Source organism: Burkholderia sp. AU16482 (genome assembly GCF_002223285.1).
Classification (GTDB): Bacteria; Pseudomonadota; Gammaproteobacteria; order Burkholderiales; family Burkholderiaceae; genus Burkholderia; species Burkholderia semiarida.
In genome coordinates this window covers 227893-458578 of sequence record NZ_NKEY01000007.1, presented here as the reverse complement: position 1 = coordinate 458578, position 230686 = coordinate 227893, and the positions used below count along the sequence as shown (strand labels likewise).

Genomic DNA, 230686 nt, shown 5'->3' with positions numbered 1-230686 from the left:
CGCCACGTCGTATTTGTCTGACCGGACCGGCAAGCGGCGCCTGTTCGTGCTGCTGCCGCTCGTCGCGTTCGCCGCCTGCCTTGCGCTGTCGGTGCTCACGCATGCGTCGATGGCCGTGTCGTTCGCGTTCCTGATCGGATGCGGCTTCTTCCTGCAGGCGGCGGCCGGCGTGTTCTGGGCGATTCCGCCGAAACTCTGCAGCGTCGAGGCGGCCGGCAGCGCACGCGGCCTGATCAACGCGCTCGGCAATCTCGGCGGCTTCTGCGGCCCGTATGCGGTCGGCGTGCTGACGCAGCACGTGAGCGCGGCGGCCGGCGTCTACAGCCTCGCGGCCACGCTCGCGGTGGCCGGCCTGCTCGCGCTGACGCTGCCGAAGCGCTGCGAGGGCTGACCACGACGACACGAGACAGCGAACGACACACCGGAGACCCACCATGAACGACATCCTGCTGCTGGTGCAGAAATGCGCGCACACTTTCAGCTTCTACGACCTCGACACGAAAGCGCCGCTCAAGCACATCGTGCTGCCGAACTTCCCGCATGAATTCACCGTCGACGTGAACGACCGATACGCGTACGTCGGCATTTTCGGGATCGAGACCGCATGGTCGCGCGGCCACGAAGGCGATCACCGGATCGCCGAGATCGATCTCGTCGAGCGCGCCCATACGCGCATGCTCGACCTGTGGCCGTACTACCGGCCGCACGGGATGGCGAGCGACCGCGACGGTCGGCTGTATGCGATGAGCGAGGCGCACGACATGCTGCTCGTATTCGACGAGCCGACCCGGCAGCCGGTACCGAACATGGCCGTGCCGTCCGGCGGCGTGAAGACGCACCTCGTGACGCTCACGCGCGACGCGAGCCGTGCGTACGGCGTGCATCTGCTGTCGAACACGGTCACGCAATTCCATCCGCGCGACGCAACGGTCGCGCCGCGCGCGGTGATGCCCGGCCCGCGCCCCGAAGGCAATGCGCTATCGAGCGACGAGCGCACGCTGTTCGTCGCGAACCGCGGCGACGATACGCTGGTCGAGATCGACACGGAAACGATGACCTGTGGCCGTCGCGTGAAGACGCGCAGCGATCCGAATCGCATCTACCGCACCAGCACGCGGGACGGCCACGACCTGCTGCTGCTGACCAATTCGGGCGAGCGGTCGATTTCCGTATTCGATGCGCGGCAGCTCGAGGAGATCGAGCGCATCGCGCTGCCCGCGAACCCGACCGCGCTGTCGTTCCATCCGTCGAGGCGCGTCGCGTACGTGTCGTTCCAGGACGACCATGTGCGCGAGCTCGACCTCGACGGGTGGCGTTTCGTCGGTGCGCTCGCGACGCTGCGCGAACCCGATGCGTCGTACGTGCTCGCCGGCGCGCTCTGACATGCGCGACGAAGCGCCGCCCGGCGGCATGCCCGATGCGCTCGTCGATGCGCATCACCATCTGTGGCGGCTCGATGCGGGCGCGCACTATCCGTGGCTGCAGACGCACTACGATCCGGCGCGCTTCATGTTCGGCGACTACGCGGCGCTGTGCCGCAACTTCGACGTCGACGATTTCCGGCGAGCGGCGCAATGCGCGCCGCTCGTCGCCAGCGTGCATGTCGAGGCCGAACGCGCGCGCGACGAGGCGCTCGCGGAAACGCGCTGGCTGCATGAGGTCGCGGCCACGCACGGGCTGCCCTCGGCGATCGTCGCGTGGGTCGACCTGCTGGCTGGCGATGCGGACGAGCGGCTCGCCGAGCAGGCCGCGTGGCCTCGCGTGCGCGGCGTGCGGTTCAAGCCGCGCACCGCGGCGGCGCCGGACGCATCGATCGACGGGCCGGGCACGCTGCATGATCCGCGCTGGCCGGCCGCACTCGACCGCCTTGCCGCGCACGGCCTGAGCTGGGATCTGCGCGTGCCGTTCTGGCATCTCGGCGATGCGGCCGCGATGCTGACCGATGCGCCCGACGTCGACGTCGTGCTCGAACATGCGGGGCTGCCGTGGGACCGGTCCGAAGCCGGGCTCGCGCGCTGGCGCGGCGGGATGGCGGCGCTCGCCGAGTTGCCGCGCGTGACCGTGAAAATCTCCGAGCTCGGCCTGCGCGATGCGGGGTGGAACGACGCGGACAACGCGCGGATCATCCGCGACACGATCGCGATCTTCGGCTGGCAGCGCTGCCTGTTCGCGAGCAATTTTCCGGTGGCCGGGCTGCGCGTGTCCTATCCCGCGCTGCTGCGCACGTTCGCCGGCGCGATCGCGTGACCTGCCTGATTTCTTCGGGCCATTTCAATCTTGGAGAACGGCCTCGGTTGCTTCAGTCGAACAATACCGCTGCTTGAACTCGTTGGGCGTCAGATAGGCCAGGCTCGAATGCGGCCGGATGGCATTGTAGTGACGCCGCCACTGCTCGATCACAACCTTCGCTTCCGTGCGCGTTCGAAACCATTCAAGGCTCAGGCATTCATCTCGGAACTTGCCGTTGAAGCTCTCGTCCGCGCCGTTCTGCCAAGGTTTGCCGGGATCGCTGAGCGCCATGTCCATGCCGTTTTGTGCCGCCCACTTCAGGATGGCCCGCGATACGAACTCCGGGCCGTTGTCCGAACGCAAGTAACGAGGCGCACCATGAAGGCTGACCAGTTGGGACAGAACTTCGATGACACGTCCGGAACGAATCGATCCGGCCACGTCGATTGCCAGGCATTCACGCGTGTACTCATCGATCACCGTCAGACACTTCAGCTGCTGGCCGTTGGCGCACGCGTCGAATACGAAGTCGTACGCCCAGACGTGTCGTGCCGTCGTCGCTGGCTGCGGCCGAGGGCGATGGACCGACACGCGTCGACGAGGTCGCTTGCGCGGCACCTGCAACCCGGCAAGACGCCACAGCCGCCAGGCCCGGTCGGCGCTCATCGGGTGACCCTGCCGCTCCAGAAAGATCTGAATACGGCGGTAACCATAACGCGGATATTGCGCCGACAGGATGCTCATCGCTGCCAGCACCGGCGCGTCCCGCACGGCCAGCGTCGATTCGTAATGCAGCGCCGATCGGGCAACCGACATCAGCGCGCACGCACGTCGCTCCGACAGGCCACGTGCCTTCGCGTACGTGACCTGCAGGCGTCTGGCGGGCGCGCTCACCACTTTTTTGCGTTGATCTCTCTCATCACGTCCAGCTCGAGATCTCGCTCGGCGAGCATCTTCTTCAGCCGCGCATTCTCTTGCTCGAGCTGCTTGAGCCGCTTCACGTCGGCAGCTTCCAGCCCGCCGAAATGCTGCCGCCAGTTGTAAATGGTCTGCTCGCTAATCCCATGCTTCTTCGCAACCTCAGCGACCGGCGCCTTGTCCGCCTCGCGCAGGATGGTGACCATCTGTTCTTCGGTAAACCGACTCTTCTTCATGACTTCCCTTTCTCCGTTGGAAGCCATTCTCTCAAGTTTCAACTGGTCCGAAAATTCCAGGGCAGGTCACGCGCACCTCGACGGCCCCGCGCGCCGCGCGATCTGGCATGACAACGCGCTGCGGGTGTACCGGATCGCACTCGACGCGCCGCATCAACCCGCGCGCGGGTAGCGCCGGTTTCCCGACCTTCGCCGAGCGTCGAAGATTCGGCAGCGAACCATCAGCTACGGATCGGCAAAGTTACCTGCGGCTCGAGCGCCTGCAATACCGCGTGGGCATTCAAAATGTCCTGATAAAGGTTTGCGTGCTTCGGTGCTTTCACCGTCACAACGAGGGCATATCTAATACGCTCTGCACCTGAGGTCGCGCCGCCAGCATCGCGTGCGTTGTAGTGCACGTCAAAAACCGACTCCTTCAGGCTAGCGCCCCGGAAAGAGTGTTCCGCATGCAGGACCGTTTCCCATTTATGGAGATCTGAGCGTAGTTCCGCTTCCGTGCGCCACTCATTGGCCGGAAAGAAACTTTGCGGAGTCGCGTGTTGTGCTCCCGGCTTACGCTTATCAATGTGTGGGCGAAAAGTGATTCCCAGCCCCGCTTTCGTATAGGCACTCGAATCCTGAGGGTCAACAGGACTGGCGTAACAGAACGTGGCGCTGAGGGTCACCTTTCCCTCCAGAGGCATCACCGGCAGAGGAACCGGTGCACGTAGAAATTTCCCAGGGCGCAATTCACCTTGATAGATAATGCGCGCCACTCCATCACCGCAAGTAATCAACGTATTCAGGTCGATGGGCACCATGCCCCATCCTACAGCGTCAACTGACTCCCCCACTTGCGTTTCGCACCCATGGATCATCAACGCCTTGATTGTCAATGGAGCGATTGAGCTACCGAGAATTGCTCTAATACCGACAGCAGTGCGCAATGCAAACGGAGCAGCGAAACTTGTCCCAAGAGTGGCGACCAAGTCCCGTCTGTTGCCCGGCGCAACAACGTGGAAGTATTCGTGCGGTGAACCGCCGAATGCAACCAGATCCGGCTTTCTTCGTCCGGGACTTCGGCCCGGACCTACAGCACTGTAGCTGGATTTGCTCCAATTGCTAGTAGTGCGATTAACTGCACCTACCGATAAAACATTGACGCTGTCCGCAGGTACTTGTATGCGATTCAGTCCGGCTTCGGCATCGTTCTCCCCGTTATTGCCGATTGCCACGCTCATCAATGTCTCGCCATCGCTGAGAATATCGTCAATAACCGCAGTCCAGGCATGAACGTCATTATCCTCGACACACAGATCAGGACCGAGGCTAAGGTTTACGAATTGATAGGAGCGCGAGAGTAATACCGTCTCAACATGCCCGAGCGTCCGGTACAACTCGTAAGGATCCTCTTCCTCCGATTTTGCGTCGAGAACCCGATGATGGTCGACCGCCGAATACGGGCGATGAGCCTGACCACCTGGCTCGATGGGGCCGAAAAGAAGTGCCGAAGTAACGCCAAGTCCGTGTGCTAAATAAGGTTCGACATCATTTGCATCCTCATCCGAGAGGAAGTAGCGTCGCACGTAATCGCCAAGAACGTGAGTGTCGGGTAGCCCACCGTCCAGTACAGCCACTCTTGGCTCTCTGGACAAAGGTTCGCCGGCGGGAAGATCAAACGACACGGCAACCGGAGTACTCCGCGTTAGCGGTCTTGCCGCGCGCAGGCGGGGCATCTCGCGAATAACTCGCATCAGCGTGAAAAGCGCAAGTCGCTCCAAGTATTCTTGAGGCCCCTCGACAGGAAGGAACAATAGCTGCCCGGCTTGGAAATCGAACGTCGGATTAACGACAAAACCGCACGTCTGTGCGTACTTGGCGAAAATGGCACGCAACTGCGCAGGATCCTCGTCGGATGGAACATGAAGGCCGACTTCAAAGACGTGCTTCCCACCAGTCGAACCGAGGCGGATACGGTCCGCCGGACTCATAGGAGCGATGCTCTCGATCTGAGCAAACTCCATCCCTTCGCGCGTCTCCGGTTCAAGTTGTTGTGCGTAAACGCCGAGATTGCGTAAAACCGAACGTCTGCCGGCAACGAAGAGCTGAGTGGTATCTGCTTCCGAGGGAGCCTTCGTGGAAGCCTTCTTTCTCGGCTGTACGCGTCGAGTACGACTACCCAAATGCTGCAGACCGGCCGCTAAAAGCAGATGCTTTGGAAAATACGACTTCGCAATGTACGCAGGATGGAGAGTGACCATGGCTACGGCCAAGTCATCCGGGCAAGCGGCCGCAGGTAGTTCCGCGAACGTCTGGTTCGCGGCTTCAATCTGCGGCAAAAGCGCTCGCCTCGCCTCCTCCAGGGTGTACGGATGAGCCTTTTCGCCAGGCTTCTTCTTTGGGGCATCAATTGGGTAGGTCAGTAGTTCACCTTTACCGATCAGATATCGTGTAACCATTACTTAAGCCCCCGTCCTTGCCTTCTCGATGGCCCGGCATGTTTGCGAATCGTGTCTCTAGCCACGCCGGTCAATTTGCTGATCTCTTGGTATGAGTGTTGGCCATCCCTAGCCATCTGGATAGCCAGTTCCAGCCTCTGCGCTCTAGGCTGGACGTCAATACTGGAGCCAACGATTTGAGACACGAGGACTTCTGTTGGCGCATGGTGCAAGGCATGCCCACGGCGAAGCGAGGTGACAGCGCGCTCGACGTCCGACAGTGTTTTTCCCTGCAGACCAGACGCCAGCGTATTCACCCATGGTGCAAGTGCCTCGAGGTCCTGGCCAAGGAAACGACGTACAGCTGCGATCGTCGCGTTCGCGTCAGGAGCCGAGAACTCCAAAACTGCGTCAAACCGTCGCCACAGCGCAGGGTCTACCAACTCAGGGTGGTTCGTCGCTGCAAGCAGCAATCCCGTATCGGGCCACTGATCTACCTCCTGGAGGATCACTGTGACAAGACGCTTCAATTCCCCGATATCGGATTCGTCACTACGGCGCTTCGCAATCGCGTCAATTTCGTCCAAAAGCAGGATCGCAGAATTCGCCTTCGCATAGTCGAGAGCCGCCCTAACGTTGTTGCCGGTTTTTCCCAATAGGCTGCTCATCACGGCCGTTAAATCCAACACCCACAAGGGCTTCCCTAGCTGACTAGCAATCCATCTCGCCGAGAGCGTTTTACCGAGGCCTGGTTTGCCAACCAAGATGGCTGAACGCGTCGGTGCAATTCCTCGCGCGAGCAACTTGTCGCGCTCCCGTCGTTCCAGAACAATGGCCTCAATCTGATGTTTAAGCAGGTCCGAAAGCAACGGGACCTCAAGCCCTCCGCGATCATCAAACTCCTTTATCAGCGCGAGACGGGAGTCGCGATCGATCGGTAGCGGAGCATCAAGTTGCGACGCGTCACGGCGCAATATCGAACTGCCCGAGCTACGCGTCTGCGTCGCCTTCAGGCTCTGATCGAGCATTGCTGCCAAATCAGGGTTGCGCTGCCGATACTTCCGTACCAGTCGAGCCAACAGCAGCCGCACATCTTCGTAGGATTGTGCAGCAGCGAGCCTTGCCAAAGTAGCGAAGTCCCTTTCAATTTCGTCAATTTCGTCTTTCATACCACACGCACCCAGCGCATCCCGCCAAAAGAAAGGAATCTCTTCACTTTTCCAACTGACGAAGTTTATGACGAAAGTGAAGAATACGGAAGAGGAAACCTGTTTGCTACCTGATGAGCATGACACAATACTGTATGTATATACAGCCCCACATCGAAGCAGGGACGTCGACCGACGTACCTAGGTCAACTGAGATCTCCAAGCTATACGCATAGTGCCGCTACCCACCGTACGCCCCCACCACCACATTTTGTGCATCGCACGACCGACCCTGAGCAAAAAGTATCGGTTCGCAAATCCTTTTGATGTGGTGATCGCATCGCCCGCGTCACACCATTGTTCCTGCCGTCATCGGCGGCATTCGAACAAGCAGAATCAAGGAGACACGGGTGAACAAGATGCGAATCGTCGCAGCCGGCCTGCTGCTCGGCGCCTGTCTGCCGGGCGTCGCGGCCGCGCAAACCTGCAAGGTGCCGACCCTTCGGGTGCTCGCGCAGAAGAGCCTCGGCCTGTCGGTGATGGAGAAATCGCTGGCCGACTACGAGAAGAAGAGCGGCACCAAGATCGAGATCAGCTATTTCGGCGAGAACGATCGCCGCGCGAAATCGCGCCTCGACGCGTCGACCGGCGCGGGTTCCTACCAGATCTACTACGTCGACGAGGCGAACGTCGCCGAATTCGCGTCGGCCAACTGGATCGTGCCGCTCCTCAAGTACTACCCGAAGGACTACGACTACGACGACTTCCTGCCCGGCCGCCGCGCGGTCGCGAGCTACAACGGCGTCGCGTACTTCGCGCCGCTGATCGGCGGCGGCGACTTCCTGTTCTACCGCCGCGACCTGCTCGACGCCGCGCACATCCCGGTGCCGAAGACGCTCGACCAGCTCGTCGCCGCGATCAAGAAGCTGAACGCGCCGCCGAAGGTGTACGGCTGGGTCGCGCGCGGCCAGCGCGGCTCGGGAATGAACGTGTGGCGCTGGTCGCCGTTCATGCTCGGCATGGGCGGCACGTGGACCGACAAGGGCGGCCAGCCCGCGTTCGACTCGCCGGCCGCGGTGAAGGCCACGCAACTCTACAGCGACCTGTTCAAGTACGCGCCGCCCGGCTCGGCGACCTACGACTGGAGCAACGCGCTCGAAGCGTTCCGCTCCGGCAAGGTCGCGTTCATGATCGAATCGACGCCGTTCGCCGACTGGATGGAAGATGCGAGCAAGTCGAGCGTGGCCGGCAAGGTCGGCTACACGCGCCCGCCCGCGCCGCTGCCGTCGGCCGCATACGGCCACGGCTTCGCGATCTCGGCGGTCGGCGCGAAGGACGACTGCACGCGGACGGCCGCCGGCCGCTTCATCGCATGGGCCACCAGCAAGGACCAGGAACAGGCGCGGCTGCGCAACGGCGTGTTCAGCGACTACAACCGTTCGAGCACGATCGGCAGCCCGTACTTCAAGCAGCACGTCGCGCCGCAGATCCAGGCCGGACTGAACGACACGAACCCCGTCACGCAGGTGACGATCTGGCGCACGCCGCAGTGGCCGGATATCGGCGACAACCTCGGCATCGCGCTCGAACAGGTGTTCACCGGCACGCAGACGGATATCCGCGGCACGCTCGACGATGCGGACCAGTACGCGAAGGACGCGCTCGAACATGGCGCTCGCAAATGACGGCGCCGGCGGACGCGCGCTCGGCGTCCGCCCGGCCCCTTCCGCAATGTCGGCCCGGCGCGGCCGCACGCGCCGCGACCGCACGAGCCTGCCGTGGGTGTTCCTCGCGCCGACGCTCGCGCTGCTCGCGGTCCTGAGCCTCGTCCCGACGATCGCCGCGATCAACCTTGCGCTGCGCAATCGCGTGCTGCGCTACCCGGACAGCGAATACGTCGGCCTGCGCAACTTCATCCGGCTCGCGTCGGACCGGCGCTTCCTGAACGCGATCGAGGTGTCGGTGCTGTGGGAAGTCGTCACGGTCGCCGGCGCGGTGCTCGTCGGCATCGCGCTCGCGGTGTTCCTGTTCGAGCGCGTGCACGGCCGCTGGCGCCGCTTCGCGTCGCTGGTGCTGATCATGCCGGTGCTGCTGCCGCGCGTGTCGGCCGCGTTCATCTGGAAGTTCATGTACGCGCCGCTCACAGGCATCCTGAGCTGGCTGCTCGGCACGCTCGGCGTCGAGCACACCGCGTTCCTCGCCGATCCGCATCTCGCGCTGTACGCGGTCGCGCTCGTCGACGTGTGGCAATGGGGGCTGTTCTTCGCGGTCGTGATCCTGAAGCTGCTCGAGACGCTGCCGCCCGAGCCGCTCGAAGCCGCGCGGCTCGACTACGCGACGACGTGGCAGGTGCATGCGTACATCGCGCTGCCGATGCTGAAGGCGCCGCTCGTGAGCCTCGTGTTCATCAAGATGGTCGAGTCGCTGCGCTCGTTCGACCTGATCTACGTGATGACCAAGGGCGGCCCGGGCATCGCGACCGAAACGCTCGATCTCTACGCGTACCAGCAGGGCATCGGCCTCGCCGGCAAGGTGTCGTATGCGTCGGGCATGGCGGTGCTGATGATGGTCGCGACCACGCTGGTCTTCACGCTCATCTGGAAGAGGGTCAACAAATGGGACGACTGACGGCCCGCCGCGGCCCCGCCGCCACCGTGTCCACCGCCGTAATCGCCGGCGCGATCCTGCTCGTCGCCGCGTTCCCGCTATTCTGGGCCGTGCTCAATTCGCTCAAGCACCTGCTCGACATCGTCACGCCCGCGCCGCGCTTCTTCTTCACGCCGACGCTCGCGAACTACGAACAGGTGCTGTCGAGCCCCGAGGTGCTGATCGGCCTCGGCAACAGCATCGCGATCGTCGGCGCGGCCGTGCTGATCGGCGCGGTGCTCGGCGTGCCGGCCGCGTACGCGATCGCGCGCTACCCGGTGCGCGGCAAGCGCGACATCCAGTTCTTCCTGCTGTCGCTGCGCTTTTTGCCGCCCGTCGCGGTCGCGCTGCCGCTGATCGCGATCTGGGTCGATCTCGGGCTGTACGACACGAAGCTGTCGATGATCGTCACGTACCTGCTCGTCACGCTGTCGACCATCACGTGGCTGTCGATCCCCGTGTTCCGCCGGCTGCCGCGCGAGATCGAGGAGGCCGCCGCGCTCGACGGCTACGGCCCGTACGCGGTGTTCTGGCATATCGCGCTGCCGGTGTGCGCGAGCACGCTGCTCGGCGGCATCGTGTTCAGCTTCGTGCTGGTGTGGAACGAACTGATGATCGCGCTCGCGCTCACGTCGTCGCGCAGCGCGACGCTGCCGGTGGTCGCGTCCGCGTTCACGTCGCTCGGCCAGGAAGTGCCGTGGGGCGTGATCAACGCATCGACGGTGCTGCTCGCGCTGCCGCCGCTCGTCTTCGTCGGCATGCTGAGCCGGCTGCTCAATTCGATCGTCAAGGGAAAATGAGGAGAACACGTTGAAAGCACTCGTACTCGAACGCACGCGCGAACTCGCGCTGCGCGACATCGACCTGCCGCAAGCGGTCGGCCCCGGCGACGTCCGGATCAAGGTCCATACGGTCGGCGTCTGCGGCAGCGACGTGCATTACTACGTGCACGGCGGGATCGGCCCGTTTCGCGTCGACGCGCCGATGGTGCTCGGCCACGAGGCGTCCGGCACGGTCGTCGAAGTCGGCAGCGACGTCACGCACCTGCGCGTCGGCGACCGCGTGTGCATGGAGCCCGGCGTGCCTCGCCTCGATTCGCCCGCGACGCTGCGCGGGCTCTACAACCTCGATCCCGACGTGCGCTTCTGGGCGACACCGCCCATCCACGGCTGCCTGACGCCGTTCGTCGTGCATCCGGCCGCGTTCACGTACCGGCTGCCCGACAACGTGTCGTTCGCCGAAGGCGCGATCGTCGAGCCGCTGTCGATCGGCCTGCAGGCCGCGAAGAAGGCGGCGATGAAGCCGGGCGACCTCGCGGTCGTGATCGGCGCCGGCACGATCGGCGCGATGACGGCGCTCGCCGCGCTCGCCGGCGGCGCCGCGCGCGTGATCCTCGCCGACGTCGTGCCGGAGAAGCTCGCGCTGTTCGCCGCCAACCCGGCCGTCACGACCGTCGACGTGCGCACGCGGCCGCTGGCCGACGCGGTGGCCGACGCCTCCGGCGGCTGGGGCGCGGACGTCGTGTTCGAGGCGAGCGGCAGCGCGAATGCATATGCGGGCCTCGTCGACCTGATGTGCCCGGGCGGCTGCGCGGTGCTGATCGGGATGCCGGTCGCGCCGGTGCCGCTCGACGTGGTCGCGCTGCAGGCGAAGGAAGGCCGCATCGAATCGGTGTTCCGCTACGCGAACATCTTCCCGCGCGCGCTCGCGCTGATCGCGTCCGGCGCGATCGACGTGAAGCCGTTCATCTCGCGCACGTTCCCGTTCTCCGAAGGCGTGCGCGCGTTCGAGGAAGCGGCGAGCGGGCAGCCGCGCGACGTCAAGATTCAGATCGAAATGGATTGAGCCATGGCCCAGATCACCTGCAAGGCTTTGTCGAAGCACTACGACGGCGGCCCCGCCGTGCTGCATCCGCTCGACCTCGAGATCGCCGACGGCGAATTCATCGTGCTGCTCGGCCCGTCCGGCTGCGGCAAGTCCACGATGCTGCGGATGATCGCGGGCCTCGAGGCGATCACCGGCGGCGAGCTCGTGATCGGCGATGCGGTCGTCAACGATCTGCCGTCGCGCGACCGGAACGTCGCGATGGTGTTCCAGAACTACGCGCTGTACCCGCACATGACGGTGTACGACAACATCGCGTTCGGCCTGCGGCGGCTGAAGGTGCCCGCCGACGAGATCGACCGCCGCGTGCGCGACGTCGCGCGCATCCTGAGCCTCGATGCATTGCTCGAGCGCCGCCCGCATGCGATGTCGGGCGGCCAGCAGCAACGCGCGGCGATCGCGCGCGCGATGATCAAGACGCCCGCCGTGTTCCTGTTCGACGAGCCGCTGTCGAACCTCGACGCGAAGCTGCGCACGCAGTTGCGCGGCGACATCAAGCGGCTGCACCGGCAACTGAAGACGACCACGCTGTACGTCACGCACGATCAGCTCGAAGCGATGACGCTCGCCGACCGCGTCGTGCTGATGCGCGGCGGCCACATCGAGCAGATCGGCACGCCGGCCGAGCTGTACGGCCAGCCGCATACGGTATTCGCGGCGGGGTTCGTCGGCACGCCCGCGATGAACTTCGCGGACGGCACGATCGAGCGCGTCGGCGCGAACGTGCTGCTCGACTGCAACGGCGCGCGCTGGCCGCTCGCGTCTTCACGCTTCGCGCGGCTGCAGGACGGCCAGCAGGTCAAGGCGGCGATTCGCCCGAACCACCTGCGGCTCGCCGCCGAAGGCGATCCGACCCCGGGCACGCTGTCGCTCACCGGCACGGTCGAGCTCGTCGAGCTGCTCGGCGCGGAGGCGCTCGTCACGCTGGACTGGCGCGGCCAGCCGTGCGCGGCCCTCGTGCCGGCCCCGATGGCCCCGGCGCCGGGCGCCGTGGTAGCGTTTCGCTTCGACGAAGAAGCCCTGCATCTGTTCGACGCCGGCACCGAGCGCAACGTCACGCTGCCGGACGCGAACCCCATCGCGCACGCGGCGCCGCCGGCGGCCGCGACGCGCACCACGCCGCCTGCCGCGACGGGCTGGTCGATGTCCCGCCCGTAGCACGCCGGCACGCCCCGACGGAGCACACGATGAACCCGGATCTCGAGATCGTTCCCACCCACCGCGACGAATCGTTCCGCGCGTGGGTCCACGACTATCCGCATTCGGTCGCGAAGTGGCACTTCCATCCCGAGTACGAGATTCACCTGATCCAGGCGTCGCGCGGCAAGGTGTTCGTCGGCGACCACATCGGCGATTTCGGCCCCGGCAACCTGATCGTCACCGGGCCGAACCTGCCGCACAACTGGGTCAGCGAGCTCGCCGACGGCGAACGCGTGCCGTCGCGCGACGTCGTGCTGCAGTTCTCGCGCGATGCGATCGAGAAGATGGTCGACGCGTTCAGCGAGCTGCAGCCGGTGATCGACCTGATCGACGACGCGGCGCGCGGCGTGCAGTTTCCCGATCGCGTCGGCATCGAGGTCGCGCCGCTGATGCTCGAACTCGCTAACGCGCACGGCTGCCGGCGCGTCGAGATCCTGATGTCGCTGTTCGACCGGCTGTCGTCGTGCCGCGAGCGGCGCGTGCTCGCGGGCCCCGGCTACCGCAGCGACGCGCAGCACTACATGTCGTCGACCATCAACCAGGTGCTGTCGTACCTGCAGCAGAACCTGCCCGGCATGCTGCGCGAAGCCGACGTCGCCGCGTTCGCCGGCATGAGCGTGAGCACCTTCACGCGGTTTTTCCGGCGTCACACCGGCTCGTCGTTCGTGCGCTACCTGAACCGGCTGCGCATCAACGAGGCGTGCGAGCTGCTGATGTTTTCCGACCTGACGGTGACCGACATCTGCTACCGGGTTGGCTTCAACAACCTGTCGAACTTCAACCGTCAGTTTCTCGCGATGAAGCAGGTGCCGCCGTCGAAGTTCCGCGCGCTGCACCGGCTCAACGAACCGCACGGCCGCGACGACGCGCCGCCCCCGCGACGCGCGCCGCCGCGCGCCCCAGACAGGACGCTTCATACGTGACATATCTCGGCATCGATCTCGGCACGTCCGAGGTCAAGGTTCTGCTCACCGATTCCCGATCGGTCCCGCTCGCGACCGGCTCGGCCACGCTGTCGATCAGCCGTCCGCATCCGCACTGGTCCGAACAAAGCCCGCAGGCGTGGTGGCACGCGATGCTCGACGCGATCGCGTCGGTGCGGGCCGCGCACCCGGCCGGCTTCGCCGCGCTGCGCGGCATCGCGCTGTCCGGGCAAATGCACGGCGCGACGCTGATCGACCGCGCGGACCAGGTACTGCGCCCCGCGATCCTGTGGAACGACACGCGCGCCGGTACCGAATGCGTCGAGCTCGAGGCGCTGGTGCCGGAATCGCGCACGATCACCGGCAACATGGCGATGCCCGGCTTCACCGCGCCGAAGCTGCTGTGGCTCGCCAAATACGAGCCGGCCGTGTTTCGCGCGGTGCACAAGGTGCTGCTGCCGAAGGACTACCTGATTTGGCGGCTGTCCGGCGAATTCGTGTCCGACATGTCCGACGCGTCGGGCACGCTATGGCTCGACTGCGCGCGCCGCGACTGGTCCGACCGGATGCTCGCCGCGACCGAGCTGTCGCGCGCGCAGATGCCGCGCCTCGTCGAAGGCAATGCGGCCGCCGCGCAACTGCGCGACACGCTGCGGCGCGAATGGGGCATCGCCGGGCCCGTGACGATCGCCGGCGGTGCCGGCGACAATGCGGCGTCCGCGATCGGCATGGGCGTCACGGGCGCCGGCAGCGGCTTCCTGTCGCTCGGCACGTCGGGTGTGCTGTTCACCGGCAACGACCGCTTCGCGCCGAATCCGGACGCCGCCGTGCACGCGTTCTGCCACTGCGTCGAAGGGCGCTGGCACCAGATGAGCGTGATCCTGTCGGCCGCCGCGAGCCTCGACTGGCTCGCGCGCGCGCACGGCACGACGCCCGGCGTGCTCGCGGCGTGTGCCGAACGCGCCGATCCGGCCCGCGCGCCGCTGTTCCTGCCGTATCTCGGCGGCGAGCGCACGCCGCACAACGATGCGCATGCGCGTGGCGTGTTCTTCGGGCTGTCGAACGAACACGGTGCGGACGACCTCGCGTATGCGGTGATGGAAGGCGTCGCGTTCGCGATGGCCGACGGCTACGACGCGCTGCGCGCGGCCGGCACGACGCTCGACGCGGTGTCGTTCATCGGCGGCGGCTCGAAGAGCGCGTTCTGGGCGCGACTGTGCGCGAATGCGACCGGGCTCACTATGCAGCGCCACGCGGACGGCGCGGTCGGCGCGGCTCTCGGCGCCGCGCGGCTCGCGCGGCTGGCTGCGACGAACGACACCCTCGCGGAAGTCTGTGTCGCGCCGCCCGTCACGGAAGCGGTCGCGCCCGATGCCGCGTCGGTCGATCTGCTGGCGGGGCGGCTTGCACGGTATCGGCGGCTGTATCGCGCGCTGCGGGACGAGTTCGCGGCCGCCGACTGAGCGTTAGAGCGATCGCGCTTGACCCGGCCCTTGGGATCGCCTTTATGCTGACCGCAACGAATCGACAGCAAAGAGGTGACGGATGGGTTCGTCCACGCCCCGTTTGAACGCATCGGCCGCTGCCGCGCGGCTCGGCGTCTCGATCAAGGCGCTGCGGCTGTACGAGCGGCACGGCCTCGTCACGCCCGAGCGCACGCCGGCCGGATACCGCGCGTACGGCCCGGACGACCTCGCGCGCGCCGCCGACATCGCGGCGCTGCGCAAGCTCGGCCTCGGTCTCGCGCAGGTGGCGCGCGTGCTCGGCGGCGATGCGCGCAGCCTCGATGCAGCGCTCGGCGCTCACGAAGCGGCGCTCGATCGCGGAATTCAGGATCTCGTGAGCAAGCTCGACCGCGTGCGTGCGATGCGCGCCGGCCTGGCTCGGGGACGGATGCCGGCGGACGGGGAACTCACGCGGCTGCTCGACGCTGGCAGCGCCGGCGTCGCGTTCAGCCTGCCGTGGCCGTGGGGCGGCGAACGGTTCGAGTGTCGCGATATCCGGCCGTTGAACTACATCATCGGTTCGCTCGGGAGCGGCAAGACGCGGCTCGCGCTTCGGCTGGCCGACGCGCTGCCCGGCGCCGTGTTCGTCGGCCTCGATCGGCTCGACGACGATGGTGCAGCCGCATCGGATGCATTGCGTGCCGATCCGGAACTGAAGTCGCGTGTCGACCGCACGTCGGCGTTGCTCATCGGCAGAGGCGCGACGCCGTCGGCGGCGCTGACCGCACTGCTCGTCGGCCTCGAAGCAGCAAGCCCGCGCGTGCGGATCGTCGACATGATCGAACAGGGTCTCGATCGCGCCACGCAACTGGCGTTGATCGCGCATCTGCGCGAATGCGCGGCCGCCGGCATGCGGCCGCTGTTCTTGCTGACGCGCTCGTCGGCGATCCTCGATCTCGCGGCGGTCGGCCCCGACGAAACCATTCTGCTGTGCCCGGCCAATCACAGCCCGCCTGTGCGCGTGGCGCCTTACCCGGGCGCGCCGGGGTATGAAGCCGTGGCCACGTGCCTGGCGGCGCCGGAAGTTCGGGAGCGGGTCGCGCGGCGCCCGGAAGCGGCGCGCTGTCAGGCCTGATAGGGAGCTGAACAGAAGTTTTGCCGGTCCGCCTCGTCGGCGAATCTGGCAGCACGCGTCAAGCGGGTAGGCATCGACCTGGACGACAAGCGTGCCCGCAAGCCTGCGATCGTGACCGGGAAAGGTTCGGAAAAGTCCGGTGCTTGCCGGGCGCTATTGGACGGGTCAGCAAGCCGTCTTGTCCGGATGGCCAAAAACGCGCGCGGCCGGACGATCGCCCCTACGATGAAGGGCATCCGAAACCGTTCGTTCCGAGGTATCGTCCACCTCTGCCCCAGCATTCCACATGACCGCACGCAATGAAAACAGCACCGCCCCGGCCGATATCGGCCCCTTCGACGCGATGAGCCGATTCCGCATCACGTACGACGGGCCCGCGCTCGAATCGTCCGAGATGGACGTGCGCGAACTCGCGCCCGCGCTGCTCGCCTTCGGCGATTTGCTCGACGCGTCGACCCGCGCCCTGTGCGGCGATCAGGTTCGGCCGCGGGTGAACGTGCGCGGCAGCTTCAAGACCGGCAGCTTCGGCATCGACTTCACGCTCGCCACCTCGCTGCTCGGCCGCATGCGCGATCTGCTGAGCGGCAGCGAAGGCACGGCGCTCGCCAATGCGGTCACGATCCTGACCGCGCTCGGCATTGCCGCACCCAGGGCCAGAAAGGGGCTTTTCGCCGTCCTCAAATGGCTGCGCGGGCGCGAGATCACGCACGTGCGGATGAAGGACCACACCGCGGTGCTGCACGTCGATGGCGACACACTCGAGATCGACCTGCCCGTGCTCACACTGCTGCGCGACGTCCGCGTTCGCCGTGCAACCGCGCAAGTGCTTGCGCCGCTCGCGCGCGAAGGCATCGAGATTTTCGCGGCGGGCACCGATACCGAGGTGTACGAGACAGTCGCCCGCAACGAGATCGCATGGTTTCACGCGCCCGAGCCAGCCGATGCGCTGCTGCTCGACGAGCATCGCAAGATGGCGTTCTCGATCGTGTCGCTCGCGTTCAAGGACGACAACAAGTGGCGGCTGTACGACGGCACGTCGACGATTCACGCGACGATCACCGACGCCGGCTTCCTGTCGCGCGTGAACAACAGCCAGATCAGTTTCAGCAAGGGCGACGTGCTCCTGTGCAATGTCCGTATGCAGCAGTGGCAAACTTCGGACGGCGCAAAAACCGAATACGAGGTCACGGATGTCCTCGAACATCGCCCGGCGGGCCTGCAGATTCCGTTGTCGGGCCTCTGATCCACGTCGCCGCCTCGCGCCCGACGCAACTTCTCACCACTCATGAAACCGGCGATCCATCTGCGTGCCGCCTCGCGGGAAGACCTCCCCTTCCTGCTGACGCTCCGTCGACTCACGATGACCGAGCACCTGCAGCGCGTCGGCGCGCCGACCGACGACGAAGCACACGACCGACGCATCCGCGCGAACTTCGACGACGCGATGATCGTCTGCGAAGGCGCCGACGCCATCGGCCTGCTGAAGGTGACGCGCGCGGCCGGCGAATGGCACGTCCATCAGATCCAGATCCTTCCCGCGTGCCAGGGTCGTGGAATCGGCGCGGCCGTACTGAACGCATTGCTGACCGACGCGGCACGCGAGCGCGTATCCGTATCGCTGAGCGTGCTGCACGGCAACCCGGCGCGGCGGCTCTACGAACGGCTCGGCTTTCGCGTCGTATCGGAAACCGATACGAGCGCGAACATGATCCGCCGCGCGTGACACGTGTCGTTTCGACGCCGCCACATTTCTGTTACTGCGTGATCTTCGCGCCCTTCAGCAGGTTGCCGATCATCTGCGCACTCGCCTTCTCGACCGCGATCGCCTGCAACTGCTGCTGAAGCGTCGGCTTCGCGGTTTCGAAAGCCGGCACCTGCGTCGGCCGCTTCGCATCCAGCTTCACGATCGCCCGCACGCCATCGACGGGAATCGAATCCTTCGTCACCGCGCCGACGGGCAGTTTCTCGAGCGCCTGCGCGACCGGCAGCGGCAACCCGGCCGTCTTGCCCGCCGCCGCCGGCGTGTTGAAGCTCACCCACGGCAGCTCGCCGCCGGTATCGCGGCTCGGCGCGACGCTGTACTGGCGCGCGAGCCCGTCGAACGACTTGCCCGCTTTCAACTCGCTCAGCACGGTGGCCGCCGCGACCGGATCCTTGACGACGATCACGCGCGGCTTGTATTCGTTCTTGCCGAGCGCGGCGACGAGCTCGTCGTAGCGCGCCTTGACCTGCTCGTCCGTCACGGGCTCCGGCTTCACGTTGTCGCGCAGGTACAGCTGCACCTCGGCCGTCACCTTCGCCTGCTGCATCGCCGCCTTGACCTCGGGCTTGTCCGCGTAGTTGGCCTTCTCGGCCGCCTGCTGCACCAGCACGCGCGTGATCAGCTGATTCTTGATCGCCTCGCGGATCTGCGGCGAATCGGCCTGCCCGGACGCGCGCAGCAGCGTATCGACGTCGGCCTGCGTGATCGGCGTGCCGTTGACGGTCGCGACGGTCGCCGCGCCCGCCGCCGTTTCCGCGTGGACGGGGCCCGTCAGCGCGCCGGCTAGCGCAGCGATCAGCAACAGGCGGTTCGGTGTCGTTTTCATTTTCGTCATGTCGTCACTTCGGCTCAAAAATCGCGGCATCGGGCTGCCGCGCAAGTTCACCGGCGCGGCAATGTGCCGGCGCAACCGGTCGGTCGATTCGGTTCATCGTCGTGTGCACGCGCACTCCCGCCGGTGCCGCCGCTATTGTGCCCGGATCGGGCTTTCCGCGCCGTGTGGTCGGGAACAGCCGCCCGGCGGGCGGTGAGGCGCGCGTTGCGCACGCCGCTCATTACGCACGCGCGATGCGGAAATTGCGTGGAAGCACGATGGACGTCCGGCGACACGCGGTGAATTCCGTCGTTGCCGCGCGGGCACGGCCGGCGGACAGCGGCCGCGCATGCGTGATCGATGTCAGGGCGTCCACCGGTACACGGTGATGCTGTTCCCCTTCACGTTGTTCTTCATCACCACGTACTCGCCGTTCGACCGGCGATACGCACGGATGCTGTACATCGCATCGATCGCGCTGCTGGTATCGACGGTCGCGGGGCTCGTGTTGACCAGCGTCGTGTCGAGGCTTCCCGTGGTCAGGTTGAATGCGTCGACGTTCGGCCACAGCGGCCCGCTGCTGCTGAACCAGTAGCCGACGAACAGATGGTTGCCCGCCGCGTCGATCGATTTCGCGCCGCTGTGCGGCAGCGTGATCACCGGGTCGGGCTTCGTCGTGTTGCCCGCGCGCCAGCCGTGATACACCTCGATGCGCGTGCCGATCGACGTCCAGTCGTTGCTGCCGAGCGCGCCCTGCGCGAGCACCATCGTGTCGCTGTCCGCAAGATAGACGATGCGCGTGAGCGGCTGGATGCTGGCCGGAATGCGGGTCGCGACGCCGGGCCCCCACGACGGCTTGCCGTTCGCGTCGAAGCCGGTCAGCGGGTAATGCGTGATCGCGCCGGTCTTGTCGAGGCCGGCCCATACGCCGCCCTGGCTGTCGAGGCTGAAGCCGCCCGTCACGCGCTGCGTCGTGTTGAACGCAGGGCCGGGAAGCGAGCCGTCCGGAATCGCGACGTAACCGTTCGCCGCGTTGAAATGATAGAAGTAGAAGACCGGCGGGTTCTGGCCGGCCGCGACGAGAATCCGGTTCGCGCCGACCGACGTGAGCAGCCCGAAGTGTTCGTCGCGCTGCGTATCGCTCATGTTGATGCGCGGGTCCGACGGATACGTGAACGGGTCGACGGTGTTCGCGACGAACTTGCCGCCTGCGCTGCCGCTGTAGATGTGCGTGCCGCCGTAGAACAGCGCGCCGTCCGTGACCGGGTCCGGCGCGGCGATGCCTTCGAAGTTCAGCGACTGCAGTGTCCAGCGCAGGCTGCCGGTGCTGCTGTACGCGTGAATGTCGGTCGCGCCGTTGCGGCCGAGATCCCAGCTGCCGCCCCACGGATTGTTGAGCACATAGAGATTGCCGCCGGTATCCTTGCCGATCCCGACGATACGCGTGAAGCGTTGCGGGCCGACCTGCCCCTTGATGCCCGTCGCCGTGTCGAGATAGCCGCCGCGCACGCCGAACGTGCCGACGAGCGCCGGCCGGCCCGAGATCGAATAACGCTTGATGTTCTGGTCCGGGCCTTCGTCGCCCACCAGCAGTTGCCCGGCCGCCGCGTCGACATACAGCGCCGACGGCTGCGAGCCGGCCGGCATGCGGATCGTGTTCAGCAGCGCGCCGGCCGGGCTGAAGCCGACGATCGAGCCGGCACGCTTCTGCGCGACCCACACGTTGCCCGCGCCGTCCACCGCGAGCGCGCCCGGCGCCGACACGCCGATGTCGCGCTGCCACACGCCATCGGTCGTGAACACGCGCACGCGATTGCCGTAGAAATCGCTCGCATACAACAGCGAGCCGGCCGTCGCGAGCCCGGTGACGACGTCGATGCGCGGCTGGTTGGTTGCCGCGCTGATCTGGATCACGCGGTCGCGATACTTCGTCGCGCGGTTGTAGCGCCCCACCGCGCCGCTGCCGTAGGTCTTGCCGGGCTGCAGCGCGACGAACAGCGATGTCGCGTTGCCCGTGATCGCGCTGCCCTGGAATTCCGAATGCGCGCCGATCGAGCCGATGCTCTTGCCGTTCTGGTAGATCGCGACGCCGCCTTCGTCCTCGTCCCACATCGACGCCGTGTAGATCACGCCTTCAGGTGCGACCCACATCGCGCGCGCCACGTTGCCGACGTGCGCCGCGAGCGTGCCGTACGTGTTCGCGATCCAGTCGGTCGTGTTGGCTGCATGCGCGGCGGATGCACATGCGGCGATCGCCGCGGCAACAAGCGCGGCCCGGATTCGTTGTCTGGCGACCATGACGGAGGCTCTCCTGAATGAGACAAACATTCACATGAAGGATCGGCCGGCCAGATGGCTTGAAGTCCGCGAGATGTAAATTCTTCCCTGAATCATCCGGCGCAGTCGGTATGACGTACGGCATACGTTCGATAATGCGCAGGGCGAGAATAGCGTTATATAAATCGAAAAAAATTGCGAATCGCCCGCGCTTGCGGCGAGCGCGGCTTCGCGTCAGTAAATGGTCACTTACGCGCCGGATCGGAAATGGAGAAAATCAGGCATTCGCCGCCGGGAATATCGCCGGGGATTCAACGACGATAGATTGAAACGGCGAATGCCATTTCGGCAGTATCGGGTAAAATCCACTGTCCCCAAACGAAAACGCCGGCCTGAATCCGTGTCGAATCCAGGCCGGCGAATATCATTTGCTGCGGGTCAGGCAATGCAGCGTTTGCGCCACCGCATTGCCGTGCGTCAAGCCGACGTTTCCCTCACCTTCACCTCGGCGACGCGCGCGCCGTCCGGATCGTCGCCATCGCGCGGCGCGTCGAGCTGCCCTTCCCACTTCGCGACTACGGCCGCCGCGATCGAGTTGCCGACGGCGTTGGTGGCCGAGCGCCCCATGTCGAGGAACATGTCCACGCCCATGATCAGCAGCAAGCCGGCTTCGGGCAGGTTGAACTGATTGAGCGTCGCCGCGATCACGACGAGCGACGCGCGCGGCACGCCGGCCATCCCCTTCGACGTCACCATCAGCATCAGCAGCATCGTGATCTGCGTGCCGAGCGGCAGATGGATGCCGTACACCTGCGCGATGAACAGCACCGCGAACGTGCAGTACATCATCGAGCCGTCGAGGTTGAACGAATAGCCGATCGGCAGCACGAAGCTCGAGATCTTGCGGTTCACGCCGAAGCGGTCGAGCGCGTCCAGCAGCTTCGGATACGCGGCCTCGGAGCTGGCCGTCGCGAACGACAGCAGGAACGGCTCGCGGATCAGCCGGAGCAGCGTGAACGCGCGCTTGCCGAGGAACGTCACGCCGGCAAGCGTCAGCACGGCCCACAGCAGCGCGAGCGCCAGATAGAAGCTCGCCATGAACTTCGCGAACGTGAGCAGGATGCCGAGCCCTTCGGTCGTGATCGTCGACGCGAGCGCCGCGAACACCGCAACGGGCGCGAACCACATCACCGTGCCCGTCACCTTCAGCATCACCTGCGCGAGATCGTCGATCACGGCGGTCAGGCGCTTGCCCGCTTCGCCGAGCGCGGACAGCGCGGAGCCGAAGAAGATCGAGAACACGACGATCTGCAGGATTTCGTTGTTCGACATCGCCTCGGCGATCGACTTCGGCACCAGGTGCACGACGAAATCCTTCAGCGTGAACGCGCCCGTCTTCAGGTTGAGTGCCGCATCGGATGCCGGAAGCGGCAGGCTCAGGTGGCTGCCCGGTTGCAGGATCGTCGCGGTCAGCAGGCCGAGCAGCAGCGACGTGAACGACGCGATGAAGAACCAGCCGAACGCCTTGACGCCCACGCGGCCCACCGCGCTGCCGTCGCCCATCTGCGCGATGCCGACGGTCAGCGTCGCGAACACCAGCGGCGCGATGATCATCTTGATCAGGCGCAGGAACACGTCGGACAGCAACGACACGTACCCGGCGACCTCCTTCGCCATCTTCGGGTCGGGAAACGCGCTATGGCAGGCGTAACCCACGGCGATACCCAGCATCATCGCGACGACGATGTACCTGGTGATGTTGTGCTTCTTCTTCATTAGTAGTCCAAATCACAAAGCGTATGTTGCTAACGGCTGGCACAGCTTCCGCGTCCGGCTGCGAATCGAAACCCACGTCTCTCTGGGTGCGACCTCCCCGCCATCGGCGCTCGCCATGGCGGACAGGGGGGGCATTCTAACGCAAATGGCTCGCCGGCTTTCAAATCTGAAAGCAGCACGGGTTGATCCGCGTCCTGAACCCGCCGGGAAAGGGACGCCTGCCACGCCCGGCCCGCCGGAAATCGTCACGCAGGCAGCGACACGATCAAGCGATCGCGACACATTCTCACAAACCTGCGCAGACCTCGACACTACGGTACGTAAACGGTCTGTAATATTTGGAAATGATTCGCGTCGACATCGTGCATCGACGTCAACGCGCAATTCCGAGCCGGAAATGCGGCACCGCGTTCGCGCCATGGCTTCCATCAGGCCGAGTTATTCATTTCGTCAGTATTCCTTGAAATGAAGGATCGGGAAAAAGCGGCATCGTGATGAACATTCTTTACACCAACTTCCACGGCGACTATGGCGGCGGACAGGACACCTACGTCCGCGATCTCGCCGTCGCGATGAGCCGTCATCACCGCGTAACCGTCGCGTCGCCGGAAGGCAGCCGCTTGTCGCGACTGCTGAAGGGCACTCCCGACGTGGCCATCTTCGACATGGAATTCAAGCCGCGCTGGAACCGGCTGTGCCGCGAGATTCTCCGGCTGCGCCAGCGGATCGCCGCCGAACGCTTCGATGTGATCCATGTGAACGGGTCCGCCGATCACCGGCAGGTCATGCTCGCGCTGCTCGGTTGCCGGTATCGGCCCGCGGTCGTGCTGACCAAGCACAACACCTATCGCGCCGACAGCTTCGGCAACCTCCTGCGCGCCCGGCTGGCCACCGACCACACGATCGCGGTCAGCGACTACGTCGCGAGCATGCTCGCGCTGCGCTCGCCGTACGGCAACGTCACGGTGGTCAAGCACGGCGTGCGTCGGCCGGCTGCCGAACGACTGGCGGCCGACGAGATCCGCCGCCGCAAGATCGCGCTGTTCGGCGCGGCCGGCGCGGATGCGATCGTGCTGGGCAGCAGCGCCGGCACCGCGCCAGAAAAAGGCTGGATGGACCTGATCGCCGCACTCGGCCGCCTGCCCGAAACTGAACGGGAGCGGTTTCGCGTGCTGCTGGTCGGCGCGGAGCCATCCGGCGAACAGCGCGAGCAGCTCGCGCGGCACGGCATGGCGTCGCGTACCGCATTCACCGGGCGACTCGACGATGTGCGGGCGCCGTTCTCGATCATCGACGTGTCGTTCGTGCTGTCGTATCACGAGAGCCTGTCGTATGCGTGCCGCGAAGCGATGTCGCTCGGCTGCCCCGCGATCGTGACGCGTGTGGGCGGGCTGCCCGAGAACGTCGAGCCGGGCGTGGACGGCTGGGTCGTCCCGCCACGCGAGCCCGCGGCGATCGAAGCGATCCTGCGCGCGATCGCGGAGGATCCGGGCCGCGTCCGCGCGATGGGACGCAGCGCGCGGCTGAAAGGCAAGCGAGAGTTCTCGTTCGACGCGTTCGTCGACGCGACCTTGTCCGTTTATCAGCAATCGGTTCGACACAACTCCTCCCGCTGGGTGACCTCGTTGAGATCCGCGAAATGGCAATGAATATCTGGAAGAAGTACCGGGACCGGCGCCACAAGGAATCGTCGGCCTACCGGAAAGCCGAGCCGATCATCGCGAAGTGGGCCGCGCATGCCGATTTCGCCGAGATCGGCGACTTCAAGACCCTGCGGATTTTCCGCAAGGCCGCATAACCCCACTTTCCTGCGATCCACCGATGCTTGCGCGCACCCCACGCTATCCGATCCTGATGTATCACCAGATCCGCCCGCTCCCGCCGCCGACCGACCGACTGCGCAGCCTGAGCGTCGCGCCCGACGCGTTCCGCCGCCAGATGACCTTGTTCAGTCGGCTCGGCTACCGCGGGTTGAGCGTGCGCGAACTGCAGCCGTACCTGCGCGGCGAACGGCATGGCAAGGTCTTCGGCATCTCGTTCGACGACGGCTTTCTCAACGTGCTGACGCATGCGATGCCCGTGCTCGACGCGCTCGGGTTCACCGCGACCTGCTATTTCGTCGCCGGCCGGTTCGGCGGCGCGAACGACTGGGATGCCGGTGCGCCGACTGCGCGCTCGCCGCTGATGACGTGCGCAGACATGCTCACGTGGCGCGATCACGGCCATGAAATCGGCTCGCATACGCTCGATCATGTGGCCCTCTCATACGCGCCGTCACATGTATCGGCGTTTCAGTTGACCGAGTCGAAGCGGCAGCTCGAAATGCTGAGCGGCCAATGCGTCGAATCGTTCTGCTATCCGTACGGCGATCTCGACGCACGCGTGCGGGACCAGGTCATCGCCGCCGGTTACGGCAATGCGACGACGACCCGGCGCGGATGCGCCGGTGCGACCGACGATCCGTTTCTGTTGCCGCGGATTCCGGTCGCGGGTGGGGTCGGGGCTGCGAGGCTGTGGTTCAAGTGTGTGAAGGGGCGGGTTGCGGCGGGCGGGTAACCCTCGCCGTCAGATCGACGCGGTGAGCAGGAACCAGAGTCGGCCAGCGCGAATCGTCCTGCCGACCACAAGCCAGGCAACCCACAGAAAATGTAGATAAACTACAACCCACATATTCAGTTCCGCCATCAACACGCTCAAGTCAGATTTGGATAAGCACCCGAAATTCCCCCATATTCCGTCCTTGACCAGCCTGGCCGTCCGCGGTTAATGTCGAAAAACTACATGATCTAGCGGGCCATCCAGTTACGGATACTGGCTTGCTTCTTCGTGGGTTCGCTTCCGCTGAGAGCAGGACAGTAATTTCTTACACAAAGGAAAGGAATGCCCTTTGTCAGAAACCTGAGAGATGTCGAGAAAGACGGACTGCTTGTCGAATGGGGTCCGGCACAAGTCGTCGCTTGTTGACGGAAAAGGACGGCATGGGCTACGGCGTGTGCCATACGGTGGTGCGTGCGGGGACGGAATCGCTGCTGCAATGCCGCAACCATCTCGAAGCCTGTTATTGCATTGCGGGCGAAGGTGAGGTCGAGGACATGAACGGCAACGTCTTTCCGATCCGCCCGGGCATCGTCTACGTGCTCGATCAACACGACCAGCATTATCTGCGCGGCGGCAATGACGGGGATCTGGTGCTTGTCAGTGTCTTCAATCCCCCGCTCAAGGGACACGAACGGCATAACCCGGAATCTGCAGAAGCATCCAATTACTGAGGCCCGATACGCTCATTCCGGGAGGCCCCGGGGTAGCAGCCCTCCCGGCAACGTCCGCGGGAGCGCGCATGCATCGCGTGCTCCGCGCAAAAGAAAGGTGACCGTTCGTGCGTGCCCAGCATCAAGCCTTTTTTCATTCGCTTTTCCTTGCCCGCCTCGCCGACCAGATTCTGTTGTTTCTCGTGCCGCTGGTCATCTTCCAGATGACAGGACGCGTGTCCTGGTCGGGCATCGCGTTTTCGCTCGAAACACTACCGAGATACCTGTGCTTCCCGTTTCTCGGCGCGCTTTGCGACCGGTATTCGCCCACGAAGCTGATGCGCGTCAGTCAGGTTCTCCGCGCGGCGGTATGCGTCGCGGGCGTCGCCGCCTACGACCTCGTCGGCGGCATCGGATGGCTGATCGCGCTGTCCGCGTTGTGCGGCATGCTGACGAGTCAGGGCATCGTTGCGCGCGAGGTGATGCTGCCGCAGATATTCAGCAGCCATCGCTTCGAAAAAGTGCTGTCGTATTCGCAATTGGCCGATCAGCTTGGCCTGGTGCTTGGCCCCATGCTCGCGGCGATTCTGCTGTCCTGGTGGCGCTGGGAATTCGTCGTGGCGGCCGCGGCCGTGCTGTTCGTCACAGCCGACGTCGCGCTCGCCTATTGGCAAAAGGCCAGCGCGTTCGAATTCGCGATGCCGGAAGGTTCGCACGGCACCTGGTTCAAGCCGATCAAGACGGCCTTGTCTCACGTCGTCCATCTGCCGGGCCTCAAGTCCGTCATCATGCTGGCTGCCGCGGAGAACCTCGTGATCGGCGTCACGCTCGCGACATCCGCTGCGATGGTCACCGGCTTTCATCACGAAAGCGGACGCTATTATGCAGGACTGCAAACGGCAGGCGCATGCGTGACGATCGCGATTCTGTTGATGACGGCGAGGTTGCATGTCCCGCGGCGCATCCTCGGCCTCGTCGGCTTCGGTTCGATCTGCGTCGGCGGCGTGATCGCGGCAGCCAGCACCGGAATTGCGGGGTACGTTTTCGGCTTCCTGCTGATCGTCGGGTTCGACAAGATGTTCAACGTGTACATCCGGAGCACGCGGCAGAAGATCATCCCCGCGCGTGACTACGGCAAGACGACGGGCGTCGTCATCCTCCTCAACAACATGACACAGCCGCTCGCGGGCGTCGCGGTAGGCGTGTTCTCGACGCGTTTCGGACCAGACACGGTGATCATGGTGCTATCCGTGTGCATGGGTTGCCTCGGGTTGCTGGTCTCGCTCGCGCCCCGCGTTCGAAAAGACCACATCTTTTCTGGGAGCCCACACAAATAAACGGGCGCCTACCAAACTTCACCCCCTCCCCGTACCGGCATTCGTCAATTCAACTGTACCGGTACTGTACAGAAAACCGTCGCTACACTGACTCCATCCCAGCCTCGAACCCGAACGGAGAATCCGCGATGGAATTCCTCACCCTCAGCGCGCTGCCAGCCGGTATGCTGTTCGCGCTCGTCACGTCGATCACGCCCGGCCCCAATAACACGATGCTGCTCGCGTCCGGCGTCAACTTCGGGTTCCGCCGCACGATGCCGCACCTGTTCGGCATCAGCATCGGCGTCGCGATCCTGATGCTCTGCGTCGGCTTCGGTCTCGGCGAAGCGTTCCGTCGCGTGCCGGTCCTGTACACCGTCCTCGAAGCCGCGAGCGTCGCCTATCTGCTGTACCTCGCATGGCGCATCGGCACCTCCGGCGAAGTGAAGGCTCACGGCGCCAAGCCGCGGCCGATGACGTTCATCGAAGCCGCCGCGTTCCAGTGGGTCAACCCGAAGGCGTGGATGATGGTGCTGACCGCCGCGACGACGGTCCGCCTGTCCGCCGACTACGGAATGAACGCCGCATGGATGTCCGTCGTGTTCATCCTGATCGGCTTCCCGTGCATCTGCCTGTGGGCCGCGTTCGGCCAGGGCCTGCGCCGCTTCCTGTCGAATCCCCGCGCGCTGCGCGTCTTCAACGTGACGATGGCCGTTCTGCTGATCCTGTCGCTGTATCCGCTCGTCGCCCATCTGTTGCCGCAGTAAGCGCTCACAAGCGCCCGTTGAGCTTCACGTGAGGCAGGCGTACCCTTTCGATACGGGCGCGTGCAACCGCTTCGGCGGTTGCGCCGCTGCTCTGTATGGAGATTGCCGATGAAGCCAATGCTGAGAGCGGGCGAGCACATCGAAGGCATGCACTGGATCGCCGAATATCATCCGCTCACGCACGATATCCGCGTGCTGCGCGAGAACATCGAAGTCGGCACTTACTGTGCGCCGCCGACGCTGTTCGGCGACGAGGAGGAAATGGGCGCCGCGAACCACGACGATCATCGCCGCCGGGAAGCCGCGTTGCGCGCGTATCTGCGCAACTTCGTCAAGGAACACGACGCGGAAGAGTAACGGTGCGACCGCCGGAATGTCGACGGGCCGCGAAGGCGGCCTGGTCTGCTGTCGTGCGTCGGTCGATCTGCTTGCAACTGCCCCGAATCCATCATCACTGGGCCGGCACAACATACCGGCCCCCGGTCGCTCAATGCCCGAGCGACTCGATCTTCCCTGCCGGCTGCGCCACGCCATGCGGCCGCGCCAACTGCTTGATCAGCAGCGCGACACACGCGAGCACGCCCGCGACGGCGATCGTCGCGAACACGCCCGCGAACGAGAAATGCCGACGCGTCAGCTCGGCGACGAGGAACGACCCCGCGATCCCGCCAAAGCGGCCGACGCCGAGCATCCACGCGACGCCCGTGCCGCGCCCTTCGGTCGGATAGAACGCGGCGGCCAGCGCCGGCATCGACGATTGCGCGGTGTTCATCAGCACGCCGGCCACGAACACCACCAGCACCAGCAGCCCCACGTTGCCGGCCGCCTGCCCGATCGCATACACGCTCACCGCCGTCAGCGCGTAGCACACGGCGATCACGCGGTTTGCGTTGAAGCGGTCCATCAGCACGCCGCACAGCACGGCACCCACGCCGCCGAGCGGGAACAGCGCCGAGATCAGCGTCGCGCTCTTCGGCGTCAGGCCGGCATCCTTCAGCAGGATCGGCATCCAGTTGATCGACGCGTAGAAGATCACGAGGCCCATGAAGTACGCGAGCCACAGCATCACCGAGCCGACGATGTACGAGCGCGACAACACGACGCCGAGGCCCTTGCCGCCGGTCTGCGGCGCGGCTTCGGTCAGCGCGAACGAGCCGGCGTTCAGCGCGTCGCGCGAGATGCGAGCGAGCGTGGCGCGGATCTTGTCGATGCCCTGGCCGCTCGCGACCATGAAGCGTACCGATTCCGGCATCTTCAGCAGCAACAGCACGCCGAGCAGCAGCGGCGTCACGCCGCCGAGCACCAGCACGCTGCGCCAGCCGAAATGCGGAATCATCCACGCGGCGAGGAAACCGCCGAACGCGGCGCCGAGCGGAAAGCCGCAGAACATCAGGTTGATCACGGTCGCGCGGCGCTTGTCCGGGCAGAATTCGCCCATCATCGTGACCGCGTTCGGCATCGCGGCGCCGAGCCCGACGCCGGTGATGAAGCGCAGGATGGTCAGGTGTCCGATCGTGTTCGAGAACGCGGACATCAGGCATGCGACGCCGAACAGGAACACCGAGCCGAGCAGCAGCGAGCGGCGGCCGAGCCGGTCGGACAGCGGGCCCGACACGAGCGCGCCGCACGCCAGGCCGAACAGCGCGGCGCTCAACACGGGCGCGAGATCGGGTTTGGTGAGGTTCCATTCGCCGAGCAGCGACGGTGCGATGAAGCCGATCGCGGCCGTATCGAAGCCGTCGAGCAGCACGATCACGAAACACATGAGGAACACGAGCCATTGAAAGCCGCCGAACGGCTGCTCGTTGATGAAGGTCTGGACATCGACCACGGGTGTGCGGTTCATCGCTTGTCTCCTTGTCGGCCGGTGTGGGCGCGTCAGCGCTCGAACCGGTCGCATCCAACATTGATATATATGCAACAAGCGCGGCCTCGTGGCCGCGCCTTTCCTTCGTTCACGCGCCGATTCGCTGCCGGTGCGCTCGTTGATCGTCACGGCTCGCCAGCATCAGCGGCCGTGCGATCGGATCGCCGCCGGCACTCGGCCGGCCGTCTTGCGCGGCCCCGCCTAGGCGGCCCCATCCTGCTCTTTAAAGATCTTGTCCGCGAGATGGAACGCGGAATTCGCGGCCGGCACGCCGCAATAGATCGCGGTCTGCAGCAGCACTTCCTTGATCTCGTCGCGCGTCACGCCGTTGTTGCGCGCGGCGCGCAGGTGCAGCGCCAGTTCCTCGCCGCGGTTCAGCGCGACCATCATCGCGATGGTCAGCAGGCTGCGCGTATGGCGCGGCAGCCCGTCGCGGGTCCAGATCTCGCCCCACGCATAGCGCGTGATCAGGTTCTGGAATTCCTCCGTCACCTCCGTGCGGTTCTCGAGCGAGCGGTCGACGTGCGCATCGCCGAGCACCGCGCGGCGCACCTTCATCCCTGCTTCATAACGTTGCTGGTCGTCCATCGCAGGGCCTCACGCAGTCAGGAATTCGACGAGCGCACGGTTGAAACCGTCCGTGCACTCGATGTTCGAAATGTGCGCGGCGTCGAATTCGACATGCCGCGCGCCGGGAATCGCGGCAGCCAGCGCGCGGCCCTGGTCGGGCGGCGTCGACATGTCCTTGTCGCCGGTCACGACGAGCACCGGCAGCGCGATGCCCTTCACTTCCTCGCGCAGGTCGGCCGCGTTCAGCGCGTCGCAGTTCGCCGCATAGCCGTCCTTGTCGGTATGCACGAAGGTGTCGCGGATCGCGTCGAACAGGCGCGGCTCGCGCTCGACGAATGCGTCGGTGAACCAGCGCGGCAGCACGGCGCCAGCGAGCGCGGCCATCCCTTCGGCGCGCGCCTTCTGCGCACGCGGCACCCACACTTCCGGCGAGCCGATCTTGGCCGAGGTATTCGACAGCACCGCGCGCACGATGCGCGACGGGTAGCGCGCGGCGAGCGCGGCGCCCGTCAGCCCACCCATCGAGATCCCGCAGAAATGCGCGCGTTCGATGCCGACATGGTCGAGCAACCCGATCACGTCGCCCGCCAGTTGGTCGATCGTGTACGAGCCGGCCGGCGCGTCGGAATGGCCGTGGCCGCGCGTGTCGTAGCGCAGGACGTTGAAGTGCTGCGTGAGCGGGCGGATCTGCGGCGCCCACATCTGCAGGTCGGCGCCGAGCGAATTCGAGAAGACGAGCCACGGCGCGTCGTCGCGCGCGGCACGGTCGATCCGGTAATGCAGTTTCACGCCGTTGACAGTGGCGAAAGGCATCAATGTTCTCCTGGTTGTTTCGCGCCCGCGTGCAGCGCGAGCACGGCGTCGACGTAGGCCTGCGCCTCGCCGACGTAATGTGCGGGATCGAGCAGCCGCGCGAGCGCGTCGCGCGACAGGTGGGCCGATACGGTTGCGTCGGCCGCGAGCACGTCGAACAGCGTCGCGCCGGTGCGCACGGCTTCCTTCGACGCATGTTCGACGACGTGGTGCGCATCGAGCCGGCCGATCTTGTCGCCGAGCGCGAGCATCACCGCTTCGCCGAGAATCAGCCCGTGCGTGAGGTCGAGGTTCGCGGCGAGGCGTTCGGTGTTGACGTCGAGGCCCGCGACGATCTGCGCGACCTGCGCGAGCGCGCCGCCCGTCAGGCGGGCGAGATCGGGCAACGCGTCCCATTCGGCCTGCCAGCCGCCGAGCGCGCGCTCGTGCTCCTGCACCATCCCCGTGAACACGGTCGCAACGAGGTTCGGCGCACGCACGGCAGCCGTCAGCACGGCCGCGCAGCCGACCGGGTTGCGCTTGTGCGGCATCGTCGACGAGCCGCCCTTGCCCGCGGCCGCCGGTTCGCCGAGCTCGCCCACTTCGGTCTGCATCTGCAGCGACACGTCGCGCGCGATCTTGCCGAGCGTGCCGGTCAGCATGCCGAAGCACGCCGCGGCTTCCGCGATGCGGTCGCGCTGCGTATGCCACGGCACGGCCGGCAGCGCGAGATTCAGATCGGACGCGAGCGCGGCGCTCACGCCGGCCGCGTGTTCGCGCAGGCTCGCGAGCGTGCCGGCCGCGCCGCCGAACTGCAGCACGAGCAAACGCTCGCGCAACTCGGCGAAACGCGTGCGATGGCGCAGCAGCGCGTCGAGCCACTGCGCGAATTTGAGGCCGAGCGTGATCGGCAGCGCCTGCTGCAGCCACGTGCGGCCGATCATCGGCGTCGCGCGATGCGTGCGCGCGAGCGCCGCGAGCGACGCACAGGCTTCGTCGAGCATCGGCTCGAGCACGTCCAGCGTGTCGCGCAACTGCAGCACGGTCGCGGTATCGATGATGTCCTGGCTGGTCGCGCCCCAGTGCACGAACTTCGCGGCCTCGGGGTCGTCGGCCTTCACTTGCGCGGTGAGCTGCTTGACGAGCGGAATCGCGAGATTGCCGCCGAGCGCCGCGCCGTGCGCGAGCGCATCGGCGTCGAGCCGGCCGGCGTCGCACGCGCGTTCGATCGGCGCGACCGCGGTGGCGGGAATCACCTGCTGCGCCGCGAGCGCACGCGCGAGCGCGGCCTCGACGTCGAGCATGCGCTGGATCGTCGCGCGGGGCGACCAGATCCGGTTGAGCGGCTCGGTGCCGCAGATCAGGGAGGTCAGGCGGGCGCTGTCTTCGAGCATGGCATCAAGATGGGGAAACGGCGTGCGCCTATTGTCTACCCAAGCGTGCCGGCGTGCGCTCGAATGCGCGCACCGGCACGCTTGCCGTTCAGGCGGCGGCCTTCTGCGTCGCGTCGATCAGCGGCACGCCGGTCAGCTTCTGCAGTTCGTCGAACGACAGGTCGGTGAAGATCTCGCTCACCGCGAGGCCGTCGGCCGTCACGTCGAGCACGGCCAGATCCGTATAGATGCGGCTCACGCATTGCACGCCGGTGACCGGATACGAGCACTGCGCGACGATCTTGCTCTCGCCCTGCTTCGTCAGGTGCTCCATCATCACGAACACCTGCTTCGCGCCGATCGCGAGGTCCATCGCGCCGCCGACGGCCGGAATCGCGTCGGGCGCACCCGTATGCCAGTTCGCGAGGTCGCCGCTCGCCGACACCTGGAACGCGCCGAGCACGCAGTAGTCGAGATGGCCGCCGCGCATCATCGCGAACGAATCCGAGTGGTGGAAATACGCGCCGCCAGTGAGCAGCGTCACGTGCTGCTTGCCGGCGTTGATCAGTTCGTCGTCTTCCTCGCCGGGCGCGGGCGCCGGGCCCATGCCGAGCAAGCCGTTCTCGCTGTGCAGGAAGATCTCCTTGCTCGGGTCGAGGTGGTTCGCCACCAGCGTCGGCACGCCGATGCCGAGGTTCACGTACGCGCCTTCGGGGATGTCCTGGGCGACGCGCTTGGCCATTTCATCGCGGGTCAGTCGTTTCATGTCGATTTCCTGTCGACCGGAGTTGGCGCTTCAGCGCTTACTCCGGTCCCATACAAAGTTCCAGGCCGGTCAGGCGGCTTGCGATGCAGCGTGTTCGGCGGCCAGCTCGGCCGCGTGCGCGGCCTGCGGCACCTCGACGACGCGCTGCACGAAAATGCCCGGCGTCACGATGTGTTCCGGGTTCAGCGCGCCGAGCGGCACGACTTCCGACACCTGGACGATCGCGACCTTCGCGGCGCTGGCCATGATCGGTCCGAAATTGCGCGCGGTCTTGCGATAGACGAGATTGCCCCAGCGGTCGCCCTTGTACGCTTTCACCAGCGCGAAATCGGCGTGAATCGGCGTCTCGAACACGTACGGCTTTCCGTCGATCACGCGCGTTTCCTTGCCTTCCGCGAGCTTGGTGCCGTAGCCCGTCGGCGTGAAGAAACCGCCGATGCCGGCGCCCGCCGCGCGAATGCGCTCGGCGAGGTTGCCTTGCGGCACGAGTTCCAGCTCGATCTCGCCCGCGCGGTACAGCGCGTCGAACACCTGCGAGTCGCTCTGGCGCGGGAACGAACAGATGATCTTGCGCACCTTTTTCGCCTTCAGCAGCGCCGCGAGGCCCGTCTCGCCATTGCCCGCGTTGTTGTTGACGATCGTCAGGTCGCGCGCGCCCTGTTCGATCAGCGCGTCGATCAGCTCCGACGGCATGCCGGCCGTGCCGAAACCGCCGATCATGATTGTCGCGCCATCGTGGACGTCGGCGACCGCCGACTGAAGCGATTCGAAAATCTTGTTGACCATGTCTCTTCCTGATGCGAACCCGCGGCTCGTGCGCGGCCTGTCGAGGGGACACGCGCGTGCCGCGTGCCGCGCCGGAGGCCTTCGTCGACCCTCGGCATTTGTTCGCTAATCGAACCTAGATTCGATTAGCGAACGATGAGCCGATCATAGGGGCGCGCACAGCGCATTGTCAAGGCGGGTTCCCTCGGGGGCCGTCGCGTCTTCGAACGGCAGGCCGACGTAGTTTTCGGCGAGCGACTGCGCGGCGGCTCGCGAGCGCGTCACGTATTTCAGCTCGGCAAACTTCAGGCGATTGACGAACGGCGAATCGTCCGGCGACGCGTGCAACATGTTCGTCATGAAGTACGAGAAGTGCTCGGCGCGCCACACGCGTTCGAGGCAGGTCGCCGAATAGCGCTCGAGCGGCGTCGCGTCGCCCGTCCGGTAGCGCGCGCCCAGCGCGCGGGACAGCGCGCGGACGTCGGCCACCGCGAGATTCATGCCCTTCGCGCCGGTCGGCGGCACGATGTGCGCGGCGTCGCCGGCGAGGAACAGACGCCCGTGCTGCATCGTCTCCGACACGAAGCTGCGCATCGGCGTCACGCTCTTCTGCGTGATCCGGCCCTCGGTCGGCGTCCAGCCGGTGTCGTTCGAGAAGCGCGTGTGCAGCTCGTCCCAGATGCGCGCGTCGGACCATTGAGCGAGATCCTCGTCGGGCTTGCACTGCAGGTACAGGCGCGTGACCGTCGGCGAGCGCATCGAGAACAGCGCGAAACCGTTGTCGTGATGTGCGTAGACGAGCTCGTCGAGCGACGGCGCCGCGTCGGCGAGGATGCCGAGCCACGCGAACGGATAGACGCGCTCGAACGTCTTCAGCCGCTCGGCGGGAATCGTCTGGCGCGCGATGCCGTGGAAGCCGTCGCAGCCGGCGATGTAATCGCAGTCGATGCGGTCCGCACGGCCGTCCGCGTGCTTGAACGTGACGAACGGGTGCTCGCTTTCGACATCGTGCAGCGCGACGTCGCTGACTTCGAATTGCATCTGATGGCCGTGTTCGACACCGGCCGCGATCAGGTCGCGCACGACTTCGTGCTGGCTGTAGACGGTGATCGCGCGCCCGCCGGTCAGTTCGGATAGGTCGATGCGGTGCCGCTGGCCGTCGAACAGCAGCTCGATGCCGTGATGTTCGAGCCCTTCGCGGCGCATCCGGTCGCCGAGGCCGGCTTCGTTCAGCGTGTCGACCGTGCCCTGCTCCAGCACGCCGGCGCGGATGCGGTTCTCGCAGTATTCGCGCGAACGCGCTTCGACGAGGATCGAATCGACGCCTTGCAGGCGCAGCAGATGGGAAAGCAGAAGGCCGGACGGACCGGCGCCGATGATCGCGACTTGGGTGCGCATTGTTCGTCTCCAGAACATTGGTTCGAGTAATGAAACACATTTCAGCGCTTTCCCGACTATGCGGCAACGCGATTCAGGAGATATGTTGTATACGTTCTGGAGATACCGGCCCGGCGATGGATGCGCTCGATCTGAACCTGATTCCCTACCTCGTCGCCCTCGACGACGCTCGCAACGTGAGCCGCGCGGGCGACCTGCTCGGCGTGAGCCAGCCACGCGTGAGCACGGCGCTCGGCCGGCTGCGCGAGTACTTCGGCGATCCGCTGTTCGTGCGCACGTCGCGCGGGATGGAGCCGACGCCGCGCGCGCTCGCGTTGCTGCCGGCCGCCCGCGACGCGCTCGCGCAGATCGAGCGCGGCCTCGTCGCGCCGCACGATTTCGATCCGGCCGCGAGCACGCATACGTTCTCGATCGCGCTGTCGGACGTCGGCGAGATCGTGTTCCTGCCGAAGCTGCTGCAGGCGTTCGCGACGCATGCGCCGCACGCGAACCTGCGTTCGGTCTCGCTCGCGCACGACGAAGTCGGACGCGGCCTCGAGGCCGGGTCGATCGATCTCGCGGTCGGCTACTTCCCCGATCTCGACGGCAACAACTTCTTCCAGCAGCGGCTGTTCACGCACCGGTTCGTCTGCCTGATGCGGCGCGGCCATCCGTTCGAGCAGACGCCGCCGTTCACGGTCGAGCAGTTCCTTGCGTGCGGACACGCGGTGGTGCGCGCCGAGGGCCGCAGCCAGGAGGTGCTCGAGAAATATCTGGCGAAGCAGCGCATGCAGCGCCGCGCGGTGCTCGAGACGCCGCACTTCATGAGCCTGCCGTTCATCCTGAGCCGCACCGATCTGATCGCGACGGTGCCGCACGCGATCGGCTATGCGTATGCAGCCGAGCACGCGTTCATCGTGCCCGTCGAGCCGCCGCTCGCGCTGCCGCGCTTCGACCTGAAGCAGCACTGGCACCGCAAGTACCACAACGACCCGCGCACCGCGTGGCTGCGCGGCGTCGTCGCGTCGCTGTTCAACGACGAGCAGGACGAATGGCCGAAGTGAAGAAGCACGCGCGGCGGCCCGCACGCACGACCGGCGAAAGCATGAAACAATGCCCGGATATCGGCCGCCGCAGGCGGCCTTCGATGGAGCCACTAGATGGGTAAGGGAAAGAAATCCGCGCAGCCCGAGGCGGTCGCCTCCCGGCCGAGCCGTGAAGAAGCCGAAGACGCCGTGCGCGTGCTGTTGCGCTGGGCCGGCGACGATCCCGCGCGCGAAGGCCTGCTCGACACGCCCGCACGCGTCGTGCGCGCATACGAGCAGTTCTTCGCCGGCTATGCGCTGGAGCCGCGCGACATCCTCGCGCGCACGTTCAGCGAGGTCGACGGCTACGACGAAATGATCGTGCTGAAGGACATCCGCTTCGAGAGCTACTGCGAGCATCACATGGTGCCGATCATCGGCCGCGCGCACGTCGCGTATCTGCCGAACCATCGCGTCGTCGGCATCTCCAAGCTCGCGCGCCTCGTCGACGCATTCGCGAAGCGCCTGCAGATCCAGGAAAAGATGACCGTGCAGATCGCCGACACGCTGTTCGACGTGCTGCAGCCGAAGGGCGTCGGCGTGATCCTCGAAGCCGCGCACCAGTGCATCTCGACGCGCGGCGTGCACAAGCCGGGCGTCGAGATGGTCACGTCGCGCATGCTCGGCACGTTCCGCACCGATCCGTCGACCCGTCGCGAATTCCTGTCGATCGTCGCGAATCCTTCCTCGGTCAACCTGACGAATACCTGATGGAGCAGACGAAGCAAACGGCGCACGCGCCCGTCGTGCTCGTGACCGGCGCCGCACGCCGGGCCGGGCGCGCGTTCGCCGAGTATTTCGCCGCGCACGGCTATCGCACCGCGGTGCACTACGACCGTTCGGCCGATGCCGCGCAGGCCGCCGCCCGCGCGATTGCCGAACGCGGGCACGATTCGGCGGCGCTGCGGGCCGACCTGTCCGATGCCGCGCAGATCACCGCGCTGATCGACCAGGTCTACGCGCGCTTCGGGCGTCTCGACGTGCTGGTCAACAACGCGTCGGTGTTCTGGCAGGACCATTTCCCGAGCTTCGATCTCGCGGCGTTCGACCAGGCATGGGCCGTCAATTGCCGCGCGCCGATCCTGCTCACGCGCGCGTTCTACGAGCGAGCCCGCGCGGCCGGCACGCAGGGCGTCGTCGTGAACGTGGTCGACCAGAAGATCAAGGAAAACTTCCACCGCGACCATTTCAGCTACACGGTCGCGAAGGCCGCGCTCGGCAACCTGACGCAGATGCTCGCGCTGTCGTCCGCGCCGGTGCTGCGCGTGAATGCGGTATTCCCGGGGCTGATGCTGCCGAGCGATGACCAGACGCAAGCCGACTTCGAACACGCGAGCCGCGCCTCGACACCGCTCGCGCGCATCGCGGGCCCCGACGACGTCGCAAGCGCGATCCTGCTGCTGACGGGCAATGCGTACAACGGCGTGGATTTCGTCGTCGATGCGGGCCAGAACCTGATCCGCGTCGACCAGGACGTGCTGTACAAGCACCGCTCGCCGGACGGCAAGCACTGACGCATGCGGCGCGCGCCGGGGAACCGGGCGCGCCGCCCGCCGCGTTACGGCTTCTCGGCGCTCCCGCCTTCGCGGACCTTGCCCTGCGCGACGCTCGTGCCGGGCGGCACGCTGTGCGTGAGCCACACGTTGCCGCCGATCACCGAGCCGCGCCCGATCGTCACGCGGCCGAGAATCGTCGCGCCCGCATAGATCACCACGTCGTCCTCGACGATCGGGTGCCGTGCATTGCCCTTCACCAGCGCGCCTTCGCCATCGGCCGGGAAGCTCTTCGCGCCGAGCGTGACGGCCTGGTACACGCGCACGCGCTCGCCGATGATCGCGGTTTCGCCGATCACGACACCGGTGCCGTGGTCGATGAAGAAGCTCGGGCCGATCTGCGCACCCGGATGGATGTCGATACCGGTGGCCGAGTGCGCGATTTCATTGATGAACCGCGCGAGCAACGGCACACCGAGTTGGTGCAGCGCGTGCGCGAGCCGATGGTGCATCATCGCGAACACGCCGGGGTAGCACAGCAGGATCTCGGTGATGTGCTGCGCGGCCGGATCGCCCGCGTACGCGGCCTGGATGTCGCTGACGAGCAGCGCGCGGATCGCCGGCAACTGCCGGCCGAATTCGCGCGCGATCTCGAACGCGCGTTCGTCGAGCTCGGCGAACGGCGTATCGACGTGCTGGGGCAGGAACGGCAACGCGCGGCGGATCTGCTCGGACAGGATGCGCAGCGTGCTTTCGAGCGTGTGGCCGACGTAGTAGTCGACGCTTTCGTCGGTCAGGTCGGGCGCGCCGTAGTGCGTCGGAAACATCGACGCGCGCAGGCCGGTCACAATCTTGCAGATCGCATCGCGCGACGGCAGTTCGCGGATGCCACGCGGATGGCGCGTGCGATGGAGTTCCTCGCGCGATTCGCGCAAGCCGGCGACGATTTCTTCGAGGCCCCACTGACGGGCGGCTGATGTCGACATAGGCCAAAGCGGGCAGCCGCGCTCGGTCGCGCGGCCGCTAATAAAGTGACGGGTTCCGCAAGATTACCGCGTTTTTTGTCCGCGAGCGGCACCCCGGGGATCGGCCGGACGGCCGACGCCGTACGCGCGCGACGGCATCACATCGAGATGCTGCTCGCGTCGATCCAGCGCACGGCCCAGTCGCGCGCGTGCGCGATCGCGTCGCCTTCGTCGTTGAACTGGAGCTCGATCGGGAAAAAACGGTTCGCCACGAGTTCCCCGTCGCTCGATCGGGAGATCACGACGTAGGGCTTGAACGAACCGTCACTGGCGCGTGCGGGCGCGCAATTCAACAGATAACCGCGGTGCGTGAAGGCAGTAGTCGCTTGCATGAGTCCGCCACCTCTAGTCCCTTGCTTTGTTGTTCGCTACCCGTCTTTGAGGGTGCTGCGGCGCCCCGGCGCGGGCAGAGGCGGCGAGACTTCATCCCCTGTCGCCGCTTCGCAGGAAAAGAATCATACTCTGTAGGAAACGCGTCTTCTAGCTGAAATAAATCATGACAAATCAGTGCGCGCCGCGCGACCGCGGCGATCGCCCGCGCGCCTTTTCCCGTCGTGCCCGGAACGGGATTTGCTTCGATCCGGAGCGTGTCGCCGCCAGGAGAGCCGCGATGGAATCCTCCGCTCAAACAGGCCGTGCGCATCCGCGCAGCATCGAACTCGACAACGACGCCACCCACGACAGCACGGTCGATACCGACGGCAAGAACCGCGAAGCCGCGCGCGTCGCCGGGGCCGGGCCGATCTCGCCCGACCAGGTCACGCGCAGCAATGCGTCGCTCGTCAATGCGATGCCGGAAGCCGGCGACGGCCTCGCCGGTTTCGACAGCCGCCCCGACGGCAACCATCCGGCGTTCGCGTTGCGCGCCGGCTACGTGGTGATCGAGAAAGGCTTCGACACGCCGCCCGCGGGCGACGCGCCGTTCGGTCCCGTGCACCGGATGTACGGCAGCGCGTACTGGCCCGGCCACGGCCGCCGGCCCGAGCGCGTCATCGAGCTGACGGCCGTGCCGAAATAGCCGGCGCGGCGTTTGAATCGATCGTTCGTTTGGGAATCGCCGTCGACCGCTGGCGGCGATCGACGGCGGTGCATTGGCGCGTGCGACCGGACCGCGCGCCGATACTCGCTCGCACGATGCCGAAGTGAACGATGCCGCGCATTGGCATCGGCCTTCGCAATTCATGCATGCCGCGCATCGCATCGACGCACATGCATTGACCGAAGTCATGGCGCCCCGGCGCGATTGCGATTGAATGGCGATACGTGCGGCGCATCGGCGTGATCGCCGTGCCGGGTCGATGCGCGCGCATGCGTTTTCGCCAATGAGGCGGCCACCGCATGTCCGTTCACGAACTGAACAGGGACAGCGCGGCACGCGACACCTCGCTGCACGATCGTGCACGTTGGTTTACTCTGCCTCGCAGCATCGCGCATTGCCCGGCCCGATCGGCCATCCGGCCGACTTCGTTCCAACCCGCCACTCGGAGACACTATGTACAAGCGTATTCTGGTTGCCGTCGACGGCAGCGACACGTCCCGCCACGCGTTCGACGCCGCGCTGGCGCTCGCGAAAGCGCACGGCGCGGAGCTGCAGCCGTTCTACGTCGTCGAGAACGCCGCGATCTACTACAACGTGCCCGGCTACGATCCGTCCGTGCTGCGCGATCAGCTCGTCGCACAGGGCAACGCGCTCGCGCAGGATTTCGCGAAGCGGATGCAGGCCGCCGGCGTGAAAGGCGAAACGCGGCTGAACGAAGCGACGTCGCTCAACGACGTATCGTCGCTGATCCTCGACGGCGCGAAAGCGTTCGGCGCCGATCTGCTCGTGCTCGGCACGCACGGCCGCCGCGGCTTCCGCCGCCTCGTGCTCGGCAGCATCGCCGAACAATGCGTGCGCCACGCGACGCTGCCCGTGCTGCTGATCCCGGCCGCCGCCAACGCGGATGAGCCGGCTGCGTGAGCGGCGTTCGGCACGCGCGGCCGGTCGCGACGTTTTGTCACCCGACAGCGGCAACTTGCGGTGGGACAATGATTTCGTCGATTCAACGCCGGAGTAAACGATCATGCTGACGCCCGTCGCCACCCGCCCCGCCGCCACGGCCCATACCGGTAGCTGGGCTCCCCGCCAGGCCGCACACTGCTCGTCGTGCGCGATGCGGCACCTCTGCATGCCGCAGGGCCTGGCGCCCGAAGCGCTCAGCCGCCTCGAGTCGGTCATCTGCGCGGCTCGCCCGGTCAAGCGCGGCGAAGCGCTGTTTCGCGAAGGCGACGCATTCGACAACCTGTACGCGGTGCGCTCGGGTTCGCTGAAAACCGTCGCGACGCGCCACGACGGCCGCGAACAGGTCACGGGCCTGCACCTCGCCGGCGAAGCGCTCGGCCTCGACGGCATCTGCGACGATACGCACCCGCGCACCGCGGTCGCGCTGGAAGACAGCTCGGTGTGCGTGATTCCGTACAGCGCGCTCAAGGCGCTGTGCTCGGAAGCCGGCTCGATGCAGTTGCGCATGCACAAGCTGATGAGCGAACAGATCGTGCGCGAAACGTCGCAAACGATGCTGCTCGGTTCGCTGAACGCCGAGGAGCGCGTCGCCGCTTTCCTGCTCGACGTCTCGTCGCGCTACCTGAAGCGTGGCTACTCGCCGTCGGAATTCAACCTGCGGATGACGCGCGAGGACATCGGCAGCTATCTCGGCATGACGCTCGAAACGGTCAGCCGCACGCTGTCGAAATTCCAGAAGCGCGGCCTGATCGAAATGCAGGGCCGCCACGTGCAGATCGTCGACTTCGACGGCCTGCAGCACGTCTGACGCCGCCGCTCAATCGAGAAACAGCGCGGCACGCGCCTTCAGCGCCGCGCTGAAATCGTCGAGCCAGCCGATCGACAGACGCCAGCTCTGCCAGTACAGATCGATGTCGATGGTTCGCCCGCGCGACATGTCGATCAACTCGCCCGCCGCCAGTTGGCGGTCGACCATCCGGTCGGGGCACATCCCCCATCCCAATCCCGTTTCGCACGCGCGCAGGTAACCCGCGACGTGCGGTATCCAGTGCTGCGGCGGATCGAGATCCGCGCGCGTCACGCGCCGGATGAAACGCGCCTGCAACCCGTCCTTCGGATTGAACATCACGCACGGCGCGCGGCGCAGCGCATCGCGCGTGATCCCCGCGTCGAAATAACGTGCGTAAAACGCCGGCGAGCACACCGCGCGATAGCGGATCCGCCCGAGCCGCTCCGACCGGCACCCCTGGATCGGCTCGGCCTGTGCGGTCACCGCCCCCTGCACGCTGCCGTCGCGAATGCGCGACGCCGTGTAATCCTGATCGTCGATCACGAGGTCGAGCAGCGTCTCGCGCGCCGTGCAGAACGGCCCGACCGCGTCGATGAACCACGTCGCGACGCTGTCGTCGTTGACGGCCACGCGCAACGTCGGCCACGCGCTCGCGATCTGGCCCGGCAATGCCGGCATCCGGCCGCCCAGTTCGGCTTCCAGCAACTGCACGCGTTCGGTATGCCGGCACAGCAGCGCGCCCGACGTGGTCGCGACACACGGCTGCCCGCGCTTGACGAGCACGCTGCCGACCCGCTCCTCCAGCAGCTTCACGCGCTGCGACACGGCCGACGGCGTGACGTTCAGCTCCTTGGCCGCCCGCTCGAACGAGCCGTGCCGGATCACGGCCGCGAGGGCATCGAGCAACGCGTAGTCGAGCATTAGATTTCCTTAATCCGCATTAGGTGATTTAGCTTCTCTTATTTCCGTGCTGATCGCAGACTACCGCTACCCGATTCGTTCGTCCACTGCTTCCACGGCTTTCCCCCCCAATCATGAACTGGCTCGCTTTTTCCCACGGCGCCGCACTGTGCGCGTCGCTCATCGTCACCATCGGCGCGCAGAACGCGTTCGTGCTGCGCCAGGGCATCATGCGCTCGCACGTCGGCAAGATCGTGCTGCTGTGCGCGGTGTCCGACATGATCCTGATCGGCGCGGGCGTCGGCGGCGCATCGGCGCTCGTCGAGCGCTATCCGACCTTCGTTCATGCGGTGCTGTACGTCGGCCTCGCGTACCTTGCGTGGTTCGGCATCAACGCGCTGCGCCGGGCGTTCAAGCCGGGCCACGACACGCTCGACGTGCGCGGCGACGCGGTCGCGCCGCCGCCGCAGGGCGCGCTCGCGATCGTGCTGATGACGCTCGCGTTCACGTGGCTCAACCCGCACGTGTATCTCGACACGTTCCTGCTGATCGGCACGGCCGGCGCGCGCGAGCCGGAAGGCGCGCGGCTCGCGTTCGCGATCGGCGCGATGACGGTCAGCGTCGTGTGGTTCCTCGGGCTCGGCTATGGTGCGCGATTGCTGGCGCCGTGGTTCCGCAAGGCGGTCGCGTGGCGCGTGCTGGATGGCGCGATCGGCGGCATGGTGCTGTTTCTCGCGGCCGTGCAGTTGCGCTGACCGAACCGTCCCGCGCACGGGCGGCGGTCTGCCGCCCGTCTTTCCCCCGCTCCGCCGTAATACCGGGGCAGTCCGCCCCCTTCCGTCGCGCACCCGTCGCAAAAAATTCGCTCCCGATCGAACGCAGCCGCACGGAGCGCTCACGCAGCGGACACGGTATCCGCCATCTGCCGCAAACCGTCCACCATCGCGGCGGCGCGCCGCCTGCACGAATCGAAGCGATCGGCGAGAATGTCCGGTGTCCCGCGACCATGGCGGAACCGCACCGCGCACCCTGCCGTCCCGCCGCGATCGCTTCGACCCATCCCGCAGTTCAATCCCGTTACCCGCAGTTATCGGAGAGGAACATGGCACATCGCACCCTCGGCACATCCAGCATCCAGGTTTCGCCGCTCGCGTTCGGCGGCAACGTCTTCGGCTGGACCGTCGATGAAAACGCATCGTTCGCGTTGCTCGACGCGCTCGCCGACACCGGCATCAACTTCATCGACACGGCCGACGTCTATTCGGCGTGGGTTCCCGGCAACCACGGCGGCGAATCGGAAACGATCCTCGGCAAGTGGCTGAAGCGCTCCGGCAAGCGCGAGCAGGTCGTGATCGCGACCAAGGTCGGCATGCTCGGCGCGCGTGCCGGGCTGTCGAAAGACAACATCCTGAAGGCTGCCGACGATTCGCTGCGCCGCCTGCAGACCGACTACATCGACCTGTATTTCTCGCACCGCGATCTCGCCGACACGGCCCCGCTCGAAGAAACGCTCGGCGCGTATCAAACGCTGATCGAAGCGGGCAAGGTGCGCATCATCGGCGCGTCGAACTACAGCGGCGCACGCCTGCGCGAAGCCGCCGCCATCAGCGCGCGCGACGGGCTGCCCGCGTATCAGGTCATCCAGCCGGAATACAACCTGCTCAACCGCGCCGACTACGAACGCGATCTCGAACCGGTCGTGCGCGACCTGAAGCTCGGCGTCGTCAACTACTACGCACTGGCGAGCGGGTTCCTGTCGGGCAAGTATCGCAGCGCGGCCGACCTGAAGAAGAGCGTGCGCGGCGATCGCGTCGCCGGCTATCTGAACGAACGCGGCCTGCGCATCCTCGCGGCGCTCGACGCCGTGTCGGCGAAGCACGGCACGCAGCCGGCCGCGATCGCGCTCGCATGGCAGATCGCGCGGCCGACGATCACCGCGCCGATCGCGAGCGCGACGTCGCTCGAGCAGCTCGAACTGCTCGGCGAAGCGATCCGCGTCAAGCTCGATCAGGACGACATCCGCCAGATCGACGAAGCCAGCGCGCCGTGAGTCCGTGGCGGCGGCAGGCAGACCGGGAAAACGGCGTTGCGGTTCTGCGGCCTGCCTGCGATGCGCGCGGGATGGATACAATGGCGGACATCCGATGGCCGCGCAGCTCGATCGGGATTCTTCGCGCCGAATCCACGTCGCATAAAAAACCACCGATGATCCACCTCGCCCGCCGCTCCCGGCATGCCCGTCCGCTCGCCGCAACGATTGCCGCGCTGCTCGCCTGCGCACCGGCCGTGTCGTTCGCGGGCTGGTACGAAATCGCGAACTACACCGGCACAATCGGCAACGCGCCGGTGCACGTGTCGCTGCAGACCTACGACACCCTCAACCGCAACGACGCGGGCCGCTGGCGCGTCGACGGCAGCTACTACTACGACACGCATCGCAAGCCGATCCCGCTGCGGGGCCAGCGCGAGTCCGACGGCCGCCTGACGCTGTGCGAAGCCTCGTCGCCCGCGTCTAACGCCGACTCGCCGGTCGTGCCGGCCGCGTCGCCGTCACGGCCGAAGCCCTGCCCGATCGTGCTGAACGTCGTCGGCAAAACGGCGACCGGCACGTGGGACGACGGCCGCAACGCGCTGCCGATCACGCTGAGCCAAGGCGGGCGGCTGAACGACACCGACGACCGGCACCCGCAGCTCGACGGCAGCGTCGATATCCCGATGTGGTATCGCACCAAGACGCACATGCTGGTCGGCGTCTACGCGCTGTCCGACAAGTGCGGCGTGGCGATGCAGTCGCTGCGGGCCGTGAACATCGCGACGGGCCGCGTCGATCGCACGATCGCGCTCGACTGCGACGCAGGCATGGTGATGACGTCGATCTACGCGAACGTCGCCGACGCACAGCGGCCGGGCCACGTGAGCGTCGAGTTCCGCGGCGGCAAGATGGGCTACACAGAGGACGTGCCGCTCGGGTTGCCGTCGTCTTCATCGAAGTCGAAGTAAGCCGGCAACGCCTGCCCCAAAGCCGCATACGCGTCTTGACTCGCACGGCCGCTTTCGTTGACCTGGACGGACATCGGCCACGCAACCGCCCGCCGCGCCCCACTGCAAGCGCATTACGCGCGTGCCCCGGGTCTTTCACGGATTGACCGCGGCGTTCGGCGTGCCCGAGACTGCCCCGCTCGGGCCGTCATCGGGAGAACGTCATGCCGGACACCAGCACGGAGATCGCCACGATCTCGACGCGCGCCGTACGCGGCGCCGAGCGCGTCGACTTCTGGGTCGACCATGTCGCGCGCACGCTCGTGCGGATCGAATGCAGCGGAAGGTCGTCCGAGGGGATCGACGCGTCGCTGCGCAGACGCGATCTCGGGCTGTTCCGCGCATGCGACATCGTCGCAAACCGGCACGCGGTCGTGCGCACGCCGCACAACATCCACGCGGACCAGCGCGACGCCGTGTTCATCTGCCTGATGCACGAGGGGCACGGCTATACGTTCCAGGACGTCGACTGCATGCAGCACGGGCCCGGCGACCTCGTGCTGTACGACACGTCGATGCCGTACGGTCACGGCTTTCCCGCCGACATGGCGATGACCGTGCTCGACGTGCCGCGCGACGTGTTCGAGGCGCGCGTCGGCCCGTGGCGCTATCGCAGCCTCGTCAAGATCGACCGCGGCGACGGCGTCGCGTCGTGGGCCGTGCGGCAGGTGTATGCGCTGCTCGCCGCGCCGCCGGAGCCGACGCCCGACGCGCGCGAACGGCGCGCCGCCGCAATCCTCGATCTCGTGCAGTCGATGCTGCGGCTGCACGACGGCGACGCGTCGCCGACGAAGTCGACGGTCCACACGCTGTCGCGCGCGAAGGCGTTCATCGACAGCCATCTTGCCGACGACGACCTCGACAGCCGGTCGGTCAGCCGTGCGATCAACCTGTCGCCGCGCCAGCTCGCGCGCGTCTTCGAGATCGAGGGGATGCCGCTCACGCGCTACATCCTCGCGCGGCGGCTCGAACGCTGCCGCGCCGACCTGCGCGACCGGTCGCTGAGGCACCTGACGGTCAGCGAGATCGCGTTCCGCTGGGGCTTCAACAACAGCGCGCACTTCAGCCGCAGCTATCGCGCGCGGTTCGGCGAGACACCGAGCGACACGCGCGCGCCGGCCGCGGCGTGCTAGGGTCCGTTCACGCCAATAACGGGCTTGCGTTGGCCCGTTTCCCGCTCGCACCGCCGCTTGTTGCGATGTCCCGGCGAGGCAAGCACGGCGTCCGCCTCGGGCAAATGGGGCCGCAACCTGCTCGCTAAGCTGACTTCGTGCGCGGCGGCACTCGTTCCGCCGCCCGACAGCCAGGAGAAGAAGCGGGATGGAGACGTACGACCACATCGTCGTCGGCGGCGGTTCGGCCGGCTGCACGGTTGCGCACCGGCTGGTGAAGGCCGGCCGGCGCGTGTTGCTGCTCGAGGACGGCCCGAAGGACGACAGCCTGTTCATCCGGATTCCGGCGACGTTCATCCGCGTGCTCGGCACGCAACGCACGGTCACGTTCGAGAGCGAGCCGCAGCCGGGCGCGGCGGGACGCAAGACCTACGTGCCGCAGGGCCGCACGCTCGGCGGCGGCAGCTCGGTCAACGCGATGCTGTACGTGCGCGGCACGCGCGACGACTACGACGACTGGGCCGCGCTCGGCTGCACCGGGTGGGGATGGGACGACGTGCTGCCCGTGTTCAAGCGCGCCGAATCGCATCTGCGGCTCTCGGAGCCGTACCACGGCACCGACGGGCCGTTGAAGGTCGGCGACACGCGCTTTCGGCATCCGCTGAGCCTCGCGTTCGTGAAGGCCGCGCAGGAAGCCGGCATCGCGTACAACGACGACTTCAACGGCGCCGCGCAGCATGGCGTCGGCTTCTATCACACGACGATCTTCGACGGGCAGCGCGGCAGCACCGCGGCCACCTACCTGGCCGACGCGATCGCCGATCCGAACCTTCGCGTGCTGACAGGCTGCCGCGTGACGCGCATCCGGTTCGACGGCCGCCGCGTGAGCGGCGTCGAATGGTGCACCGCGAGCGGCGCGACGGGATCGGCCGCCGCGCGCGCCGACGTCGTGCTCGCGGCCGGTGCACTGAGCACGCCGAAGCTGCTGATGCTGTCGGGCATCGGCCCCGGCGCGCACCTGCACGCGCACGGCATCGACGTGCTGCACGACAGCCGCGACGTCGGCGCGCACTACCAGGATCACCTCGAGGTATCGATCTACGGCCGCAGCGATGCGCCCATCAGCCTGCTGGGCGAGGATCGCGGGTGGCGGGCGTTGCGGCACGGGCTGCAATGGCTGATGTGCCGCACGGGCCTGCTGACGTCGAACGTCGTCGAATCGGGCGCGTTCGTCGACACCACCGGCAGCGGCCGCCCGGACATCCAGTTCCACGTGCTGCCGACGCTCGTCGGCGACGTCGACCGCGAACCGCTGCCCGGCCACGGCCTGTCGATCAACCCGTGCCTGCTCCGCCCACGCTCGCGCGGCTCCGTTCGGCTGCGCGGCAACGATCCGGCCGCGCCGATCCAGTTCGACAGCGGTGCGCTGTCGGATCCGGCCGACGTCGACGGCCTCGTGCGCGGCGTCGCGCTCGCGCGGCGGATCCTCCGCGCGCCGTCGCTCGCGTGCATCGTCCGCGAAGCCGAGCCGCTGACCGATGCCGCACTCGCCGACTACGTGCGGCGTCGCGCGAAAACCGTCTATCACCCGGCCGGTACGTGCCGCATGGGCAGCGACGCGCACGCGGTCGTCACGCCGCGTCTCGCGGTGCGGGGCGTCGACGGATTGCGGATCTGCGATGCCTCGGTGATGCCGCGCATCGTGTCCGGCAACACGAACGCGCCGACGATCATGATCGCGGAGCGCTGCGCCGAGTTCATGCTGACAGCGTGACGCGATGCGCGTGCGCTGCACCCCACCGCGCCGAAAACGAAAGCGGCGCGTGATGCACGCGCGGCCGCCGAATCATCCGCAAGCCGGCGTCACCCCACGGCCTCACGCGCCGCATCGCGCAGCGCCATCGGCGACGCGCCGTAGCGCTCGCGGATCGCGCGGCTGAAGTGCGCCTGGCTCGAGAACCCCCAGCGAAACGCGATCTCGCCGACGCTCGTCTTGCGTAGCCGCGCATCCGTCAGCTCGCGATGCGCGTGCGACAGCCGCTCGGACCAGATGTGCTGCGTGATCGACTCGCCTTCGGCCGCGAAGAGGCGACCCAGATGCCGCAGCGACAGCCCGACCGCATCGGCGACGGCTTGCGGCGCAAGCTCCGGCTCGCCGAGATGCGTCGCGATGTACTGCTTTGCGGTCAGCAGGTACGACAGCGACGCGCGCGATGCGCCCGCGCCGTTCACTTCGGTGTCGATGAGTTCCGCGACCAGCGTGCGCGCATGCTCGGCGAACCGCGCGGCGTCGCGCTCGATGGGCGCCTTCATGAACCGCTCGACGCTCGTGCGCAACGTCGCGCCGAGCATCGCGCCCGCACCCGGCTTCGGCGCGATCCGCAGCGGCAGCGCGGCCAGCTCCGCATCGAGGCGGTCGTCGAACGTCGTGATCGGGATATCGATCAGCAGCTGCCGCATCGGCGTCAGGAATCCGAATAGATAGGGCACGCGCGTGTCGTAGACGACGACATCGCCGGCTTCCGCGAGCAGGCAGCGGTCGCGCTGGATGAAATACGCGCGCCCGCTGACGATCTGGCACGCGAACAGCGACTCCTTCGGCAACTGGCGCACCAGCGCGGGGCCGCGCTCGATCACGTGATCCTGCCCGCTGATGTCCGCGATGCCGAGGCCCGGCAGCGCGATGTCGGTCTTCTCGACTTCGAGCCCGGCCGGCGACAGCGACGAGCAGCGCAGGCCGACCAGCGTCGCCGCGTTGAACGCATCCCAGTACGCCATCCTGTCGCGCGCCGGCACGTCGGCCGTCGAGCCTCGCGTGCATGAAAGAACGGTCGAATTCGTCACGTCGCCTCCTGCTGGCGCCAGTCGTGCGGAGCGGCACCGATCGGGGAATGGTTCGTCTGGATCTTGGTGCGATGCAATGTCCGGCGCGATCAAGCAATTCGTCCAGCCCAGTCAAGAGCGGCGCGCACCGGCTGACTAAAGTCGAGCCCACGACAACCCATACAAGGAGACAGACCGTGGTCGACCAAGCCGTATCCGAATTCTGGCAAAACATCCCGGCGATTGCCAATCCGTTCAAGCCCGATGCGCTCCCCGAAGCCTACATCCCGAACGCGGCCACCGACGACGAGCGCTATTACGTTCCGTTTACCGAAACGGTGTCGTCGCGGCCGCTGTGGATCTCGCCGTCGCAGAACAAATGGTGCGACATCCTGATGGCGAAGGAAGCCGGGCTCGTGAACCGGCACTATCACCCGCACGAGGTGTTCGCGTACACGCTGTCCGGGAAATGGGGCTACCTGGAACACGAATGGACCGCAACGCGCGGCGATTTCGTCTACGAGACGCCGGGCGAAGGCCACACGCTCGTCGCATTCGATCACCCCGAACCGATGCGCGCGTTCTTCATCGTCAAGGGCCCGCTGATCTGGCTCGACGAAGAAGGCAATCCCGACGGCTACTTCGACGTGCATTCGTACATCGCGATGTGCAAGGCGCACTACGAGAAGGTCGGCCTCGGCGCGCAAGCGATCGAGAAACTGTTCCGCTGACGCGCGGCGAGGCTCACGATGACATCCCCTCCCTCTTCCGGACCTGCTTGGACGTACGAGAACAGGCTGCTGCTGATCCTGTTCATGACGTTCGGCTTTGTGTTCTTCGACCGCCTCGCGCTGTCGTTCTTGTTCCCGTTCATGTCGGCCGAGCTGCACCTGACGAACACGCAGCTCGGCATGGTGTCGTCCGCGCTCGCGCTCACGTGGGCGCTGTCGGGTGCTGCGACCGGCGCGTGGTCCGACGCGCGCGGCACGCGCAAGCCGCTGCTGATCGCGGCCGTGCTCGGCTTTTCCGTGTGCTCGGCGCTGTCGGGCCTCGTCGGCGGCTTCGCGAGCCTGATCGCGTTTCGCGCGCTGATGGGTATCGCCGAAGGCCCCGTGCTGCCGCTGTCGCAATCGCTGATGGTCGCGAGTTCGACGCCGAGCCGACGCGGGCTGAACATGGGCCTGCTGCAGGGCTCGGCCGCTGGCCTGCTCGGCGCGATGATCGGCCCGCCGGTCGTGATCGGCATCGCCACCGCATACGGCTGGCGCGAGGCGTTCTACGTGTCGTGCGTTCCGGGCTTCCTGATCGCGTTCGGCATCTGGCGCTGGGTGCGCGAAATGCCGCCCGGCGGCGCGCGCCACGCGCAGGCCGATACCACCGCGGTACCGGCCGCACGCGGCGCCGACGTCAGCCGCTGGGCATTGCTGAAGGAACGCAACATCCTGCTCTGCGTGCTGATCAGCTGCTTCTTCCTCACGTGGTTCGTCGTGATCATCTCGTTCGCGCCGGTGTTCCTCGTGGAAAGCCGCCACCTGTCGCCGTCCGGCATGGGCGTCGTGATGACCTGCCTCGGCGCCGCGTGGGTGTTCTGGGGCTTCGCCGTGCCGGCGATCTCCGACCGGATCGGCCGCAAGCCGACGATGATCGCGTTCGCGCTGATCGCAGCCGTGTGCCCGGTCGTGCTGATCCATGTCGGCCCGGTGTGGGCGCTCGGCGCGCTCGTGTTCGTCACGTACACGGGGCTGGGCTGCTTCACGCTGTTCATGGCGACGATCCCGGCCGAAACGGTGCCGCCGCGCGCGATCGCGAGCGCACTGGGGCTGATCATGGGCGCTGGCGAGCTGATCGGCGGCTTCGTCGCGCCGACCGTCGCCGGCTTCGCGGCGGACAGGTATGGCCTGCAGTTCGCGATGTGGACGTCGACCATCGGCGCGATCCTCGCGTGCGTGCTGTCGTTCGGCCTCGTCGAAACCGCGCCGGCCGTGCTGCGCAAGCGCGCGCTGGCAGGCGCCACCGCCGGCCGCCTCGACACGCAGAACCTCGGAGGACGCTGACATGCGCGCACTTCAATGGCATGGCGCGCGCGACGTCCGTCTCGTCGAAATCGACACGCCGCGCATCGGGCCAGGCGACGTGCGCATCGCGGTCGCGTATTGCGGCATCTGCGGCAGCGACCTGCACGAATACGCGGACGGCCCGCACGCGATTCCGGTCGACGCGCCGCATCCGCTGTCGCGCCGCACCGCGCCGCTGACGCTCGGCCACGAGTTCTGCGGCACCGTCGTCGAAGTCGGCGAACGCGTGACGACGCTGCGCACCGGCGACCGCGTCGCGGTCGAGCCCGAGTATCGCTGCAGCCAGTGCGCGTACTGCCGCTCGGGGTCGTACAACCTGTGCGTGTCGATGGGCTTCGCCGGGCTGATGGGCGACGGCGGGATGGCCGACTTCGCGGTCGTGCCGGCCTACATGCTGCATCGCCTGCCCGACGGCGTGAGTCTCGAACAGGCCGCGGTGATGGAGCCGGCCGCCGTCGCGCTGCACGCGCTGCGGCGCGCCGAACTGCGGCTCGGCGACACCTGCGCGGTGTTCGGGCTCGGGCCGATCGGCCTGCTGCTGATCATGCTCGCGAAGCTGCAGGGCGCGACGACGATCGTCGCCGTCGACGTGTCGCCGGAACGGCTCGCGGCCGCCACGCGCTTCGGCGCGACGCATGCGTTCGACCCGCGCGGGCTCGATGTGTCCGCGTTGCAGGACGCGATTCGCGCGGCCACGGGCGGGCTCGGCGTCGATACGAGCTTCGAGGCGGCCGGATTGCAGGTCACGTTCGAATCCGCGATGCAGGCGCTGCGCAAGGGCGGCCGCGTCGTGATGGTCGGCCTGATGCCGCACGCGGGTTTCGACGCGTTCCGCGCGGTCAACGACGAGCTGACCTTCACCGCGAGCGTCGGCTATCGGCATGCGTACGAAGACCTGCTGCGCATCGTCGCGTCGGGCGCGCTCGACCTCACGTCGATCGTCACGCGCACCGTGTCGCTCGAAGACGCCGTCACCGACGGCTTCGACGCGCTGCTCGCCGACCGCGCGCAGATCAAGATCCTCGTTTCACCCGCGCAGCGGCCGGCCCGCCGCGCATCCACCCTCGGGAGTGTCGAGCATGAGTCGTCAGTGGACGTTTGAAGGGCAGTCCGTCGTCGTGACGGGCGGCACGTCGGGGATCGGCGCGCGCACCGCGCTGCGGTTCGCGCAGGCCGGCGCATCGGTCGTCGCCCTCGGGCTCGATGCGGCCGGCCCGCATGCGCCAGTGCATGCCGGCGTCCGGTGCGTGGAGCTCGACGTGGCCGACGGCGCGGCACTGACGCGCACGATCGCCGCGCTGCCGCGGCTCGACGTGCTCGTCAACGGCGTCGGCATCAGCCGCCACGCGGACGAATACCGAATGGACCAGTTCGAGCGCGTGCTGAACGTGAACCTGACGTCGGTGATGCGAGCATCAGACGCCGCGCTGCCCGCGCTGGCGGCCCACGGCGGCAGCATCGTCAATATCGCGTCGATGTACACGTACTTCGGCAGCAGGGACCGGCCCGCGTACAGCGCGAGCAAGGGCGGTATCGCGCAGCTCACGCGTTCGCTCGCGCAGGCGTGGGCCGATCACGGCATTCGCGTGAACGCGGTCGCGCCGGGCTGGATCGACACGCCGCTCAGCAGCGGGCTGATGGCCGACACGCAGGCGTCGCGACGGATCCTCGAGCGCACGCCGCTCGGGCGCTGGGGCACGGCCGACGAAGTCGCGGAAGTGATCCTGTTCCTGTGCTCGCCCGGCGCGTCGTTCGTCACCGGCGCGATCGTGCCGGTGGACGGCGGGTATTCGACGGTGTAGCACACGACGCTTGACGCATCGGCGCGACCCGCCGATGCCCGTTGCACATCGCGATTCCCTTCGATTGTCGCTGAACCGGGTTCACCCGGTTCGGTTTATTCGTATCAATCAGTAGTCCCATTAAAAAATATCCGACTCGATCGGAAACATGTGAGGAGCACTTTGGAGATGACGAAAAAGACCCTTCTGGCGCTCGCGGCCTGCACGCTTCCGGCCGCGGCATTCGCCCAGAGCAGCGTGACGATGTTCGGGCTGATGGATGCCGGCATCAGCTACGTCAGCAATCAAGACGGCCACGGCGCCGCGAAATTCGGCGACAACATCTTCTTTCCGAACCTGCTCGGCTTCGAAGGCAAGGAGGATCTCGGCGCGGGCACGCGCGCGATCTTCCGGCTCGTCAACCAGTATTCGCTCGGCAACGGCTCGATCATCGGCGGCGGGCTGTTCGCGCGCACGGCCTATGTCGGGTTGCAGAACGACCGGTACGGCACGCTGACGCTCGGCAACCAGTACGAGTTCATGGTCGATTCGCTCGCCGCCGGCGGCAACGAGATCGCGCAGGATCTCGTCGGCCTGTACGGCTTTCGCAACGGGCCGTTCGACCGGCTCGCGCTACCGAACAACCCGACCGGCGCGTTCGACTGGGACCGCGTCGCCGGCAGCAATCGCGTCGCGAATTCGGTCAAGTACACGAGCCCGTCGCTGTCGGGCCTAACCATCGGCGCGCTGTACGGCTTCGGCAACGTCGCGGGATCGATCGGCGCGAACAACACGGTCAGCGTCGGCGCAAGCTACGACAACGGCCCGTTCGGCGCGGGCGCCGCCTATACGAATCAGAAATACGGCGCGGCCGGCGGGATGCCCGCCACCAGCGTGCGCAACTGGGGCGCCGGCATGCACTACACGGTCGGCACGGTCACGGGGAAGGCGCTCTTCACGACCGTGCGCAATGCGCGGAACGGCGCGCTCGCGTGGTCGGCGGAAGCTGGCGCCGCATGGCATCCGTCGCCGGCCTGGGTGATCGGGGCGAGCTACACGTACATGAAGGGCAACGACACGCTCGACAATGCCCATGCGCACCAGTTGCTCGCCGCCGTCCAGTATTGGCTGTCGAAGCGCACGATGGTGTACGTCGCGGGCGTGCATCAGCGCGCGAGCCGCGGCAGGCACGCGCAGATCAACGGCGTGATGGACGCGGACGGCGCGGCGAGCGGCGCGTTGCAGTCGATCGCGCGGGTGGGGATCAGTGCGCGGTTCTGATGGGCGGATCATTCCGCCGGCGCACGCGCGGCGCCGACGAGCGTACGGCGTAACCGGCGCCGGCATCGCAGCGGCGTCGCAACCGGACGGGCCCGTCTCGCATCGTCACGCCGTTTCCTTTTTCGATTCAATGGCCGGCATCGGCAACACGGTCTGCAACCTGCCCCGGCGGCGTAATCGCGTGTAATTGATTCGAGAACATCGCCGACCTAGCCTTGGGTTCGAACGGAAATTGCCGTCGCCCCCACTTCCATCCTCGATGCAGCAAACCGTTCGCTTCGCATTGCGACGCCGGACAGCACGGCGAGCGCACTGCGTCGGACCGCATCCGGCGTCTTGCCCCACCGACCCTTGAACGAGCGGAGAAGCGCATGAAAAACCTTGGCAGTTGCGTGGCGGTCGCGATGATCAGCTGCTGCGCCGGTTTCAGTCAGCCCGCGGCGGCAAAGCCGTGCACGGCATTCGACCAGTGGTTTACTTCCGCCGGCATCACCGAGCCAAATTATCTCGATCCGCAGTTCCAGGATCCGAACGATCCCAAGAACGAGAATTGCAACTTCCACCGCTTCTCCTGGCACGCGTTCCTTTGGCTCACCGACACGCTGAACGGCGCGCCGCGCTTCGACAGCCTGTATTCCGATGCAGCCATCGATCCTAGCGTGGCGCTGCCCACCGAGCACGTGCTGGACGGCGTGCAGCAGGCCGATTCGCTCGGCATCGTGATCGACCGGAATGGCCGCGCGGTTTACACGAACATGTACATCAATCCGATCTATCGCGATTTCTCGATCGCCAACAAGCTGTACACGCGTGCCGGCATGCAGAACGCGCGACCCACGCTCGAATTCACCACCGGCGCGCTGTCGCTGAAGGCGGCGTGGAAAATCGTCGGCGCGAATGAAGACACGAGCCGCTTCTACACGACCACCGCGAGAATTCAGTTGCTGGCGAAGACGGGCAATGCGGTCGGCATCCCGCCGCAACCCAGCACCGCCACCGTGAAGGTCGCGCTGGTCGGGTTTCATATCGCGTGGGTCGTCAAGGGTCATCCGGAGGCGATCTGGTCGACGTTCGAGCACGTCGACAACGCGCCGGACTTCCAGCCCAACCAGCGCCCGTCGCAACCGGTTTCCGACAAGTCGTTCACGTTCTACCAGGCGGGCACCAAGGCGTCGGATTGCAACGTCAACAATGCGTCGCGGGTGACGATCGACGAGAAGACGCAGATCCTGGCGCCGGTCACGCAGGTGTGCCGGCAATACCAGTATGGCGGGGCCGACAGCACGAACCAGGCCAACATCACGGAGCTCAACGGCGACATCCTGGCCCGCCTGGTGAAGAACAACTCCATCTGGCAGTACTACAGGGAAGTGGGCGCGGTCTGGATCAAGGATCCCGACGAGCCGTTCCACCCGGACTGGAGCCCGAATTTCGACTCCAAGGCCATCCGCGGCACGCCGAAACTGTCCAACTCGGTCATCGAGACCTTCACGCAGAACCAGGTTTCGAAGCATCAATGCTTCAGCTGTCACAACACGATGGCCGTCACCGACACGAACGACCTGACGCTGACGCTGCCGGGCAAGGACATCAGCACGAGCCACATCCTGTTGCGCAAGTACATGAACAACCCACAGATCCGGCGATAGCGTCGCCCCGGTTTCGCTGCCATCCATCCGTGCAGGACGGCGACCGCCTGCGCGACCGCCATCGAGATTCCAGAGGCCCGTCATGACAAACACGAAGTTACGCATCCATCCCGCTATCGGCTTCGCGCGTGTCGGTAGCAGCGAGGAGTACTACATTGCGCCGGAGACCTCGGCCGGCCTGCCTCTCGACGGGCAGGCCCTCACCGGCGGCCTGCCGATCAAGCCGGGCACGGAAAGCACGCCGATCACGAGCAGCGACCTGCGCGACGCCGCGGGGCGCCTCAAGCGGCAAGCCGCGCGCTTCAGGATCTATCAGTACGACGACGCGGCGCTCACACGTTACCCGACCGGGACAGGCGCCGAAGTCGTGATCGGTTCGTCGGTGGATGGCAAGGTCGTGAAGGACATCGTGTGGACCGTGCACCTCGCCAACAAGAAGGCCAACTGCTGGATCATGGAGGCGACGCCGGCGGGACTGGCCGCGTACGAGAACGGCCAGCATCCGCCGATCCGCAACGCGAGCTTTGCATCGACGTCCGATCCGTCGAACCAGACACGGCTGCAAAAGCTGATCATCGATGCCGGGCCGCGCGCGATCAAGGCGTCCTCGCGCAGCACCGTCCCATTCGACAAGAACACGCGAGCCAGTTACGGCTCGGCCACCGGCGATATCGTCGACGTGCCGCGCTATCCGGTCGCGTTTCCCGCGTCGAACGTCGCGAACCTGCCGCCCGGCACGGGCAGCCATCCGATCACCACGCTGGGCGCGCTGACCACGGAATCGAACGGGCGGCTGCTCGTGCTGGGCGCATATGGCTTCGCGTGTGGATTCGACGCCAACGGCCGCGCCAACGCCGACGCTCCGCTGGTGCACGACGTCGACAACGACAACTGGCTCGACGATACCGGCGATGGCCCCGTCACGGCGATCCTCGTGTTCAACGACGGTACCGCCCGCGCCGTCGACAGCAGCGCATGGGTGGTCTCGACCGACCCGTCGTACGCGCCTCAGACGAGAAATATCGTGACGCTGTGGGACGAGATCCTGGCCACGTGGATCGAGACATTCGGGCTGCGACCCGACATCCATGACAAAGGCGTTTACCGGGAGGATTTCCGGCCGTCGTTCGACGAATACATCTTCCCGATCCTGCGGGCCGCGTCGTTGCAGATGTGGAATACCAATTTGCCGGCCACGGCGATGAAGAGCCACGACAATATCGACAAGCTGACGGCCGCCAAGCCGCCGTTCAACATCATGTCGTTCATTCGGGATCCGGATCCGCGGTCGCCAGCGGCAGCGGTCGGCTCGCCGCTGATGCCGCTCGCGCTCGGCGACAATCAAGCGAGCTTCCTGACGCTGACCCGCGCCCAGTACTTCTTCGTCCGGCAATGGGCGAACGGCCTGTCCGAGCAAGCGTCGCCGGTATCGTACGGCCCGGGCGAGGCGCTCGACCGGAACGTGCTGTCGAACTGCCTCGGCGGGCGGTTCAGCCCCGGCATCGATCTGACGTTCATCGTCCGCGACCCCAACCTGTACAACCCGAACTGGCAGACCAGCCGCACGGGTGGCCCGGCGGTCGGCCCGTTCCGCATCAACATGCGCCCGCTCGACTACACGACCGTCAGCGCGAACCAGCCGTTCCTCGGCGTCGGCTATTTCCCGCTGCGCGGCAACCCGGTCGAGCCAGGCGATCTGTGCAAATTCATGGCGATTCCGTGGCACACGGACTACAACTCCTGCTCGACCCACTTGCCCACACCCAATCCGGGCGGCGAAATCGATCCGGATGGCAGCAACGTGTATAGCGGCGTGAACACGACCCTGTACTGGTCGTGGCCCGCGCAGCGACCAGTGGCCGTCTACACCTACGACGACCTGGTCGCGAACCACGGCGCGCTGCCCGTGCAGCGTTACTCGGTACGCGGCGAAGGCACGGCCGCCATTCAGCAGGATTCGAGCAAGACCTTCAATTCGCCGGCCATGAACGTCGGGCGCTATCAGAATCGCGTCGACATCCTGCTCGACTGGGACAAGATCGGCTTCGTGATACAGGGCGTAGCGATAGACGAGTACGACGGCAAGTATCCGCCGAACTACTACCTCGAAGTGCAGAGCCTCTTCAAGAAGGACTACAGCAACCTCGTGCAGCCATGGCCCAACACCGTGACCGACCCGCTCCTGCCGCCCGATAACAGCTGAGGTCGCACGATGCTCGCCGAACGGATCGTGCAGACGCCGTCCATCGAACGCCCGGCCGCACCGGCACCCGACCGGGCCCGCTACCGGGTCGCGGTGATCGGCGGCGGGCCGGCGGGCAGCAGTTGCGCGCTGGCATTGGCAAGGGCCGGCATCGCCGACATTCTGCTCGTCGAGGCCGGTTCCTATGCCGACGCGCGGATCGGCGAAAGCATTCCGCCGGAGAGCCGGATTCTGTTCCGCCGCCTCGGCATCGACGCCGCCTTCGTCGCGCAAGCGCACGAGCCTTGCTACGGCAGCTGCTCGTACTGGGGCAGCGACAAACGCGGCTATAACGACTCCGTGCTGAGCCCGCACGGGCATGGCTGGCATCTCGACCGGCGCAGGTTCGACGCATTCCTCGCCTCGCAGGCGCGCGCCGCCGGGGCGGAATTGCTGACCGGCCATACGTTGCTGGCATCCGCGCCGCATGCCCCGTCCGGGCATACATTGAGCCTGGGACGGGCGACCCATGTCGCGTCGCGCGTTCAGGCGGATTTCGTCGTGGATGCCAGCGGCGCGCGCGCGGCATTCGCCCGGCAACGCGGCGCGACACGGCTCGACGCGAATCCGCTGATCTGCATCGCGGCAAGGCTTGCGCGGCCGGACACCGGCGCGCCTGCTTCGATGCTCACACACCTCGAAGCGGTCGAGCATGGCTGGTGGTACCTCGCATCGGTGCCCGGCAGGATGGTCGTCGTTATGTTCGCCACGCATGCGCCGGCAGTCCGGACGATGCGGCTGTATCGGGCGGAGTCATGGCGTCGCATGCTGCAGGCCGCGCGGCGCACATGGCAGCTCGTGTGCGACCTGGGCCTCGATCTGTCCGATCTGCGCGTGAAGTCGTATCCAGCGCCGTCGCATCACCTCGATCGACTGTACGGCGACAACTGGCTGGCGATCGGGGACGCCGCCTCGGCCTACGATCCGATCACGGCACAAGGCATCGTCAAATCGATCTCGAACGGCATTGCCGCAGCGGAAACCATCCGGAAGCACATGGATGGCGATCCGCATGCACTGGAAGCGTTCGCGCGGATGGTCGACGCGCAATACCGGCGCTACCTGCAGATGCGGCATCACTTCTACGGCCTCGAGCAGCGCTGGCCGGCAGCGGATTTCTGGCGGCAGTGCACCGAGGCGTCGAGCCTTGCCTGAACGCCTTGCGCGACACGGTTGCTGTCCCGCACCGACACCATCGCACGCCGCATGCGTCGTCACACGCACGCTGTAACCGCGTGTAATCGCTTCGCAATCCGATTCTTCCTACGCTGTCGTTACGCCTGCGAGGTCCGCGTTCTTCCCGAACGCGGTCTCGCAGGACGAGTGAGGTGCAAGCGCCCCGGGCATCGTCGCGCGGCGGCGTGTTTCGCCAACGATCAAGCGTGAAAGGAACTGCCATGTCCCAGATCTTGAGTACCTACAACATCGTCGACGTCCTGACCGCGTTCGACGTCGAAAAAATCCTCGGCTATCAAAAGCCGGGCAAGCAGCTCAGCCAGGATCCGACCAGACCGACTCCGTTGCCGTCCAACGGCTACGACGAGGTCTACATGATCACCACGGACAGGAACGTCATTTCCGGCCAGGCCGGCAGCAACTTGAGCATGCGCGTCGAGGTCAACGACATCGTCCGGTGGCGCACCGTCTCGCTGACCGACGTCGCGGACTACCAGTGCTTCATCCACACGTTCAAGTTCCTCTCGGTCACCTCCCCGAACGACCCGCCGCTGTCTCAGCCGACGTTCGAACATACCTACCCGAGCGAACCCGATCCGGCACCGGGCTGGCCGAACAACGGCGTGAAGGAACGACCCGGCTCGGACTTCTACTGGCAAGCCACGGCGCGCAGCCAGGGCTCGGCCACCTATACGTTCGTCGTGGCGATGTATCAGCGCAACGGCGAGCTGGTGGGCTACTTCCAGTGGGACCCGTCCATCACGATCCGCAACTGAACGCGCACGGGCGCCCCGCATGTCGGGAAGGGCCGCGCCGGCTTCATGCGCCCGGCGGTCCGTACTGCATCGGCGCCGCTGGCCGAAGCATCGTTTTTTCAACGCCGTACAATCGAAAAGGAGCTGTCATGCCTGAAATTCTGAGCACCTACAACATCATCGACGTCCTGACCGCGTTCGATGTCGAGGAAATCCTGAACAGGAACGCCAACTCGCTCAGCAAGCGTCCGGATGCGCCGACCCCTCTCGGCCAGAATCCCGACACCGTCTACATGATCACCACGCTGGCGAATGCGGCGTACGGCTACGGCCAGGGCCCGTTGCAGGGCGTCGACCAGGGCGAGGCGGGCAGCAATTTGCGGATCAAGGCCAGCGTCAACGACGTGATCCGCTGGCGCACCGTGTCGTTGACCGACACGGCGGACTACAAGTGCTTCCTGTATCGCTTCACTGCGATCGGTCCCAATCGGCTTGGGCAGGTTTCGTACCTCACCGCCAACGTCACCGAGCCTTATCCCGCGCCGGGCTGGCCCGACAACAACCGCGTGAACGAAGAGCCGCGCGCGGACTACTACGCGCAAGCCACCGTGCTCAGCCCCGGCACCGAGACCTATACGTTCGTCGTCGCGATTTACGACCGGCACGCGCAGTTGAAGGGCTATGTCACCTGGGATCCGTACATCACCATCACCGACAGGTGAACTCGAGCCGGCGCCTTGGACGCAACCCGGAACAAGGCGCCGGACCATGCCCGGCGGACGACCTCGGCTCATTCTCCGCTTTCCCGTTGGCGGTTCCATCCCGCAGCCGGCCACGGGCGGACCCGAGGCCAGGTCATGGAAACCGCAGCGCCGGATTAAGCTCCGCTTCGTCACACCGCCGCGCGGGCGACGCATACGGCGAGATCGTCGCGGTCGTGCGTATCGGCGATCGCGATAGTCAGTTCGGACTCCCTTTCAATGTCGATACCGGCCGCGTCGAGCGCACTCCGGAGCGCCGCGTCGTCAGCGTGCGGCGGACCGGCCTCGAGCTTGTCGAGAAACGTCGGCGAATGCCAGGCGAGGGCGATCGCCCGGATGACGGTCGCGCGGTCGTCTGCTCTGCTGAATGTCGGTTTGAACGGCTTACGGCAACGACTGCAACGTCGCCTCGGCGAGCCTCGCGATCCGGCCCATGCCCGCCGTCGTTGCAATTTCGGCTGCGCGCCGGCACGCATCGAGCGCGGCCACGCCGCCGCAGCGCGGATCGGCCCGGCGCAAGAACTCGGCCTGCTTGAGCAACAGCTGGGCTTCGTAATACCGTTCGCCGCTCGATTCGCACCAGGCGAGACACTGTCCGACCTGCGCGAGCGCCGCGCCGTAGTCGCCGCGTTCGGCATCCAGCTCGGCAAGCAACGACGCGTAGTAGGTCATGCCGAGCAGGCCGCCCGACTGCCGCTGCGCATCGAGGTGCGCGACGACGCCCGCGCGATCGCGTTGCGCCCACGCATGAATGATCGCGGCGTAATGCCCGACTGCCCGCAGCCGGTGCTCGTCCGCGAGGCGGAGAATCGCTTCCGACACCGCTCGCGCCGCGTCGCGGTCTCCGGCGAGCTGATGCGTGCGCGCGAGGTATAGCATCGTGACGCCGAGCGTCGGCAGATGATCGAGACAGGTCGCGCAATAGACGGCTTCGCGCGCCATCGCGAACGACGGCTGCGGATCGTCGTCCATGCACCAGCGCACGCTGGCGAGCGACGCCATCGCCCACGCGCGCGTATCGAGCGCCAGGACGCGCCGGTGCCCCGCGTCGCGTCGCACGTCGTAGCCAGCCAGCACCGCGTCGAACGCGGCACGGGCGCGCGCATAGTCGCCGTCGATCCACAGGCTCATACCGCGCATCGCGTCCGCCGCGACCTGCACGCCCGCATCGCCGCGCTCGGTCGCCAGCGTGTCGAGCCGCTTGCCGATCCGGCGCACGGTCGGACGGTCGCCGGCGACGTGGTAGTACGTCGACAGCGTCCACAGCGCGCTGATCTCAAGTTCGGGATCGTCGAGCGTCTGCGTCTGCCGCAGCAACTGCTCCGCATGCTCGCGCACCCGCGGGTCGGCCCAGCCGAATCGCGCCATCGTCGCGTGCGTCAACGTGGCGCGGATGCGCGCACTGTCGTGCTCGCGCCGCGCGTGATCGGCAGTAGCGAGCCAGTCGGACACGGCCTGCCCGTAGCGGATCGCGTCGTCGTATCGCGAACGCTCGAGCGCGCGATGCGCCGCATCGATGCCGTGCGCGATCGCGTCCGCGTACGCGCCTGCGCGCGCGAAGTGCGCGGCGACGCCGAACGCATGCGCACCGGCACCGCGATCGGCCTGCGCGAGCAGCGCACGGCCGACGCGCGCATGATTGCCGCGCCGTACGGCAGGCGGCATCGATTCGTACGCGGCGTCGCGAATCAGCGCATGGCGGAACGCATAGAACACGCGGTCGCGCCGATGCTGCGCGTACACGATCCGCTCTTCGAGCAGCAGCCGCAGATGTGCGTCGAGCGTGGCGCGATCGTGCGGCGACGCGTCGGCGAGCAATTGCGCATCCACTTCGAGCCCGATGGTCGCGGCCAACTGCGCGGTGTCGCGCGCGTCGTCGATCCGGTCGAAGGCCAGGCCGAGCATGCCGCCGAGACCGAGCGGCAGCGGGTACGGGTCCGTTGCCGCTGGCTCGGCAATCGGACCGTCCGCGCCGCTCACCGTCAGTTCGCGGGCGACGGCCTCGATGAACAGCGGGATGCCCGCGGTGCGATCGGCGAGTCGGTCGAGCCACGCCGGATCGAACGCGCCCGGGCCCAGATGCGCCGACATCAGGCGCTGCGCGTCGTCGCGCGGCAGGCGGCGCAGCACCAGGCGGTCGGTCGCGCCGCGCCAGCGCGCGAGCTTGTCGGGGCGCGACGTGAGCACGATGCACAGTGCCGCCGCGCGCGGCGAGTGCTGCAGATACGCGAGAAAATCCTCGGTCGAGCGATCGAGCCACTGAACGTCCTCGATCACGAGCAGCACCGGCGCGCCGTTGCCGAGCGACACGATCAGTTGCTCGAGGACGTCGAACAGCGCGTGCTGTTCGCGCGCGCTCGACCACAGGAGCCCGTTCGCATCGCAGGGCAGCCCGAGCCAGGCCGCGAGCGCGACACGCGCCGCCGCATGGTCGCAATCGAGCGGTGCGATCATCGCGTCGATCGCCGCGAGCGCGGCGCCGGGCGCGTGGTCGGCGTCGACGTGCCAGTGCGAGGCGATGAATCTCAGGACCGGAAACAACGCATGATTCTCGCGTTCGGGCAGGCACCCGCAATGCGCAAAGGCATGGCCGCGCGTCCGCACGGCCTCGCACAGTTCGTGCACGAGCCGCGACTTGCCGAAGCCCACATCGCCGACGACGAGCCGCGGCACGCCGCGCGGCTGCTCGCCACGCATCGCGCGACGATGCCGCTCGTGCGTGTCCTGCCACGCGCGCAACAGCACGTCGAATTCGCGCGCGCGGCCGACCATGGGCGTCCGCCTGCCCGCGTCGAGCGAATCGAACGGCGTATCGGCGTGCCGCTCGCCGAGCAATTCATGAACCGGCTGCGACACGAGGCCCGCGCGCGGCAGCCGCAACGCGGTCGGACGCGAATCGGCATGCCGTTCGAGCACGAGCCGCGCATCGTCGCTGATCAGGATCTGTCCGGGCCTGGCCAGCCGCAGCAGCCGCGACGCCGCGGCCGGCGTCGACGCGCCCGACATGTGCGACGCATGCGCGAGCATCTGCCCGACGTGAATCGCGGCGGCCACTTCGACTCGCCAGCCTTCTTCCGCGCCGCCGGCACTGCCGCCGGCGGCCGACGGCACCGGCAGCCGCGCACGCTCGGCGACGCGCACGATGTCGAGCGCCGCCCGCGCCGCGCGACGCGCGGGCCAGTCGATGTCCCCTTGCAGGCCGAAATGGAACAGCAGCGTGTCGCCGAGCCGTCCACCCGCGTGCGCGCCGTAACCGATCGCGATATCGGCGCACTTCGTCAGCCACTGCGCCTCGTAGCCGTCGAGCGCCATCCCCTGCTCGGTTCCGGCACGACGTTGGCGGCCCTCTCCGGCGATCGTCACGCAGCAGCACAGCGTGGTGATCTGCCGGTACTCGCCCCCCTCCGCGATCGTCTCGCCGCGCGACCCAAGCGAGCGCGCACGCGCGCGGCGGCCGGTGCAACCGGTGTCGAACCGGCCGACGAGCGCGGCGAAGTTGAGCGCACGAAACTGCGCCGCGAGCGCGTCGGCCGACGCGGCGCGCTGCCGAGGATTCTTGTTCAGCGCATGCCGCAGAACCGCGCCGAGCGGCAGCGCCGCGATCGGCGGTGGAAGCGCGACATCCACGGGGCTCAGCTGCTGATGGAGGATCTCGGCCACGCTCGCGCCCTGCATGACGACCTCGCCGGTCAGGCATTCGAGCACGATCAGGCCCCACGCATACAGGTCGCTGGCGGGCGTCGGCGGCTCGTTGCGCAATTGCTCGGGCGCACAGTAGGGCGGCGAGCCGAGCACCTCGGTCGCGAGCGTCGCGGTCCGACGCGTGATGTCTTCGGTACCGGGCAGCAACGCGCCGATGCCGAAATCGAGCAGCTTCGCGTGCGGCCCGTCGTCGGCCATCGCGATCACGACGTTCTGCGGCTTCAGATCGCGATGCACGATGCCGCGCCGATGGGCGGCCGCGAGCGCGTCGAGCACTTCCGTCATCAGCCGCCCGGTGTCGAGGGCCGACAGCGGCCCGTCCGCGGCGAGCCGGTCGCGCAGCGTCCGGCCCTCGACCAGTTCGAATACCGCGAACAGCCGCCCGTCGGGCGCCTGCCCCTGGTCCAGCAGCGCCACGATGTTCGGATGCCGCAGCGCCTCGCACAGGCTCGTCTCGCGCCGGAAGCGCGCACGCCGGCGCATGCGCTCCGGCGCGATCAACGCGGCGTCGTCGCGCATCAGCTTGATCGCGACCGCGAGCCCCGTCTCGTCGCAGGTCGCCCGAAACACCACGCCGTTGCCGCCTTCGCCGAGCAGCGCGCCGAGCCGGTAATGCCATCTGCCGGCGAGCGTCGCGAAAGGCGCCGCATGCCTCGGCGGTTCAGATGCATCCGGCCCGGCGGGCGCGCGGGACACGATCGGCAGCACGGCCGGGCCTCCGGCGTTCACGGACAATGGACGACCGGGCCCGGCACCGCGCGCGGCGCGCCGGGACGCGGTCCGCCGGTCGGCACCCACTCGCATTCGAGATGCTCGCCGCGCACGATCCGGAACGGAACATCGCCGAAGCGGACGCTGCCGCGCCGACGCTCGACGAGCTGGCTGGCGCCCAGCCCGGGCAGCGCCGCGAACTGGCTCCGGGCGCGATGAATCTGCACGTTGACGTGGGATGTGTCGATGCCGAGCATGCGCGCGAGCCGGTCGAGCTCGATCCATCCCTGCGTGGCGGCGTCGTGGCCGGCCTGCCTGTCGGCCGAGCGCGCGCGGGCGAGCGTGACGAGGCTGTAGTGATGGGCGCGCTCGCCGAGGTCGACCACGCCGCCGCGGACATGCAGCAGCATGCGCACGTGCTCCTCGTTCCGGCTGACGAAGAATTCGAGCAGTTGCGCCGGCGCGGCCGGATCGGCGTGGGCGGCGAGCGTCACCGTCGAGCCTTGGCGCGCGAGGGCGAGGCGCCATGCGAAGTCGCCGGTCGACACTTCGTCGCCGTCATGGAGCGCGCGCGGCGGCAGCGTGTCGTCGCACAGCCATTCGCCGGCCGGCGATCGGACGATCGTGACCGGCTGCGCGGCAGGGGCCGGCAGGATCTGGCGCGGCGCGAGCACGATCGGCGCGACGGCGCCGCGGATCGGCCACAGCGTATCGGCCGGATCGTCGAGCGATTCGACGCGCCAGGGCGCGATGCCGGCCCTGCCGAAGCGAATCACGTCGCCTTGCCGCAGCACCGCATGCTCGCCGTCGCGCAGCGATACGCCCGATACCGACGTGCCGTTGCTGCTGTGATCGTGGAGTTCCCAGAGCCCGCCGGCCCAGCGGACATGGGCATGGACGCGGGACACCGAGCCGTCCCGGATGACCGTGTCGCAGCGCGCGTCGTCGCGGCCGAACACGTGATACGCGCGGAGCAGGCATGCTTCTCCGGAAGCGTCGTTCTTGAGTATCGCCATGGCCGCCCCGTGTCGGATTCGCCCGGATCGTTCGAGTGCCGCATCGACGTTGCCGGACAAGCGATTGATTCAATGATCGCGAACGGTCGCACGTTCGCCGCCTCGTTACCTGTTTTTCCGATCAGCTGTCTTGCAAGGGGTCGCCCCGGCATCGCACGTTATTTCAGCAAATTGAACTGTCGATCGCTTTGTTGTTTTAAAATCGGGCGCCCGATGAAATCCTGCCAAATAAAATCATGCCCCGCAACCGGAATGCACGGATAACGACTTCATATTGCAATCCTTTACGTTTCCGATAAATTTCCGGGTTACCAATAAGGGGTCGAAATTATTCATCGTCTCGCAAATCGCCGCCAGACATACATCCGACCGGTATGGCGACATTGAATGACAGAGCGGGATTAATGACCTTTGCCAACACGGAAATTTTGTTTGCCCGAGCGAAAATAAAATCACACCGTTTCGATTGTTTAAATAATTTTCCCTGGCGTTTTTATAATCGATGCCGTTTAACCCGTCCGTAAATCAAGCCGCGCCGCTCATGCCTTTCGGGATAGCCGGCTAACGTGGGTATGTCGGCGCGACGATGCACATGGGGTAGTCGATCGAACGGCCGCGACACCGGATACAGCCCCGCACCCCGCCGGTCGCCGTATCGATTCGCCCGGCCCCCAAAAAAACCGTTCGGTTTAAAATGTTTGCAAATCATCTCATGGTGTGACGGACATGGGCAGACCCAAAAAATTCAGTCGCGAAGGCGTGTTGCAAAAGGTCCTCCCGCTCTTTTGGAAGTACGGCTTCGCCGGCACGTCGCTCCAGCAGCTGGAACGGGCGTCGGGCGTCAACAAGTCGGGGCTCTATGCGGAGTTCGGGGACAAGGAAGACTTGTTCCTGCATACCCTCCTCTACTACTACGAACATCGCGGGGCGCTGCAGATCCTTACCGCGGAGCCGAAAAGTTACGGCAACATCGAGCGCTTCCTGCGGCTGGGCGATGCGCAAGACGACGGCTGCGTAGGTTGTTTCTCCGTCAATTCGCTGCGTGAATTCCCGTCGTTGTCCGACCGCGTGCGCGAAGTCGTCGGCGCGTATCACCATCGGCTGATCCCGCAGATCATCGAAAATATCGAGGCCGAGCCTCATCACCTGCCTGCCGCGACCATCGCCACGATCGTGACGGTGTTCTTTGCCGGCTATTGCATCGAGCGCAATTTGCCCGCCGAGGCCGAAGGCGACGCCGTCGGCGCATTCATGCAAGCGCTACGCCTCCTTTGACGCTCGTCCGCGGTCGGCCCGCTTCGCGATAGACCAATCGTTTTGAACCGATTGGTTTTTTTAATTGGCCCCGCCTCGCTCGCGTGATCATACTGAACCGATCGGTTCAATAAAGTACCGATCTACAGCGGAGAGCAGCCATGAGCTTGAAGATTCACCCGATCAACTTCGGCAACATGTCGCTCGATTCGAGCGGCCTCGTCCTGTTTCGCGAACCCGGCAAGCAGGTGACGATACCGGTGCTCGGGTTTCTGATCACGGGTGGCGCGCATCCCGTGCTCGTCGATACGGGTTCGCGCAGCGTCGAGCAGTACGCTGAATTCGGTCTGCCCTACGAAGTCACGCCAGAGATGACGATCGAGTATCACCTCGCTCAACACGGCCTGAAGATGAGCGACATCCGTCACATCGTCCATACGCACGCACATATCGATCACGTCGGCATGACCGACCGATTTCCCATGACGACAACCGTCGGTATCTCGCGTCGCGAGCTGGAATTCGCGGCATCCGGGATCATGGGCCCGCTGATGTACACCGCGGCCGATACGAAGCATCTGATCGACCGCCTGCATACGCGCGGCGCAATCCGGCTGTTCGACGTGGACGGCACGTTCGAGGAAGAGGTCATTCCGGGCGTCGCGGTCCGTCTCTCCGGTGGCCATACGCCGGGTTCGCTGTCGGTGCTCGTCGAAACCGACGAAGGCATTGCCAACATCTGCGGCGACATCGCCTACAACCTGAAGGATCAGTTGATCGACCCGATCCTCGACCAGGCCGCGCACGAACCCACCATTACCGCGAACCGCGCGATGTCGACGCTCGACGAGAAGCGCGCGATCAAGCGCGCGCTTGCAACGAGCCGCTTCCTGCTGCCAAGCCACGACGTGCCCGCGCTGGTGAGCGGCGGGAAGGTAGTCGGCCTGATGGAAAACGCCATCTCGAACCCGCGGGCCGATGTCACGAAGGCGTCGAACTACACGCCATTGACGCAGGGTTGAACCCAGATGCCCGGCCTTCTGCGTCGAACGTTCGGACTGTTGATTGTCGCCGCGGGCGCATTCCACGCCGCGGCCACGCTGGTTCTGCACACGCTCGGCAGGTAGTCGGTTGATCGGTGCGCGGCCGTCTCGTCTGCGGCGCCGCGTGCTTCTCAAGCCTCGAAAGGACTCTCTCATGACTACGCCCTTTTCCGCGCGGACGGCGCGCGCACTCCACACCCTCAGCCTCGCGTACTTCGTACAGGCGACGGGCGCGCTCTCCGTCGTCGGCAGCCTCGACTCGATATCGCGTCAATGGGGGCTCGCCGATTCGCAAAGCGTTTACCTCGTTACCGTGTTCGGTGTGACGTTCGCTTTCGCCGCTCCGCTGCTGCAAGTCGGTTTTGGACATCTGCGACGCCGTCGCCAGGTCCTGCTCGGCTTGGCGCTGTTCAGTACGGCTGCCCTCCTGCTGGCGGCCGCGCCGAATTATCCCGTGCTGCTGCTGTCGCGCGTGCTGATGGGGCTCGGCGCGGGTTTCATCGGCCCCGTGCTCGGCGCCTTGGGTTCCAGCCTCGTCGAGCGCGACCAGCAGGGCAGCGCGATTGCCACCGTGCTGCTCGGCTTGAGCGTCGCCGGCCTGGTCGGCATGCCGCTGTCCGCATGGATCGCGCACGCATGGGGCGCACGGTCGCTCTTCGTCGCCGTCGGACTCGCCGGCGCCGTGACCGCCGCGCTCATCGTATGGGCCGTACCCGACACCAGCAGGGGCGAGAACATCGAATTCGCAACGATGGTCTCTCTTCTGACGCGCACCGCTACGCTCAGTGCATTTCTGGTCGTGTTCTTCATCGCGGCCGGCGTCTATTCGACGTACGCTTTTATCGCACCCATCATTCGCGACGTATTCCACGCAGGCGCCGACATGGTGTCGACCTCGCTCGTGGTGCTCGGCGTCGCCGGCGTCGCGGGCAACCTGTTCGTGACGCGCGCCGCGCGGCGCCATAGCGCGGAAACGATGCTGCTCGCCGGCCTCGCCCTGCTTGCAGCGGACCTGGTGTTTCTCTGGTTCACGCCCCCGAGCCTGCACCTGCTTTTTGTCGCACTGACGGCGTGGGCGTTCGCGACCGACCTGCTGTGGCCTTCACAGCAACGGCGCATCGTCGAACTCGTACCGCAATGGCGGGGCATTGCGTTGGCCTTGACCGCATCCTTCGTGTTTTGCGGCATCGGCGTCGGCTCCGCCGTCGCGGGGTGGGTGTATCCCGCGTTCGGTTTGACAGGGTCGATCGGCAGTTCACTGGTGTTTCTCGCGCTGGCGACCGGCAGCCTGCTCGTGTCCCGTGCGTCGGTCAACGCGAAGGCCTGCGCGGCCGGGTGTCGGGAATCGCTTCAATCATGACGCGATCGAGACAAGGCACCGGCCCGCGGATACGCGAGCAGGCCATCGGAATGAACGGCGTCCTGACCGCACTCGTCGCGCCCGTACTCGCGCTGCTCGTTCGATGATCGACGTCGCGCACGCGACGTCCGGCCTCGATCGAACGAACGAAAAATAACGGCGGCCGGAAATCGATCCGGCCGCCGGCTTGTTCCAGAATGATTTCGGTTCGCCTAGATCACTTTCTCGAGCAGCACGACATCGAGCGTCGCCTTGCCCGCGAGTTCGCGCGCCAGGTTCTGGAACGCCGGTGCTTCGCCGTGGACCTTCAGCGCACGTTCGTCCCGCCATCGCTCGATCATCGTAAAGCGATGAGCCGCCTCGCGGTCGCGATGCAGCTCATACTGCTCGCACCCATCCTCGGTCCGGACGGCCGGTACGGCCGCCAACAACGCCGCTTCCACCGCCTTCGCGTGTTGCGGATCCGCGGTAATCGTGGCAACGACAAACTGCTTTGACATTTTCATTCTCCATCGTAAAGGGATCTTTCGAGCATCTGCTTTCGTTTGACACGCCAGTACGACGACACGATCGGACGGATCGGTTCGTCCGCATGGCGCCCCGTCGCTCATTCAGTCTTCCAACTGCTTCGCGAGCGTCAATGCACACAGCGCCCGACGGGCGCTGTGTGGCGTTCCGGAACGACACCGGGCATTGGCCGTCAGTCGAGCCGACGCCCGACACGTTCAGTCGACTGCCGGAAAGTCCAGCGTAGTGTCGTTCACGCGGTTCACCAGGTTGGTGAAGGTGATCGATGTCATGACCAGGATGATCTCGATGACCTGCCGCTCGGTATACCCCGCGTCCAGCACCGCCTCCAGCACGCCCTGGGGCACGGTATCGCGCGTCGTCGCGATCGATCGCACGAACGAGAGCAGCGCATCACGCCGGGCCTCCCCCGACGCGCGACCGGCGCGGATATTCTTCATCACCTCCGGCGTGAGACCCGACATCCTGCCGAGCATCGTATGAGCGGCCAGGCAATAGTCGCAACCGGACAGCGCGCTTACCGCAAGGCGCACCGTTTCAATGTCGGCCTGATCCAGAGAACTTGCCGCGATCGCCGCATCGACGTTCAACATGGCCGAAAGACCGGCCGGGCTGTGCGTGCCGATGGTCGCGTAGGCGTTCGGGACCTTCCCAAGTGCGGCCTTGATCTGACCGAACACAGCTGCGGTTTCGCCGGTAGCTTCCGACGGCTTCAGGGTAGTCAAGCGTGTCATATATCTCTCAACGAGTTGGATAACGAAGTACCGACCGGAAACGGCCGGCAGGATAGCGACGATGACGAGTCGGAGCCCGCGCCCCTGGTTTTACTGCCAGATAACCGCGCCAAATGCCGAATAGGTCGCGTCACGCAACGCGCACGACAATTATCGACATCGAAAACCCACGACCCGATTTAATCGCAGCATTTGTCATCATAAAAATTCGCCGCTTGAATTTGAATGCGATTTACCGAAAAACTGACTTTGCTCGTCAACATCGGGGCCGGCCCGTTTCGCCTTCAGATCATTCATTTTCAGGCACGTCATGAACGTGTCGGTCGCGATATCGACCCACCAATTACCCGGCAAAAAGGACGTTATTTCGGCGCGACGAACACACCCGTTTTCCGTGCATGGCGCCATGCAACATTCAAAATCGGAACTCGGCCTTCGAGCCGCCGCGAACACCGAGCGACGCGCGAACGCATCGGTACGCGCACGTCGGCCTCCGGTGAAGGCAATCAACGGCCCGGTTCGCCCGGCACCACATTGTTGGCGACGGACGTCACGCCCGCGACCCGCGCGGCGCTATCGCCGGCAAGCTGGACTTGCTCGCTGTCGGGCACGTATCCGGTCAGGGTCACGGCTCCCCGGCGAGCGAGCACCCGCACGTTGATTGCATTCAATCCTTTCGTTTTCGACAGCGCCCATACGATTTTCCGCGACAGCGCGCGATCGGCCGCGTGTTGCGCCTTCTTTTCACTCTTCGTCACTTCTTTCTGGCTGACGACCTGCTCCGGCGGCGGAGCGGTATTCTGCTCCGCCGCATGGGCTGAAATACCGAAGGCCAAATAGCTGACATACAGCATCGACGCGATCGTTTTCTTCATCACACTCTCCTTAACCAACGTGAACGTAAAGTTATCAAGGGATAAAACCCGAGTGAATGGTAGGAAGACAATGGGCCGACCTCAATGGCCTCTCCCTGAAAACAGCTTTCAGCGCGCGTTCTTCGCCTTCCCGCGCCGATGCTCGCAAGCCACCTATACCTGCGCATAGGTGCATTGACTATTTTCGACTAGCTCGAATACACGGCGAGACGATTTTCCGGGCAACTCCGAAACGCCAAACTGGCTGCATGTGTTGCCCGATGACCCGAAAGGCGCCTGAACGACGCTCGAACGTGGGCGATCTGCCAGCGGGAACCCGGTTGCCGTGGACTATCGCGACTGGACGTTAACGAAACCTGGGGACCAGACAGCGTCCCGAATTGGAGCCGAGAAGCTGATGAATACTCCGTTGCGCGTCGTTCTCCATTCACCTCCGCACGTCACGGCTCGCGCGGCTAAAAAGGCCGTGCTACTCCATCGCGTCGCCAACGTAGTCGCGCATCGCGGCGATCATCGGCGAAATTCGTTCGCGGAGGTGCGCATGAAGGTATCTGACCGCCGGCGAGAACTGGCGACGATGCGGACACACGAGGCTCAGCGGAGCCGCCTCGCCTCGCTGATCGGGCAGCAATACTGTCAGGCGCCCCGCTCTGACGTCGTCATGGACATCGAGCCAGGATTTGTAGGCAATGCCCCTGCCCTCGACAGCCCAGCGCCGCGCGATTTCGGCATCGTCGCACAGCAGCACACCCTTCACCGTGACCTGCCGCCTCACGCCGCTTGCGGGGAACAGCCAGCGATCGTAGACACGCCCACCGAGCACGTAGGGCAAACAGTCGTGCAAAACGAGCTCGTCGAGCGACGCAGGCGCGCCGTGCCGTTTCACGTATTCCGGAGCGGCGACGAGCACTCTTCGATTGCTTTCGGCGAGCGGAAGCGCGACGTAGCTTGCGGCCTCCGGCGCGCCATAGCGGATAGCCACGTCCACCGGATCGCGAAATACGTCGGTCACGTAGTCGGACAACGAAAGCTTCAGCACCAGCTTCGGATGCGCATCGCGGAACACGCCGAGCCAGGAAAGCAATGCATTGCGTCCGATATCCGACGGTGCGGCGATTCGCAACGTACCTTGCAACGCGTGCTTTCCTCCGTGCAACCGCTCACGCCCCTCGTGAACCATGGAAAGCACTTCCTCCGCATAGGGCAGGTACTGCTCGCCTTCCGCGGTGAGTTTCAGGCTTCGGGTGGAGCGTGCAAAGAGACGGGTATCCAGCTCGCGCTCGAGCCTTTGAATCGCGGCGCTCACTTGCCCTGGCAGCAGATCGGCTTCCCTCGCCGCATTCGAGAAGCTGCCGAGCGCCGCGGCTCTCACGAATAGTTGAAGGTCCTCGAGCCGCACCATTTTCATTCCTGGAGTGAAAGTCCTCCCTAATGTAACGCGTTTTTCCCGCAGTCGAGGTCGAGCAGTATTTCACTCACACGCTGGCGCCCGGTCTGCAGCGAGCAGCCCAGCGCCACTCAACCATCATTCGGAGTTCATCCATGAAAGCGGTTGTCTATACACAGCATGGCCTGCCCGCGGACCATCCCGAGTCCCTTCTCGATGCCGAGGTGTCCAAGCCCGAAGCCGAGCCGCGCGACTTGCTGGTGAAGGTCGACGCGATCGCCGTCAATCCCGTCGACACGAAGGTTCGTATGGGGTCACCCACCGAGCAGCCGCGGATCCTGGGATGGGACGCCGTCGGAACCGTCGAGGCAATCGGAAGCAACGTTTCCATGTTCGCTCCGGGAGACAAGGTTTTCTTCGCGGGCTCGATCGCCCGGCCCGGCGCGTATGCGCAATATGTTCTCGTCGACGAGCGTATTGCAGGCCGCAAGCCTGCGACGCTCTCCGATGCTCAAGCAGCAGCGTTGCCGCTTACGTCGCTGACGGCGTGGGAACTGCTCTTTGATCGCCTCGGGATCGCCGAGGGCGCCGGTGCCGGCGATGCATTGCTGATCGTCGGTGCGGCCGGCGGCGTCGGCTCCATGCTGACGCAACTGGCGCGTCAACTGACGGGGCTGCGTGTAATCGGGACGGCGTCTCGCCCCGAAACGCGCGCATGGGCGCAAGCGCTCGGTGCACACGACGTCATCGACCATACGCAGCCGCTACTCGAGGGGCTGCGCCGCATCGGCGCCCCGCAAGTGCGCTACGTCGCCAGCCTCACTCAGACGGACGTCCATTACGCGCAGCTCGTCGAGGCGCTGGCGCCGCAGGGCCGACTTGCCGTGATCGACGACCCCGACACGCTGGACGCGATGCCGCTCAAACGCAAGTCGATTTCGCTTCATTGGGAACTCATGTTCACGCGATCGCTGTTCGAAACCGCGGACATGGTCAGGCAGCACGAAATCCTCGATCGCGTCTCCACCCTGATCGACGACGGTACGTTGCGCACGACCATGGCCGATCACTTCGGAACCGTCAATGCCGAAAATCTCCGGCGCGCCCATGCCCTCATCGAGAGCGGTCGCGCGCGAGGAAAGATCGTGCTGGAAGGCTTCTGACGCACGCCGACGACGCCCTGTATCGCCATTCCGAAAATGCTGAACAAGACCGGAGAACAAACATGCACTTCCCGCATCGACGCATCACGAGATTCACTTCCCTCCGCCGGACCGCAACCGCACTGGCAGCCGGCTTGAGTTTCACGCTGCTGGTCAACCCGGTGTTGGCGCAACCGTCCGCGCCGGCAACGGCGCCGGCGGTTCAGGCGACCGACCGCACCATCGGCGCGATGGACACGGTGGCCACCTTTTCCGGCCCCATGCCCACCGGCGTGACGGTTGCCGAGAACGGCCGGATTTTCGTCAATTTCCCGCGCTGGGGCGACGCCGTGCCTTTCACCGTTGGCGAGTTGCGTGACGGCCGCGTCGTCGCCTATCCAAACGCCGAGATCAACCATGCCGATGCGGCGCACCCGTCCACGCACTTCCTGAGTGTCCAAAGCGTCGTTGCCGACGGTCACGGCAAGCTCTGGGTTCTGGATACCGCCGCACCGAACTTTTCGGAGCCGGTCGCGGGCGGCGCGAAGCTCGTCGCCATCGATCTCGCAACCAACCGCGTCGTCAAGACGATCGTGTTCCCCGCGAACGTGATGCGCGCCCAGACCTATGTGAACGACATGCGCTTCGATTTTCGCATCGGAAAGGCCGGGGTCGCTTACGTGACCGACTCCTCGCTGTCGGGCATCGGCGGCCTGATCGTGATCGACCTCGACAGCGGAAAGGCGATGCGCCGCCTGACCGGCGACGTGTCGACGTCGGCGGATCCTCGCTTCGTCCCGGTCGTCGAAGGCCAGTCGTTGAAAGTCCGCGACCCGAACGGGACCACCAAGCCCTTTTCCGTGGCGTCCGACGGCATCGCGCTCTCCGCGGACGGCCAGACCCTCTACTACTGCCCGCTGTCGAGCCGCCATCTCTACTCGATTCCGACCGCGATGCTGCGCGATCCGTCGATCAGCGACGCGCAACTGGCGGCCGCGGTGAAGGATCTCGGGGAGAAAGGAGCGTCCGACGGTCTTGCCAGCGACGCGAACGGCAATGTCTATGCCGGCGATTACGAGCACAACTCGATTCGCAAACTCGAACCGGGCGGCGAATGGCAGACGATCCTGCACGATCCGCGCGTGCTCTGGCCCGACACGCTGTCGGTCGGCCCGGACGGTTACCTCTACTTCACCGCGAACCAGCTTCACCGCCAACCGGTATTCCACGGCGGCAAGGACGAGCGCCAGAAGCCGTACGCATTGTTCCGCGTACGCATCGGCGCAGGTCCCGCACCGACCCGTTAATCCCTTTCGCCATCGCCGACAACCGGAGTCCCGCACATGAATCTCGCCGACGCCATTCATGCCCGCCATACCGTCAAAGCCTTCGAGGGCGGCAAGTCGCTTCCCGCCGCGCAGGTCGAAACATTGCTGTCGCTGCTTCACCAGTCGCCGTCCTCGGTGAATTCCCAACCGTGGCATTTCGTGGTGGCCGCGACACCGGAAGGCCGCGCGCGCATCGCGGCCGCCACAACGGGCGCCTACGCGTACAACGAGGCCAAGGTCGTCAACGCATCGCACGTCATCGCGATGTGCATGCGGACCGACATGGACGACGAACACCTTCAGGCCATTCTGGAGCGCGAATCGGTGGATGGTCGATTCAAGACCGCCGAAATGCGCGCCGCGCAGAACAAGAGCCGCCGCTCGTACGTCGACATGCACAAATACGAGCTGCGCGATACGCCGCAATGGATGGAAAAGCAGGTCTATCTGGCGCTGGGCGGCCTGCTGCTCGGCGCGGCGGTCCTCGGCGTCGATGCAACGCCGATGGAAGGGTTCGACAGCCGCGCGCTCGATGCAAGCCTCGGCCTGCGCGAACGAGGCCTGACGAGCGTCGTCATCGTGTCCCTGGGTTTTCGCAGCGGCGACGACTTCAACGCGGATCTGCCCAAATCGCGGCTGCCGCGCGAACGGATATTCACATTCATTTGATCACCCGAAGCAGGCTTGCCGCCCGCGCGGCAAGCGTTCCGAGCTACCGTTTCGCGCACGCTCGGCTGCACGACTTCGAGGAGCGTCATCATGTCCGAGTTGATTCGGATGGACACGCACGGCCGCACCGCGACCGTGCCCTCGTCCAGATATGGCGGTGCGCTGTTATTGGGCGCGGCGATTTTGTTGTGGGGCGCGAACTGGCCGGCGATGAAGCTCGGCCTGGCGCACGTCACACCGCTGTGGCTGTCGGCAGCACGGTTCGCATCCGGGGCGCTGTGCCTGTTCGTCGTGCAGGCTGCGACCGGGACGCTGCGCTTGCCGAAGCGCGCCGACCTGCCGTTTCTCGCCAGTGTCGGCTTGCTTCAGATGTTGGCGTTCACCGCGATGAGCGCCGTCGCGCTGCACCACGTGAGCGCCGGCCGTTCCGCCGTGCTCGCCTATACGACGCCGATCTGGGTGACGCCCGCGTCGGTGCTGGCATTTCGCGAGCACCTGTCCGTGCGTAAAGCATTCGGCACGGCACTTGGCGTGGCCGGGGTGCTGCTGCTCTTCAATCCGCTCGATGTCGACTGGCACGATCGTCAGGCCGTTGTCGCGCACGTCATGCTGCTCGGCGCGTCGCTGTGCTGGGCGGTCTGCATTCTTCATCTCCGGCATTTCCGCAGCGCGTCGAGCGCCTACGTGCTCGCGCCCTGGCAAATGCTCGTTGCCGCCGTACCGCTCGCCGTGCTTGCCAGAGTGCTCGAGGGGCCCTACACGGGCGACGGCAGCCTCAGCCTGACGTCGGCGCTGATCTACATCGGTCCGATTGCAACGGCATTTTGCTTTTGCGCGGTGAATGCCGCCAACACGCGCATGTCGAGCACGAGCATGGCGACGGCGATGTTAGGCGTTCCCGTCGTCGGCCTCATGACGTCGGTCCTCTTTCTTCACGAGCATCTCACGATGGGGCTTGCGGCAAGCGTCGTTCTCATCGTGGCCGGCATCGCGCTCTCTATCGCATCACGCTGACCTTGATCGTCTGAACCAGGAGAATGCCATGGTCGATCTCGACCCGACTCAACCCAGACTCACGCTCGTTACCATCGACCTGTCGTTCCATCGCGCGGCCTCCGGCGTCGTGCGGCGGATATTGAACGAGCATGGCGTAACGGTCGACGAAATATTCGCACCGCACGAAGAAGCCTTCCGGATTCTGCGGGAAGGGCGAGCCGACATGCTGAGCAGCGCGTGGCTCCCGAGCAGTCATAGTCTCTACCTCGCTCCGTTCGAGCAGGACGTGCACAAGATCACCGTCCTTTACCGGCCATATGCATTGTGGGGCGTACCCGACTATGTGCCCGAAAGCGCGGTGAGCTCCATCTCCGATCTGAAACGGCCGGATGTGGCGTCACGGATGGTGAAGCGGATTCAGGGCATCAATCCCGGCGCGGGCATCAGCAGATTTTCCCGCGAAATCGTCGCGCAGTACGGCCTGGCGGACGCAGGGTATCACTTCGAAAACGGCACGCTCGACGATTGTGTACGCGCCTTCGAGGAGGCCGTCGCCGCACGCCGGTGGGTGGTGGTTCCGCTTTGGACTCCACAGTACCTTCACGAGCAATACACCATTCGCGAACTCAAGGACCCGAAGGGTCTGCTCGGCGGCACGGACGACGCCACGTTGATCGTCAGAAATGCGTCGCTTGACGCGATCCCGTTGGCCGCATTGTCCGAACTGCGCACTCTCAGCCTCGGCAACCGGGAAACGAGCCGTCTGGACCATGTCCTCTCACGCACCGGCTCGCCGCGAACGACCTGAGGCGCCACGGGCGAGCACCGTCGGTGACGAACGCGTAGACGACGCGTATCGACCGAAACCGCCGCGAACGTCGACGGCCGTTATGCAGTTCGCGCGAACGAATATTCGGAGTAAGTGAAATGACTTTATGGGCGGAGCGCGTTGATCGACACGTCGCCTCGCCAATAAACTGCATCGCACTACATCGCAATCGCCGAGAAACAGAAGACTGAAACGAGCCGGCCGAGATGACGCAACCGGCTCGGCGTTTCCCGGCAGATGTCATTCACTTCGTAACCATCGACGGAACAACATCATGACGCAAGCACACAAAGGCACCGCACTGATCACGGGCGCATCGTCGGGTATCGGTGCGGTCTATGCCGAACGACTCGCACGCCGCGGGTTCGATCTGATTCTCGTTGCACGCAACAAGGATCGGCTCGACGCATTTGCGAAGCGCATTACCGACGACACGCAGCGCAGTGTCGAAGTGATCGCCGCGGACCTCGGCGATTCGCGCGCGCTGGCCGCCATCGAAGCGAAGCTGCGCACGGACGCGAGCATCACGCTGCTCGTGAACAATGCCGGTGTCGGCACGCATAAGCCGCTGCTCGAAAGCGACGTCGACGCAATGACGCGCATGATCGATCTCAACGTCACGGCGCTGACGCGTCTCACCTATGCAGCAGCGCCCGGCTTCGTCGCTCGCGGCCACGGCGCGATCATCAACATCTCGTCCATCGTTGCGATCGGGCCCGAGCTGCTGAACGGCGTGTATGGCGGAAGCAAGGCATTCACGCTCGCGTTCACGCAGTCCCTTCATCACGAACTGGCAGACAAGGGCGTGCAGGTTCAGGCCGTTCTCCCGGGCGCGACGGCGACGGAATTCTGGGAGATTGGCGGGCTCCCGCTGGACAACCTCCCGAAGGAGATCGTCATGTCGGCTTCCGACATGGTCGACGCAGCGCTGACCGGCTTCGACCGTCAGGAACTCGTCACGATTCCATCCCTGCACGCAGGAGAAGAATGGGCCGCATACGACGCCGCCCGCCGCGTGATGATTCCCCATCTCTCGAGCAATACCCCCGCGGCGCGTTACGCCGTCGCGCAATAAACGCAGCAAACCATTTTCGCAACCGCTCCAGTCGTCCATTCAAAGGAACTCCGATCATGAAACTCACCGGAAACACTGTCTTCATCACCGGCGGCACGTCGGGTATCGGCCGCGCTTTCGCAGAAAACCTTCACAAGCGTGGCAACAAGGTCATTGTCGCGGGGCGTCGCAAGGCGTTGCTGGACGAGATCGCTCGGGCCAATCCGGGTATCGACACCGTGGAGCTGGATGTCGGCGACCCCACGCAGATCGAGCGTGTCGCGCGACAGCTGATCGCGGACTATCCGACGCTGAACGTCGTGATCAACAACGCGGGCATCATGCCGTTCGATGACGCCGGCGGTGCGCTGGACGACGCGCAAGCCGTCCGGCTCGTGAACACGAACCTGCTCGGCCCGGTGCGTGTCAGCGCCGCGCTCGTCGAACATCTGAAGGCGCAACCCGAGTCGTTCATCATCAACAACAGCTCCGTACTGGCATTCGTCCCGCTTGCCGCCACGGCGCTCTACTCCGCGACGAAGGCGGCCATTCATTCGTACACGATGTCGCAACGCTTTGCGTTGCGCAATACGAGTGTCCGCGTGCTGGAAATCGCCCCGCCGTGGGTCGACACGGATCTGATCCACAAGAGCGGTGATCCGCGAGCAATGCCGCTGGACGCCTTCATCGCCGAGACGATCCAGCGTCTCGAAACCGCGACGACGGAAGTCGTGGTCGAGATGGCGCAGCCGCTGCGTAACAACGTCGGCCCCGACGAGTATGCGTTCGTCGATCAGTTCAATCAGGCGCTCGTCGAGAACCCCATTCCGGTAGCCTGAGCCGCCGCGAAGAAGGACTCCGGAGGGTGGCCCTGCGACGCCGCCTTCCGCCCCCCGCAATTCGATCACTCACCGAACGACAAACGACTTGAGGCTGACAACAATGTCCGACAAGAGCCTGACGACCGCCGCCGGCGCCCCCGTATCCGACAACCAGAACTCGATGACCGCCGGCGCGCGTGGCCCGGTCGTACTGCAGGACATGTGGCTCGTTGAAAAGCTGGCCCATTTCGACCGCGAGGTGATTCCCGAGCGTCGCGTACACGCAAAGGGATCGGGCGCCTTCGGAACGCTGAAGGTCACGCACGACATCTCGCGCTACACGAAAGCCAAGGTCTTCGACCAGGTTGGCAAGGAAACGCCGGTTTTCATGCGATTCTCGACGGTCGCGGGCGAGCGCGGCGCCGCCGACGCGGAGCGCGACGTGCGCGGCTTCTCGATCAAGTTCTACACGGAGGAAGGGAACTGGGACATCGTCGGCAACAACACGCCCGTGTTCTTCGTGCGGGATCCGCTCAAGTTTCCGGATTTCATCCACACGCAAAAGCGCGATCCGCGGACGAACATGCGCAACAACGTCGCGGTGTGGGATTTCTGGTCGCGCCATCCCGAGTCGCTGCATCAGGTCACGATCCTGATGAGCGATCGAGGCATCCCGAAGAACTACCGGCAAATGCACGGCTTCGGCTCGCACACGTTCTCGTTCGTCAACGCGGCGAACGAACGCTTCTACGTGAAGTTCCATTTCAAGTCCGCACAAGGCATCGAAAACTATACGGATGCGGAAGCCGCTCGCGTGGTCGGTCAGGATCGCGAGTCCGCGCAGCGCGATCTCTACGAGGCGATCGAACACGGTAACTTCCCGAGATGGCATTTCCGCATCCAGGTGATGCCGGAAGCGGACGCATCGAAAGTGCCGTACAACCCGTTCGACATCACCAAAGTCTGGCCGCACAACGATTACCCGCTGATCGACGTCGGGACGATCGAGCTGAACCGGAACCCCGAGAACTATTTCGCGGACGTCGAGCAGGCCGCGTTCACGCCGGCGAACGTCGTACCCGGAATCGGGTTTTCGCCGGACCGCCTGCTTCAGGGGCGGCTGTTTTCGTACGGCGACGCGCAGCGCTACCGGCTCGGCATCAATCATCACCAGATCCCCGTCAACGCACCGCGCTGCCCGTTTCACTCGTTCCATCGCGATGGCGCGATGCGTGTCGACGGCAACCTCGGCAGCACCGTGAACTACGAACCCAGCCGTCAAGGCGACTTCGCCGCGAATCCAGCAGCGGCCGAACCGCCGGTGCAGGCAGGCACGGTCGACCGTTACGACCATCGTGACGATGACGACTATTACAGCCAGCCCCGTGCGCTGTTCCGTCTGTTCAGCGCCGACCAGAAGGAGAGACTGTTCGCCAACATCGGGCGGGCGATCAGCGGCGTCCCGCAGGACGTGGTCGACAGAGTGCTCGCCCATCTCGAGCGCATCGATCCGGCGTATGCCGCCGGTGTCCGCACTGCGATCTGGGCCGAGTAAGGCCGGCGTGCGCGCGCCGAGCGGACGTCGCGCGTCGATCTCGCGGATTCGCCTGTCGGATTAATCAAGGAGTAACGTTATGGAAAGCGCGAAGCAATACGAATATCTGTTCCTCGGCGGCGGCAAGGGCGGAAAATCCCTGGCGATGGACCTCGCCCGAAGCGGCAAGCGCGTCGCCGTCATCGAACGCGGCATGATCGGCGGTTCATGCATCAACGTCGCGTGCATCCCCAGCAAGACGTTGATTCAGAACGCGCGCAACATGCATGCGTGGCGAGCGGCGTCCGCCGACGCGCACCATCTTGCAGACATGGCGCGCGTGCATGCGAACGTCCGTGCAGTCGTCGACGGCATGGTGGATATCAACCGCCGCGCTTTCGAACAGTCGGGCCTCGATCTCGTGATCGGTTCCGGTCGGTTCGTCGCGCCGCGACGCATCCTCGTTCGGGCCGGCGACGGCTCCGAACAGCTGTTCGAAGGCGAGAACGTCTATATCAACACCGGCACCGTGGCGGCGGTTCCCGACGTGCCCGGCCTGCGTGACTCGAGCCCGCTCACACACGTTGAAGCGCTGAACCTCGACGTGCTGCCGAAAAAGCTCATCGTGATCGGCGGCGGCTACATCGGCCTGGAGATGGCCCAGGCGTTTCGGCGCCTCGGCAGCGAGGTCGCACTCATTCACGACGCACCGCGGGTCGCCATTCGCGAGGACGAGGACGTCAGCGTCGAAATCCAGCGCGCGCTCGAGGACGACGGCATCTCGCTGCATCTGTCTGCCCGGATTGCCGGCGTAACCGGGCGGTCGGGTACGGGCGTCACGGTCAAGCTCGACGACGGCACATCGATCGACGGCAGTCATCTACTCGTCGCGGCAGGCCGGCGGCCGGTCACCGACGACATCGGCCTGGATCTGGCAGGCGTCGATCGCGACGAGCGGGGCTTCATCAAGGTCGACGACGCGCTCGCGACCACCGCGGAACGAACGTGGGCGATCGGCGAGGTCGCCGGCACGCCGATGTTCACGCACGCGTCGTTCGACGACTATCGCGTACTGAAGGCCGGTATCGAAGGGCGGGCAGGCAGCACGGCAGCGCGCATCATTCCGTACGCGTTGTTCACCGATCCGGAACTGGGGCGCATCGGCCTGAACGAAGCGGACGCCAAGGCGCGCAACACGCCCGTCATCGTCGCGAAATTGCCGATGGCGGCCGTGCCGAGAGCCCGCACCAACGGAACGACGCGAGGCTTCATGAAGGCACTCGTGGCGCCCGAAACCGGACAGATCCTGGGGTTCACGATGGTCGGCTCGGGGGCGGGCGAAGTGATGTCGGTCGTGCAAATGGCAATGATCGGCAACCTGCCGTACACGTCCGTGCGCGACGCCATCATCGCCCATCCGCTTCTCGCCGAAGGCCTCAATCTGCTCTTCGCCACCATCAAATAAGCGAGTGCTTTTGCCATTTGCCTGGCTTGCCCCACCGAACGCGGGGCCAGCCCGATGCTCGTGCCGCCACGACGCGCTTTGCGTCGCGGCGGCTTTCGCGCTTCCAATTCAGTCGTCGCCGCCACGATAAAAATGCTGACAGCCGCTCTCCTGCGATCGACACTATCCGGTAAAATCTCCGGACGAGTTCGAATCGCGCAACGCCAGCCCGTCATGTGCCGCACGGGCAGTTCCGCGATCGCGGGCCCTGAGAAAAATATGCCTTCGTCAACACCGGCGTCCCGGTCCGGACGCCTCGAGTGAACGATGGGCAAAGTCGCCGTTCTTCCACCTCATCCAGCATTGCCTGCGCCTCGTTACCGACGCGAACGAAGTGCGGGCACGGCCGTGCGTCGTGGAGTGGATACATGAATTGCTGCTGGCATCCGATATCGACGATCACGGGCGTCGATGTCGACACATTTGTGCGGCCTTGCTCGCCGAGCAACGGGGGAACCTCTTGGATCTGAACGCGACGCGCGCATCCGGTCATCCGGTCGATAGCAACGACCCGAACGACGAAGCGCGGGAAAATCGTATTTCGCGGCATCTCGCGCTGCGAATCCTGCCCATTTTCATGTTTGCGTATGTTGCCGCATACGTCGACCGCATCAACGTCAGCTTCGCGAAACTCCAGATGGGGGTCGACCTGGGTTTCACCGATGCGGTGTTCGGATTCGGCGCGGGTACTTTCGCGCTGGGCTACGTGGTGTTCGAAGTTCCGAGCAACATGATCCTGCAGCGGGTGGGCGCCAAGCGATGGCTCACGCGAATCATCCTGTCGTGGGCGATCGTTTCGGCATTGACCACCTTCATCGCGACGCCCAAGCAGTTCTATGTCATGCGCTATCTGCTCGGGGTGGCGGAGGCCGGGCTCGTGCCCGGCATCGTTTATTACATCTCCCAGTCGTTCCCGCGATACCACCGCGCGCGGGTGCTGTCCACCTTCTACGCGGCGCTGCCGCTGTCCGGTCTGATCGGCTCGCCGCTGAGCGGCTTCATCATGGAGTATTTCGACGGAATCGGCGGGCTTTCCGGCTGGAAATGGATGTTGATGGTCGAGGCGCTGCCTGCGTTCGTCGCCGCGCTTCTCTGCTGGAAGTATCTCGAGGACGATGTCACCCAAAGCCGCCACGAGACGGAGGCCGACCGAGCCTACCTCACCCGAACGCTTGCCGAAGATCGTGCTCTCGCCGCTTCGGCGAACAACAACGCGATGTTCGGCAGCTGGATCTTTTGGGTATTCGGGCTGATCTATTTCCTCGACGTCGTCGGCATTTACGGCTACACGCTGTGGGCGCCCACGATGATCAAGTCGCTCGGCGTGGGCAGGGATCTCTTCATCGGATTGATCGCGGCGCTGCCCAACGCGTTCGCGATGATCGTGATGATCACGGCCGGACAAAGCGCGGATCGCCGCCGAGAGCGGCGCGTCCACACCGCCGCACTATTCTTGCTGGCAGCGTTGGGGCTGACACTCGCCCTCGTCTGGCACGGCAATTTGTGGCTTACCGTGATGGCACTGTGCATCGCGAATGCGGGATTGCTTTCTCTTCCCCCGGTGTTTTGGGGAATGCCCACGGCGGTTCTCGGCCCCGGCAACGCCGCCAGCGGCATCGCATGGATCAGCGCGATCGGCAACATCGGCGGCTTTTTCGGCCCCTATGTGGTCGGCGTTCTCAAACAGTCGTCCGGGAGCTTCGCGCTTCCCGTCTCGTGCATGATCGCGTGCCTGTTGCTGGGCTTCTGCCTGACGCTGTCGTTGCCGAAACACATCGTCAACAGATAGCCCCCGGGCCGCGATTCCGGTTCGCTCCGGATCGACAGGGCGATGCGGCCGGATCGCCCCACCGGCGTGTTCCGTTGCGCTGACGCGGCGCGGCGCTCACGCGCGTCGAGATCGGTACTGCTACTCCGCGGTGGGATCCAGCCCCAGCGATTGCGCGCCCAGCACGAATTCGGGCAGGGTTCGCGCGCCCATCTTCCGCATTGCGTGGCCGCGATGGATCTTCACGGTGATTTCGCTCAATCCGAGCTCTGCGGCAATCTGCTTGTTCAGGAGGCCGCTCACGACGTATTTCATCACCTCGCGCTCGCGCGGCGTCAGCGTCTGGTAGCGGCGGCGCACGTCGGCGACACGGCTCTCCGACTTCCGCCGCTTCTCATCCTTCAGCAATGCATTCTGGACGACATCGAGCATGTCCTGGTCGCGAAAGGGCTTGGACAGGAAATCCAGCGCCCCGTTCTTCATCGCCTTCACCGACATCTCGACATCGCCATGAGCCGTAATGAAGATGATCGGCAGCTGCACGTCGCCCGCGACGATCTGCTCCTGCAACGCCAGTCCGCTCTGTCCTTTGAGCCGGACGTCGAGAATCAGACAGCTCGGCACATCGGGCTTGTCGAAATCCAGAAACTCCTGCGCGGAGCCAAAGAGCTCGACACTCAAGCCAACCGAGCGAAACAGCCGGCCGAGCGCCTTGCGCATGGAATCGTCGTCGTCGACAACGTACACGACGGAGTTTGTTGCGATGAGATCGGGACCGTGGCTCATGACTGCGTGATTCCTTCAAGCGGTAGAACGAACTGCATCGATGCCCCCTTGTTTTCTTGCGACTCGGCCCAGATGCGGCCGCCATGCCCCTCAACGATCGAACGGCAAATCGAGAGCCCCATGCCCATGCCCTCCTTCTTGGTGGTGAAGAACGGCGTAAACAACGAATTGACGTCTTCGCCACGAATGCCGGGGCCGGAATCCTCCACGCGTACCTGCACGTTCGCGCCATCGACCAGCCCGGTCGACACGACGAGGGTCCGCTTGCGGTCCGCGACGTCGCTCATCGCCTGAACGGCATTCATCAGGAGGTTGATGATGACCTGCTGCAACTGGACACGATCTCCGCGGACCCAGAGCGACGGCTCGCAGCTTTGCGCGACCTCGACGCCGTGAATCTGAAGCTCGCGGCGCACGAGATCGATCGATTGTTCGACGATGGACGTCACGTCGACGAGCGCGTCGTCCCTGTCTCTGCGCTTGGCCATCGCACGGATCTGCCGGATGATATCCGTCGCCCGTCTCGCGTCGTCGGTCATCTGCTCGACGGAATCCCGCACCTCGACGAGATCTGGCACGTCGTGGTCCAGCCAGCGCAGCCCTGCCTCACCTGACGTGACTATCGCAGCCAGCGGTTGGGTGACTTCATGCGCGATCGAAGCCGCCAGCTCGCCGAGCATCGTTACCCGCGTGACATGCGCGAGCTCCGCGTGCGATCGCTCGAGCGCCTGCTCGGCTTGCCGGCGCGCCTCGATGTCGGTGTTGACGCCGTACCAGCGCAGGATCCGGCCGTCTCCGCCGCGCAAAGGTGCGGCACCGACGATCATGCAACGATACTCGCCGCTGCCGAGCTGGACGCGCGCCGTCACCTCGAACGGGCTTCCCGTGGAAATCGCCTGGCGCCACGCGGCGCGCAACGTCTCGATGTCGTCGGCATGAACGATATCGCGCCATACATCCGTGCCGTCACTGGTCCGCACACCGTAATCCGTCCAGCGCCGATTGAGGTACAGCAAGCGCCCGTCTTCGTCCGTGCTCCAGACCATCGCGGGAATCGCGTCGACGGTGGCCACGAGCTCTTCCTTCTGGCGGCGCAATTCGGCTTCCAGCGATTTCGCCTGAGTGACGTCGCTATCGGTGGAAAGAATGGCGACGGGCAGGCCCGACTTGTCTCGCGACACGATCCATCGGCTGGAAATCACGACGCGCTCGCCGTTCTTGCGAATGCGCGTGAGCTCTCCCTGCCAGTTGCCGTGCGCCACCGTCTTCTCGATCAGGTCGGCAATCGGCAGCGCGGCGCCGGTGCGCGTCAGCTCATGGAACGCTTTCCCGAACGCTTCTTGCGCGCTCCATCCGTATAGGCGCTCCGCGCCTTTGCTCCAGAAGCGGATACGCCCGTCGAGCCCGTACACCACGATCGCGTCGTGGGTCAGATTGAGCAAGTCGACCTGGTTCTGCAGCGTCGCCCTGCTGCTCTGATTGCGCAACGCCAATGCCGAGACCGTCACGATCGCGATGACGCTCACGATACAGCGCGCGAGAGAACTGACGGCTATCTGGTCGCTCTGAGCCAGAAGAAATCCGAGGACCGTCAGGGATACGCATGCCCAGGCCACGCCGACGGTGACCGTTTGGGAGGCGACCGACGCGACCAGCAGCACCACGACGACATACAGAACCGCGACGGCGACGTCGACGGGCGCAAACGCGTCGACAAGGAATACCGCGAGGCCCAACGCAATCGCGACCGCGTATACCGCGGGCTGACTGTTCCGGAGTTGCGCCTGGAGATTGGGCCCGAGCTCGGACGCACGCGCCGCCGCGAGTTCGGCCGGAGCGATGACCGGATCCGCGTATGCGCCGTGGCCGTCACCCGCCTGGCGGTCGTTATTCATAGAGTCACTCGGTAAAGACGGATTTCCGGATCAGGTCCGATTGCTTTCCGAGCCGATCTCCTCCAGGCGCTGCTTGATCTGCGCCGGATCCACCGGTTTGCTGAATACGCAGATCGCGCCAAGCTTCATCGCTTGCTCGCGGGTGGTTTCGGATGGAAAAGCCGTGATGAAGATCACGGGGGGAGCCGGTCCGCGCTCGAGAAGCGCTTCGTACATCTCCAGCCCTGTGATGCCCTTCATCTGGACGTCCGAAATGATACACGCGACGTCCATTATCAAGTCGGCGTCAAGGAACTCCTCGCCGGACTCGTAGACCCTGACCTCCCAGCCGAGCGAACGAACGAGGCTTCGCGTGGCCCTGCGGATGGACCGGTCATCATCGACGATGGAAACAATACCTTGGTTCGGCATACGAGCGGTCCTTGACCTTCAATTCAGTAAAAATATCGAGAACGCGAGCATTTCAGGTCGGCGGCTCGACCGCATCCTATGCCGCCGGCAATCGGCGCGCAAACTATACGTCGGTATGAGTGCCGTCTCGGCCAACACCGTCGTGCGTTGCCCGCGTGTGTCATGCAGTTGCGGCAGTCGCTGCCAGTTGCTGCAGCCCCTTGGGCATGAACCGCGAGTCGTGTCGGCCACTGCCCGCCATCCAGTATGGCGCTGCGTCGCGCCCGCCGTTGATCGCGGGCGTGCCGTCGAAGCTGGCAGTCTCCAGATCGCGAAGCTGGGCTTGAATCCAGTCGATGAACGCCCGTATCGACATCGGCACCTGCCGGCGGTCCGGATAGAGGACAGAAATCGGTAGCGGCGGCGGACCATACTCGTCGAGCACGGTGACGAGCCGCCCTTTTGCGAGCTCTTCCGTCACCATACGCTCGCTGACCTGGGCAATACCGACACCCTCTACCGCATAACGAACCGCCGAACGGACGTCATTGACGGAAATGCGCTCCGCCAGCTTGAGCCGTGTCTCTGCTCCGTCCACGGTGTAGCGGAATTCCCGGGCTGGGCCGAAGCGCCTCGGGGTGTAATGGATGACATCGTGGCAATGAAGGCTATCCGGGTCGGCCGGCGTGCCCCGAACGCGCAGATAGTCCGGACTGGCGACGGTCACCACGTGAAAATTCCCGACGCGCCGGCTACGCAGCGACGAATCCGCGAGTTGTCCGACGACGACGGCGCAGTCCACGCCGTTGGCGATCAGGCCGTCCGCATCCCCGCCGACGTCCACGCGCAAGCCCACCTCGGGGTAACTGGCGTGGAAAGCCGGCACGAGCGGCAAAACCGAATGCGCGACCTCCTGGTCGAGGTCCACCGCCAGCCGCCCACGCGCGATCTTCCCCGCCCCGCTGAGTTGCTGCTGCATATGCTCGATCTCGCCGAGAATGCGCTGGCAGTGCTCCTGATACTGCTCCCCCTCCGTGGTGAGGCGAACACAACGGGTGGACCGCTGAAGCAGCGTGACGCCGAGATGCTCCTCCAATCGACGGACCAGCGTGCTGGCCGACGCTGCACTGATACCGAGCATCTCAGCCGCTGCTGTGAAACTGCCCAGTCGGGCGACGTGACTAAACACTGACATCGCATGCAGAGTACGGTCCATGCTGTTCTCCGGAAATCGTTGCGGTAGAAGGATTAACCGGAAGTCTAGAGAACAGTCGGCCGCGGCAATATCACCTCGTGGGAGTTTGGACCTTATACGATGGTGTTAATAGTCGCACCGCGGGCGCAGCGCGATCGAAGCGTGCGGCTCGCCGTATTGGACGGAATCGCCCGCCTACCCGCCGGTACATAGCGTGACACCGATCCGGACTCTCTGGACGACAGACCGGCGCAGTACCATTACGCTCCGTTGAGCAATGTGCTGATCCGAAATAGCGCCGTTATCAGGCACGCACCTGCCCCGCATTAGTACGCGATCCGAATTACTTGCGGCCGTCGAGCATTCATTGGCGGCACTTTGAAAACGCCAATCTCATGCCGCCCTCCTCGATGAGGGTCCGGACAACACCTCCGAGAAAAATCCATCACCGGATCCGGGTTCTCAAAGCTACGGCCACGATCTCCGTCTCGAGACGCTGGACCTGTTTTCGGCAGAAGATCCTGTCAACTGCGGGCAAGGCGACCTTTTCTGCAAACCTCAACCACAAGCCCTCCACTCCCGCCCAACTCCACCATCCCGCCCCCAATAATCCCCTTGACGCCCTATCTTTCGATATATATCTTTAGATATGTTTTGCGACACATAGGACACGATCATGCGGCACAACCCCTTCCGCGGCCATGCCCGCTGCGACAGTCATGGTACGTATGCCCGCCCCGACGGGTTCGCCGGTCTCTGGTACGCGATCGGCCGCCACCGTCGCGGCGGCCCCGATGCATTCGGCAGCGGTCCGTTCGGTGGCCGCGGCGGGCGCGGCTTCGGCGATTTCGGCGACGACGGCATGCCGCGCGGCCGCCAGTTCAGCTCCGACGATCTCCAACTGCTGCTGCTCGCGCTGCTCGCCGAGCAACCGAGCCACGGCTACGAGCTGATCAAGGCGCTCGACACGCGTTCGAACGGCTTCTACAGCCCAAGCCCCGGCATGGTGTATCCGGCGCTCACGTACCTCGAAGAAGTCGGCTTCGTCGCGTCGCAGGCGGAAGGCAACCGCAAGCGCTATGCGCTGACCGACGCGGGCCGCGCGCACCTCGATACCCAGCGTGAACGCGTCGATACGCTGTTCGCGCGTCTCACGCACCTTGCCCGCAAGATGGAATTCATGCGCCGCGCGTTCGCCGGGGAATCGGCGGGCAACGAAGCGCAGGAGGAATCGCAAGCCGGCTGGCTGCCGGAATTCGTCGAGGCGCGTCTCGCGCTCAAGCGCGCGCTGCTGCACAAGAGCGCCGCCGATACCGACGAACAGCGCCGCATCGCCGCCATCCTGCGCCGCGCGACGGCCGAAATCGAAGGCGGCGCCGGCGCGTGAGCCGCGCCGCCCCGTCACCACCCAAGGAGAACGGATTGATGCAGAACACGTCCGAACGCACCGTCACCCGCGTGCGCCACACCCTCAAGTTCCGCCTGCTGCAGGTGCTGCGCGTGCATGCCGTGACGCCGCACCTGCTGCGTGTCACGCTCGGCGGCCCCGATCTCGCGGACTTCGAATCCGCGTCGTTCGACGATCACGTGAAGGTATTTTTCCCGCCGCCCGGCGCGGAGCGGCCCGCGCTGCCGACGCTCGGCGCGAACGGCCCCGAGTTTCCGGAAGGCGAACCGAAGCCGGTCGCGCGCGACTTCACGCCGCGCCGCTTCGACCGCGCCGCCTGCGAGCTCGATCTGGAATTCGTGCTGAACCATCCGGGCCCGGCATCGCAGTGGGCCGCGCAGGCACGCGTCGGCCAATGGCTCGGCATCGGCGGCCCGCGCGGTTCGTTCGTGGTCCCGACCGATTTCGACTGGCATCTGCTGATCGGCGACGATACGGCGTTGCCCGCCGTCGCGCGGCGTCTCGAGGAATTGCCGGCCGGCGCGCGCGCGGCGGTCGTGCTGGAAGTGGCCGATCGCACCGCGCAGATCTCGTTCGACACGCGCGCCGACGTGCACGAAATCTGGCGCTTCCGCGCCGAAACCGCCGCGGCGAACGGCGACGTGCTGCTCAATGCCGTCCGCGGCCTGCCGCTGCCGTCGTCCGGCGACGGCTACGTATGGGCGGCCGGCGAAGCGTTGTCGATGCGCGCGGTACGCCAGCACCTGACCGGCGAGCGCGGCATCGACAAGTCGCGCATCCGCGCGGCGGCCTACTGGAAGCGCGGCGCGGCGGCCGTGCACGAAACGCTGGAAGACTGACCGGAGACACCGGGTTCGCCGGCGGCCGAAACAATCGTTGCGCCGGCGCAGCGGTGGGCTTGGCACCGGCATCGCGGCTGGTATATATCTGTGTCTGCGCGCCGCTGTCGGGCGACAGCCGCCGCAGCCCGCCCAGGAGCGCCCGGTCATGACAAAAGAAAGCCACGCTTCGCCTTTCCTTCGCCACCTGAAGATCGCCGGTTATTGCGGCCTCGCCGCGGTAGTCCTTGCGTTGTTCGTCGCGATGTGCGCGATCCTGAAGGAAAGCGCCCTCGACCGCGATGCCGCCCGGCATCCGGCCGATACGCCCGAACTGCGCGACGGCGGCGGCGGCCCGTCCGCGTCGGCCGAATCGGCCCGCACGTCCGACTCGCCCGGCTGACGGCAGCCCGGGCGTTTCCTTCCGCTTACGGCGCCTGCCGGCGCCCCATCACGACGGCATGCACCGAATCGCCGAGCCGTTCGAGCAGCGCGGTCACACGTTGCCCGTACAGGTGCGCGGCCAGTGCGCCGGCCGTGCCGACCAGCACGCCGCCCGCCATGTCGAGCGGCCAGTGCACGCCCGCATAGACGCGCCCCCATGCGATCGCCACGGCCATCGCGGCCATCACGAAGCCGGTCACCCGCGTCGTGCCGCCGAGCAGCAGGCCAACCGCCATGCTCCACGCGAACGTCATGTGATCGCTCGGGAACGAGCTGTCCGGCGCGTGCGGAATCAGTTGCGTGCCGACGCCCGCCATGAACGGGCGCGGCGAGAACCAGCCATGCCCGAGTACCTGCGCGAGCGCAAGCGCCACGCAAACGCCGACCCCGGCCTCGATCGCCTGACGCCGCGCGGGGCGCGCGCCGAAGATCCAGGTCAGCAGCAGCATCGCGGGCAGCGCATAAACGAGCCAGTCGGCGGCGAAGATCGCGAGGCGGGCAATGCCCGGGTGCGGTGCACTCCCGACGTTGATGGCGGAAAAGAGGGCGAGATTGACGTTCTGCATGAATCGGGTTGCGTGGGGCGTAAAAAGATCGGCCGGTTGCCCGGTCGGATACGAACGATGCCAGGGCGTGGCCGCTCGAGCGGTACCTGATGCGGCCGCCGCCCGGACAAGGCCCGCGCGGCGAACGCACTTAGAGCCTGCACTGCAACACAAGTTCACACAATTGTCATATTCTGGCGCCACCGTCTCCCGTAAAAGCTCACCGCGATTCCCGTAAAGGCTCACCTTTTCACGTCATGGCGTCATCGGCGCGTGCGACCATCGCCCCAACCAGCGTGCCGTCCCGGCCGTTTGCATCGTTCATCTCAATATTGACGCCGCAAATTATTCGAAATCGGCAACAATTAATTCCAGATGCGGCATCGCACAACGGCAACGCACAGGCATACGATTACGACCACTCATCCACGAAGCGATCAACAACAAGGAGTCCGCATGAAACCCAGCGATGTCCGATCGAAAGCGTTTGCGATGCCGTTGACCAGCCCTGCGTTCCCGATGGGCCCGTACCGTTTCGTCGATCGTGAGTTCCTGATCATCACGTACCGCACCGATCCGGACCGCCTCCGTGAAATCGTCCCCGAGCCGCTGCAGGTCACCGAGCCGCTCGTGCAGTACGAATTCATCCGCATGGCCGATTCCACCGGTTTCGGCGATTACACCGAGAGCGGCCAGGTGATTCCGGTCGAGTACAACGGCCAGCGGGGCGGCTATACGTTGGCGATGTATCTCGACGATCACCCGCCGATCGCCGGCGGCCGCGAGCTGTGGGGCTTCCCGAAGAAGCTCGCGTCGCCCACGCTGCACGTGAACACCGATCACCTCCTCGGCACACTCGATTACGGCAAGGTGCGCGTCGCGACCGGCACGATGGGCTACAAGCACAAGGAACTCGACATCGACGAGCAGGCAAAGCGGCTCGCCGGCCCCAATTTCCTGCTGAAGATCATTCCGCACGTCGACGGCACCGCGCGCGTGTGCGAACTGGTGCGCTATTACATGCAGGACATCAAGATGAAGGGCGCATGGACGGGTCCCGCATCGCTCGAGCTGGCGCCGCACGCGCTCGCGCCGGTGGCCGATCTGCCCGTGCTCGAGATCGTCGAGGCCCGCCACATCGTCGCGGATTTGACGCTGGGCCTCGGCGAAGTCGTCTACGATTACCTGGGCCAGTAACGCGTCCGCAGTCCCTTCTCCCTGTCAATCCTTTCACCACGGGAATTCGAACATGAGCAACCTGAATGGCAAGACCGCAGTCGTCACGGGCGCCGCGAGCGGCATCGGCAAGGAAATCGCGCTCGAGCTCGCCAAGGCGGGCGCGGCCGTCGCGATCGCCGACCTGAACCAGGACGGCGCGAACGCGGTCGCCGACGAGATCGTCAAGGCAGGCGGCAAGGCGATCGGCGTCGCGATGGACGTGACCAACGAGGAAGCGGTGAATAGCGGCATCGACAAGGTCGCCGCGACGTTCGGCTCGGTGGACATCCTCGTGTCGAACGCGGGCATCCAGATCGTCAACCCGATCGAGAACTACTCGTTCGCCGACTGGAAGAAGATGCAGGCGATCCACGTGGACGGCGCATTCCTGACGACGAAGGCCGCGCTCAAGCACATGTACAAGGACGATCGCGGCGGCGTCGTGATCTACATGGGCTCGGTGCATTCGCACGAAGCGTCGCCGCTGAAGTCGGCGTACGTGACGGCCAAGCACGGGCTGCTGGGTCTCGCGCGCGTGCTGGCGAAGGAAGGCGCGAAGCACAACGTGCGCTCGCACGTCGTGTGTCCGGGCTTCGTGCGCACGCCGCTGGTCGACAAGCAGATTCCGGAGCAGGCGAAGGAGCTCGGCATCAGCGAAGAGGACGTGATCAAGAAGGTGATGCTCGGCAACACGGTCGACGGCGTGTTCACGACGGTGCAGGACGTCGCGCAGACGGTGCTGTTCCTGTCGGCGTTCCCGAGCGCCGCGCTCACGGGCCAGTCGTTCATCGTCAGCCACGGCTGGTTCATGCAATGAAGCCGCACGCCCGCACCGAAAAGCAGGCCGTGGATGCGGCGGACCTGCACCACGAAGCCGGCGCGCCGGCCGCCGCGCGGTCGCTGCCGTACGAAACGATCGCGCTCGTCCTGCAGGGCGGCGGCGCGCTGGGCGCGTATCAGGCCGGCGTATTCGAAGGACTGCACGAGGCGGGCATCCCGCTCGACTGGATCGCGGGCATCTCGATCGGCGCGCTCAACACCGCGCTGATCGCCGGCAATGCGCCCGAGCACCGCGTCGAGCGCCTGCGTGAATTCTGGGAAACGATCTGCCAGCCGGCGTTCTTTCCGACGATTCCGGCCGCGTTCGAATTCGCGCTGTTCAACAGCATCGATCAGATCCGGACGTTCTTCACCGCGTCGCAGGCCGCCAGCGCGATGATGCAGGGCCAGCAGGGCTTCTTCGTGCCGCGCTTTCCGCCGCCGCTGCCGGGCGTGTCCGACCATCCTGAGAAAATCAGCTGGTACGACACGTCGGCGCTGCGCACGACGCTGCTGAAACTGTGCGATTTCGACCGGATCAACTCGAGCGAGACGCGCGTGTCGGTCGGCGCGGTCAACGTCGGCACCGGCAACTTCGTGTACTTCGACAACTCGCGCATCCGTCTCGCGCCCGAGCATTTCATGGCGTCCGGTGCGTTGCCGCCCGCGTTCCCGCCCGTCGAGATCGACGGCGAGTATTACTGGGACGGCGGTGTCGTGTCGAACACGCCGCTGATGGAAGTGCTCCGCGCGCATCCGCGCCGCGACACGCTCGCGTTCCAGGTCGATCTGTGGAGCGCACGCGGGCCGCTGCCGCGCACGATGGCCGACGTCGCCGAGCGCACGAAGGACGTGCAGTATTCGAGCCGCACGCGTTTCGTCACCGACACGCTGCAGCGCGAACAGCGCTACCGCAACGTGCTGCGCCACGTGCTCGAACAGGTGCCGGAAGCGCAGCGCAAGAACGACCCGTGGTGCGTCGAGGCCGAAGCGATGTCGAGCGGGAAGAAGTACAACATCCAGCACCTGATCTATCAGCAGAAGGCGTACGAGCATCACTACAAGGACTATCAGTTCGGTCTGTCGACGATGCGCGACCACTGGTCCGCGGGTCTCGACGACATCCGCAAGACGCTCGCGGTGAAGGACGGCCTCGCGCTGCCCGTCAACGACGCGGGCTTCGTCACGCACGACATTCACCGCCGCCGGTAATGCCGTGTACGACGGGCCGGTGCGCCGCGTGCGCCGGCCCGTCCTCCTTTCCGATTCGACATGCCGATTTTCATTGCGCTATTCGCGCTCATCGCCCTGGGCTGGGGCGCCGTTCATCTGTTTCACGTCATCGCCGCGCAGTTCGGCCAGCCGGTCGCGATCGCGGCCGCCGTGCTGGCCGCCGCGCTCCTGATCGCGCTGATCGCGTGGTGGCTCAAGCGCCGCCGCGACATCGCGCCGAACACGAAGGAAGAAGGCTGGACGCACGTCGTGCATCGCGCGTGGGGCGAGTTGCGCGTGTCCGCGACGCAAGGGCTGCTGTGGCTCTCGCGTGACGGCGCGGACGGCCGCTATACGCTGTCGCAACTCGACGGTTGCGAGGCCGCGCCGATCGACGGCCGCTGGCATCTCGTCGTGCGCGTGCGCGACGCCGTGCACGGCGAATGGAGGCTGCCGATGATGGACAAGCGCGATGCGCGGCGCTGGGCGCGCGTGCTCACGCTGGCGAAAGACAACCGGCTCTGAACGCGTGCGGGCCGCGCGGCCGGCACGGGCCAGCCGCTCGACGGCCCGCTATCGCGCACCGAGCGCCCACAGCGCATCGAGCACGTGCTGCGTCGCCCGTTCGACCGAGCCCGCCCGATGCGCGATGCCCAACTCGCGCCACAACGCCGGCCGTAGCGGCCGCATGACGATGCGCGCATCCGGCAGCGGGGCCCCGGCCTCGTGCGGCAGCAGCGTCGCGCCGTAACCTGCGGCGACCAGGCTCTTGATCGCATCGTTGTAGTTGAGTTCGATCCGCGGCTCGGGCCGGTGGCCGGCGAGCGCGAACCATTCGGCCGTGAGCCGCGACAGGCGCGTCGTCGCATCGTTGAGAATCAGCGGCCGCGCGGCCAGATACGCCGGCGTCACCCGGGCCGGAAGCGGCCAGTCCGCAGGCAGGAAAGCCATCACCGGGTCTCGACGCCATGGGCGGATCGACAGCCCCGCGACCGGCGCCTGCGGCAGCGCGACCAGCCCGACATCGAGCGTGCCTTGTGCAATGCGCGCCAGCGTGTCCTGCGACGTGAGCACCGCGATCTGCACGTCGATATCCGGATGCCGCGCGCGCAATCCGGCCACCGCCTGCGGCAACAGATGCGCGATCGCACCCGTCGATGCGCCGAGGCGGACACGCCCCGTCAACCCCTGCACCTGTCGCTGCACGTCGTCCAGCGTGGCTTCGACTTCCGCCAGCAGACGCCGCGCCCGCTCCACCAGCACTTCGCCGATCGCCGACGGGCGCACGTTGCCGCGCGTGCGCGACAGCAGCGGCGCGCCGACGCGGCTTTCCAGCTCGGCGACATGCAGGCTGACGGTCGGCGGCGCGAGATGAAGCCATTGCGCCGCCGCCACGAACGATCCGTGATCCGCGATCGCGACCAGCGTACGCAGACGGTCCAGACTGATCTCGCGCATCACACACCTCTTGTTCAGGAAAGCTGAATCGGACGGTCAGTAAATTCAACTTTTCCTATTCTAGACGTTCGGTGGACGATACGGCTTCCCCCGACGATCGAACGCGACGCACACGACCATCATGAGCCTCCCCATTGTCTTCATCGACGGCGACCAGGGCACGACCGGGTTGCAGATCCACGCGCGGCTGCGCGACCGCACCGACGTGCAGCTGCTCACGCTTCCCGCCGCCGAACGCAAGGACGCGGCGCGGCGTGCCGACGCGCTCAACGCGTGCGATATCGCGATCCTGTGCCTGCCCGACGCGGCCGCGCGCGAAGCGGTCGGCTTCATCCGCAACCCGGCGGTACGCGTGATCGATGCGAGTTCGGCCCATCGCACGCAGCCCGACTGGGTCTACGGCTTTCCCGAGATGGCCGACGGACATGCACGGCACATCGCTCATGCGAAGCGCGTGACCAATCCCGGCTGTTACCCGACAGGCGCGATCGGCCTGCTTCGTCCGCTGTTGCAGGCAGGCCTGCTGCCGCGCGACTACCCGGTGAGCATCCACGCGGTGTCCGGTTACTCGGGCGGCGGGAGGGCCGCCGTCGACGCATTCGAATCGGGCGACGCCGCCGCCAACGCGTTGCCGCTGCAGGTCTACGGCCTCGCGCTCGAGCACAAGCACGTGCCCGAGATCCGTCAGCATGCGGGGCTCGCGCACCGCCCGTTCTTCGTGCCGGCCTACGGTGCCTATCGGCAAGGCATCGTGCTCACCATCCCGATCGAGCTGCGCCTGCTTCCGGCCGGCGTGACGGGCGAGCGCCTGCATGCGTGTCTCGCGCATCACTACGCGGATGCGCATTACGTCGACGTGATGCCGCTCGCGGACGCACGCGCGGCAACGCATCTCGACCCGCAAGCGCTGAACGGCACCAACGACCTGCGGCTCGGCGTGTTCGTCAACGAAGATCGTGGCCAGGTGCTGCTGTCCGCCGTGTTCGACAATCTCGGCAAAGGGGCATCCGGTGCCGCCGTGCAGAATCTCGACTTGATGCTCGGTGCGCGACACGCGGCGTGACGCTCCCGCGGGCATCGTCGACGGTGCCTGCGCACGTCTCCCGCAAAAGCTCACCTTTAGCGGGTTTCAGGCCGCATCGTCACCCGCGGCCGCATTCAGGCCGGCCAGCGTCTCCACCAGAAAATCCACGCACACACGCACCTTCGCCGATGCCGCGACGCGTTCCGGATACACGGCCCAGATGTTCGCGGGCTGGATCGCGTCCGGCAGCACGCGGCACAACGCGCCGCGTTCGATCAGCGGCCCGGCTTCCCAGATCGAGCGCAGCACGATGCCGCGCCCGGCCAGCGCCCACTGCACGGCCACCTCGCCATGGTTCGTCGACAGCGCACCGCCGACCTTCACCGTGGCCGTCTCGCCGCGCACGTTCAGCCGCCATACGCCGAACGGATGGTCGCGCTCCTTGATCGCGAGACAATCGTGCGACGCGAGATCCGCGAGCGAGCGCGGCGTCCCGCGGCGCGCGAGATAGTCGGGCGACGCGCACAGCACGCGGTAATTCGCGGCGAGTCGGCGCGCGATCAGATGATCGGCGATGTCGTCGCCGATGCGCACGTCGAGGTCGTAGCCTTCGCCGGCCACATCGACGAGCCGGTCGAACAGATCGAGCCGCACGTTCAGTTGCGGATAGCGCGCGCTGAAGTCGAGCAGCGCCGGCGCGACGACGTGCCGGCCGAAGCCGAAGCTGCTCGACATGCGCAGCGTGCCGCGCGGCACCGTGCGCGTGGTCGACACGTCCTCGACGAGATGATCGACGTCGTCGAGAATTTTTTCCGCACGCGCGAACACGCGCTCGCCGGCCTCGGTCACCGTCATGCGGCGCGTCGAGCGATGCAGCAGGCGCGTGCCGAGCTGCGCCTCGAGCATCGCGATGCGCTTGCTGACATACGCGGGCGACACCGCGAGCTGCTCGGCGGCCGCGCTGAAGCTCATCAGTCGGACAACCAGGCTGAACACGCGCAGGTCGTCGAGGTTCGGCGATTTATTCACGATTCGTGGAAAGTCGATTAACTTTTGCGTGATTTTAATCCAGATTGAAACAAATAGAATGACGTGACGGGCCGCTGCCTTCCCGGCAGCCGGCCGAACAGCCAAGGAGATTTGCATGACCGACAGGACTTACAGGATCGCCGTGATCCCCGGCGACGGCATCGGCCGCGAAGTGATGCCCGAGGGCCGGCGCGTGCTCGACGCCGTGACCGCGCGCTTCGGCATCCGCTTCGACTTCGTCGAGATCGACTGGGCGAGCTGCGACTACTACGCGCAGCACGGCACGATGATGCCGGACGACTGGAAGGCCCAACTGTCGGGCGTCGACGCGATCCTGTTCGGCGCGGTCGGCTGGCCCGCGACCGTGCCCGATCACATTTCGCTGTGGGGCTCGCTGCTGAAGTTCCGCCGCGAATTCGACCAGTACATCAACCTGCGGCCCGCGCGCCTGTTCGACGGCGTGCCGTCGCCGCTCGCCGGCCGCCGCGCGGGCGACATCGATTTCATGATCGTGCGCGAGAACACCGAGGGCGAATATTCGTCGGTTGGCGGCACGATGTTCGAAGGCACCGAGCGCGAAGTCGTGATGCAGCAGTCGATCTTCACGCGGCACGGCACCGAGCGCGTGCTGAAATTCGCGTTCGAGCTCGCGCAGCGGCGCGCGAAGCGCGTCACCGTCGCGACGAAAAGCAACGGCATCGCGATCAGCATGCCGTGGTGGGATGCGCGCGCGGCCGAGATGGCCGAACGCTATCCGGAGATCGCGGTCGACAAGCAGCACATCGACATCCTGTGCGCGCGCTTCGTGCTGCAGCCGGACCGCTTCGACGTCGTCGTCGCGTCGAACCTGTTCGGCGACATCCTGTCGGATCTCGGCCCGGCGTGTACGGGCACGATCGGCATCGCGCCGTCGGCGAACCTGAACCCGGACCGCACGTTCCCGTCGCTGTTCGAGCCGGTGCACGGCTCGGCGCCCGACATCGCGGGGCAATACATCGCGAATCCGGTCGCGATGATCTGGTCGGCGGCGATGATGCTCGACTTCCTCGGCAACGGCACGGGCCGCGAACGCGACGCGCACGATGCGATCGTCGCCGCGATCGAGGACGTGCTGCGCACGGGGCCGCATACGCGCGATCTCGGCGGCAAGGCGGGCACGCAGGAAGTGGGCGAGGCAATCGCCGCGCGGGTTGCGGGTTGACGGTCATGCCCGGCGCTCGCGCCGGGCGGCGTCGCGTGAATCCGGCTGCGGTGAGCGACACGCGATACGGTTGCGCACTTGTGCGGACTCCGTCGATGCGTCGGCAGTCAAATCGAGCGGTGAGCAACGACGCATCGCAACGCGCACTGCTTGCACAGTTTGTCGTTGAAAACCGAAGTCGATCCGACCGGTGAGTTGCACGCCGCTCTCGCACACACCGATCATCAACACACGATCGCATCGACGCGATTGGTGAGATGCCTCACGCGGTGAAGCACACCGCCGCACGTCGCCACATACGCCGCCTCACCGGGCGCAACGCCGCGTCGACCTGTTCGAGGCACACAGCTCGACGCGACATTTCACCTCGTCCCGAAAAATCTCACCTTCAGCGGACGGCTCCCGAATTTCCTCACCATTGAACCCCGGTGATGCGTTCGCCGGTCCGTTTAACGCGTGCTCGCATCACAGCCCGAGGTCGGACAACCCCGGATGATCGTCGGGGCGACGGCCGAGCGGCCAGTGATAAAGACGGTCCGCCTCGCGAATCGGCAGATCGTTGATGCTCGCGTGACGATGCGCCATCAGGCCGTTTTCATCGAACTCCCAGTTCTCGTTGCCGTACGAACGGAACCAGTTGCCTGCATCGTCATGCCACTCGTACGCGAAGCGCACCGCGATGCGATTGCCGTCGAACGCCCACAGCTCCTTGATCAGCCGATAGTCGAGTTCGCGCGCCCACTTGCGCTGCAGCAGCCCGACGATCTCGTCGCGGCCCGTCACGAATTCCGCGCGATTGCGCCAGCGGCTTTGCGGCGTATAGGCGAGCGACACGCGTTGCGGGTCGCGCGTGTTCCATGCGTCCTCGGCGGCGCGCACTTTCTGGCGCGCCGTTTCGAGCGTGAAGGGCGGAACGGGCGGACGAACTTCGGGGGAAGCGGACATGGGTTGCTCCTGTTCAGGGTGACGGCCGCGAACGCACGCGGCCGGTTCGGATTCGCTGCGCCGGCTACCGCGATACGGTATCGAGCAGCAGTTCAGCCGTCGCGCGCGCATCGCGCGCGGCGTTTGCATCGCCACTGACGAGCGCCACGCCAATCGCGCCGTCGATCAACACGAGCCACTGACGCGCGATGCGCGCGAGCCCGCGGCGCTCGATGCCGGTTTCGTCGGCATAGGCGTCGAAGCGCTCGCGCACGAACGCCAGCAGGCGTGCCTTGTGCATACAGGCGACGACGCGCACGGGATCCTCGGCGTCGGGTATCTCGCCCGACGCATTCAGGAACGCGCAGCCGTGAAAGTCGGGCTGCCCGAACCAGTCGCGCAGCACGTCGAACATGCCGAGCAGTTGCGCGCGCGGCGTCTTGCCCCGCGCCAGCGTGGCGTCGACGAACCAGCGCATCCAGCGCTCGTCGCGACGTTCGAGCGCGGCGACCACCAGCGCCTCTTTCGATTCGAAATGCGAATAAAAGCTCTTTCGCGCCGCGCCGGATCGCTTGACGATCGCATCGACACCAGTTGCGTGGATGCCGCCCGAATAGATCAGCGCTTCGGCCGCGTCCAGCAGCCGCTCGCGAACGCCCGGTTCGCCGGAGGAGTCGAGAAGTGGGTTCATGGGTTTACGGTAGAACGATCGTTCTACCTTGTCAATATCCGGATGAAAAAGCCCTGTCGGCGGGAGGGCTGAATCGTGCCCGAAGCGCTGGCTCGTCGGGGTGAGCCTTCCGTTCGAGCCGTGCGGATGGGAAGGTGAACGGATCAGGTAGGGGTCGGCGCACCGATCGATGTCGATAACGCCGCGTATCAGTGAGTCGCAACGCAGCGTGCGGCTCACGGCGGACGTGCCGGGTCGGTACGATCTCGCATACGGTCGCGAGCGAACCCTCGCACGCCAGGCGAAGCGGGGAAGCGCGTGGAAGAGGAGAAACGGGCGCCGAATGCTATGGCGGGGAGAAGCGAAGCAGTTGCCGACAGGTGACGCGAGCCTGCTATTGCGCATCACCTATGCGCGATCGTGTGATGATTCGGCGCACGAACACGGCTCCCGAAAAATCTCACCTCAAGCGTTCAATCGTGCGTCCGCGGCGCGACGGTGCGTGTGTGCAAACGAAAACGGGGCAGCCGGCAAACGTGCCGCGCCGCCCCGTCTCTCGACACCCGACTCAGACCGTCCAGTCGAGAATCACCTTGCCGCTTTCGCCGGACAGCATCGCGGCGAAGCCTTGCTCGTAATCGTCGGCCGCGAAGCGATGCGTGATGATCGGCGACAGGTCGAGGCCGCTCTGCAGCATCGCGACCATCTTGTACCAGGTCTCGAACATCTCGCGGCCGTAGATGCCCTTGATCTCGAGCCCCTTGAAGATCACCTGGTTCCAGTCGATCGCCGTCTGCGCGGGCGGGATGCCGAGCAGCGCGACCTTGCCGCCGTGGTTCATCGCCTCGAGCAGGCTCGTGAACGCGCTCGGCACACCGGACATCTCGAGACCGACGTCGAAGCCTTCGGTCATGTGCAGGTCGGCCATCACGTCGCGCAGCGACTCGCGCGCGACGTTGACCGCGCGCGTCGCGCCCATCTTGCGCGCGAGTTCCAGCCGATAGTCGTTGATGTCGGTGATGACGACGTTGCGTGCGCCGACGTGCTTCGCGATCGCGACGGCCATGATGCCGATCGGCCCCGCGCCGGTGATCAGCACGTCTTCGCCGACCAGGTTGAACGACAGCGCCGTGTGCGTCGCGTTGCCGAACGGATCGAAGATCGACGCGAGATCGTCGGAGATTTCCGGCGGAATCTTGAACGCGTTGAACGCCGGAATCGCCAGGTATTCGGCGAATGCGCCTTCGCGGTTCACGCCGACGCCCACCGTGTTGCGGCACAGATGCCGGCGCCCGGCGCGACAGTTGCGGCAGAAACCGCACGTGATGTGGCCTTCGCCGGACACGCGATCGCCGATCGCGAAGCCGCGCACTTCCTGCCCCATCTCGACGATCTCGCCGACGTATTCGTGGCCGACGTGCATCGGCACCGGAATCGTCTTCTGCGCCCAGTCGTCCCACTTCCAGATATGGATGTCGGTGCCGCAGATCGCCGTGCGGCGGATCTTGATCAGCACGTCGTTGTGGCCGACTTCGGGACGCTTCACGCGCGTGAGCGTGAGGCCGGGGCCGCGTTCGAGCTTTGCCAGTGCTTTCATGGTCGCGCCTCCGTCAGATGATGCCGAGCGACTTGCCGACGCGCACGAACGCGGCGACCGTCTGGTCGATCTGCTCGGGCGTATGCGCGGCGCTCATCTGCGTGCGGATGCGCGCACGGCCGCGCGGCACGACGGGGAACGAGAAGCCGATCACGTAGACGCCTTCGCCGAGCAGCCTGTCGGCCATGTTCGTCGCGAGCTGCGCGTCGCCGAGCATCACCGGGATGATCGGATGCGCGCCGGGCACGAGCGTGAAGCCGGCTTCGGTCATCTGCTTGCGGAACCGCGCGCCGTTCTCGCGCACGCGCTCGCGCAGCTTCGCGCCTTCGTCGCTGCCGAGCAGTTCCAGCACCTTCAGCGACGCCGCGGCGATGCTCGGCGTGAGCGTGTTCGAGAACAGATACGGACGCGAGCGCTGGCGTAGCAGCTCGATCACCTCGCGACGCGCGGCGACATAGCCGCCCGACGCCCCGCCGAGCGCCTTGCCGAGCGTGCCCGTGATGATGTCGACGCGGCCTTCGACGCCGCAGTGCTCGGGCGTGCCGCGGCCATGCGTGCCGATGAAGCCCACCGCATGCGAATCGTCGACCATCACGAGCGCGCCGTATCGATCGGCGAGATCGCAGATGCCCTTCAGGTCGGCGATGATGCCGTCCATCGAGAACACGCCGTCGGTCGCGATCAGCTTGTGGCGGGCGCCCGCGGCGTCGGCTTCCTTCAGCTTCGCCTCGAGGTCGGAAAGATCGTTGTTCTTGTAGCGAAAACGCTTCGCCTTGCAGAGGCGGATACCGTCGATGATGCTCGCGTGGTTCAGCTCGTCGCTGATCACCGCGTCGTTCTCGTCGAGCAGCGTCTCGAACAGCCCGCCATTCGCGTCGAAGCAGCTCGAATAGAGGATGCTGTCCTCGGTGCCGAGAAACGCGGCCAGCGCGCTTTCCAGTTGCTTGTGCACGGTTTGCGTGCCGCAGATGAAGCGCACCGATGCCATGCCGAAACCGTCCTGGTCGAGGCCGGCCTTCGCCGCGTCGACCAGGCGCGGATCGTTCGCCAGGCCCAGATAGTTGTTCGCGCAGAAATTGAGCACGCCGGCACCGCCGGCGAGCCGCACGGCTGCCGCCTGGGGACTCGCGATCTCGCGCTCGGTCTTGTAAAAACCGTCCGCGCGGATCTGGTCGAGCGTCCCGCGCACCTGGGCGAGAAAGGCATCACGCATCGCAAAGCTCCTGACAGGGTTTCGCATTCCGCAGCGCACCGCTCGTGGCGGCGCAACGGCCTGCTACTGTTATAGTCGGTCGTTCGGTTGACCGCATTTATCCGATATTCCGAACTAGAATTCGAAATATCGAACAACTCTAAGCGAACGGAATTCAAATGGCAAGTTCCCCCGGATCGCGGCGCACGCCTGCCGGCGCCGCCCCGCAACCGCCGGCCGCGACCCCGCCGCGCGTGGGCGAGCAAATCCAGCGGCTGCGCAACGAGCGCAAGCTGACGCTCGACGACCTCTCGCGCGCAGCCGGCGTATCGAAATCGATGCTCTCCGAGATCGAACGCGACAAGGCCAACCCGACGATCGCGGTCGCGTGGCGGCTGACGAACGCGCTCGGCATCACGCTCGATGAACTGTTCTCGCAGCCGAAGGCGCCCGACACGATTCGCGTGGACGGCCCGCACGACATTCCGACGCTCGCCGGCCACGACGGCCGGTACCAGTTGCGCGTATGGGGCCCGATCGATCTCGCCGGCAAGTTCGAGTGGTACGAGCTGACGCTGCCGGGCGGCGGCGCACTGGTATCGAACGCGCACGAACCGGGCACGCGCGAGCATCTCACCGTGCTGCACGGCGCGATGGAAATCGAAGCCGCCGCGGCCAGCCGACGCCTGAAGGCGGGCGACACCGCTCGCTATCCGGCCGACGAGCCGCATGCGATCCGCAACGCCGGCAAGACCGAAGCGCGGGCCTTGTTGATCGTGATCCATCGCTGACGGCGCGTATAGTCGGCCAAAAGGCAGATCGCAGGCCAGTTGCGGAAAACACTGTATGTTTGTACAGTATACGGACATTCCGCCATGCATGGGCCGGAGCCGGCGCACCGAGGCGCCCGCCCCGGTCGACAGGAGCCTGCAATGACAGAAGAACAAGATTTGGCCGCGCTCAGCTTCAAGGCTGCCGCGCACGACCTCGAACTGATCGTTCGCCATATCGCCGCGCGCTACATCCGTCAGCGCGTACCGCTGACATGGCGCCTGCTGCACGCGATCGAAGCCGAAGCGCTCGCCGATCTCGGCTTTGCGAGCCGGCACGACGCCGGCATGCGGCAACTGTTCGAACGACCGTCCGACATGACGTTTCCCGAAACGGACGATCCAATCGACTTCGGGCGCTCGAACGCGCTGCCCGCGGTCTTTTCATTCGCCGTTCTCGCGTACGAAGCCGCAGCAACCACGCACGACACCGCACGGCCCGTGCGCGCTCACCGCCCGTCCAAGGCGTGGGGCGACTGATGGCCGAGCCCCGGCCGCGATGCATGGCGGCCGGTTCACCCGCGTGCTGCCCGATACGTTGCGAAAAGGGCTACGATATACGCAACTAACGGAATTAACACCATGTCCCTTCCCGCCTCTCCCAACACCGCCGCGCGTGTGGAAGAAAAGGATCTGTTCGACCGCGACGCATCGGACTGGGTCGTCTCTCCCGAAGCCGCTTTCGACGCGTGGCTCGCGATGCAGGACTATCGCCGCTCGTCGGCCGATGTCTATCGCGCGCAATGGGGCGCGTTTCTCGCGTGGATGCGTGCGCATCAAAAGAATCTGGCCACGGTCGATACGCCGACCATCGCGAACTTCGTCGGCGAGTTGCCGATCAAGAAGACACAGCGGATGCGCTATTTAAGGCTGATCGAGCGTGTGCTCGACCATATCCGCCGCACCGAATACGCATCGACCAATCCCGCCCGTTTCATTGCTCAGGATGGCGAAGCGAACTGGCGCAAGGCCCGCGACAACGAACCGACCGGCTTCCTCACACCGGCGGAACGCGCGACGTTGCTCGCGTATCTGTTTTCGCCGATCGGCGTATCGGGCGCCGCGTACTGGAAGGAGCGTCGCGACCGCGCGCTCGTTGCCGCGTTTCTCGGCGCCGGCATCAAAACCGGGGAAGCGCGCGCGCTTACGATTAGTTGCATCAATACGAGCGGCACGTCGCTGCGGATCGAGTCGACGCATCCCGATTACGCGCGCGAAACCCATCTCGCCTCGTTCGCGATCGCATTGCTCGAAGCCTGGCTCACCGAACGCAAACGCCAGGAGATTCCGGGAGAACTCGTGTTCCCCGCGTCGCATGCCGGGCGGCCGATGCACAAGGCAACGATGCTGCGCGCGATCGACGCGATCGTCGAATCGGCCGGGCTCACGTCGTCACGCACCGCGCGCGCAAGCCCGCAAACATTGCGCAATACGTACGCGGCCGAACTGTTCGAGCACGACGTCCCGCCCGAGCGGGTCGGCAAATGGCTGGGCTTCATGCGGCCGATCTCGTCGAATCGCCTGCATCGCGCATGGAAAAACTGGCGCGACGGGCTGGCCGACGACAACGGTGACGCGTCCGACCGCGACGAAACTCACTGATCGGGAAACGGCTGCTCACGCAAAACGATCCGTGAGCAGCCTTGCGTGGCGCAGCCTCACCGTTTCACAGCTCCCGAAAAACCTCACCTCAAGTCTCCCGGATATTCTCACCTGTGCGGTGTCGCCGGCTTCCGGGTCAAGTCTGCGCGAAACGCGCGGCGGCTTCGAAACGGGACGGCCATGGGCCCGAAGCGTGCTCGCATTCGGGGCACGCGACTTCAAAGCCGTCGTCACCGTGTGACAGTTCCGGCTCGCCGTCGCAATGCGGGCACCGGGCCGGCGCCGGAATCTCGTGATCCAGCGAGGTGCCGATCGCGGCATACGCGTTCGCATCGAGTTGTCCGGCATCGGCCAGGCGCCGGAGCAGCGCGGCGATTTCCGGATTCATCCCGCGGTTCGCGCGCAACGCGTTCGCGTCGCGCATCGCGCGGTCCAGTTCGTCGCTCTGGGTACGCAACTGTTCTTCGAGCCGGTCGGCGCGCGCCTTGGCCGAGCTCAATTGCTGCAGGAAATCGAACTCCTTGCGCTGAACGTCGCGCAACCCGCTCTGGTAGGTCGACGCCATGCTGCGCAACGCGTCCAGTTCGACCAGCATCGGCTTGACGCGGCGTTCGGCTTCGGCCACCGCATCCTTGATTTGCTGCGCATAGTGCTCGGTGCGCTGCTGCAATTCGGCTTGCAACGCATCGATGCGGTCGCGCAACGCGGCATTCTGGGCCTGTTCGGCATCGAGGCGGCCGGCAGCCGCGGCCAGTTCCTTTTCCAGTCGGGCGACTGTGGTGAGCAACGTTGCTTCGCTTGCCGAACCGTGCGTGGTCTGCGACGCAAGCTGGACCTCGAGTTCGGTCACCCGCGCCTGCAATTGCTCGTTTCTCGCTTCGCCGCGCGCGAGCGCTTCTTCAAGCGTTTCCTGGCGGACGGTTGCGTCACGCAACCGCTGTTCGGCCGCGGCCACATCGGCGCGAACCTGCTCGCGGTCGCCGTCGAGGCTGTCGCGCGCCGCTTTCAACGCCTCTTCATAAAGTGCGCCCAGCAATGCGCCGGCCTTTTCCTCGACGGCCTTCGGGATCGCCGCGCCGTCGAGCCTGATCTTGGAGGCGGAACGGATGCGCTCCCAAAAGTGATCGATGTCTTTCGGGATGTCGCTGGCGCTGCCGGTCTGGGTGAGATCGCGCACGTTGGCGGCCGACGGCCGGATGCCGAGATCGAAAAACAGGCGCTTGCACGCATGCAGCGACAATTCCTGACGCCGTGCACCGCTTGCGCGCAGCGATTCCAGTTCTTCCCGAATGACTTGACGCATTTCGTCCAGGGTCATGACAACACTCGCAGGCAATGAAGTGTTGCAATCATAACGAAACACGTATTTTTTGATACTTATTTCGACGGTCCGTTGTGAATTTACGTCGTTTTGCACCGAAATCAGCGCTGCGAACGCGTTTGGCCGAAGGTGGCCTCGGATTCCGTGAAACAAAGCGAAGAAAATCATCCAAGTCTTTGTTCGGCAAGCGTTTTTCAGCGGACCCCGAACTTTGGTATTTGTTTCACATGACATCGGATCCGATGGCCCGTGGGTGTTCAGGGGTCGGGGTATCTGTGGAAAACTCGTCAACCGATGTCTTGAGAGTATTAGAAGTAAACACCCTTGAACCCTTAGTTAAAAACGTTAACGCCACGGCACAGCCTTGTGGCACAAGGCTTTCCGGCCGACAAGGTGAAGTTTTACGGGAGCCAAGGTGATCTTCTGCGGGAGCTGACGTGATGGGGTTCGGGGAGCTGCGTGAGCCGTTGCAGGAAGGGTCGTGAGCGGATTCGGGATCACAGTAAAACACGAGTTTTCCCAAAGGTGAGGGTTTTCGGGGTCATACAGCCATGGAACCCGCACTGCGCCTGACCGCACAGTTTTCTGCCTGTGCAGACATAGGTGAGAATTTGCGGGACCTGTTTCGCGCCCCGATTTTGCCCATTTTTTGGGCAGATTGGATGAAAGGTGAGATTTCACGGGACCTCGCGGGAATTTGCTGTGAGGATTTCCGGGAAGCGGACGCCATTTTGCACAGCAAAAGTGCTCTCCGGTGCCTGTGATGCCCCAAAGGTGAGGTTTTTCGGGAGGGAAATCCGGGTCTTCCTGCCCCTTTGCGCGCAAGGTGAGCTTTTTCGGGGCATGGATCACAGGCTGTGGCCTGGCTGAAAGGTGAGATTTTCCGGGAGAGATATCTGCTCGAAAAATGGGCAAAGGTGAGGCTTTTCAGGACCAGGGACCGGTCGAATTCGCCGAAAAGCCCGCCAGGACTGGAAGAAATCTCGTTTTTGCTGTGCCACTTTTTGGCACAGGTGAGATTTTTCGGGGGCGGGCCTACGGTCGTCGTATGAAGGATTCCAGCCGAAAGGTGAGGCTTTCCGGGAGATCGCGACGATGCACAGCCAAATGCCTTCTGTGCATAAGTATCGGAAGAAATTGAAGTTTTTGATACCGGGCCGGTTACGGTGAGGTTTTTCGGGAGCCATTTCCGTGCCCGCCGCAGTGCCGCATTTGATTGGTAAGGTGAGCGTTTTCGGGAGTCGTTGGCGCTCGGTCCCGCGTCCGTCGGGCATTTATCGGTATCCGGACGAATCGACCTGCTGTGCTCGAGGTGAGTATTTTCGGGACCCGATACGATTTGCGCGCTGTACAATGCGCGCCCGGGCCAGCCAATCACGCGTTGTTCGGGCCGCGCGTGCCGGTTTCCGCGGTGCTTTCCCCTATGTCGGAGCCGAATCGACTTCCTTGCGAGCCGTGCCTGTACATGCATACAGGCCGGTGTGCTTCAGTCGCGGACGGGCGGTGAGGTGCAGTCGCAAGCCTGTGTCGAACTCACGGCTGCGCAGTCGCAAAATTACGACAAATCGAAAGGTGAGCCGATACGGGAGCCAATTCCGCACGTGTCGCGCACAGGGGAAATTCTGTGAATCGGCGCATGCCGCGGCACGTCTGGAAGAGTCCGGAACGCCGCCCTGGCCGACCGGTGAGCGTTTTCGGGAGGGGTTCGGGTGAGTGCCGTTTTGCCGGCGCGCTTCACCGGCTATGGTGAGCATGTCGTTCTGGACGCACATCACCGCAGGCGCTATCCTTCCGGGAAACTTCTCCTCCGACCCGACGTATGGCCACGACGAAGCGCGCCAAGAAAACCGATGTGGATGTGGTGAGTGCCAGTTCAGCCGAATTGCGAAAGGCCGTCGAGGCGATCGCCATTCAGCCGAAGAGCGGCAAGATCACGCTCCTCACTCGCAAGCTGTTCAATGTCCTGCTGGCCGTCGCGCAGCAGGCCGACGATTCGGGCGATACGTATCGCGCGCTGCTGTCGGACATCGTTGCCAACTCCGCTTTCGATTCGAACGACACCGCGTTGGTGAAGGAACACCTGCGTCGCATGGTGTCGGTGCAGGTCGAATGGAGCACGGGGACGTCGAGCCAGAAGCCGGGCCGCAAGTGGGGGATCTCCACGCTGATTGCCGATGCGGAAATTCTCGAGGATCCGACCACCCGCCGCGTATGGGTCGAATTCTCGTTCGCGCCGAAGATCAAGAAGAAGCTGCTCGACCCGGTCCAGTATGCGCGCCTGAGCCTGCAGTTCCAGAGCCAGCTACGCAGCAGCGCGGGGCTCGCGCTGTACGAGATCTGCGTGCGCTACCTGACGAACCCGAGCCATTTGACGATGCGCGAGCCGTGGGAATGGTGGCGGCCGATTCTGTCGGGCACGCCCGACACGGAAGCCGGCGACGAAGCGAAGCGCGAGTACAAGTACTTCAAGCGCGACTACCTGCGTCCCGCGATCGCGGAAGTCAATGCGGTCACCAACATCTTCGTCGAACTGATCGAGCACCGCGAAGGGCGTCGGGTGGCCGAGATCCAGTTTCGCGTGACCGAACGCAAGCAGCCGATGCTCGCGCTCGACGAACACCCGAACGTGTTCGACAGCACGCTGGTCGACCGGATGGTGAAACTCGGGATCCCGCTGAAGGAAGCACAAACACTCTATGCGGACAGCGAGGAAAATCGGATTCGCGCCGCATTGCAGATGACCGAGCAGCGGATGCGCAGCACGACGCTGCCGCCGGTGCGCAGCGCGCCGGCGCTGTTCAAGGACGCGCTGAAGAAGGGTTATGCGCCGCCGGTCGAGTCGGTCGACGCGCTGCCTGCCGGCACGCCGTCCGCGAAGGCTGCGGCTGCGCAGCCGGACGATCTGAAGGCTCGCCTGCTGAGCGAGTTCGCGGCGTTCCGCCGCAAGGAAGCGAAGGTGCTGTACGAGGAGCAGGGCGACGCGGAGCGCGAAGTGGCGCGTGAGTCGTTCGAATCCGAGGCATTGCCGACGATGGGCTCGCATCTGCGCGACGACTGGCGCAAGCGCGGCCTCGATTCCAAGCTGGCCGAGACGGCCTTTTTCGACTGGCTGGCCCAGAAGACCTGGGGCGAGCCGACGGACGGCGATCTGCTGTCGTTCACGCTGAACCAGTCGCGGGCCGCTTGAGGCCTGCTCAGGCCCGCTGACGGGCCGCCGCCGGTCCCATCCATTGGTCGGGCGGGACCGGCGCCCTTGTCAGGCTCTGCCGGCCGCTTCCATTACTCCGACAACAGCATCCGCTCGAGTTGCTCGAGGATCGCGTCGCGCTTGTCCTTCGGCAGGCCGCGCAGGCGCAGTTCGATGCGGTCTTCGCCATACGATTTCAGATCGCCGACCGACTTGCCGCCGAGCTTGATCTCGAGACGCTGCGCGTAGCGCTGACGGCCCGCGGCCTTCGGCGTCTCCTGCGCCGCGACGCGGCCCTTGACGATGTCCGACACCTGGCGCGTGCTGAGGTCGTCCGACACGATCTTGTTGATCAGCCGCAGCGTCGCCTCGGTGCCGCGCGCGTTGTGATAGCGGCCGACCTGATACGCCATGTTCGATCCGAAGCGATCGGGGCGCGCGACCATTTCCTGCATGATCGCTTCCGGCAATTTGCCGATCGACAGCGCGACGGCCACCGTCGACTCGTCGAGGCCGAGATGCTCGGCGAGTTCTTTCTGGCTCTGGAAATGCTTGTCGTCGAGGAAGCGGCGCCACACGACGGCATTGTCGAACACCGTCTGCGAATCGCGCTGAACGTTGAGGTCATAGCCGAGCTTGTAGCTCTGGATGCCGATCGGCACGTCGATCACGATCGCCTTGACCGACTCCTTGTTCGCTTCCTTCAGCGCCCGCACGCGACGGCCACCATCGCTGACGAAATACGTGCCCGGGTTGTCGTAATCCGGAATCACGTGGATCGCTTGCTGCTGCCCTTGCTTCGCAAGGTTCACCGCGAGTTCGGCAATCGACGATTTCAGATAGAAGTGCCGCGGGTTGAACGGGCTATGTTTGATCGCCTTCAACGGCAACTCGATCACCTGCCCCGGGGCATAGCGATTCTCGAGACGCCACGCGCGATATTGCTGCGATTCGTCGATCGACGGGTCGATCGTGAATTCCGGAGCAGGCGGCGGTGCGATGTCCTTCTTCGTGGATTTGGTCGACGCCGGGGGCGGCGTCTCGGACTTGACGATGCCGTCGATCGCATTGAGCCGATCGAGCGCCGTGCGCTTCTCGCTCGTCGTGATATCCGGGCGCGCTTGGAATCCTTTGGCAAATTGGGAGGGTTTCATGTGACTCCTTTGTGCGCATAAAGTCAGGGCAGCATGGCGACGATTTCGTCGGCACATGCGCGAATTTCGGAGGCGGCCAGCTTGCCGCCACGATCGTTCATTTGCAGCACGGTCTGACCGAGCGCCATCGCCTGCTTGTACGCTTCCCGAGTCGGGATCTGCGTCTTCAGCAACGGAAAGCCGAGTTCCTCGAGCGCACGCTTGAGCTCGCGGGTCAGCATGCGTTTCTCTTCGGTCTTGTTCAGCAGGAAGACCGCGCGGAGGTCTTCGTTCATCACCTGCGCCTGCTGAATCAGTTTGACCAGCCCGACGCTCGACCAGTAATCGGCCGGCGACGACGATGTCGGGATCACGGCAATCGATGCGGCCAGCAGGACGACACCCGAGACTTTCTCGGTGATCGACGGCGGGCAGTCCACGACGATGATGTCGTAATCGTTGATGAACTTCTTGATCTCGCGATGGATCTGGCCGTCGGCTTCGGCAAGATTGACGACCGGAAACGGGATGCCGTTTTCGCTGTCGCCGGATGCGCTCGACCAGTGAACCAGCGTGTTTTGACGGTCAGCATCGATGACGAGGACGCGCTTCCCTTTTTCATGGAACGCGGCGCCGAGATGCATGGCAATCGTGCTTTTGCCGACGCCACCTTTTTGTTGAGTGACTGCAATGATTTCCGCGGCCAATTTTCACTCCTGTTTTGGTCGTTGGAATTCTACAGGACGATATTTGAATTTCAATGAAATTGTCGGTCGACAACGACGCATTGGCCATTCGGACGATCGGTTTATGCGCATAAACGAAGTGGCGAAGATGGCGAGCTCGTTGGGGCGGTGTGTTGGAGGTGGCGAAGCTGAGATAGAGGGGGGATGGGCTGCGTGGGTGGGGTCTTCACGCGCTACATCGTCGGGCACCTGTTCGTCACTGGGATATCGCGGGTGCTCTGCCCTTTCCGGGGCGGATAGGGCTGTCGGCGAGCCGGGGAGTTTGTGCGCATAAACTCCGCAGCGGACGAAGCGATGACTCGGCGAGGAGCGTGCCAGGCATCTGCGAGCGACCTGAGCGATCTGCGAGTTTCGAGGCGAATGCGCGACCCTGAGTCGCCTCCGTGAACGGGCATGCCTCAGGGTGACATTCTGTCGGCCCCGCAGCGTTTATGCGCATAAACCCGACGCAACGATGACCCGCGATGAAGGGCCGCAGCCGGCACCTCGCCCGAATCAGGCGACCCATGATGTCGCGTCGGGACGGTCTGTCGCTTGCAGCGATCGCCCGGTGCCGTCTCGTGTCGGCATCGCCCACGGCCCGAGTCAAGCCGTGCGTCGCCCGACAATCGCCGGCCTTATGCGCATAAACCTGCCCGAGGCAGGCGGCCGATGATGTCGTGCTGGGGTGGCCTATTGATACAGCTATCTCCCTTTGCCGTCTTGTGTCGCATACGTCCACGCCCGGAGTCGCGCGTCGCCTCGGCCGAAAATCGCGGGCTTTATGCGCATAAACCACTCGACGCGCCGCGCAATCCCGCACCCCTTCCACCATCGGACAGCCTCTGCGACCATTGCTAGGCTAATCGCAGTCCGGGATCCCGCGAACCAGGTGTTCTAGCTTTATGCGCATAAACAACGGCTCTTTGAAGCGTTTTCGAACACCGGAGACACGCTCTTCCATCACAGCGCGTCGCTAAACCAAACCGTCTCAGCCACTTGTCGAAAGGAACGCCACCCCGGTCTCGGCTGAACCACGCCAGCAAGCCGCTCAATGCAGAGTGGCTACAATACAGGGCTCCCCCACCCAGGCTTGAATGATGATCACGATCTACCACAACCCCCGATGCTCGAAGTCCCGCGAGACGCTTGCGTTGGTCGAGTCGCTGAATACCGCCGGCACGCCGTTGACCGTCGTCGAGTACCTGAAGACGCCGCCGACAGTCGAGGAACTGGAAACGCTGCATCAGCAGCTCGGCCGGCCGGTCCGCGACATGCTGCGCGACGGCGAGGAGCCGTACAAGACGCTGAATCTTGCCCGCGCGGATCTGACCGACGCCGAAGCCTACGCGGCGATCGTCGCTCATCCGATCCTGCTGCAGCGCCCCATCGTCGTGTATCGCGGCAAGGCGGCTATCGGTCGACCGCCCGAGTCCGTGAAGGCGTTGTTCGAATAATTCTTGTCCGGCGTATTTTTCTTATTGCATCGATGCGGCCCAGCCCGGCCCGGCACGCGCAACGGCATCCAGGCCGATGCAACGTCCAGGCCGCCCGCTAGCCGTCACCGGAACGATACGCCGACGTCGCGGCGCTTCGGGCGTGAACACGCCCTAACCGCCACCGGCCGGCCCGTCATCATCATCCGGCTCCCGCCCCGCCGCCGCTTTCGCGGCGGTCCGCAACAGCGCGATCTGCCCGCGATAGGCGCGGCATCCGCTGCAGGTCGGCAGATGCACACGCACCCGCAGGCGCTCGTGCAGTGTCAGAGGCCGGTCGAGCGCATCCGACAGCAGTCGTGTCACGTCAGTACATTTCCCCGGCAGCATCTTCGGTCGTCAGTCCTTTTTCGCTCAGGCAGGTTCGCAGGCGCGTGCGTGCCCGGTACAGCAGCACGCTGCAATGATTCGTCGTCAGCGTCAATTCGCTGCAGATGTCCGGAATCTCGACGTCGAGAAATTCGCGCATCATGAACACGCGTCCGATCTGCTCCGGCAGATGGTCGAGGCACACCTGGAACAGCATCCAGAACTGCTGTTGCTGCAACAGCGTCTCGGGTTTCGGCCACGGTCGCGGTTTCGCATGCGCGGCCCAGTGCCCGTTGTCCTTGAACAGTTCGCGATCGAGCACGGATTCGCCGTCGAGCTCCGCATCGAGCGCGGTCAGGCTCACCATCCGCTGCCGCGCGCGCAGCACGTCGATCAGCTTGTTGCGCAGGATGGCGAACACCCACGTCTTGTGGGCCGATAGCCCCGCGAACTCGCCGGCATGCGACCACGCGGCGGCCAGCGCCTCCTGCACGGCGTCTTCGGCCGCGTCGGCATCGCGAAGCTGGAGTCGTGCGAAGCGCAGCAGATCGTGGCGCAGTTGTGCGAGATAGGTGGGGTCGTCGTATGCGGACGGCATGTGTGGGTTGTCGTGTTTCGAAGCGATCGCGCATGCGTCACGGAACGGGCGCATCGCTGTGCGAGCAGCTTACTGGTTGCGGTGCCGGCCTGCAACGCCATGTTCGGTCGCGATTTCATGAAGCCGGCCGCCGCGCTGCGCTATGCTTGCCGAACCTCTCGGCTCGCATGTCGAAGACGCCGCGCGGCGGGAAAACTGTAACGTCGGAACATAACGGTCGAGTTATCCACAATTTCTGTGGAAAACCTTGTGGAAAGTCGGCCGGACGGCCCCGTCGGACGGCTCGCGGGCTGGCTTGCCTATAAACAGACCTTTGTCGCCCATTCGGAAGCAATCGCTCCGATTCCTCACTTACCGGAAGGAGAATGCCATGTCCTATCGAATTGCGGTCGTCGTCGGCAGCCTGCGCAGCGCTTCGACGAACCGTGCGCTCGCGCACGCCGTGATCTCGCTCGCCCCCGCCGATTTTTCGTTCGAGTTCGTCGAGATCGGCGAGCTGCCGCTGTACAGCCAGGACTACGACGCGAATTTCCCGGAAGTCGCGAAGCGCTTCAAGCAGTCGATCGAAGCCGCCGACGCGTTGCTGTTCGTCACGCCCGAGTACAACCGGTCGATTCCGGGCGTGCTGAAGAATGCGCTCGACTGGGGCTCGCGCCCGTGGGGTTCCAATTCGTGGTCGGGCAAGCCGGGCGCGGTGCTCGGCACGTCGCCGGGCGCGACGGGCACCGCACTCGCGCAGCAGCACCTGCGCAACGTGCTCGCGTACCTCGACGTGAAGACGCTCGGTCAGCCCGAGATGTTCATCAAGCACGACCCGGCGCGCATCGACGACCAGGGGCAGATCGTCAGCGAGGACACGCGCAAGTTCCTGCAGGGCTTCGTCGATCGCTACGCGGGCTGGGTGCGCCTGCTGAAATCGGCGTGACGTCGTTGGCCTGATCGCCGCCGCGCCGGTTCACGCAGTCGCGCCGGCGCCGGCCCGCACGTGGCCGGTCACGCGCCGGCGTGTCGTGCGTCGCGCGCTTCGCGGATGCCCAGCAGGATCTCGTCGAGCAGCGCGATATCGAACGGCTTCGACAGCACGCGGACGTTGACGGTGCGCGTGCGGTCGAGCTCCTCCGCATAGCCCGTGACGAGAATCACCGGCAGCTTCCCCGGTCGCTTCTCGACCGCTTCGGCCAGATCGATGCCGTTCATGCGGCCCGGCATGTGGATGTCCGAAATCACGAGGTCGAACGCGTCGTTCGCCGCGGCGCCCTCGATCAGGCGCAACGCGTCGTCGGCGGTGGGCGCATAGGTCACGCGATGACCGAGCAGCGACAGCAGCGCTTCGGTGCCGGCCGCGACTTCGCCGTTGTCCTCGACGAGCAGCACGTGCAGGCCGGCGAGCGTGCCGTTCCCCGCATCGTGCGCGCCGGCCGCCGGCCGTGCGACGACGTCCTCGGCGCGCGCGCGCGGCAGGTACAGACGCACCGACGTACCCGCGCCGACCGCGCTGTCGATCGTCGCGAGGCCGCCCGAGCGTTCGCAGAACGCGAATACCTGCGGCAGGCCGAGCCCCGTCCCCATTCCCTGCGCCTTCGTCGTGAACAGCGGTTCGAATGCGCGGGCGAGCACGTCGGGCGCCATGCCCGAACCCGTGTCGTCGAGCGAGATCTGCACGAACTCGCCCGTCAGCGGGAAGCCGTCCTCGCGGCGCAGCGTGACGTTGCGCGCACCGACCGTGAAGCGTCCGCCGGTCGCCATCGCATCGCGCGCATTGACCGCGAGGTTGATCACCGCGAGCTCGAGCTCCGCGACGTCGACGCGAATCGGCCAGACGCCCGGCTCGATCGCGACGACCAGCGACGACTTCGACCCCAGCGACGTCTTCAGCAGTTCGCGGCACGTGCCGAGCCATTGCCCGATGTCGATCGTCTCGTTGTGCAGCGGCTGCTTGCGCGCGACGCCGAGCAGTTGGCGCGTGAGCGACTGCCCGTTCTTCAGCGCGCGTTCGATCGCGCCGAGCTCCTTGTCGAGATGCTGGACGCCGCGCCGCCGCGCGATCTGCACGTTGCTGGAGATGATCATCAGCAGGTTGTTGAAGTCGTGCGCGACGCTGCCGACGAGATTGCCGAGCGCCTGCATCTTGCGCGACTGCCGGTACGCCGATTCGATCGAGCGCCGCATCGACGCTTCGGCCTGCCAGCGGTCCCACGCCTCCTCTTCCGCCTTCAGCCGCTTGAGCGACAGCCAGATCACGGACCACAGCGCGACCGACGGCGCGAACATCGAGATGAACAGCACGCTCAGGTGTTCGTACCATTCATGCCAGATCGCCGACGTGCGGTATGCGCAGGTCACGAAGACCGGGTAGCTGCCGACCTGGCGATACGCGACAATCTCGCTGCTCGCGCCGTCGTGGCGCACGCGCACGACGCCCGCGCGCGGATCGTTGTGCGCATTGCCGAACGTGACCGAGCGATCGGTGTGCGCGAGCGACGGCGGCGGCGGATACGACGCGATCACCGCGCCGTCCGAGCGCGCGAGCGCCATCGTCATCGGCGTGCTCGCGCCGCCGAGCAGGTCGCGGTAGAACGCGTTGAAATACGACGACTTCAGTGCGATCGACACCATGCCGGCGAACGAACCGTCGCTATGGCGTCGCGCGACGCCCGTGTTGAATACGGGAATGTTCTCGAGCTTGAGCGGCCCCATCATCAGCCGCGAGATGTGTTCGATGACCTTGCCGTCGCGGATGCCGGCGAAGTCGTCGCGGTTCGCGATCGACGCGTACGGCGCCGGATAGTACAGGCTGTTGGCGAGCAGCATTCCGCTCGCGCCGAAGATCGACACGGCGGCCACCTGCGGATAGCCGCCGCCGATGGTGTTCAGCGCTTCGTGGATGTCCGATTCCCTGCTGCGCACGGCTGCGTCGTCCATGTCCTGCACGAGATCGACGATGCGCGCATCGAGCGTTTCGCTCAGGTCGAACACCTTGAGCGCATGCTCCTCGGCGACGCGCACGGTGCGCATCGTGACGTCGCTCGCCGCGGCCTCGCGCGCCTTCAGGTCGTTGTACGCCATCACCGCCACGTAGATGCACGGCAGCACGATCGCCGCGACGAGCAGCACGATCAGCGTCACGCGGCGTACCGCGAAATCGTGCTCGGGCGCGCCGGACGCGTAGCTGCCGTCGTCCTGCCAGTCATCGGCGGGAGCGGGGGCGGGAGCGCGGGAGTCGGCAGGCCGTTCGGACGTCATCGAGGAAAGCGGGTGAAGCGGAGGTGTCTGCCATCATAAACGAGTTGCGGCGGCCCGCCGCGCGGCGCCGTACGGGCGCAATCCTGTCGTATGTGACAGAGGTAAACCGTCAGATTGAAAACGCGACGAATCCGGCAGCGCAAACGTACACAAGGAAAAATTTTGCGTGCTTATCTCGAAAATGGTCGCGCCTGTTTTCGGAATGGCGCGCGATCGGATCGATTCTGTTCGAAATGGTGAATATGGCGAGTTGCATCGCCTCCGGTTTACTCCGAGAATCGCGCCTTGCTTTCCCTATGACAGATACATGCGCCCGCCGGCGATTGCCGCGCGGTGCGTCGCGCGCACCTGCGTCGCGGCGCCCCGTGCGCGGCCGCAAGGCGGTTGCCCGCGCCCGAAACGCATGGCACCTAAAGAAGTGCGCCGCGCGGTCGTTAACGCGAGAGAGACCATTCCGTATACCGCATCGCCCCATGCCTTTGCCGATTGTAATTGCCGACGATTCGCTGCTCGCTCGCAAACTGCTGACAAAGGCGCTGCCGGGGGATTGGGACGTTGACGTCGCGTATGCAGCGAATGGTCGCGAGGCCTTGGCGCTCTATCGTGACGGCAAAGCTTCCGTGATGTTTCTGGACCTGACGATGCCCGACATGAGCGGATATCAGGTCCTGGAAACACTGCGCCACGAAGATCTGAACACGTTCGTGATCGTGGTATCCGCCGATATCCAGCCGCAGGCGCAAGCACGCGTGCGTGAATTGGGCGCGATCGCATTCGTTGCCAAGCCCGTGACGTCGGAGGCATTGCTGCCCATTCTCAAGGAGTATGGGTTGTATGCCTGAATCGGTGTTCACGGCGGAGCAACGCGACGCGTTGCAGGAGATCGCCAACCTTGCAATGGGCCGCGCCGCCGCGCGGCTGGCGTTGCTGCTCGGACATTTCATCGAGCTGTCGGTGCCGCGCGTGCGCGTCGTGAAAGCGGCCGACGCGAGCGACGCGCTGCGCGAGATGACAGGCATTCACGACAACGTGACCGCCGTGCGCCAGGGCTTCCGTTCCGACATCAAGGGCGAGGCGATCGTGCTGTGCCGCACGGCGGGTGTCGCGCGGCTCATGTCGGTCGTCGACCGCACGTTCGGCGACGGCGTGTACGGCGGGATGGCGACGCCGGACGAGCTCGTGTTCGACGTCGCGAACGTGCTGATGGGCGCCTGCGTCGCGTCGATCCTCGACGAACTCGGCCGCAAGCCCGTGTTCTTTCCGCCGGGGCTGCTCGGCGCGAACGTGTCGTTCGACGACGTCTTCCAGCCGAACGAACTGGGGTGGAGCGTCGCGCTGCTGCTCGAGGTGAACTTCGGGCTCGAGGACCACACGTTCCGCGCGCATTTCGTGATGCTGATGGCCGAGGATTCGATCCGGCTGATGGGCGACGCGCTCGACGCGTTGCTGTCCGCGCTATGACGGCCGCCGCCCCTTCGCTGAGCGACCTCGTGATCGAGCGGGTCGGCTTCGGCCTGTTCGTGCTCGACCGTTCGATGACCGTCCTGATGTGGAATCGCTTCATGCAGGACCACAGCGGCATTCCCGCCGCCGACGTGATCGGCCGCAACCTGTTCGACCGCTTTCCGGATCTGCCGCGCGCATGGCTGTCGCGCAAGCTCGAGAGCGTGTTCCAGCTCGGCAGCTTCGCGTTCAGCTCGTGGGAGCAGCGGCCCTACCTGTTCCGCTTCGAGCACGACCGGCCGATCACGGGCGGCGTCGACTACATGCAGCAGGACTGCACGTTCATGCCGCTCACGCGCGGCCGCGACGTCGAGGCCGTATGCGTGACGATCTCGGACGTCACGCATGTGAGCGTGATGCAACGGGAGCGCGAGGAAGCGGTCGCGAAGCTGCGCGAACACGCGAATCTCGACGGGCTGACCGGCATCGCGAACCGGCGCTTTTTCGAGGTGCGGCTCGGTGACGAATTCGCGCGCTGGCAGCGCTACGGCGGCGACCTGTCGGTGCTGCTGTTCGACCTCGATCATTTCAAGACGATCAACGACCGCTTCGGGCATGCGGTGGGCGACGCCGTGCTGCGCGAGACGGCGCGCCGCGTCGCGTCGATCGTGCGCGCGCAGGATACGTTCGGCCGCTTCGGCGGCGAGGAATTCGCGCTGCTGCTGCCGTGCACGAATCTCGACGAGGCGATGCGGGTGGCCGACAAGGTGCGCGAGGCGATCGGCAGCGTGCCGGTCGACGCCGAGGGCGTCAGCGTGCCGGTCACGGCGAGCGTCGGCGGCGCGTGCGCGAAAGCCGGCGCGTCGACCTGCGACGTGCTCGTCAACGAGGCCGACGCCGCGCTCTATCGCGCGAAGCGGCTCGGGCGCGATCGGTCGGTCGCGTACGCCGACTGACCGCGCCCGCCCGCTCAGCTTTTCGCGATGTCGGCGAGCACGCCGGCCAGCACGGCCGGCTGCGACACGAACGGCGAGTGGCTGCTGTCGAGCTGGTGCACGTGGGTCGGGTTGCCGGGCGCGAACGCGTCGGCTTCGTCGATGAAGCGCTGCTGCAGCGCGGGCAGGATCACGCGATCGGCCAGGCACTTGACGTAGTGACGGTCGATTGCGCCCCAGCGCGCGGCAGTCGTCGGGATCGCGGTCGCGAACGGCGCGGCCGGCACGTCGCAACTCATCAGGTTCGCGACCGCATCGAAGTCCGCCTGCGGCACGTCTTCGTACAGCGCGCGCTTCATCAATTCGCGATACGCGGCATCGCCGCTGTGCGGATCGATGCGCAGCGCGCCGGCCACGCGCGGGCTCGCGAGCATCAGCGGGCCGAGCAGCTCGCCGTTGTTTTCCGGCGCGCGCACGTAGTCGAGGCCCGGTACGCCCGACGCGGGCATGAAGGCCGCCAGATAGACGATCTTCGCGATCTTCTCCGGCGCGCGTTCGGCGGCCGCCGTGATCGCGAGGCCGCCCATGCTGTGCCCGACCAGCACGACCTTGCCGCGGCCGAGCGCGTACGCGTCGTCGACGGCCTGCATCACCTGCGTCGCGTAGTCGTCGAGCGTCGTGTTCGCGACCGGCGACGGCTCGGCGCCGAACGCGTCCTTGTCGAGCGGCCGCGCGAGATACGACGCGGGAAAGCGTGCATGGATGCCGTGCGCGGGCAGGTCGCGCGCGATCGACAGGTAGCCGCGCGCGGCGAGCGCGGCCGCCACGTGGGCATAGCACCACGCGCCATGCCATGCGCCGTGCACGAGCACGAAAACGGGATGATCGGACTGAGGGGTGGCGGTGTCGTTCGTCTCCATGGTGTCCGTGTTTTTTCGAGAAAGGTGTTCATCTTAGACGAAGCCGCGCGCCGCCCGGCATGAACGCCGGGCCCGAGCCAGCGCCGGTTCGCACCGGCCGTCGCGATACAGGCCATTTGTCTCGTACAGGCCACATTTCGTCCTGATCTGATTTGAATTTGCGCCGAAGCGCGCTAATTTGTCGGTTTGCCTGCGATTGCACCCCATGAACGTCGACTACCTCTTCTATCGGAAGCCGGACAAACCTGGCCCCTATTCGCTCGACGACTTGGGCGACATCGCGCCGCCGATCGGCCCCGGTGAACTGGTGCGCGCGGGCATCGCGCGCGTGTTCGAGCAGATCGACTGGCAGGAATCGCCCGACGTGCCCGGCGCGTGGTTCGGCACGGGCGGCGCGGTGTTCCAGTTCACCGCCGAGCCCGACGGGCGCGTGACGAGCTTCATGGGCTCGCGCCTCGAGCGCCGGTCGATGCTGCAGCTCACGCGTGAAATGGGGCTCATCGCGCTCGACCTGCAGCGCGACATCGTGTACGGCTGACGCGCCGCGCGGCATCCCTTCGCGAAGGCCGGCTGCACCGCCCTCGCGGCGGTGCTCGACACCCCGCCAGACCTGGCGCGTGTCCGCCATCGACCTTCAAAGATTGCTATACTTTCGGCCAATTCCGGCTTCCGGCCGGTAATTTGTGCCTGTCTGCGTCGATCGTTCGCATATCTCGCTCGCATTCGACGCCCTGACCATCCCAGCCGGGCATGGCTTCTTCAATCGCCCCGCGTGGGTGTCTCCGTGGAGCTCGTCTTGGCCGTTTCCCATTCCGTCGTGGACGAACAAGAAACCGACGCCGCTGCCGTCACATCGGGCAGTTCTTTCTATCTGGCGATGCGCATCCTGCCGGCCGCGCAGCGCGATGCGATGTTCCAGGTCTACGCGTTTTGCCGCGCGGTCGACGATATCGCCGACAGCGACCTGCCGCGCGCTGAGCGCAACGCGGGCCTCGATCGCTGGCGCGCGGACATCGACGCATGCTTCGCCGGCCGCCCGCCGCGCCACCTGGCCGCGCTCGATCGCGAGATCCGCGCGTTCAACCTGCAGCGCGCCGATTTCCACGCGATGATCGACGGGATGGCGATGGACGCCGTGGAAGACATCTGCGCGCCCGACGAGCCGACGCTCGACCTCTTCTGCGATCGCGTGGCGAGCGCGGCCGGCCGGCTGTCGGTGAGGATTTTCGGGATGCCGGAAGCCGAAGGGATCACGCTGTCGCACCACCTCGGCCGTGCGCTGCAACTGACGAACATCCTGCGCGACATCGACGACGACGCGGCGATCAACCGCTGCTACCTGCCGCGCGAACTGCTCGCGCGCGAAGGCATCGCGATCACCGATCCGGCGACGATCGTGCGCGATCCGGCGTTGCCGCGCGTGTGTGCAACGCTCGTCGAGCGCGCGCTCGAGCACTTCCGCCAGGCCGACGCGGTGATGGACACCTGTCCGCGTGCGCAGGTGAAGGCGCCGCGCATCATGTCGGGCGCGTATCGCTGCATTCTCGACGCCGCGATCGCACGCGGCTTTGCCGCGCCGCGCGCACCGCTGCGCAAGCCGAAGGCGCGCATGCTGATGATCGCCGCGCGCTACGCGCTGTTCTGAGTCGACCGACGCGATGCCCAGAACCGTCCACGTGATCGGCGCAGGACTCGCGGGCCTGTCGGCCGCGGTCGAGCTGCAACGTCGCGGGCGGCGCATCGTGCTGCACGACGCGCACGCGCACGCGGGCGGCCGCTGCCGCTCGTGGTTCGACGGGACGCTGAACACGACGCTCGACAGCGGGTTGCACACGGTTTTTGCGGGGCAGCCGGCGACGCAGCGCTACCTGCGCGCGATCGGCGCGGCCGATCAGCTCGCGGGGCCCGCGCTGGCGGAATTCCCGGTCATGGACATCGCGTCGCAGCAGCGCTGGACGCTACGCTTCGGCAACGGCCGTTGGCCGTCGTGGCTGTTCGATGCCGCGTCGCGCGCGCCGGGCACGACGCCGCTCGACTACCTCGCGCTGGCTCCGCTCGCGTTCGCCCGCACGGGCCGCTCGCTTGCGCAGACGATGCGATGCGACGGCGTGCTGTGGGATCGCTGGCTGCGACCGTTTTTCCTCGGGGTGCTGAATATCGAGCCGCGCCACGCGAGCGCCGAGCTCGCGCGCGCCGCGCTGTGCGGCACGTTCGCCGCGGGCGGCCCCGGCTGCCGTCCGCTCGTCGCGCGCCGCGGGCTCGGCAGCGCGTTCGTCGAACCGGCGCTGCGGATGCTGCAGTACGGCGGCGCGCAGATCCGCCTGAATTCGCGGCTCGATGCGTTCGAATTCGGCGCGCACGGCAATGCGGTCGACGCGGTGTCGGTCGGCGGCGAGCGCATCGATCTCGCGCCGGGCGACGCGGTCGTGCTGGCCGTGCCGCCCGAGGTCGCGCGGCCGCTCGTGCCCGAACTCACCGCGCCCGACACGTTCAGCGCGGTCGTGACCGCGTATTTCGCGGTCGAATCGTCGGCCGGCAATCCGTTGCAGACGACCGTCGTCAACGGCGTCGTCGACGCGGTGCGTACCGGCGACGGCCAGCTCGTGGCGACGATCCGCGATGCGGGGCGCTGGCTCGACATGCCGCGCGACACGCTCGCGCGGCGCATCTGGGAAGACGTCGCGCGCGTGACCGGCGCGAACCCGCAAGCCATTCCCGCGTGGCAGCTCGTCGTCGAGCCGCGCGCGGGCTTTGCGGCGGTGCCGTCGCAGGAAATGAAACGTCCGGCCGTGCGTACGCGCTGGACCAATCTTGTACTCGCGGGCGACTGGATTGCCACCGGCTTGCCCGCCACGATCGAGGGCGCGATCCGTTCCGGCCAGCTGGCCGCGGACGTGCTCCAGACGCAATAAACAGAGGGACCGATGAACGATCTCACCGAAATGGCTACCTTGTCCGCCGGCGCCGTGCCGGCCGGCGTCGACGCGGCTGTCGCGCGTGCGACCGACGCGCTGCTCGCCGCGCAGCAACCGGACGGACACTGGGTCTACGAACTCGAAGCGGATTCGACGATTCCCGCCGAATACGTGCTGCTCGTCCACTATCTGGGCGAGACGCCGAACCTCGAGCTCGAACAGAAGATCGGCAAGTATCTGCGCCGTATCCAGCAGGCCGACGGCGGCTGGCCGCTGTTCACCGACGGCGCGCCGAACATCAGCGCGAGCGTGAAGGCGTATTTCGCGCTGAAGGTGATCGGCGACGACGAGAATGCCGAGCACATGCAGCGCGCGCGCCGCGCGATCCATGCGATGGGCGGCGCCGAGATGTCGAACGTGTTCACGCGCATCCAGCTCGCGCTGTACGGTGCGATCCCGTGGCGCGCGGTGCCGATGATGCCGGTCGAGATCATGCTGCTGCCGCAGTGGTTCCCGTTCCACCTGTCGAAGGTGTCGTACTGGGCGCGCACCGTGATCGTGCCGCTGCTCGTGCTGAACGCGAAGCGTCCGCTCGCGAAGAACCCGCGCGGCGTGCGCATCGACGAGCTGTTCATCGACCCGCCCGTCAACGCCGGGCTGCTGCCGCGCCAGGGCCACCAGAGCCCGGGCTGGTTCGCGTTCTTCCGCGTGGTCGACCATGCGTTGCGCGCGGTCGACGGCCTGTTCCCGAGCTATACGCGCGAACGCGCGATCCGTCAGGCCGTGTCGTTCGTCGACGAGCGCCTGAACGGCGAGGACGGCCTCGGCGCGATCTATCCGGCGATGGCCAACGCGGTGATGATGTACGACGTGCTCGGTTACGCGGAAGATCATCCGAACCGCGCGCTCGCGCGCAAGTCGGTCGAGAAGCTGCTCGTCGTGCACGACGACGAAGCGTATTGCCAGCCGTGCCTGTCGCCCGTATGGGACACGTCGCTCGTCGCGCATGCGTTGCTCGAGACCGGCGACGCGCGTGCGCAGGCAGCCGTGCTGCGCGGCCTCGAATGGCTGCGTCCGCTGCAGATCCTCGACGTGCGCGGCGACTGGATCTCGCGCCGCCCGAACGTGCGGCCTGGCGGCTGGGCGTTCCAGTACGCGAACGCGCACTACCCGGACGTCGACGATACGGCCGTGGTCGTGATGGCGATGGATCGCGCGCAGAAGCTCACGCAGTCGGACACGTATCGCGAATCGATGGCGCGTGCGCGCGAATGGGTCGTCGGCATGCAAAGCAGCGACGGCGGCTGGGGCGCGTTCGAACCGGAAAACACGCAGTACTACCTGAACAACATCCCGTTTTCCGATCACGGCGCGCTGCTCGATCCGCCGACGGCCGACGTGTCGGGCCGCTGCCTGTCGATGCTGGCGCAGCTCGGCGAGACGCCGCTGAACAGCGAGCCGGCGCGCCGTGCGCTCGACTACATGCTCAAGGAGCAGGAGCCGGACGGTAGCTGGTACGGCCGCTGGGGGATGAACTACGTGTACGGCACGTGGACCGCACTGTGCTCGCTGAACGCGGCCGGCCTGACGCCGGACGATCCGCGCATGAAGCGCGGGGCGCAGTGGCTGCTGTCGATCCAGAACAAGGACGGCGGCTGGGGCGAGGACGGCGACAGCTACAAGCTGAACTACCGCGGCTACGAGCAGGCGCCGAGCACGGCGTCGCAGACGGCCTGGGCGCTGCTCGGCCTGATGGCGGCCGGCGAAGTGAACAACCCGGCCGTTGCGCGCGGCGTCGACTACCTGGTTGCCCAGCAGAACGAAGAGGGCCTGTGGGACGAGACGCGCTTCACGGCGACGGGCTTCCCGCGCGTGTTCTACCTGCGCTACCACGGCTATCGCAAGTTCTTCCCGCTGTGGGCGCTCGCGCGCTACCGCAACCTGAAGCGCGCCAATGCGACGCGCGTGACGGTCGGGATGTAACGCGTGCCGACGACGCAGCACAATGGCACGTTGCCCGTCATCGCGGTTACCGGGATGGCGTTCGAGGCGCGCATCGCGCGCGGTGAAGGCGTCGAGGCCGTGTTCGCCGCGCGGGCCGACCGGCTCGAGCGCGCGCTGACCGAAGCGACCGCGCGCGGTTGCGCGGGCATCGTGAGCTTCGGCACGGCGGGCGGGCTCGCGCCCGACCTGACGCCCGGCGCGCTCGTGATCGCGAACGCGATCGACGGGCCGTTCGGCCGCGTGGAGACCGATGCGGGCTGGAGCACGCGGCTCGTCGCCGCGCTGCACGACACGCCGGTGTGGGCGCGCGTCACGCGCGGCACGATCGCGGCCGTCGGTGCGCCGGTCGTCAGCGAACAGGACAAGGCGTCGCTGCATCATGCGAAGGGTGCACTGGCCGTCGACATGGAGTCGCACATCGCCGCCGCGTTCGCGGCCGCGCGCGGCGTGCCGTTCGCGGTGTGCCGCGCGATCGTCGATCCGGCGTGGCGCACGCTGCCGCGTGCGGCGACGGCCGGCCTGCGCGACGACGGCAGCACGGCGATCCTGCCGATCCTGCGCGAACTGCTGAAGCAGCCGTCGCAGCTCGGCCCCTTGCTGCAGGTCGCCAGCGACGCGCGCGCGGCGCGCACGACGCTGATCCAGGCGCGCCACGCGTTCGAGCGGGCAGGCGCGATGCGGATCGTCTGAGCGGCGTTCGCCGCGCTTTACTTCTTTCTTCCCCATTCGATCGCGCGGAACCGACGCGCTGTCGTTGCCGCGCCGCAGCCGCGAGCGCATGAAGTCGGCGCGCGCCTGCACCGGCATGGCAGCCGCAGCGGAGTGGGTGTCTCCGGAACAGCCGTCCGTATGAGATTCCCGAATCTCGAACGGGAATCGCGCGGGCATCGTACGCAGAGTGTGTTCGCGCTTGTGCGTCGGTATGGTGGGCACTATTTGCCATTGTGTAACCCGTCGGCGCTCAACCATCCGATATCCCGTCGCTCATCGGCAGTCAATACCCCGGTGAGCTTCCTTTGCTCCAGGTTCATCCCGGTATAAGCGCGTGCCCACGGACTCATTCCGGTGGGCTGTGCGTCGACGCAATTGGATCCTGCTTTTCGATTTTGTCTGATTGACGCGTCGGGCCCCATCTTTCATCGTTCGAATTGATTTGGTTTTCTTATTTACCGAGCGAGAGAGGCGAATGGCGCAAGACATTTTCTTGAAGCTGGCGGGCATAGCGGGCGAATCGCTCGATGCAGATCACTCGAATGAAATTGAAGTGCTGACGTGGGATTGGTCGGTGAGTCAGCAATCCAATATGCATATGGGAAGTGGTGGCGGAGCAGGCAGAAGTATCGTCGACGACCTGACTTTCGAGCACTACATCGACCGTGCCACACCGAATCTTATCCAGTGCTGCCTGACAGGAAGGCATATTGAGCGTGCGGTGCTGGTTATGCGCAAAGCCGGCGGTACGCCGCTCGGATACCTCAGGGTCACGATGGAGGACGTACTTGTTACCAAGGTTAGTCAGGTTAGTACCACCAATATGAGAATTCCGCGCGAGGCGGTTCGACTATCCTTCTCCCAAGTGAGACAGGAATATCTGGTTCAGAACTCGCGGGGAGGAAATGGCGGAACGGTGAGCATGGGCTACGACATCAAGGCCAACATGACTATTTAACGACAGGGGGCGCAATGCTGTTTATTTCAAAACAAGGCCATGTCGATGCGGAGCGCATCGAGGTCAGGATTTTTTCGACAATTGAGCGAAGCGCGATGGCAAAGGTGAATGGAATCGTTGTTCACCAAACTGACGGGACCACGGCTGATAGTACGTTTAATAGCTATGCAGCAAGTGGGGCAAATGGAGCGCACTTCCTGATAGACAAGAGTGGAGCCATATATCAAACCGCTTCAGTGTACAAGAGAACCAACCATGTCGGGTTGCTCAAATCTCGGTGTCTTATGGAAAGAAAGTGTAGTCCATCCGAATTTAAAAGGGTGTCTGGCATGGCAGGGAAATATGCAAAATTATCGGGGGTGGAGTATGGGAAGGGTTTTCCGGATAGGTATCCGGGAAATGCGGACTCTATTGGGATAGAAATCGTCGGTCGAATGGATAGAGAAACGAAAATATACGAAGTGGTAAATGACAGGCAAAATGATTCATTGAGGTGGCTCGTAAAGGAGCTTTGCGAAACATTGGGAATATCTTTTTCCGAGATATACAGGCTTCCTGAGGTGTCGTACAAGAGAGAAACTGAAGCGGGAACTGCAAAATGGGATTGATGTGTAGGTATTTTTTCCTTGTGTGTATTTTCTTGTTCTGTTCCTCGTCGCAGGCGAGAGGGGTGAGGGATATCGAGATTCTCGAATCCGGGAAGAGCAGAGAGGCTGATGCGTTGGAGGTCTGTAAGAGATTTCGGCCCACGGTCAAGCAGATCAGGAATTTCTTCACGAGGGCATATCCGGTCGAGGGATATATGTTTTCTCACGAACGGTATTCTTCGTGTTATGCGGCGGGAACTTTGAAATTCGATGACGGCAGTTCGGGGAAGTGGGATCTATCTTCAAGTGGCGTTGCTACATTTATCTTCACGAGAGGCGATGCAGTAACGCTTTTTTATAAAAACAATAAATGGTACGACCCGTTTGCTTGTACTTATGGGCTGGGCGACGTTGGGGAATGCTAGGTTGCCAGGCCCGGTGTGAAAAAAAAGAGCGCTGCATCATGCAGCGCTCTTCGTTTGTGCGCGTCCGCCGTTGCGGCGTTACTGCGCGGCCGGACCGCTCGCGGGCAGCGTCGGCATCGCCGGCGCGATCGGCGCGCCGTTGGCGGCCGGCGCCGTGGTGGCGCCCGACGATGCTGCCGCCGGTGCCGCAGCAGGCGTACTCGCCGGCATCGCACTGTCCGCGCCGGGATCGTCGTACTGCGGCAATCCAGGTGCCGCCGGCGCGTTGTTCGGCGTGGCGCCCGATGTGCCGCCCGCATCGCCCGGATCCTCGTAGTTCGGCAGCCCCGGCACGCCCGGCGTCGCGGCCGGCACGGCGCCCGCTTCGCCCGGCTCGTTGTAGTTCGGCGCCGCGGCCGATGCCGACTGGCCGCGATACGTGAGCGACTTGCGCTGCTGCAGGTACGCGTCGCGCACGAACGAATACGGATCGAGCGCGGCCTGCTTCAGCAGGTCGGTCGCGCCGAGCAGGTCCGAGCGCGCGCTGATGAACTGCGCGACGTACATCGGATTGCGCGCGGCCGGCTCGATGTAGTTCAGCAGGTTGAAGCGCACGTCCACCGCGCGGCCGACGCCGTCGCGGATCGTGCTCGGCCCGAACACCGGCAGCACGAGGTACGGGCCGGACGGCATGCCCCAGCGCGCCATCGTCAGCCCGAAATCCTGGTGATGCTTCGGCAGCCCGGCCGGCGTCGCGATGTCGATCAGGCCGGCGACGCCGAACAGCGAGTTCATCGCCACGCGCATCAGATCCTGCGTCGCATCGGTGATGCGCAACTGCAGCAGGTTGTTCGCCATGTTGCCGAGATCGCCGAGGTTCGAGAAGAAGTTGCTGATCGCGGTGCGCACCGGCGTCGGCGTGACTTTCTGGTAACCCTTCGCGATCGGCTGGGCGATGTTCGTGTCGACCGTGTCGTTGAACTTGTACATCGCCCGGTTCATCGGCTCGAGCGGGTCGTTGGGATTGCGGTTCGGCCCCGTCGCGCAGCCGGTCAGCATCGCGCTGGCGGCGACGGTCGCCGCAATGATTCGCACCTTATTCATTGATTCCTTGCGATTGGTTCTTGGCGCGCTTGACGCGCGGTTTGCCCATCAGGACGGGCTGGAACACCACGGCACCGATCAGCGTGCAGGTCAGGGCCAGCGCGAGCAGCTTGCCCATGCTCGACGTGCCCGGATGGTGCGACAGCCACAGGCTGCCGAAGGCGGTCGCCGTCGTCGCGGCGCTGAACAGCACGGCGTGCGTGAGGCTCGAATGCAGCAGCCCCGTCTGCCCCGCGCGCCACGCCATCACGAAATACACCTTGAACGCGACGCCGACGCCGAGCATCAGCGGCAGCGCGATGATGTTCGCGAAGTTCAGCGACATGCCGAGCACGACGCACATCTCGAGCGTCACGATGCCCGACACGAGCAGCGGCACCAGCGTGCGCAGCACGTCGCCGAAGCGGCGCAGCGTGACCCACAGCAGGATCGTGATCGAGATGATCGACCACAGCGCCGCATGCAGGAACGCGTTGATAATCGTGTCGGCCGAATGCAGGATCGAGATCGGCCCGCCGGTCGCGCCAGGCTCCGCGGCCTTCACGGCCTTCGCGAAACGGCGCAGCATCGTGTCGTCGTTCGGGTCGACGCCCTTCGGCACCTTCGGCGAGATCTGCACGAGCGCATGGCCGTCCGGCGCGACCCAGTCGCGCACGACCTGCGGCGGCAGCGATTCGCGCGTGATGTCCTGCGGCTGCAGCAGCGCGGCGAGCTGGTTCAGCGCGATGCGCAGCGTATCGGAGAACGCGCGTTCGGCACGGTCGCGCGTCGCGCTGTCGGCGGCGGCGAGCTTCGCGAGCGACGCGGACAGGTGCTGCGCGGCGGCCGCGCCCGGGCCCGGATGATCTTCGGCCGCATAGCTCAACAGGTCCGACACGCGCTTGAGCGCGGCCACGCGCTGCGCGTCGGTCGCGGGCGGCGCGGCCGGCTGCGTCAGTGCGGGCAGCAGCTCGCTCGCGGCCGCGGCGATTGCCGCGCGCTTGGCCGGCTGGTCGGCGGGGATGAAGGTCGACAGCGTGGTCGTGCGGCCCACTTCGGGCAGCGCGTCGAGGCGCTTCGCGGCCGCGTCGGCTTCGGCAAGCGACGGCGCGAGCAGCGTGACGTCGTTGACGGCGGCTTCCGGCGAATCCTTGAGCGCGAGCAGCGTCGCCATCGATTCGCTGTTCGGATCCTTCAGGTGCAGCGGGTTGAAGTCGAAATGCAGGAACGCGAGCAGCGGCAGCGCGCCGATCACGACCGCCAGCGTGCCGATCAGGATCGGCTTGCGATGGCGATCGAGATAATCGTCGACCGGCGCGAGCCACGGGAAGCCCGGCGTCTTCGATTCGCCCGGCGGCGCGAACAGGCGCAGCAGCGCGGGCAGCAGCGTGAGCGTGGTCAGCAGCGCGACGAACATCCCGACGCCCGCGATCAGGCCGAGCTCGGACACGCCGCGATAGGCAGTGGGAATGAACGAGAAGAAGCTCGCCGCGACCGCTGTGGTGGCCAGCGCGAGCGGCATGCCCATCGAGTGCGCGGCGCCGATCAGCGCGTGATCGATGCGTTGATCGCGAAAGCGTTCCTCGCGGTACTTCACGCCGTACTGGATCGAGAAATCGACGCCGAGGCCGACGAACAGCACCATGAACGCGACCGAGATCATGTTCAGCGAGCCAACCATCGCGAGGCCGAGCGCGGCCGTCACGACGAGGCCGACGAACAGCGTGACGAGCACCGAGCCGATCATCCGCTTCGAGCGCAGCGCGAGCCACAGGATCACGAGTACGGCGAGCAGCGTGAGCACGCCGTTGAGCGCGGCGCCGTCTTCGACCGACGCGAATTCGTCGTCGGCGAGCGGCTGTTCGCCGGTCAGGCGCACGGCCGCGCCATAGCGCTTGTCGAGATCGAGCGACCGGGCCGCGTCGCGGATCACCTGGCTCGTTGCCGCGCCGGCCTTCAGCGCGCCGTAGTTGACCACCGGCTGCACGGTGACGAACGCGCGCGCGGGCTGCCGCGCGGCATCGTTGTCGACCAGCGCGCGCCACGAGAACGCGGCCGGCTTGCCGGCCAGCACGTCGTCGACCGTCGCGGCGCTGCGCGCGAGCAGCTTCGCCATCGCAGGCAGCTTCACCTGGCCAGTCAGGAGCGGCTGGCCGAGCGTGGTGGACAGCGTGGTGGCGAGCCCGGTGAGGCTCGGGTTCTTCGCGAGTTCGTTGACGAGCGGGCGCGCGCTCGCGAGCTGGGCGGTCGTATCGGAGACTTCCTGCGGCGACAGGAACAGCAGCCCGTTGTGCTCGAAGAACGGCCCGCCGCCCGGTTCCGCGACCGGGCCGATGCGGCCGGCGGCGGCATCCTTCCGCAGCGCTTCGGCCAGCGCATGGGCGGCGGCAGTCGCGAATTCCGGCGCGGGCGCCTCGACGACCGCGAGGATCGTGCCGTTGCGTTGCGGGAACGCCTTGTCGACGGCCTGGCTGAGCGCGGCCCATTGCGGTTCCGCATCGACGAGCTTGCTGATGTCGGTGTTGATCTTGAAATGCTGCGCGACGTAGACGCCGCTGAAGGCGGCGATGACGAGCGACAGGACGACGACCCAGACGGGGCGGCGCACCGACCACGCAACGAGTCGGACGATGAGAGAGGTCACCATGTGGCGGTGGGGAGCGGCTGGCTAGGGCAAAGTAGCCAAGTATACCGGCGCGGCGCGGCGACGGTCGTGACGGTGGGGAGATTCGGGGCGGGAAGGATATTTGCTTCCGGCGTCGCAATCGGAGTGCGCGGTCGGTTCATTTGTATGGGGATATTTACATAATGGGGCGCGGCGACGCGCCGACATGCGGCCGAGCGCCTGTGACAAACGGCGCTGAAAGGTAACAGTCGGTCACCGGGCGGCACCGGGGCGTCGGGCCCGGTATACTTTGCTCCACCGGCCGATGCAAAGAGCCGGCCGTTTTTTTCCATCGAGTGCGAAATTCGTATGAAACGTCATCTGTTTGCTTTCGTCGCGGCGGCCGCCGTGTCGGTTTCCGCTTTCGCGCAGAGCGCGCCGGTCGATGTCGTCCGCACGGCGGTCGAGGGCACCGTCAATGCGATGAAGGCCGATCCGGCCGCGCGCGGCGGTGACATGGCGAAAATCACGCAAGTCGTCGAGCAGCGCTTCCTGCCCGTGACGAACTTCGAGCGCACGACCCGCATCGCGGTCGGCGACGCATGGAAGCAGGCCACGCCGCAACAGCAGCAGGAGCTGTACAAGCAGTTCAGGCTGCTGATGACGCGCACCTACGCCGCGTCGCTCGCGCAGCTCGGCAACCAGGACGCGAAGTTCTCGTTCAAGCCGGGCGGCGCATCGGGCGCCGACGCGCTCGTGCAGTCGACGGTGACGACGCCGGGCGACAGCCAGTCGGTCGGCTATCGTCTCGGCAAGGTCGGCAACGACTGGAAGATCTACGACATCGACATGTCGGGTGCGTGGCTGATCCAGGTCTACCAGGGCCAGTTCAAGAGCCAGCTCGCGGCGGGCGGGATCGACGGCCTGATCGCGTATCTGCAGAAGCACAACTCGCGGACGAATTGACGGCTGCCGCGCGATGCGCGACTGAAATGCGGCTCGCAAACCATGACGCCCCGGTCGCGGATGCTGCCGGGCCGTTTCACATTGCGCCGTGGCCGGGCAATATCCGCCCGCCTCGGCGCAAGCCGATCGATGCCGGGCCGGACGCTGCGAGTCTGCGGTGACAATCCGTTCGGCAAAGCGCCGGACGGCAGGTTCCGTCATCCGGCAGGCTGCCTCGCCATGGCATGAATGACCGCCGTGCGGCATGCCCCGCTCACGGCTCGCGTCGTCGATTTTCGTCGGTGATTTGCCGCAGCGCCTTGCGAAGCCTGCGGTTATCGATAAGCAGCGCGAAGACGGTAATTGCCAGGATGATCGTCGGTGCATTCTTTCCCGACATTCGGGCAAACGCGCTCGCCAGCCCGGCGCACAAAAACGCAACCAGCAAAAGCAGTAACCGGTCTTTCCACCACGCGTACGAACCCAGTTTCACGTTGCGACCTCAGCTATATCGGCAGCGAGTACCCGCGAGCCCTTTGCGCGCATACGTTGCACGCGCCGGATTTTCCGCGTCGAATATTTCGGGATGCATTTTCAAATGCAATTGAAGGCTGTAGGGCACGTAGATGGCCGTTTGCGTGCCACCGGCATTCGATTCGAGCGTCGTGGCCACCGGAATAGTGTCATCTATCCAGCGAGGGGGCGATTGGACAAGTATGAAATCGGACGGGCGAATTGCGCGTGGCGCAAGGCAGACGCGCTGGCGTATTGCCCGCTGCGGGTTTGTGGCCGTTCGCGCGACGGTCTTGGCGCGGGGGGCAAGCCGCCCCGGTGTCACCCTACCGCCGCCGATGCTCGACCGCGAACTTGATCAGCTCGGCCTGCCCTTCGATCTCCAGCTTGCGCTTCAGGTTGAGCCGATGCGTCTCGACCGTGCGCACCGACAGCCCCGTCTGCTGCGCGATCTGCTTGCTCGACAGCCCTTCGGCCAGCATGTCGAGGATGTCGCGTTCGCGCGGCGTCAACCGGTCCAGCGGCGACGCCGTCGCGCTGGCCTGGATCATCCGCGCGGCCAGCCCTTCGCTGAAGAAGGTCTGCCCGGCCAGCACCGCACCGATCGCACGGACGATCTCGCTCGCGGGCGAATCCTTCAGCAGATAGCCGCTCGCGCCGGCGCGCACCGCCTGCGTCACGTATTCGATGTTGTCGTGCATCGACAGCATCAGCACGCGAATGCCCGGAAAACGCTCGTGGAACACGCCCGCGAGCGTGATGCCGTTCATTCCGTTCATGCCGACGTCCATCAGCGCGAGATCGGGTTCGAGCGACGCGGCGAGCGCGAGCGCCTCGTCCGCGTTGCCGGCCTCGCCGACCACCGACAGGTCGGCGGCTTCGAGCCGCATCCGCAAGCCGTCGCGCACGAGCGGGTGATCGTCGACGAGCAGCAGTCGCGCGGCGGGCCGGGCGGTATCGGGGGCGCTCATGGGCAAAAGTCTCCGGTTAGGGTGCGCGTGCTCAGGCGGCGGCACGCCGCAGCGGCACGCGCGCGGCCACGACGGTGTGGCCGACCTGCGACGTGATCGTCAGTGTGCCGCCGAGCGCGTCGAGGCGTTCGCGCATGTTGCGCAGGCCGATGCCGCGGCGCGCGTCGGCCTGCGAGCGTTCGGCGTCGAAGCCGCAGCCGTTGTCGGCGATGGTCAGCGTGACGGATTGCGCGCCGACGTCGAGCGTGACGGCCGCGCGCGACGCCCGCGCATGATGCACGATGTTGCTCAGCGCTTCCTGCGCGATCCGGAACAGCGCGGTATTGACGGCTTCGGGCAGCGGCCGCGTGCCGCTGTGCGCGACCTGCGTATAGCCGATGTCGATGCCGCTTTCGGCGCCGAGCTCGCGCACGAGTTGTTCGAGCGCGGCCGCGAGGCCGAGATCGTCCAGCATCGACGGCCGCAGCGCATGCGAGATGCGCCGGACTTCGCGCAGCGTGTCGCCGAGCCGCCCGACGCCCGACGCGAGCGCCTGCTCGGCTTCCGGCACGCGCGACGCGCCGCGCTCGAAGCGCGCGAGCGCGGATTCGAGCATCAGCTTCGCGGACACCATCATCTGGCTGATCCCGTCGTGCAGCTCGCGCGACAGCCGCGCACGTTCCTGCTCCTGCGATTCGACGACGCGCTGCGCGAGCAGCTTCAGCTTCGCGTCGGCGCTGCGCGACTCGCTGACGTTCAGCACCAGCGCGCACACGGCGATCGCCGCCGCGCCGGTGAGCGCGATCGCGGTCAGCCAGCTCATCGTGCGCTCGATGTTCGCGGACGCGCGCGCGTCGATGCGCTGCAGCGCGGTGTCGACGTCGTCGAGATAGATGCCGGTGCCGACCATCCAGCCCCAGCGCTCGAGCGCGACGACGTAGCCGAGCTTCGGCGCGACGCGGCCCGTCGACGGCCGCTGCCATGCGTAGCGCACGTAGCCGCCGCCCTGCGACGCCGCGCCGATCAGCTTCTGGATGGTGAGCGCGCCCTGCGGGTCGCGCATCGACCAGAAGTTGTGGCCGACGCGCTCGGGCTCGCGCGGATGCATCAGCGAATTGCCGTGCAGGTCGTAGACGAAGAAATAGCCGTCGGGGCCGAAATCCATCTTCTGCAGCATCGCGAGCGCCTGCGTGCGCAGCAGCGCGTCGTCGCGCGCATTGCGGCCGCTCGCGTCGTAGAGCGGCATGATCGCGCTCGTCGCGAGCTCGACGTAGTGTTTCAGCTCGACTTCCTTGCTCGACAGGTACGCGGCCTGGATCGTCGCGTGCTGCGTGCGCGCGAGCGACGTCGCCTGGTGGCGCACACCGAAGCCGATGCCGGCGATCGTGAGCAGAAACGGCACGATGGCCAGAAGGAAGATCTTTGCCTTGAGTCTCATGGTGGTGCGAAGCGGCCGTGAAGCGGCGCGGCCGGCTAGGCGCGGCCGGCCAGGCGCGGCCGGGGCGCTGCCGACAGGCGCGGGCCGGCCGGGCGCATCGGCCGCGCGGCGGCGTATCGAGCCGATATTGTCGGCGATTTTGCAGGCGGACGGCGGCTGCCCCGCCGCTGCTCGTACGCTCAGGCCCGCCGCGATTCGAGATCGACGGGCGGCGTGGCCGCCGTCTGCACGACGACGCGGTTGCGCCCGCCTTCCTTCGCCCGATACAGCGCATCGTCGGCGAGCTTCAGCGCGGCCTGGATGTTGTCGTCGCGTTCGGGATAACTGGTCGTCACGCCGATGCTCACGGTCAGCCGGCCGACCGTGCCGGCGTCGTGCCGGATGCCGAGATCGAGGATGCCGGTGCGGATCGTTTCGGCGATCGTCGCCGCGCCGTCGCTATCGATGTCCGGCAGCACCACGACGAATTCCTCGCCGCCGTAGCGCGCCGCATAGTCGGCCGGGCGGCGCAGGCAGCCGGCGATGCAGTGGCCGACCGCGGCGAGCGCGTCGTCGCCGGCCTGGTGGCCCTGCGTGTCGTTATAGTGCTTGAAGTAATCGACGTCGATGAACAGCAGCGACAGCGGATGTTGCGAGCGCGCGGCGCGCCGCCATTCGCGCGCGAGCGTGACGTCGAGCATCCGGCGGTTGTCGAGGCCCGTCAGGCCATCGGTGCGCGCGAGCGCCTGCAGCTCGGTTTCGGCGCGGTGGCGTTTGCGCAGCTGCACGTCGAGCAGCAGCGACAGGCCGACGAAGCCGATCGCAAGCGCCACCATCGCGGAGCCGATCGGGATCGCACGGTCGTACCACGCGGCGTAGGTGTCCGCTTCCGAGCGCGCGACCATGACGATGAGCGGCAGGTGATCGAGGTGCCGGAACACGTACAGGCGCCGCACGCCGTCGATCGACGCGGTGTCGGCGAAGCTGCCTTCGCTGGCGGTCATGAATTGCCGGAACGTACTCGCGCGGCTGATGTCGCGGCCGACGATCCTGGGGTCGTACGGCTCGCGCGCGACCATCCTGCCGTCCGTGTTGATCAGCGCGACCGAGCCGCGATCGCCGAGCGACAGGCGCGAGAACAGGTTCTGGAAATATTCGAGCCGGATCGACATCACCGCGACGCCGCCGAACGACCCGTCGGGCCGCGTGATCCGCCGGCTGAGCGCGATGCTCGGCGAGCCGCCGCGCAGCCGCGAATGATACGGGGGGCTGACGTACAGGCCGACGTCGGGGCGGTCGCGGTGCACGGCGAAGTACGGCTCGTTGCCGAAGTTGGCCTTGCGCGGCACGTCGCTCATGCCGTCGACCGCGATGTCGCCTTTCGCGTCGAGCACGTAGATGCCGCCGAGGTACTTGGCCGTCGTCGAGCGGTCGAACAGCACCTGGCGGCGCAGCGGCATCGGCAGCCTGGCGACCTCGGGGTCGTTCGCGCCGTCGACGACCGCCTGCAGCGACAGCGAATAGATCTCGATGTTGCGTTCGATGTCCCACGCCGCCATCAGCGCGAGGTTCTGCTGCATGCTGCGCGAGCGGTCGCGCGCGTCGATACGGCCTTCGTACAGCACGATCGCGCACAGGAGCAGCAGGATCAGCGCGATCAGCAGCCCCGTGTAGAAGATCAGGTGCGGCAGCAACAACCGGCGCAGATGAGCGGCGATACGGCTCGTCACGCCGGATTCGCTGGGCATTGCGTAGTTGGTTTCGGCCATGGTCCGTGGATCGGGGGCATCGTCGCCGGGCGGCGTGCCGATGCGATTGTTCGTATGGCTACCGGTGGCGACCCGGTGCGCAGCCCTGCCCGTGCATGCCTTCCGTCCAGCGGAGAAAACGGGCACCGATTATCGACAATCGCGGCCAGATAAACCCGATATTCACAGGTAACATCGGCTGCAATTCGACGATCTGACAAATCGCGCGATGCGAATGCCACGGAGTATAACGCGCGTGTTTGCGTGCGCGGAAAATGTTGCGGCTGCTTGATCGGGGTCAAATTATGGGGTAATCCCGCGCTTGCAAGTATCGGGCGGATCGTTGCTGAGCAAGGCATTGCGGTGCGGCGGGAAAGTCCGCGCGGCTTCCGGCCGCGGATACCGGCGGATCGGCGGATTATCGGCGGGCGGGCGTCGCACGCGAAAGCGCGCGATATGCGCCGATTATCGGTTTCAACGGTCGGGTGAATACCCATGTGAAAACGGGCAGCCGCGAGGGCCGCCCGTTTCGCAAGGCCGGTGTACCACCGGCATGCGGCGCCCGGCATGCGGGACGAGCCCGCATGCGCAGGTTCATGCGCCGTGCTGCTGCGCCTTGAACGCGAGCCGGAACCGGTGCAGCAGCGGCTCGGTATAGCCGCTCGGCTGCGACGTGCCTTGCAGCGCGAGCGCGCACGCGGCCTTGAACGCGGTCGACCGGTCGTAATCGGGCGCCATCGGACGATAGTTCGGATCGCCGGCGTTCTGCTGGTCGACGACGCGAGCCATCCGCTTGAACACGTCGAGCACGAACGCCTCGGTGATCACGCCGTGGCGCAGCCAGTTCGCGATGTGCTGGCTCGAGATGCGCAGCGTCGCGCGATCTTCCATCAGGCCGACGTCGTGGATGTCCGGCACCTTCGAGCAGCCCACGCCCTGTTCGACCCAGCGCACGACGTAGCCGAGGATGCCCTGCGCGTTGTTCTCGACCTCGCTCAGGATCTCGGCCTCGCTCCACGCGGCGCGCTCGACGACCGGCACGGTCAGCAGCCCTTCGAGCAGCGCGTCGCGCTCGCTCGCGTACGGCGTTTTCTCGAGTGCCTGCTGGACGGCCTGCACGTCAACGAGGTGGTAGTGCAGCGCGTGCAGCGTCGCCGCGGTCGGCGACGGCACCCAGGCGGTGTTCGCGCCGGCGCGCGGATGCGCGATCTTCTGCTCGAGCATCGCGTGCATCAGGTCCGGCATCGCCCACATGCCCTTGCCGATCTGCGCGCGGCCGCGCAGGCCGGCCGACAAGCCCGCGAGCACGTTGTTGCGCTCGTACGACTGGATCCACGCCGACGATTTCATGTCGCCCTTGCGGATCATCGGGCCCGCTTCCATCGCGGTGTGCATCTCGTCGCCGGTGCGATCGAGGAAGCCGGTGTTGATGAACGCGACGCGCGCGGCGGCGGCGGCGATACATGCGGCGAGGTTCACGCTGGTGCGGCGTTCCTCGTCCATGATGCCCATCTTCAGCGTGTTGCGCGGCAGGCCGTACAGATCCTCGATGCGCGCGAACAGCGTGTCGGCGAACGCGACTTCGGCCGGGCCGTGCATCTTCGGCTTCACGATGTAGATCGAGCCCGTGCGCGAGTTGCGCTTCGCCTTCAGGTCGTGCAGCGCGCACAGCGTCGTGACGACGCCGTCGAGGATGCCTTCCGGAATCTCGTTGCCGTCGCGGTCGAGCACCGCGCCGTTGGTCATCAGGTGGCCGACGTTGCGCACGAACAGCAGCGAGCGGCCGTGCAGCGACAGCGTGCCGCCGGCGGGCGTCGTGTACTCGCGATCGGCGTTCAGCCGGCGCGTGAAGGTCTTGCCGCCCTTCGCGACTTCCTCGACCAGCGTGCCCTGCATCAGGCCGAGCCAGTTGCGGTAGAGCTGGACCTTGTCGTCCGCGTCGACCGCCGCGACCGAATCCTCGCAGTCGATGATCGTGCTGACCGCGGCTTCGAGCACGACGTCCTTCACGTTCGCGAGATCGGCGCGGCCGATCGGCGTGGACGCATCGATCTGGATCTCGAGGTGCAGGCCGTTGTGCTTGAGCAGGATCGCGGACGGCGCACCGGCCGCGCCCTGGTAGCCGACGAACTGCGCAGGCTGCGCGAGCCCGACGTCGCCCTTCGCGGTTTCCACCGCGAGCTGGCCGTCCTGCACGCGGTAGCGCAGCGCGTCGCGGTGCGAGCCGCTCGCGAGCGGCGCGGCGTTGTCGAGCACGTCGCGCGCGTAGTCGATCACGCGCTGGCCGCGCGTCGGGTTGTAGGCCGCGGTGCGTTCGGCGCCGCCGTCTTCCGGCAGCGCGTCGGTGCCGTACAGCGCGTCGTACAGGCTGCCCCAGCGCGCGTTCGCGGCGTTCAGCGCATAGCGCGCGTTCGACAGCGGCACGACGAGCTGCGGGCCGGCCTGCGTGGCGATCTCGCTGTCGACGTTCGCGGTGGTTGCGGCGACGTTCGACGGGACCGGCACGAGGTAGCCGATTTGTTCGAGGAATGCGCGATACGCGGCATGGTCGCGTACCGGGCCGGGGTGCGCGCGATGCCACGCGTCGAGTTCCTGCTGCAGGCGGTCGCGTTCGGCGAGCAGTTCGCGGTTGCGCGGCGCGAGGTCGTGCACCAGGGCCGAGAAACCGCTCCAGAACGCGGCCTTGTCGATGCCGGTGCCCGGCAGCGCTTCGTTTTCAATGAACTGGCTCAGCGCTGGCGCGACTTGCAGTCCTGCTTGGTCGATCATCGTGAATCCTCCCGGGGAAAATGCGCGCGGTTTGGCTGGTTATTCCGCGACGCTCTGTGTGCCGGCGCGGGCGATCTGCGCGTCCTGTTCGGACTTTACGCCAGACACGCCGATCGCGCCCGCGATCCGGCCGCCGACCGTGACCGGCACGCCGCCTTCGAGCAAGCCCGTCAGCGGCGCGCTCAGAAACGCGGTGCGGCCACCGTTGATCATATCCTCATACGCCTTCGTCTCGCGACGGCCGAGCGCCGCCGCGCGCGCCTTGTCCTGCGCGATGCAGCTGCTGGCCGGCGATGCGCCGTTCAGCCGCGCGAACGCGAGCAGGTGGCCGCCGTCGTCGACGACGGCGATCGACACGGCCCAGCCGTGGCGTTCCGCTTCCGCGCGGGCCGCGGCGAGCATGCGCTCGGCATCGGCCAGTTCGAGTTCGGGTTTCGTTTGCATGGCGTTCCTCGGGAATAGGCGGTCAGTCGACCAGCCGGTTGTCGACGCGCTCGATCCAGTGGCGCATGGGCGTGCGGCTCGCGCCATTCCGATGAGTCTGGCAGCCGACGTTGGCGGTGACAATCAGGTCCGGCCGCGCGCGCGAGCGCGCCGACGCCCCCGCGCCTTCTCCGCATGGACGGGGTCGGAGCGCGACAGGCTGCCGTATTCCTTCATGAACTTGCCGCAGCCGCTTGCGGTCGGCGGCGATCGCTGCCGCGCCGGCTTCGATCGCGGGCCACCACGCGTCGACGTTGCGGCTCGACGGCCGGACGTGAGCGGGCGCGGCTTGGCCGGCGCGGTAACCGCTAGAATTGCGGTTTTAGCCCGGAACATGTCCATGTCTTTTGCCTCGCTTGGCCTGATCGAGCCGTTGCTGCGTAATCTGCAGGGCCTCAATTACCAGACACCCACGCCGGTGCAGGCCAAGGCGATTCCCGCCGTGCTCGGCGGCAAGGACGTCATGGCCGCCGCACAGACCGGTACCGGCAAGACGGCCGGTTTCGCGCTGCCGCTGTTGCAACGGCTGGCGCAACACGGCCCGGCGGTATCCAGCAACCGTGCGCGCGTGCTGGTGCTGGTGCCGACACGTGAACTGGCCGAGCAGGTGCTGCAAAGCTTCGTCGAGTACGGCAAAGGCCTCGATCTGCGATTTCTGGCCGCCTACGGCGGCGTGAGCATCAATCCGCAGATGATGAAGCTGCGCAAGGGCGTCGACGTGCTCGTGGCGACGCCCGGCCGTTTGCTCGACCTCAATCGCCAGAACGCCGTGCAGTTCGATCAGGTGCAGACGCTCGTGCTCGATGAAGCCGACCGCATGCTCGATCTCGGCTTCGCGCGCGAACTCGACGCGGTCTTTGCCGCGTTGCCCGCCAGGCGCCAGACGCTGCTGTTCTCGGCCACGTTTTCGGACGAAATCCGCAAGATGGCCGCGAGCATTCTGCGCAGCCCGGTCGATATCAGCGTCAGCCCGCCCAACGCCACGGCCAGCAAGATCAAGCAGTGGGTGGTGACGGTCGACAAGCGGAACAAGCCAGAGCTCTTCATGCACCTGGTGGCCCAAAACAAGTGGGAACACGCGCTGGTGTTCGTCAAGACCCGCAATGGCGTCGATTATCTGGCGCTCATGCTGGAGAAAGCCGGCTATGCGGTCGATACGATCCACGGCGACAAGCCGCAACCCGCGCGTTTGCGTGCGCTGGAGCGCTTCAAGACGGGTGAAGTGCAGATGCTGGTCGCCACCGATGTGGCGGCGCGCGGGCTGGATATCGACGATCTGCCGCTGGTGATCAACGTCGATCTGCCGATCGTCGCGCAAGACTACGTGCACCGTATCGGCCGTACCGGCCGAGCGGGCGCGAGCGGCGTGGCCGTGTCGCTCGTGTGCGCCGATGAAGCGCCGCAACTGGCCGCGATCGAAGCGCTGATCCGGCAGACGCTGCGGCGGGAAGAAGAGCCGGGTTTCGAAGCCGAACACCGCGTGCCGGAAACCAGCGCGACGGGCGAGATCATCAGGAAACCCAAAAAGCCGAAAAAGCCCAAAGTGCCGCAAGCCGTGCCGGTCGCCAGGCAGGCGCCGGGCAAGAAGCCGCCAGCGCAACGGAGCGAAGGCAAGCGCAAGCCCGCGGCGCAGCAGGCGAAACCAGCCGTCGGCACGGGAACGGACTACACCGTCGGCAGCCCGTTCAGCGTGCACAAGCCGCGCGGCAAGCCGGCGGGCAAACCGGCGACGGGGAAGGCTGCGAGCAACATGGCGGGCAAATCCGCGGGCGGTCGCGGCAAACCTGGCAAACCGTCCAGATAGCCCGATCCTTCGCTTTCGACGTGCCCGATACGATCGAGCTGTCCGATGTCGTGAACGCATACGGGTGGTTCGGAACAGCGCTGCCGGGTTTCTCGTGAGCGACCTGAAACCGCCCGCGATAGAAGCTTCGCGGCGTGACCGATGATGTGCGATGACTGAAGTGAGAGATGGAATGACGACGACATTCGACGAGGCGACAACGGCGGCGATCGCCGCGTTTGCCCAACTGGATTTCTACACGGCCGTGCAAGCGATGCGCGCCGAAGCCGATTACGACCACGAACGAGACCAGTGGATCTCGCGCTATATCGACGAGCACGGCGGCGGCGTGGACGATGCGGAATACGACGCCCTGCACGCGCGAGCGCAGGCCACGCCGGAATACGCGCAGTTCATCGATGGGGTTCGGCGGGAAATTCTGGAGTACTTCGGCGTGACCGACGATCAACTGGACTGGATGGTCGTGCTGCGCGACGACGACAGCGATGAACTGTGGGCGGAAGTCAACCGGCAGCGGAACGCGCTCGGAACGGGTGAAGTGCGCGGAGATCTCTGACCGGGTTTGTCATTCGCCGGTACGTTGGGCGCGCCGTTTTGAGGTTCGGCTCCGCGCCACGTATCGGACACTCGCCGTTCACATCAGTCTTCTCGCTCATCCGATTCGTGGACGGTGTTGAAGCTGAACGGCGGGCCAGGGTTGCCAAACGAGATCCACCGAACCCGCGACGCATGAAAAAAGCCCGCCGAAGCGGGCAACCTCACGATGCGGAGGGGGAGATCCGAAAACGCGATCGGCGCGCGCTTAGCCTTTCGTCGCGCCGAACGTGAGCCCCGCGACGAAATGCTTCTGCATCGCGAAGAACATCGCGACCGACGGCAGCGCGGCGAGAATCGATCCGGCCGATACGAGATTCCACGACGTCGTCCATTGCCCCTTCAGCGCCGCGACGCCCGCCGTGATCGGCGCCGCCTCGTCGCCCTGGGTGAGACACAGCGCCCAGAAGTAATCGTTCCACACGAACGTGAACACCAGAATCGCGAGCGCGGCCAGCGCCGGCCGAATCAGCGGCAGCACGATGCGCCAGAACACCGTCCATTCGCCCGCGCCCTCGATGCGCGCCGCCTCGATCAGCTCGAACGGCAACTGCTTGATGAAGTTGCGCAGGAACAGCGTGCAGAACCCCGTCTGAAACGCGACGTGAAACAGGATCAGCGCTTCGACGGTATTGAACACGCCGAGCCGCAGCGACAGGTCGCGCACCGGAATCATCAGCACCTGCACCGGCACGAAGTTGCCGGCGACGAACGTGCCGAACAGCGCGGTATTGCCGCGAAACCGGTAGGTCGCGAGCGCGAAGCCGGCCATCGCCGCGAGCGCGATCGAGCCGATGACCGACGGCACGGTGATCTGCACGCTGTTCCAGAAGTAATGCAGCATCGGCGACGTGGTCAGCGCGTCGCGATAGTTCTCGATCATCGAGAAGTGCCGCGGCCAGCCCCAGTAGTGGCCTTCGACGAGTTCCTCGGTCGAGCGCACCGACGTGATGAATACCGCGATCATCGGCAGCAGCCAGATCACGAGCGCGACGGGCAGCGACAGCTTGTACAGCCGGCGCGATACCGGCTTCCAGTGGGCAACGGGTGTCGGAAACATGATGAGTGAACTCCCGAAAGGTCACTGTTCGTTGCGCAGCATGCGGCGCAACTGGAACACGATGTAGACGAGCATGATCGCGAACAGCACGACGGCGATCGACGCGGAATAGCCGAGCCGGTAGTACTTGATCGCCTGGTCGTACATGTAATACGCGAGCACGGTCGAGCTTTCGAATGGGCCGCCGCCCGTCATCACCGAGATCAGGTCGAAGCTGCGCAGCGCGCCGATCACGGTGACGACGATCGCCATGAACGTGGTCGGCCGCAGTTGCGGCAGCACGACGTGCCACAGCAGCGCGAAGCCGCGCGCGCCTTCCATCCGCGCGGCCTCGATCTGTTCCGGGTTGACCGACGTGAGGCCGGTCAGGTACAGGATCATGCAGTACGCCGTTTGCGGCCACAGCGCGGCGAACACGATGCCGAACGTCGCGTAGCGCGCGTCGCCGAGCACCGGGATCCCATGCCCGGCGAGCAGCGCGAGCAGGCCGAAGGTCGGATCGTAGAACCACGAGAAGATCAGGCCGACCACCACGCCCGACAGCACGAACGGCGCGAAGAACAGCGACTTCACGAGCCGGATGCCGCCGACCGCCTGGTTCAGGTACAGCGCGAGCGCGAGACCGAGCGGCGGCGCGAGCATGAACAGCAGGAGCCAGATCACGTTGTTGCGCAGCGCCGTGTAGAACGTCGGCGCATGCAGCAGCTCCGCGTAGTTCGCGAGGCCGACGAAGGTGCGCTCGGTCATCCCGTCCCAGTTGTACAGGCTCAGCGACAGCGTCGACAGGATCGGCCAGATCACATAGACGGCAACCATCGCGCAGGCCGGCGCGAGAAAGAGCCACGCGGCGCGCCGTTGCCGCCGCACGGCGGGCGACGGGCGGCGCGCGCGCCATGCACTGGCGGACGAGCCGCGCGACGGCGGCGCGGTGCCGTCGCGCGGGGTGGACGTGGTCGGACTGGACACGGCAAGCCTCCTGAACGGACACGGCGGCCCGCGGCCGCCGGTTGGGTCACGCGGTCACTTCTTGTAGATCCGCTTGCGGGTCTGTTCGAGTTGCGCGAGCACCGTATCGAGCTGCGCGGGATTCGCGACGAACTGCTGCATGCCCTTCATCCCCTCGTCGGCCATTTCCTTGGTCATGTCGCGGTCGTAGAACTGCGCGACGCCGCCCTTCGTGTCGGCGAGGATCCGGAAGCCGATGCGCGAGATCGGATCGGCCGGCTCGGGCGACTTGCTGTTGGCCGACAGCGAGCCGAGCCCTTCGGCGAGCTTCGCGCCGATCTCGGGCGTTTCGACGAATGCGAGGAACGTGTGCGCGTCGGCCTTGTTCTTCGCCTTGGTCGGGATGTGCAGCGATTCGACCGGGCCGTCCTCGGCGGTCGGCACCTTCGGGTCGATGATCGGGAAGCGGTAGTAGCCCATTTCCGGTTTCACGTTGGGCGGGAAACCCGCCGCGATGAAGGTGCCCATCAGCATCATCGCGGCCTTGCCCTGGAACAGGAAGGGCTGCGCGCCGTCGAGATCGTAGGACAGCGCGTTGTCGATGAAGTAGCCGGCATCGATCAGCGATTTCCACGTCGTGTAGACCTTCTTCACGCGCGGGTCGGTGTACGGCACGTCGCCGGCCATCAGCTGCTGGTGGAACGCGTTGCCGTTCAGGCGCAGGTCGAGATAGTCGAACCAGCCGGCGAGCGTCCACGCGTCGCGGCCGCCGATCGCGATCGGCGTGATGCCGGCCGCCTTCAGCTTCCTGCACGCATCGAGAAACTGGTCCCACGTCTTCGGCTCGTCCGCGATGCCGACCTTGCGGAACAGGTCCTTGCGGTAGAACAGCCCCCACGAGTAGTAGACGGTCGGCGCCGCGTACTGCTTGCCGTTGTACGACGATGCGCTGCGCGTCGACGCGTACATCGCGTCCCAGCCGTTTTTCGTCCAGTCGCCGCTCAGGTCCTCGAACAGCCCGCGCTTCGCGTAGTACGCCATCCGCTCGCCCGCGTGCCAGTTCACGACGTCCGGCGCGACGGTCGTGAGCCACGCCGGGAGCTGCACCTTGTACGCTTCCTCGTCGACGAAGGTCGGTTTCACGTCGATGTCGGGATGGGCCTTGTGGAACGCTTCGATCGTCGACTGCCACACGGCGCGCTGGCTCGCGCCCTTGAACGCGATGTTGATCGTCAGCGTGCCGGCATCGGCGGGCGCCGCGGCGCCGAACGACGCGGATGCGATGGCGGCGGCGGTCGCCAGGCGGGCAGCGACGCGAAGGGGGCGATGGGTCATGAGTGTCTCCAGTCCTGTGTGTCGTTGTTTGTGCGTGACCGACGCGTCATCGCGCCGGGGCGGTTGCTACGAACGGCTTCGATACACGGCGACGCCTTGCGGCTCGACCTGCGCGGCGCCGAGCACGAACGCCGACGGCGGTACCGCGTCGATCGTGTGCGGTGTGTCGCCGTAGTTGAAGACGTAGGTCAGGCCGCCGCGGCGGCTCACGCGGACGGCGTCGCCGAGCGGCGTCGGGGCCAGGCCGGCTTCGGCCGCGATATCGGCGAACAGGCGCACGGTGGTCGCATCGTCGAACAGCGCGGCCCAGTAATGCAGCGTACCGTGCGATAGGCAGGCCGGATGGCCGTCGGCGAAGCGCGCGTGCACGACGCTGCGCGTGTCGTCGTGCAGCTCGACGAAGTCGCGCCAGTGGCGCGCCGCGCCCGTGAGCGGCGACCCGTCGCGCAGCGTGCCGTCGATCCGTTCGGTCAGGTTCGGCCGCAGCGATTCGACGCGCCACACACGCACCGGCAGGATCGACGCGAGCGGGCCGGGCGGCAGCGCCGGCGGAATCTGCAGGTCGGCGGTTTTCGAGCCGGTGCGCGGGCCGAACACCGCGTGCGCACCCGATGCGGCGAGCCGCGACGCGAAATCGTCCGGCACGATCGGCAGCGGCGGCACGACGACGAGCCGATAGCCGTCGAGCGGTGCATGCGCGGAAACGATGTCGACGTCGAGGCCGAGCGAGCGCAGCGCCGAGTAGTACTCGAACGCGAAGCGCGGGTAGTGGAAATCGGCGCCTTGCGGCTGCACTTCGAACAGCCACTTCGCTTCATAGTCGAACACGAGCGCGACGGGCGCACGCACCGCGCCGTTCGCGTCGGCATCCGCGCCGGCGTCGAGCACGGCGGCGATTTCCCGCGCGACGCGCTGCGCTTCGCGCCCGCCTTCGTCGAGCCTGTCGTCGGGCGTGTGCAGGCCCGCATGCATCTGCTCCTGCGCGAATGGCGCCTGCCGCCAGCGGAAGTACGACACGCAACCGGCGCCGTGCGCGAACGCTTCCCAGCTCCACAGCCGCACCATGCCCGGCAGCGGCGCGGGGTTCCAGTGCGCCCAGTTCACGGGGCCTGGTTGCTGTTCCATCACCCAGAACGGCCGCTTCGACATGCCGCGGTACAGGTCGTGATTGAACGATGCGAAATCCGGATGGCCGGTGCGCAGCCAGCGCGCCTTCACGTCGGGCGCGAACCATTGTTCCTCGAGCGCGCCGAGCGGGTAGCTGTCCCACGTCGCGACGTCGAGGTCGCGCGCGACCTCGTAGTGATCGAACTCGGTGAACAGCTGCATGAAGTTGTGCGCGACCGGCCGGCCCGGCGAATGCGCGCGGATCACGTCGACCTGCATCCGGTGATAGCGCGCGAGCTCGTCGGACGCGAAGCGCCGGTAGTCGAGGCGATGCGACGGATGGGCTTCGGTCACGGTGCCCACGGGCGCGTCCACTTCGTCGAAATGGCGATACTCCATGCTCCAGAACACGGTGCCCCACGCGCGGTTCAGCGCATCGATCGTGCCGTAGCGGGCCTTCAGCCATGCACGGAAGCGCACGAGCGCGGCCGGCGAATAGCTGACGACGGTCTGGTGGCAGCCCAGCTCGTTGTCGGTCTGCCAGTAGCGCACGGCCGGGTGGCGGCCGTAGCGTTCGGCAACGGCCGTGCAGATCTGGCGCGACGCTTCGAGATAGGTCGGCGACGAGAAATCGTAGTGGCGGCGCGAGCCGAACGCGCGCGGCCGGCCGTCGGCGCCGATCGCGAGAATGTCGGGATGGCGGTCGACCAGCCATTTCGGCGGCGTGGCGGTCGGCGTGCACATCACGATCTCGAGGCCGGCCGCGCCGAGCACGTCGACCGCACGGTCGAGCCAGCCCCAGTCGTATTCGCCGGGAGACGGCTCGATGCGGCTCCACGCGAATTCGGCGATCCGCACCTGCTCGATGCCGAGCGCTTTCATCCGGCGGGCATCGTCGGCCCACATCGATTCCGGCCAGTGTTCCGGGTAGTAGCAGACTCCGAGGCGCATGCCGATCCTTATGCGTAGTGGTGAACGTGGACGTCGGCGCGCGCGGGCACCGCGCGGCCGTCTTCGGTGAACAGGTGACAGGCCGCGGCCGGCGCGTGCACGTGCACGCGTTCGCCGGTGCGCACCTGCGCGTCGCCGGGCACCTTCGCGATCAGCGGCGTGGCGTTGGGCTGGCCGGGCTGGTCGAGGTGCACGTAGGTCTGTTCGCCCAGGCGTTCGACGAGCGCGACGTCGCGCGCGAGCGTCGTCGCGTCGGGCGTGGCGCCGAGCGTCAGGTGCTCGGGGCGGATGCCGAGCGTGACGGCGGCGCCGGCGCCCAGCGCCGAGCCGTCTCGCGGCAGCACGAAGGTTTCGCCGGACGGCACGAGCGTAACGGTCGTGCGATGCGCGTCGCACGCGGCCACGACGGCCGGCAGGAAATTCATGCGCGGCGAGCCGATGAAGCCGGCGACGAAGCGGCTGGCCGGATGGTGGTAGAGATCGAGCGGCGCGCCGACCTGTGCGATGCTGCCGTGCCGCGCGGTATCCGCGCCGGCGTGCAGCAGCACGATCTTGTCGGCGAGCGTCATCGCCTCGGTCTGGTCGTGCGTCACGTAGACGACGCTCGCGCGCTCGAATTGCCGATGCAGCCGCGCGATCTCGATGCGGGTCTGGCCGCGCAGCGCCGCGTCGAGGTTCGACAGCGGCTCGTCGAACAGGAACACGCCGGGCTCGCGCACGATCGCGCGGCCGATCGCGACGCGTTGCCGCTGGCCGCCCGACAGCGCCTTCGGCTTGCGCTCGAGCAGCGTGTCGAGCTGCAGGATGCGCGCGGCGTCGCGCACCTTCCGGTCGATCTCGGCCTTCGGCACGCGCGCGAGCTTCAGCCCGAACGCCATGTTCTCGTACACCGTCATGTGCGGAAACAGCGCGTAGCTCTGGAACACCATCGCGACGCCGCGCTCGGCGGCCGGCACGTCGTCGACGCGGCGGCCGTCGATCGACAGCTCGCCCGCGCTCAGATCCTCGAGCCCGGCGATCATGCGCAGCAGCGTCGATTTCCCGCACCCGGACGGCCCGAGAAACACGCAGAACTCGTGCGCGCCGATCTCCAGATCGACGTCGCGAATGACCGGCGCGTGCTCGCCGAAGGCTTTCTGCACGCGCCGCATCGAGATGCTCGCCATTGTCTCCGCTCCATGTTTTAATGCGCCATCCTGCTTGATTAAGCGCTTAATCATCGCGATCAAAAAAAGAGGCGATGCGATCGCGGCCGAGTCGCGCCCGTCGGTCGGGCGGCAAGGTGTGCGGCGATAGTGCGCCGCTTCGGTGAGCGAAGCAAATACTGGATCGACGTCTCATATAGTGGGCAAACGATGGCAACACTGGAAGAAGTGGCGCGCCGCGCCGGCGTGACGGCCGCGACGGTGTCGAATGTGCTGCGCGGCCGCGGGCGGGTCGGCGACGCAACGCGGGCGCGCGTGCTCGAAGCGGTCGACGCGCTCGGCTACCGGCCGCATCTCGCCGCGCGGGCGCTGGCCGAAGGCCGTGCGCCGACGGTCGCGCTGATGGTATCGAGTATCGCGAACCCGTTCTATCCGGAGTTCGCACTGGCGGTCGAGCGCGCGGTGCGCCGCAACGGGCAGTTCCTGATCGTCTGCAATACGAATGAAGACCCGTTGCAGGGGCGCGCGTATCTCGACCAGATCGCCGGCACGGTCTCCGAGGGGATTCTCGTGACCAATGCGAACCTGCACCTGCCGGATCTGCTCGACGTCGCGCGGCGCGGCGTGCCGGTCGTGCTGTGCCTGTGGGAGCGGCCCGACGCGCCGCCCGACGGCCTGCCGTGCGTGGCGATCGATTTCCGCGAGGCCGGACGGATCGCGACGCGGCATCTGCTCGAGCTCGGTCACGAGAAGATCGGCGTGATCGTCGGCGGTGCGGCGAGCGGCGTGCAGGCGGCGCGCTACGACGGCTTCGTCGACGTGATGCGCGACGCGGGGCTCGACGCATCGATCGTCGCGGCCGAGCATGATTCGATCGAAGGCGGACTGCGTGCGGCGGGCCGGCTGCTCGATGCGCACCCGCGGTTGACCGCGCTCGTCGCGACCAACGACCTGCCGGCGATCGGCGCGATGCATGCGGCCGCCGATCGCGGCCGGCGCGTGCCCGACGATCTGTCGATCGTCGGCATCACCGACATCCATCTCGCCCGCGACACGCGGCCCACGCTGACGACCGTCGCGATCCCGACCGCCGAGGCGGCCGGCCTCGCGGTCGAATTGCTCAATACGCTGCGCGAGGCGGGTGGGCAGGGTGGAGACGCATCGCGCGTGCGGGTCGCGTCACCGCCGACGCTGGCGGTGCGCGGGACGACCGGGCCGGTACCGCACGCGGCATAGCGAGGCGCGGGCGGTCGTGCGCCGCCTCAGCCGCCTTCGACGAGCCGCAGCACGATGCTTCTTGCCGACTCGAGATGCGCGACCGTCATCGCGCGTGCCGCGCGTGCATTGCGTTCGCGACATGCCTGCAGAATCGCTTCGTGCTCGACCTGGAACGACGGCGTGTCCGCGAGCAGCGTGGCCTGCAGGCGCTCATAACGTTCGACCTGGCCGCGCAGTTCGCCGATCGACTTCAACTGCCGCGCGTTGCCGCAGCACGAATACAGCAATGCGTGGAATTCACGGTTCAACTCGCCCTGCCGGCGCGGCGCGGTTGCATCGCCGAGCAGCCGATGCACGAGCTCGGCGCGCGCGAGCGTTTCGTCGTCGAGCCGCTTCACGCTGCGGTAGATCGCGTCGCCTTCGAGCAGCACGCGCAGATCGTAGATTTCCTGCACGTCCGATGCGCTCAGCATGCGCACGACCGCGCCGCGATTCCGGAAGATATCGAGCAAACCTTCGCGCTCCAGCCGCTGGATTGCCTCGCGCATCGGGATCCGGCTGATGCCGAACCGCTCGGCCAGGTCGCGCTCGACGAGCCGCTCGCCGGCCGCCAGCTCGCCGTTGATGATCATGTCGCGCAGCGACGCGGCGATCGCGTCCGCCGTGGAGTCGAGTTTGGCTTCCATGCGTGCCTGTTCGTTAATTTTGGAATAATGGTATACCAAACGACCATCCAGTGCCACAATGGCGACCATCGACGGGCTGCACGCAACGGCGTTCGGCCCGGTGGGGCAACCAACATCAATGGAGAGCGAAATGGCATCTGGCGAACACCGGTATCGCGTCGCGGTGGAGTGGACGGGCAATCGCGGCACCGGCACGTCCGGCTATCGCGAGTACGGCCGCGATCATGTGATCCGGGCTGGTTCGAAGCCGGATATCCCCGGTTCGTCGGACCCGGCGTTCCGCGGCGACGCCGCGCGCTGGAACCCCGAAGATCTGCTGCTCGCGTCGGCATCGGCATGCCACGAGCTCTGGTATCTGCATCTGTGCGCCGAGGCCGGCATCCGCGTGCTGGCCTACGTCGACCACGCGGAAGGCACGATGGTCGACAGCGCTGAAGCCGGGCGCTTCACTGAAATCGTGCTGCGCCCGCGGGTGACGATCCGGGCGGGCGACGATCGCGCGCTCGCCGAGCGGCTGCATCACGATGCGCATGCGAAGTGCTACGTGGCGAACTCGGTGAACTTCCCTATTCGGTGCGAGCCGGTGATCGAGGTCGAGGCAGCCTAGCTCGGAGCAATCAGTCCTCGTTCGTAGCCGGACATTTTCGAGCAGATCAATGCGCCTGCATGGACGCTCGGGATAGCGATGCGAGTCGTGCTTCCGATATACGCCCGTTTATTGTGACCGAGTGGGCTACGGGCGCGCCATCGATGTCGAATGCCTCTTGTTTAATTGACTGCATACGATAACGATTATTTTCGGACGGGAGTCGTGCGAGAGAAATCGGAAAACAAAATTTATGCGAAAAGTCAGTCCGATTGTCCGTCAGTATGCCTTACGTATCTGACAGGAAATGTCCACGGCGCATGTCAATCAGACGCATCCGAAATTCACAATTTGTGGTGTTTCTTCAACGGCTTAGCAATTGTTGACAGTGATTTACCAGTGCTTTGGTACGCTCACGCTCGATAATCCAACGAATGGACGCGGGCCGCGTCAACGAGAGTGAACAAAAATACGCATCGCCTGGTGTATTCCAGGCTTCGGGGTATCGTGGTGGCCGTCGCGGAGACGGCGATCGCCGAGGGCAAATCCGCAACAGCCGAGGCACGCGCACGTCGACGCTCGTCGATATCCGGTGTGCACGTCGTAGCAGCGGGCGTTGCTGCGCTTGGCATGTTCCCCACCTTGTCCGATGCGCAGATCGTGCCGACGCCGGGCACCAGCACGCACGTGATCCAGACGCCGAACGGCTTGCCTCAAGTCAACGTGGCGCGACCGTCGAATGCGGGCGTCTCGGTCAACACTTACAACCAGTTCGACGTACAAAAGGCTGGCGCGATCCTGAACAACTCGGCCACGATGGTTCAGACGCAGCAGGCGGGCTGGATCAACGGCAACCCGAATTACGGAGCCGGGCAGGCCGCGCGGATCATCGTCAATCAGGTCAACAGTCCGAATCCTTCCCAAATTCGTGGCGCTTTGGAGATCGCCGGCTCCCGGGCGGAGCTCGTCCTCGCGAATCCGTCGGGCATTTATCTTGATGGCGCGTCCTTCATCAACACCAGTCGCGCAACCCTCACAACGGGCGTGCCGTACTACGGCGCCGATGGTTCGCTCGCCGGTTACAACGTTAACCGCGGGCTCGTGACCGTCTCGGGTGCCGGTTTGAATGCAACCGGTACCGATCAGGTGGATCTTATTGCTCGCGCGGTACAGGTGAACGCGGCGGTCTACGCGAAGAACATGAACGTGATCGCCGGTACGAATCAGGTCAACCACGACACGCTTGCCGCGACGCCGATCGCCGGCGACGGCCCCGCTCCGTCAGTCGCGATCGACGTGAGCCAGTTAGGCGGTATGTATAGTAATCGGATCTTCCTGGCGTCCAACGAGTTCGGTGTCGGGGTCGCCAATGCCGGTACGATCGCTGCGCAGGCCGGTGACCTGACGCTGCAATCAAACGGCCGGCTCGTGCTCACGGGCAAGACCACGGCGAGCGGCAACCTCGCACTATCGGCTACCGGCGGAATTCAGAATAGCGGCACCACGTACGCGCAGCAATCGGCGTCGGTGAATACGGCCGGCGATTTGAAGAATAGCGGCACGCTCGCGGCACGCCAGAATACGATCGTGAACGCCGGCACCGTCAATTCGACGGGTACGCTCGGCGCGGGTGTGAACAACGATGGCTCCGTCGGCCGCGGTGGCGACCTGAACGTCTCGACGTCGGGCCAACTGAGCGCAACCGGCCAGAACGTGGCAGGCGGCAATGCGTCGCTGTCCGGCAGCAGCGTGAATCTCGCCGGCAGCCAGACCGCAGCAAACGGCAATCTGTCGCTGAACGCGAGGGCCGGCGACATGAACCTGTCGAACGCGACGACGAGCGCGCAAGGCGACGTCCACGCGAATGCTTCGGGCACGATGATCAACGATCACGGCAACCTGTCGAGCGGCGGCAGCACGACGCTGACCGGCGGTGCCCTCTCGAACCAGAGCGGCAAGGTTTCGTCACAGAGCGCGTTGTCGGTGAATGTCGCCGGCCAGATCGCCAACCAATCGGGCGAGCTCGTATCCGAAAGCACGGCCGACCTGCGTGGCGGTGATATCGCGAACAACCAGGGCACTATTCAAAGCGCGGCCGGCATGACGGTGGCCGGCGCGTCACTGGACAACACGGCGGGGCGGATCACGTCGCTAAACGCAGACGGCCTCTCGGTCACGACGAGCGGCCAATTGATCAATGCGGCAGGTACCACCGCGAACGGCGCGCAAGGCGGTGTGATCGGCGGCAATGGCGATGTGTCGGTCGGCGGCGCAAACGTTGTCAACCGCAGCACGATCACATCGAACACGAATTTACGTATCGCGGGCCAGTCGGTCGACAACGGCGGCGGCACGCTGCAGGCTGCGCAAAAGATAGCGGTCGATGCGGGCGCGCGCTTGATCAACAACGGCGGCTCGATCGTTGGTCAGACGGCCACGGTCAGCGCGACGACGCTCGACAACAGCGCCGGCACCGTGCAGGCCGACCAGATGTCGCTGACCGCGACCGACCTCGTGAATCACAGCGGCACCATCACGCAGACCGGCGCCGGCGCGATGAACGTGAACGTGTCGGGCACACTCGACAACTCGAATGGCGGCACGCTGCAAACGAACAGTACCGATCTGACGCTCGCACCTGCCGCACTCGTGAACGACGGCGGCACGATCACGCATGCTGGAACCGGCACGCTGACGCTCGGCAATGGTTCGGGCTCGGTATCGAACGTCGGCGGCGCAATCGCGAGCAACGGGCGCGTGGTCGCGCAAGCCGGCACGCTGAACAACACGTCGGGCTCGATCAACGCGCAGAACGGACTGGCGGCAACCGTCGCCGGCACGCTGAACAATGCGAGCGGCAAGCTGTTGTCGAACATGGATCTCGGCGTCACCAGCGGTACGCTGTCGAACGACGGCGGCCAGATCGGTGCCGGCACGAATGCGACGCTCCGCACGAGCTCCATGACGAATCAGGGCGGCTCGATCGTCGCGCCGAATCTGTCTGTCATCGCCGATTCGACGCTCGACAACAGCGGCGGAAAGCTCGAAGCCAATCAGCTTGCGCTGACGGCTGCGAACCTCGTGAATCACGGCGGCACGATCACGCAGTATGGACCGTCGGCGATGGGGATGAACGTCAGCGGCACGCTCGACAACTCGGCCGCCGGCGTGATCCAGACCAATGCCACGGATCTGACGCTTGAGCCGGCCGAGTTGAACAACGCAGGCGGCACCATTACGCATGCTGGCACCGGCACGCTGACGATTGCGCCGGGCAATGGCGCCCGCGCGCTGAACAACGCGTCGGGCACCATCGTGACGAAGGGACAAGCTATCGTCAACGCGGCTTCCTGGAACAACGCGAGCGGTATTCTTGCCGCGCAGCGCGGTATCAACGCCACGATTGCGGGTGACGTGAACAACGCACAGGGCCTGCTGCAATCGGACGCGTCGCTGTCGTTGAAGAACGGTGGCGCTCTGTCAAACCGCGGCGGGCACATCCAGGCGGGGCAATCGACTCCGAGCGACACCAGCACGCTCGCCATTCAATCCGCGTCGATCGACAACGCGGACGGCGCCATTGTCGACCTCGGCGTCGGCAAGATGACGGTGCAAGGCGGCAGCCAGATCGCGAACAGCCATGCCGGAGGTGTATCAGGCATGGGCGCTATTACCGGCAACGGCGACGTGACGGTCAGCGCGGCATCGATCAGCAACACGCAGGGCGGGCAGCTCAGCGGCGCGTCGCTGCACGTACAAGGCAACACCCTCGACAACAGCGGCGGCACCATCGGCAACGTCACGAATTCGAACGGCGACGTGGACGTCACGACGACCGGCGCGATCACGAATACGAACGGACAGATCAGCTCGACGCACGATCTGTCGGTGTCGGCGGCCACGCTGCTGGGCGGCGGCACGTACAGCGCAACGCACGACGCCAACGTGAACCTGCAGGGCGACTACACGGCGGCGTCCGATACGCAGTTCAACGTTGGGCACGATCTCGCCTTCACGCTGCCCGGCACCTTCACGAACATTGCGAACCTGCAATCGGTCAACAACCTGAGCGTCAACGCGGGCAACATCGTCAACGTGGGCGCGTTGACTGCCGGCGGCCTGCTGCACACGCAATCGATCAATCTGACGAACACGGGTGCGCTCGTGGGCGCCAGCGCGTCGCTTAACGCCGTCAATACGATCTCGAACCTCGGCCCGACCGCGCTGATCGGCGCATCCGACAGCAACGGCACGCTCGAAATCCTCGCACGCGACATCGAAAACCGCGACGACACGACCGCGACCGATTCGATGGCGACGACCGCCATCTTCGGGATGGGCAAGGTCGTACTGGGAGGCGGCAAGGACGCGAGCGGCAACTACACGAACGCGGGGCTCGTCAACAATGTGTCGGCGCTGATCCAGTCCGGCAGCGACATGAAACTGCATGCGGACAAGGTGACGAGCACGCGCCGCGTGATGAAGACGTCCACCAGCCAAATCGATCCGGCACTGCTCGCGCAGTTCGGCATCAGCATGTCCGGATGCGTGGCGGTCCACATGGAAGCCTGCGCGGGTCGGGACGTGGGCGGGGTCGACCTTCGCGACCCCGCAGTACGTGAACTTTTTCTGGATTTCGTGGGTGGGGTGCCGACCGATCCGCCGCATAGCGGGCAGTGGAACAGCAACTACCAGAAGACGACGTACTACGCGGACAGCGCAACGGCGACGACCGTGACCGACATCAGTCCGGCCGCGCAGATCGTGTCGGGCGGCAAGATCGACGCATCTTCGGTCGGCACGCTGCAGAACTACTGGAGCAATATCGCGGCGGTCGGTGACATCAAGGTGCCGGGGCACTACGACGCCGACGGCTGGGCGGCGACCGGGCAGAAACTGCCGGGCGTGACGGTGTCCTACTCGGGGCAATACCACTACAACAACTACGACAACACTGAACACGACTGGCAACTGCCGTTCGGCAATGCGCCGTTCGTGACGGGGCGCCCGGGTGGCTATACGCAGGCGGCGCCGGCGTCGATCAAGGATTACACGCTGCCGGGCTATTTTTCGACGCTGAGTTCCAACGGCACGATCTCGGGTACGGGCGTCAGTGTCAGCAACACGGCGGCCAACACATCGATTCCGTCGCTCGGCTTGTTGCCGGGACAGTCGGTGCCGGGCCTCACGCCCACCAACCTGAGTGGTAACGCGAGCGGCGCGAAATCGGGGGCGTCGTCGGTGCACGGCGGTCCGCCGGCGCCGGTCGATCCGATCATCGCCAGTGCAACGGCGCTGAACGTCCTGAATAACCTCACCATTCCGCAAGGAGGCTTGTTCAAGCCGACCACCGCGCCGAACGCGAGCTACGTGATCGAGACGAACCCGGCTTTCACGAACCAGAAGAACTTCATTTCGAGCGACTACTTCTTCGGACAGCTCGGCGTCGACCTCACGCATATCCCGAAGCGGCTCGGCGACGGCTTCTATGAGCAGCAGCTCGTACGCAATCAAGTGACGGCGCTGACCGGCAAGGCGGTGCTCGGCCCGTACGCGGACCTGCAGACGATGTATCAGTCGTTGATGACGGCAGGCGCGGATCTGTCGAGGTCGCTCGATCTTCCCATGGGTGCGAGCCTGTCGGCCGAGCAGGTGTCGAAGCTGACCGGCAACGTGATCATGATGGAGGCGCGCGTGGTCGACGGCCAGTCGGTGCTGGTGCCGGTCGTATATCTCGCGCAGGCGAATCAGCAGAATATCAACGGCCCGCTGATCAGCGCGACGAACATCGATTTCCAGAATGCGCAGTCGTTCACGAACAGCGGCACGATCAAGGCCGACAACACGCTGGAGATCCAGGGCAAGCAGATCGACAGCGCGTTCGGCGCATTGCAAAGCGGTGGGCTGATGTCGCTGAAGACCGACAACAACATCGATCTGACGTCGGCCAACGTGAAGGCTGGCAGCCTGCAGCTGGATGCCGGGAAAAACCTGGTTCTCGATACGGCGACGAAGACGAACACGCGCGTGAGCCGGGACGGCGCGACGAGCGTGGTGACGACGCTCGGGCCGACCGCCAAACTCGACGTGGCGGGCAATGCGTCGATCACGACGGGCGGCAACTTCCAGCAGAACGCGGGCAACCTGTCGGTCGGCGGCAATCTCGGGATGAATGTCGGCGGCAACTGGGATCTCGGCGCGGTCCAGACCGGCGAGCACAAGATCGTGCAGCGCGCGAACGGCGTGTCGAATACCGACATCAACAAGGTCACCGGCAGCACTGTGCAGGTTGGCGGTGCTTCACTGATTGGCGTCGGCGGAGATCTGACCGCCAAGGGTGCGCAGATCGACCTCGGCCAAGGCGGGGCGATCGCAGCCAAGGGCAACGTCACGCTCGGCGCAGCGAGCGCGACGTCGACGGTGAACAGCAACAGCTCGGGTCGCGACAGGCACGGCAGCTCCGCGGATACGTTGCACACGTCGGATCAGGCGCTGACCGGAACGACGCTTAAAGGCAGCGACACGGTCACGATTGCGTCGGGCAAGGATCTCACGATCAGTGGCAGCACGGTTAGCCTCGACAAGGGGAATGCGAACCTGATGGCGGCCGGCGACGTGAATATCGGCGCAGCGACCGAAACGCATGAGCTGAACTCACACGAGACGCATAGCCACAGCAACGTCGTGAGCGGCGTGAAGGTCGCGAGCGGGATCGACCAGACGATGACGCTGAATCAGGGTAGTCTGGTATCAGCGGACGGTGCGAACATCGTCAGTGGAAAGGACGTCAATGTTCAGGGCAGCACCATCGTCGGAACGAATGACGTGACGCTCACGGCAGCGCGTAACGTAACGGTCACGACGTCGCAGGATACCTTGCAGTCGTCGAGCTACTACAACAAGAAGGAATCCGGGCTGATGTCGGGCGGCGGACTGTCGGTGTCGGTGGGCAGCAGTTCGCTGAAGACAACCAACCAGAGCGCCGAGGTGTCGAACAACGCCAGCACGATCGGCTCACTGAACGGCAACCTGAGCATCGCGGCTGGCAACGATCTGCACGTGACCGGCAGCGACCTGATCGCGGCGAAGAATCTCAGCGGGACAGGCGCGAACGTTACGATTGACGCCGCGCAGGACAAGAACCACCGCGGCGAGACGCAGGAAGTGTCGAAGAGCGGCCTGACGCTGGCGCTGAAGGCGCCGGTAATCGACGCGGTGTCGAATGCGGTGGGTCAATCGCGTGCGTCCAGTAATAGCCAGGATGGCCGTGCAGCAGCGCTGCACGGGATGGCCGCGGCGAGCGCGGCATGGGATGCGAACATGGCCGCGGGCGATGTGGTCCGGGCGCTGGGGGCGGGCGAAACGCCTCAGTTCAAGGTCGAAGTCAGCGTCGGCAGCAGTCACAGCAAGAGCGCATTCTCCGAAGACAGCTTGACGAATCGCGGCTCGAACGTGAATGCAGGCGGGACCGTGGCGTTTGCGGCGACCGGCAACGGTCAGGCTGGCAGCGGCAATGTGACGATCGCCGGCTCGAACGTGAACGCGAACGATGTGATTCTGGCGGCGAAGAATCAGGTCAATATCGTCAATACGACGGATACGGATTCGACGCGCAGCACGAACGACTCGAAGAGTGCGAGCGTGGGCGTGTCGGTCGGCACGGGCGGCTTTGGTATCTCGGCGGCGATGTCGAAAGCCAATGGCGACGGCAACAGCGATCTGGCCACGCAGAACAACAGTCACGTGAATGCGGCAAACGGCGTGACGATCATTTCGGGCGGTGATACGAACATCATCGGCTCGAACGTGAACGGCAACCAGGTGAATGCCGATGTGGGCGGGAACCTGAACATTGTGAGCGTCCAGGACACGTTGTCGAGCGCGGCGCATCAGTCGAGTTCGGGTGGCGGTTTCAGCATCAGTCAGGGTGGCGCCAGCGCGAGCTTCAGCCAGAGCAAGGGCAACGCGTCGGGCAGCTATGCGGGCGTCAACGAGCAAGCCGGGATCCAAGCGGGTGATGGCGGCTTCAATATCAACGTCACCGGCAATACCGACCTGAAAGGCGGGCTGATCGCGAGTAGCGCGGATGCGGCGAAGAATTCGCTGACGACGGGTTCCCTCTCGTTCTCGGACATCCAGAACCAGTCGCACTACGACGCGAGCTCGAGCGGCTTTAGTGCGGGCGCGACGACCGGCGACGGCGGGATGAACTACAGCACGCACGGTAGCGCGTCGGGCAAGAATGCCGGTGGTGCCGCACCGATGCTTGGCCAAAACGACAGCGGCAGTGATAGCGCGACGACGAAGAGCGGCGTGAGTGCGGGGACCATTACGATTACGGATTCGGCAAACCAGAAGCAGGATGTGGCGAGCTTGAATCGTGATACGGCGGACACGAATGGTACGGTCGCCAAACTTCCCGACATGCAGAACCTGCTGGCCAATCAAGCGGACATGATGGCCGCAGCCAGCGCGGCCGGCGAAGCGGTGTCGCGCCGGATCGGGGACTACGCGGACAAGATGATGAAAGACGCCGCCGCGAACGGTGATCAGGCGGGAGTCGACGCGTGGAAGGAAGGTGGAGCAAATCGCGCGCTGATGCAAGGTGCCGGTGCGGCGCTGGTGACAGGGCTGGCGGGCGGTAATGCGGTAGGCGGTGCCGCCGGTGCCGCGATTGCATCGATAGCGTCGGGCAAGCTGAACGAGCTGAGCAGCGCGATCGCAGGCAGCGATCCGACCGGCAACGCCAATATGAATCAGGCACTGGGCAACATCGTGGCGAACGCGCTTGCGACGGGTGCCGGCGCTGCTGTGGGCGGTGAAGCGGGAGCGTTCTCGGGGTACAACGTTGATCGGTTTAACCGGCAGCTTCACCCTGATGAAAGACAGTGGGCGAAGGACAAGGCGAAGGACTTCGCGAAGTTCTATGAAGAAAAGACCGGGAAAGCACTCACCGTGGAACAAGCGCGGAATATGTTGCTGGCGAACGGCTATCGTTTGGTGGACGCGGCGGCAAGCAAGGGGCCGGGAGGGGACGCAACCGCGGTCGCCTATATCAGTCAGAATGGTGGCGGACTGTTCCATGCGACGCCGGCGGAGTACAACAGTCCGTTCTTGTCTGGGAACAAGGATGGTTCACTGACGCCGGAGCAGAAGGCGTTGCCGGGCGCAGTGGCTAATCCAAAGGCCGGACTCGTCATTGCCGGCGGGCTGGTAACTGCTGGGTTGGCGCCAGAGATTGCTGCAGGGTTAGCTGCTATCCCGGGCGCGCCAATTTTTGGTTCAACTGGAGCGTTGGGATCCAGCGCGTGGACGTCGCCTGTTGGGATTGGCGTCCTAACTGGTGGTGTAAATGCGACTTCACAGTACATTCAGAATGGCACGGTCAATCCAGTCGATGTTGGGTATGCCGCAATGGCTGGCGGAGCCGGCACCTATACCAAGTTCTTTGGGAACGTCGTAATAAATTCTGTAACAGGTGCTCTTGATACTGTCACAAACAATGCGATTTCCGGGAAACACGACAGCATTGCAACCGGCGCGGCAGTGAACGCAGGTGCGGCGGCTATCGGCTATGTGACGGGGCTCGCCATGCAAAATCTAATTTCTGCGTTGGCGAAATCCGGGATGGGTAGCTTCGGTTGGTCCGGAACTGGAGTTTGGTCGGGATCATCGGGACAAAATCTGTTTAACCCGAACAATGTTCCTGCAATTGGTGCTGGTATCGGTGGTGCAGCCGGCGCTGAAGCAGGAACGAAAGCGATAAACGATGCCAAATCTCGAATTGGGAAGTGAAGAAATGCTTAGATTGATTGCCTTGTATTTAGTGGCTTTCTTGCTTTCATTTATATGCTTTGCCTCCATAAAGGCATTTGTAATGATTTTTGTAGCCTATTTTTATGGCGGTGGCTTCTTGTGGGCGAGCAACGATACGAGATTCGTTTTGGTGAACGGAACTCTGTTGGGGCTTGTTTTTTGTATCTTCGCGACGGTGGCTTTTGTGCGAAAAAAATGATCCTCGATGGCGATACGAACATCATTGGCTCGAACGTGAAGGGCAATCACGTGAATGCCGATGTGGGCGGGAATCTGAACATTGTGAGCGTCCAGGACACGTTGTCGAGCGCGGCGCATCAGTCGAGTTCGGGTGGCGGTTTCAGCATCAGTCAGGGTGGCGCCAGCGCGAGCTTCAGCCAGAGCAAGGGGAATGCGTCGGGCAGCTATGCGGGCGTCAACGAGCAAGGACGCGGTTTGGCACCTGACTACATGACGGTCAATGTGGGCGCGCTTTCTGGAAACGTAAGTGGTACGGTGAATCTGTACGACGGTTCGACGTATGTTTCGGGAGGCGTTTCCATGACCAACCCATCTTCGGTGTCGTACAGACCCGGGGTCAGTTCGACTATCGGCTACATACTCGGGGCAGACACCGTGACGAAAGCAGGAAACTTCTTGACAGGGGATGGAAATCAGGCGTTCATTTCTGTGCCTACCCCATTTGGCGTCAATGTGATTGGTGCAATAACTCACGCCTATGGCGGAAGTACCGCAGTTGAATTTGGTATTGGTCAGCCGGGTTCTATTTCCTTCGGCGTAATGCCGTGGGGCCATTCATCCGAAGTAACTGGGCATGGAAAATAGGAGGCTTAAATGGCTGCAGTCGGCGGAGGACCGAATCCGGATCAGTGGGCCAAGATGACGCGTGGACAAAAAATTGCTTACTGGGTTAGTGTAACCGCTGCTTGCGCATTTATTGGCGGACGTCTGATAAGAAAATGGTTTTATTAGGCGCTTGGCATACTGATCAGATTAATAGCGGTCGATAAGCTGAACGAGTTGAGCGGCGCGATTGCAAGCAGCGATCCGACCAGCAACGCCAATATGGGAGCAGGCCGCTTTGTCGAGCAACTCGGGAAAACCGGCAGGCCCTGGCTTCCGGGCTCCGGACTATTCGTCCGCGAATGGGTCCGGTATGAGTGTCGCCTACGGAACATCTGTGAACTTGCAACGGTATCGAAGCCTGTCGGGGGTTCCTATTGGTGAAACTTAAAATGTGGTTGCAATTTTCGGTAATTGCAATTTTTGTGGTGGCAGTGATCAGCCTTGTTCGATCCTGTCAAGCTGATCCTGCGCAGACTCAGTTATTCGATCAGCTGGCGATGATGCGCGACGATATGCAGGCGATTATTAACGATGGCGGACGCGTTGTTCGTTATGATAATAATGGGAAAACAACGTTTTCGAGAGTTTATCTCCTGCTGAGTATTGAGCGGAAAACGTGGAGCGTTGATCTACAGAGAATCTACGGCAATACATTGCTCGCGCGCGGATGGGTGATGGTAAAAACGAGGCTGGCGAACGATCGTTTTGTAAGGGCGGTGCCTTTGCATCAGTAACTGCTCCGGCAACTGACAGGAATGGTTCAATAGCGATGGTTTTCGACGCCGCGAGTATTTCTAAGTGCCAGAAATTGCTGCGTACAAGCGAGGCGCGTTGACTAGCTTATCAACTGATATTCAATCATGAAATTTCAGTGCGCGCAGGATGTGGAGTTGGTTGGGGTCTGTAATATGTTTGGTTTATTATTTTTTATTTTTATGATTTTTATTCTTTGCATTCGTCAAAGTATTTGTCATGATTTTGGCGGCTTATTTTTATGGTGACAGTTTCTTATGGGGGGAGGCGACGCCAGATTAATTTTGGTGGGCGGCGCACTATCTGGGCTTGTATTTTGCATTTTCGCGACGGTGGCTTTTGTGCGAAAAATGATCGTGATGCCATTGTGAAATTCGATTCAATCGGCATCTGCATGATGTTGGTGTGTAAATCAATCGGGGCAGACCGGGCTGAAGATTCCATGCAAATTGATTGGAAGTGATGCATTGATAGCACGTACGTCTCAGTCCTAGTACGCGATCGCATATCTAGAAATACATATGAGAACTATTTGCCGGGGGAATTCTGCTGCGGCAGTACTACTGCTTATCGCGACTAGCGTGTCGGCGCAAGAGACTTCGCGTCCGATCATTCCGGGCAACGACCAACAATCCCGACAACAAGAAGAGGCACGTGAACGCGAACGGTCCGTCTCCGCGCCCGGAGTGCGTTCAGGCGTGACAGCGAGCGCTGGGTATCCGACGCTGCTGTCGGAGTCGCCGTGCTTCCGGATCGATCGTTTCGCGATCGATGTGCCCGACGCACTGCCCACTTCCGTGAAAGCGCAAGGAGCGTCTGCTTTGCCCATGGATCGTTTTGCCTTCGTGCGCGAATGGCTCGACTACTACGCCGGTCAGTGCGTCGGCAAACAGGGCCTCGATATCCTCGTCAAGGGCCTGTCGCAAGCGATCTTGGCACGCGGCTACGTCACGACACGCGTGCTGTTGCCCGAACAGGATCTGTCGACCGGCATGCTTAAATTGTCGCTGATCCCCGGCGTGATTCGCCACGTGCGCGTCGCCGACGAGAGGCTGCACGGCGCCTGGAAAACGGCCTTTCCTACCCGCGACGGCGAGCTCCTGAACTTGCGCGACCTTGAGCAGGGCCTCGAGCAGATGAAGCGCGTGTCGAGCCAGGACGTGTCGATGCAAATCGTGCCGGCCGACGTGCCGGGCGAGAGCGACGTCGTGCTCGACGTGCAGCGCGGCAAACCCTGGACCGTCGTCGCGTCGATCGACAACTCGGGCACGCGCGCGACCGGACGGCTGCAGGGCAACTTGTCCCTCGGCATCGACAATCCGCTGGGCCTGAACGATATTTTCAACATCGGCGTGAGCCAAGATCTCGAGCTAGGCGACAAGCGGCTTGGCTCGCACGGCTGGAACGGCTTTTATTCGATCCCGTGGGGCTACTGGACCGCGACGCTGTCGGCGTACACGAACACGTACTACCAGCAGATCGCCGGCGTGAACCAGACGTTCGTCGCGAGCGGCAACTCGAAGACGGTCGACTTCAAGCTGAACCGTGTGCTGTCGCGCAGTCAGAACGACGTGTTCGGCGTGCAGTTCCGGCTGTCACGCCGGTTCGGGCAAAGCTTCATCGAAGACACCGAAATCCCGCAGCAGCGCCGCAACAACACGTTCGTCGAGTTCGGCCTGACCGATCGGCACTACTTCGGCAACGCGCAGTTCGACGGCACGCTCGCGTACCGGCAGGGCGTCGGTGCGTTCGGCGCACAGGACGACAGCGTGGCGGCCGACGGCGGCCCGACCTACCGCTACAAGATGGCGGTGCTCGATGCGAACCTGTCGGTGCCGTTCGCGATCGCGCAGCAGCCGTTTCGTTACGTGACGACCCTCCACGGCCAATTCACGGGCAACACGCTGTACTACATCGACGACATGACGATCGGCAGCCGCTACACGGTGCGCGGCTTCGACGGGGAGACGATGCTGGCCGCCTCCCGTGGTTTTTACTGGCGCAATGAACTGCAGGCGCCGATCGATCAAACCGGGCAGGCGGTGTATGCGGGCATCGACTACGGCCGCGTGTGGGGCCCGCAGCCGGTCACACTCGTGGGCACGCAACTGGCAGGGGCCGTGATCGGCGTGAAGGGGAGCGTCGCGACTCGCTTGGGTGCCTACGGTTACGACCTGTTTGCCGGCACGCCAATCTACAAGCCGTCCGGGTTTCCTACGGCACGCGTGACCGTTGGCTTTCAGCTCACCGCACAGTTCTGACGAAGTGGGCGCAATCCGCTACTTTGCCCGCCGTCGTTTGAGACGACGGCGGCGAGGATCGAGAACTGACGGCTTTTTCGATCGTATGGTGCATGGCTCTCTTGTCGGAGGGCCACGTGTGGCGACCATGCTATCCGCGCTGCGGCGGCAAAGCCCGAAATCGCCGCCTCACAACCCCACTCCGTAAACCTCCCCCGCCGCCGCCCGAATCGCCTCGACCATCACCGCCACTGCCGGCGAATGCAGCCGGTCGGTGCGCGTGATGATCCCGAAATCGTCCATCCGGCAATCCATCTCCAGCGGCAGCACCGTGACGATCCCGTGCCGCGCGTAGTAGTGCGCGACGTCCTCGGCGAGCACCGCGATCATGTCGCTCTGTTCGAGCAGTTGCGTGATGAACAGCAGCGCCGAGGTTTCGACGAGGTTCGCCGGCGGCGCGAGGCTCGCGCGCTGGAACACGAGCTCGAAGCGGTGGCGCAGCACGCTGCCGGCCGGCGGCACGACCCACGCGGCGCGTTGCACGTCGGCGAGCGCCAGCGGCGCGTGCGCGAGCAGCGGGTGGCCGGGCCGCACGACGGCGGCCACCGACTCGCCGGTCAGCGGCTCGTAGCGCAGGCGCAGCTTGTCGTGTTCGGCGGACAGCCGGCCGAGCACGATGTCGATCTTTTCCTGCGCGAGGTGTTCGAGCAGCACGTTGCTGGTATCGATCTCGACCGACACGTGCAGGCCCGCATGCGTCCCCTTTACCGCCGCCACGGCCGGCGGCACGAGCCGCAGGCCCGGCGACGTGATCGCGCCCACCGCCACGTGGCCCAGATGGCCGGCCTTCAGCGCGGCCAGTTCCTCGCGCGCCTGATCGAGGCTGCCGAGCGCCGCGCGCGCGTGGCGGATCAGCGCGTCGCCGTACAGCGTCGGCCGCATCCCGCGCGGCAGGCGCTCGAACAGCACCGCGCCGATCGATTCCTCGAGCTCGCGCAGCAGCTTCGACGCGGCCGGCTGCGTCATGTTCAGCGCGGCCGCCGCGCGGTGAATGCTGCCTTCGTCTGCGAGCGCGACGAGCAGCAGCAACTGGCGCGTCTTCAGGCGGGCGCGGTTGCCCCACGGGCTGGCTTCGGTCATCGTACGGGTTTATATCGATATCGGAATCGATATCGTAATCGCCTAAATCGTCATTAGCCAGTTATCAAAATTCTGCCTAGACTGCGCCGGTATCCCGTCACCACAGGACTGACGATGTCGGCAACAAAACCCAGGCTGCGCTCCGCTCAATGGTTCGGCACGAACGACAAGAACGGCTTCATGTACCGAAGCTGGATGAAGAACCAGGGCATTCCCGATCACGAATTCGACGGCCGGCCGATCATCGGCATCTGCAACACGTGGTCCGAACTGACGCCATGCAACGCGCACTTCCGCAAGCTCGCCGAGCACGTGAAGCGCGGGATCTCGGAAGCGGGCGGCTTCCCGGTCGAGTTCCCGGTGTTCTCGAACGGTGAATCGAACCTGCGGCCGTCGGCGATGCTCACGCGCAATCTTGCATCGATGGACGTCGAGGAAGCGATCCGCGGCAACCCGATCGACGCGGTCGTGCTGCTCGCCGGCTGCGACAAGACGACGCCCGCGCTGCTGATGGGCGCGGCGAGCTGCGACGTGCCGGCGATCGTCGTGTCGGGCGGCCCGATGCTGAACGGCAAGCTCGAAGGCAAGAACATCGGTTCGGGCACGGCCGTGTGGCAGTTGCACGAAGCGCTGAAGGCCGGCGAGATCGACGTGCATCACTTCCTGTCCGCCGAAGCCGGCATGTCGCGCTCGGCCGGCACCTGCAACACGATGGGCACCGCGTCGACGATGGCGTGCATGGCCGAGGCGCTCGGCGTCGCGCTGCCGCACAACGCGGCGATTCCGGCCGTCGATTCGCGCCGCTACGTGCTCGCGCACATGTCGGGCATCCGGATCGTCGAGATGGCGCTCGAAGGGCTCGTGCTGTCGAAGATCCTGACGCGCGCGGCGTTCGAGAACGCGATCCGCACGAACGCGGCGATCGGCGGCTCGACCAACGCCGTGATCCACCTGAAGGCGATCGCCGGCCGCATCGGCGTGCCGCTCGAGCTGGAAGACTGGATGCGCATCGGCCGCGACACGCCGACGATCGTCGACCTGATGCCGTCGGGGCGCTTCCTGATGGAGGAGTTCTATTACGCGGGCGGGCTGCCGGCCGTGCTGCGCCGGCTCGGCGAAGGCGGGCTGCTGCCGCACCCGGACGCGCTGACGGTCAACGGCAAGTCGCTGTGGGACAACGTGCGCGAAGCGCCGAACTACGACGAAGAAGTGATCCGCCCGCTCGACCGGCCGCTGATCGAGGACGGCGGCATCCGCATCCTGCGCGGCAATCTCGCGCCGCGCGGCGCGGTGCTGAAGCCGTCGGCGGCGAGCCCCGAACTGCTCAAGCATCGCGGCCGCGCGGTGGTGTTCGAGAACCTCGACCACTACAAGGCGACGATCAACGACGAAGCGCTCGACATCGACGCGAGCTCGGTGATGGTGCTGAAGAATTGCGGGCCGCGCGGGTATCCGGGCATGGCCGAGGTCGGCAACATGGGGCTGCCGCCGAAGCTGCTGCGCCAGGGCGTGAAGGACATGGTGCGGATCTCGGATGCGCGGATGAGCGGCACCGCGTACGGCACGGTCGTGCTGCACGTCGCGCCGGAAGCGGCGGCCGGCGGCCCGCTCGCGGCCGTGCGCAACGGCGACTGGATCGAGCTCGACTGCGAGGCCGGCACGCTGCATCTCGACATCACGGATGAAGAACTGCAGCGCCGCCTGTCGGACGTCGATCCGACCGCGGCGCCGGGCGTGGCCGGCCAGCTCGGCAAGGGCGGCTATGCGCGGCTGTATATCGATCACGTGCTGCAGGCCGACGAGGGGTGCGACCTCGACTTCCTGGTCGGCACGCGCGGCGCGGACGTGCCGAGCCATTCGCATTGAGCGGCGGGCGGCGCGACGTGCGCCGCCGCCGATGGCGGGCCTTCCCGGCCCGCGCTTCATGAAACCATGAACGCATGACGGCCGGCGACAACCGGGCCGAAGCAGGACGCGAACCATGACATCGAGCAGCACGCCGCGCTATCGCGGCATCTTTCCCGTCGTCCCGACGACGTTTACCGACACCGGCGAGCTCGACCTCGCGAGCCAGAAGCGCGCGGTCGACTTCATGATCGATGCGGGGTCGGACGGCCTGTGCATCCTCGCGAATTTCTCCGAGCAGTTCGCGATCACCGACGACGAACGCGACGTGCTCACGCGCACGATCCTCGAACACGTCGCCGGCCGCGTGCCGGTGATCGTCACGACGTCGCACTACGGCACGCAGGTGTGCGCGGCGCGCAGCCTGCGCGCGCAGCAGCTCGGCGCGGCGATGGTGATGGCGATGCCGCCGTATCACGGCGCGACGTTCCGCGTGCCGGAGGCGCAGATCTTCGAGTTCTATGCGCGCGTGTCGGATGCGATCGACATCCCGATCATGATCCAGGACGCGCCCGCGAGCGGCACGCCGCTGTCCGCGCCGTTCCTCGCGCGGATGGCGCGCGAGATCGAACAGGTCGCGTACTTCAAGATCGAGACGCCGGGCGCCGCGAACAAGCTGCGCGAGCTGATCCGGCTCGGCGGCGACGCGATCGAGGGGCCGTGGGACGGCGAGGAAGCGATCACGCTGCTCGCCGATCTCCATGCGGGCGCGACCGGCGCGATGACGGGCGGCGGCTTTCCGGACGGCATCCGGCCGATCCTCGAAGCGTTCCGCGAAGGCCGGCACGACGATGCGTTCGCGCATTACCAGACGTGGCTGCCGCTGATCAATCACGAGAACCGCCAGTCCGGGATCCTCACCGCGAAGGCGCTGATGCGCGCCGGCGGCGTGATCGCGTGCGAGCGGCCGCGGCATCCGATGCCGGAACTGCACCCGGACACGCGCGCGGAACTGCTCGCGATCGCGCGCCGGCTCGATCCGCTCGTGCTGCGCTGGGCGCGCTGAGCGATTCGCGAAGGAGAGACGCACGATGAGCAATCCAATTTCGCTGGGCGTGATCGGGATCGGCAAGATCGCCCGCGACCAGCATTTGCCGGCGATCGCCGCCGAACCGGGCTTCGCGTTGACTGCCTGCGCGAGCCGTCACGCGGAAGTCAACGGCGTGCGCAATTATCCGGATCTGAACGCGCTGCTCGCCGCCGAGCCCGAGCTCGACGCCGTGTCGCTGTGCGCGCCGCCGCAGGTGCGCTACGCGCAGGCGCGCGCCGCACTCGAGGCCGGCAAGCACGTGATGCTCGAGAAGCCGCCGGGTGCGACGCTCGGCGAAGTGGCCGCGCTGGACGCGCTGGCGCGCGAGCGCGGCCTCACGCTGTTCGCGACCTGGCATTCGCGCTGCGCGAGCGCGGTGGAACCGGCGCGCGCGTGGCTCGCAACGCGCACGATCCGCGCGGTGCAGGTGCGCTGGAAGGAAGACGTGCGGCGCTGGCATCCGGGGCAGCAGTGGATCTGGGAACCGGGCGGCCTCGGCGTGTTCGATCCGGGCATCAACGCGCTGTCGATCGTCACGCGGATCCTGCCGCGCGAGCTCGTGCTGCGCGAGGCGACGCTCATCGTGCCGAGCGACGTGCAGACGCCGATCGCGGCCGAACTCGATTGCGCGGATACCGACGGCGTGCCGGTGCGCGCGGAATTCGACTGGCGGCACGGCCCGGTCGAGCAATGGGAGATCGCGGTCGACACGGCCGACGGCGTGCTCGCGATCAGTCGCGGCGGCGCGCAATTGTCGATCGCGGGCGAGCCGGTCGAGATCGGGCCCGAACGCGAGTATCCGGCGCTGTATGCGCACTTTCGTGCGCTGATCGCGCGTGGCGAAAGCGACGTCGACGTGCGGCCGCTGCGGCTCGTCGCCGACGCCTTCCTGTTCGGCCGACGCGTGCAGACCGACGCGTTCGGCCGCTGAACCTGCGTGCGCGCGCGGCCTCGGGCGCGCACGACGAACGATTGATTACGGACACACATCACGGCATCGGCCGACACAAAGGAGACACCACATGAACCGCACGACTCACACGATCCGTCGACATACCCTGCGCGCGCTGCTGGCCGCGCTGTGCATCGCGCCGCTCGGCATGCAGGGCGCCGCGCACGCCGACGCGCCGCTGAAGATCGGCTTCCTCGTGAAGATGCCCGAGCAGGCGTGGTTCATCAACGAGCAGAACGCGGCGTCCGCGCTCGGCCAGAAGGAGAACTTCTCGGTCGTGAAGATCGGCACGCCGGACGGCGAGAAGGTGCTGGCCGCGATCGACAATCTCGGTTCGCAAGGTGCCCAGGGCTTCGTGATCTGCGCGCCGGACGTGCGCCTCGGGCCGGCGATCGCGTCGCGCGCGAAGCGCTACAACATGAAGTTCGTGACCGTCGACGACCAGCTCGTCGATTCGAGCGGCAAGCCGCTGCCGAACGTGCCGCACCTCGGGATGTCGGCGACCAAGATCGGCAACCAGGTCGGCCAGGCGATCTCCGACGAAATGAAGCGGCGCGGCTGGAAGCCCGAGGAAGTCGGCGCGCTGCGGATCACCAATTACGAGTTGCCGACCGCGAAGCTGCGCACCGACGGCGCGACGCAGGCGCTGCTCGCGAACGGCTTCCGCAAGGAGAACATCTTCGACGCGCCGCAGAAGACGACCGACGACGAAGGCGGCTTCAGCGCGGCGGCACCCGTGCTCGCCCGCCATCCGAACGTGAAGAAATGGGTGATCTACGCGCTGAACGAGGAAACCGTGCTCGGCGCGGTGCGCGCGACGGAACAGCTGCACATCCCGGCGGCCGACGTGATCGGCGTCGGCATCAACGGTGCGGGCGAGGCGTTCGCTGAATTCCAGAAGAAGGAGCCGACCGGCTTCTACGGGACGATCGCGGTCAGCTCGACGAACCACGGCAAGGACAGCACGCAGAACCTCGTCGACTGGATCCGCAACGGCAAGGTGCCGCCGGCCGACACGCAGACGAGCGGCAAGCTGATGACGCGCACGAACTGGCAGGCCGTGCGCGCCGAGCTCGGCATCTGAGCGGGCGAGGCGAGAACGCGATGACGATGCAGACGATGACGGCCGCGTCCGCCGGCCACGGTGCCGAAGCGGGCACGCCGCCGAGCGGCGCGCTGCTCGCGCTCGACGGCATCACCGTGACGTTTCCGGGCGTGCGTGCGCTCGACACGGTGTCGCTGTCGGTGCGCGCGGGCGAAGTGCACGGGCTGATGGGCGAGAACGGCGCGGGGAAATCGACGCTGCTGAAGGTGCTGTCCGGCGTGAACCAGCCGCAGGCCGGCACGTTGACGCTGAACGGCACGGTGCAGCGCTTCGCGTCGACCCGCGCGGCGCTCGAGGCCGGCATCGCGATCATCTACCAGGAGCTGCATCTGGTGCCCGAACTGACGGTCGCGGAGAACCTGATGCTCGGACAATTGCCGAGCCGGGCCGGCGTGGTCGACGAGCGCGCGCTCGCCGCGCGCGCGCTCGATGCGCTGGAGCGGCTGGGCGAGCATATCGATCCGGGTATTCCGGTGAAGTATCTGTCGATCGGCCAGCGCCAGATGATCGAGATCGGCAAGGCGCTGATGCGCGACGCACGGGTGATCGCGTTCGACGAGCCGACGAGCTCGCTGTCCGCGCGCGAGACCACGCAACTGTTCCGGATCATCCGCGCGCTGCGCGCGGAAGGCCGCGCGATCATCTACGTCACGCACCGGATGGAGGAAGTGTACGAACTGTGCGACCGCGTGACCGTGTTTCGCGACGGCCGCCGCATCGACACGTTCGATTCCGTCGCCGATCTCGACCGCGACCGGCTGATCGGCTGCATGGTCGGCCGCTCGATCGAGGACGTGTACGGCTACCGGCCGCGCACGGCCGGCGACGTGCTGATCGAGGCGAAAGGGTTGACGGGGCCGGGGCTCGCCGAGCCCGTGTCGTTCAGCGCGCGGCGCGGCGAGATCGTCGGCTTCTTCGGGCTCGTCGGCGCGGGCCGCTCGGAACTGATGAAGCTGCTGTACGGCGCCGCGCGCCCGAGCGCGGGGCACGTCGAGCTGAACGGCAAGCGGGTCGCGTTCGGCAGCCCGCGCGACGCGGTGCGCGCCGGCATCGCGCTGTGCCCGGAAGACCGGAAACAGGAGGGCATCGTCGCGATCGCGTCGGTGGCCGACAACCTGAACATCAGCGTGCGCCGTCATTTCAGCCCGGCGCGCGTGCTGCTCGACGGGCGGCGGGAACGCGAGCTCGCGCAGAAATACATCGAGCGCCTCGCGATCAAGACCCGCGACGGCGACACGCCGATCGGCGCGCTGTCGGGCGGCAACCAGCAGAAGGTCGTGATCGCGCGCTGGCTGGCCGAGCGCATCGACGTGTTCCTGATGGACGAGCCGACGCGCGGCATCGACGTCGGCGCGCGCGCGGAAATCTACAACCTGTTCTACGAACTCGCGGAAGCGGGCCGCACGGTGATCCTCGTGTCGAGCGATCTGGCCGAGGTGATCGGCGTGTCGGATCGCATCATCGTGATGAAGGAAGGACGGATCGCGGGCGAGGTCGACAAGGCGCACGCGACGCCCGACGCGCTGATCAAGCTCGCGCTGCCGCGCTAGCGGCGAGCAGTCAACCGGAAAGCAACTGATATGAGCCAGGCAATGCAACCCCAACGTACCTCCCCATCCCCGGATGCCGCCGCCGCGGCCACGCCCGCGCGTCCGCGTGGCGGCGTGTGGCAGCTGATCAACCGTTCCGGCATCGTGATGGTGTTTCTCGTGCTGTTCGCGGTGCTGTCGCTGACCGTGCCGGACTTTCTCACGCCGCGCAACATCCAGGGCCTGCTGCTGTCGGTCACGCTGATCGGCTCGATCGCGGTGACGATGATGTTCGTGCTCGCGTTAGGCGAGGTCGACCTGTCGGTCGCGTCGATCGTCGCGTTTTCCGGCGTCGTCGCGTCGACGCTGATCACCGCGACGCACAGCGTCGTGCTCGGCATCGCGGCCGGCGTGCTCGCCGGCGGCGCGGTCGGGCTCGTGAACGGCGTGCTGATCGCGCGCTGGCGGATCAACTCGCTGATCGTCACGCTCGCGATGATGGAAGTCGTGCGCGGCCTCGCATTCATCACGTCGAACGGCGACGCGGTGATGATCTCCGAGGAGCGCTTCTTCGATCTCGGCGGTGGGTCGTTCCTCGGCATCTCGTTTCCGATCTGGAGCAACATCGTCGGCTTCGTCGTGTTCGGCTTCCTGCTGCGCAAGACGGTGTTCGGCAAGAACGTGCTGGCCGTCGGCGGCAACGGCGAGGCCGCGCTGCTCGCGGGGCTGCCGGTGATGCGCATCAAGATCACGGTGTTCGTGCTGCAGGGGCTCGTGACCGGCTTCGCGGGCGTGATGCTTGCGTCGCGGATGAGCCTCGGCGATCCGAAGACGTCGGTCGGCCTCGAGCTCGGCGTGATCTCCGCGTGCGTGCTCGGCGGCGTGTCGCTGACGGGCGGCGTCGCGACGATCTCCGGCGTGCTGGTCGGCGTGCTGATCATGGGCTCGGTGCAGGACGCGATGAGCCTGTTGAACGTGCCGACCTTTTACCAATATCTGATACGCGGCGGAATTCTGTTGCTCGCGGTGCTGTTCGACCAGTATCGTCGCAACCAGCGGCGCGCGATGAAGATCTGATGTCGACCACGCGCGGCCGCCTGCAAATACGACGAATATCGGGAGACGGCATGCAACAGACTCATCCGGCCGCGTCGGCGACGCTGCTGGCCGACAGCCGCAACACGCTCGGCGAAGGCGCGACGTGGTGCGACAGGACGCACGCGCTGTACTGGGTGGACATCGAAGGCGCGCAGCTGTGGTGCTGCCGCGCGGACGGTTCGGACCTCGTGCAATGGGCGATGCCCGAACGGCTCGCGTGCTTCGCGCTGACCGACGATCCGGATGTGCTGCTCGTCGGGCTCGCGACGCATCTTGCGTTCTTCGATCTGCGCAGCGGCACGTTCACGCGGATCGTCGACGTCGAGCCCGAACTGCCGACGCGGCTGAACGACGGACGCTGCGATCCGTTCGGCGCGTTCGTGTTCGGGATGAAGGATGAGGGGGGCGATCCGCCGCGCGCGGTCGGCGGGTTTTATCGGCTCAATGCCGATCTCGCGCTGGAGCGGCTTGCGCTGCCGCCGGCCGCGATCGCGAACAGCATCGGGTTCTCGCCGGACGGCACGAAGATGTATTTCTGCGATTCGCTGGTGCGCGAGATTTTCGTGTGCGATTACCGGGCGGGCGGCGATGTCGCGAACGTGAGACCGTTCGCGCGGCTGACCGATGCCGATGGCGATCCGGACGGGTCGATCGTCGATCGCGACGGCGGGCTTTGGAATGCGCAGTGGGGCGGGCGAAGGGTGGTGCGTTATGGGGCCGACGGTGTCGAGACGGACCGCGTGGCGGTGCCGACTGCGCAGCCGAGCTGTGTGGCGATCGATGGGGAAGGCAGGCTGTATGTGACGAGTGCGCGTGTTGACCTGAGCGATGACGCGCTGGCCGGCGATGCGCACGCGGGTGGTGTGTTCGTCGCGCAGACGCGCTATGCGGGGTTGCCGACGACGCGGTTTGCGGGCACGCGCCCGTCGGACGGCTGACCGTCGCGGCTGACCGCGCGTACCGGGCGCGTGTCGCATACAACCGGACAGAGCGACGTTTCGCGTGCTGGTAAGATGGCCCGCAATTCCATCCCGCCCGCACCATGAGTTCCACCCCGACCAAGCCCGCGAACCCGAAAACCGCTGCAAAAGCCGCCGCGAAGAACGACGCCGCCCGCGCCCCGGGCGACAAGCCGAAGCCGCGCGTGCAGCAGCGCCTGACCTACGTGATCGGCGGCCTCGACCGGCTGCTGCGCCGTCACATGACCGACGCGCTCGCACCGCTCGGCATCACGCTCGCCCAATACACGGCGCTGTCGGTGCTCGAGGCGCGCGGCGCATCGTCGAACGCGCAACTGGCCGAACGTTCGTGGATCACGCCGCAATCGGCGAACGAGGTGATGAGCGTGATGGCCGCGCGCGGTTTCGTCACGCGCGAAGCCGACCCGTCGCACGGTCGCATCATCCTGCTGAAGCTGACCGACGCCGGCGCGGCGATGCTGCGCGAATGCGAAGCCGTGCTGCGCCCGCTCGAAATGCGCATGCTCGGCGACATTTCGGCCGACGACGCCGCGCACGTGCAGCGCGCGCTCGAACTGTTCTCGCGCAACCTCCGCGGCTGATCGGCTCCGACCCTTCACGACGCGCGGCCCGGGCGGCGCGCGTCCGCTTCGCTTCCCCGCCTCCCGGCGGCTGACCGTTCCCCGATTCCTCCGTTTTCCCGCTTTTCGCTCCGGGTTTACACCGGCGCTCGTGCCGCTTGCAATATCAGGTAGCCTGATATTAAATGAAGTCGTCCGCAGCAGGAATGCTGCGCACCGAATCGCACAGGAACGAACGACAGGAACAGACATGAGCAAGTACGACAACCGCTGGCAGACCGTTGAACTGAAAGTGGAGGCCGGCATCGCGTGGGTGACGCTGAACCGCCCGGAGAAGCGCAACGCCATGAGCCCGACGTTGAACCGGGAGATGCTGGAAGTCCTCGACGCGGTCGAGTTCGACGACGAAGCGAAGGTGCTGGTGCTGACCGGCGCGGGCGCCGCGTGGACGGCCGGCATGGATCTGAAGGAATACTTCCGCGAGATCGACGGCGGCTCCGACGCGCTGCAGGAAAAAGTGCGCCGCGACGCGTCGGAATGGCAGTGGCGCCGCCTGCGGATGTACAACAAGCCGACGATCGCGATGGTGAACGGCTGGTGTTTCGGCGGCGGATTCTCGCCGCTCGTCGCGTGCGATCTCGCGATCGCGGCCGACGAAGCGGTGTTCGGGCTGTCGGAGATCAACTGGGGCATCCCGCCGGGCAACCTCGTCAGCAAGGCGATGGCGGACACCGTCGGGCATCGCCGCGCGCTGCACTACATCATGACCGGCGACACGTTCACCGGCGCGGAAGCGGCCGAGATGGGCCTCGTGAACAGCAGCGTGCCGCTCGCCGGGCTGCGCGACGCGACGATCGCGCTCGCCGCGCGGCTGATGGACAAGAACCCGGTCGTGCTGCGCGCGGCGAAACACGGCTTCAAGCGTTCGCGCGAGCTCACGTGGGAGCAGTGCGAGGATTACCTGTATGCGAAGCTCGACCAGGCGCAGTTGCGCGACCCGGAGCGCGGCCGTGAACAGGGGCTGAAGCAGTTCCTCGACGACAAGACGATCAAGCCGGGCCTGCAGGCATACAAGCGTTGATACGGCGCGAACGCAGCCGCCGATATAACCGCGGACGTAACCGCAAGAGACAGGCAGGGCAGGAGACGACATGACCGACAGACGGATGCTGATCGGCGGCGAGTGGTGCAACGCTCGCGACGGCCGCACCTTCGACCGCTTCAACCCCGCGACGGGCGCGCTCGCATCGCGCGCTCCGGCGGCCGGCCTGGCCGATGCCGACGCGGCAATCGACGCCGCGCACCGCGCGTTCCCCGCATGGGCGGCGCTCGCGCCGACCGAGCGCCGCCGGCTGCTGCTGAAGGCGGCCGACCTGATGGACGCGCGCATCGACGCGTTCGTCGCGGCCGGCGTGGCCGAAACCGGCGCGACGCCCGGCTGGATCGGCTTCAACGTGACGCTCGCGGCGAACATGCTGCGCGAGGCCGCGTCGATGACGACGCAGATCGCCGGCGACGTGATCCCGTCCGACGTACCGGGCAATCTCGCGCTCGCGATGCGCGTGCCGTGCGGCGTGGTGCTCGGCATCGCGCCGTGGAACGCGCCGGTGATCCTCGGCACGCGAGCGCTCGCAATGCCGCTCGCGTGCGGCAACACGGTCGTGCTGAAGGCGTCCGAGGCGTGCCCGGGCGTGCACGCGCTGATCGGCGCGGTGCTGGACGAAGCGGGGCTCGGCGCGGGCGTGGTGAACGTGATCACGCACGCGGCGGCCGACGCGCCCGAGCTCGTCGAGCGGATGATCGCGCATCCGCATGTGAAGCGGATCAACTTCACCGGATCGACGCACGTCGGCCGGATCATCGCGCGCCACGCGGCCGCGCACCTGAAACCGGTGCTGCTCGAACTCGGCGGCAAGGCGCCGGTGCTGGTGCTCGACGATGCCGATCTCGATGCGGCGGTCGACGCGATCGCATTCGGCGCATTCTTCAACCAGGGGCAGATCTGCATGTCGACGGAGCGCGTGATCGCCGCGCGGCCGATCGCCGATGCACTCGTCGAGCGGCTCGCCGCGAAGGCGCGCACGCTGGTTGCCGGCGATCCGCGGGCCGGCCATCCGCTCGGCACGATGGTCGATGCGTCGGCCGCCGCGCGCGCGGCGTCGCTGGTCGAGGATGCGCGCGCACTGGGCGCGCAATTGCCGCTCGGCTGCCGCGTGGAAGGCGCGACGATGCAGCCCGCGATCGTCGACGGCGTCACGCGCGACATGCGCCTGTATCGTGAGGAATCGTTCGCGCCGGTGGTGGCGATCCTGCGCGCGGACAGCGACGACGAAGCGGTCGAGCTCGCGAACGACAGCGAGTTCGGCTTGTCGGCGAGCGTGTTCAGCCGCGATATCGCCCGCGCGATGGCGGTCGCGCGCCGGATCGAATCGGGGATCTGCCACGTCAACGGGCCGACCGTGCACGACGAGGCGCAGATGCCGTTCGGCGGCACGAAGGCGAGCGGCTACGGCCGCTTCGGCAGCCGCGCGTCGATCGCCGAATTCACCGAGCTGCGCTGGATCACCGTGCAGACCACGCCGCGCCACTATCCGATATGAGCGAGCCGACGATGAAAGCAGAGAAGGCGCCGCTTCAGGCTGGCCAACACGCTGGCGGCGTACGCTATCGCGCGGCCGCCGTCGCGGTCGGCGCGGCCGAGATTCGCCGCGCCGACGACGGCACCTGGTACCTGCGCTCGCGCGAGCCGCTCGGCGATTACCCGACGCGCATCACCGACTGCCTCGTACGCGGCGCGCAGGCGCACCCCGACCGCGTGCTGGCCGCGCGGCGCGGCGCCGACGGGCACTGGATCGAGATCACCTACGCGCAGATGCTCGAACGCGCCCGCGCGCTCGGCCAGGGCCTCGTCGATCTCGGGCTGTCGGCCGAGCGTCCGCTCGCGGTGCTGTCCGGCAACGATCTCGAGCATCTGCAACTGATGTTCGCGGCGATGCTGGCCGGCGTGCCGTACTCGCCGATCTCGCCCGCGTATTCGCTGGTGTCGACCGATTACGGCAAGCTGCGTCACACGCTCGGCGTGCTGAAGCCGGGCGCCGTGTTCGTCGCCGAACGCGCGCCGTTCGCGCGTGCGCTCGACGCGACGTTGCCGGCCGATGCGGTGCTGATCGTCGCGCGCGATGCCGATGCGGACGGAAAGGCCCGCGCGGTGCCGCTGTCGCGCCTGCTCGCCACCGTCCCGCGCACGATCGACACGATCCACGAGGCGGTCGGCCCCGACCATCTCGCGAAGATCCTGTTCACGTCCGGCTCGACGAAGCTGCCGAAGGCCGTGCCGACCACGCACCGGATGCTGTGCAGCAACCAGCAGATGCTGCGCCAGACGATGCCCGAGCTCACGCGCGAGCCGCCGGTGCTGGTCGACTGGCTGCCGTGGAATCACACGTTCGGCGGCAGTCACAACCTCGGCATCGCGCTGTACAACGGCGGCACGCTCTACATCGACGATGGCCGCCCGATGCCCGGCCGCTTCGACGAAACCGTGCGCAACCTGCGCGAGATCGCGCCGACGATCTACTTCAACGTGCCGAAGGGCTGGGAGGAGCTGACCACCGCGCTCGAACGCGACGCCGAACTGCGCGACACGTTCTTCTCGCGCGTGAAGCTGTATTTCTTCGGCGGCGCGGGGCTGTCGCAGGCCGCGTGGGACCGGCTCGACCGCGTGACCGAAGCGCATTGCGGCGAGCGCATCCGGATCATGGCCGGCCTCGGGATGACGGAGGCGTCGCCGTCGTGCCTGTTCACGACCGGGCCGCTGATGCGCGCGGGCTATATCGGGCTACCCGCGCCCGGCTGCGACGCGAAGCTCGTGCCGTGCGGCGGCAAGTACGAACTGCGCTTCAAGGGGCCGAACGTGATGCGCGGCTACTGGCATGCCGATGTCGATCCGCGCGACGTGTTCGACGAAGAAGGCTACTACCGCAGCGGCGACGCGGGCGTGTTTGCCGATCCGGAGCGGCCGGAGCTCGGGCTGATGTTCGACGGGCGGCTGACCGAGGATTTCAAGCTGAGCAGCGGCACGTTCGTCAGCGTCGGGCCGTTGCGCGCGAACGCGGTGTCGAGCGGCGCGCCGTACGTGCAGGACGTGGTCGTGACGGGAATCAATCGCGACGACATCGGCTTGCTGGTGTTTCCGCGCGTCGATGCATGCCGTGCGCTGGCGGGGCTCGCCGCCGATGCGTCCGTGACCGACGTGCTGCGTGCGCCGGCCGTGCGTGCGGCGTTCGCGGCGTGGCTGGCCGCGCTGAACCGGAACGCGAGCGGCGGTTCGACGTTCGTCGCGAGGATTCGGTTGATCGACACGCCGCCGTCGCTCGATCTCGGCGAAGTGACCGACAAGGGATCGCTGAACCAGGCGGCCGTGCAGAAGCATCGCGCGGCGACGATCGACGCGCTGTACGACCCGGCGCGGCGCGATCCCGACGTGATTTACGCGTAAGCAGCACGCGCGAGCAGTTACAGCGGTAAGCAGCACGCAGGTACAACGACCGGCCGGCCACGACACCGGCAGGCACTTTCGCGGCCAGTGAATCAGGCTGCCTGATAAAGGCGGCCGTTCATACGACACCTCGCGCGCCGAACCGCCACTGGCCGGCGGCGGCGCGCGGCGGCCGTTGCAGGGCCGACCGACCACAAAGACATGGGAATGGAGACATGAACACTTACGTTGCCGAAAAATCCACGGTCGCGACCACGCTCGCGCTGTGTTTCGCGATCGCCCTTCTCGAAGGGCTCGACCTGCAGTCGGTCGGCGTCGCCGCGCCGCGGATGGCGCGCGAATTCGGATTGAGCGTGTCGCAGATGGGTATCGCGTTCAGCGCGGGCACCTTCGGGCTGCTGCCGGGCGCGATGCTCGGCGGGCGGCTCGCCGACCGGATCGGCCGCAAGCGCGTGCTGATCGCATCGGTCGTGCTGTTCGGACTGCTGTCGATCGCGACCGCGCAGGTCTCGACGTTCGCGATGCTCGTCGTCGTGCGCGTGCTGACCGGCATCGGCCTCGGCGGCGCGATGCCGAACCTGATCGCGCTGTCGTCCGAAGCGGTCGAGCCGCGCTCGCGCAGCAGCGCGGTCGCGACGATGTACTGCGGGATTCCGTTCGGCGGCGTGATCGCATCGCTGATCGGCGTGCTGCTCGCCGGCGACACCGAATGGCGGCACATCTTCTACGTCGGCGGGGTGGGGCCGCTGCTGCTCGTGCCGCTGCTCGTGTGGTGCCTGCCGGAATCGCGCGCGTATCTCGACGTCGCCGGCACGCAGGCCGCGCGCATCAGCGTCGCACGCACGCTGTTCGGCGACGGCCGCACGACGTCGACGGTCGCGCTGTGGGTCAGCTACTTCTGCACGCTGATCGTTCTGTACTTCCTGCTGAACTGGCTGCCGTCGCTGATGGCGTCGCGCGGGCTCGATCGCGCGCACGTCGGCCTCGTGCAGATCGCGTTCAACGTCGGCGCGGGGCTCGGCGCGCTCGGCATCGGCGCGGCGCTCGACCGGATGCGCGCATCGCGCGTGGTCGGCGGCATGTACGTCGGGATCGTGCTGTCGCTCGCCGCGCTCGCGGCCGCGCCCGGCTTCGCGTCGCTCGCGGCGGCCGCGTTCGCCGCCGGGATGTTCGTCGTCGGCGGGCAGTCGGTGCTGTACGCGCTTGCCGCGATGTACTACCCGACCGCGATGCGCGGTACCGGCGTCGGCTCCGCGGTCGCCGTCGGCCGGCTCGGCTCCGTCGTCGGGCCGCTCGCGGCCGCGACGCTGCTGGCCGCTGGCCGCAGCGCGCCCGTCGTGATCGGCGCGAGCATCCCCGTCACGCTGGTCGCCGCCGTCGCCGCGCTGGTGCTGATCCGGCGGCCGCAGGCACACGACTGAATTCCGTTGCATTCAACCCACCAGCGCCGACAGAGCGCGATATCGACACAGGTCTGGAGACATTCATCATGAAGCACACCAAAGCCTTGCTGGCGGCCGGCGCATGCGCGCTGGCCGCGACCGGCGCGCACGCCCAGTCGAGCGTGACGCTGTACGGGATCATCGACACGGGCGTCGAGTTCGTGTCGCACGCGAACGCGGCCGGCGATCACGTGGTGCGGATGCCGGGCGTGACGGGCGAACTGCCGTCGCGCTGGGGGCTGCGCGGCACCGAGGATCTCGGCGGCGGCTACCAGGCGGTGTTCACGCTCGAAAGCGGCTTCAACGTGCGCGGCGGCGATCTCGGGCAGGGCGGCCGGCTGTTCGGGCGGCAGGCGTTCGTCGGGCTGAAGAGCGGCTTCGGCACGCTCGCGTTCGGCCGCCAGTACACGATGACCTATCTCGCGCTGCAGGGTGCGGACATCATCGGCCCCGACATCTACGGGCTCGGCTCGTTCGACGCATACGTGCCGAACGGCCGCGCCGACAACGCGGTGACCTACGTCGGCACGTATCGCGGCGTGACGCTCGGCGCCGCGTATTCGTTCGGCCGCGACGGCGCGGGCACCGGCAATTCGCCGGGGCAGGGCACGTGCGCGGGGCAGGTGCCCGGCGACGCGGTGCAGTGCCGCAACTGGTCGGTGATGCTCAAGTACGACAGCGCGTATTTCGGCGCGGCGGCCTCGTACGAGGAACAGCGCGGCGGCACCGGCGCGGCCGCCAACTTCTTCGACGGCGTGGCGCCCGTCCCGTTCACGAGCAGCGGCGGCAAGGATGCGCGCACGCACGTGAGCGCGTATGCGCAGGCGGCCGGCGCGAAGATCGGCGCGGGCTGGATCGGGCGGCGCGTATCGACCGGTTCGCCGGCCGCGCCCGGCGCGCATTCGGATCTGTTCTTCGTCGGCGCGTCGTATGCGGTGAAGCCCGATTTCATCGTCGACGGCGAAGGCTACCGGATCGTCAACACCGCGCACGACACGCGCGCGACGATGGCCACGCTGCGCGCGACTTATCTGTTCACCAAGCGCACGGCCGTCTACGCGCAGTCGTCGTATCTGTGGAACAGCGCGCACGCGCGCTACGCGGTCAGCGGCGGCGGGCCCGGCACGACGCCCGGCGCGGGGATGGGGCAGCTCGGCGCGATGGTCGGCGTGCGGCACATGTTCTGATTCACCGGCGTGACGAACCGAACGGGAGTTATCTTGAACACGAAATCTGCATTCCTCTGTATTGCGCCGCTGTCCGCCGCCGCGATGCTCGCCGGGTGCGGCGGCGACGATTCGATCGGCGCCGCGCCCACGCACCTGAGCGCCGCGACGCCGGCCGCGATGACGCAAACGTGCGACGCGCTCGTCGCGAAGCTCGCGTATGCGAACACGTCGTTCACGTCGGTGACGACCGCGGCGGCCGGCGCGCTGACGGTGGCCGGCAAGCCGGTCGCCGAGCACTGCGTGATCGCCGGCAAGATGAATCAGCGCGTGAGCGCGGTGGACGGCAACACCTATGCGATCGGCTTCGAGATGCGTCTGCCGAAAGCATGGAACGGCCGCTTCTTCTACCAGGCGAACGGCGGGCTCGACGGCAACGTCGTGACCGCGACCGGCGAGATCGGCGGCGGCGGGCCGCTGACCAATGCGCTGAACCAGGGCTTCGCGGTGATCAGCTCGGATTCCGGGCACAGCGCCGCGCAGAATCCGCTGTTCGGCCTCGATCCGCAGGCGCGGATCGACTACGGCTACGGCGCCGTCGATGCGCTCACGCCGATGGCGAAGCAGGTGATCCGGCTCGCGTACGGCAAGGCGCCCGATCGCAGCTATTTCGGCGGTTGCTCGAACGGCGGCCGCCACGCGATGGTCACGGCGGTGCGCAACCCGGCCGACTACGACGGCATCATCGCGGGCGACCCGGGTTTCCATCTGCCGAAGGCGGCGATCGGCGAGATGTACGGCGCGCAGCAGTTCGCGAAGATCGCGTCGGCGACGGGCTCGAACGGGTTGCCGGATATCCGCAGCGGTTTCAACGATGCGGAGCGCCAGTTCGTCGGCGCGAAGATCCTCGACAAATGCGACGCGCTCGACGGCGCGGCCGACGGGATGGTGCAGGACGTCGCCGCGTGCCAGGCGCACTTCAGCATCGACGCCGATATCCCGACCTGCGCGAACGGCACGCGCACGGGCGCCTGCCTGACGCCCGCGCAGAAAACCGCGCTGGCGAACGTGTTTGCCGGCGCGCGCAACAGCGCGGGCACGGCGCTGTACGCGAGCTTTCCGTACGATCCGGGCGTGGCCGGCAGCGGCTGGGCCGCGTGGAAGCAGTCGAATTCGATCGCGCTCGATCCGGCCGCGATGGCGTTCACGTTCATGACGCCGCCGAAAACCGCCGCGACGCTCGCGAACCTCGCCGGCTTCGCGCTCGGTTTCGACATGGACAACGACGCGCCGGCGATCTTCGCGACGAACGGCACGTACACGCAATCGTCATGGTCGTTCATGACGCCGCCCGACGAGACGAACCTCGCCGCGCTGAAGGCGCGCGGCGCGAAGCTGCTCGTCTATCACGGCACGGGCGACCCGGTGTTTTCGTTCAACGACACGCGCGACTGGTACACGCAGGTCGCGCAGGCGAACGGCGGCGATGCGTCGAGCTTTGCACGCTTCTTTCCGGTGCCGGGGATGAACCACTGCTCGGGCGGGCCGGCGGCCGACCAGTTCGACATGCTGACCCCGCTCGTCGCATGGGTCGAACAAGGGCAGGCGCCGGCGGCGATCGTGGCGACCGCGCGCGACGCGACGAACGCGGTGCCGAACGCGGAAGTGCCCGCATCGTGGGGCGCGGGGCGCACGCGGCCGCTGTGTCCGTATCCGCAGGTTGCGCGCTACAACGGCGCGGGAGACGTGAATTCGGCGGCGAGCTTCAGTTGTCGTTGACGTAGCCGTCGATGGGAAACGGCCGGCGCACGGTGTCGCGCGCCGGCTGTTTCATCGCCGCAGTCACTCGCCGGCATCGACCGGCACGTCGAGCCCGACCTTCACGCGGCTCATGCTCACCAGCGTCTTGAACCGTTTCACGTTGTTGTTCGCGAAGAACAGCTCGCGCGTGAGCGCGTTGTACTGATCCATGTTGCGCACCGCGAGGATCAGCACGAAATCCCATTCCCCCGTCACGTAGTAGCACTGCTGGATCTGCGGGCAGCGCTCGAACGCGCGCTTCATCGCGTCGAGCTGGTCGATCTGCTCGCTCTCGACCTCGACGTTCACGACGATCGTCAGCGGATGATCGACCTTGTCCGGTGCGACGACGGCCGTATAGCGCTCGATCACGCCCGCTTCCGCGAGGCGCCGCAGCCGCCGGTTAACGGCGGCGGTCGACAGGTTGACGCGCGCGCCGAGCTCGGCCTGCGGCGTCTGCGCGTCGCGCTGGACTTCCATCAGCAGCTTGCGATCAAACGCATCGAGAGGGGTCGTCATGATGGCGCGTGAAGCCTCGAAAGAATGAGAAATTTTTGCGTCGACGCCGCTGATTTGGCGATTTTGTTGACCGGCATGCGCAATATTATTTTCCCAACCGACCGCAAGCGCAACTCGCGCCTGCCCGATCCGACCCACCCGACCGCCGCCCGCGCGGTCCCGATCCGGAGCCTTCCGTCATGCTCATCGCCAACCCGCGCGCGTCGCGCACCGCCTACCCGAACGCGCTGCGCCGCGTGATGAACATCGCGTCGGCCGACGAAAGCGGTGCGTGGCTCGCGCACTGGCCGCTCGTCGGCAATGCGCGCACGCCGTTGCGTGCGCTGCCCGATCTCGCCGCGCGGCTCGGCGTCGCGAGCGTCAGCGTGAAGGACGAGTCGTGCCGTTCGCCGCTCGGCAGCTTCAAGGCGCTCGGTGCGCCGATCGCGCTGGTGCGGCTCGTGAAGCGGCTGCGGCGCACGCAGGCGCTCGATCCGCAGGGGCTCGTCACGGGCCGCTACGCGTCCGAGCTGGCCGACCTGACGGTGATCAGCGCGACCGACGGCAATCACGGCCGCGCGCTGGCCGCCGCCGCGCGCGCGATCGGCTGCGGCTGCGTGATCGTGCTGCACGCGAACGTCGACGCCGAGCGCGAACGCGCGATCTCGGCCTACGGCGCGCGGATCGTGCGCATCGCGGGGAACTACGACGAATCGGTCGTTTGCGCGGCGCAGCTCGCGCAGGCGAACGGCTGGTACGTCGTGTCGGATACGTCGTACGACGGCTACGAAGCGATTCCGCGCGACGTGATGCAGGGCTACGGCGTGATCGCAGCCGAAGCCGCCGCGCAGGCGGCGGAGGACGACGGGCGGCCGTTCACGCACGTGTTCCTGCAGGGCGGCGTGGGCGGCCTCGCCGCGGGCGTCGCGAGCTACCTGTGGGAGCGCGACGGCGTGCAGCGGCCGCGCTTCGTCGTCGTCGAGCCGCGCCAGGCCGATTGCCTGTACCAGAGCGCGCTGGCCGGGCGCGCGACGAAGGCGACCGGCAGCGTCGATTCGGTGATGGCGGGGCTCGCGTGCGGCGAGGCATCGCCGCTCGCGTGGGATTTCCTCGAGATGTGCATCGACCATTTCATGCTGATCGACGACGAAGACGCGGTGCAGGCGATGCGCGGCCTCGCGGCCGGCAGCGAACGCGACGTGCCGCTCGTCGCCGGCGAGTCGGGCGCGGCCGGCGTCGCGGGGCTGGCCGTGCTGATGCGCGACCCGGCGCGCGCGCGGCAGGTCGGGCTCGATGCGAGCGCGCGCGTGCTGGCGATCAACACGGAAGGGGCGACCGCGCCGTCCGTGTACCGGCATTGCGTCGGCGAGACGGCCGACGCGGTGCTCGCGCGCCAGCGCGACTGGCTGAGCCGCGCGGCGGTGGCGGCCTGAACGACATGACGACCGACGAGGCGAACGCAATGGACACGATCGACACAATCGACGAAAGCACGCTGCAGGGCCAATTGAAGACGTGGCGCCGCCATCTGCACCAGTATCCCGAGACGGGGTTCGAGGAAGTGAACACGTCGGACTACGTCGCGCGGATCCTGACGACGCTCGGGCTCGACGTGCATCGCGGAATCGGCGGCACGGGGCTCGTCGCGAACCTGACGGCCGGCACGGGCCGGCGCGCGATCGGCATCCGCGCGGACATGGACGCACTGAACATCGCCGAGCACGCGCCGGGCCGCGAACACGTATCGCGCACGCCGGGCAAGATGCATGCGTGCGGTCACGATGGCCACATGTCGATGGTGCTCGGCGCCGCGCGGCTGCTGGCCGAGCGCAAGGATTTCGACGGCACGGTGCGCTTCATTTTCCAGCCGGCGGAAGAGCATGGCCGCGGCGCGAAGGCGATGATGGCCGACGGGCTGTTCGAACGCTTTCCGGTCGACGCGATCTTCGGCGCACACAACATGCCGGGCATGCGCGCGGGCACGTTCTCGACACGTGCGGGCGGCATCATGGCGAGCGAAGACAATTTCGTGATCCGGATCGACGGGCGCGGCACGCATGCGGCGCGGCCGCACATGGGCATCGATCCGATCGTGATCGGCGCGCAGATCGTGCTGGCGCTGCAGACGATCGTGTCGCGCAATCTCGACCCGGGTCAGCAGGCGGTGGTGTCGTGCACGGAATTCATCACCGACGGGCTGCGCAACGTGCTGCCGTCGACCGTGACGATCAAGGGCGACACGCGCAGCTATTCGCGCGACGTGCAGGCGCTGCTGGAGACGCGGATGGCCGAGATCGCCGAAGGGATCTGCCGCACGCACGGCGCGGCCTGCACGTTCGAGTACACGCACGAGTTCGCGCCGACGGTGAACTCGCCGGAATGGGTCGACACGGCCGTGCGGGCCGCCGCGCACGTCGCGGGCGCCGACGCGGTGAACGCCAACGTGCAGCCGATGATGATCTCGGAGGATTTCGGCGCGTTCCTGCAGGCGGTGCCGGGCAACTTCGTGTTCATCGGCAACGGCGAGGCGGCCGGGCAGGGCGGCGTGCCGCTGCACAACGCGGCGTACGATTTCAACGACGAGATTTTGCCGATCGGTGCGCGGTATTTCGCGGAAGTGGCGCGGCGCGCGTTGCGGGCCGCGTAGCGGGGCGGGTGCGGGTCGCTGCGTATTCGGTTCGCTGCGTGCGGCACCCCTTCGTCATCGACGACACCTCGATGCTCGAGCGCACCGGCTTGCCGGCGCGCCGAGAATCCTCCGTCGTCGTATTCGATCAACCGGCCAGTTCACCGAGGCACGCATCGAATTGCGCGACGAGCCGGTCGACATCGTCCGCCGTCGTTTGCGGGCACACGAGCATCATGTTGTGGAACGGCGTGATCAGCACGCCGCGATTGAGTAGGTACAGGTGCACGATGTGCTCGAGTTCGCTGTCGAGCTGCGCGCAGGCCAGCGTGCCGTTGCGCGGCGGCACGGGCGCGAACTGAAACTCGGTGCGCGCGCCGATGCGCGTCACGCACCACGGCAGCCCGTGTTTCGCGATCGCCTGTTCGAGGCCCGTCGCGAGCCGCGTGGCGAGTGCGAACATGTGCGCGTACGCGGCGTCGGTCGCCACTTCGGCGAGCGTCGCGCGCATCGCATGCATCGCGAGCATGTTCGCGGTGAGCGTCGTGCCGATGCCCGAATGGCCGGGCGGCGCGTTCAGCTTCGCCGCTTTCGCGCACTCCGCGAATTCGGCGCTGAACCCGTACACCGCGCACGGCACGCCGCCCGCGATCGGCTTGCCGACCACCAGCATATCCGGTTCGAGACCGTGCGCGACCGCGTAGCCACCCGGGCCGCTGCTGATCGTGTGCGTCTCGTCGATCACGAGCAGCGTGCCGTGGCGGCGCGTCAGTTCGCGCGCAGCCTCCCAGAAGCCCGCGTCGGGCAGCACCATGCCGATGTTCGTCATCGCGGGCTCGGCGAGCACGCACGCGACGTCGCCGTCCTTCAGCGCCGCCTCGAGCGCGGCCAGATCGTTGAATTCGACGACGCGCGTGTTCGCGAGCAGATCGTACGACTGCCCGAGCAGGCTGTCGCGCTGCACGGGGCGACCGTCGACGAGATCGACGAACACGTCGTCGACCGTGCCGTGATAGCAGCCGTTGAACACGACGATCGTGTTTCGGCCGGTCGCCGCGCGCGCCCAGCGCAGCACGAAGCGGTTTGCGTCGCTCGCGCTCAACGCGAATTGCCACACCGGCAGCTTGAAGCGGCGCGCGAGTTCGCGCGACACCCACGCGGCGTCCTCGCTCGGCAGCATCGTCGTGTAGCCGCGCGTGGCCTGCTCGACGAGCGCGCGGGCGACGGGTTCGGGCGCATGGCCGAACATCGCGCCCGTATCGCCGAGGCAGAAATCGACGTAGCGATGGCCGTCGGCGTCGGTGAACGTCGCGCCGCGCGCTTCCTTCACGTATAGCGAGAACGGGGTCGACCAGTCCTGCATCCAGTGCAACGGCACGCCGAACAGCAGATGCTCGGACGCTTCCGCGGACAGCGCGCGGGAAACCGGCATGGCTTCGATGAACGCGCGGCGCTCGCGATCGAACAGCGCGCGGGCGCGGATGAGGTCGACTCCGTGGCGGGTAGGCAAAGGCAGCTCCTGGGCGGTGGGGATGGGAAACGATAGCGCGGGCGGTGGGGGGCTGAACAGAGGCGGAATTACCGAGGCGGGTGGGCGACGGGCGCGACGCGGCCCGCGCGGTAGCGCGATTTTCGGGCGATTTCCATTTGATTTTGAGATAGCACTGGTGAACGGAAACGGATACGGGTTGTGAAGGTTTGCATGGATTTTTATCCGCCTGCGCCCGACCTATCGTTGTTGCAGGCCGAGTGCGGCATCGACGCCATTCAGGCGTGGGGCCCGGCGACGCGGCCTCGGCGCGGTCGGGATCGGCACCGGCCGGCCCGTTCGATTGCACGGACGGGTGGTGCATTGAATTCCGCGACAATCTTGCCGGCTAATTTCGAGATAAAGGAATTCCGGATTTTTTCCGTAATGGTGGGAGTTGGGTGCGTGAAGTGAGCCGTTTTTCGACGATCGGATTTTAACCATCAGGATGCGAAACCACACCATGAAGACCTCCAGACATCTCGTCGCACTCGCCGTGAGCATTGCATTGATCGAGGTCGCCCATGCGGGCCAGACGTCGCCGCAAGCGGTCGTCAAGACAATCCGCCTGACCGCGCACATCGGCGACATCCTGTTCGTTTCGCAGCCGGACGATGCCGCATACGGCCTGGTCGAATTGAACGACACGGACGGCAAGCAGCAGACGTTCGCCGCGGCGCTGCCGATCCGCGTACGCACGACGAATCCCGATATCAACGTCACGTTGTTGCAGCCGCTGCGGTTCTCGAACGGTCGCGACGACATGGCCCATGCGAAGGTCGTGCTGACGGGCAAGGCGAGCAGCGCGGAAATCGCGCCCGGTGCCGCCCACGCGCTCGTGGCGACGACGCGGGGGCGCGACGGCTTTGACGGCTATGACGAAACCCGCATGCTGAAGGTCAGCGCGCAAGCGCCGGCCGCGAGCGTGGCGCCGCCGGCCCGCGGAAGTTATCGCGGCGATCTGATGCTGGTGTTCGAGCCGGCTGCGTCGGCGGGACGCGAGCCGGCGACGGCGCCGACTGCGGTAGCTGGCGAGTAGGAAAATCGCCTCGGAGCACATCGTCGGCCGCGCGATCCATTTGAAGTTGTTGCGCATAAACATACGACAACATATCTCTAAAGGCTGGTTAGGCGAGGTGAGTGTGCGCACACATACTGCACACAATGTCAGAGAAAACAGGGTAAACGACAAATACGTGTCTTCCATCGATCGCGTCTAGACTGCGCAATGTAGTACGACGACGTATAAATCATGATCCGCCGCCCGGCGCATCGATACCCTTACCCTGAAGGAGTGCCCATGGCCGCCCCTCGCCGCCGTTCGTCTTCGCCCGTCCGATCATCCGCCCCGAAACGGGTATCGCGCCGCGCCTTCATCGGCTGGACCGGCGCACTCGCCAGCGGCGCGATGTTCGGTGGGCCGTTGACGGCCACCCGGGCGCTGGCGGCGGGCACGACGCCCCATGCGTCGGCGGTCGATCTCGTATGGGGCGAGCACGGCGCGGCGGCGCGCATCGCCGCGTCGCTCGCGCACGTGTCGCGGCTCGCGCGGCACGGTCGCGACTTCGACGTGACGCACTACGGCGCGCGCCCGTGCGCGACGGTCGCGCAGACGTCGCCGTGGCCGGTCGCGAAATCGCCCGTCAGCCCCGGTTCCGAACTGACGACCGCGCCCGGCGCATTCGATTCGCGCCCGGCGTTTCTCGCGGCGATCGACGCGTGCCGGCGCGAAGGCGGCGGCCGGGTCGTCGTGCCGGCGGGCACCTGGTATTGCGCGGGGCCGATCGTGCTGCAGAGCAACGTCACGTTCCACCTGAGCGCGAATTGCACGATCTATTTCAGCCCGAACCCGGCCGACTACGCGAAGGACGGCCTTGTCGATTGCGGCGCGAACGGCCGGCTGTATTACAGCCGCTGGCAGGCGAACGATTGCCTGAACTACGGCGCGCCCGTCTACGCACGCAACGCGACGAACATCGCGCTGACCGGCGAAGGTCCGACGTCGGTGCTCAACGGGCAGGCAATGACGCCGTTCTCCGGCAGCGGCGCGAACAGCGTCTGCTGGTGGACCTACAAGGGTACGTCCGGCGCATACGGCGCGAGCGCGGCGGTGCCGGCCCAGAACGGCGCGAACCCGAACAACGTCGACCTGCGGATCGTCGCGCCCGCGATTCCCGACGCGCTCTATGCGATGCTGACGTCGCCCGTCACGCCGTGGCAGCAGGACCAGAACTACCTGCCCGCGCTGTCCGAGGCCGGCGTGCCGGTGGAGAAGCGGATTTTCGGACTGGGCCACTACCTGCGGCCGTGCATGGTCGAATTCATCGGCTGCACGAACGTGCTGATGGCGAACTACCAGACGCAGAACACGCCGTTCTGGCAGCATCATCCGACCGCGAGCCGCAACGTCGTGATCCGCGGCGTGACGACCAACAGCATCGGCCCGAACAACGACGGCTTCGATCCGGATGCATGCACCGACGTGCTCTGCGAGGACTGCACGTTCAACACCGGCGACGACTGCATCGCGATCAAGTCGGGCAAGGACCGCGACACCGAATACGGGCCCGCGAAGCGGCACCTGATCCGCAACTGCACGATGAACAGCGGGCACGGCGGGATCACGCTCGGCAGCGAGATGGGCGGCGGCGTCGAGCAGATCTATGCGACCAACCTGTCAATGCTGAACGCAAACTGGCAGACCAATCCGCTGAACATCGCGATTCGCGTGAAGACCAACATGAACCGCGGCGGCTACGTGAAGGATTTCCACGTGAAGGGCGTCGCGCTGCCGAACGGCGTGACGCTGAAGGGCGGCGGCTACGGCAGTGCGCTACTCGCCGGCAGTCCGATCAACGCGAGCGTGCCGCTCGGCGTGGTCACGCCGTCGGCCGGCAACCCGTCGGCCGCGCAGGGCGGCATCGTCACGTTCGACTGCGACTACCAGCCGGCGAACGACGCGGTGCGCACGCGGCCGCCGGTCGTACAGAACGTGACGATCGCCGACGTGAGGGCGAGCAACGTGACGCTGAACGGCGTGACCGCATCGTGCTTCCAGGCGATCGTCGCGCAGGGGCCAGTCGCGTTCGACTACAACGGTACGCCGCCGGCGCCGGCCGTGCAGCCGATTTCCGGCGTGACGATCAGCAACTGCGACTTCGGCACGCCGGTGGCGTCAGGCACGCCGACGGTCACGTCGCCGGGGCCGATCTACGCGTTCAACGTGAGCGCCATGGCGCTGACGAACGTGACGATCGCCGGGCAAGTCGTCGACACGACGATCACCGACAAGCGGTGAGAAAGGCAACACGCCGCGGCGTTCGCGTGCAACCGGCCGGTGCCCGCACGCGAACGCCATCAGGTTACGCCAGCGTCTTGATCATGTAGTGCTCGTCGTAGAAGCGTCCATCGACGAACATCGAGCGCGGCTCCGTGCCGAACCGTACGAACCCCTGCGACGCATACAGTCGCTCCGCGGTACGGTTGACCTCGTTCACGCACAGCATCAACTGGCTGCATCCCCACGCCTGAGCCGCATGCGCGGTCGCGCTGTCGAGCAGCGCGTGCGCGATGCGTTGCCCGCGATACGCGGCGTCGACGTACACGCCCCAGATCGTCGCCTTGTGCGCGATCTTCGTGCGCGCGTCGCGGCGTACGCCGGTGATGCCGACGAGCGTGTCGCCGTCGAACGCGCCGAACACGGCCTGAACCTGCGTCGGCGTGAGGCGCTTTGCGAATTCGTCGACCGGCACCTGCGATTCTTCGTCGAGCGTCGGCAGGAAGGACGTGGGCGCGGTGTCGACCGCACGCAGGCGGACGGTCTGGAACTGCGCCGCGTCGGCGGCGTCAAGCAGGCGGATCGTGATCGTCATCGGGGTGTTCCGGTCGAGGGCGTGCATGCCGGCGCACCGCTGCCGCGGTCGCGGGATGCATCGTGCTTATCCTAATAGGAATCCGGATGCCGCGTGGCGATGTGCGGTGCGTCGCGCGCGTGGCGCGCACGATCGTGAACGGACAAGACAGTGATGGCGGTACGTCGTACCGCCATCAAGGAGGGCGCGCGTCAAGCGCATGCGCCGTCGCGCCGGTCTGGCGCACGACGTCAAACAAACGACGTGCGCGCGATCGGCTCACGCGCCCGCCGGCGGCATCAATAGCGCGACAGCTGATTGCCGTTGATCTGCACGCGGTCGCCCGGACGCAGGTTGCCCGGCGACTGCACGTCGAACGAGCGCATCGAGCCGTCGCTGACCCGCACGTCGATCCGGTAGCTGCTCGGGCCTTGCGCGGCGCCCATCTGCTGGCCGATCTGGTTGCCGGCCACCGCCCCGCCGAGCGCGCCGATCACGGTTGCCGCATCGCGGCCGTGACCGCGGCCGAACTGGTTGCCCACGAGGCCGCCGACCAGCGCACCGACGACGGTGCCGGCCACGCCCGACGGGCCGACCGAGCTGCTGACCGGCTGGATGTTCGACACGGTGCCGTACTGCGTGCCGTACGGGTTCGCGTATTGCTGTTGCTGATTGCCGTACTGGTCGTAAGGCTGCGATCCGTACTGCGACGGGTTGCCGTATTGATCGTACGGTTGCGGCGCCTGATTCGGATACGCCGGTTGCTGCTGCACGTAACCCGGTTGCGAATACGCGGGCTGCGCATAGCCGGGCGTCGCGTATTGCTGCTGCGGATAGCCGGGCTGCGCGCCGTAGTAGCCCGGCGCGACACAGGCGGTGAGCGGAAGCGCCGCCACGGCGACGAGCGAGGCGAACAGAACGGTCTTCGTGGAAGGCATGCGCATCATGATGTTTCCTGCATCGGCAACGTGTCCGCCGATGGATTCCCGTCATGGGTGGCGAACTCGGCGTGAGTATAAGGAATGGGCGGATGCGCGTCCGGTGCGGCCGGGTAACAACGTGTAAAGTCTGTTGCCGCGTAAATCGCCGGCTGGGCGGCGCGTCGAAGCCCCCGCGCGCAACGGCGCGACGCGGCTTCCCGGCACCCGTGGGTGGGCGATGCGGCCCATGCGCGGCCGCCGACATTCCAGCCGTTTCCACGGCCGGCGTAACCTGTCCCGCGCCCGGCCCGGTGGCCCTGCGCGCCGCGCATCGGGAAATCGAATGCGCGGCATCGCGACATTTAATTGGCCTCGCGCAGCGGCGTCCGATATCGTGGCCGGATTCCCTGCCAACGGTCGCGCCGCGCCGGCCGCGGTTCCTCCGCCTGTCCGCGCCGGTGTCGCGCCGCGACCGCTCCACCTATCAAGCCATGACCGAACGACTCTTCCTCAACGCCGTCGACGCCGGCGGCCAGCCCGTCAACTTCGTCGTCCGTGACGGCCGCTTCGCCGCGATCGGCGCCGATTGCGCCGCCGCGCCCGGCGCGCAGACGATCGACCTCGACGGCCGCGTCGTGCTGCCCGGTTTCGTCGACGGCCATATCCATCTTGACAAGAGCTTCGTCGGCGATCGCTGGGTGCCGCACGAACCGGTCGGCTCGCTGCGCGAGCGGCTCGCGGTCGAGAAGCGCCAGCTCGCGGCCGCGCCGCCGATCGTCGAGCGTGCGAACGCGCTGATCGCGCAGGCCGCCGCGTTCGGCACGATCGCGATGCGCAGCCACGTCGACGTCGATGCGACGACCGGCCTGTCGAACCTGCACGCCGTGATGGCCGCGCGCGAACGATGGCGCGGCATCGTCGACATCGAACTGGTCGCGTTTCCGCAGGCCGGCGTGATCACGTGCCCGGGCACTGCCGAGATACTCGACGCAGCCGTGCGCGAAGGCGCGGACGTGGTCGGCGGGATCGACCCGACGACGCTCGACGGCGACGCGGACGGCCAGCTCGACATCGTGTTCGGCATCGCCGAGAAGCGCGGCGCGAAGATCGACATCCATCTGCACGAGCCGGGCGAAACGGGCATCGCGCAACTGCTGCGGATCGCGGCGCGCACGCGCGCGGCCGGGCTCGGCGGGCGCGTGAACGTGAGCCATGCGTACGCGCTCGGCCAGGTGAGCGACGACGACGTGCAGCGCGCCGCCGCGGCACTGGCCGAAGCCGGCGTGTCGATCCTGACGAATGCGCCGGGCGACTGCGCGTTCCCGCCGGTGCGACGGCTGCGCGACGCGGGCGTGCATGTGTTCGCGGGCAACGACAACATCCGCGACGCGTGGTGGCCGTACGGCAACGGCGACATGCTGCAGCGCGCGATGATGGTCGGCTACCGGTCGGGTTTCTACACCGACGAAGCGCTCGGCATCGCGCTCGACATGGCGACGCACGCCGGCGCTCGCGTGATCGGAAAGGAGAACTACGGAATCGCGGTCGGCTGCGACGCGAGCTTCGTCGCGGTGCGCGCGCCGAATGCGGCGGCGGCCGTCGCGGGCGTGCCGGCCGAACGCTGGGTATTCCGCCGCGGCGAAAGCGATACGGGCGCACCGCTCACGCCGTCGCTGCGCTTCGCGCATTGACCCGCCCGACCGGCGGCGCGGCACGCGCCGTGTCCGCCTTGCACCGACCGACCCGACCGGAGCCGACATGACGAACCTGCTGATCCGCAATGTGCGCACGCGCGCCGACGCCGCGGTCGATATCCTGATCGAAGGCGATCGTATCGCGCGCGTCGGTCCGTCGCTCGACGCGCCCGCCGGCTGCGCGATCGAGGACGGCGCGCTCGCGTTGGCGCTGCCCGGCCTCGTCGAAGGCCACACGCACCTCGACAAGACCCACTGGGGGATGCCGTGGTATCGCAACCACGTCGGGCCGCGCCTCGTCGATCGCATCGAGAACGAGCGCCACTATCGCGCGACGAGCGGCCACGACGCGGGCGCCGCCTCGCTGGCGCTGGCGCGCGCGTTTCTCGCGGCCGGCACGACGCGCATCCGCACGCACGTCGACGTCGATACCGAAGCCGGGCTGCGCCATCTGCACGGCGTGCTCGCGACGCGCGAGACGCTGCGCGGGCAGGTCGAGATCCAGATCGTCGCGTTTCCGCAATCGGGCGTGCTCCAGCGGCCGGGCACCGATGCGCTGCTGTCCGACGCGCTCGACGCCGGCGCGGACGTGCTCGGCGGGCTCGATCCGTGCGCGATCGAAGGCGATCCGGTGGAGGCGGTGGACGTGCTGTTCGCGATCGCCGCGCGCCACGGCCGCGGGCTCGATATCCATCTGCACGAGCGCGGCTCGATGGGCGCGTACTCGCTCGACCTGATCCTGCAGCGCACGGCCGCGCACGGGATGCACGGGAAGGTCGCGATCAGCCATGGCTTTTGCCTTGGCGATATCGCCGAACGCGAGCGCGATGCGCTGCTCGCGCGGATGGCGGCGCTCGGCGTCGCGATCGTCACGACCGCGCCGGCGGCGGTGCCGGTGCCGCCGGTGGCCGCGTGCCGTGCGGCGGGCGTGACCGTGATCGGCGGCAACGACGGCGTGCGCGATACGTGGACGCCGTACGGTTCGCCCGACATGCTCGAACGCGCGATGCTGATCGGCATGCGCAACGATTTCCGCCGCGACGATGCGCTCGAAGTCGCGCTGGACTGCGTGACGCACGGCGCGGCACGCGGCTGCGGCTTCGCGGATTACGGGCTTCAGCCGGGCAATCGCGCGGACGTCGTGCTCGTCGATGCACTGACGTTCGCCGAGGCCGTCGTCGCGCGGCCGGTGCGGCGCCTCGTCGTATCGTCCGGGAAGATCGTCGCGCGCGACGGCGCGCTGGTCTGAGCGCCGCGTCGCGCCGGTATGATCGGGTTTTCGGCCGGATTTCGGGAGACCACGATGCGACGCACGACCGCGGCACGGGCCGCACGATGGATGGCGGCGGCCCTGTTCGCCGCGAGCGCCGCGCATGCGGTGGCGGCCGGCCCGGCCGACGCGCAGCAGGAAGCCAACCGGCGCGCGGTGCTCGCGTTCTACGAAAAAGGGCTGAACGAGAAGGACGCGGACGCCGCGCTCGCGTACGTCGGCGATCGCTACGTGCAGCACAATCCGAACGCGGCCGACGGCCGCGACGGTTTCCGCAAGTTCGTCGCCTTTCTGCGCGACACATATCCGCAGTCGCACAGCGAGATCAAGCGCGCGTTCGTCGACGGCGACTACGTGATCCTGCACGTGCACGCGGTGCGCGAACCCGGCACGCGCGGCAGCGCGATCATCGACATCTTCCGGCTCGAACACGGCAAGATCGTTGAACACTGGGACGTCAACCAGCCGGTGCCCGAGCAGGCGGCGAACGGCAACACGATGTTCTGACGCGATCCGCGTTGCCCAGGGTCTGTTTACATACGGAACGCACATGCGTTGCCACGAGAACGGCCGCTCGCGAGGCGTGCGACGCCGCGAATACTGGACGTATTCGCAAGGAGCACAACGCGGCGAGCGGCCATTCTCGTGGCCACCCCAAATTCAAAAATCATTCCAGGGGAATGCCCGAAATCGCCCGCATGGCGGCGTCGCGCGTCACTTGTTTGGCTCGGCCAAACGGCGCTCCTTCCTCCTTGCCTGCGCCCCCGCAAGGAAGTCCCCTTGGGGGACGAGCGATTTCGCGCATTCGCATGTGCGTTCCGTATGTAAACAGACCCTAGCGTCCTTCGAGTTCCAGCATCTTCGCGAGCGTCTTCGTCAGCGCGCCGACCATCGGGTCGGCCGTCGGCCGGTGCAGGATCGCGATGTCCATGTGCTCGATCGGCGCGAAGCCCTGCTTCGCGGTCAGCACCACATGCTCGTCCGTCACGACGCGCGCGGGCAGCACGCTGATGCCGAGCCCGTCGGCGACGGCCGCCTGGATGCCGCTCAGGCTCGACGTCGTGAAGCTGATCCGCCAGCGGCGGCCGCGCTCCTCGATCGCCTTGATCATGTCGTCGCGATAGAGCCCGCGCGGCGGGAACACGACGAGCGGCACCGGGTCGAGATCGATCGACGGATGCTTCGCGCTGTCGATCCAGCGCAGCTTCTCCGGCCAGCGCACGACGGCTTCGCGGCTGTCGCGCCGCTGCTTGATCAGCACGAGATCGAGTTCGCCGCGATCGTACGCGGCGCTGATGTCGCGGCTCAGCCCGCACGTCACTTCGAGCTTGACCTGCGGATGCTCGCGCTTGAACGCCGCGAGCGCGTGCGTCGTGCGGCCCGCCGCGAAATCGTCGGGCACGCCGAGCCGGATCGTCAGCGCGACCGTCGCGCCCGACAGCGCTTCGAGCATCTCGTCGTTCAGCGCGAGCATGCGCCGCGCGTAGCTGAGCACCGTCACGCCCGCGTCGGTCGGCCGCACGTCGCGCGTGCCGCGGTCGAGCAGGCGGTGGCCGGCGATCTCCTCGAGCCGGCGCACCTTCTGGCTGACCGTCGACTGCGTCGAATGCAGCCGTGCGGACGCCGTCGTGAAACTGCCGCAATCGGCGACCATCACGAGCGCGCGCAGCAGATCGATGTCGAACAGGGGTCTATTCATTTCTGCACTTATATGGATAAGAGCATTTCATTTCCAAATGTGTGCGACGATTTTTAACATGACCGGACGGCGCGGGCAATCGCGGTTTCGCCCGACTTGGGCGCGGTATTTCGCGGCGTTCTCGGGGCGCTCGACCCATCGTATCGGCCGCGCGTCGACGAGCGCCGGCACGTCGGGAGGGAACCGGATGTTTTTCAAACGGATCGCCGATCATCGGCTCGTTTGCATCGACCGCGCTGCTGGAGGCAAGCATGGCCGGCGACGGCAGCGAGCGGTACGTGCGGATCGTGCAGTTGCGCGTCGATGCGCATGCGAACGTCGATCTTGCCGATTCGAACGGCGTGACGCCGCTGCGGCGTGGGCGGCAAAGCGGGTATCGGGAGGTCGAGCGGGTGTTGGCGGCGGCGGGGGCGCGTCAGGTTTAGCGGCGGCGCGATTTTGGTTCGGGCGTGCCACCGGGGAGTTTTCGCAGGAATGCATCGGCGAGTTCAATGCAATAGTCGAACGACGGCGCGTAGCCGAGTGTCCGAATGTCGTCGAAGCGCGGTCGTACGAAGGCGCGATGCTCGTTGAGCAGACGCAGAAACGTGTCGCGATGCCGAACGAGGAACGCACCGGCTTCGATCAGGCTTCCCGGCTCCCGCTCGATGACCAGGCACAGATCGAACAGGTCCCGCGCAGTCGGACGATCACCGCGGTGCCACATTTTCTTGGCGATGATTTCCGCCGAAGTCTCGACCTTGACGACGCGATCCATCAGCGTCCATTCGTCGTAACCGGGAGACGTCAGATTCCGGGAGACCACGAAGTCGATTTCGCCATCGGGAAGCATCAGCTTCACGAACCCGGCGTGTTCCTCATAATTCGGCGTGATGTCGGACGCGGCATCGCTGATGCGGGGATTCACGTACCCGAGATACTGGGGATCGGGTACGAAGATGTCGACGTCTTTGCTGACGCGATGGCCGTGACGCAGCATGAGGACGGTGCCTCCGCCAAATGTCCAGAACGGATTCGACGTGCCATGCTTTCGTATCTCGTCGATCAGTGTCAGTGCGTGGCGAAAAAGACCTTGCCACGGGCCGTCGGGCAACGTGGATGGTGCGGTCATGCCCACACCTCCCGATACAGATGAAGCTCCTTCGACCAGGCGGCAAGATTTTTCCAGATGGTCCGAAGCGGGGTGCCCGAGCGCTCGGCGGCTTCCTCTGCCGCCTTCACCACGACAGGGAGTGGCACCTCGTCGAGGATGACGGAGAACTGTGATTCGTATCCCTTCGGAATCCGTCCCGTGGTCAACGCCTCAGCCAGAAGGCGTTCGGTCAGTTCGCCCTTGTAGCTGACGTTTGCGCTCACGACGGCTTTGTAAAGCCCGTTTTGAGCCTGTCGCGGAAGTACCAGGAGTTCAATGCCGAGCACACTGAGCAACGGGATGAGCTTGTTGATACCGAGATCCTTGACCTTGCCGGCTTCGAGTTGGTTGATGGTAAGGCGAGACAACCCTGCGAGCTTGGCAAGTTGCGCCTGAGTGAGGTCGAGTTGGGCCCGCCGTTTTGCGACGGCCTGTCCGATTTCATAGAGTTGCATGGCGACCTCCCGACGACGGCTGGGTGCTCTTCAATGTAAGCTATATCTTACATCTCGAGCGTGATGTCGGTGCTGAAAAATTCCTTGGCGGTATAGGGCGTGTTGCCGACCGGTTCGATGGAACATCGGGGAAATGCGTCGCCGTGGTTGACGGTATAGACCGCCGCGTCTCGCTGACACCTCGAAAACACGCCTTGCGACAGACGTTTGTCACACGCGGTAAATAACCGAAAATTCCGCAGAAAGGCCTTCAGCGGAGGATTTTCCCGTCTTCTCAGTCCGCATCTTCCATCCGCCGCGCTCCCCATTTCCCCGCTTGCGCTCGAAAATTGAGCAGTCTAGACTGCATCGCAGTTTCATCGAAGTCCCTGTCTTTCGCGCCCAGCGCCGGCATCCCGTCGCAGCGCCTCCACCGGACGCCGGCGTCGCCCGCCGCGTCGAGACTTTCAAGGACACGCCATGACCCGCACCGCAACGCTCCTCGTTACCGCGCCGGCGTTCGCGCCGCTCGTGTCGACACCTACGGCGCAAGGCAACTGACTTCGGCACCGTGACCCCGCCACTCATTCGACCGACAGGCACACCATGACGAGTATCCCGGATCGCGTCGCGCAAGCCGTGACGCCCGAACTGATCGCCGCGTTCCGCGAGGAAGGCGCGGTCTGCATCAAAGGCATCTTTTCCCCCGACGAAGTGGCCGCGCTGCGGGCCGGCATCGACGCGAACCTCGCGCAGCCGAGCGAACGCGCGAAAGTCGCGAGCCGGCCCGACGATCCGGGCTGGTTCTTCGAGGATTTCTGCAACTGGCAGCACAACGACGCGTATCGCCACTTCATCGCGCGCTCGCCGGCCCCGTCTGTCGCCGCCGCGCTGATGGGCACGGACACCGTGCGGCTGCATCACGACCACCTGCTCGTGAAGGAGCCCGGCACGCGGCAGCGCACGCCGTGGCATCAGGATCAGCCGTACTACAACATCGAAGGCGACGACAACGTCAGCATGTGGATTCCGGTCGACCCGGTGCCGCTCGAATCGACGCTGGAATTCGTCGCCGGCTCGCACCGCGGCCCGTGGCTGATGCCGCGCACGTTCATGGACAAGGAGGCGAAGTGGTTCCCGGAAGGCAGCCTTGCCGACCTGCCCGACATCGAAGCCGATCGCGCGGCCTTTCCGATCCGCCGCTGGGCGCTCGAACCCGGCGACATGGTGTGCTTCCGGATGCTCACGCTGCATGCGTCGGGCGGCACGCAGAACCGCCGGCGCGCGTTTTCACTGCGCTTCGTCGGCGACGACATCCGTCACGCGCCGCGCCGCTGGAAAACCTCGCCCGATTTCCCGGGGCTCGCGGCGCAACTGGCCGATGGCGCGCCGCTCGATCACCCGTTGTTTCCGGTCGTGTGGTCGCGCGACGCGGGGCAGGTGGGTGCGATCGGAGCAGTGTAGATAACGAACGCGGCGGCCGTTTCGTGACGAAACGGCCGCCGTGCGTCTGGGGCGTGCGACAAGCGATCAGGTCGGGTGGCGCCCCGCGCCCAGCTTGAAGCGCGACCCGAGCCGGTAGCGGTTGCCCGGATGCAGGAAGTGCACGAACGTGACGGGCAGCCCGTCCGTCCACGTGCGGCGCGTGAGCGTGAGGCACGGCTCGTCGGCGCGCATGTCGAGCAGCCGCGCCTGTTCGCCGGTCGGCAGCGATGCGTCGACGACGTGCTCGATTTCCAGTTCGTCGTGCGACACGTTGTTGTACAGATACTCGGACGGCGGCTCGGTCTGGAAATCCTGATCGATGAAGCCGGGCGCGGCGGCCGGGTTCACGTAGCGGTCCTCGAGCTGGATCGGGCGGCCGTTTTCCTCGTGCACGCACACCACGTGAAAGACCGGCGTGTTGACCGGCAGGCCGAACGCGGCCGCGACGTCGAACGACGCGGGCTCGCGCGACTGGCTGAGCACGCGGCAGCGGTACTCGTGGCCGCGCGCGCGAATCTCGTCGCGGATATGCGCGATCATCAGCAGGTTCGACTGCGGCTTCACCTCGGCGACGAAGGTGCCGACGCCCGCGATGCGCTTGAGCACGCCTTCCTCGGTCAGCTCGCGCAGCGCGCGGTTGACCGTCATGCGCGCGACGCCGAACTGCGCGGCGAGATCGAGCTCGGACGGAATGCGGTCGCCGGGGCGCCAGTCCCCGGACTCGACGTTCTGGCGAACGAGCGTCTTGATCTGCTGGAACGGTGCGGTGGCCTTGGTGACCATCGGAAGATCCTTGCGCGAAGAAGTGACGAGGCTAGTCGTCGTGGCTGACGATGACCAGGATCTCCGCCTGCGCGGTGCCGAGGCTGCGCGTGCGGTGCGGGATGAGCGCGTTGAAATAGACTGAATCGCCGGCCCTGAGTTGCACCGTCTCGTTCGGAAATTCGATTTCGACGCGGCCCTTGTGCACGAACAGGAATTCCTCGCCTTCGTGCTCGCGGAACGTCGACGCGACGAATTCGTGCGGCGGATGCACGACGAACGGCAGCATCTTCTTCGGCGCGACGCCGGCCGCGATGCTCTCGAAGCGGTGCGCATGGCTGTCGGCCGCCGCGCCCATCGCGGTGCGCTCGCCGGCGCGCGTGACCGTGATCAGCTCGCGGTTGCGGCTTTCCGAGAACAGTTGCTCGACGTCGACGTTCAGCGCCTTCGACAGCTTCAGCGCGACCGCGATCGACGGCACGCTCAGGCCGCGTTCGACCTTCGACAGGTAGCTCTTCGTGAGACCGGTTTCGTCGGCCAGCACGTCGAGCGTCCAGCCCTTCTGTTTTCTCAGCAGTTTCAGGCGAATCGTCATGGGGCGCCAGGTGTCCTTCGAAAAACCGATTGTAACGCATGACACAAAGTGTCATTAGGTGTATCGTGTGTCATTCGTATCGCGTGGGACACCCGGGAGACGGTCGCGAGCGGCGCGGCCGGCCCGGTTCATTCAGGAGGCGAACATGGCGGAAACGCTGAATTTGACGAAGGAAGCGCTGGTCGCGCTGGCGGAGCGGCGGCTCGAAAACGAGGTGGGCGACAGCGGCTGGTCCGCGCGGCAAAAGCTCGCGCTGACGTGCCGGATCTTGTTCGACGCGGGCCACGACTCGGGTCTGGCCGGGCAGATCACCTGCCGCGCGGCCGCGGCCGGCACGTACTACACGCAGCGGCTCGGGCTCGGCTTCGACGAGATCTCGGCCGCGAACCTGCTGCGCGTCAACGAGGATCTCGACGTCGTCGACGGCGAAGGCATTCCGAACCCGGCCAACCGGTTCCATACGTGGATCTATCGCGAGCGCCCGGACGTGAACTGCATCATCCACACGCACCCGGCGCATGTCGCGGCGCTGTCTATGCTCGAGCAGCCGCTCGTGGTGTCGCACATGGACACCTGCCCGCTGTACGACGATTGCGCGTTCCTGAAGGACTGGCCGGGCGTGCCGGTCGGCAACGAGGAGGGCGAGATCATCTCGAAGGCGCTGGGCGACAAGCGCGCGATCCTGCTCGCGCATCACGGCCAGCTCGTGGTCGGCAAGACGATCGAGGAGGCCTGCATCCTCGCGCTGCTGATCGAGCGCGCGGCGAAGCTGCAACTGCTCGCGATGTCGGCCGGCGAGATCAGGCCGGTACCGCCGGCGCTGGCGCGTGAAGCGCACGACTGGATCTCGAAGCCGAAACGCGATGCGGTGACGTTCGACTACTACGCGCGCCGCGCGTTGCGTACGCATCGGGATTGCGTCGCGTGAATCGGCGCATCGCTTCAACTCCGTCAGACCATCATTGAGGAATACCCATCGTGTCCATCCTGCTGAAAGGCATCATTGCCTACCCGGTCACGCCGTTCTCCGCCGACGGCGGCGTCGATCTCAAAGCGCTCGACGCGCTGATCGAACGCCTGATCGCCGACGGCGTTCACGCGATCGCGCCGTTGGGCAGCACCGGCGAAAGCGCGTACCTGTCCGACGCCGAATGGGAGGCCGTCGCCGCCGCGTCGATTGACGCGGTGCGCCGGCGCGTGCCGACCGTCGTCGGGATTTCCGATCTCACCACGGCGGGCGCGGTGCGCCGTGCCCGCTTCGCCGAACAGGCCGGCGCCGATGCGGTGATGGTGCTGCCGGTGTCGTACTGGAAGCTCGGCAACGACGAGATCGTCGCGCACTATCGCGCGATCGGCGACGCAATCGGCATCCCGGTCATGCTGTACAACAACCCGGCGACGAGCGGCGTCGACATGTCGCCCGACCTGATCGTGACGATCTGCCGGGCCGTCGACAACGTGACGATGGTCAAGGAAAGCACCGGCGACATCGGCCGGATGCATCGGCTCGCGCAATTGAGCGACGGGACGATCCCGTTCTACAACGGCAGCAATCCGATGGCGCTTGCCGCGCTGGCCGCCGGCGCGGCCGGATGGTGCACGGCCGCGCCGAACCTGAATGCCGCGTTGCCGCTCGCGTTGTTCGATGCGATGCGCGCAGGCGATCTCGCGCGCGCCAGATCGGTCTTTCACGCGCAGTTGCCGTTGCTGCAGTTCATCGTCAACGGCGGGTTGCCGGTGACCGTGAAGGCCGGGCTGAGGCTGCGCGGCTTCGACGCGGGCGAACCGAGGCGGCCGCTGCTGCCGCTCGGCGAGGCACGCACGCGCGAGCTCGAGCGCCTGCTCGCGACGCTGCCGGACGGTGTGGCGGCATGAGCGACGGCGCACGGCCGGCGATCGCGGTCGCCATCGGCGCGGTGCGGATCGGCGCGAGCCGGCCGCTTGCCGGCACACCGCACGCGAGCGCGATCGACAAGCAGCCGACGGAGGCGCGTCTGTGGCTGGGCGCGCTCGGGTTTGCCGGCGACGCGCAGGCCGATACGCGGCATCACGGCGGCCCCGACAAGGCCGTCCACCACTATGCGCACGATCACTATGCGTGGTGGGCCGCGCAGATCGGCGCGCGCGACGTGCTCGCCCGGCCGGGTGCGTTCGGCGAGAACCTGTCGACGCGCGGCATCACCGAGCACGACGTGTGTCTCGGCGACGTGTTCACGCTGGGCGGCGCGGTGCTTCAGGTCTCGCAGTCGCGACAGCCGTGCTGGAAGCTCAACGCGCGCTTCGATCATCCGCGCATGGCGGCGCTCGTGCAGCAAAGCGGCCGGACCGGCTGGTATTACCGCGTGCTGCAGGAAGGCTGGGTCGCGCCGGGCGATGTGCTGGCGCTGCTTGAGCGCCGCTACCCGCAATGGCCGCTGTCGGCGGTGCTCGACGTGCTGTATCGGCGCACGCTCGACATGGCGGCGCTCGATGCGCTGTGCGACGTGCCGTTGCTGCCGCCCGGCTGGCGCAAGATGCTCGACAGGCGCCGCACGGAGCGGCAGGTCGAAGACTGGACGAAGCGGCTCGAGGGATGACGGGCCGCGTCCGCCGCTTACGTCGTCGGCAGGTTGCGCACGTCGGCCGTCGGCTCGGCACCGAATGCGTCGCTCAGCGCATAGCCGATCAGTTGTCGGGCGGTCGCTTCGGGCGTGGCGAGCGCACCGCTCGACTTCAACTGGTCGAATTTCCCGCGCATCGGGAAGCGATCTTCGCCGGTCGCGCGGATCGTGGCCTGCATGCCCGTATCGACGACGCCCGGCGCGACGCTGCAGATGCGCAGCGCGCCGTTCGCATCGAGCGCGACGGCGCGCGCATGGTGATCGAGCGCGGCCTTGGTCGCGCAGTAGACGCTCCAGCCCGCATACGCGTTGCGGGCCGCGCCGCTCGACAGGTGCACGATCCGGCATTCGGTCGACGCCGATGCGGCTTGCACGAGCGCGGCCGACAGCATCAGCGGCGCGGCGACGTTCAGCCCGACCGCGCGGGCGACGATCGTCGGGTCCTGCGCGGCGAGCGGGCCGATCGGATCGACGATGCCCGCGTTGTTGAACAGCAGCACGAGCGACGCGCCGTCGACGAAGCCGCGCAGCGTGTCGCCGGCCAGCCAGGTGGCGACGGCCGTCGTGTCCGACAGATCGAGTTCGACTTCGGCGAAGCGGTCGCCGGCTTGCGACGCGAGCGACGGATGACGGCCGCGCGACACGCCGAGCACGACGATGCCTTCCTGCAGCAGTTGTTCGGCGAGCGCCGCGCCGACGCCGCGTGTGTGTCCGGTGACGATGGCGCGCACGTGTGCGGAAGAAGATGCAGTCATGGTGGTGAACCGGTGAGGGGGTGAGCAGGAGTGACGAGCGGCGCGCGGCACGGCGTCGGCGCGTTCGGCGAGTCATGCGTGGTGTGGCGTGCGAAGACGGTCGCGCGCGGCGCCGCGGGTATCGGGATGAACGCATATCGTAGCGCCGGCATGTGCATCGCGCAAACGCCCGGGCGCGCGTGGACGATGAATCGGCGGTGCGGCGCGCGCATGCATCGCCGCGTGGCGCCGCGTGCCATCGGGCGCACCGCCACGTCCGACGAAAGCCCGCTGCGGCAAGTGCGCACGCCGGGGCGGCGAGCGGCACCGGGACACGCGCCGCGAGCTATCATATGGCTCGCCCGTGCGCGATGCCGCGCGGGCCGCGACCGTTCCCTTCACCTGCTGCACGCTGCGACGCCACCCATGAACACCACGCCGGATACGCCCACGCCCCGCGCCCTTCGCGAACTCACGCCCCTCGAGGCCCGCATTCTCGGCGTGCTCGTCGAGAAACAGCACACGGTGCCGGATACCTATCCGCTGTCGCTGAACGCGCTGACCGCCGGCTGCAACCAGAAAACCGCGCGCTCGCCCGTGATGAACGTGAGCGAGGACGAAGTCACGACCGCGCTCGACGGGCTGAAGCACCTGAGCCTCGTGATGGAAGGCAGCAGCAGCCGCGTGCCGCGCTTCGAGCACAACATGAACCGCGTGCTCGGCATCCCGAGCCAGGCGATCGCGCTGCTGACGATCCTGCTGCTGCGCGGCCCGCAGACGGCCGCGGAGTTGCGCCTGAACAGCGCGCGCCTGCACGGCTTCGCGGATATCTCGTCGGTCGAGGCGTTCCTCGACGAACTCGCGGCGCGCGCGCAGCCGCTCGTCGTCCGCCTGCCGCGTGCACCGGGCGCGCGCGAGAACCGCTGGATGCACCTGATGTGCGGCGAAGTGAACATGGCCGACTTCGCGAGCGCGGATGCCGGCGGCGCGGATTCGGTGCCGCCTTCCGAATTCGAAGCGCTGAAGGCCGAGCAGAAGCGCCTGGCGGACGAAGTGGCGCGACTGAATGCGCTGGTTCGGCGGATGGCGAGCGAACTCGGCATCGACGCCGACGCGCCGGGCGACGCAGGCTGATCGTCTGCCGATGCGATGACGGCGGGGCGTGCGCACCGCCGCGTTACTTCAGCTTGACGCCGGGGACGAGGTAGCGACACGCGCTTCGGATCAACGGGCGCATCACGGGCGACAACAGGATGGTTTTCATGACGGTGCGTGAATGATGAAGATGCATGTCAACCGACACTGATCCGCGTCGCGCCGGCATCGACGAGCCGGAACAGCAGATCCTCGACGGCCGTCTCCGGCGCGGAACCGAGATCCGCGTGGATGCGCCAGCCCTGTTCCGTGCGAACCGGTTCCGACAGGTAGTGAACGATACCGTGCAATCCATCCTCGGCTGGCGTGTTCTCGTCGTCCCCGTCGAACCACGCGAGGAACCACGTCTTGAAGGCATCGTTGGCAGCGGTTTCGTCGAGACCGTCGGCTTCGACCGCGGCCCAGTCCCAGACGAACGGGCGGATCGACACGGCCGCCGTTTCGAGCTCGAACGCGAACGGCTCGAAATCCAGTTGCGTGGCCGAGTCGACCATCGCGGGCTCGCCGGCCGATTCGCCTTCGGCGGCGATGGTATCGGCGCGGCACGGCAGCGCGAGCGGACCTTCGGTGGCCAGCGTGCCATCGTCCCGCCGGTAGGCCGGTTCGACGACGACTGCCGGTTGCGTGGCTGCTTTCGCGAGCAGATCGGCATAGGGTTGGCGGATGGCGCGGAGCAATTCGGAAACGGTCATCGTGATGTGTCGGTCGGGCAGGGAACGCGTGGTCGCAGGCAAGTGGTACGCGAAGCGGCGGACGTCACCCGACGGGCCGCTTCGCTACCGGACAGTTGCGATCGTACGGTACTTCGTCCGCACGCGAACACTCGGCCGAACGGCCGGGCCGCTTGCTGGCCACCACGCCGCGCAACGCGGCGAACGGCAGGCGAACCCTTGCGACACGCCTTTTTTGCCCCGTTTTGACGTCGGCCGCATTCCCGCGGCGGCCGCCCGCCTTCCCCCGCCGCAAGCCGCTACCGTCTCGCGCGAGTGCCATAATCGAGCCTGCCCATCATTCCAGACAGACGTCCCCCGGAGAATCACCATGCAGAACCTCGACAATCCTTCCCACGATCGCGAGGTAGGCAGCGCCGACGCGACGCAGGACACCACGCGCATCGACGACGTGCGCATCGGCGCGGTGCGCCCGCTGATTTCGCCCGCGCTGCTGCTCGACGAACTGCCGGTGCCGGCCGCCACGCAGACGCTCGTCGAGGACACGCGCCGCGCGATCGGCGACATCCTGCACGGCCGCGACGATCGCCTGCTGCTCGTCGTCGGCCCGTGCTCGATCCACGATCACGACCAGGCGCTCGATTACGCACGCCGGCTGAAGGCGGCCGCCGACGCGTTGAAGGACGACCTGCTGATCACGATGCGCGTCTACTTCGAGAAGCCGCGCACGACGGTCGGCTGGAAGGGCTACATCAACGATCCGCGCCTGGATGGCAGCTTCCGCATCAACGAAGGGCTGCGCGCCGCGCGGCAACTGTTGCTCGACATCAACGCGCTCGGCCTGCCGGCGTCGACCGAATTCCTCGACCTGCTGAGCCCGCAGTACATCGCCGACCTGATCGCGTGGGGCGCGATCGGCGCGCGCACCACCGAGAGCCAGAGCCACCGTCAGCTGGCGTCGGGGCTGAGCTGCCCGATCGGTTTCAAGAACGGCACCGACGGCGGCGTGCAGGTCGCGTCGGACGCGATCGTCGCCGCGGCTGCGAGCCATGCGTTCATGGGGATGACGAAGATGGGGATGGCCGCGATCTTCGAGACGCGCGGCAACGACGATGCGCACGTGATCCTGCGCGGCGGCAAGAACGGCCCGAACTATGACGCCGAGCACGTCGAAGCAAGCTGCGCGGTGCTGCGCAAGGCCGGATTGCGCGAACAGGTGATGGTCGATTGCTCGCATGCGAACTCGAACAAGTCGCACGAGCGGCAGATCGAGGTGGCGCAGGATCTCGCGCGGCAGTTGGGGCAGGGCGAGCATCGGATCGTCGGCGTGATGGTGGAGAGCCATCTCGAAGCCGGCCGACAGGACCTGAAGCCCGGCGTGCCGCTCAAGTACGGCGTGTCGATCACCGATGCGTGCCTGAGCTGGACGCAGACGGAGCCTGTGCTCGACGTGCTGGCCGACGCCGTGCGGCACCGGCGAACGTATTCGCGCAATGCGTGACGCCGCGTGGTCCGATGCGCCCAGAAGGCCGGGTATGCGTTTCGTGAGGTTGTCCTGATCGACAGGCCGCGGCGCCATTTTTCCGGGCCGCGCGCCCCATCTGTCCGCACGAATCGTTGATCCTGATCCGGCTTGCCCCATCTGCCGTGTTGCATCGTGAACGCACGATCCGGCGAATGCCGCTACCATGAAAGACGTGTTGCTCGCCGCAGTCCGGCCATGCCGGTCCGCCACGCACACGCGCAGTGGCGGTGCGGCCGGCCGTCACGCGACCGACGAAGCGCGGGGCGGCCATCCGCGGGGCGGCCATCCGCGGGGCGCCCACCGATCAGCCGTTGCGCCCGCTTCGCGCCCGGAATCCACAACAACCGCACCGGAGTGCATGAAACATGAAGTTCTACAAGACCCTCATCGCAGCAACCGTCCTCGCCTCGAGCGTCAGCGCGCACGCGCAGATCGCGGGCGCGCAGCCGATCAGCGTGACCGTCGAGCAGTCGCAGGCGCTGCTCGAAGGCTGGAGCGTGAAGAAGAGCGTGCTTGGCAAGACCGTATACAACGACGACAACCAGAAGGTCGGCAAGGTGCGCGACCTGATCGTCGCGCCGGACGGCTCGGTGTCCGCCGCGATCGTGTCGGCCGGCGGCTTCCTCGGCGTGGCCGCGCATGACGTCGCGGTGCCGATCGCGTCGCTCGACGTGCGCAACGGCAACATCTACCTGCCCGGCGCGACGAAGGAGGCGCTGAAGGCCACGCCGGCGTTCCAGTACGCGAAGGTGCCGTCGCCGCCGAAGCCGAAGAAGGTCGACGAAAAGCACTGATCCGCCATCTCGCGCGTCACGCGTCGCCCGTCGCGACGGGTGACGCGCGTTCCGGCGACGGTCAGGTTGCGTCGAGCCCGCCGTCGACCGTGATTACCTGCCCCGTCATCCATGCCGCCTGCGGCGATGCCAGCGACACGATCCAGCTCGCGACGTCCGCGGGCTCGCCACGCCGGCCGAGCGGAATGCGCGCGCGCTCCTGCGCCTTGATCGCTTCGATGTCGGTTTCCGACAGCTTCATCCGTTCCGACAGGAAGTCCGTTTCCGTCGGGCCCGCCGCAACGGCGTTCACGCGCACGCCCGCCGATGCGAGCTCGAGCGCCCAGCAGCGCGTCAGATGCTCGAGCGCGGCCTTGCTCGCCGCATAGTGCGACAACAGCGCCGCAGCCTTGTGTCCGAACGTGCTCGACACGTTGACGATGCTGCCGCGCGCCGCTTTCAGATGCGGCAGCGCGGCGGTCGCGAGCATCGACGGCCCGAGCGTATTGACGCGGAAGATCGCGCCGATCGCGTCGAAGGTCGCCGACTCGAGCGGCAGGATCGCCCCCGCGCCCGCATTGTTGACCAGCACGTCGAGCCGCCCCGCCAGTGCGACCGTTTCGTCGATCGTGCGCGTGGCGTCGGCCGGATTGCCGGCGTCCGCGACCACGTAGTCGATGCCCGGCGCGCTGCGCGCGGCGGCGGAAAGCGCCTCTTCGCGGCGGCCCGTGATGACGACGCGCGCCCCTTCGCGTGCGAACGCGACGGCCGCCGCCAGCCCGATGCCGGCGCCGCCGCCGGTAATGAGGACCACCTTGTTGTCGAATGACTGCATGACTCCCTCGTGAAGACGATGGGTGGAACGTTCACGCCGTCTAGCGTTCGGGCGCATCGTCCGCCGGCGCAAGCGCCACGATGTGGCTGATGCCCTCGTGCGCCATCTTCGTATACGGACAGAAACGCTCCGTATTGCGGACGAGTTCTTCCGCCAACGTGCGTTCGACGCCCGGCAGCCGCACGCGAATGTTCGCGTTCAGCATGAACAACCCGTCCATCGGATCGCGGCAGAAGTCGATCGATGCGGACACCGACGCGCCGGCGATCGCTACGCCCGCCCGTGCGGCCAGCAGGCTCAGCGCGCCGTGAAAACACGCCGCATAGCTCGCGGCGAACAGTTGCTCCGGGTTCGGGCCGTCGCCGGGCCCGCCCAGCGCGGACGGCAGGCGCAGCTCGACATCCAGGCGCCCGTCGTCGGAACGCGCGACGCCCGATGCGCGGCCGTGCTCGGCCTCGCCGCCCGTGACGGTGACCGTCGTCGAGTACAGCGTCTGCGGTTCTCGGCCGCGATACCGGTCGAGCAGCGACAGCGGCGGCGGGCGCAGCGGCGTCATGGTGTGCGATCCGGCGGTGGTCAGCGCGCGAGCGCGTGCTGCCGGAACCACGCGTCGAAGGTCGTCGCGCCGAGGCGCGCGCCGGGCGCCGGCACGAGCGTGTCGTCCTGCAGCACCGCGCCGAAGTAGTCGGCGCCCGCATCCCGCGTCACCGTGCGCGCGTCGTGCGTGGCCGACAGGAAACGTTCGACCAGATCGGCGATCCGCACGCGCTCGGGGCCGCCGATCTCGACGATGCCGTTGCGCGGCGCATCGAGCGCGAAATCGGTCACGGCGGCCGCGACGTCGTCCGACGCGATCGGCTGGAAGTGCGCGGTGGTCAAGCGGACCGTGTCGCCTTGCGCGCCAGCCTGCGCGATCGCGCCGACGAATTCGAAGAACTGCGTCGAGCGCACGATCGTGTACGGCACGCCCGCTTCGCGGATCAGGTTCTCCTGAACGATCTTGCCGCGGAAATACGCGCTCTGTTGCAACCGGTCGGTGCCGACCACCGACAACGCGACGTGATGGCGCACGCCGGCCGCGCGCTCCGCGGCGAACAGGTTGCGTCCCGACGCCTCGAAGAATGCCTTCACGGCCGCTTCCTCGAACGACGGCGAATTCGCGAGATCGACCACGACCTCCGCGCCGGCGAGCGCGTCGTCCAGCCCCGCACCCGTGATCGTATCGACGCCCGTCGACGGCGCTGCCGCCACCGCGTCGTGGCCGCGTGCGATCAGGTTCCTGACGACCTTGCTGCCGATGAGGCCGGTACCACCAATGACGACGATCTTCACGATTGCTCTCCTTGAACGGGCGCGCGACATGCGCGCCGCTTGAACCTGCCGAAACCGGCGCCGATCGCGTTCGCGCGATCGGGCCGCCGCCTTGCCGAGCGGCGCCGCGCCGTATGCGCGTGCCTGCCGAACAGCCCGCATCGTAGGCATGCGCCGCGCGATCCGCCAGTGTCCTGCAAGCCCTCACCATGTTGCCGCGAATGCATCAATCGACCGCCTCCAGCGGCGCCGTCGTCGTCATGGTCGTCATCGTCGCCGGGCAGTGCAGTTCGCGCGCACGCGTCTGTTCGATCATGTAGTCGATGAACACGCGGATCCGCGTGGGCAGGTGCTTGCGGCTCAGGTAACAGAGATAGTGGCCGCCGTCGTCCGGCGCGTGCTGGCCGAGACAGCTCACCAGCCGGCCGTCGGCGAGCAGGTCGCACACCTGGTACGCGGGCAACTGCGCGATGCCGAGCCCGTCGAGCGCCGCCTGCACGACGAGATCGATGTCGTTGAACGTGTGATGCGCGGCGATCTGGCGCTGCTGCGTCACGCCGTCGATCCTGAATTCCCATTCCGTCACGCGGCCCGATGCGGTGCGCAGGTTGATGCAGCGATGCCGCTCGAGATCGTCGACGTGGCGCGGCAAGCCGTGCTGATGCGCGTACGACGGCGACGCGCAGACGATCATCTGCATCGGAATCAGCCGGCGCGCGACGATCGCGCTGTCCTCCATGCGGCCGTCGCGAAACGCGACGTCGATGCGGTCGGCGGAGAAATCGACGGGCCGGTCGTTCAGCAGCAGTTCGAGCGTGATGTCCGGATACTGCGCATGGAAGTCGCGCAGCAGCGGCGCGATGACCTTGCGGCCGAAGCCCGGCGTCGCGCCGATGCGCAGGTGCCCGCTGGGCGGCCCGCTGCGCAGCTCGCGCATGTCCTCGAGCGCCTGCGCCAGATGCTCGATGCCGGGCCGGCAGTTTTCGTAGAAGAGCTCGCCTTCGCGCGTCAGCGACATGCTGCGGGTGGTGCGCTGGAACAGGCGTGCGTCGAGCCGGTCCTCGAGCCGCTGCACGTGGCGGCTGACCGACGAGCGGCCGACGCCGAGGCGGTCGGCGGCGCGCGCGAAGCTACCCTCGGTGACGACGGCCAGGAACGTGACCACGCCGGCATAGCAGGTCGAGAAGCTGCGCGCGAACGGGTCGTCGGCATCGGGGCGGCGGATGGAGGTGTCGGGCATGGTGGCGCTGGAATCGTGGTGTCCGTATGCGACTAGACGTTTCAGCGCTGCCGCCTGTGACACCGCCCGCCGCATTTTTTCAAAAAGGTCGCGGCGGCGTGCGAGCCGGCTATTTTTCCGGCACGAGCACGGGCGCGCCCTTGTCCTTCAACAACAGCACGATGAACTTCGCGGGCCGGGTCTGGCTCGCGTTGCGTCCGACCGTGTGCAGGTCGTTCGGGCCCTCGTAGAAGGTCTGGCCCGGTTTCAGCGTGACGGGCTCGCCGCCCTTCACCTGCATCACGATCGAGCCTTCGACGACATAGACGAATGCGTCGGCGTGGTGGCGGTGAACCGGGTCGACAGCGCCGGGCGGGTATTCGACCGAGATCATCTGGGCTTCCTTGCCCGGATAGTCGTCGAGGGGCTTCGTCATCAGCGTCGTGACGATGGCCGAGGGCGCCGCATGGGCGGCGCCGGCGGTGGCGGCCGCGACCAGGAGCGCGGATGCGCCGGCATGTTTCAAGCGAATCATGGGATGTATTCCAGTGACCGCCGCCGGCAGGCCGCCGGCGGCGAAGAAGGGCGCCCGCGACCGGGCGAGGGCGTCAGGCGAGATTGGCCTTGTCGAGGCCGTAAGCCTTGTCGGCCGAACCCGGAGCGGTGCGGAACGCCACATTCGCGCGGTTCCAGCCGTTGATCGCCATCACTTCGAACGTCAGGTCCGACAATTCCTTCTCGGAGAACTGGCCGCGCACGCGATCGTAGACATCGTCCGGCACGCCGTGCTCGGGGAGTTTCGTCAGTATTTCGGTCCAGGCCAGCGCGGCCCGCTCGCGCGGCGAGAACAGCGTCGATTCGCGCCACGTCGCCAGATGGTGCAGGCGCAGCTCGCGCTCGCCGTGAAGGCGCGCTTCCTTCACGTGCATGTCGAGGCAGAACGCGCAGCCGTTGAGCTGCGACGCACGGGCCGACACGAGATCGCGGATCGATTCCTCGATCGCGCTGCCGCGCAGCAAATTGCTGAGTTCGAGGAACTGCTTGAACAGCTCGGGCGATTGATGCATGTAGTTGAGACGCTGCGTCATGATTTCTCCTGGCGACGAAGAGGCTGGCCCGCGTGGTGCGGGTGTCGTGGGCGGCAGGGCGCCGCGCGAAATCATCTTAGGAGGGTGCGCCGATACGCGGTAGCCACGCACAGGGACGCATCGTGTTGCGCGCGCTGCATCAATCCGCGCTCGACGGCGGGCGCGGCCGGCGCCGGCGCGGGGACGCGCAAGTCAGCCGGCCGCGCAGGCGGCCGCGATCCGCGCGAGCTTGTCGGGGTTGCGCTGCACGAGAATCCGGCCGATGCGCGCGCCGTCGGTCTCGAACGACATCGCCGCTTCGAGTTGCCCTGCGATGAAGCGCAGCATCGCCCATTCGCCGTTCAGCACGACCGGCCGCATCTCGACACCGCTGCCGCAGCGCAACCACGTCGCATAGAACAGTTGAGCGATACGGCGACCGCCGACCAGCGGTTTCGGGAAACTCTGGACCTTGCCGCCGCCATCGCCGATCAGCATCGCGTCTTCGGCGAGGAGCGCCTGGATCGACGGGAAATCGCCTTGCGCGAGCGCGTGCGAAAAGCTCTGCAGCAATTGCCGGTGCTTTTCGCGCGGCACGACGTGGCGCGGCCTGTCGTCGTCGCGCAACTGGGCCTTCGCGCGGCTGACGAGCTGCCGGCACGCGGCTTCGGATTTGCCGATTGCGTCGGCAATCTCGTCGTAGTCGGCATCGAACACTTCGCGCAGCAGGAAGGCCGCGCGCGCTTCCGGCGTCAGCCGTTCGAGCAGCAGCAGGTACGCGACCGATACGTCGTTCGCGCGCTCGGTCATTTCCTCCGGCGTGGCAGGCGATTCGCCCAGTTCCGGCTCGGGCAGCCAGATGCCCGTGTAGTGCTCGCGCCGGAGCTTCGCCGCGCGCAGGCGGTCGATCGACGTCCGCGTCGTGACCGCGACGAGCCAGGCCTCGGCGTTCTCGATGCGCTCGCGCGCCGCGTCGTGCCAGCGCAGCCACACGTCCTGCACGATGTCCTCGGCGTCCGCGATCGAGCCGAGCATCCGGTACGCGATCTTCTGCAGGCGCGGGCGCAACGCGTGAAAGGTTTGTGCGTCGTCGGTCATCACAGCCACGCCCCGTTGAACCCGAATGTCACGTGCCCGCTCAGGAACACGCTGCCGGTGCCGTTCCATCGAACCGTCACGTCCTGCCAGCCGAGCAGCGGCACGCCCATTTCGACCTCGATCAACCCGTCTGTATCCTGGGAACAGTGCAGGCGCCCGCGATTCGTGCACGGCACGACCGACGCCGCGCCGGTTCCCCGCATCAGCTTCAATGCGACACCGCGCGTCGCGCTGCCGCAGGTATCGAGCGCCGAGCCGTCGGGGTTCCGGAACGCGACACGGGCGGCCGCATCGTCGCAATCCGACCCAACCGCGAGCGGGTTGGAGCCGATGCCGCGATGCCGACCGCCGATGCGTCGCACGAGGTCGCGATCGACGCGATGCGCGGGATCGTGCCCTTGACCACGCAGGTTGACGACGAAGTCATCGCCATTCGCGTTCGTCTTCTGAAATGCAATCGGCATGGCGGTTCCGGAATGGGGGCAGGCGAATACTGTACGTGGCTCGCCGGTCGTGAGCAATCGTGGCCTGACGGCGGGCATGTGACAGCGACTACGTAATTCTACGTAGATCCTCATACGTAGTTATCCGCTTGTAAGCGGCCCCCGTCGCGCGGAATACTACGGCCCATCGCCGCGGCTTCTGCGAGGCTGCGGCACGACGCATCGACGTCACGCGGGTTCGGCTTTCGGGCCGCATCCACTCAAAAACACATTGGAGACCAGGAGACGCCATGAATCGGGCTTCCAGTACCCTGCTCTGGATCGCGGTCGCGCTGCTCGGCGCGTTCGCATTCGGCACGATCGCACTCGCTCACGGCGAGCGCGTCAGTGCCCTCTGGATCGTGATCGCCGCAGTCTGCGTGTATCTGATCGCGTATCGCTTCTACAGCCGTTTCATCGCCAGCAAGGTCATGCAGCTCGACGGGCTGCGGATGACGCCGGCGGTCAAGTACAACGACGGCCTCGACTACGTGCCGACCAACAAGTACGTGCTGTTCGGCCATCACTTCGCCGCGATCGCCGGCGCCGGGCCGCTGGTCGGCCCCGTGCTCGCCGCGCAGATGGGCTACACGCCCGGCATGCTGTGGATCCTGGCCGGCGTCGTGTTCGCCGGCGCCGTGCAGGACTTCATCGTGCTGTTCATCTCGACGCGCCGCGACGGCCGCTCGCTCGGCGACCTCGTCAAGATGGAACTCGGCACGGTGCCCGGCGTGATCGCGCTGTTCGGCGCGTTCCTGATCATGGTGATCATCCTCGCGGTGCTCGCGCTGATCGTCGTGAAGGCGCTGACGAATTCGCCGTGGGGCACGTTCACCGTCGCCGCGACGATTCCGATCGCGCTGTTCATGGGCGTCTACACGCGCTACATCCGCCCGGGCCGGATCGGCGAAGTGTCGATCATCGGCTTCATCGGGCTGATGGCGGCGATCGCGTTCGGCCAGAACGTGGCCGCCTCGCCCACGGTTGCCGCATGGTTCACGTTCAGCGGCACGCAGCTCACGTGGATTCTCATCGGCTACGGCTTCGTCGCATCGGTGCTGCCGGTGTGGCTGCTGCTCGCGCCGCGCGACTACCTGTCGACGTTCCTGAAGATCGGCACGATCCTCGGCCTCGCGATCGGCATCCTGGTCGTCGCACCGGAACTGAAGATGCCCGCGCTGACGAAGTTCGTCGACGGCACGGGCCCGGTGTGGTCGGGCAACCTGTTCCCGTTCCTGTTCATCACGATCGCGTGCGGCGCCGTATCGGGCTTCCACGCGCTGATCTCGTCGGGCACGACGCCGAAGCTGATCGACAACGAAACCAACGCGCGCTTCATCGGTTACGGCGCGATGCTGATGGAATCGTTCGTCGCGATCATGGCGCTGGTCGCCGCGTGCGTGATCGAGCCGGGCATCTACTTCGCGATGAACGCGCCGGCGGCCGTGCTCGGCTCGACGCCGGAAGCGGTCGCGAACACCGTCACGCAATGGGGCTTCGTGCTGACGCCCGACATGCTCACGCAAACCGCGAAGGCCGTCGGCGAAACGACGATCATCGCGCGCGCGGGCGGCGCGCCGACGCTGGCCGTCGGCATGGCGCACATCCTGCACCAGGTGATCGGCGGCGAAGCGATGATGGCGTTCTGGTATCACTTCGCGATCCTGTTCGAGGCGCTGTTCATCCTGACGGCCGTCGACGCGGGCACGCGTGCGGGCCGCTTCATGCTGCAGGATCTGCTCGGCACGTTCCACCCGGCGCTCAAGCGCACCGAGTCGCTGCCCGCGAACCTGGTCGCCACCGGGCTGTGCGTGGCCGCGTGGGGCTACTTCCTGTACCAGGGCGTGGTCGATCCGCTCGGCGGCATCAACACGCTGTGGCCGCTGTTCGGCATCTCCAACCAGATGCTCGCCGCGATCGCGCTGGTGCTCGGCACCGTCGTGCTGTTCAAGATGAAGCGCGAGCGCTATGCGTGGGTGACGATCGTGCCGACCGCGTGGCTCCTGATCTGCACGCTGACGGCCGGCTGGCAGAAGATTTTCGACGCGAACCCGAAGGTCAGCTTCCTCGCGCACGCCGCGAAGCTGCAGGCCGCGGTGGACGAAGGCAAGGTGCTCGCGCCGGCGAAGTCGATCGCGCAGATGAAGCGGATCATCTTCAACGACTACATCGATGCGGCGCTGGCCGGGCTGTTCATCTTCGTCGTCGTGAGCATCGCGGTGTACGGCCTGCTCGCCGTGCTGCGCGCGCGCCGCGAATCGAAGCCGACCGTGCGCGAGACGCCGTACGAAGCGATGCCGGCCACGCAGGCGCTCGGCAGCGGACGATAACGGGAGGCCGCGATGTTTACCGATCTCGGCAGCGACCTGCGTAGCGCGGGGCGTTACCTCGGGCAGGCGTTGCGGCTGATGGTCGGCCTGCCCGACTACGACACCTACGTCGCGCACATGCGCGAAACCCATCCGGACCGCGAGCCGATGACCTACGAGGAATTCTTCCGCGAACGCCAGAACGCGCGGTATGGGTCGGGAGCAGGGAAGTGTTGCTGAACCGGCCGTTGCAATGACCTGACGAATCGGTCCGGTTGACGAAACGGAAGCGCCGCGATGGATGTCGCGGCGCTTTTTTTTGCGCCGGCCGGCGGCGCGCGGCGCATGGCGCTCGCACGCCGTTTGCCCGGGCGCAGCACGGGCTATCCGGCCGCCGGTATCATAGGGCTCCCTCTTTTCCCGATGGACCGCAGGAGAACACGTCGTGCATGTCGGTGAGCGTTTCAACAGCATTTCCCATCTCGTCGGCGCGGTGCTGTCGGTAGCCGGCCTCGTGGCGCTCGTGACGATGGGCGCGCTCGAAGGGGACCCGTACAAGGTCGTGAGCTTCAGCGTGTACGGCGCGATGCTGATCCTGCTCTACGCGATCTCGACGGCGTATCACAGCGTGCGCAACCCGCGCCTGAAGGCGATCCTGCAGAAATGCGACCATGCCGCGATCTACCTGCTGATCGCCGGCAGCTACACGCCGTTCACGCTGGTCACGCTGCGCGGCCCGTGGGGCTGGTCGCTGTTCGGCGTGAGCTGGGGGCTCGCCGTGTTCGGCATCGTGCAGGAGCTGACGCTCGGGCGCCGCACGCGCCTGCTGTCGATGATCCTGTACGTGCTGATGGGCTGGCTCGCGCTCGTCGCCGTGCGTCCGCTGATTCATGCGCTGCCGCCCGTGGGCACCGCGTGGCTCGTGGCCGGTGGCGTGATCTACAGCGCGGGGATCTACTTCTTCATCAACGACGAACGCATCCGCCACGGGCACGGTATCTGGCACCTTTTCGTGCTGGCCGGCAGCCTGTGCCAGTTCGTCAGTGTCGCGATGTATGTCGCGTGAGCGGCATGGAGCGTCGGGCAGATGATGTCCGCGCGTGGCCAGCCGGCCCGAGCATGCGCTACGGGCGCGAGGCGGCCCGCAGCGCGTTGAACCCGGCCCATCCCCAATACACGCGATGATGCGCGATCAGCCCGTCGCGCAGATCCATCACTTCGACGAGATCCACCTGGTCGCCGTCCGGCGTTGCGCGCGGGTACTCCCAGACGAGCTGGCGGCCGTTCGAGAAGAACAGCCCGGTCCGGTACCAGCGCCCGAGCCCGTTGTCGGGATCGCGCAGGCCGGCCGCGAGGAAGGCGCCGATCGCGGCCTTGCCGCGCAGCACGCCCGTGCCGTGCGCGGGCCGCGTGGCGACGACGAGCGGCGTTTCGAGCACCGCGTCGTCGGCATACAGCGACATCAGCGCGTCGAGGTCGCGGGCGACGACGGCGGCGTGCCAGTCTTCATGGATGCGTCGGGCGTCGGCGTGGGTGTCTGCGGGTGTCATCGCGGGTTTCCGGAAGTCGATCACGGAAACCACTGTAGAGGCGCGCCGCCACCAGACGTTTCACGTCGACCCGAAACGTGAATGCCTCGCCGCGGCGAAGGCGGCAGGGCGCGCCGGCCGTTAGCCGGCCAGCGCGTCGAGATTCAGCGTATACGACTTGCCGATCCACATCGCGCAATCGCGATGGTCGCGCAGGTCGTCGCCGGTATTCGGATGCACGAAGATGTCGAGCGCGCCGTGGTTCAGCACGAGCCAGGGCACGATGTCGTCGAATCGCGCGGCGCCGAACGCGATCTGGTACGACCACGCCGGATGCGGGCCGACGAGGCGTTCGTGAAAGCGGCCGAGTTCGATGACCGCGCCGAACCGCGCGTCGACGACCTGGCGAAACGCCCAGGCCGCGTCGCGGCTCGCCGCATCGAAATAGACGTGCGCGTGCCAACTGTCGATGGCGGTAATGTCGAGAGCGACCATGGAGAGATTCGATTAAAAATGAAAACACCTGAGATGCCGTGTGAAACGGCCGATGCGTGATTATCGCGCGTCCTTGCGGCATGCGTCGTGTCCCGATCCGGCAGGCCGACGCGGACGATTTGTCCTGCATCAGAAGAATCGGCTGATCGGATGAAATCGTTTCGGCGGTATCCGCATGCGCGACATCACGCCAAAGCCTTGTCTGCAGGCGCGCCGGCCGGCATCGCGCCGGCAACACGTCATTTCGGAAATTGAAAGAGCGGTATGTGCGCCGAGCCGGATCACCGGTAAGAATCCGATCAGGTCGTTGAATGAAATAAAGAAATTCCGTTTCGAATGGATTCGCGAATGACGCGGCTCATGCGCCGAATGCGCGGCTGAAAATAACAATTGCGGATTCGGCTATTCAACCGGGATGCGGCCCGACATACGATGATTTCAACGCATCGATGCTGGATCGATGCGGGGACAACCATCTGGAGGCCATTATGCGATCCCTCGTTCCCGTTGCCGTTCTTTCTTGCGCACTCGCTGCGTTGCCGGCCGTTAGCTTTGCGCAGTCGATCGGCGTCGCCGACACCCCGAATGCCGCGCCGTTGACCTGGTCGGCGGCGCGTGCCGAAACCGATGCGCAGCTCATGCAGATGACGCGCGCCGGCTATCGCGCGACGACGGCCGGCAACCAGAACTATCCGCTCGCGATGCAGCGTGCGCTCGAGCGCGTGAACAACCCGATGCCCGACCGGTGGCGCGACGAGAAGGCCGCGATGGAAGCGCGGGCGGCCCGCGACGCGCAGAGCGGCCATCCGGTGAAGGCGTTCTTCGTGAAAACCGCGTACTACCTGAAGGGCGACAACACGTTTTGATGCGGGAGACGGACATGGCGTGCCCGAACCGATTGTTCGGCGTGTTGCGTGAGCTGGCGATACGCAGGCTGCCGCAAGCGAGCGCGACGCGACGGCGCGCCGATGTGCGCGGCGTGCGACGTCGGGCGCACGCCCTGCGCGACGCGGGCCGCTGCGCGCGCGTGTGCCGCAGCGCGTGGCCGGGGGCGGCGGCGAACGACGCATGCGCGAGCGAGGGCGAATCATGAAGGTTGCCCGAAAAGGCCGGCGCCATCCGCCGTTGACGCGCGAATGGCTGCTGCCGCTGCCGCTCGCGCATGCACGCGACATCTCGCTGAAATGCCACATGGCGCTGGTCGCGCTGCGCGGCGAGCACGGTAGCGAAGCGCTGCTGATGCGGCTGCGCACGAGCGTGTATCTGGTCTTCCTCGCGCTCGACGATGCGGTCTCCCCCGATGCGACCATCGCCCTGTGCGTCGACGCGGAGCGCGTGCTGGACGCGAGCGCGGCGCGCGCCGCGCAAGGCGGTGCATGGACGCTGCACGCCCACGAATGCGCGGTGCTCGAACGCGTGCTCGCCGCGAACGACGCGTGCGTCGCGACGCTCACGCGGCATCGGCTGGCAGAGCTGTGGCGTCATGTCTGCACGTTCGCTTCCGCCGAACAGCCGGGGTTGGTCGCGCAGGCCGCGACGAAGATGCGGGAGCCGGCCATTCTGCATTGAACGGCTGGCCGACGGCCGCGTTTCATACGTGTCCGATTCCATCGCGCGGCCGCGCGCCGTCTAATGACATGACTGGAACCCGGTGTGGCCGGGCGACGACGATCCATGTTCGCGACGTTCGCGGCGAACGCCGCGATCATGCGTGTCGACGCGAACGCATTCGTTTTCGGTCAGGAGGAGCGATGGCGCTATACAGGAGCGGCGGCTACTTCACGTGCGGAAGTGGCCGCGCATTCAGCGAGAATCTCCCGCCGGGCAGCGAGGTGACGGTGGCGGGCATCTACCGATGCACCGTCTGCGGCGACGAAATCGGCATCGCGAAATCACAGAGATTGCCGTCGGAGGAAGCGCATCGGCACGATCTCGACCCGCCGTCCGATCCGCTGCTCGATCCGGGGCCGACCGCGTGGCAACTGATCGCCGCAGCGGAGTCGCGAAGCTAGGCGACGGACGTTCGTCCCCGCACGTACACGTGCAAGCGCCACGCGTCACACGGCGTCCGACAAAACAAAAGCGCCACGGAGCGAACTCCGTGGCGCTGCTTCGATGCGTGGCCGCTGAAGGCGCGAACCGCCGCGCGGCGAAACGCGCTTAAGCGGCCGTTGCCGACTTCGCCGGCTTCTGCAGCTTGCCCTTGCCGGCGCGCTGGATTTCCTCGAGCTTGATCTCGACGTGGCGCGAGAACACGTACTCGGCCGGACGCTGCTTCGCGATCGAGATGTCCGGTGCGAACGGGCCGTCGGTCTTGATGCCCTTGCGGCTCACGCGCAGCGCCTTCAGCGGGTTCGAGATCGTGTCCATCACGGCCGTGGCCTCGAAGCCGCAGTGGACCATGCAGTCCGCGCACTTCTCGTAGTTGCCGACGCCGTAGTTGTCCCACTCCGTCGTTTCCATCAGCTCCTTGAAGGTCTTCACGTAACCTTCGCCGACCAGGTAGCACGGCTTCTGCCAGCCGAACACCGTACGCGCCGGGTTGCCCCACGGCGTGCACTTGTACGTCTGGTTGCCGGCCAGGAAGTCGAGGAACAGCGACGACTGGCTGAACGACCAGCGCTTGCCGCCTTCGCCGCGCTTCAGGATTTCGCGGAACAGGTTCTTCGTCTTGTCGCGGTTCAGGAAGTGCTGCTGATCCGGCGCGCGCTCGTACGCGTAGCCCGGCGACACGGTGATGCCGTCGACGCCGATCGGGCCCAGCGTGTCGAAGAACTTCGCGACGCGCTCGGGGATCGCATCGTTGAACAGCGTGCAGTTGATGTTCACGCGGAAGCCGCGGCGCTTCGCTTCCTTGATCGCCGCGACCGCCTTGTCGTACACGCCTTCCTGCGACACGGAATGGTCGTGCATGTCCTTGTCGCCGTCGAGGTGGACCGACCAGACGAAATACGGGCTCGGCTGGTAGTCGTCCATCTTCTTTTCCATCAGCAGCGCGTTCGTGCACAGGTACACGAACTTCTTGCGCTTCATGATGCCCTTGACGATTTCCGGCATCTCCTTGTGGAGCAGCGGCTCGCCGCCGGCGATCGACACGACGGGCGCGCCGCACTCGTCGACGGCCTGCAGGCATTCCTCGACGGAAAGACGCTGGTTCAGGATCGGATCCGGATAATCGATCTTGCCGCAGCCGTTGCACGCGAGGTTGCAGCGGAACAGCGGCTCGAGCATCAGCGCGAGCGGATAGCGTTTGTTGCCGGACAGGTGCTGGCGCACGATGTAGGCGCCGACACGGACTTGCTGGAGCAGCGGAATAGACAAGGGATGTCCTCCTTAAACTTCGCGGGCGACAGCTTGCGTGAGCTTCGCCGGCAACTTGAATTCGACTTTTTCTTCACGGCCCGCCATCGTCGCGACCTCGACGGGCCCCAGCGCGCGCAGCGCGCCGATTACATCCTCGACCATTTCCTCGGGCGCCGACGCGCCGGCGGTCAGGCCGACCGTCTGCACGCCCGCGAACCATTCGGCCTTCACTTCCGAGCCGTCGGCGACGAGATAGCTCGGCACACCGCTTTCGGTGCCGATCTCGCGCAGGCGGTTCGAGTTCGAGCTGTTCGTCGCACCGACGACGAGCAGCACGTCAACCTGTTCGCTCAGCTCGCGCACGGCGGCCTGGCGATTCTGCGTGGCATAGCAGATGTCGCGCGTGTCCGGGCCGACGAGGTCGGTGAACCGGCGCTGCAGCGCTTCGATGATGCCGCGCGTGTCGTCCACCGACAGCGTGGTCTGCGTGATGTACGCGACCGGCGTGTCGACGGGCAACGTCAGCGTATCGACTTCGGCCTCGCTCTGCACGAGGATCACCTCGGCCGGAATCTGGCCGATCGTGCCCTCGACTTCCGGGTGGCCCGCGTGGCCGATCAGGATCAGCCGGCGGCCCGCCGCGACGTACTGGCGGCCCTGCACGTGCACTTTCGTGACGAGCGGGCAGGTCGCGTCGAGCACGTCGAGCCCGCGCGTTTGCGCGTCGCGCTCGACCGTCTGGGCGACACCGTGCGCGCTGAAGATCGCGACAGCGCCGTGCGGCACCTCGTCGAGTTCCTCAACGAATCGTGCCCCTTTATTACGCAGATTTTCGACGACATGCCGGTTATGCACGATCTCGTGACGCACATAGACCGGCGCACCGTGCTGTTGCAGCGCGCGATCGACGATCTCGATCGCACGGACAACCCCCGCACAAAAGCCGCGGGGCTGGGCAAGGATGACTCGCATAGGTGAGCGAACTCCGACGACAGACGCCGGGGTTCGAGGCGCTGGCACGCGCTTGCTCGCCCCGGCTTGATGTTATGAAGGCAGGAACGAACCGGCCGGCCAGGCCCCGGAACCCCGAATTAATCGCGCATTTTAACCCTATCGGGCCGTCCTTGCTTCGGTGCCGTATCGACACCGTTGCAATTGCGGGAGAGCCGCGTCGGCGCTGGCGCGCGCGGAACCCGGTAAACTGCGCGGTTTCGCGGGCGGCCGCTCCGGCTGCCCGCCATCGCGCTCATTTCAAGGCCATTCGATGACCGTCGATTCTTACGCGTATTGCCCGTCCGCCCCTGCGGGGCCGGGTGTTTTGTTCCAGACCCTTATTGATGTCGCACGCGCCGGTGCCCGGCAGGGGGCAGGCCGATGATGCTCGCGATCGCCTTCCTGGTGTCCGGCCTGTCGCTGGTGATCTGGATCGTGCTGCTCGTCGCGCGCGGCGGCTTCTGGCGCGCGCAGCCCGCGCGGCCGCTGCCGCCCGACGCCCGCGGCGCGGCGGCCGAGGCCGGCTGGCCGGCCGTCGTGGCCGTCGTGCCGGCGCGCAACGAAGCCGACGTGATCGCCCGCGCGGCGACTTCGCTGCTCGAGCAGGACTATCCGGGCGACTTTCATCTGATCATCGTCGACGACCACAGCGAAGACGGCACCGCCGACGCGGCCCGCGCGGCCGCGCTCGCGATCAACCGCGCCGACCGGCTGACGGTGCTGAGCGCGAAGCCGCTGCCGGCCGGCTGGTCGGGCAAGGTGTGGGCGCAGTCGCAGGGGATCGCGGCCGTGCAGACGCTCGGCCTGCGGGCCGACTACCTGCTGCTGACGGATGCCGACATCGGCCATCCGCCCGACGCCGTCGCGCAGCTCGTCACGCGCGCGCAGGCCGAAAATCGCGATCTCGTGTCGCTGATGGTGCGGCTGCGCTGCGATTCGTTCTGGGAAAAGGCGTTGATTCCGGCGTTCGTGTTCTTCTTCGCGAAGCTGTACCCGTTCTCGTGGATCAACAACCCGCGCAACCGGACGGCCGGCGCCGCGGGCGGCTGCATGCTCGTGAAGCGCACGGCGCTCGAGGAAGCGGGCGGCATCGAATCGATTCGCGGCGCGCTGATCGACGACTGCAGCCTTGCCGCGCAGATCAAGCATCGCGGCGGCGGCCGCCATCCGATCCGGCTCGATCTCGCCGATCGCAGCGTGTCGCTGCGCCCGTACGACAGCTGGCGCGACATCTGGAACATGATCGCGCGCACCGCGTTCACGCAGTTGCACTATTCGCCGCTACTGCTGGCCGGCACGCTGCTCGGGATGACGATCATCTATCTGGTGCCGCCCGTCGCCGCGCTGGCCTACGGCGCGCGCGCATGGCCGGCCTGGCTCGCGTGGGCGTCGATGTGCGCCGCGTATGCGCCGATGCTGCGCTACTACCGGCGCTCGCCGCTGTGGGCGCCCGCGCTGCCGCTCGTCGCGCTGTTCTACGTCGGCGCGACGTTCGCGTCCGCGTGGCGTTACTGGCGCGGCAAGGGCGGCCAGTGGAAGGCGCGCGTGCAGGCGCCGGTGGAGCGCTGACCCACGCCGGCGGATGCCGCTGCCGTACCGATAAACCGGCCCCCTGAAAACACACAGCCCGGATCGACGCAAGCCGATTCGGGCTGTTTGCTTTCCGGCCGGTTGCCGGCCGATGCCGGCGCTTACCGCTGCGTCAGCATCATGTACATCTGGATCACGACGTCCGGCGAGAACGTGAACGGCACCCAGCCGTAGCCCGTGTGGCGCGCGACCAGCAGGCGGTCGCCGTTCGCCTGCTTCTGCACGGCCATCATCGGGTTCTTCGTCGTCACGAAACGCCAGCCGGCCGGAATGCCGGGCGGCGGCTCCGGCTGCATCGACGCGCGTGCATGCGCGAGCTCCTCGATCAACTGGCCCAGTTGCTCGGGATGCAGCGTGATCGACTGGCCGTTGATGGACAGCGTGAGTTCGTTCTGGGACGGGCGCGACACGTGCAGCGTCGCCTTGTCGGCAGGCGCGGCAGCGGCGCCGGCTTCAACCGCGGTTTCGGCTCGTGTGGTCGGAATCGGTGCCGTCTCGGCATCGGCCGGCGCGCCGGCTGCTTCGACCACTTCGACCGTCTCGACCGTTTCAGCCACGGCCGGCGCGGCCGCGTTCACGGACGCTGGCGGCGCCACCGCCGGCTCGACGACTTCAGCCGCCACGGCGGTTGCCGCCGCGCTCGTCGCGGCTTCCTGGA

General features: G+C 66.2%; 205 protein-coding genes and 4 pseudogenes (2 of these 209 running past the window's edge). 126 read left to right on the top strand and 83 right to left on the bottom strand.

Translation table 11 applies throughout. The features are described from left to right. The 3 genes in view from CFB35_RS29030 to CFB35_RS29020 are tightly spaced (at most 43 nt apart) and all read left to right on the top strand, a layout consistent with a single transcriptional unit that may run on beyond the window. Nucleotides 1–391, top strand: partial view of an MFS transporter gene (locus CFB35_RS29030; RefSeq protein WP_059574796.1) — the 3' end only. 902 nt of this gene lie to the left of the window's left edge; only the last 391 of its 1293 coding nucleotides appear in the window; the start codon falls outside the window, past its left edge; it ends in the stop codon at nt 389–391. A gap of 43 nt (nt 392–434) precedes the next feature. Beyond that, the gene (locus CFB35_RS29025) at nt 435–1382 is read left to right on the top strand and encodes a YncE family protein (protein ID WP_059574798.1); all 948 of its coding nucleotides are present in this window, start codon (nt 435–437) and stop codon (nt 1380–1382) included. 1 nt (nt 1383) lies between these two features. Then, nucleotides 1384–2247, top strand: coding sequence for an amidohydrolase (locus tag CFB35_RS29020; protein WP_230951130.1), 864 nt, complete (start codon nt 1384–1386; stop codon nt 2245–2247). A gap of 24 nt (nt 2248–2271) precedes the next feature. On the opposite strand, the gene CFB35_RS29015 is transcribed toward CFB35_RS29020, so the two are convergent. Continuing rightward, nucleotides 2272–3383, bottom strand: a protein-coding gene (locus CFB35_RS29015) for an IS3 family transposase (protein ID WP_089465892.1) whose coding sequence is annotated in 2 segments (ribosomal slippage) — nt 2272–3134 and nt 3134–3383 — 1113 coding nt in all. Because the reading frame shifts where the segments join, the coding sequence is not laid out codon by codon here. Between the two features lie 70 nt (nt 3384–3453). On the opposite strand from CFB35_RS29015, the pseudogene CFB35_RS35725 reads away from it, so the two are divergent. Continuing rightward, nucleotides 3454–3555 (top strand): annotated as a pseudogene (locus CFB35_RS35725) (amidohydrolase); the annotation flags it as partial. Between the two features lie 49 nt (nt 3556–3604). On the opposite strand, the gene CFB35_RS29010 reads toward CFB35_RS35725, so the two are convergent. Continuing rightward, complete coding sequence (locus CFB35_RS29010) at nt 3605–5821, bottom strand: S8 family peptidase (RefSeq protein ID WP_081066505.1); 2217 nt, start codon at nt 5819–5821, stop codon at nt 3605–3607. Next, complete coding sequence (locus tag CFB35_RS29005; RefSeq protein ID WP_059581228.1) at nt 5821–6969, bottom strand: AAA family ATPase; 1149 nt, start codon at nt 6967–6969, stop codon at nt 5821–5823. Before CFB35_RS29005 ends, CFB35_RS29010 begins: the two co-directional genes overlap by 1 nt. Nucleotides 6970–7367: 398 nt before the next feature. Between CFB35_RS29005 and CFB35_RS29000 the strand changes: the two genes are divergently transcribed. From CFB35_RS29000 to CFB35_RS28955, 10 genes are all read left to right on the top strand, one after another. Beyond that, on the top strand, nt 7368–8633 hold the full coding sequence (locus CFB35_RS29000; protein ID WP_373453024.1) for a sugar ABC transporter substrate-binding protein: 1266 nt from the start codon (nt 7368–7370) through the stop codon (nt 8631–8633). A 46-nt stretch (nt 8634–8679) separates the two neighbouring features. After that, nucleotides 8680–9576 carry a carbohydrate ABC transporter permease gene (locus tag CFB35_RS28995; protein ID WP_059581234.1) on the top strand — a complete coding sequence of 299 codons (897 nt, stop codon included), beginning with the start codon at nt 8680–8682 and terminating at the stop codon, nt 9574–9576. After that, entirely contained in the window at nt 9564–10394 is an 831-nt protein-coding gene (locus CFB35_RS28990) for a carbohydrate ABC transporter permease (RefSeq protein WP_059581236.1), read from the top strand. The genes CFB35_RS28995 and CFB35_RS28990 overlap by 13 nt, the downstream gene beginning before the upstream one ends. Nucleotides 10395–10404: 10 nt before the next feature. Then, entirely contained in the window at nt 10405–11439 is a 1035-nt protein-coding gene (locus tag CFB35_RS28985; RefSeq protein WP_059581239.1) for an NAD(P)-dependent alcohol dehydrogenase, read from the top strand. A 3-nt stretch (nt 11440–11442) separates the two neighbouring features. Further along, complete coding sequence (locus CFB35_RS28980; RefSeq protein WP_059581242.1) at nt 11443–12636, top strand: ABC transporter ATP-binding protein; 1194 nt, start codon at nt 11443–11445, stop codon at nt 12634–12636. A 29-nt stretch (nt 12637–12665) separates the two neighbouring features. Then, nucleotides 12666–13601 (top strand): AraC family transcriptional regulator, encoded by a 936-nt coding sequence (locus CFB35_RS28975; RefSeq protein ID WP_059581245.1) that lies wholly within the window; start codon nt 12666–12668, stop codon nt 13599–13601. Beyond that, nucleotides 13598–15064: a xylulokinase gene (xylB, locus tag CFB35_RS28970; RefSeq protein WP_059581246.1), complete on the top strand. Its 1467-nt coding sequence runs from the start codon at nt 13598–13600 to the stop codon at nt 15062–15064. Before CFB35_RS28975 ends, xylB begins: the two co-directional genes overlap by 4 nt. An 82-nt stretch (nt 15065–15146) precedes the next feature. After that, entirely contained in the window at nt 15147–16181 is a 1035-nt protein-coding gene (locus tag CFB35_RS28965; protein ID WP_059581249.1) for a MerR family transcriptional regulator, read from the top strand. 286 nt (nt 16182–16467) lie between these two features. Then, nucleotides 16468–17424, top strand: a complete 957-nt coding sequence (locus CFB35_RS28960; RefSeq protein ID WP_059581253.1) for a hypothetical protein — start codon at nt 16468–16470, stop codon at nt 17422–17424. Between the two features lie 42 nt (nt 17425–17466). Next, the gene (locus tag CFB35_RS28955) at nt 17467–17904 is read left to right on the top strand and encodes an N-acetyltransferase (protein ID WP_059581256.1); all 438 of its coding nucleotides are present in this window, start codon (nt 17467–17469) and stop codon (nt 17902–17904) included. 31 nt (nt 17905–17935) lie between these two features. Here the strand turns inward: CFB35_RS28955 and CFB35_RS28950 are convergent, their stop codons facing one another. The 3 genes from CFB35_RS28950 to CFB35_RS28940 form a co-directional block, all read right to left on the bottom strand. Next, the gene (locus tag CFB35_RS28950) at nt 17936–18778 is read right to left on the bottom strand and encodes a peptidylprolyl isomerase (protein WP_081066504.1); all 843 of its coding nucleotides are present in this window, start codon (nt 18776–18778) and stop codon (nt 17936–17938) included. A gap of 342 nt (nt 18779–19120) precedes the next feature. Further along, on the bottom strand, nt 19121–21055 hold the full coding sequence (locus CFB35_RS28945) for an SMP-30/gluconolactonase/LRE family protein (protein ID WP_059581258.1): 1935 nt from the start codon (nt 21053–21055) through the stop codon (nt 19121–19123). Between the two features lie 456 nt (nt 21056–21511). Further along, complete coding sequence (locus CFB35_RS28940; RefSeq protein WP_059581262.1) at nt 21512–22810, bottom strand: dicarboxylate/amino acid:cation symporter; 1299 nt, start codon at nt 22808–22810, stop codon at nt 21512–21514. 494 nt (nt 22811–23304) lie between these two features. Here CFB35_RS28940 and CFB35_RS28935 point away from each other — a divergent pair, with 494 nt between their 5' ends. The 7 genes from CFB35_RS28935 to CFB35_RS28910 all read left to right on the top strand — a co-directional run bounded on the left by CFB35_RS28935 (nt 23305) and on the right by CFB35_RS28910 (nt 28498). Next, a complete protein-coding gene (locus CFB35_RS28935) occupies nt 23305–24459 on the top strand; it encodes a glycosyltransferase (RefSeq protein WP_059581264.1) in 1155 nt (384 codons plus the stop codon). Beyond that, nucleotides 24456–24608 (top strand): hypothetical protein, encoded by a 153-nt coding sequence (locus tag CFB35_RS35145; RefSeq protein WP_155634572.1) that lies wholly within the window; start codon nt 24456–24458, stop codon nt 24606–24608. The genes CFB35_RS28935 and CFB35_RS35145 overlap by 4 nt, the downstream gene beginning before the upstream one ends. Nucleotides 24609–24631: 23 nt before the next feature. Next, complete coding sequence (locus CFB35_RS28930) at nt 24632–25366, top strand: polysaccharide deacetylase family protein (RefSeq protein WP_059581267.1); 735 nt, start codon at nt 24632–24634, stop codon at nt 25364–25366. 401 nt (nt 25367–25767) lie between these two features. Further along, nucleotides 25768–26079 carry an ectoine synthase gene (locus CFB35_RS28925; protein ID WP_230951176.1) on the top strand — a complete coding sequence of 104 codons (312 nt, stop codon included), beginning with the start codon at nt 25768–25770 and terminating at the stop codon, nt 26077–26079. Nucleotides 26080–26186: 107 nt separating this feature from the next. Next, nucleotides 26187–27395: an MFS transporter gene (locus CFB35_RS28920; RefSeq protein ID WP_089465890.1), complete on the top strand. Its 1209-nt coding sequence runs from the start codon at nt 26187–26189 to the stop codon at nt 27393–27395. A 128-nt stretch (nt 27396–27523) separates the two neighbouring features. Beyond that, nucleotides 27524–28141: a LysE family translocator gene (locus CFB35_RS28915; protein ID WP_059581272.1), complete on the top strand. Its 618-nt coding sequence runs from the start codon at nt 27524–27526 to the stop codon at nt 28139–28141. Between the two features lie 108 nt (nt 28142–28249). Further along, nucleotides 28250–28498 carry a hypothetical protein gene (locus CFB35_RS28910; protein ID WP_059581274.1) on the top strand — a complete coding sequence of 83 codons (249 nt, stop codon included), beginning with the start codon at nt 28250–28252 and terminating at the stop codon, nt 28496–28498. 130 nt (nt 28499–28628) lie between these two features. Here CFB35_RS28910 and CFB35_RS28905 read toward each other — a convergent pair whose 3' ends face one another. The 7 genes from CFB35_RS28905 to pobA form a co-directional block, all read right to left on the bottom strand. Then, nucleotides 28629–29987 (bottom strand): MFS transporter, encoded by a 1359-nt coding sequence (locus CFB35_RS28905; protein WP_059581277.1) that lies wholly within the window; start codon nt 29985–29987, stop codon nt 28629–28631. 222 nt (nt 29988–30209) lie between these two features. Beyond that, a complete protein-coding gene (pcaC, locus tag CFB35_RS28900; RefSeq protein ID WP_059581279.1) occupies nt 30210–30596 on the bottom strand; it encodes a 4-carboxymuconolactone decarboxylase in 387 nt (128 codons plus the stop codon). Between the two features lie 9 nt (nt 30597–30605). Next, nucleotides 30606–31391 carry a 3-oxoadipate enol-lactonase gene (pcaD, locus tag CFB35_RS28895; protein ID WP_059581282.1) on the bottom strand — a complete coding sequence of 262 codons (786 nt, stop codon included), beginning with the start codon at nt 31389–31391 and terminating at the stop codon, nt 30606–30608. After that, nucleotides 31391–32764: a 3-carboxy-cis,cis-muconate cycloisomerase gene (locus CFB35_RS28890; RefSeq protein ID WP_059581285.1), complete on the bottom strand. Its 1374-nt coding sequence runs from the start codon at nt 32762–32764 to the stop codon at nt 31391–31393. The genes pcaD and CFB35_RS28890 overlap by 1 nt, the downstream gene beginning before the upstream one ends. An 88-nt stretch (nt 32765–32852) precedes the next feature. Next, complete coding sequence (locus CFB35_RS28885) at nt 32853–33509, bottom strand: CoA transferase subunit B (protein ID WP_059581289.1); 657 nt, start codon at nt 33507–33509, stop codon at nt 32853–32855. Nucleotides 33510–33578: 69 nt separating this feature from the next. Further along, nucleotides 33579–34295, bottom strand: a complete 717-nt coding sequence (locus tag CFB35_RS28880) for a 3-oxoacid CoA-transferase subunit A (RefSeq protein WP_034205770.1) — start codon at nt 34293–34295, stop codon at nt 33579–33581. A 144-nt stretch (nt 34296–34439) separates the two neighbouring features. After that, nucleotides 34440–35672 carry a 4-hydroxybenzoate 3-monooxygenase gene (gene pobA / locus CFB35_RS28875; protein WP_059581292.1) on the bottom strand — a complete coding sequence of 411 codons (1233 nt, stop codon included), beginning with the start codon at nt 35670–35672 and terminating at the stop codon, nt 34440–34442. Nucleotides 35673–35788: 116 nt separating this feature from the next. On the opposite strand from pobA, the gene CFB35_RS28870 reads away from it, so the two are divergent. The 3 genes from CFB35_RS28870 to CFB35_RS28860 all read left to right on the top strand — a co-directional run bounded on the left by CFB35_RS28870 (nt 35789) and on the right by CFB35_RS28860 (nt 38250). Beyond that, nucleotides 35789–36715: a LysR family transcriptional regulator gene (locus tag CFB35_RS28870; protein WP_006482291.1), complete on the top strand. Its 927-nt coding sequence runs from the start codon at nt 35789–35791 to the stop codon at nt 36713–36715. Nucleotides 36716–36811: 96 nt separating this feature from the next. After that, entirely contained in the window at nt 36812–37447 is a 636-nt protein-coding gene (gene folE / locus CFB35_RS28865) for a GTP cyclohydrolase I FolE (RefSeq protein ID WP_059645050.1), read from the top strand. Next, nucleotides 37447–38250: an SDR family oxidoreductase gene (locus CFB35_RS28860; protein ID WP_089465889.1), complete on the top strand. Its 804-nt coding sequence runs from the start codon at nt 37447–37449 to the stop codon at nt 38248–38250. Before folE ends, CFB35_RS28860 begins: the two co-directional genes overlap by 1 nt. A 44-nt stretch (nt 38251–38294) precedes the next feature. Here CFB35_RS28860 and epsC read toward each other — a convergent pair whose 3' ends face one another. After that, nucleotides 38295–39215: a serine O-acetyltransferase EpsC gene (epsC, locus tag CFB35_RS28855; protein WP_089465888.1), complete on the bottom strand. Its 921-nt coding sequence runs from the start codon at nt 39213–39215 to the stop codon at nt 38295–38297. A gap of 137 nt (nt 39216–39352) precedes the next feature. Next, a complete protein-coding gene (locus tag CFB35_RS28850; protein ID WP_006480138.1) occupies nt 39353–39586 on the bottom strand; it encodes a hypothetical protein in 234 nt (77 codons plus the stop codon). Between the two features lie 278 nt (nt 39587–39864). On the opposite strand from CFB35_RS28850, the gene CFB35_RS28845 reads away from it, so the two are divergent. Continuing rightward, the gene (locus CFB35_RS28845; RefSeq protein WP_059581302.1) at nt 39865–40272 is read left to right on the top strand and encodes a DUF3005 domain-containing protein; all 408 of its coding nucleotides are present in this window, start codon (nt 39865–39867) and stop codon (nt 40270–40272) included. Here the strand turns inward: CFB35_RS28845 and CFB35_RS35140 are convergent. Continuing rightward, on the bottom strand, nt 40244–40564 hold the full coding sequence (locus CFB35_RS35140; protein ID WP_179231805.1) for a hypothetical protein: 321 nt from the start codon (nt 40562–40564) through the stop codon (nt 40244–40246). The genes CFB35_RS28845 and CFB35_RS35140 overlap by 29 nt on opposite strands. 182 nt (nt 40565–40746) lie before the next feature. Between CFB35_RS35140 and CFB35_RS28835 the strand changes: the two genes are divergently transcribed. Together CFB35_RS28835 and fnr are read left to right on the top strand one after the other, a co-directional pair. Further along, entirely contained in the window at nt 40747–41214 is a 468-nt protein-coding gene (locus tag CFB35_RS28835; RefSeq protein WP_059581304.1) for a universal stress protein, read from the top strand. 103 nt (nt 41215–41317) lie between these two features. Then, nucleotides 41318–42064: a fumarate/nitrate reduction transcriptional regulator Fnr gene (gene fnr / locus CFB35_RS28830; RefSeq protein ID WP_059581308.1), complete on the top strand. Its 747-nt coding sequence runs from the start codon at nt 41318–41320 to the stop codon at nt 42062–42064. 9 nt (nt 42065–42073) lie between these two features. Here the strand turns inward: fnr and CFB35_RS28825 are convergent, their stop codons facing one another. Further along, a complete protein-coding gene (locus CFB35_RS28825; protein WP_059581311.1) occupies nt 42074–42967 on the bottom strand; it encodes a LysR family transcriptional regulator ArgP in 894 nt (297 codons plus the stop codon). A 113-nt stretch (nt 42968–43080) separates the two neighbouring features. Here CFB35_RS28825 and CFB35_RS28820 point away from each other — a divergent pair, with 113 nt between their 5' ends. The 5 genes from CFB35_RS28820 to CFB35_RS28800 all read left to right on the top strand — a co-directional run bounded on the left by CFB35_RS28820 (nt 43081) and on the right by CFB35_RS28800 (nt 48871). Continuing rightward, nucleotides 43081–43701 (top strand): LysE/ArgO family amino acid transporter, encoded by a 621-nt coding sequence (locus CFB35_RS28820; RefSeq protein ID WP_059581314.1) that lies wholly within the window; start codon nt 43081–43083, stop codon nt 43699–43701. A 347-nt stretch (nt 43702–44048) separates the two neighbouring features. Further along, nucleotides 44049–44996 (top strand): aldo/keto reductase, encoded by a 948-nt coding sequence (locus CFB35_RS28815; protein ID WP_059581317.1) that lies wholly within the window; start codon nt 44049–44051, stop codon nt 44994–44996. A gap of 155 nt (nt 44997–45151) precedes the next feature. After that, nucleotides 45152–45946 (top strand): hypothetical protein, encoded by a 795-nt coding sequence (locus CFB35_RS28810; protein ID WP_059581320.1) that lies wholly within the window; start codon nt 45152–45154, stop codon nt 45944–45946. 203 nt (nt 45947–46149) lie between these two features. Beyond that, entirely contained in the window at nt 46150–47118 is a 969-nt protein-coding gene (locus tag CFB35_RS28805; RefSeq protein ID WP_060011764.1) for a helix-turn-helix domain-containing protein, read from the top strand. A 187-nt stretch (nt 47119–47305) separates the two neighbouring features. Then, entirely contained in the window at nt 47306–48871 is a 1566-nt protein-coding gene (locus CFB35_RS28800; protein ID WP_059581325.1) for a GMC family oxidoreductase, read from the top strand. Between the two features lie 89 nt (nt 48872–48960). Here the strand turns inward: CFB35_RS28800 and CFB35_RS28795 are convergent, their stop codons facing one another. Next, the gene (locus CFB35_RS28795) at nt 48961–49941 is read right to left on the bottom strand and encodes a helix-turn-helix domain-containing protein (RefSeq protein ID WP_059581328.1); all 981 of its coding nucleotides are present in this window, start codon (nt 49939–49941) and stop codon (nt 48961–48963) included. 176 nt (nt 49942–50117) lie between these two features. Here CFB35_RS28795 and CFB35_RS28790 point away from each other — a divergent pair, with 176 nt between their 5' ends. From CFB35_RS28790 to CFB35_RS28745, 10 genes are all read left to right on the top strand, one after another. Further along, nucleotides 50118–50651 (top strand): 2,4'-dihydroxyacetophenone dioxygenase family protein, encoded by a 534-nt coding sequence (locus tag CFB35_RS28790; protein WP_059581331.1) that lies wholly within the window; start codon nt 50118–50120, stop codon nt 50649–50651. Nucleotides 50652–50669: 18 nt separating this feature from the next. Further along, nucleotides 50670–51974, top strand: coding sequence for an MFS transporter (locus CFB35_RS28785; protein ID WP_059581334.1), 1305 nt, complete (start codon nt 50670–50672; stop codon nt 51972–51974). A gap of 1 nt (nt 51975) precedes the next feature. Next, a complete protein-coding gene (locus CFB35_RS28780; RefSeq protein WP_059581336.1) occupies nt 51976–53097 on the top strand; it encodes a 2,3-butanediol dehydrogenase in 1122 nt (373 codons plus the stop codon). Then, the gene (locus CFB35_RS28775) at nt 53075–53797 is read left to right on the top strand and encodes an SDR family NAD(P)-dependent oxidoreductase (protein WP_059581339.1); all 723 of its coding nucleotides are present in this window, start codon (nt 53075–53077) and stop codon (nt 53795–53797) included. Before CFB35_RS28780 ends, CFB35_RS28775 begins: the two co-directional genes overlap by 23 nt. A 168-nt stretch (nt 53798–53965) precedes the next feature. After that, complete coding sequence (locus tag CFB35_RS28770; protein WP_059581342.1) at nt 53966–55057, top strand: porin; 1092 nt, start codon at nt 53966–53968, stop codon at nt 55055–55057. Between the two features lie 371 nt (nt 55058–55428). Beyond that, on the top strand, nt 55429–56706 hold the full coding sequence (locus CFB35_RS28765; RefSeq protein ID WP_124659251.1) for a hypothetical protein: 1278 nt from the start codon (nt 55429–55431) through the stop codon (nt 56704–56706). Nucleotides 56707–56788: 82 nt separating this feature from the next. Then, the gene (locus CFB35_RS28760) at nt 56789–58909 is read left to right on the top strand and encodes a LodA/GoxA family CTQ-dependent oxidase (protein WP_059581347.1); all 2121 of its coding nucleotides are present in this window, start codon (nt 56789–56791) and stop codon (nt 58907–58909) included. Between the two features lie 9 nt (nt 58910–58918). Continuing rightward, entirely contained in the window at nt 58919–60103 is a 1185-nt protein-coding gene (locus CFB35_RS28755; RefSeq protein ID WP_081066502.1) for an NAD(P)/FAD-dependent oxidoreductase, read from the top strand. Between the two features lie 242 nt (nt 60104–60345). Then, nucleotides 60346–60900 carry an AidA/PixA family protein gene (locus CFB35_RS28750; protein ID WP_059581350.1) on the top strand — a complete coding sequence of 185 codons (555 nt, stop codon included), beginning with the start codon at nt 60346–60348 and terminating at the stop codon, nt 60898–60900. A 128-nt stretch (nt 60901–61028) separates the two neighbouring features. Beyond that, a complete protein-coding gene (locus CFB35_RS28745; protein WP_059581353.1) occupies nt 61029–61601 on the top strand; it encodes an AidA/PixA family protein in 573 nt (190 codons plus the stop codon). 423 nt (nt 61602–62024) lie between these two features. On the opposite strand, the gene CFB35_RS28735 is transcribed toward CFB35_RS28745, so the two are convergent. Next, entirely contained in the window at nt 62025–66071 is a 4047-nt protein-coding gene (locus CFB35_RS28735) for a TOMM system kinase/cyclase fusion protein (RefSeq protein ID WP_059582166.1), read from the bottom strand. Further along, a complete protein-coding gene (locus CFB35_RS28730; protein ID WP_059581358.1) occupies nt 66068–67069 on the bottom strand; it encodes an FHA domain-containing protein in 1002 nt (333 codons plus the stop codon). The genes CFB35_RS28735 and CFB35_RS28730 overlap by 4 nt, the downstream gene beginning before the upstream one ends. Before the next feature lie 726 nt (nt 67070–67795). Between CFB35_RS28730 and CFB35_RS28725 the strand changes: the two genes are divergently transcribed. From CFB35_RS28725 to CFB35_RS28715, 3 genes are all read left to right on the top strand, one after another. Further along, nucleotides 67796–68344 (top strand): TetR/AcrR family transcriptional regulator, encoded by a 549-nt coding sequence (locus tag CFB35_RS28725; RefSeq protein WP_059581361.1) that lies wholly within the window; start codon nt 67796–67798, stop codon nt 68342–68344. A gap of 140 nt (nt 68345–68484) precedes the next feature. Continuing rightward, nucleotides 68485–69345, top strand: a complete 861-nt coding sequence (locus CFB35_RS28720; protein ID WP_059581364.1) for an N-acyl homoserine lactonase family protein — start codon at nt 68485–68487, stop codon at nt 69343–69345. A 175-nt stretch (nt 69346–69520) separates the two neighbouring features. Beyond that, the gene (locus CFB35_RS28715; RefSeq protein WP_059581367.1) at nt 69521–70726 is read left to right on the top strand and encodes an MFS transporter; all 1206 of its coding nucleotides are present in this window, start codon (nt 69521–69523) and stop codon (nt 70724–70726) included. A gap of 212 nt (nt 70727–70938) precedes the next feature. On the opposite strand, the gene CFB35_RS28710 is transcribed toward CFB35_RS28715, so the two are convergent. The 5 genes from CFB35_RS28710 to CFB35_RS28695 all read right to left on the bottom strand — a co-directional run bounded on the left by CFB35_RS28710 (nt 70939) and on the right by CFB35_RS28695 (nt 74265). Then, on the bottom strand, nt 70939–71226 hold the full coding sequence (locus CFB35_RS28710; protein ID WP_059582169.1) for a putative quinol monooxygenase: 288 nt from the start codon (nt 71224–71226) through the stop codon (nt 70939–70941). 225 nt (nt 71227–71451) lie between these two features. Continuing rightward, complete coding sequence (locus CFB35_RS28705) at nt 71452–71988, bottom strand: carboxymuconolactone decarboxylase family protein (protein WP_059581370.1); 537 nt, start codon at nt 71986–71988, stop codon at nt 71452–71454. A gap of 198 nt (nt 71989–72186) precedes the next feature. Next, nucleotides 72187–72498 (bottom strand): hypothetical protein, encoded by a 312-nt coding sequence (locus tag CFB35_RS34690; RefSeq protein WP_143328768.1) that lies wholly within the window; start codon nt 72496–72498, stop codon nt 72187–72189. Continuing rightward, a complete protein-coding gene (locus CFB35_RS28700; RefSeq protein ID WP_059581373.1) occupies nt 72495–72863 on the bottom strand; it encodes a BON domain-containing protein in 369 nt (122 codons plus the stop codon). The genes CFB35_RS34690 and CFB35_RS28700 overlap by 4 nt, the downstream gene beginning before the upstream one ends. A 469-nt stretch (nt 72864–73332) precedes the next feature. Further along, a complete protein-coding gene (locus tag CFB35_RS28695; RefSeq protein ID WP_059581376.1) occupies nt 73333–74265 on the bottom strand; it encodes a LysR family transcriptional regulator in 933 nt (310 codons plus the stop codon). Between the two features lie 140 nt (nt 74266–74405). On the opposite strand from CFB35_RS28695, the gene CFB35_RS28690 reads away from it, so the two are divergent. The 10 genes from CFB35_RS28690 to CFB35_RS28645 all read left to right on the top strand — a co-directional run bounded on the left by CFB35_RS28690 (nt 74406) and on the right by CFB35_RS28645 (nt 85916). Continuing rightward, nucleotides 74406–75413 carry a zinc-binding alcohol dehydrogenase family protein gene (locus CFB35_RS28690; RefSeq protein ID WP_059581379.1) on the top strand — a complete coding sequence of 336 codons (1008 nt, stop codon included), beginning with the start codon at nt 74406–74408 and terminating at the stop codon, nt 75411–75413. Between the two features lie 62 nt (nt 75414–75475). Next, entirely contained in the window at nt 75476–76699 is a 1224-nt protein-coding gene (locus CFB35_RS28685) for an L-dopachrome tautomerase-related protein (protein ID WP_059581382.1), read from the top strand. A 36-nt stretch (nt 76700–76735) separates the two neighbouring features. After that, on the top strand, nt 76736–77389 hold the full coding sequence (nfsB, locus tag CFB35_RS28680) for an oxygen-insensitive NAD(P)H nitroreductase (protein WP_059581384.1): 654 nt from the start codon (nt 76736–76738) through the stop codon (nt 77387–77389). A 90-nt stretch (nt 77390–77479) separates the two neighbouring features. Further along, complete coding sequence (locus CFB35_RS28675) at nt 77480–78403, top strand: DMT family transporter (RefSeq protein ID WP_059581387.1); 924 nt, start codon at nt 77480–77482, stop codon at nt 78401–78403. Nucleotides 78404–78431: 28 nt separating this feature from the next. Continuing rightward, a complete protein-coding gene (locus CFB35_RS28670) occupies nt 78432–79193 on the top strand; it encodes a glycine betaine ABC transporter substrate-binding protein (RefSeq protein ID WP_059581390.1) in 762 nt (253 codons plus the stop codon). Between the two features lie 295 nt (nt 79194–79488). Continuing rightward, on the top strand, nt 79489–80289 hold the full coding sequence (locus CFB35_RS28665) for an SDR family oxidoreductase (RefSeq protein ID WP_059645008.1): 801 nt from the start codon (nt 79489–79491) through the stop codon (nt 80287–80289). A 56-nt stretch (nt 80290–80345) separates the two neighbouring features. After that, nucleotides 80346–81107, top strand: coding sequence for an SDR family oxidoreductase (locus tag CFB35_RS28660; RefSeq protein ID WP_050012423.1), 762 nt, complete (start codon nt 80346–80348; stop codon nt 81105–81107). 103 nt (nt 81108–81210) lie between these two features. Then, nucleotides 81211–82644 (top strand): catalase, encoded by a 1434-nt coding sequence (locus tag CFB35_RS28655; protein WP_059581395.1) that lies wholly within the window; start codon nt 81211–81213, stop codon nt 82642–82644. Between the two features lie 79 nt (nt 82645–82723). Continuing rightward, nucleotides 82724–84088: an FAD-dependent oxidoreductase gene (locus tag CFB35_RS28650; RefSeq protein WP_089465887.1), complete on the top strand. Its 1365-nt coding sequence runs from the start codon at nt 82724–82726 to the stop codon at nt 84086–84088. Nucleotides 84089–84587: 499 nt separating this feature from the next. Next, a complete protein-coding gene (locus CFB35_RS28645) occupies nt 84588–85916 on the top strand; it encodes an MFS transporter (protein ID WP_089465886.1) in 1329 nt (442 codons plus the stop codon). Nucleotides 85917–86036: 120 nt separating this feature from the next. Here the strand turns inward: CFB35_RS28645 and CFB35_RS28640 are convergent, their stop codons facing one another. From CFB35_RS28640 to CFB35_RS28625, 4 genes are all read right to left on the bottom strand, one after another. Further along, on the bottom strand, nt 86037–86681 hold the full coding sequence (locus tag CFB35_RS28640) for a response regulator transcription factor (RefSeq protein ID WP_059581405.1): 645 nt from the start codon (nt 86679–86681) through the stop codon (nt 86037–86039). After that, a complete protein-coding gene (locus CFB35_RS28635) occupies nt 86678–88576 on the bottom strand; it encodes a PAS domain-containing sensor histidine kinase (protein WP_059581408.1) in 1899 nt (632 codons plus the stop codon). Before CFB35_RS28635 ends, CFB35_RS28640 begins: the two co-directional genes overlap by 4 nt. Before the next feature lie 30 nt (nt 88577–88606). Next, nucleotides 88607–88987, bottom strand: a complete 381-nt coding sequence (locus CFB35_RS28630; protein ID WP_059581410.1) for a response regulator transcription factor — start codon at nt 88985–88987, stop codon at nt 88607–88609. Between the two features lie 160 nt (nt 88988–89147). Further along, the gene (locus CFB35_RS28625) at nt 89148–90182 is read right to left on the bottom strand and encodes a LysR family transcriptional regulator (RefSeq protein ID WP_059581413.1); all 1035 of its coding nucleotides are present in this window, start codon (nt 90180–90182) and stop codon (nt 89148–89150) included. Nucleotides 90183–90837: 655 nt separating this feature from the next. Between CFB35_RS28625 and CFB35_RS28620 the strand changes: the two genes are divergently transcribed. The 3 genes from CFB35_RS28620 (at nt 90838) to CFB35_RS28610 (ending at nt 92790) form a co-directional block, all read left to right on the top strand. Continuing rightward, entirely contained in the window at nt 90838–91548 is a 711-nt protein-coding gene (locus CFB35_RS28620; protein ID WP_059581415.1) for a PadR family transcriptional regulator, read from the top strand. Nucleotides 91549–91586: 38 nt separating this feature from the next. Next, on the top strand, nt 91587–92408 hold the full coding sequence (locus CFB35_RS28615; protein ID WP_059581418.1) for a siderophore-interacting protein: 822 nt from the start codon (nt 91587–91589) through the stop codon (nt 92406–92408). A 148-nt stretch (nt 92409–92556) separates the two neighbouring features. Then, nucleotides 92557–92790 (top strand): hypothetical protein, encoded by a 234-nt coding sequence (locus CFB35_RS28610; RefSeq protein ID WP_059581420.1) that lies wholly within the window; start codon nt 92557–92559, stop codon nt 92788–92790. 25 nt (nt 92791–92815) lie between these two features. On the opposite strand, the gene CFB35_RS28605 is transcribed toward CFB35_RS28610, so the two are convergent. Next, nucleotides 92816–93397 (bottom strand): undecaprenyl-diphosphatase, encoded by a 582-nt coding sequence (locus CFB35_RS28605; protein WP_059581423.1) that lies wholly within the window; start codon nt 93395–93397, stop codon nt 92816–92818. 435 nt (nt 93398–93832) lie between these two features. Between CFB35_RS28605 and CFB35_RS28595 the strand changes: the two genes are divergently transcribed. Genes CFB35_RS28595 through CFB35_RS28580 form a run of 4 tightly spaced genes read left to right on the top strand, consistent with a single transcriptional unit; the run spans nt 93833 to nt 97150 of the window. Beyond that, on the top strand, nt 93833–94573 hold the full coding sequence (locus CFB35_RS28595) for an acetoacetate decarboxylase (RefSeq protein WP_059581426.1): 741 nt from the start codon (nt 93833–93835) through the stop codon (nt 94571–94573). Nucleotides 94574–94625: 52 nt separating this feature from the next. Beyond that, nucleotides 94626–95411 (top strand): 3-hydroxybutyrate dehydrogenase, encoded by a 786-nt coding sequence (locus tag CFB35_RS28590; RefSeq protein ID WP_089465885.1) that lies wholly within the window; start codon nt 94626–94628, stop codon nt 95409–95411. Continuing rightward, entirely contained in the window at nt 95408–96625 is a 1218-nt protein-coding gene (locus CFB35_RS28585) for a patatin-like phospholipase family protein (RefSeq protein WP_059581433.1), read from the top strand. Before CFB35_RS28590 ends, CFB35_RS28585 begins: the two co-directional genes overlap by 4 nt. A 60-nt stretch (nt 96626–96685) precedes the next feature. Further along, complete coding sequence (locus tag CFB35_RS28580) at nt 96686–97150, top strand: hypothetical protein (RefSeq protein ID WP_060317653.1); 465 nt, start codon at nt 96686–96688, stop codon at nt 97148–97150. A gap of 48 nt (nt 97151–97198) precedes the next feature. On the opposite strand, the gene CFB35_RS28575 is transcribed toward CFB35_RS28580, so the two are convergent. Next, nucleotides 97199–98083, bottom strand: a complete 885-nt coding sequence (locus CFB35_RS28575; RefSeq protein ID WP_059581438.1) for a LysR family transcriptional regulator — start codon at nt 98081–98083, stop codon at nt 97199–97201. A gap of 121 nt (nt 98084–98204) precedes the next feature. On the opposite strand from CFB35_RS28575, the gene argC reads away from it, so the two are divergent. Continuing rightward, on the top strand, nt 98205–99146 hold the full coding sequence (gene argC / locus CFB35_RS28570) for an N-acetyl-gamma-glutamyl-phosphate reductase (protein WP_089465884.1): 942 nt from the start codon (nt 98205–98207) through the stop codon (nt 99144–99146). Nucleotides 99147–99212: 66 nt separating this feature from the next. Here the strand turns inward: argC and CFB35_RS28565 are convergent, their stop codons facing one another. Next, the gene (locus CFB35_RS28565) at nt 99213–100136 is read right to left on the bottom strand and encodes a LysR substrate-binding domain-containing protein (protein ID WP_059581443.1); all 924 of its coding nucleotides are present in this window, start codon (nt 100134–100136) and stop codon (nt 99213–99215) included. Between the two features lie 115 nt (nt 100137–100251). Here CFB35_RS28565 and CFB35_RS28560 point away from each other — a divergent pair, with 115 nt between their 5' ends. Further along, complete coding sequence (locus tag CFB35_RS28560) at nt 100252–101337, top strand: tartrate dehydrogenase (protein WP_059581446.1); 1086 nt, start codon at nt 100252–100254, stop codon at nt 101335–101337. Between the two features lie 465 nt (nt 101338–101802). Here the strand turns inward: CFB35_RS28560 and CFB35_RS28550 are convergent, their stop codons facing one another. The 4 genes from CFB35_RS28550 to CFB35_RS28530 all read right to left on the bottom strand — a co-directional run bounded on the left by CFB35_RS28550 (nt 101803) and on the right by CFB35_RS28530 (nt 105741). Then, a complete protein-coding gene (locus tag CFB35_RS28550; RefSeq protein WP_059581450.1) occupies nt 101803–102282 on the bottom strand; it encodes a nuclear transport factor 2 family protein in 480 nt (159 codons plus the stop codon). A gap of 64 nt (nt 102283–102346) precedes the next feature. Next, entirely contained in the window at nt 102347–102952 is a 606-nt protein-coding gene (locus tag CFB35_RS28545; RefSeq protein WP_059581453.1) for a TetR/AcrR family transcriptional regulator, read from the bottom strand. A gap of 547 nt (nt 102953–103499) precedes the next feature. Then, nucleotides 103500–104528, bottom strand: coding sequence for an L-threonine 3-dehydrogenase (gene tdh, locus CFB35_RS28535; protein WP_006480187.1), 1029 nt, complete (start codon nt 104526–104528; stop codon nt 103500–103502). 13 nt (nt 104529–104541) lie between these two features. Beyond that, nucleotides 104542–105741: a glycine C-acetyltransferase gene (locus tag CFB35_RS28530; protein ID WP_059581457.1), complete on the bottom strand. Its 1200-nt coding sequence runs from the start codon at nt 105739–105741 to the stop codon at nt 104542–104544. A 158-nt stretch (nt 105742–105899) separates the two neighbouring features. On the opposite strand from CFB35_RS28530, the gene CFB35_RS28525 reads away from it, so the two are divergent. From CFB35_RS28525 to CFB35_RS28515, 3 genes are all read left to right on the top strand, one after another. Further along, entirely contained in the window at nt 105900–106511 is a 612-nt protein-coding gene (locus tag CFB35_RS28525) for a helix-turn-helix domain-containing protein (protein ID WP_059581459.1), read from the top strand. 141 nt (nt 106512–106652) lie between these two features. Continuing rightward, the gene (locus tag CFB35_RS28520) at nt 106653–107030 is read left to right on the top strand and encodes a DUF2471 family protein (protein WP_059581462.1); all 378 of its coding nucleotides are present in this window, start codon (nt 106653–106655) and stop codon (nt 107028–107030) included. 102 nt (nt 107031–107132) lie between these two features. Beyond that, nucleotides 107133–108152 (top strand): tyrosine-type recombinase/integrase, encoded by a 1020-nt coding sequence (locus CFB35_RS28515; RefSeq protein WP_060011156.1) that lies wholly within the window; start codon nt 107133–107135, stop codon nt 108150–108152. Nucleotides 108153–108288: 136 nt separating this feature from the next. Here CFB35_RS28515 and CFB35_RS28510 read toward each other — a convergent pair whose 3' ends face one another. Next, complete coding sequence (locus CFB35_RS28510) at nt 108289–109470, bottom strand: DNA-binding protein (protein WP_059581468.1); 1182 nt, start codon at nt 109468–109470, stop codon at nt 108289–108291. Between the two features lie 1822 nt (nt 109471–111292). Between CFB35_RS28510 and CFB35_RS28505 the strand changes: the two genes are divergently transcribed. Continuing rightward, nucleotides 111293–112660: a replication initiation protein gene (locus tag CFB35_RS28505; protein ID WP_059581471.1), complete on the top strand. Its 1368-nt coding sequence runs from the start codon at nt 111293–111295 to the stop codon at nt 112658–112660. A gap of 92 nt (nt 112661–112752) precedes the next feature. Here CFB35_RS28505 and CFB35_RS28500 read toward each other — a convergent pair whose 3' ends face one another. Together CFB35_RS28500 and parA are read right to left on the bottom strand one after the other, a co-directional pair. Then, complete coding sequence (locus CFB35_RS28500) at nt 112753–113814, bottom strand: ParB/RepB/Spo0J family partition protein (protein ID WP_060317669.1); 1062 nt, start codon at nt 113812–113814, stop codon at nt 112753–112755. Nucleotides 113815–113837: 23 nt separating this feature from the next. Next, a complete protein-coding gene (gene parA, locus CFB35_RS28495) occupies nt 113838–114500 on the bottom strand; it encodes a ParA family partition ATPase (RefSeq protein ID WP_059581476.1) in 663 nt (220 codons plus the stop codon). A 1118-nt stretch (nt 114501–115618) separates the two neighbouring features. On the opposite strand from parA, the gene arsC reads away from it, so the two are divergent. Then, entirely contained in the window at nt 115619–115975 is a 357-nt protein-coding gene (gene arsC / locus CFB35_RS28490; protein WP_059644600.1) for an arsenate reductase (glutaredoxin), read from the top strand. Nucleotides 115976–116128: 153 nt separating this feature from the next. Here arsC and CFB35_RS28485 read toward each other — a convergent pair whose 3' ends face one another. After that, nucleotides 116129–116344, bottom strand: a complete 216-nt coding sequence (locus tag CFB35_RS28485) for a zf-HC2 domain-containing protein (RefSeq protein WP_089465883.1) — start codon at nt 116342–116344, stop codon at nt 116129–116131. Next, nucleotides 116322–116921 carry an RNA polymerase factor sigma-70 gene (locus CFB35_RS28480; protein ID WP_089465882.1) on the bottom strand — a complete coding sequence of 200 codons (600 nt, stop codon included), beginning with the start codon at nt 116919–116921 and terminating at the stop codon, nt 116322–116324. Before CFB35_RS28480 ends, CFB35_RS28485 begins: the two co-directional genes overlap by 23 nt. A gap of 370 nt (nt 116922–117291) precedes the next feature. Between CFB35_RS28480 and CFB35_RS28475 the strand changes: the two genes are divergently transcribed. After that, complete coding sequence (locus tag CFB35_RS28475) at nt 117292–117846, top strand: NADPH-dependent FMN reductase (protein WP_059581481.1); 555 nt, start codon at nt 117292–117294, stop codon at nt 117844–117846. 68 nt (nt 117847–117914) lie between these two features. On the opposite strand, the gene CFB35_RS28470 is transcribed toward CFB35_RS28475, so the two are convergent. Then, nucleotides 117915–120164 (bottom strand): hybrid sensor histidine kinase/response regulator, encoded by a 2250-nt coding sequence (locus CFB35_RS28470; protein WP_059581483.1) that lies wholly within the window; start codon nt 120162–120164, stop codon nt 117915–117917. 473 nt (nt 120165–120637) lie between these two features. Between CFB35_RS28470 and CFB35_RS28465 the strand changes: the two genes are divergently transcribed. Genes CFB35_RS28465 through CFB35_RS28455 form a run of 3 tightly spaced genes read left to right on the top strand, consistent with a single transcriptional unit; the run spans nt 120638 to nt 122563 of the window. Next, complete coding sequence (locus CFB35_RS28465; RefSeq protein WP_011548759.1) at nt 120638–121006, top strand: response regulator; 369 nt, start codon at nt 120638–120640, stop codon at nt 121004–121006. Next, complete coding sequence (locus tag CFB35_RS28460; RefSeq protein ID WP_059581485.1) at nt 120999–121625, top strand: chemotaxis protein CheC; 627 nt, start codon at nt 120999–121001, stop codon at nt 121623–121625. Before CFB35_RS28465 ends, CFB35_RS28460 begins: the two co-directional genes overlap by 8 nt. Next, nucleotides 121622–122563 (top strand): GGDEF domain-containing protein, encoded by a 942-nt coding sequence (locus CFB35_RS28455; RefSeq protein WP_059581488.1) that lies wholly within the window; start codon nt 121622–121624, stop codon nt 122561–122563. Before CFB35_RS28460 ends, CFB35_RS28455 begins: the two co-directional genes overlap by 4 nt. Nucleotides 122564–122577: 14 nt before the next feature. On the opposite strand, the gene CFB35_RS28450 is transcribed toward CFB35_RS28455, so the two are convergent. Continuing rightward, nucleotides 122578–123462: an alpha/beta fold hydrolase gene (locus CFB35_RS28450; protein ID WP_059581492.1), complete on the bottom strand. Its 885-nt coding sequence runs from the start codon at nt 123460–123462 to the stop codon at nt 122578–122580. A gap of 205 nt (nt 123463–123667) precedes the next feature. On the opposite strand from CFB35_RS28450, the gene CFB35_RS28445 reads away from it, so the two are divergent. The 7 genes from CFB35_RS28445 to CFB35_RS28410 all read left to right on the top strand — a co-directional run bounded on the left by CFB35_RS28445 (nt 123668) and on the right by CFB35_RS28410 (nt 130658). Next, a complete protein-coding gene (locus CFB35_RS28445; protein ID WP_059581495.1) occupies nt 123668–124000 on the top strand; it encodes a hypothetical protein in 333 nt (110 codons plus the stop codon). 258 nt (nt 124001–124258) lie between these two features. Further along, nucleotides 124259–125107, top strand: a complete 849-nt coding sequence (gene hpnD / locus CFB35_RS28435; RefSeq protein ID WP_059581498.1) for a presqualene diphosphate synthase HpnD — start codon at nt 124259–124261, stop codon at nt 125105–125107. 13 nt (nt 125108–125120) lie between these two features. Beyond that, entirely contained in the window at nt 125121–126374 is a 1254-nt protein-coding gene (hpnE, locus tag CFB35_RS28430; RefSeq protein ID WP_089465881.1) for a hydroxysqualene dehydroxylase HpnE, read from the top strand. A 12-nt stretch (nt 126375–126386) separates the two neighbouring features. Continuing rightward, nucleotides 126387–128360 carry a squalene--hopene cyclase gene (gene shc, locus CFB35_RS28425; protein WP_059581505.1) on the top strand — a complete coding sequence of 658 codons (1974 nt, stop codon included), beginning with the start codon at nt 126387–126389 and terminating at the stop codon, nt 128358–128360. A 54-nt stretch (nt 128361–128414) separates the two neighbouring features. Beyond that, nucleotides 128415–129071, top strand: coding sequence for a phosphorylase (locus CFB35_RS28420; protein WP_059581508.1), 657 nt, complete (start codon nt 128415–128417; stop codon nt 129069–129071). A 496-nt stretch (nt 129072–129567) separates the two neighbouring features. Next, the gene (locus tag CFB35_RS28415; RefSeq protein ID WP_060011158.1) at nt 129568–130050 is read left to right on the top strand and encodes a type VI secretion system tube protein Hcp; all 483 of its coding nucleotides are present in this window, start codon (nt 129568–129570) and stop codon (nt 130048–130050) included. Nucleotides 130051–130064: 14 nt separating this feature from the next. Continuing rightward, nucleotides 130065–130658: a peptidoglycan recognition family protein gene (locus tag CFB35_RS28410; protein WP_089465880.1), complete on the top strand. Its 594-nt coding sequence runs from the start codon at nt 130065–130067 to the stop codon at nt 130656–130658. 482 nt (nt 130659–131140) lie between these two features. On the opposite strand, the gene CFB35_RS28405 is transcribed toward CFB35_RS28410, so the two are convergent. Then, nucleotides 131141–132145 carry a VacJ family lipoprotein gene (locus tag CFB35_RS28405; RefSeq protein ID WP_089465879.1) on the bottom strand — a complete coding sequence of 335 codons (1005 nt, stop codon included), beginning with the start codon at nt 132143–132145 and terminating at the stop codon, nt 131141–131143. Beyond that, on the bottom strand, nt 132138–134771 hold the full coding sequence (locus CFB35_RS28400) for an MMPL family transporter (RefSeq protein ID WP_089465878.1): 2634 nt from the start codon (nt 134769–134771) through the stop codon (nt 132138–132140). The genes CFB35_RS28405 and CFB35_RS28400 overlap by 8 nt, the downstream gene beginning before the upstream one ends. A 327-nt stretch (nt 134772–135098) precedes the next feature. On the opposite strand from CFB35_RS28400, the gene CFB35_RS28395 reads away from it, so the two are divergent. Next, nucleotides 135099–135695, top strand: a complete 597-nt coding sequence (locus CFB35_RS28395) for a phospholipid-binding protein MlaC (protein WP_059581520.1) — start codon at nt 135099–135101, stop codon at nt 135693–135695. A 253-nt stretch (nt 135696–135948) separates the two neighbouring features. On the opposite strand, the gene CFB35_RS28390 is transcribed toward CFB35_RS28395, so the two are convergent. From CFB35_RS28390 to CFB35_RS35490, 7 genes and pseudogenes are all read right to left on the bottom strand, one after another. Further along, entirely contained in the window at nt 135949–136167 is a 219-nt protein-coding gene (locus CFB35_RS28390; protein ID WP_081075343.1) for a hypothetical protein, read from the bottom strand. 346 nt (nt 136168–136513) lie between these two features. Further along, complete coding sequence (locus tag CFB35_RS28385) at nt 136514–137158, bottom strand: response regulator transcription factor (RefSeq protein WP_059581523.1); 645 nt, start codon at nt 137156–137158, stop codon at nt 136514–136516. Between the two features lie 31 nt (nt 137159–137189). Next, nucleotides 137190–138575, bottom strand: a complete 1386-nt coding sequence (locus tag CFB35_RS28380; RefSeq protein WP_089465877.1) for a cache domain-containing protein — start codon at nt 138573–138575, stop codon at nt 137190–137192. Nucleotides 138576–138754: 179 nt separating this feature from the next. Continuing rightward, entirely contained in the window at nt 138755–140323 is a 1569-nt protein-coding gene (locus CFB35_RS28375; RefSeq protein WP_059581528.1) for a sensor domain-containing diguanylate cyclase, read from the bottom strand. 573 nt (nt 140324–140896) lie between these two features. Beyond that, on the bottom strand, nt 140897–143071 hold the full coding sequence (locus CFB35_RS28370; RefSeq protein ID WP_060968174.1) for a malate synthase G: 2175 nt from the start codon (nt 143069–143071) through the stop codon (nt 140897–140899). 39 nt (nt 143072–143110) lie between these two features. Next, a complete protein-coding gene (locus tag CFB35_RS28365; protein ID WP_059581533.1) occupies nt 143111–143515 on the bottom strand; it encodes a heme-binding protein in 405 nt (134 codons plus the stop codon). Between the two features lie 22 nt (nt 143516–143537). Next, nucleotides 143538–143843, bottom strand: a pseudogene (locus CFB35_RS35490) (hypothetical protein); the annotation flags it as partial. Nucleotides 143844–143894: 51 nt separating this feature from the next. Here CFB35_RS35490 and CFB35_RS28355 point away from each other — a divergent pair. Both CFB35_RS28355 and CFB35_RS28350 read left to right on the top strand, forming a co-directional pair. After that, nucleotides 143895–145358: a DEAD/DEAH box helicase gene (locus CFB35_RS28355; RefSeq protein WP_089465876.1), complete on the top strand. Its 1464-nt coding sequence runs from the start codon at nt 143895–143897 to the stop codon at nt 145356–145358. Nucleotides 145359–145530: 172 nt separating this feature from the next. Continuing rightward, a complete protein-coding gene (locus tag CFB35_RS28350) occupies nt 145531–145914 on the top strand; it encodes a hypothetical protein (protein ID WP_060011169.1) in 384 nt (127 codons plus the stop codon). A gap of 246 nt (nt 145915–146160) precedes the next feature. On the opposite strand, the gene CFB35_RS28345 is transcribed toward CFB35_RS28350, so the two are convergent. From CFB35_RS28345 to CFB35_RS28325, 5 genes are all read right to left on the bottom strand, one after another. Then, nucleotides 146161–147012, bottom strand: a complete 852-nt coding sequence (locus tag CFB35_RS28345; RefSeq protein ID WP_059581541.1) for a carbohydrate ABC transporter permease — start codon at nt 147010–147012, stop codon at nt 146161–146163. Between the two features lie 21 nt (nt 147013–147033). Then, nucleotides 147034–147978 carry a carbohydrate ABC transporter permease gene (locus tag CFB35_RS28340; protein ID WP_059581543.1) on the bottom strand — a complete coding sequence of 315 codons (945 nt, stop codon included), beginning with the start codon at nt 147976–147978 and terminating at the stop codon, nt 147034–147036. A gap of 54 nt (nt 147979–148032) precedes the next feature. Further along, a complete protein-coding gene (locus CFB35_RS28335; protein WP_060317703.1) occupies nt 148033–149292 on the bottom strand; it encodes an ABC transporter substrate-binding protein in 1260 nt (419 codons plus the stop codon). A gap of 66 nt (nt 149293–149358) precedes the next feature. Continuing rightward, nucleotides 149359–151350, bottom strand: coding sequence for a beta-galactosidase (locus tag CFB35_RS28330; protein ID WP_089465875.1), 1992 nt, complete (start codon nt 151348–151350; stop codon nt 149359–149361). Between the two features lie 8 nt (nt 151351–151358). Then, nucleotides 151359–152516: an ABC transporter ATP-binding protein gene (locus tag CFB35_RS28325; RefSeq protein ID WP_089465874.1), complete on the bottom strand. Its 1158-nt coding sequence runs from the start codon at nt 152514–152516 to the stop codon at nt 151359–151361. Between the two features lie 189 nt (nt 152517–152705). On the opposite strand from CFB35_RS28325, the gene CFB35_RS28320 reads away from it, so the two are divergent. Then, nucleotides 152706–153731 (top strand): LacI family DNA-binding transcriptional regulator, encoded by a 1026-nt coding sequence (locus CFB35_RS28320; RefSeq protein ID WP_060011182.1) that lies wholly within the window; start codon nt 152706–152708, stop codon nt 153729–153731. A 26-nt stretch (nt 153732–153757) separates the two neighbouring features. Here CFB35_RS28320 and CFB35_RS28315 read toward each other — a convergent pair whose 3' ends face one another. After that, a complete protein-coding gene (locus CFB35_RS28315) occupies nt 153758–154399 on the bottom strand; it encodes a GntR family transcriptional regulator (protein WP_089465873.1) in 642 nt (213 codons plus the stop codon). A 130-nt stretch (nt 154400–154529) separates the two neighbouring features. On the opposite strand from CFB35_RS28315, the gene CFB35_RS28310 reads away from it, so the two are divergent. The 5 genes and pseudogenes from CFB35_RS28310 (at nt 154530) to CFB35_RS28295 (ending at nt 168661) form a co-directional block, all read left to right on the top strand. After that, nucleotides 154530–155006 (top strand): OsmC family protein, encoded by a 477-nt coding sequence (locus tag CFB35_RS28310; RefSeq protein ID WP_089465872.1) that lies wholly within the window; start codon nt 154530–154532, stop codon nt 155004–155006. 438 nt (nt 155007–155444) lie between these two features. After that, nucleotides 155445–164780 carry a hemagglutinin repeat-containing protein gene (locus CFB35_RS28305; protein ID WP_179231804.1) on the top strand — a complete coding sequence of 3112 codons (9336 nt, stop codon included), beginning with the start codon at nt 155445–155447 and terminating at the stop codon, nt 164778–164780. Between the two features lie 216 nt (nt 164781–164996). Next, nucleotides 164997–165626 (top strand): annotated as a pseudogene (locus tag CFB35_RS28300) (polymorphic toxin type 22 domain-containing protein); the annotation flags it as partial. 410 nt (nt 165627–166036) lie between these two features. After that, entirely contained in the window at nt 166037–166381 is a 345-nt protein-coding gene (locus CFB35_RS34680; protein ID WP_143328766.1) for a hypothetical protein, read from the top strand. 540 nt (nt 166382–166921) lie between these two features. Next, nucleotides 166922–168661, top strand: a complete 1740-nt coding sequence (locus tag CFB35_RS28295) for a ShlB/FhaC/HecB family hemolysin secretion/activation protein (protein WP_059581566.1) — start codon at nt 166922–166924, stop codon at nt 168659–168661. Between the two features lie 168 nt (nt 168662–168829). Here the strand turns inward: CFB35_RS28295 and CFB35_RS28290 are convergent, their stop codons facing one another. Further along, on the bottom strand, nt 168830–169780 hold the full coding sequence (locus CFB35_RS28290; protein ID WP_059581569.1) for a LysR family transcriptional regulator: 951 nt from the start codon (nt 169778–169780) through the stop codon (nt 168830–168832). Between the two features lie 114 nt (nt 169781–169894). Between CFB35_RS28290 and CFB35_RS28285 the strand changes: the two genes are divergently transcribed. The 14 genes from CFB35_RS28285 to CFB35_RS28220 all read left to right on the top strand — a co-directional run bounded on the left by CFB35_RS28285 (nt 169895) and on the right by CFB35_RS28220 (nt 187824). Further along, nucleotides 169895–171646, top strand: coding sequence for an IlvD/Edd family dehydratase (locus CFB35_RS28285; protein ID WP_059581572.1), 1752 nt, complete (start codon nt 169895–169897; stop codon nt 171644–171646). A 115-nt stretch (nt 171647–171761) separates the two neighbouring features. Then, entirely contained in the window at nt 171762–172691 is a 930-nt protein-coding gene (locus CFB35_RS28280) for a dihydrodipicolinate synthase family protein (RefSeq protein WP_059581575.1), read from the top strand. Nucleotides 172692–172716: 25 nt separating this feature from the next. Continuing rightward, nucleotides 172717–173646: a Gfo/Idh/MocA family protein gene (locus CFB35_RS28275; protein WP_059581578.1), complete on the top strand. Its 930-nt coding sequence runs from the start codon at nt 172717–172719 to the stop codon at nt 173644–173646. A gap of 91 nt (nt 173647–173737) precedes the next feature. Beyond that, complete coding sequence (locus tag CFB35_RS28270; protein ID WP_059581581.1) at nt 173738–174751, top strand: arabinose ABC transporter substrate-binding protein; 1014 nt, start codon at nt 173738–173740, stop codon at nt 174749–174751. A gap of 20 nt (nt 174752–174771) precedes the next feature. Beyond that, nucleotides 174772–176322 (top strand): L-arabinose ABC transporter ATP-binding protein AraG, encoded by a 1551-nt coding sequence (gene araG, locus CFB35_RS28265; RefSeq protein ID WP_060011184.1) that lies wholly within the window; start codon nt 174772–174774, stop codon nt 176320–176322. Nucleotides 176323–176352: 30 nt separating this feature from the next. Further along, nucleotides 176353–177378: an L-arabinose ABC transporter permease AraH gene (gene araH / locus CFB35_RS28260; RefSeq protein WP_059581586.1), complete on the top strand. Its 1026-nt coding sequence runs from the start codon at nt 176353–176355 to the stop codon at nt 177376–177378. 50 nt (nt 177379–177428) lie between these two features. Next, a complete protein-coding gene (locus CFB35_RS28255; RefSeq protein WP_059581589.1) occupies nt 177429–178337 on the top strand; it encodes an SMP-30/gluconolactonase/LRE family protein in 909 nt (302 codons plus the stop codon). A gap of 104 nt (nt 178338–178441) precedes the next feature. Next, on the top strand, nt 178442–178960 hold the full coding sequence (locus CFB35_RS28250; RefSeq protein ID WP_059581591.1) for a MarR family winged helix-turn-helix transcriptional regulator: 519 nt from the start codon (nt 178442–178444) through the stop codon (nt 178958–178960). A gap of 229 nt (nt 178961–179189) precedes the next feature. Continuing rightward, a complete protein-coding gene (locus CFB35_RS28245; protein WP_059581593.1) occupies nt 179190–180020 on the top strand; it encodes a p-hydroxycinnamoyl CoA hydratase/lyase in 831 nt (276 codons plus the stop codon). Between the two features lie 70 nt (nt 180021–180090). Further along, entirely contained in the window at nt 180091–181539 is a 1449-nt protein-coding gene (locus tag CFB35_RS28240; protein WP_059581596.1) for an aldehyde dehydrogenase, read from the top strand. After that, the gene (locus CFB35_RS28235) at nt 181536–183437 is read left to right on the top strand and encodes a feruloyl-CoA synthase (protein ID WP_060011186.1); all 1902 of its coding nucleotides are present in this window, start codon (nt 181536–181538) and stop codon (nt 183435–183437) included. The genes CFB35_RS28240 and CFB35_RS28235 overlap by 4 nt, the downstream gene beginning before the upstream one ends. A gap of 215 nt (nt 183438–183652) precedes the next feature. Further along, nucleotides 183653–184858 (top strand): 3-(3-hydroxy-phenyl)propionate transporter MhpT, encoded by a 1206-nt coding sequence (mhpT, locus tag CFB35_RS28230; RefSeq protein WP_060011188.1) that lies wholly within the window; start codon nt 183653–183655, stop codon nt 184856–184858. Nucleotides 184859–184926: 68 nt separating this feature from the next. Then, a complete protein-coding gene (locus CFB35_RS28225) occupies nt 184927–186066 on the top strand; it encodes a porin (protein ID WP_059581605.1) in 1140 nt (379 codons plus the stop codon). A 33-nt stretch (nt 186067–186099) separates the two neighbouring features. Further along, on the top strand, nt 186100–187824 hold the full coding sequence (locus CFB35_RS28220; protein ID WP_081066393.1) for a tannase/feruloyl esterase family alpha/beta hydrolase: 1725 nt from the start codon (nt 186100–186102) through the stop codon (nt 187822–187824). A 63-nt stretch (nt 187825–187887) separates the two neighbouring features. Here CFB35_RS28220 and CFB35_RS28215 read toward each other — a convergent pair whose 3' ends face one another. Then, the gene (locus tag CFB35_RS28215) at nt 187888–188364 is read right to left on the bottom strand and encodes an Lrp/AsnC family transcriptional regulator (protein ID WP_059581607.1); all 477 of its coding nucleotides are present in this window, start codon (nt 188362–188364) and stop codon (nt 187888–187890) included. A gap of 179 nt (nt 188365–188543) precedes the next feature. On the opposite strand from CFB35_RS28215, the gene CFB35_RS28210 reads away from it, so the two are divergent. Beyond that, complete coding sequence (locus CFB35_RS28210) at nt 188544–189776, top strand: diaminopropionate ammonia-lyase (protein ID WP_059581610.1); 1233 nt, start codon at nt 188544–188546, stop codon at nt 189774–189776. Between the two features lie 29 nt (nt 189777–189805). Beyond that, nucleotides 189806–190990 carry a M20 aminoacylase family protein gene (locus CFB35_RS28205; protein WP_059582177.1) on the top strand — a complete coding sequence of 395 codons (1185 nt, stop codon included), beginning with the start codon at nt 189806–189808 and terminating at the stop codon, nt 190988–190990. A gap of 127 nt (nt 190991–191117) precedes the next feature. On the opposite strand, the gene CFB35_RS28200 is transcribed toward CFB35_RS28205, so the two are convergent. Further along, complete coding sequence (locus CFB35_RS28200) at nt 191118–192479, bottom strand: aspartate aminotransferase family protein (protein ID WP_089465871.1); 1362 nt, start codon at nt 192477–192479, stop codon at nt 191118–191120. A gap of 481 nt (nt 192480–192960) precedes the next feature. Here CFB35_RS28200 and CFB35_RS28195 point away from each other — a divergent pair, with 481 nt between their 5' ends. Next, nucleotides 192961–193536, top strand: a complete 576-nt coding sequence (locus tag CFB35_RS28195) for a CS1 type fimbrial major subunit (RefSeq protein WP_059581614.1) — start codon at nt 192961–192963, stop codon at nt 193534–193536. 261 nt (nt 193537–193797) lie between these two features. After that, on the top strand, nt 193798–195795 hold the full coding sequence (locus tag CFB35_RS28190; RefSeq protein WP_059581617.1) for a glycoside hydrolase family 28 protein: 1998 nt from the start codon (nt 193798–193800) through the stop codon (nt 195793–195795). Nucleotides 195796–195859: 64 nt separating this feature from the next. Here the strand turns inward: CFB35_RS28190 and CFB35_RS28185 are convergent, their stop codons facing one another. Next, nucleotides 195860–196369, bottom strand: coding sequence for a GNAT family N-acetyltransferase (locus CFB35_RS28185; protein WP_059582180.1), 510 nt, complete (start codon nt 196367–196369; stop codon nt 195860–195862). 278 nt (nt 196370–196647) lie between these two features. Next, nucleotides 196648–197295, bottom strand: coding sequence for a glycine zipper 2TM domain-containing protein (locus CFB35_RS28180; protein ID WP_059581620.1), 648 nt, complete (start codon nt 197293–197295; stop codon nt 196648–196650). A 464-nt stretch (nt 197296–197759) separates the two neighbouring features. Here CFB35_RS28180 and CFB35_RS28175 point away from each other — a divergent pair, with 464 nt between their 5' ends. The 3 genes from CFB35_RS28175 (at nt 197760) to CFB35_RS28165 (ending at nt 200739) form a co-directional block, all read left to right on the top strand. After that, nucleotides 197760–198959, top strand: coding sequence for an amidohydrolase family protein (locus CFB35_RS28175; protein ID WP_059581622.1), 1200 nt, complete (start codon nt 197760–197762; stop codon nt 198957–198959). A gap of 67 nt (nt 198960–199026) precedes the next feature. Next, nucleotides 199027–200211 (top strand): amidohydrolase family protein, encoded by a 1185-nt coding sequence (locus tag CFB35_RS28170; RefSeq protein WP_089465870.1) that lies wholly within the window; start codon nt 199027–199029, stop codon nt 200209–200211. Between the two features lie 54 nt (nt 200212–200265). Then, a complete protein-coding gene (locus CFB35_RS28165) occupies nt 200266–200739 on the top strand; it encodes a nuclear transport factor 2 family protein (RefSeq protein ID WP_059581627.1) in 474 nt (157 codons plus the stop codon). A 328-nt stretch (nt 200740–201067) separates the two neighbouring features. Here CFB35_RS28165 and CFB35_RS28160 read toward each other — a convergent pair whose 3' ends face one another. Continuing rightward, nucleotides 201068–201931, bottom strand: a complete 864-nt coding sequence (locus CFB35_RS28160; protein ID WP_059581630.1) for a LysR family transcriptional regulator — start codon at nt 201929–201931, stop codon at nt 201068–201070. 251 nt (nt 201932–202182) lie between these two features. Between CFB35_RS28160 and CFB35_RS28155 the strand changes: the two genes are divergently transcribed. Continuing rightward, on the top strand, nt 202183–202356 hold the full coding sequence (locus CFB35_RS28155) for a hypothetical protein (RefSeq protein WP_226093803.1): 174 nt from the start codon (nt 202183–202185) through the stop codon (nt 202354–202356). Here the strand turns inward: CFB35_RS28155 and CFB35_RS28150 are convergent. Then, entirely contained in the window at nt 202353–203042 is a 690-nt protein-coding gene (locus CFB35_RS28150) for a nucleotidyl transferase AbiEii/AbiGii toxin family protein (RefSeq protein ID WP_089465869.1), read from the bottom strand. The genes CFB35_RS28155 and CFB35_RS28150 overlap by 4 nt on opposite strands. Further along, on the bottom strand, nt 203039–203518 hold the full coding sequence (locus CFB35_RS28145) for a helix-turn-helix domain-containing protein (protein ID WP_089465868.1): 480 nt from the start codon (nt 203516–203518) through the stop codon (nt 203039–203041). Before CFB35_RS28145 ends, CFB35_RS28150 begins: the two co-directional genes overlap by 4 nt. 585 nt (nt 203519–204103) lie before the next feature. Here CFB35_RS28145 and CFB35_RS28140 point away from each other — a divergent pair. Further along, nucleotides 204104–204961, top strand: coding sequence for a phytanoyl-CoA dioxygenase family protein (locus tag CFB35_RS28140; RefSeq protein ID WP_059581640.1), 858 nt, complete (start codon nt 204104–204106; stop codon nt 204959–204961). A 66-nt stretch (nt 204962–205027) separates the two neighbouring features. On the opposite strand, the gene hutC is transcribed toward CFB35_RS28140, so the two are convergent. Both hutC and CFB35_RS28130 read right to left on the bottom strand, forming a co-directional pair. Beyond that, nucleotides 205028–205765, bottom strand: a complete 738-nt coding sequence (hutC, locus tag CFB35_RS28135) for a histidine utilization repressor (RefSeq protein ID WP_089465867.1) — start codon at nt 205763–205765, stop codon at nt 205028–205030. 31 nt (nt 205766–205796) lie between these two features. Beyond that, entirely contained in the window at nt 205797–206339 is a 543-nt protein-coding gene (locus CFB35_RS28130) for a helix-turn-helix domain-containing protein (protein ID WP_059644440.1), read from the bottom strand. Nucleotides 206340–206484: 145 nt separating this feature from the next. Between CFB35_RS28130 and CFB35_RS28125 the strand changes: the two genes are divergently transcribed. Genes CFB35_RS28125 through CFB35_RS28115 form a run of 3 tightly spaced genes read left to right on the top strand, consistent with a single transcriptional unit; the run spans nt 206485 to nt 208915 of the window. Then, nucleotides 206485–207267 (top strand): aldolase, encoded by a 783-nt coding sequence (locus tag CFB35_RS28125; RefSeq protein WP_089465866.1) that lies wholly within the window; start codon nt 206485–206487, stop codon nt 207265–207267. A 50-nt stretch (nt 207268–207317) separates the two neighbouring features. Next, on the top strand, nt 207318–208214 hold the full coding sequence (locus CFB35_RS28120; protein WP_060968201.1) for a dihydrodipicolinate synthase family protein: 897 nt from the start codon (nt 207318–207320) through the stop codon (nt 208212–208214). Continuing rightward, complete coding sequence (locus CFB35_RS28115; protein ID WP_059581660.1) at nt 208211–208915, top strand: MOSC domain-containing protein; 705 nt, start codon at nt 208211–208213, stop codon at nt 208913–208915. The genes CFB35_RS28120 and CFB35_RS28115 overlap by 4 nt, the downstream gene beginning before the upstream one ends. 17 nt (nt 208916–208932) lie before the next feature. On the opposite strand, the gene CFB35_RS28110 is transcribed toward CFB35_RS28115, so the two are convergent. Then, nucleotides 208933–209694 carry an SDR family oxidoreductase gene (locus tag CFB35_RS28110; protein WP_059581663.1) on the bottom strand — a complete coding sequence of 254 codons (762 nt, stop codon included), beginning with the start codon at nt 209692–209694 and terminating at the stop codon, nt 208933–208935. 405 nt (nt 209695–210099) lie between these two features. Here CFB35_RS28110 and CFB35_RS28105 point away from each other — a divergent pair, with 405 nt between their 5' ends. After that, the gene (locus CFB35_RS28105) at nt 210100–210807 is read left to right on the top strand and encodes a YceH family protein (protein WP_059582182.1); all 708 of its coding nucleotides are present in this window, start codon (nt 210100–210102) and stop codon (nt 210805–210807) included. A 158-nt stretch (nt 210808–210965) separates the two neighbouring features. Here CFB35_RS28105 and CFB35_RS28100 read toward each other — a convergent pair whose 3' ends face one another. Further along, nucleotides 210966–211520 carry a hypothetical protein gene (locus CFB35_RS28100; protein ID WP_059581666.1) on the bottom strand — a complete coding sequence of 185 codons (555 nt, stop codon included), beginning with the start codon at nt 211518–211520 and terminating at the stop codon, nt 210966–210968. A gap of 349 nt (nt 211521–211869) precedes the next feature. Here CFB35_RS28100 and CFB35_RS28095 point away from each other — a divergent pair, with 349 nt between their 5' ends. Together CFB35_RS28095 and CFB35_RS28085 are read left to right on the top strand one after the other, a co-directional pair. Next, complete coding sequence (locus CFB35_RS28095; RefSeq protein ID WP_059581668.1) at nt 211870–213000, top strand: 3-deoxy-7-phosphoheptulonate synthase; 1131 nt, start codon at nt 211870–211872, stop codon at nt 212998–213000. A gap of 389 nt (nt 213001–213389) precedes the next feature. Continuing rightward, on the top strand, nt 213390–213818 hold the full coding sequence (locus CFB35_RS28085) for a PRC-barrel domain-containing protein (RefSeq protein ID WP_059581669.1): 429 nt from the start codon (nt 213390–213392) through the stop codon (nt 213816–213818). Between the two features lie 61 nt (nt 213819–213879). Here CFB35_RS28085 and CFB35_RS28080 read toward each other — a convergent pair whose 3' ends face one another. The 8 genes and pseudogenes from CFB35_RS28080 to CFB35_RS28040 all read right to left on the bottom strand — a co-directional run. Beyond that, nucleotides 213880–214632, bottom strand: a complete 753-nt coding sequence (locus CFB35_RS28080; RefSeq protein ID WP_059581672.1) for an SDR family NAD(P)-dependent oxidoreductase — start codon at nt 214630–214632, stop codon at nt 213880–213882. 40 nt (nt 214633–214672) lie between these two features. Continuing rightward, on the bottom strand, nt 214673–215188 hold the full coding sequence (locus tag CFB35_RS28075) for an Ohr family peroxiredoxin (RefSeq protein WP_059581675.1): 516 nt from the start codon (nt 215186–215188) through the stop codon (nt 214673–214675). 20 nt (nt 215189–215208) lie between these two features. Then, the gene (locus CFB35_RS28070; RefSeq protein WP_059581677.1) at nt 215209–215964 is read right to left on the bottom strand and encodes an SDR family oxidoreductase; all 756 of its coding nucleotides are present in this window, start codon (nt 215962–215964) and stop codon (nt 215209–215211) included. A 205-nt stretch (nt 215965–216169) separates the two neighbouring features. Beyond that, nucleotides 216170–217183 (bottom strand): LysR family transcriptional regulator, encoded by a 1014-nt coding sequence (locus tag CFB35_RS28060; protein WP_059581680.1) that lies wholly within the window; start codon nt 217181–217183, stop codon nt 216170–216172. A 109-nt stretch (nt 217184–217292) separates the two neighbouring features. Then, complete coding sequence (locus CFB35_RS28055; RefSeq protein WP_059581683.1) at nt 217293–217697, bottom strand: cupin domain-containing protein; 405 nt, start codon at nt 217695–217697, stop codon at nt 217293–217295. Between the two features lie 73 nt (nt 217698–217770). After that, nucleotides 217771–218250 (bottom strand): carboxymuconolactone decarboxylase family protein, encoded by a 480-nt coding sequence (locus CFB35_RS28050; protein WP_059581685.1) that lies wholly within the window; start codon nt 218248–218250, stop codon nt 217771–217773. A 192-nt stretch (nt 218251–218442) separates the two neighbouring features. Beyond that, a complete protein-coding gene (locus CFB35_RS28045; protein ID WP_059581688.1) occupies nt 218443–219327 on the bottom strand; it encodes an RNA polymerase sigma-70 factor in 885 nt (294 codons plus the stop codon). Nucleotides 219328–219404: 77 nt separating this feature from the next. After that, a pseudogene (locus CFB35_RS28040) lies at nt 219405–219791 on the bottom strand (diaminopimelate epimerase); the annotation flags it as partial. 269 nt (nt 219792–220060) lie between these two features. Between CFB35_RS28040 and CFB35_RS28035 the strand changes: the two are divergent. The 3 genes from CFB35_RS28035 to CFB35_RS28025 all read left to right on the top strand — a co-directional run bounded on the left by CFB35_RS28035 (nt 220061) and on the right by CFB35_RS28025 (nt 223184). Beyond that, complete coding sequence (locus CFB35_RS28035; RefSeq protein WP_060011194.1) at nt 220061–222139, top strand: carbon starvation CstA family protein; 2079 nt, start codon at nt 220061–220063, stop codon at nt 222137–222139. Nucleotides 222140–222151: 12 nt separating this feature from the next. Then, nucleotides 222152–222358: a YbdD/YjiX family protein gene (locus CFB35_RS28030; RefSeq protein ID WP_027781714.1), complete on the top strand. Its 207-nt coding sequence runs from the start codon at nt 222152–222154 to the stop codon at nt 222356–222358. A gap of 205 nt (nt 222359–222563) precedes the next feature. After that, the gene (locus tag CFB35_RS28025) at nt 222564–223184 is read left to right on the top strand and encodes a hemolysin III family protein (RefSeq protein WP_050013387.1); all 621 of its coding nucleotides are present in this window, start codon (nt 222564–222566) and stop codon (nt 223182–223184) included. A gap of 58 nt (nt 223185–223242) precedes the next feature. On the opposite strand, the gene CFB35_RS28020 is transcribed toward CFB35_RS28025, so the two are convergent. Both CFB35_RS28020 and CFB35_RS28015 read right to left on the bottom strand, forming a co-directional pair. Next, nucleotides 223243–223668: a nuclear transport factor 2 family protein gene (locus tag CFB35_RS28020; RefSeq protein ID WP_089465865.1), complete on the bottom strand. Its 426-nt coding sequence runs from the start codon at nt 223666–223668 to the stop codon at nt 223243–223245. Between the two features lie 120 nt (nt 223669–223788). Continuing rightward, nucleotides 223789–224142, bottom strand: a complete 354-nt coding sequence (locus CFB35_RS28015; RefSeq protein ID WP_059581700.1) for a DOPA 4,5-dioxygenase family protein — start codon at nt 224140–224142, stop codon at nt 223789–223791. Nucleotides 224143–224317: 175 nt separating this feature from the next. On the opposite strand from CFB35_RS28015, the gene CFB35_RS35135 reads away from it, so the two are divergent. The 4 genes from CFB35_RS35135 (at nt 224318) to CFB35_RS27995 (ending at nt 226154) form a co-directional block, all read left to right on the top strand. Continuing rightward, a complete protein-coding gene (locus CFB35_RS35135; protein WP_155753852.1) occupies nt 224318–224494 on the top strand; it encodes a hypothetical protein in 177 nt (58 codons plus the stop codon). 136 nt (nt 224495–224630) lie between these two features. Then, the gene (locus CFB35_RS28010; protein ID WP_060011197.1) at nt 224631–225008 is read left to right on the top strand and encodes a hypothetical protein; all 378 of its coding nucleotides are present in this window, start codon (nt 224631–224633) and stop codon (nt 225006–225008) included. A 223-nt stretch (nt 225009–225231) separates the two neighbouring features. Beyond that, nucleotides 225232–225711, top strand: a complete 480-nt coding sequence (locus tag CFB35_RS28000) for a hypothetical protein (protein WP_060011201.1) — start codon at nt 225232–225234, stop codon at nt 225709–225711. 182 nt (nt 225712–225893) lie between these two features. Further along, entirely contained in the window at nt 225894–226154 is a 261-nt protein-coding gene (locus CFB35_RS27995) for a hypothetical protein (RefSeq protein ID WP_059581711.1), read from the top strand. Between the two features lie 148 nt (nt 226155–226302). Here CFB35_RS27995 and hpnH read toward each other — a convergent pair whose 3' ends face one another. Both hpnH and ispH read right to left on the bottom strand, forming a co-directional pair. Next, nucleotides 226303–227463, bottom strand: coding sequence for an adenosyl-hopene transferase HpnH (hpnH, locus tag CFB35_RS27990; protein ID WP_006480287.1), 1161 nt, complete (start codon nt 227461–227463; stop codon nt 226303–226305). Nucleotides 227464–227475: 12 nt separating this feature from the next. Next, complete coding sequence (ispH, locus tag CFB35_RS27985; protein ID WP_059581714.1) at nt 227476–228417, bottom strand: 4-hydroxy-3-methylbut-2-enyl diphosphate reductase; 942 nt, start codon at nt 228415–228417, stop codon at nt 227476–227478. Between the two features lie 402 nt (nt 228418–228819). Here ispH and CFB35_RS27975 point away from each other — a divergent pair, with 402 nt between their 5' ends. After that, on the top strand, nt 228820–230007 hold the full coding sequence (locus CFB35_RS27975; RefSeq protein ID WP_089465864.1) for a glycosyltransferase: 1188 nt from the start codon (nt 228820–228822) through the stop codon (nt 230005–230007). A gap of 122 nt (nt 230008–230129) precedes the next feature. On the opposite strand, the gene CFB35_RS27970 is transcribed toward CFB35_RS27975, so the two are convergent. Continuing rightward, nucleotides 230130–230686, bottom strand: the 3' end of a protein-coding gene (locus CFB35_RS27970; RefSeq protein ID WP_060011205.1) for a hypothetical protein. 766 nt of this gene lie beyond the right edge of the window; the window shows 557 of its 1323 coding nt (coding positions 767–1323); the start codon falls outside the window, past its right edge; it ends in the stop codon at nt 230130–230132.

What these genes read in the sequence shown, in the direction of transcription:
- CFB35_RS28330 (WP_089465875.1), bottom strand. Translation starts at nt 151,350, where the DNA reads ATGCGCCTCGGAGTCTGCTACTACCCGGAACACTGGCCGGAATCGATG.
- CFB35_RS28880 (WP_034205770.1), bottom strand. Translation starts at nt 34,295, where the DNA reads ATGGTCAACAAGATTTTCGAATCGCTTCAGTCGGCGGTCGCCGACGTC.
- epsC (WP_089465888.1), bottom strand. Translation starts at nt 39,215, where the DNA reads ATGTCGACATCAGCCGCCCGTCAGTGGGGCCTCGAAGAAATCGTCGCC.
- CFB35_RS28145 (WP_089465868.1), bottom strand. Translation starts at nt 203,518, where the DNA reads ATGCAACTCTATGAAATCGGACAGGCCGTCGCAAAACGGCGGGCCCAA.
- CFB35_RS34680 (WP_143328766.1), top strand. Translation starts at nt 166,037, where the DNA reads ATGTGGTTGCAATTTTCGGTAATTGCAATTTTTGTGGTGGCAGTGATC.
- CFB35_RS29020 (WP_230951130.1), top strand. Translation starts at nt 1,384, where the DNA reads ATGCGCGACGAAGCGCCGCCCGGCGGCATGCCCGATGCGCTCGTCGAT.
- CFB35_RS28215 (WP_059581607.1), bottom strand. Translation starts at nt 188,364, where the DNA reads ATGACGACCCCTCTCGATGCGTTTGATCGCAAGCTGCTGATGGAAGTC.
- CFB35_RS27995 (WP_059581711.1), top strand. Translation starts at nt 225,894, where the DNA reads ATGGCGCTATACAGGAGCGGCGGCTACTTCACGTGCGGAAGTGGCCGC.
- CFB35_RS28590 (WP_089465885.1), top strand. Translation starts at nt 94,626, where the DNA reads ATGAGCAACCTGAATGGCAAGACCGCAGTCGTCACGGGCGCCGCGAGC.
- CFB35_RS28685 (WP_059581382.1), top strand. Translation starts at nt 75,476, where the DNA reads ATGCACTTCCCGCATCGACGCATCACGAGATTCACTTCCCTCCGCCGG.
- CFB35_RS28605 (WP_059581423.1), bottom strand. Translation starts at nt 93,397, where the DNA reads ATGCAGAACGTCAATCTCGCCCTCTTTTCCGCCATCAACGTCGGGAGT.
- CFB35_RS28755 (WP_081066502.1), top strand. Translation starts at nt 58,919, where the DNA reads ATGCTCGCCGAACGGATCGTGCAGACGCCGTCCATCGAACGCCCGGCC.
- CFB35_RS28110 (WP_059581663.1), bottom strand. Translation starts at nt 209,694, where the DNA reads ATGACTGCATCTTCTTCCGCACACGTGCGCGCCATCGTCACCGGACAC.
- CFB35_RS28505 (WP_059581471.1), top strand. Translation starts at nt 111,293, where the DNA reads ATGGCCACGACGAAGCGCGCCAAGAAAACCGATGTGGATGTGGTGAGT.
- CFB35_RS28075 (WP_059581675.1), bottom strand. Translation starts at nt 215,188, where the DNA reads ATGACGCCGCTGCGCCCGCCGCCGCTGTCGCTGCTCGACCGGTATCGC.
- CFB35_RS28345 (WP_059581541.1), bottom strand. Translation starts at nt 147,012, where the DNA reads ATGTTTCCGACACCCGTTGCCCACTGGAAGCCGGTATCGCGCCGGCTG.
- CFB35_RS28860 (WP_089465889.1), top strand. Translation starts at nt 37,447, where the DNA reads ATGGAGCAGACGAAGCAAACGGCGCACGCGCCCGTCGTGCTCGTGACC.
- CFB35_RS28500 (WP_060317669.1), bottom strand. Translation starts at nt 113,814, where the DNA reads ATGAAACCCTCCCAATTTGCCAAAGGATTCCAAGCGCGCCCGGATATC.
- CFB35_RS28015 (WP_059581700.1), bottom strand. Translation starts at nt 224,142, where the DNA reads ATGGTCGCTCTCGACATTACCGCCATCGACAGTTGGCACGCGCACGTC.
- CFB35_RS28670 (WP_059581390.1), top strand. Translation starts at nt 78,432, where the DNA reads ATGGTCGATCTCGACCCGACTCAACCCAGACTCACGCTCGTTACCATC.
- CFB35_RS28650 (WP_089465887.1), top strand. Translation starts at nt 82,724, where the DNA reads ATGGAAAGCGCGAAGCAATACGAATATCTGTTCCTCGGCGGCGGCAAG.
- CFB35_RS28240 (WP_059581596.1), top strand. Translation starts at nt 180,091, where the DNA reads ATGACCGACAGACGGATGCTGATCGGCGGCGAGTGGTGCAACGCTCGC.
- CFB35_RS28165 (WP_059581627.1), top strand. Translation starts at nt 200,266, where the DNA reads ATGCGACGCACGACCGCGGCACGGGCCGCACGATGGATGGCGGCGGCC.
- CFB35_RS29025 (WP_059574798.1), top strand. Translation starts at nt 435, where the DNA reads ATGAACGACATCCTGCTGCTGGTGCAGAAATGCGCGCACACTTTCAGC.
- CFB35_RS28010 (WP_060011197.1), top strand. Translation starts at nt 224,631, where the DNA reads ATGCGATCCCTCGTTCCCGTTGCCGTTCTTTCTTGCGCACTCGCTGCG.
- CFB35_RS28980 (WP_059581242.1), top strand. Translation starts at nt 11,443, where the DNA reads ATGGCCCAGATCACCTGCAAGGCTTTGTCGAAGCACTACGACGGCGGC.
- mhpT (WP_060011188.1), top strand. Translation starts at nt 183,653, where the DNA reads ATGAACACTTACGTTGCCGAAAAATCCACGGTCGCGACCACGCTCGCG.
- CFB35_RS28150 (WP_089465869.1), bottom strand. Translation starts at nt 203,042, where the DNA reads ATGACCGCACCATCCACGTTGCCCGACGGCCCGTGGCAAGGTCTTTTT.
- CFB35_RS28365 (WP_059581533.1), bottom strand. Translation starts at nt 143,515, where the DNA reads ATGCAAACGAAACCCGAACTCGAACTGGCCGATGCCGAGCGCATGCTC.
- CFB35_RS28695 (WP_059581376.1), bottom strand. Translation starts at nt 74,265, where the DNA reads ATGGTGCGGCTCGAGGACCTTCAACTATTCGTGAGAGCCGCGGCGCTC.
- CFB35_RS28990 (WP_059581236.1), top strand. Translation starts at nt 9,564, where the DNA reads ATGGGACGACTGACGGCCCGCCGCGGCCCCGCCGCCACCGTGTCCACC.
- CFB35_RS28745 (WP_059581353.1), top strand. Translation starts at nt 61,029, where the DNA reads ATGCCTGAAATTCTGAGCACCTACAACATCATCGACGTCCTGACCGCG.
- CFB35_RS28280 (WP_059581575.1), top strand. Translation starts at nt 171,762, where the DNA reads ATGACATCGAGCAGCACGCCGCGCTATCGCGGCATCTTTCCCGTCGTC.
- CFB35_RS28335 (WP_060317703.1), bottom strand. Translation starts at nt 149,292, where the DNA reads ATGACCCATCGCCCCCTTCGCGTCGCTGCCCGCCTGGCGACCGCCGCC.
- CFB35_RS28615 (WP_059581418.1), top strand. Translation starts at nt 91,587, where the DNA reads ATGCAGAACACGTCCGAACGCACCGTCACCCGCGTGCGCCACACCCTC.
- CFB35_RS28410 (WP_089465880.1), top strand. Translation starts at nt 130,065, where the DNA reads ATGCTGTTTATTTCAAAACAAGGCCATGTCGATGCGGAGCGCATCGAG.
- CFB35_RS28530 (WP_059581457.1), bottom strand. Translation starts at nt 105,741, where the DNA reads ATGCGTGATGCCTTTCTCGCCCAGGTGCGCGGGACGCTCGACCAGATC.
- CFB35_RS28385 (WP_059581523.1), bottom strand. Translation starts at nt 137,158, where the DNA reads ATGAGCGCCCCCGATACCGCCCGGCCCGCCGCGCGACTGCTGCTCGTC.
- CFB35_RS28085 (WP_059581669.1), top strand. Translation starts at nt 213,390, where the DNA reads ATGAAGTTCTACAAGACCCTCATCGCAGCAACCGTCCTCGCCTCGAGC.
- CFB35_RS28255 (WP_059581589.1), top strand. Translation starts at nt 177,429, where the DNA reads ATGCAACAGACTCATCCGGCCGCGTCGGCGACGCTGCTGGCCGACAGC.
- CFB35_RS28820 (WP_059581314.1), top strand. Translation starts at nt 43,081, where the DNA reads ATGAACTGGCTCGCTTTTTCCCACGGCGCCGCACTGTGCGCGTCGCTC.
- CFB35_RS28515 (WP_060011156.1), top strand. Translation starts at nt 107,133, where the DNA reads ATGTCCCTTCCCGCCTCTCCCAACACCGCCGCGCGTGTGGAAGAAAAG.
- CFB35_RS28815 (WP_059581317.1), top strand. Translation starts at nt 44,049, where the DNA reads ATGGCACATCGCACCCTCGGCACATCCAGCATCCAGGTTTCGCCGCTC.
- CFB35_RS28095 (WP_059581668.1), top strand. Translation starts at nt 211,870, where the DNA reads ATGCAGAACCTCGACAATCCTTCCCACGATCGCGAGGTAGGCAGCGCC.
- CFB35_RS28955 (WP_059581256.1), top strand. Translation starts at nt 17,467, where the DNA reads ATGAAACCGGCGATCCATCTGCGTGCCGCCTCGCGGGAAGACCTCCCC.
- CFB35_RS28885 (WP_059581289.1), bottom strand. Translation starts at nt 33,509, where the DNA reads ATGAAACGACTGACCCGCGATGAAATGGCCAAGCGCGTCGCCCAGGAC.
- CFB35_RS28055 (WP_059581683.1), bottom strand. Translation starts at nt 217,697, where the DNA reads ATGATTCGCTTGAAACATGCCGGCGCATCCGCGCTCCTGGTCGCGGCC.
- CFB35_RS28525 (WP_059581459.1), top strand. Translation starts at nt 105,900, where the DNA reads ATGGCAAGTTCCCCCGGATCGCGGCGCACGCCTGCCGGCGCCGCCCCG.
- ispH (WP_059581714.1), bottom strand. Translation starts at nt 228,417, where the DNA reads ATGCGAGTCATCCTTGCCCAGCCCCGCGGCTTTTGTGCGGGGGTTGTC.
- CFB35_RS29005 (WP_059581228.1), bottom strand. Translation starts at nt 6,969, where the DNA reads ATGAAAGACGAAATTGACGAAATTGAAAGGGACTTCGCTACTTTGGCA.
- CFB35_RS28560 (WP_059581446.1), top strand. Translation starts at nt 100,252, where the DNA reads ATGACCGACAGGACTTACAGGATCGCCGTGATCCCCGGCGACGGCATC.
- CFB35_RS28270 (WP_059581581.1), top strand. Translation starts at nt 173,738, where the DNA reads ATGAACCGCACGACTCACACGATCCGTCGACATACCCTGCGCGCGCTG.
- CFB35_RS28660 (WP_050012423.1), top strand. Translation starts at nt 80,346, where the DNA reads ATGAAACTCACCGGAAACACTGTCTTCATCACCGGCGGCACGTCGGGT.
- CFB35_RS28585 (WP_059581433.1), top strand. Translation starts at nt 95,408, where the DNA reads ATGAAGCCGCACGCCCGCACCGAAAAGCAGGCCGTGGATGCGGCGGAC.
- CFB35_RS28845 (WP_059581302.1), top strand. Translation starts at nt 39,865, where the DNA reads ATGGAATCCTCCGCTCAAACAGGCCGTGCGCATCCGCGCAGCATCGAA.
- CFB35_RS28550 (WP_059581450.1), bottom strand. Translation starts at nt 102,282, where the DNA reads ATGTCCGCTTCCCCCGAAGTTCGTCCGCCCGTTCCGCCCTTCACGCTC.
- araH (WP_059581586.1), top strand. Translation starts at nt 176,353, where the DNA reads ATGAGCCAGGCAATGCAACCCCAACGTACCTCCCCATCCCCGGATGCC.
- CFB35_RS28710 (WP_059582169.1), bottom strand. Translation starts at nt 71,226, where the DNA reads ATGTCAAAGCAGTTTGTCGTTGCCACGATTACCGCGGATCCGCAACAC.
- CFB35_RS28295 (WP_059581566.1), top strand. Translation starts at nt 166,922, where the DNA reads ATGAGAACTATTTGCCGGGGGAATTCTGCTGCGGCAGTACTACTGCTT.
- CFB35_RS28035 (WP_060011194.1), top strand. Translation starts at nt 220,061, where the DNA reads ATGAATCGGGCTTCCAGTACCCTGCTCTGGATCGCGGTCGCGCTGCTC.
- CFB35_RS28325 (WP_089465874.1), bottom strand. Translation starts at nt 152,516, where the DNA reads ATGGCGAGCATCTCGATGCGGCGCGTGCAGAAAGCCTTCGGCGAGCAC.
- CFB35_RS28020 (WP_089465865.1), bottom strand. Translation starts at nt 223,668, where the DNA reads ATGACACCCGCAGACACCCACGCCGACGCCCGACGCATCCATGAAGAC.
- CFB35_RS28665 (WP_059645008.1), top strand. Translation starts at nt 79,489, where the DNA reads ATGACGCAAGCACACAAAGGCACCGCACTGATCACGGGCGCATCGTCG.
- CFB35_RS28405 (WP_089465879.1), bottom strand. Translation starts at nt 132,145, where the DNA reads ATGAATAAGGTGCGAATCATTGCGGCGACCGTCGCCGCCAGCGCGATG.
- argC (WP_089465884.1), top strand. Translation starts at nt 98,205, where the DNA reads ATGAGCCTCCCCATTGTCTTCATCGACGGCGACCAGGGCACGACCGGG.
- arsC (WP_059644600.1), top strand. Translation starts at nt 115,619, where the DNA reads ATGATCACGATCTACCACAACCCCCGATGCTCGAAGTCCCGCGAGACG.
- CFB35_RS28205 (WP_059582177.1), top strand. Translation starts at nt 189,806, where the DNA reads ATGGACACGATCGACACAATCGACGAAAGCACGCTGCAGGGCCAATTG.
- CFB35_RS28945 (WP_059581258.1), bottom strand. Translation starts at nt 21,055, where the DNA reads ATGGTCGCCAGACAACGAATCCGGGCCGCGCTTGTTGCCGCGGCGATC.
- shc (WP_059581505.1), top strand. Translation starts at nt 126,387, where the DNA reads ATGAACGATCTCACCGAAATGGCTACCTTGTCCGCCGGCGCCGTGCCG.
- CFB35_RS28415 (WP_060011158.1), top strand. Translation starts at nt 129,568, where the DNA reads ATGGCGCAAGACATTTTCTTGAAGCTGGCGGGCATAGCGGGCGAATCG.
- CFB35_RS28915 (WP_059581272.1), top strand. Translation starts at nt 27,524, where the DNA reads ATGGAATTCCTCACCCTCAGCGCGCTGCCAGCCGGTATGCTGTTCGCG.
- CFB35_RS29000 (WP_373453024.1), top strand. Translation starts at nt 7,368, where the DNA reads ATGCGAATCGTCGCAGCCGGCCTGCTGCTCGGCGCCTGTCTGCCGGGC.
- CFB35_RS27975 (WP_089465864.1), top strand. Translation starts at nt 228,820, where the DNA reads ATGATGCTCGCGATCGCCTTCCTGGTGTCCGGCCTGTCGCTGGTGATC.
- CFB35_RS28785 (WP_059581334.1), top strand. Translation starts at nt 50,670, where the DNA reads ATGACATCCCCTCCCTCTTCCGGACCTGCTTGGACGTACGAGAACAGG.
- CFB35_RS28940 (WP_059581262.1), bottom strand. Translation starts at nt 22,810, where the DNA reads ATGAAGAAGAAGCACAACATCACCAGGTACATCGTCGTCGCGATGATG.
- CFB35_RS28965 (WP_059581249.1), top strand. Translation starts at nt 15,147, where the DNA reads ATGGGTTCGTCCACGCCCCGTTTGAACGCATCGGCCGCTGCCGCGCGG.
- CFB35_RS28575 (WP_059581438.1), bottom strand. Translation starts at nt 98,083, where the DNA reads ATGCGCGAGATCAGTCTGGACCGTCTGCGTACGCTGGTCGCGATCGCG.
- CFB35_RS28775 (WP_059581339.1), top strand. Translation starts at nt 53,075, where the DNA reads ATGAGTCGTCAGTGGACGTTTGAAGGGCAGTCCGTCGTCGTGACGGGC.
- CFB35_RS28690 (WP_059581379.1), top strand. Translation starts at nt 74,406, where the DNA reads ATGAAAGCGGTTGTCTATACACAGCATGGCCTGCCCGCGGACCATCCC.
- CFB35_RS28480 (WP_089465882.1), bottom strand. Translation starts at nt 116,921, where the DNA reads ATGCCGTCCGCATACGACGACCCCACCTATCTCGCACAACTGCGCCAC.
- CFB35_RS28140 (WP_059581640.1), top strand. Translation starts at nt 204,104, where the DNA reads ATGACGAGTATCCCGGATCGCGTCGCGCAAGCCGTGACGCCCGAACTG.
- CFB35_RS28395 (WP_059581520.1), top strand. Translation starts at nt 135,099, where the DNA reads ATGAAACGTCATCTGTTTGCTTTCGTCGCGGCGGCCGCCGTGTCGGTT.
- CFB35_RS28620 (WP_059581415.1), top strand. Translation starts at nt 90,838, where the DNA reads ATGCGGCACAACCCCTTCCGCGGCCATGCCCGCTGCGACAGTCATGGT.
- CFB35_RS28450 (WP_059581492.1), bottom strand. Translation starts at nt 123,462, where the DNA reads ATGGAGACGAACGACACCGCCACCCCTCAGTCCGATCATCCCGTTTTC.
- CFB35_RS28185 (WP_059582180.1), bottom strand. Translation starts at nt 196,369, where the DNA reads ATGACGATCACGATCCGCCTGCTTGACGCCGCCGACGCGGCGCAGTTC.
- CFB35_RS28375 (WP_059581528.1), bottom strand. Translation starts at nt 140,323, where the DNA reads ATGGCCGAAACCAACTACGCAATGCCCAGCGAATCCGGCGTGACGAGC.
- CFB35_RS28080 (WP_059581672.1), bottom strand. Translation starts at nt 214,632, where the DNA reads ATGCAGTCATTCGACAACAAGGTGGTCCTCATTACCGGCGGCGGCGCC.
- CFB35_RS28715 (WP_059581367.1), top strand. Translation starts at nt 69,521, where the DNA reads ATGACTACGCCCTTTTCCGCGCGGACGGCGCGCGCACTCCACACCCTC.
- CFB35_RS28730 (WP_059581358.1), bottom strand. Translation starts at nt 67,069, where the DNA reads ATGGCGATACTCAAGAACGACGCTTCCGGAGAAGCATGCCTGCTCCGC.
- CFB35_RS28060 (WP_059581680.1), bottom strand. Translation starts at nt 217,183, where the DNA reads ATGCCCGACACCTCCATCCGCCGCCCCGATGCCGACGACCCGTTCGCG.
- CFB35_RS28595 (WP_059581426.1), top strand. Translation starts at nt 93,833, where the DNA reads ATGAAACCCAGCGATGTCCGATCGAAAGCGTTTGCGATGCCGTTGACC.
- CFB35_RS28320 (WP_060011182.1), top strand. Translation starts at nt 152,706, where the DNA reads ATGGCAACACTGGAAGAAGTGGCGCGCCGCGCCGGCGTGACGGCCGCG.
- CFB35_RS28190 (WP_059581617.1), top strand. Translation starts at nt 193,798, where the DNA reads ATGGCCGCCCCTCGCCGCCGTTCGTCTTCGCCCGTCCGATCATCCGCC.
- hutC (WP_089465867.1), bottom strand. Translation starts at nt 205,765, where the DNA reads ATGGTCACCAAGGCCACCGCACCGTTCCAGCAGATCAAGACGCTCGTT.
- CFB35_RS28890 (WP_059581285.1), bottom strand. Translation starts at nt 32,764, where the DNA reads ATGCTCGAAGACAGCGCCCGCCTGACCTCCCTGATCTGCGGCACCGAG.
- CFB35_RS28770 (WP_059581342.1), top strand. Translation starts at nt 53,966, where the DNA reads ATGACGAAAAAGACCCTTCTGGCGCTCGCGGCCTGCACGCTTCCGGCC.
- CFB35_RS28155 (WP_226093803.1), top strand. Translation starts at nt 202,183, where the DNA reads ATGGCCGGCGACGGCAGCGAGCGGTACGTGCGGATCGTGCAGTTGCGC.
- CFB35_RS28995 (WP_059581234.1), top strand. Translation starts at nt 8,680, where the DNA reads ATGTCGGCCCGGCGCGGCCGCACGCGCCGCGACCGCACGAGCCTGCCG.
- CFB35_RS28700 (WP_059581373.1), bottom strand. Translation starts at nt 72,863, where the DNA reads ATGAAGAAAACGATCGCGTCGATGCTGTATGTCAGCTATTTGGCCTTC.
- CFB35_RS28630 (WP_059581410.1), bottom strand. Translation starts at nt 88,987, where the DNA reads ATGCCGAACCAAGGTATTGTTTCCATCGTCGATGATGACCGGTCCATC.
- CFB35_RS28195 (WP_059581614.1), top strand. Translation starts at nt 192,961, where the DNA reads ATGAAGACCTCCAGACATCTCGTCGCACTCGCCGTGAGCATTGCATTG.
- CFB35_RS28160 (WP_059581630.1), bottom strand. Translation starts at nt 201,931, where the DNA reads ATGAATAGACCCCTGTTCGACATCGATCTGCTGCGCGCGCTCGTGATG.
- CFB35_RS28350 (WP_060011169.1), top strand. Translation starts at nt 145,531, where the DNA reads ATGACGACGACATTCGACGAGGCGACAACGGCGGCGATCGCCGCGTTT.
- CFB35_RS28115 (WP_059581660.1), top strand. Translation starts at nt 208,211, where the DNA reads ATGAGCGACGGCGCACGGCCGGCGATCGCGGTCGCCATCGGCGCGGTG.
- tdh (WP_006480187.1), bottom strand. Translation starts at nt 104,528, where the DNA reads ATGAAAGCACTGGCAAAGCTCGAACGCGGCCCCGGCCTCACGCTCACG.
- CFB35_RS28225 (WP_059581605.1), top strand. Translation starts at nt 184,927, where the DNA reads ATGAAGCACACCAAAGCCTTGCTGGCGGCCGGCGCATGCGCGCTGGCC.
- CFB35_RS28180 (WP_059581620.1), bottom strand. Translation starts at nt 197,295, where the DNA reads ATGATGCGCATGCCTTCCACGAAGACCGTTCTGTTCGCCTCGCTCGTC.
- CFB35_RS28210 (WP_059581610.1), top strand. Translation starts at nt 188,544, where the DNA reads ATGCTCATCGCCAACCCGCGCGCGTCGCGCACCGCCTACCCGAACGCG.
- CFB35_RS28460 (WP_059581485.1), top strand. Translation starts at nt 120,999, where the DNA reads ATGCCTGAATCGGTGTTCACGGCGGAGCAACGCGACGCGTTGCAGGAG.
- CFB35_RS28470 (WP_059581483.1), bottom strand. Translation starts at nt 120,164, where the DNA reads ATGACGTCCGAACGGCCTGCCGACTCCCGCGCTCCCGCCCCCGCTCCC.
- CFB35_RS28045 (WP_059581688.1), bottom strand. Translation starts at nt 219,327, where the DNA reads ATGACCGACGACGCACAAACCTTTCACGCGTTGCGCCCGCGCCTGCAG.
- CFB35_RS28960 (WP_059581253.1), top strand. Translation starts at nt 16,468, where the DNA reads ATGACCGCACGCAATGAAAACAGCACCGCCCCGGCCGATATCGGCCCC.
- CFB35_RS28765 (WP_124659251.1), top strand. Translation starts at nt 55,429, where the DNA reads ATGAAAAACCTTGGCAGTTGCGTGGCGGTCGCGATGATCAGCTGCTGC.
- CFB35_RS29010 (WP_081066505.1), bottom strand. Translation starts at nt 5,821, where the DNA reads ATGGTTACACGATATCTGATCGGTAAAGGTGAACTACTGACCTACCCA.
- CFB35_RS28455 (WP_059581488.1), top strand. Translation starts at nt 121,622, where the DNA reads ATGACGGCCGCCGCCCCTTCGCTGAGCGACCTCGTGATCGAGCGGGTC.
- pcaD (WP_059581282.1), bottom strand. Translation starts at nt 31,391, where the DNA reads ATGCCTTTCGCCACTGTCAACGGCGTGAAACTGCATTACCGGATCGAC.
- CFB35_RS28370 (WP_060968174.1), bottom strand. Translation starts at nt 143,071, where the DNA reads ATGATCGACCAAGCAGGACTGCAAGTCGCGCCAGCGCTGAGCCAGTTC.
- CFB35_RS28000 (WP_060011201.1), top strand. Translation starts at nt 225,232, where the DNA reads ATGAAGGTTGCCCGAAAAGGCCGGCGCCATCCGCCGTTGACGCGCGAA.
- CFB35_RS28510 (WP_059581468.1), bottom strand. Translation starts at nt 109,470, where the DNA reads ATGACCCTGGACGAAATGCGTCAAGTCATTCGGGAAGAACTGGAATCG.
- CFB35_RS28520 (WP_059581462.1), top strand. Translation starts at nt 106,653, where the DNA reads ATGACAGAAGAACAAGATTTGGCCGCGCTCAGCTTCAAGGCTGCCGCG.
- CFB35_RS28780 (WP_059581336.1), top strand. Translation starts at nt 51,976, where the DNA reads ATGCGCGCACTTCAATGGCATGGCGCGCGCGACGTCCGTCTCGTCGAA.
- CFB35_RS28905 (WP_059581277.1), bottom strand. Translation starts at nt 29,987, where the DNA reads ATGAACCGCACACCCGTGGTCGATGTCCAGACCTTCATCAACGAGCAG.
- CFB35_RS28125 (WP_089465866.1), top strand. Translation starts at nt 206,485, where the DNA reads ATGGCGGAAACGCTGAATTTGACGAAGGAAGCGCTGGTCGCGCTGGCG.
- hpnE (WP_089465881.1), top strand. Translation starts at nt 125,121, where the DNA reads ATGCCCAGAACCGTCCACGTGATCGGCGCAGGACTCGCGGGCCTGTCG.
- CFB35_RS28675 (WP_059581387.1), top strand. Translation starts at nt 77,480, where the DNA reads ATGTCCGAGTTGATTCGGATGGACACGCACGGCCGCACCGCGACCGTG.
- CFB35_RS28130 (WP_059644440.1), bottom strand. Translation starts at nt 206,339, where the DNA reads ATGACGATTCGCCTGAAACTGCTGAGAAAACAGAAGGGCTGGACGCTC.
- CFB35_RS28445 (WP_059581495.1), top strand. Translation starts at nt 123,668, where the DNA reads ATGAACGTCGACTACCTCTTCTATCGGAAGCCGGACAAACCTGGCCCC.
- pobA (WP_059581292.1), bottom strand. Translation starts at nt 35,672, where the DNA reads ATGCGCACCCAAGTCGCGATCATCGGCGCCGGTCCGTCCGGCCTTCTG.
- CFB35_RS35140 (WP_179231805.1), bottom strand. Translation starts at nt 40,564, where the DNA reads ATGCGCGCGCATCGACCCGGCACGGCGATCACGCCGATGCGCCGCACG.
- CFB35_RS28245 (WP_059581593.1), top strand. Translation starts at nt 179,190, where the DNA reads ATGAGCAAGTACGACAACCGCTGGCAGACCGTTGAACTGAAAGTGGAG.
- CFB35_RS28610 (WP_059581420.1), top strand. Translation starts at nt 92,557, where the DNA reads ATGACAAAAGAAAGCCACGCTTCGCCTTTCCTTCGCCACCTGAAGATC.
- CFB35_RS28100 (WP_059581666.1), bottom strand. Translation starts at nt 211,520, where the DNA reads ATGACCGTTTCCGAATTGCTCCGCGCCATCCGCCAACCCTATGCCGAT.
- CFB35_RS28275 (WP_059581578.1), top strand. Translation starts at nt 172,717, where the DNA reads ATGAGCAATCCAATTTCGCTGGGCGTGATCGGGATCGGCAAGATCGCC.
- CFB35_RS28290 (WP_059581569.1), bottom strand. Translation starts at nt 169,780, where the DNA reads ATGACCGAAGCCAGCCCGTGGGGCAACCGCGCCCGCCTGAAGACGCGC.
- araG (WP_060011184.1), top strand. Translation starts at nt 174,772, where the DNA reads ATGACGATGCAGACGATGACGGCCGCGTCCGCCGGCCACGGTGCCGAA.
- pcaC (WP_059581279.1), bottom strand. Translation starts at nt 30,596, where the DNA reads ATGGACGACCAGCAACGTTATGAAGCAGGGATGAAGGTGCGCCGCGCG.
- CFB35_RS28380 (WP_089465877.1), bottom strand. Translation starts at nt 138,575, where the DNA reads ATGAGACTCAAGGCAAAGATCTTCCTTCTGGCCATCGTGCCGTTTCTG.
- CFB35_RS28640 (WP_059581405.1), bottom strand. Translation starts at nt 86,681, where the DNA reads ATGAGCCACGGTCCCGATCTCATCGCAACAAACTCCGTCGTGTACGTT.
- CFB35_RS28825 (WP_059581311.1), bottom strand. Translation starts at nt 42,967, where the DNA reads ATGCTCGACTACGCGTTGCTCGATGCCCTCGCGGCCGTGATCCGGCAC.
- CFB35_RS28805 (WP_060011764.1), top strand. Translation starts at nt 46,150, where the DNA reads ATGCCGGACACCAGCACGGAGATCGCCACGATCTCGACGCGCGCCGTA.
- CFB35_RS28475 (WP_059581481.1), top strand. Translation starts at nt 117,292, where the DNA reads ATGTCCTATCGAATTGCGGTCGTCGTCGGCAGCCTGCGCAGCGCTTCG.
- CFB35_RS28705 (WP_059581370.1), bottom strand. Translation starts at nt 71,988, where the DNA reads ATGACACGCTTGACTACCCTGAAGCCGTCGGAAGCTACCGGCGAAACC.
- CFB35_RS28725 (WP_059581361.1), top strand. Translation starts at nt 67,796, where the DNA reads ATGGGCAGACCCAAAAAATTCAGTCGCGAAGGCGTGTTGCAAAAGGTC.
- CFB35_RS28400 (WP_089465878.1), bottom strand. Translation starts at nt 134,771, where the DNA reads ATGGTGACCTCTCTCATCGTCCGACTCGTTGCGTGGTCGGTGCGCCGC.
- CFB35_RS28485 (WP_089465883.1), bottom strand. Translation starts at nt 116,344, where the DNA reads ATGCTGCCGGGGAAATGTACTGACGTGACACGACTGCTGTCGGATGCG.
- CFB35_RS28835 (WP_059581304.1), top strand. Translation starts at nt 40,747, where the DNA reads ATGTACAAGCGTATTCTGGTTGCCGTCGACGGCAGCGACACGTCCCGC.
- CFB35_RS28720 (WP_059581364.1), top strand. Translation starts at nt 68,485, where the DNA reads ATGAGCTTGAAGATTCACCCGATCAACTTCGGCAACATGTCGCTCGAT.
- CFB35_RS28870 (WP_006482291.1), top strand. Translation starts at nt 35,789, where the DNA reads ATGGATGCGCTCGATCTGAACCTGATTCCCTACCTCGTCGCCCTCGAC.
- CFB35_RS28975 (WP_059581245.1), top strand. Translation starts at nt 12,666, where the DNA reads ATGAACCCGGATCTCGAGATCGTTCCCACCCACCGCGACGAATCGTTC.
- CFB35_RS28655 (WP_059581395.1), top strand. Translation starts at nt 81,211, where the DNA reads ATGTCCGACAAGAGCCTGACGACCGCCGCCGGCGCCCCCGTATCCGAC.
- CFB35_RS28050 (WP_059581685.1), bottom strand. Translation starts at nt 218,250, where the DNA reads ATGACGCAGCGTCTCAACTACATGCATCAATCGCCCGAGCTGTTCAAG.
- CFB35_RS28250 (WP_059581591.1), top strand. Translation starts at nt 178,442, where the DNA reads ATGAGTTCCACCCCGACCAAGCCCGCGAACCCGAAAACCGCTGCAAAA.
- CFB35_RS28950 (WP_081066504.1), bottom strand. Translation starts at nt 18,778, where the DNA reads ATGACGAAAATGAAAACGACACCGAACCGCCTGTTGCTGATCGCTGCG.
- CFB35_RS28355 (WP_089465876.1), top strand. Translation starts at nt 143,895, where the DNA reads ATGTCTTTTGCCTCGCTTGGCCTGATCGAGCCGTTGCTGCGTAATCTG.
- CFB35_RS28800 (WP_059581325.1), top strand. Translation starts at nt 47,306, where the DNA reads ATGGAGACGTACGACCACATCGTCGTCGGCGGCGGTTCGGCCGGCTGC.
- CFB35_RS28170 (WP_089465870.1), top strand. Translation starts at nt 199,027, where the DNA reads ATGACGAACCTGCTGATCCGCAATGTGCGCACGCGCGCCGACGCCGCG.
- CFB35_RS28850 (WP_006480138.1), bottom strand. Translation starts at nt 39,586, where the DNA reads ATGCAAGCGACTACTGCCTTCACGCACCGCGGTTATCTGTTGAATTGC.
- CFB35_RS28465 (WP_011548759.1), top strand. Translation starts at nt 120,638, where the DNA reads ATGCCTTTGCCGATTGTAATTGCCGACGATTCGCTGCTCGCTCGCAAA.
- CFB35_RS28175 (WP_059581622.1), top strand. Translation starts at nt 197,760, where the DNA reads ATGACCGAACGACTCTTCCTCAACGCCGTCGACGCCGGCGGCCAGCCC.
- CFB35_RS28930 (WP_059581267.1), top strand. Translation starts at nt 24,632, where the DNA reads ATGCTTGCGCGCACCCCACGCTATCCGATCCTGATGTATCACCAGATC.
- CFB35_RS28105 (WP_059582182.1), top strand. Translation starts at nt 210,100, where the DNA reads ATGAACACCACGCCGGATACGCCCACGCCCCGCGCCCTTCGCGAACTC.
- CFB35_RS28910 (WP_059581274.1), top strand. Translation starts at nt 28,250, where the DNA reads ATGAAGCCAATGCTGAGAGCGGGCGAGCACATCGAAGGCATGCACTGG.
- fnr (WP_059581308.1), top strand. Translation starts at nt 41,318, where the DNA reads ATGCTGACGCCCGTCGCCACCCGCCCCGCCGCCACGGCCCATACCGGT.
- CFB35_RS28545 (WP_059581453.1), bottom strand. Translation starts at nt 102,952, where the DNA reads ATGAACCCACTTCTCGACTCCTCCGGCGAACCGGGCGTTCGCGAGCGG.
- CFB35_RS28285 (WP_059581572.1), top strand. Translation starts at nt 169,895, where the DNA reads ATGTCGGCAACAAAACCCAGGCTGCGCTCCGCTCAATGGTTCGGCACG.
- CFB35_RS28760 (WP_059581347.1), top strand. Translation starts at nt 56,789, where the DNA reads ATGACAAACACGAAGTTACGCATCCATCCCGCTATCGGCTTCGCGCGT.
- CFB35_RS28935 (WP_059581264.1), top strand. Translation starts at nt 23,305, where the DNA reads ATGAACATTCTTTACACCAACTTCCACGGCGACTATGGCGGCGGACAG.
- CFB35_RS28420 (WP_059581508.1), top strand. Translation starts at nt 128,415, where the DNA reads ATGGCGTTCGAGGCGCGCATCGCGCGCGGTGAAGGCGTCGAGGCCGTG.
- CFB35_RS35135 (WP_155753852.1), top strand. Translation starts at nt 224,318, where the DNA reads ATGCGCGACATCACGCCAAAGCCTTGTCTGCAGGCGCGCCGGCCGGCA.
- CFB35_RS28810 (WP_059581320.1), top strand. Translation starts at nt 45,152, where the DNA reads ATGATCCACCTCGCCCGCCGCTCCCGGCATGCCCGTCCGCTCGCCGCA.
- CFB35_RS28235 (WP_060011186.1), top strand. Translation starts at nt 181,536, where the DNA reads ATGAGCGAGCCGACGATGAAAGCAGAGAAGGCGCCGCTTCAGGCTGGC.
- CFB35_RS28310 (WP_089465872.1), top strand. Translation starts at nt 154,530, where the DNA reads ATGGCATCTGGCGAACACCGGTATCGCGTCGCGGTGGAGTGGACGGGC.
- folE (WP_059645050.1), top strand. Translation starts at nt 36,812, where the DNA reads ATGGGTAAGGGAAAGAAATCCGCGCAGCCCGAGGCGGTCGCCTCCCGG.
- CFB35_RS28315 (WP_089465873.1), bottom strand. Translation starts at nt 154,399, where the DNA reads ATGGAAGCCAAACTCGACTCCACGGCGGACGCGATCGCCGCGTCGCTG.
- CFB35_RS28750 (WP_059581350.1), top strand. Translation starts at nt 60,346, where the DNA reads ATGTCCCAGATCTTGAGTACCTACAACATCGTCGACGTCCTGACCGCG.
- CFB35_RS28030 (WP_027781714.1), top strand. Translation starts at nt 222,152, where the DNA reads ATGTTTACCGATCTCGGCAGCGACCTGCGTAGCGCGGGGCGTTACCTC.
- CFB35_RS35145 (WP_155634572.1), top strand. Translation starts at nt 24,456, where the DNA reads ATGAATATCTGGAAGAAGTACCGGGACCGGCGCCACAAGGAATCGTCG.
- CFB35_RS28580 (WP_060317653.1), top strand. Translation starts at nt 96,686, where the DNA reads ATGCCGATTTTCATTGCGCTATTCGCGCTCATCGCCCTGGGCTGGGGC.
- nfsB (WP_059581384.1), top strand. Translation starts at nt 76,736, where the DNA reads ATGAATCTCGCCGACGCCATTCATGCCCGCCATACCGTCAAAGCCTTC.
- CFB35_RS28635 (WP_059581408.1), bottom strand. Translation starts at nt 88,576, where the DNA reads ATGAATAACGACCGCCAGGCGGGTGACGGCCACGGCGCATACGCGGAT.
- CFB35_RS28625 (WP_059581413.1), bottom strand. Translation starts at nt 90,182, where the DNA reads ATGGACCGTACTCTGCATGCGATGTCAGTGTTTAGTCACGTCGCCCGA.